The sequence below is a fragment of the Roseovarius sp. CH_XMU1461 genome (assembly GCF_037027165.1).
In the GTDB taxonomy this organism is placed as follows: Bacteria; Pseudomonadota; Alphaproteobacteria; order Rhodobacterales; family Rhodobacteraceae; genus Roseovarius; species Roseovarius nubinhibens.
Map to the genome: position 1 here is coordinate 55,382 of NZ_JAYMDV010000001.1, position 227,181 is coordinate 282,562.

The following is a 227,181-nucleotide window of genomic DNA, read 5'->3' on the forward strand; positions in this document are numbered from 1 at the left end:
GCGATGACCAGCGTCGCCGCCGAGGATGGCGTCGATCAGGTGCTGCTCTTTGTGGTGGACATCCTGCGCGAAGAGGCGACGCTCTTGGTGCCGAATGATCTGGTGAAGAGCGTGGCCGAGAAGTCCTTTTCGACGCTGGTGGATGGCGACACGGTGGTTCTGCCCGGCATCATGAGCCGCAAGAAACAGATCATCCCGAACCTCGCGGTCTAAACTCGCGACCTTCGGTGAAAACGCAGCGGGCGGCCCTTGGGCCGCCCGTGTTGCATTTGGTGTCAGCCCTTGACGCGTTGCCGCCAGAGCGTGAAGAGCCCCGCCGCCACGACGATACAGGCCCCCACCGCCACATTGGTGCGGATCGTCTCGGAAAAGACCGTGATGCCGATGATGCTCACGAAAACCAGTTGCAGATAGGCGAAGGGCTGGACGGCGCTGGCCTCGGCCACCTCATAGCATTTGATCAGCGTGTAATGGCCCAGCGCCCCGGTGATGCAAAGCGCCCCCATCCAGCCCCAGTCCGACCCGGTCATCGGCTCCCAGAACCAGATGCCGATGGCGGTCATCGCGACCGAACCGACGGTGCCGGTCCAGAAAAAGCTCGTCGCGGCGCTGTCGCGGCGGGCGGCATAGCGCGTCACCAGCGCGTAAAGCGCGAACATCAGCGCCGCGATGAGCGGCACGATGGCGGCGGGTTGAAAGACGCCGAGCCCCGGTTTCAGGATCACCAGCACGCCGATGAAGCCCACGCCAATCGCCGCCCAGCGCCGCCAGCCCACATGTTCGCCGAGCACCGGCCCCGACAGCGCCGCCACCAGCAGCGGATAGGCGGCAAAGACGGCATGGGCCTCGATCAGCCCGAGCAGGGTAAAGGCGTAGATCATCACGCAGATTTCGGTGACGAGCAGAAGCGCCCGGAAGGCCTGAAACACCGGCTGGGTGGTGGCCGCCGCCTGCAACACGCCGCCCGCCTTGCGCGCCGCCACCGCGATGACGAAGGCCGCGAAGAACCAGTAGCGGATCATCACCACCATATAGACGTTATATTCCCCCGCCAGATGGCGCGAAATACCGTCCTGCACGGCAAAGATGAAGGTTGTGACAACCATCAGGAGGATGCCAAGGCGGGTGTTCTGTTCGGTCATGTCTTTGGGTTCCGGGCCACGGTCATGTGACGTTTGCGGCCATAGCCGGAAACGCGGGCGACTTCAAACCCCGCCTCAGAGAGGCCACGGCGCACAAAGCCTGCGGCGGTATAGGTGGCGAGCGTGCCGCCGGGGGCGCTGTGATCATGCACCGCCTGCATCAGATCGGCGCCCCAGAGCTCGGGGTTCTTGGCGGGCGAAAACCCGTCGAGATACCAGGCGTCTGCGCGGCCCTGCCAATGGGGCAGCGCGCTGCGGGCGTCGGCCTCGATGACGTGGAGCTGCATGTTGCCCGGCAGGGTGATGTCGCACGCGCCGGCCTGCCAGCCCGCGATGAGCGGCGCGGCGAGCTCTGCCAGCTCGGGGAAATGCGCCAGCGCTCGCGCCATGTCCTCGGCCGCCATCGGGAAGGCCTCGAAGGAGGTGAAATGTAACGTGCCGGGGGCCCCCGCCGCACACCACGCCTGACAGGTGGTCAGCGCGTTGAGCCCGGTGCCAAAGCCCAGCTCGGCGATGGCAAACCCGTCGCGGAACCGGTCCGGCAAGTCATTGCCCGCGAGGAACACATGGCGCGTCTCGTCGAGACCGTTTTCGAGACTGTAATAGGGATCATCGAACTGCTGCGAGACCGGCACATCGCCCTCGCGCCATTCAAGAACCGCCCGCTGGCCCTGCATTCCCCGATCCTCTATGACATGACAAATCGGGGCGACCATGCAGGGATGGCGGAGCATTGGCAATGGCAGAGATCACCGTGATGGGGGCCGGCGTGTTCGGTCTCTCCGTGGCTTGGGCCTGTTTGCGCCGGGGTGCGAAGGTGCAAGTGATCGACCCTTTCGGGCCCGGTGCCGGGGCCTCGGGCGGCGTGGTCGGCGCGCTCGCCCCGCATGTGCCGGAAAACTGGAACGCCAAGAAAGCCTTTCAGCTCGAGAGCCTGCTTATGGCCGAGGCCTTCTGGGCCGGGGTCGAAGAAACCGGCGGCGTGAGCCCGGGCTATGCCCGCACCGGGCGCATTCAGCCCATTACGGATGACGCAGGCCTTGCGCTGGCCGAGGCACGGGCCGAGACGGCCAAGACGCTCTGGCAGGATCATGCCATCTGGCAGGTGATTGACGCGCAGGACGCGCCCTGGGCGCCTGTGTCGCCCAGCGGCAAGCTCATTCATGACACGCTCAGCGCGCGCATCCATCCGCGCCGCGCCTGTGCCGCACTGGCCGCCGCGATCACCACGGCGGGCGGCGAGATCCTGAGCGAGGGCACGCCGCGCGGGCCGGTGATCTGGGCCACCGGGGCGCAGGATCTGGCCGAGATGAGCGCCCAGCACAGCCGCATCGTGGGCCAAGGCATCAAGGGTCAGGCGGCGCTGTTGCATTTCGACGGGCCGACACTGCCACAGCTTTTTGCCGATACGCTCCACATCATCCCCCATGCCGATGGCACGGTCGCCATCGGATCGACCACCGAGCGCGAGTTCACCGACCCGACCGGCACCGACGCCCAGCTCGATGACATCATCGAGCGCGCCATGCGGGCGGTGCCGGTGCTGCATGGGGCGCGCATCGTCGAGCGCTGGGCCGGGCTGCGGCCGCGCAGCCGGTCACGGGCGCCGATGCTCGGCCTGCACCCGATGCGGCCTGGCGCCTATATCGCCAATGGCGGGTTCAAGATCGGCTTTGGCATGGCGCCCAAGGCGGCCGAGCTCATGGCCGATCTCGTGCTCGACGGGCGCGACAGCATTCCGCAGGATTTCAAACCGGAGGCCTCTTTGTGACCCGAAACGACGTGACCCGAAACGACGTGATCCCAGAAAATATGACCGATTATTCCGTGAGCCCCGACGATATGGTGCTCACCGCGCGCGGGCTGCGCTTTCAGGGGCGGCTCTACCCCTGCACCATCGGGCGTGGCGGGCTCAGCCGGACCAAGCGCGAGGGCGATGGCGCGACGCCGGTGGGCATTCATCATGTGGTGGGCATGTTCTACCGCGCCGACCGGATGCCGCGCCCGGCGCATTGGGCGGAGCCTACGGGGCTGCGCGATCTGTGGTCCGATGACAGCCGCACGCCCGAGTATAATCAGCTCGTCCGGGCGCCCTATGGGGCGAGCCATGAGACCATGCGCCGGGCCGATCCGCTCTATGATCTGGTGATGATCACCGACTGGAACTATCCCGAGGCCGAGCCAGAGCGCGGGTCGTGTATCTTCATCCACCGCTGGCGCAGGAAGGGCTATCCCACGGCGGGCTGCCTTGGGCTGCGGCCCGATCACCTGTTGCAGATTGCGGCGCGGATCGAGCCCGGCGCGCGCTTTGTCGTGCCGCCGATTGCACCGCTGCTGCGGGATTGAACCGCGCGGAGCGGCGGGTAGGTCTTAGTAGGCGCGGTCACCGAAAATGGCCGAGCCCACGCGCACATGGGTCGCGCCGAGCGCGATGGCGCGTTCGAAATCGCCGCTCATCCCCATCGACAGCCCGTCGAGCCCGTTGCGCGCCGCGATCTTGGCCAGAAGCGCGAAATGCAGACTCGGCTCTTCGTCGACCGGCGGGATGCACATGAGCCCACGAAGCGGCAGATCGAGGCCGCGACATTCGGTGATGAAGGCATCGGCGTCCTTGGGCAGGATGCCGGCCTTTTGCTCTTCCTCGCCGGTGTTCACCTGAATGAAGAGATCGGGGCAATGCCCCTCTTCCTGGGCGATGCGGGCGATGGTCTGGGCCAGTTTGGGCCGGTCGACCGAATGGATCGCCTGCGCCAGTTCCATCGCCTGCCGCACCTTGTTGCTCTGCAAGGGGCCGATGATATGCAGCTCGATCCCGTCATATTTCTCGCGAAAGCCGGGCCATTTGCCCGCCGCTTCCTGCACCCGGTTTTCGCCAAAGACCCGGTGCCCCTCGTCCAGAACCTCCTCTACCCGGGCGTCGGGCTGTTTTTTCGACACGGCAATGAGCGATACGCTGCCGGGCGCGCGCCCGGCGTCTTTTTCGGCCTTGGCAATGGCCTCTGTGATCTCGGACAGCGACATGTCATCCTCCGCAAATGGCATCGTGATCGGCAGGCCCCAGCGGACCGCATCCGGGGCCGCATCTAGGGTCGGGTCAATATGTGGCGCGACTGTCGCGCGGTTGCAAACACATTAACGCCTTGCCCCATGCCGCGCCGTTGGATAGTAGGGTAAGCAGGCTACAGCGGACGACCCAATGACATTTTCGACATTCAAAGCCGTCACGATTGCACTGACCTCGGCAGTGGTCCTTGTGGGCTGCGACCGGAGCAAGATCGGCCCGACCAATCCAGACGCATATACCGTTGAACAGGGACGCGAGGCGAAAACCGGCGTCACCAGCGGCACCTCTATTCTGGACGCGTTCAAGGGCGGCAAGTCGACGGTCAAGGTCAACCGCTTCCTGTGGACCGCGTCGCTTGACGTGCTCGACTTTCTGCCGGTGCAGACCGCCGACCCGTTCACCGGGGTGATTTCCACCGGCTATGGCATCCCGCCCGGCGGCGGTCAGGCCTATCGCGCCACCGTGCTGATCAGCGACCCGGCGCTCGATGCCCGCTCGCTCAACGTGGCGCTGCAGACCCGCAGCGGTCGTCCGGTCAGCGCCGCCACCCAGCGTGCCGTCGAAGATGCGATTCTGTCGCGGGCGCGGCAGCTGCGGATCAGCGCCGGACGCTACTGATCCGAGGGTGATCGGGCGCGTCACCGAGATGTGATCAAAGAGATATGAGGGCGGGGATTTCCCTGCCCTTTTCTTTTGGGCCGGTCAAAGCGGCAGGTCCATCACCTCGTCGACCCAAGCCAGTTGCGCCGGCAGGCAATGCGATCCGAGATCATATTGCCCGACCACCAGATCGCGCGCCGCCGCGCCGAGCCGGGCGCGCGCCTCGGCATCGTCGAGCAAGCCGCAGATCTCGGCGACCAGCGCCTCGCGGTCGAAGAAATTCACCAGATGCCCGGTCTCGCCATGCGTGATCACCTCGCGCACCGGGGCGGTGTCACTCGCCACCACCGCCGCGCCACAGCCCATCGCCTCGAGCAAGGACCAGCTCAGCACGAAGGGATAGGTGAGATAGACATGCAGCCGTGAGAGCTGCAGCAGATGGGTGAACTGATCATGCGGCACCCGGCCCACGAAATGCACCCGCGCCCAATCGGCATCAGGGATCTGCGGCCGGACCTCGTCGCGGAAATGCGCCTTCCAAGTGGTGCCCTTGGGCGGCTGCGCGCCATAGCTCACCTCGTCGCCGCCGACGATGATCACCCGCGCGCGCGGTCGGTTGCGCAGGATCTGCGGCAGCGCTCGCATGAAGACGTGATAGCCGCGATAGGGTTCGAGATTGCGATTGACGAAGGTGATCACCTCGTCGGCGCGGCTCAAGGGCGGGTGGCCCTTGAGGGTGAGCGTCACCTCCGGGTCGGGGCGGCTCTGACCGGTGTCGATGCCGTCATGGATGACCCGGATACGGTCGCGGAACTCGGGCGGGAAGGTGTCGGCCTGAAACCGTGTCGGGCTGATTCCGGCATGGGCCTGCGGGAAATGCAGATGGTTGTTGAGGTTCTTGAGCCGGATGCGCAGCGGATCGAGCTCGGGGTCGGGCGTCGAGAACTCAGGGTCGAAGTTGAGATGCGGATAGCCCGCCTCGTGATAGAGCTCGCAATAGAGCGCCAGCCGCGCCCCGGGCCACAGATCGCGCAGGAACATCGGCTCGCCCCAGCCGTGATGCGCGAGGATGAGATCGGGCGCATAGCCCGCGTCGCGCATCTGCCGCGCGGCGCGATAGCAGGCCTCGGCGCGGGTCACCTTGGTGTCGAGATCGACGAGCCAGGGATGCACCGCCTGCGCCTTGCGCGCCCGCAGCCGATAGGGCACCAGCTCGACCCCCTGCCAGACGCCCGGCTCCTTGGCGCGCAGGGTGAGCGCCCGGCACTCATGCCCGGCCGCCGCCAGCGCTGGCGCGAGATGCTTGTACTGACCGGGGAAATTCTGGTGAATGAAAAGGATTTTCAACTGACAAGCGCCTCACAAGGGGATTTCACCGACTATAGGGGCGAGAATTGGTGCTGAAAAGCGCCGCAACCCTGCCTTCGTGCTGGAAGTTTGCGCCCCCGCCCCCTATCACCCTTGCCAACACCAGAATCTGAGTAGAAGGGCAAACTCCATGCCGTATTCCGCAGCCGAGATCGAAGCGAAATGGCAATCCGCATGGGATGAGGCGGGGCTGTTCCGGGCCACCCGCTCGGAAGACCGTCCGAAATACTATGTGCTCGAGATGTTCCCCTACCCCTCGGGGCGCATCCATATGGGCCATGTGCGCAACTACACGATGGGCGATGTGATCGCGCGCTACAAGATCGCCACCGGCCATAACGTGCTGCATCCGATGGGCTGGGACGCCTTTGGCATGCCCGCCGAGAACGCCGCCATGGCGAGCGGCGGCCACCCCAAGGACTGGACCTACGGCAACATCGCCACGATGAAGAAGCAGATGAAGCCGCTCGGCCTGTCGATCGACTGGAGCCGCGAGTTTGCCACCTGTGACCCGGAATATTACGGCCAGCAGCAGGCGCTGTTTCTCGATTTCCTCGAAAAGGGCCTCGTCTATCGCAAGAACGCGGTGGTGAACTGGGACCCGGTCGACATGACCGTGCTCGCCAATGAGCAGGTCGAAGCGGGCCGCGGCTGGCGCTCGGGCGCCTTGGTCGAGCGGCGCGAGCTGACCCAGTGGTTCTTCAAGATTTCCGACTATTCGCAAGAGCTGCTCGAAGCGCTCGACACGCTCGAACATTGGCCCGCCAAGGTGCGGCTCATGCAGGAGAACTGGATCGGCCGGTCGCGCGGGTTGCAGTTTTCCTTCTCGCTCATCGACGGGCCGGATGGGATGGACCGGGTCGAGGTCTATACGACCCGTCCCGATACGCTCATGGGCGCGTCCTTTGTGGGCATCTCGCCGGATCATCCGCTGGCGCGGCGTCTGGAGGCCGACAACGGTGATCTCGCCGAGTTCAACGCCGAGTGCCGCCGCATGGGCACGTCGGAAGAAGAGCTTGAGAAGGCCGAAAAGCGTGGCTTTGACACCGGGCTGCGGGTGCGCCATCCGCTCGATCCGGCGTGGGAGCTGCCGGTCTATGTGGCGAATTTCATCCTGATGGATTACGGCACCGGCGCCATTTTCGGCTGCCCGGCCCATGATCAGCGCGACCTCGATTTCGCCCGCAAATACGCGCTGCCCGTGGTCTCGACCTATGCGCCTGTCGCCGCCGAAGACGGCTTTGCCCTGCCCGAAGAGGGCGGCGCGGCCTATGTGCCGCAAAAGACCGAAACGGTGAATTATATCAAGGGCTTTGCCGGCGACGCGCAGCAGACCGGGCTGGAAGGCATCGACGCCGCCATCGCCTTCTGCGAGGCCAATGGCATCGGTCAGGGCGTGACCAAGTTCCGCCTGCGCGATTGGGGCCTGTCGCGGCAGCGCTATTGGGGCTGCCCGATCCCGGTGGTTCATTGCGGCAGCTGCGGCGTGGTGCCGGAGAAGAAAGAAAACCTGCCCGTCCGCCTGCCCGATGATGTGAGCTTTGACCAGCCCGGCAACCCGCTCGACCGGCATCCGACATGGCGCGACTGCGCCTGCCCGAAATGCGGCGGCGCGGCCCGGCGCGAGACCGACACGATGGACACATTCGTCGACAGCTCGTGGTATTTCGCCCGCTTCACCGCGCCCCGTGCCGAGACGCCGACGGTGATGGAAGAGGCCGAATATTGGATGAATGTCGATCAATATATCGGCGGCATCGAACATGCGATCCTGCACCTGCTCTATTCGCGCTTCTTCGCGCGGGCGATGCAGATTTGTGGCCATCTGCCGGAGAAGAGCATCGAGCCCTTCAACGCGCTTTTCACCCAAGGCATGGTGACCCACGCCATCTATGAAAACGCCGAGCGCCGCGCCGACAATGGCCGCCCGCTCTATCACTATCCCGACGAGGTCGAGGAGCGTGACGGCGCGGTGGTGGTCAAGGAAACCGGCGAGGCGGTCACGGTGATCCCCTCGGCCAAGATGTCGAAATCGAAAAATAACGTGGTCGACCCGGTGAGCATCATCGACGCCTATGGCGCCGACACCGCGCGCTGGTTCGTGCTGTCCGACAGCCCGCCCGAGCGCGATGTCGAATGGACCGCCGCCGGGGCCGAGGCCGCGTTCAAACATCTGACGCGGGTCTGGAACCTGAGCGAGCGCATCGCCGAGATGGAGGACGCGCCCGAGAGCGACGCCGACAAGGAGCTCTTGCGCGAGATGCACAAGGCGATCCATGACGTGACCATGGGCGTCGAAAGCTTTGGCTTTAACGCGGCCATCGCCAAGCTCTATGCCTTCACCAACACCTTGTCGAAATCCAAGGCCGGGGCCGCCTCCCAGCGGCAGGCGATCCGCACCCTCGCCCAGCTCATGTCGCCGATGACGCCGCATCTCGCCGAAGATGTCTGGGCGCGCCAGGGCGGCGAAGGTCTCTGCGCGGCGGCGACCTGGCCGGTGGCGGATGAGGCGATGCTCGTCTCCGACACGGTCACCTTGCCGATCCAGATCAACGGCAAGCGCCGGGCCGAAATCACCGTGCCCGCCGATATGGACAAGTCCGAGGTTGAAAAAGCCGCGCTGGCGATGAATGCTGTGCAAAAGGCGCTCGATGGCGCCGCGCCGAAGAAAATCATCGTTGTGCCGGGACGGATCGTCAATGTCGTCATTTAACCGCCGTCAATTCTGCGCCCTTGGCCTCGGGTTTCTGGCCATGGGCTGTGGCTTTACCCCGGTCTATGGGCCGGGCGGCGGCGGCGCGGCGCTGATTGATGCGGTGGCGGTGGATGCGCCCAAGACGCGGCAGGATTACCTCTTTGTGCGCACCATGGAAGAACGGCTCGGCCGCGGCTCCAACCCGCGCTATGGGCTGTCCTACAAGATCGACTTTGGCGAAGAGGCGGTCGCCATCTCGTCGAGCAACGTGACCACCCGTTACAATGTGATCGGCCGCGTCACCTATGCGCTGCGCGATCTGCAGACCGGCGAGGTCGCGGCCTCGGGCAAGACCCAGAGCTTTACCAGCTATTCCGCCTCGGGCAGCACCGTCGCCACCCAGGCCGCACAGGATGACGCGGGTGAACGGCTGATGATCATCCTCGCCGATGATGTAACCACCCGCCTCGGCGCGGCGCTGACCGCGCCCGCCTCATGAAGCTCGCCCCGCGTGATGCCGCGGGCTATTTCGCGCGTCCCGATGCGGGCAAGACCGGCCTGCTGATCTATGGCGCCGATGCGATGCGGGTGGCGATGCGCCGGCAAGAGGTGATCAAGGCGCTGATCGGCCCGCAGGGCGAAGAGGAAATGCGCCTCACCCGGATGCCCGCCGCCGATCTGCGCAAGGATCCGGCGCTCTTGCTCGATGCGATCAAGGCGCAGGGGTTTTTCCCCGGCCCGCGCGTGGCCTTTGTCGAGGATGCGACCGAAACCGCCGCCCCGGCCATTCTGGCGGCGCTGGAGGATTGGGCCGAGGGCGATGCCCAGATCATCGTCACCGCCGGCACGCTCAAACCCACGTCAAAGATCCGCAAGGCCTTTGAGGGGCACAAAAACGCCTATGCCGCCGCGATCTATGACGACCCGCCATCGCGGGCCGAGATCGAGGCCGAGCTGGGCCGCGCCGGGCTTGGCAATGTGCCGGGCGAGGCGATGACCGATCTGGTGGCGCTCTCCAAGGCGCTCGACCCCGGTGATTTCCGCCAAACGCTTGAAAAGCTGTCGCTTTACAAGCTCGGCGATGACAGCCCGCTGTCAAGCGAAGACATCCAGAACTGCGCCCCCGGCTCGACCGAGGCCGAGACCGATGACGTGCTGCATATCGTCGCCGAAGGCCGCTCGCAGGAGATCGGCCCGGTGCTCAAACGGCTCAAGGCGCAAGGGGTGCAGCCCGTCGGGCTCTGCATCGCCGCGACCCGGCATTTCCGCACGCTCTATACCGCCGCCTCCGATCCCGGCGGCGCGGCGCAGGGCATTGCCCGGATGCGGCCGCCGGTCTTTGGCCCGCGCCGCGACCGGATGCTGCGGCAGGCGCAGGGCTGGGGCGCGGCCAAGCTCGAACAGGCGCTGTCGATCCTGCTCGAGACCGATCTGACGCTGCGCTCGGCGGGCCGGGTGGCCCCCGATATGGCCCTCGTCGAACGGGCGCTGATCCGGCTGGCGATGCTGGCGCGGCGCTAACGCAGCCGCCGCCGCCCCGGTGTCTTTGATCGAAACCCCGGCGGCCGTTTGGCCACCCAGCGGATGAATTTCGCCAGCCTCGGATGGGCGCGCAAGGCCTCGATCGTGTGATAGTCGCGGGCGAGCTCGGCCTCGGTCAGGCTCGCGTGGATTTCATTGTGGCAAATCTGATGCAGCCGCACCACCGACCCGCCCTTGCCGCCCTTGAGCCGCGGCACGAGGTGATGCAGGCTCTGGGGCACATCCCCGGGCAGGGCACGGCCACAGAGCGGACAGATCGGATCAGACGTATCACTCACTTGATCACCAGCGCAGTTCCGGGCAAGAGATTGTGCTAGGACAGCGTAACAAGGGCAAGAGGGTACGGGATGGACGGACAACCGGAAATCATTCAACAGCTTATGGACTATGCGCAGCAAGGCTGGGAGATCGCCGAAAGCTGGCTGCTGAGCCCCGCCGCATGGTCGCAATTCGCCCTGTTGATCGCGGCCTATCTGCTCTCGGTGATGATCAACCGCCGCCTGCGCCCGCTGCTCAAAAGGCTGCTCACACCGCAGGGCGATCAGACCAATATCATCGCCCGCGCGCGCCTTTTTGTGCTGGATTTCACGCCGCTTTTGCTGCCGCTTCTGGCCTATGTGTTCACCGGTCTCGGCGAGAGCGTGACCCGCTCGCTCTTTGACTCGGGCGCGGTCATCGCCTTTGGCAACCGGGTGTTCATCTTTCTCGGCGTGCGCATCCTCGTGCGCGATATCCTCAAGGATCCGTTCCTGCGCCTGCTGGGCAAATATGTGCTGCTGCCGATGGCCGCGCTCTATGCCGTGGGCCTGTTGGAGACGGCGACGGCCAAGCTCAAATCCACCATCGTGCCGCTCGGCAACATGTCTTTCGACCTGCTCTGGCTCTTGCAGGCGGTGGTTGCGGGCGGCGTGGTGTTCTGGCTCGGGCGTTGGTCGAACGATCAATCGACAAGCTATATCCACGCCCAGCAGGACATGCGCCCGGCGACCCGACAGCTTGCCGCCAAGGCCGCCGAGATCGCCATTTTCGGCGCGGCCTTCCTGCTCTTGATGAATATCTTGGGCATCTCGCTCACCTCGCTGGCGGTGCTCGGCGGTGCGATTGGCGTGGGGCTCGGCTTTGGCCTGCAGAAGATCGCCGCGAACTTCATTTCGGGGGTGATCCTTCTCGTCGAGGGGCAGGCCACGGTCGGCGATTATGTCGAGCTCGACGGCGGCGAGGCGGGCACCATCGTCAAGACCACCGCCCGCGCGATGATCCTCGAGACCTTCGATGGCCGCTGGATCGTGGTGCCGAACGAGGATTTCATCACCACCCGCGTCGTCAACTATTCCGATCAGGGCAGCGCCAACCGCTATGAGGCGGAATTCTCGGTCTCTTATGATGCTGACGTGAACCGCGTGCCCGAGATCATCGAAGAGGCCGTGTCCAAGCTCGATTTCATCCTGCAAGTGCCCGATGGCCCCGATTGCGAGCTGCGCGCCTTTGGTGACAGCGGCGTCGAGTTTGCGGTCGAGTTCTGGGTCAATGGCATCGACGATGGCAAGAACCGCTTTACCCCGGTGGTGATGATGACGATCTGGAACGCGCTCAAGGACAACAACATCGAGATCCCCTATCCGCAGCGTGTGGTCCATCACAAGGGACTGCCGCCCGAGGCATGAGCGAAGCGCTGATCATCGGGGCCGGCCCGGCGGGGCTGATGGCGGCAGAGCGGCTGGCGGCATCGGGCGTCGCCGTCACTCTGGCCGAGGCCAAGCCGAGCCCCGCGCGCAAATTCCTGATGGCCGGGAAATCCGGGCTCAACCTCACCAAGGACGAGCCTTTCGAGGCGTTTCTCGCACAGTTCGGCGCGGCGCAGGCGGACTTGGCCCCGATGCTGCGCGGCTTTGGGCCAGAGGCGGTGCAGGATTGGGCGCGTGGTCTCGGTCAGCCGCTCTTTACCGGCACGACGGGACGGGTCTTTCCCGAGGCGATGAAGGCCTCGCCGCTGTTGCGGGCCTGGCTGGCGCGGCTCGAGGGCGCGGGCGTGCGGCTCGAACGGCGCTGGCGCTGGACCGGCTGGGAGGGCGAGGCCTGCCGCTTTGAGACGCCCGAGGGGCCGCGTGTGCTCTGCCCCCGCGCCACGATCCTCGCCTGTGGCGGGGCGAGCTGGGCGCGGCTCGGCTCGGACGGGGCATGGGCGGGCTGGGTCGAGGGCACCGCGCCGTTCCGCCCCGCCAATATGGGCTTTGCGGTCTCTTGGTCCGACCATATGCGGCGCCATTTCGGCACGCCGGTCAAGGGCTGCGCCCTGCAGGCGGGCGATCAGCTCTCGCGCGGCGAGTTCGTCATCTCGGAACGCGGCATCGAGGGCGGCGGCATCTATGCGCTCTCGGCCGCGATGCGCGACGGCGCGCCGCTGACCATCGACCTCGCCCCGGATCTGAGCCTTGAGGATCTGCGCGCCCGGCTCGCCCGGCCGCGCGGCAAGCAGAGCCTTGCCAATCACCTGCGCCGCGCGCTGCGGCTCGACCCGGTGAAACAGGCGCTCTTGATGGAGTTTGCCCGCCCCCTGACCGAGGATCTCGCACCGATGATCAAGGCGCTGACCGTGTCGCATGACGGCCCGCGCCCGATGGATGAGGCGATCTCTACCGCAGGCGGGCTGCGCTTTGACGCGCTCGACGAGGGTCTCATGCTGCGCGACCGGCCCGGCACATTTGCCGCTGGCGAAATGCTCGACTGGGAGGCGCCCACGGGGGGCTATCTGCTCACCGCCTGTCTGGCGACCGGGCGCTGGGCCGGGGACGCCGCCGCGCGCTATCTGGCGGGCTGAGCGAGGCGCATCCACTGACAGAACCTGACAGGGGGTCTTGCTAGTCTGACCCCAGTCGCACTTGAAAGGATGTCCCATGACCAGTACCGGTTCCTGCCTTTGTGGCAGCGTCACCTACCGCATCGACCACGCCCCGGAAACCGCCCATGCCTGCCACTGTGGCCACTGTCAGAAATGGTCGGGCGGGGTCAATCTCTCGACCGAAGTGCCCGAGGCCGCCTTTCACATCACCGGCGGGGCAGAGCATCTCGGCACCTATAAGTCTTCGGACTGGGCCGAGCGCTGTTTTTGCAAGACCTGCGGCAGCTCGATCTATTCGCGGATGACCGCCGAAGGGCCGCATCAGGGGCTGCATTACATCTGTATCGGCACGCTCGACAGCACGGAGGGGCTCCGCCTTGGCGATGAAATCTTCATCGACCGCAAACCTGCCTGTTACGGGTTCGAGGGCACGCATAAGCGGCTGACCGAGGCGGAGTTCTTTGCCATGGTCGGCGGCTGAGCCAAAGGTTCCCGCCTCGGTTTCCTACCTCAATTTCCCTGACTTAGGCTGGGCGTCAGGCTGCGCCCGGCCAGCTCTTTGGAGAACGGCTGTGGCAGCGGATCACGGCCCAGGCGGGCGCGGTAAATCGGCAGGCTCTCGGCCACCCGCTGTACATAGTTGCGGGTCTCGCGAAACGGGATATGTTCCACCCAATCCACCACATCGACCTCTGGATCGCGGGGATCGCCAAGGGCCTCGATCCATTGATCGGCCCGATGCGGCCCCGCGTTGTAAGCCGCTGACACCAATAGGATATTTCCGTCGAACCGCTCGGCCATCTGGGCCAGATAGGACGCCCCGAGCTGCGCGTTATAGCGCCAGTCGTTGCGCACTTTTTCCGGGTCATAGGCGACGCCCGTGTCCCGCGCCACATCGCGCGCAGTGCCCGGCATCACCTGCATCAGCCCCTCGGCCCCGGCATGGCTGCGCACCGAGAAATCGAACTCGCTCTCGCGCCGCGCAATGGCCAGCGCCATTTCCATATCGATGGGCAGATCCATCTCTTGCATCGGGTGCAGCGGGTAGTAGATCCCATTGGCGACCCGCCCTTCCGACGCCGCCGCCTTGCCTGCCATCACCTGCAGATGCGCGTCGCCCATCTCGTCGAGCGCCTGACCCAGACGCGCCAGATCATCCCGGCTCAGCCGCTCGGCCAGATCGGTGAGGAACATCTCGGCATACCAATCCTGCCCGTTTTTGGCCAACAGGACCCCGGCCTGATACGGCAGGCTCTTGGCAAAATCCGCCGCCCGCCAATCGCCCAGATCCTCGCGCCCGTTGAGATCCTCGGGCAGCGCCACACCGGCCTTTTCCGCCGCCAGAAGCCCGTAGAAACTCGTCGGATGCTCGGCCCCCGCCTCATAGGACACCTGTGCCGCCTCCGGATCGCCCAGCGCCTCCTGCGCCCGGCCGAGCCAATAGCCCGCTCTCCCCCGCGAGATCGGCGAATTGACCGCCGCGCTCAGCCGCTGAAAATGGTCCCGCGCAAGCTCCGCATCATCGAGAAACCGCAGCGCCAAATAGCCCGAGAGAAATTCGAGATCGGCGTAATCGCCGCCCTCCTCCAGCCCATGCACCGAGGCCAGCGCATAGGCCGTGTCATATTTGCCCTCGCGCATCATCCGACGCGCCAGCGCCCGCCGCCAGCTCGCCCAGCGGTCAGGGATACCGAGCCCCTTGTCGCTGTGGCTCTGCGCCACGGTGAGCGCCATCGCCTCTTCCGTCTTGCCCATGTCGAGCAGCCGCTCGAACCGCCGGTAGGACAAGAGAGGATCGTCCTGCAACTCTTTGGGAAGGTCGGAAATTCCGGCCGACGGATCACCGCCGTTCTTGATCTTGTCGCGCAGCGCCGAGAGCTTTTGCCGCGCCTCCGACACCAGGGGCCGCATGAGCGCCACATCCTTGAGCCCGCGCCATTCCGCCATGTCGAGCCTTGCCGCGTGATGATCGGCCAGAAGCGGGCCGTGCTCGGCCAGGAAAAGATCATGCTCGGCCGTGCTCAGATCGAGCGTCCGCCACGCCAGCACGATCCCCGCCTCGGCATCGCCCTGCTTGCCCGCCGCCATCTGGGCCCGCGCGAGGCGCAGCACGCCGCCCCCGGTCTGTGGGCTGCGGCTCTCGAAAAGCGCCAGCACCTCGGCGTCGCTCGCCTCTTCAAACACCGGCTCGCTTTTCTCCACCAGCCGGTCGAGACCGGGGAAATCGCCATGAGCTTCCAGAAAGTCCAGCACCTCCTGCGGGCTGCCATGGCCTGCGCGCAGCCGCATCCAGTCGATGATCGCAGGCCCCGCCGGGCCGCTCCGCTCGGCCAACCCGCGCGCCCAGATCCAGCGCCCGTCCTGCGCCGCCAAGAGCGCCGATGTCAGCGGCCGCGGCGGCAGGTCGCGCAGACCCTCCGCCGCCCAGCCCGGCGTCGCCCACGGGCCAACCCCGGCCCCGAGCCCAACCCCGAACCCGGCCCCCAGAAGGAAAACAATGGCCATTCCGCGTTTCACAGCTTGCATTTCACCGTCCGTCACATAATAGACAGGCCCAGCCTATGTATGCGGCCAAACCCCGTCCAATGACATTCGGTCATGATGGGCATGATCCCGCTGAGGCCTTCATTTTACGGGCCATCCGCCCGCCATGACAAAAGAAAGGAGCGTGTCATGCTTAAAGGTTCACTACCTGCCCTGGTCACGCCGTTCAAGAACGGCGCGCTGGATGTTGACACGCTCAAACACCTTGTCGAGTGGCACATCAACCAAGGCAGCCACGGTCTTGTTCCCGTCGGCACCACCGGCGAGAGCCCGACGCTCAGCCATGAAGAGCATGAAGCCGTGGTCGAGATCGTGGTCAAGGCCGTCAATGGCCGCATTCCCGTGGTCGCCGGTGCCGGCAGCAACAACACCGCGGAATCGCTGCGCTTCATGGAACATGCCAAGAAGGTCGGCGCCGATGCCGCCCTCGTGGTCACGCCCTATTACAACAAGCCGACCCAGCGCGGCCTCATCGCGCATTTCAAGACGCTGCATGATGCCTGCGACCTGCCGATCGTGATCTACAACATCCCCGGCCGCTCGGTCGTGGACATGCTCCCCGCCACCATGGGCGAGCTGGCGAAACTGCCGCGCATCATCGGCGTCAAGGACGCGACCGGCGATCTCGCCCGCGTCTGCCAACAGCGCATCACCTGCGGCACCGACTTCCTGCAGATCTCGGGCGAAGACGCCACCGCGCATGGGTTCAACGCCCAGGGCGGCGTCGGCTGTATCTCGGTCACCGCCAATGTCGCGCCGAAGCTCTGCGCCGAGCTGCAAGAGGCGACGCTGCGCGGCGATTACGCCGAGGCGCTCAAGATCCAGGACCGTCTGATGCCGCTGCATCAGGCGATCTTTACCGAGCCGGGGCTTGTCGGTGTCAAATACGCCATGTCGCGGCTTGACCTGTGCAGCGCCGAGGTCCGCCCGCCGCTCACCCCGCTGCTGGACGAGACCAAAGCCCTCGTCGACGCGGGCCTGCGCCACGCCGGGCTGCTCAACTGAGCGCTGGGCTCTGAGTGAAGTCAGACCAATTAATTCAGAAAGCCCCGCCCCCGCGCGGGGCTTTCGCGTTGTTGGGAGCAAAGGAACCCTGATGAATTTGGGTGTAACCACTCGCGAGTGAGAAACTGAGGTGTCCCGAGATTCAATCCCGGAGCCAAGTCACACTGTCACGAGAGGGAGCCTTCGATGTTTACATACGATTTCGATCACCCAGAAGAATATGTGGGCCGTTTTCAGCCCATTTTGGAACCGGTGGCGCGAGAGATCCTCCGCGAAATGTATGAGCAGTCTTCTTGGGATAGCTCCGATTCAGACCATCGTTACTTAACCAATAGACCGCCCTCGCCAGTGACAGACCATGTCCTGCGTGAGATAGAGAGCGATTTCGCGAAATGTCACCTCAGGGCATTCCATGCGACCCGCCTGTTGGATCAAGATACGATATGGCGAGAGGGACTTCGTGCCCTCAATCCCAATGATCAAATCGAGCGCGTTCGAAAGGCTTTCAGTAGCCTGCCGAGCAACGAATATACTGAGCGACTTCTCACGAAGCTTGCGACATGGAATGAAGAAAACGACCGAACGGGAGTCACAACTCGAGAGAAACTTTGCTTTGTGTCACCCCATCGCGTGGGGCTTCATGACGGCGGATGCGACATCTTCTTCAAACTCTTCGGCGGCGAGTTCATTCAACGGGTGTTGGGTAGAACAGTTAAAGATACCGACATCCCAATCAATGAGCCAGGAAGCCCAGCTGTCGTGGTGGTGAAGATACCCGCCACATCGTGCCTACATGGTTCAAATAAGGTTTTGTGGGACACTATGAACAGCCTTGGCCATTCCCTCCCGGAAACGTCCGGATCGGTTGGGGATGTCTGTATCCCTTGGGGTATCCCTCCGGAATGTATCGAGAGAATTTGTGACCGACACGACCCCTACCTTGCCGCCGTTGAGCCCGTCAAAGCACCGTAACAGCCCCCTCAATCCATCCGCCGCACCATGAGCTGATTGCCCTCGCGCCGGGTCTCGAGCACCTTGATCGCCGCGATCAGGTCGCTGAGCTTCTTATGCCCATAGCTGCGCGTGTCGAAATCGGGATTGGCCGTGGTGATCTGTTGGCCCAGACGCCCCAGCGCGTACCAGTCGCCATCCTGATCGATGCTGTCCATCGCTTTGAACAACAGGTCGCGCGCCTCGGTGAGCTTGGTCGCCGGGGCGCGGCTCTCGGTCTCGGGCGCGCCGCCGAGGTTCTCGAGATAGATGAACCGTTTGCAGGCCTTGCGAAACGCCTCGGGCGTCTTGCGCGCGCCGATGCCGAACACCTCGAGCCCCTGTTCGCGCAACCGGCTGGCAAGCCGGGTGAAATCGCTGTCCGACGACACAAGGACGAACCCGTCGAACCGGCCCGTATGCATCAAATCCATCGCGTCGATCACCAGCGCGATGTCGCTGGCGTTCTTGCCCACGGTATTGGCCGGCGAATGATGCGGCACGAGGCCAAACTCGGCCTGCACCCGGTTCCAGCCATTCATCTGCTGGGACGAGAAATCCCCATAGCAGCGCCGCACCGACGCCTCGCCGATCGAGGCGATCTCGTCAAAGATGGCTTGCGTCCATTTCGGCGATGTATTGTCGGCATCGATCAGAACCGCCAAGAGCGGCGTTTGTTCGGGCATGTCTCTCTCCTGTGAGGCGCCCTCCTGTGAGGCGTCTGCCCCCACACATAGCACAAAGGCCGCCCCTTCCCAGAGGCGGCCTTGGCCAATCGCGCGAATTGCCGAAAAAGATCAGGCGTCTTCGCCGATCTTGTCCTGCGTCTGCGTCTCGAAATCCGAGGCCGCGTGCCGCTCCCAGAGCTGCTCTTCGGGCTCGCCCCAGAACCGGTTGACCTTGCGCCCGCGCTGCACGGCGGGACGGTTTTCGATCTCATTGGCCCAGCGCTGCACATGCTCATACTCATGCAGGCTGAGGAAGGTCGCCGCATCGCCATATTGACGGCCAAGCGCCAGATTGCCGTACCAGGGCCAGATCGCCATATCGGCAATCGTATACTCCTCGCCCGCGATGAACCGCCGCTCGGCGAGCTGCCGGTCGAGCACGTCGAGCTGGCGTTTGACCTCCATCGCGAACCGGTCGATCGGATATTGCCATTTCTCCGGCGCGTAATGATAGAAATGCCCGAACCCACCGCCGAGATAGGGCGCGCTGCCCATCTGCCACATGAGCCAGTTCATCACCTCGGTGCGCCCGGCCCCGGATCTGGGCAGGAAGGCGCCGAACTTCTCGGCCAGATGCAGCAGGATCGAGGCGCTTTCAAACACCCGCACAGGCTCTGCCCCGCTGCGGTCGATCAGCGCCGGGATCTTCGAGTTGGGATTGACCTCGACAAAGCCGCTGCCGAACTGATCGCCATCGCCGATGCGAATGGGCCAGGCGTCATATTCCGCGTCATGCCCCGCATCGAGAAGCTCTTCGAACATCGTGGTGACCTTGACCCCATTGGGCGTCGCCATGGAGTAGAGCTGAAACGGATGCTTGCCCTCGGGCAGCGCCTTGTCATGGGTCGGCCCGGCAATCGGCCGGTTGGTCGAGGCGAAGGTGCCGCCATTCTCACTCTCCCAGGTCCAGACCTTCGGCGGGGTATAGCTGTCGTCGCTCATCACAGATGTCCTCTTGTTGCGCAGGCCCCGGCAGCTTTGGCCGAGGCGTTGCTGTTAACCTAGCCGCTCTACGCGAGGCTGCAACAGCAAGGGCCGCACAATCGCTGTGCGGCCCCCCAAATTCTCGTGATCACGCCGATCAGGCGCGCGCATGATCGCGATCAGTAGATCACCACCGAGCGGATGCTCTCGCCCGAATGCATGAGCTCAAACCCCTTGTTGATGTCGTCGAGCGGCATCGTGTGGGTGATCATCGGATCGATCTCGATCTTGCCGTCCATATACCAATCGACGATCTTCGGCACATCGGTGCGCCCGCGCGCCCCGCCAAAGGCCGTGCCCTTCCAGACCCGCCCGGTGACGAGCTGGAACGGACGGGTCGAAATCTCGGCCCCCGCAGGTGCGACGCCGATGACGATGCTCTCGCCCCAGCCCTTATGCGCCGCCTCAAGCGCGGTGCGCATGACCTGCACATTGCCGGTCGCGTCAAAGGTGTAATCCGCGCCACCGCCGGTGAGCTCGACCAGATGGCCCACGAGATCGCCCTTGACCTTGGACGGGTTGACGAAATCGGTCATGCCGAATTTCTTGGCCATCACCGCCTTATCATCATTGAGATCGACACCGACGATCTGATCGGCCCCGGCCAGACGCAGGCCCTGGATCACGTTGAGACCGATACCGCCGAGACCAAAGACGATGGCGCGGCTGCCGATCTCGGCCTTGGCGGTGTTGATCACCGCACCGATGCCGGTGGTGACGCCGCAACCGATATAGCAGACCTTGTCAAACGGCGCGTCCTTGCGGATCTTGGCAAGCGCGATCTCGGGCAGGACCGTGTGGTTCGAAAAGGTCGAACAGCCCATGTAATGCAGGATCGGCGTGCCATCGAGCATCGAGAACCGGCTGGTGCCATCGGGCATGACGCCCTTGCCTTGGGTCTCGCGGATCGACTGGCAGAGGTTGGTCTTGGGGTTGAGGCAATATTCGCACTGGCGGCACTCGGGCGTATAGAGCGGGATCACGTGATCGCCGGGCTCAAGGCTCGTCACCCCCGGCCCCACTTCGAGAACCACGCCCGCGCCCTCATGGCCGAGGATCGCCGGGAACGCGCCTTCGGGGTCGGCCCCCGAGAGGGTGAAATCATCGGTGTGACACAGGCCCGTGGCCTTGATCTCCACCAGAACCTCACCCGCCTTCGGGCCTTCGAGGTTCACTTCCATGATCTCCATGGGCTTGCCGGCCTCGACGGCCACCGCGGCTCTGGTACGCATCCTCAATCCTCCTGAAATTCGATTTGGCCGGACATTGGGCGAAAGATCGCAGCTTTTCAACACGCGATACCCGCCCCGCTTGCAAATCGCCGCTTGCCGGTCGAAACCTGTCGCAAACAGGAGATTTTCATGCGCCCCTTTATCCTCGCCCTGCCCGCCGCCGCCCTGCTGGCCGCCTGCAACCCCGAATCTGAAAGCCCTGCCATGCCCTCCGAGGACTCCTGCGGCGCCGCCGCCCTGCAACATCTCGTCGGTCAGGATCACACATCCCATGATTTCGCCAAGGAGGCCAAAGCCCTGCGCATCATCCCGCCCAACAGCGCGGTGACGATGGATCACCGGCCCGACCGGCTCAATGTCGATATCGACGATCAGGGGACGGTGACACGGATCTGGTGCGGCTGAGCCGAGACAACACGCGCCCCGGAAACCTCACATAACCCGGGGCGATTTTGCTTGCCAACCCGGCATTTCACGGCAAACTTGTGCCATGAATGTCCAGAGCTCCTCTGCCTTCACCGGGTCTGGTGGCGACGCCCAGGTGGCTTTCCACCGCACCGAGCTGTCAGTCATCCTGTCGCTCTACGGGCGCATGGTCGCGGCGGGCGAATGGCGCGATTACGGCATCTCGAGCCTGCGCGACGTGGCCATTTTCTCGGTCTTTCGCCGCACCGCCGAAACCCCGCTCTACCAGATCGAAAAACGCCCCAAGCTGCGCGGCCGTCAGGGCCAATATGCGGTGATCGGCATGGATGGGCGCATCCTCAAACGCGGCGCCGATCTGCGCACCGTCTTGCGCGTGCTGGAACGCAAGCTTATCCGCGCGGTCGAGTGATCCAATGACAGACACCGGCCCAATTTCAGGCCCCGATTCAGGCCCCGACATTGGCCCCAACGCCGATCAGGCCGCCTATTGGCAGTCCCGCGCCGGCCAGAAATGGGTCACCCATCATGCAACGCTCGACCGGCTCTTTGAAAACGTGCTGGCCGAAACGCTGGCCCGCGCCGCGCCGCAACCGGGCGAACAGGTGCTCGACATCGGCTGCGGCACCGGGGCCAGCACCCGCGCCCTGGCCGAGGCGGTCGGGCCAGAGGGCCATGTCACCGGCATCGACATCTCCGCCCCGCTGATCGATCTGGCCCGTGCCCGCGTCACCGCGCCCCAGGCCAGTTTCCTGCGCGCCGATGCCCAGACCCATAGCTTCGCGCCCGAGCATGATCTTCTCTTCTCGCGTTTCGGGGTGATGTTTTTCGACGATCCCGCCGCCGCCTTCACCAATCTGCGCCGCGCCGCCAAACCCGGCGCGCGGCTCGCCATGATCTGCTGGGGTCCGATGCCCGACAACCCTTGGTTCCGCCTGCCCTTCAAAGCCGCGGTCGAAAGGCTCGGCCGCCCCTCACCGCTGCCCGAATTCGCCCCCGGCCCGACCGCCTTCAAGGACATCGACCGGGTGACCGGCATCCTGCGCGACGCGGGCTGGTCCGCCGCCGAAGGGGAAGCGGTCGAGATCCCGCTCCTGCCGCCACAGGCGCTGCAGGAGGCCGCCGAGTTTGCCTGCCTCATCGGCCCCGCCGCCCGCACGTTTCAGGAAAAAGACGGCACCGAGGAGGACAGATCGGCCATCATCGAGGCCACCGCCGCTTTGCTGTCGCAATACCGACGCGATACCGACCTGACGATTCCGGCCCGTCTCATCCTCTACAGCGCCCGCGCCTAAGCCCCTTCCCCCTCGCCCTTCAGGCGCTTCTTCTGGCCCGAAATATCCCGGGGGTCCGGGGGCTGGCCCCCGGCTCTTCCCCCGGTTCCAACCTTACTTCGACCGCGCCGCGACCTGCCCCGCCATGATGCACAGGATCTCATACATCACCGACATGCCGAGAAAGGCCGTGCCCCCCGACATGTCGAAAGGCGGCGACACTTCGACCATATCCGCGCCGACGATATTGACCCCTTCCAGCTCGCGGCAGACCTGCAGCGCCTGATAGGAATTGGGCCCGCCCACCTCCGGCGTCCCGGTGCCCGGCGCAAAGGTTGGGTCAACGAAATCAATGTCATAGCTTACATAGGTCGGGCCATCGCCCGCGATCTCCCGCGCCTCCGCCATGACATCCTCGACGCCGCGCGCATGGAACTCTTCGATGAGGATGAGGCGGATGCCCTCGGCCTTGGCAAAGTCGCGATCCTCCTCGTCATACATGGTGCCGCGAATGCCGATCTGCACCACGCGTTTCGGGTCGAGAAGCCCCTCCTCCACCGCCCGCCGGAAGGGCGTGCCATGGGTGTACATCATGCCGCCGAAATAGCTGTGAAAGAGATCCGTGTGGCTGTCGAAATGGATCATCCCCACCGGCGCCTTCTTGGCCACCGACCGCAGCACCGGCAGAGACGTCAGGTGATCCCCCCCCGCCGTCAGCGGCAAAATCCCCGCCTCGATCACCTTGTCATAAAACGCCGTGATCCGCGCCATACTGTCCTGAATATCCGCCGGATTCGGCCCGACATCGCCGAGATCGGCACAGCGCGCCGCCTCAAAGGGGCGCATCCCGCTCACCGCATGCTGGGCGCGCATCATGGTCGAGGCATCGCGCAGCTGGCGCGGCCCGTGCCGCGGCCCGGGCCGGTTGGTCGTGCCACTGTCCCAGGGCACCCCGATGAGCCCGATCTCCACCTCGTCGAACCGCGCGTGATCCGGCGCCACATGCGGCAACCGCATGAAGGTCGGCACGCCCGCAAAACGCGGCAGCTCGAACCCCGAAATCGGGTGAAAGAATGTATCGCTCATGAAAGTCCTCCCAGACGTTTGCGGGCCGTGACCGGCCCCTCTCCCTGCGCCGCGATCCGGGCGATGGCCGCGCGCAGCGGCTCATAGGCCACCGCCATGTGATGGGCGTTGGCATGCAACAGCGTCACGCTATCCGCCATCATCCCCACATGACCTTCCCAAAACACCAGATCGCCGCGCTGCAATTCTGCACCTTCGAACAGTTCCTGCCCAAGCTCGGCCGCCTGCATGTCGCTGTCGCCTGGACAGGCCAAGCCGCAGGCCGCGAGCCCCGCCTGCACCAGCCCCGAACAATCGATGCCAAAGCCCGAATTGCCGCCCCAGAGATAGGGCGTGCCCAAGAGCCGCTCGGCCACCGACACCGGATCGCTCTCCGGCTCCTCCACCGGGGCCAGATGCGCCGCGAGCGCATAGCGCCCGTCCAAGAGCCGCACGAACCGTCCGGCCTCCCCCACCACGCAGAGCAGACTGCCCAGCGACAGCGGCACCGGCCCCGCGCATTTGATGTCGGGCGCGGCAAAGACCAGCGTCCGCGCCATCTGCACTCGATGCGTCGGGCGCGCCCATCCGGCCAGCCCGTCTGCGCGCGCATAGCCCACATGCCCGTTGCCCTCATCGCGCAGAAAGGCCCAGCCTTCGCGCGTCTCGAGATGGCTCACCCGCTGCCCGAAAAGCACCTGCCGCTCGACCCGTGGCGCATGCGGATAGGCATAGAGCGACAGCACCGGCGCGACCACCCGCATCGCCGTGCCCTCCGCGAACCGCTCTGCCGCGACCTGGCCGCGCAGCGACGCATGTGCCACCCGGTCATTGGCGAAATGACGACGCCGGTCCATCACAGGCCCAGCATCTCGGGCAGCGCCCCAAGCAGCGCCCGCGCCCCCATGCCGACGCCGCCCTTGGGCCGCGCCGGGGCCGCGCTCGGGCTCCAGCCATAGATGTCGAAATGCATATAGCGCGTCTCGCCCGCGAACCGCCGCAGGAAGAGCGCCGCGGTGATCGACCCGGCAAAGCCTCCTTTGGGCGCATTGTCGAGATCGGCGATACCGGGCTCGATCATCGCCTCATAGGGCTGATGAAAGGGCAGCCGCCAGACCGGATCGGCCATCCGCCCAGCCGCCGCCATCAACGCCTGCGCATCGCCCTCGTCATCGGTGTAATAGGGCGCGAGATCCGGCCCCACAGCCACCCGCGCCGCGCCGGTCAGCGTCGCCATCGACACCATGAGATCGGGGGCCTCCTCCGCCCCATAGGCCAGCGCATCCGCCAGAACCAGCCGCCCTTCGGCATCGGTGTTGTTGATCTCGACCGTCAGCCCCTTGCGCGACCGATAGATATCGCCGGGACGAAAGGCATTGCCCGAAACCGCGTTCTCCACCGCCGGGATCAGCACCCGCAGCCGCAGCGGCAGGCCGAGCGCCATGATCATCTGCGCAAGGCCCAGAACCGTCGCCGCCCCGCCCATATCTTTCTTCATCAGCCCCATCGACGCCCCGGGCTTGAGGTTGAGCCCGCCGGTGTCGAAACAGACCCCCTTGCCCACTAGGCACAAAAGCGGCCCCTCGCTGCCCCAGCGCAAATCAATAAGCCGCGGCGCCGCCTCCGCCGCCCGCCCCACCGTGTGGATGAGCGGAAAGTTCTGCGCCAGCAGATCGTCACCCGCCGTCACCTCGACCGCCGCGCCATGGGCCGCCGCCAGATCGCGGCACGCCGCTTCGAGCTCTGCCGGCCCCATATCCTCGGCCGGCGTGTTGATCAGATCACGGGTGAGCGCCTCGCCCGCCGCCATCGCCTCGATCCGCGCCGCATCGACGCCCTCGGGCGCCACAAGCCGCGCCTGCCCGCGCTTTTGGCTGGCGTAACGGTCGAACGCATAGCCGGTCAGCAGCCAGCCCAGCGCCTCTTCGGCCCGCCGCTCTGCCGACAGCCCGTCAAGCCGGTAGATCCCTTCGGGAAGCCCCGCCGCCACCGTCGCCAGATGAAACCGCCCGCGCGCCCGCACCTTGGCCTCGCCATAGCCCGCCAGCACAAGGCCGAGCCCGCCTTCGGCATCGGGCACCAGGAGAACCTCGCCCAGCCGCGCGGAAAACCCCGCCGCCTTGGCCCATTGCGCCACGCGGCCCGGCTGCGCAGCCAGCCAATCGTCAAGTTCGCCCGCCTCGATCACCTGCACCGGAACGGCATTTTCCGCTGTGGCAAAGCCTGCGAGCGAGGGGGCGGGCGTCTCGGATGTCATACTGGGGGAACCTTCTGGCAAGGGCGCGATGGCCGAACTGATTTGCCCCAGCCTACTGCCCGCCCCGGCACGTGCAAGCCCTCAGATCGCCCGATCCGGCCCGCGCCCCTGTTCCCCCGATCCGCCGCCGGTCAGAGCGACAGATCCTGCAATTCCCACAGCTCGTTGAGCGAACAATCCCCGATCCGGAGCAGCCGCGTCATCACCGCCGCCAGCGCCACCGCATCGCCCGCGTCGATGGCCACGCCCACATCGCGTGCCACCCGCGCCAGGGTCGCCATGCCGATCTGTTCGGCAATCGCCGCCACGCTGCGCGCCCCGCGATAGCTTTCCTCGAAATCGCGCGCCTTCCACGACCGGTCCACATGCGCCAGCCGCGTCGCCAGATCCTCGAGCGCCCGGCACACCGCATTTTCGGCCCCCGCCTCGCCCAGCTCTTCATACAGAAGGCCAAGCCGGTCGGTATCGAGCCGCACGGTTTCCTCCCAGCGGAGCATGGTCACCCGGTCCACGTTCTCACCCATCCTGTTCACCCCAATGTCCTGTTGCCCCCATAGCCGGACCAGTATCGCGGACCCCGCTTGTCAAAAGGTTTCGCCAAACCCGGATTCTCTCTCGAATTCTCTGTTAATTCCCGCTATTGAGACCGACAGCCGAATTTCTTTGTGTCACCAATAGAGAGAGCCATGGAAAACGCCCGCCCCCTCCCCTCCTATCTCGTGCAACGCTATCGCGGTTGGAAAGCCACCAGCTATGCCAATAACGAATCGTGGTATCGCCGCCTGTCGGACGAGGGTCAGCACCCGCGCGCCATGATCATCTCCTGCTGTGACAGCCGGGTGCAGGTCACCTCGATTTTCGGCGCCGATCAGGGCGAATTTTTCATCCACCGCAACATCGCCAACCTCGTGCCCCCCTATCAGCCCGACGGCAATCAGCACGGCACCTCGGCGGCGGTCGAATATGCGGTGACCGCGCTCAAGGTGGCGCATGTGATCGTCATGGGCCATTCGAGCTGCGGCGGCGTCAAAGGTTGCCATGACATGTGCTCCGGCGCGGCCCCCGAGCTCGAGAAAAAGAGCAGCTTCGTCGGCCGCTGGATGGACATTCTCCGCCCCGGCTATGAACGGGTCAAGGACATCAAGGACCCCATCGAACGCACTGCCGCGCTTGAAAAAGAAGCGGTTGTCGTGTCGCTGGAGAACCTGATGAAATTCCCCTTCGTGGCCTCCGAGGTCAAGGCAGGCCGCCTGTCGCTGCACGGGCTCTGGCATGACATCGGCGAAGGCACGCTCGAACATTACCTGGCCGAGAAAGGCACGTTCGAAAAGGTCTGAGCCTGCTCAGACTGAAGAGCTTTCGACAACACAACAACAGCGCGGATCGCTCCGCGCTGTTTTGCGTTTTACAGGGGCCGCCCGAACAGACCGGGTTAGCGGAGAACCTTGTCCTCCGGCCATTTCAGCCATTGATCGAGCTTCACAACCTTGGTCTCGCCCGCCGCCAGATCGAAATGCCATTCCAGCACGCCGCGCTGCCCGTCGAGATCGCTCTCGCTCACCCGAGGCGCCGCTTCCCATGTGATCTCGAGCTGCTCCTGCTCGGAATAAGGCACCCGGTCGCGCAACCGCACTGGCCAGTCTTCGCCCGTCAGGTTCTCGACCTCGATGCGCACCGCCTCATTCATGTCGTTGGATTTGCGGATCACCCCCCGGTCGCCCTCTTGCCGGTCCTCGATCCGCCGGGTGAGCCGCAGCCCGTCAATCGGCCCAAAGGAAACATCCGCCTCGGCCCCGGCCGGGACCAGCTCGCTATAGCCGCGCCCGACGAATTTGCCGTCGAGATATTTCATCACCATGCCGGGCAGGATCATCTCGCCGGTGTCATTGGTCATATCCGCCATGAGAAAGGCCGAACTGTCCGCCAGAGGCACGGCGCGGGCATAGGTCTCGGCCGTGGTCTCGAGCGTGCCGAGATCGATCCGCACCCGGTCTGCGCCAGAGGCCAGCGACAGTGGCCGGTTGTAGCGATAGCTCACCGACAGCCCGTCAAACTCGGGCTCGGCGACAATCGCCGGGGCCGGCTCCGCCGCCATCTCGGCCCGGGCGAAATCATCCGCCGCCGCGCCGCGCATGGTCTTGAGCACCGGCTGCGGCGCGTCCTTGTCGGCGATCCAGCGCTGCCAGGGATGGACTTCGCTCGGCTCGGTCTGTTCCACTGGGCGCACCGTCGACAGGATGAGATCGACCGCTTGCCAGTTTTCGCCGCTGGACTGGCTCACATAGGCGCCGCGCGCAATCTCGAGCTGCCCGCTCTGCCTGTCGAGCCGCATGTCATAGACCGGCTGCCAGCCCGCCTGATGCACATTGTAGCTCAGCGTGATGCGCCCCTCGGTCGCCGCATCGGCCTCGATCGCCACCGCGAGCATCGCATGCGGCCCCTCCTGCGGCACCAGCGCCGCCAGCGCCTCGCGGGCCGCCTGCAATTCCTCCGTGAGGTCCTTGAGATCGCGCTCTGCCGCCTCGGCCCGGAGCCGCGCGGCCTGGGCCGCCTGTTTGGCGCTGAGCGTCTCGTCCCCCACCAGCCCGATCAGCTCGCGCAGCGCGGCAGGCTCCATCTGGGCCACCCCGTCGCCCTGCCCCAGCGCCGCCAGAAACGCCACCCGCGCCTCCGCCGCCTCCTGTTCGAGACGCACCCCCTCGATCTCGGCCCGCGCCCCGCGCAGCGCCTCTTCGAGACGTTCGACCTCGGCCTCGGCGGCCTCGATGGCCTCGCCCTTGGCCGGATCGCGCGGTGGCACGTAATCGCGCCGCGTGGTGAGCGTGCCCATCGCCGCCCCCTCGACCGCGACCCGCACCGAATCGAGATCGGTGTCGCGCGGCAGATCGAGCAGGATCAGCTCATGCTCGCCCTGTGGCGCGCTGAACGTGGCCTCGCGGGTGACGGTGCCGCCGCTCGGATAGAGCGTCACGGCCCGCACCTCGGCGCGCAGCGGAATATCCTCCGCAAAGAGCGCCGCAGGGGCCACATTGGCCACGGTGGCAGACAGGATCAGGGGCAACATACGCATCAGAATTCCTCCGGGAAAATACCTGGGTCTCATGTTTGCACCACGGCCCCCGAATGCAAGCGCGGGACGGCGCATACGCGGAATGACGCCTGTCGCGACAACGCAAAACGGGGCGGAGGACCCCCGCGCCGTTCACGTTTCAAAACTTTGAAAACTCAGGCTTTCTTAAGAACCCGGTTGCCCAGCGTCTCGGCGATCTGCACCGCGTTGAGCGCCGCGCCCTTACGCAAATTGTCCGACACGCACCACAGGTTCAGACCGTTCTCGATGGTGCCGTCCTGACGGATGCGGCTGATGAAGGTCGCATAATCGCCCACGCATTCCTTGGGCGTGACATAGCCACCGTCTTCACGCTTGTCGATCACCATGATGCCCGGCGCCTCGCGCAGGATATCGCGCGCCTCGTCCTCGTCGAGGAAATCCTCGAACTCGATGTTGATCGCCTCGGAATGGCCGACGAACACCGGCACCCGGACACAGGTCGCAGTGACCTTGATCGCCGGATCGACGATTTTCTTGGTCTCGGCCACCATCTTCCACTCTTCCTTGGTCGACCCGTCTTCCATGAAGACATCGATATGCGGAATGACGTTGAAGGCGATTTCCTTGGTGTATTTCTTCGGCGGCACCTCGGAGACCGGGTTATAGACCGCTTTGGTCTGCTCCCAGAGCTCATCCATACCTTCCTTGCCCGAGCCGCTCACCGACTGATAGGTCGAGACCACGACGCGCTTGATCCGGGCGCGGTCATGCAGCGGCTTGAGCGCCACGACCATCTGCGCGGTCGAACAGTTCGGGTTGGCGATGATGTTCTTCTTGGCATAGCCTTCGACCGCCTCGGGGTTCACCTCCGGCACGACCAGCGGCACATCCGGGTCATAGCGATAGAGCGAGCTGTTATCGATCACGACACAGCCAGCCGCGGCCGCCTTGGGCGCGTATTTCTTCGTCGCGTCCGACCCGATGGCAAAGAGCGCGATGTCCCAGCCGGTGAAATCGAACGTGTCCAGATCCTCGGTCTTCAAAGTTCGCTCGCCAAAGCTGACCTCGGTGCCGAGCGACCGGCGGCTGGCAAGCACCGCGATCTCATCGACCGGAAACTGGCGCTCGGCCAGGATGTTCAGCATTTCGCGGCCCACATTGCCCGTGGCGCCGGCGATGACGACTTTGTAACCCATGTTCTGATCTCCCGTAGGTTGGGGGGTTGACGGGCGGGTCATAACGCTTTCGGGTCCGAGGTTAAAGGGGCTTCACGCGTGGCTGTCCCGACTGCGCAAATAGACCAGCGATCCAAGGATCGCCGCGACCCCGAAAAACCCGAAAAGAACCGCATAGGCCTGCGGATCGCCCGCCCCGCCCGCCGCCGCATGCAAGGGCGCCGTGCCAAACTGCATGAGCCCGGTGCCGCCAATCCCGAAAAGGTTGAGCAAGGTCACCCCCCGCCCCGCCAGATGCGGCGGGATGAACCCGCGCGCATGGGCAATCACCACCGGGAATGTCGCCCCCGTCATCCCGATGAGCGCACAGAGCACCACCGAGAGCCAGACCGACGCGCCAACAAACAGCGCCAGCATCAGACAGAGCGTGCCACAGGCCATATTGCCCCAGAAGATCACCCATTTCTGCGTGCCAAGTAGCCGGTCGAGCGGCCCGTAAATGAAGGTGCCAAGGATCATCGCCACCCCCATCACCAGGCTCGCCTGCCCGATCTGCCCGGTGCCAAGCGTGAACACATCCGCCAGATAGGGCCCGATCCACAGGCCGCGAATGGCCGCCACCGGCGCATAGGCCACGAACATCATCGCAAAGATCGGCCAGAGCACCCGCATCCTCAGCAGATCAAAGATCGAGCCGCGGCTCTCATGCTGCACCGCCTCCGGGTCGCGCACCGTCACCGCAATCCCCGCCGCCACCGCCAGCGATATCGCCGCCAGGCCCCAGAGCGCCGCGCGCCAACCCACGGTCTCGGCCGCCAGCGCCATGGGATAGGACGCCACCAGATTGCCGACCGAGCCGACGCCAAGCATGACCGCCGCCAGCGTGGCGAATTGCGCCGGCGAAAACTGCCGCGCGAAAATGTAATAGGACGCCATCAGAACCGGCGAACAGCCGACCCCGATCAGCCCCATCGCGACATTGATATGCCAGGGCGCGCTGGCCAGCGCAAAGACCGCCGCGCCGCCCCCGCCGCCGAGCGCCAAGAGCACCGCCGCGCTGCGCCGTGGCCCAACCCGGTCGAGAAGCCAGCCCACCAGAGGCTGCATCAGCGCAAACACCGCGAACCAAAGCCCCGACGCGAGCGCCAGATCATCCGGCCCGGCCCCAAGGTCCGCCGCCAGCGGCGCCCCGAGCACCGCAAGGAAGGCGCGGAAAAACTGGCTCAGCACATAGGCGAGACAGAGAAGGACAAGACCGGCGCGCATCTTAGGCCCCAGCCAAGGCGCGTGGCGGGGACGCGGCCGCGATCAACGCATCCACATGCGCCGCCGCCGAACGCCCCAAGGCGTGCAAATCATAGCCCCCCTCAAGACAGGACACGAGCCGCCCATCGCAGAGCTCTTCCGCCAGCGTACAGAGCCGCTCGGTCACCCAGGCAAAATCCGCCTCGGTCAGGTCGAGATTGGCCAGCGGATCGTCGCGATGCGCGTCAAACCCGGCAGAGACAAGGATAAATTCGGGCCGATGCTCCCTAAGGCGCAGAAAGACCTCATCCTCCCACGCCTTGCGAAACGCCGCGCCACCGGTGCCCGGCGCCATCGGCAGGTTGAGCACATTGCCATGCCCGCCCGTCTCATGCGCCCCGCCACTGCCCGGCCAGAGCGGCGATTGATGCGACGAGGCAAAGAACACCCGCGCGTCCTCTTCGAGCAGATCCTGCGTGCCATTGCCGTGATGCACGTCGAAATCGACCACCGCCACCCGGCCGAGCCCGTGATGCTCCAGCGCATGCATCGCCGCCACGGCGACATTGCCAAAGAGGCAAAACCCCATCGGCGTCTCGCGCTCGGCATGGTGGCCCGGCGGGCGCATCGCCACAAAGCCGTTGCGCACTTCGCCCGCCATCACCAGATCGACCGCTCGCACCGCGCCCCCCGCCGCGCGCCACGCGGCCTCCAGCGTGCCGGGCGACAGGAACGTATCGCCGTCAATCTGCGCCCATCCCTCGCTCGGCGCGGCCTTGCGCAGCCGGTCGATATGGCTCTTGGGATGAACCCGCAAAATGTCATCCTCGGCGGCCATCGGTGCCACCACGCGGCGCAATTCCTTGCCCTCCAACGCCTCGAGAACATGCGCCAGCCGCGCCACCTGTTCGGGGTGCCCCGGCGGCATCAGATGGTCGAACCCGGCCTCATGGGTGATCAATGCGGTTGTCATGCGCCCCTCCCTCGCGTGGCATCTGCGTGACAACAGCCCATCGCGCCCGCGATGTCCAGCCTCGTCAGGCTTGCCGCGCCCCGGCCCCCGTGCCAAGGTTTTCCCATGGAAGAAGACGTTAAGGACATCGTCGAGGCAGTCACCCCCGAGGAGCTTGCCCAGGACGCCCAGGAAATCGCTCTCAGCCTCTGGCAAAAGGGCGAATTGCTGCTTCAGGACATGGCGCGAACCTGGAACCTCTATCAACTGCTGATCTTCGCGGTGATCCTGGTGACGGCGCATGTGCTGTCGCGCGTCCTCGGGCCGCGGCTGCATGACTGGATGCGCGCCCGCGAGGGCTGGCCGAAATGGCGGATGCGCTTTCTGGTGCTGCTGCACCGGCGCTTGCGGCTCTTGCTGGTGGTGCTGATCACCTGGCCGGTGATCTGGATCATGCGTGAAGTCACCTTCAGCCACCGCACCGCCATTCTCGAAGTGGCGGGCAAGCTGGCCCTGTCATGGCTCGTCATTGCCATTCTCACCCGGCTGATTTCAAACAGTTTTCTGCGGGGCACCGTGCGCTATGTCGGCTGGACATGGGCGACGCTGATGATCCTCGAGCTGACCGGTCAGGCGCGCCAGCTTCTCGACAGCGCGGCGCTCTCCTTTGGCGACACCCGCCTGTCGCTCTGGATGGTGTTCCAGGGGCTGATGATCATCGGCCTGTTGATCGTGGTGGCGCGGTTCATCTCGCGCACCACCTCGGAACGGATCCGCCAAAACGAAGACATCTCGCCCTCGATGCAGGTGCTCGCCCTCAAGGTGATGCAGATCACCCTCTATGGCGCGGCCTTCTTCATCGGGCTGAAGGCGGTGGGCGTCGATCTCACCGGGCTCGCGGTGCTGTCCGGTGCCATCGGTGTCGGCCTCGGTTTCGGTCTGCAAAAGGTGGTGTCGAACCTCGTCTCGGGCGTCATCATCCTGCTCGACAAATCGATCAAACCGGGCGACGTGATCAGCCTCGGCGAGACCTTCGGCTGGATCAACAGCCTCGGCGCGCGCTATGTCTCGGTGGTCACCCGCGACGGGCGCGAATACCTTATCCCGAACGAGGATCTGATCACCGGGCAGGTGGTGAACTGGTCGCATTCCAACGATTACGTGCGGCTCGACATCTATTTCGGCACCGCCTATCACGACGACCCCCACGCCGTCCGCCGCATCGCCATCGAGGCCGCCAAATCCGTCGACCGGGTGCTCGACTGGAAACCGGCGGTCTGTCACATCGTGGGCTTTGGCGACAGCTCGGTCGATTACATCCTGCGCTTCTGGATTTCCGACCCGACCGGCGGGCTCACCAATATTCGCGGCAATGTCTACCTGGCGCTCTGGGACGCGTTCCAGGAACACGGCATCTCGATCCCCTTCCCGCAGCGCGAGGTCAAGCTCCTCAATGAGCAGATCGCCGTCGCCCATGAGGCCCGCCACTCGGCCGACCCCGCCGATTAACCCGCGCCACGCCGCAATGAGCCCTTGCCACCCGGCGCGCGCCATGTCACAGACGCGCGCAAAATCGCACAGCTCTGCGCGGTTTCATTGAAAAGTCACACCTGAAAGACTATTCTTGGGTCATGCCCTGCACCGGGGCAATGATCGGTGTGCAACCAAGGAGGACAACGTCCTGTCCACGACGACACAGGCGGCTTCGGCCGCACATCCGGGCGCGTCATTGTCGCCCGACATAACCGCAGACAGCGATACACAGCTCGCGCGGGTTCTCTCCTCACTCTCCGATGACAAGGCCGAAGAGATCGTTCAGGTTGACCTGCGCGGCAAAACGGCCATCGGCGATCACATGGTTATCTGCTCCGGCCGCTCGTCGCGCCAGGTCACGGCAATTGCCGAGAAACTGGTCGAACGGCTGAAACAGGACCTGGGTGTCGCCTCGCGCATCGAGGGCAAGGAAACCGGCGATTGGGTGCTGATCGACACCGGCGATATCATCGTCCATGTCTTCCGCCCCGAAGTGCGCGAGTTCTACCAGCTGGAAAAGATGTGGCTCCCGGCGGACAAGCAACCGACCGCGAACTGATCTGAATGCGTGTTCATATCTGCGCGGTGGGCCGGCTGCGGTCAGGCCCCGAACGCGCATTGATCGACGATTATCTCACCCGGTTCGACCGAACGGGGCGCGCGCTGGGCCTCGGCCCCTGCACCCTCCACGAGGTCGAAGACAAGAAGGGCGGCGGCATGAAGGCCGAAGCCGCCCTGCTCGACCGTGCCCTGCCCGCAGGCGCGGTGATCGTGGCGCTGGACGAACGCGGCAAGCTGCTGAGCTCGCCCGAGTTCTCCGACAAGCTCGCCGGCTGGCGCGACATGGGGCGCGGCGATCTGGCCTTTGTCATCGGTGGCGCCGACGGGATTGATCCCGCCCTGCGCGCCCGCGCTGATTTCAAACTGTCCTTTGGCAAGATGGTCTGGCCGCATATGCTCGCCCGCGTGATGCTCGCCGAACAGCTCTACCGCGCCGCCTCGATCCTCGCCAACAGCCCCTACCACCGGGTCTGAGCCCGCCACGCGGCATCCCCAAGCGCGAGCGCCAGACCGCGGGATGGCGTCCAGCGCCGGTGCAGGGCAGTTTATCCCGGCCAAGCCCCGCTCGCAGGGAAAGGCATAGGGCCAATTGCCAATCGCCAGCCCGGGGGCGGTCTGGCGGTCGCGCGGCGGCGCTACGCGCCTTTGGCTCCGCGCGGGGGCACCGAGCCCCAGCCGGGACAGCTCCGGCCCGTGGGATGGCGCGCCACCACCTCCGGATCACGCATTATCCCGCCCAAACCCCTCTGCCCCCAAAACCCATCACGCCGTAACCAAAGCGCCAGCCCGCCGGAACGGGCCGGCGCTGGCCCGGCGGCCTTCGGCCTCGTCCCGGGCCATTCCCCTCAAGAATTCCAAGCAGGTTAACGCCCCGCGCGGCCTGTTAACGCTATCCCGGTTCACCCTGCCCGCCGGACGCGCTAGAACCCCCGCAACCAAGAGGCAGGAATCGACCCTTATGAGCATCCCCAAACCCGTTGTGCTGTGCATTCTCGATGGCTGGGGGCTGAGCGACAGCGACGTAGGCAACGCCCCCCGGCTGGCGCAGACCCCCAATATGGACCGGCTTCTCGCCGACTGCCCCAATGCCACGCTGCTCACCCATGGCCATGACGTGGGCCTGCCCGCAGGCCAGATGGGCAATTCCGAGGTGGGCCATATGAACATCGGCGCGGGCCGCGTCGTCGAAATGGACCTGCGCCGCATCGACCGCGCCATCGAAACCGGCGCCTTCGCCACCCTGCCCGGCATCCTGCGCTTTGCCGAGGCGCTCAAGGCCAGCGGCGGCACCGCGCATCTGCTAGGCGTGCTCTCCGATGGCGGCGTCCACAGCCATATCACCCATATGATTGCCGCCGCCGAAGCCCTCACCGCCCAGGGCCTGCGGGTGGCGATCCACGCCTTCACCGACGGGCGCGACGTGGCTCAGGTCTCGGCCAAGACCTATCTCGAAGAGCTCCGCGACGCCCTGCCCCAAGGCGCCTTTATCGCCACCGTCTCGGGCCGCTACTACGCCATGGACCGCGACAACCGCTGGGACCGGGTGAGCCTCGCCTTCGACGCCCTCGTCAACGCCCGCGGCTACACCGCCGACACCGCCTCTGACGCCATCGACAACGCCTATGACAAGGGCCGCACCGATGAATTCATCAAACCCCGCGTGCTCGGTGACTATGACGGCATGAAGGACGGCGACGGCATCCTGTGCCTCAATTTCCGCGCCGACCGCGCCCGCGAAATCCTCGCGAGCTTTGCCGACCCGGATTTTGCCGATTTCGACACCGGCCCCCGGCCCCAATTCGCCATCGTCTCGGGCTTTACCGAATATTCGCGCCGCCACACCGCCTATATGGATTGCATCTTCCCCGACGAGGCGCCGGAAAACACCCTGAGCCAATGGATCGCCGCCAATTCCCGCACCCAGTTCCACATCGCCGAGACCGAGAAATACCCCCATGTCACCTTCTTCCTCAACGGCGGGCGCGAACGGCCCGAACCGGGCGAAGAACGCTACATGGCCGCCTCGCCCAAGGTGGCGACCTATGACTTGGCCCCCGAAATGTCCTCGGGCGAGGTGACCGACCATCTGGTGCGCGCCATCGAACAGGGGTTCGATTTCATCGTGGTGAACTATGCCAACCCCGATATGGTCGGCCATTCCGGCGATCTCGACGCCGCCATCGCCGCCTGCGAAGCGGTAGACCGTGGCCTTGGCCGGGTCCGCGCCGCGATCGAGGCCAAGGGCGGTGCGCTGATCGTCACCGCCGACCACGGCAATTGCGAACAGATGATCGACCCGGTGACCGGCGAGCCGCACACCGCCCACACCACCAACCCTGTGCCGGTGCTGCTCTTGGGCGGCCCGGAAGGGGCTGTGCTGCGCCACGGGCGGCTCGCGGATCTGGCGCCCACGGTGCTCGCGCTGATGGGGCTCGACCAACCCGCCGAGATGACCGGGCAGAGCCTCCTCGCATGAGGCGCGCGGCGCTCATAGCGGCGCTCGCGCTGACGCTCGGCTCACTCGGGCCATTCGCCCCGCAGGCCCAGGCCGAGACCGATCCCGCCACCGCTGCTGAGGCCGCCGCCAAACAGCTCGCCGCCGCCTCCGAGGCGCTGACCGAGGCCGAAGGTGCGCGCAACCGCGTTAAGGCGCTGACCCAGACCATCAAGGCCTATGAACAGGGGCTTCAGGCAATGCGCGAAGGGCTGCGCCGGGTCTCGGTGCGCGAACAGACGCTGGCCCGTGACCTCGCCGCCTCCGAGGCCGAGATCGCCCAGTTGCTCGGCATCCTGCAATCCATGGGAAGCGCCCCCTCGCCGGTGCTGCTCTTGCACCCCTCGGGGCCGCTCGGCACCGCCCGGTCGGGCATGATCCTCGCCGATGTGACCCCGGCGCTCGACGCCGAGATCGCCGCCCTGCGCACCAAGCTCACCGATCTGACCCTGCTCCGCGCCCTGCAGGAAAGCGCTGCCGACACGCTGCGCCGTGGCCTCACCGAGGCCCAGCAGGCTCGCGTCGCGCTCAGCCAGGCCATCGGCGACCGCACCGACCTGCCGCGCCGCTTCACCGAGGACCCGGTCAAGACCGCCCTGCTCATCGCCGGCACCGAATCGCTCTCGGGCTTTGCCTCCGGGCTGAGCGAGATCGCCGTCGACGAGGTGCCCGGCTCGCTGCCCGGCATCGACGACCGCAAAGGCACGCTCGCCCTGCCGGTCCAGGGCCGCATCCTGCGCCGCGCGGGCGAGGCCGACGCCGCCGGCATCACCCGCCCCGGGCTCATCATGGCCACGCCGCCCCATGCGCTCGTCACCACCCCGGCGGCCGCCACCCTGCGCTACGCCGGGCCGCTCCTGAATTATGGCAATGTCGCCATTCTCGAGCCACAGGCCGGATTGCTTGTGGTGTTGGCCGGGCTGGATGTGGTCTATGGTCAGGCAGGACAGGTCTTGCCCGGCGGCAGCCCGGTGGGCATCATGGGCGGGGCCGAGGCCGATGCCGACGGCATATTGCCGCCCGGTGACGCCCAAAGCGCTAACGATTGGACGGAAACTCTCTATATTGAGATCCGAGAGAATAACGAGCCGGTGGACCCCGCGCTCTGGTTCAGAACAGACAAGGAAGATTGAGCATGAAGAAATTCCTGATGGCCGCAGCCGCTGGCACCCTGACCGGCGTGCTGGTGACGACACAGGTGGCGGCCCCTCTCCTTGCGCAGGAGGCCAAGAAAAACACCAATGTCTATGAACAACTCGATCTCTTCGGCGACATCTTCGAACGCATCCGCGTGCAATATGTCGAGGAAGTCGACGACGCCGACCTGATCGAGGCGGCCATCAACGGCATGCTGACCTCGCTCGACCCCCATTCCGGCTACCTCCCCCCCGCCGACGCCGAAGCCATGCAGGAACAGACCCGCGGCGAATTCGGCGGCCTCGGCATCGAGGTCACCCAGGAAGAAGGCTTCGTCAAGGTCGTCTCCCCCATCGACGGCACCCCCGCCGACAACGCCGGCATCGAGGCCGGCGATTTCGTCACCCATGTCGATGGCGAGAGCGTGCTCGGCCTGACCCTTGACGAGGCGGTCGACCTGATGCGCGGCCCCGTCGGCTCGGAAATCGTGATCACCGTGGTCCGCGAAGGCGAAGAACCCTTCGACGTCTCGATCATCCGCGACACGATCAAGCTCACCGCCGTCCGCGCCCGCACCGAACAAGACACCGTCGTGCTCCGCGTCACCACCTTCAACGACCAGACCTACAGCAACCTCGAAGAAGGCCTCAACGAACAGGTCGAGGCTGCCGGCGGCTGGGACAAGATCAACGGCGTCGTGGTCGACCTGCGCAACAACCCGGGCGGGCTGCTGACCCAGGCAATCAAGGTCTCCGACGCCTTCCTCGACAAGGGCGAGATCGTCTCGACCCGCGGCCGCAACCCCGAGGATGGCGAACGCTTCAACGCGACCGAAGGCGATCTCGCCTCGGGCAAACCGCTGGTGGTGCTGATCAACGGCGGCTCTGCCTCGGCCTCGGAAATCGTCGCCGGCGCCCTGCAGGATCACAACCGCGCCGTGGTCGTCGGCACCAAGAGCTTTGGCAAGGGCTCGGTCCAGACCGTCATGCCCCTGCGCGGCGATGGCGCCATGCGCCTGACCACGGCCCGCTACTACACGCCCTCGGGCCGCTCGATCCAGGCGCTCGGCGTCTCGCCCGACATCCTCGTCGAACAACCCCGCCGCAAGCGCGACGAGGACGAGGAAGAGACCAAGACCAACCGCCCCGGCCGCACCGAGGCCGACCTGCGCGGCAGCCTCGACAATGACAGCCTGACCGAGGACGAGATCCGCCAGATCGAAGAGGACCGCGCCCGCGCCGAAGAGGCCGCCAAACTGCGCGAAGAAGACTATCAGCTGGCCTACGCCATCGACGTCCTCCGCGGCCTCTCGGCCCTGAACGGCAAGAAATAAGCTGTCCACATAGGGCCTCACGGCCCCCCATCCCCCCGCGCGAGCCCCCGCCCGCGCGGGGGTTTTCGTTTGCGGGGGAGGGGGATACCGCCCGGAACAGCCGCGCCAGCGGCCCGGGCAGCGCCCGACCGCCCCACGGGCGGGCGCTTTGGCCAATGTCACGCCTTATCATGACCCCCACGCCGAGGCCGCACCATAAACCGTGACAAACCTCTCTACGGATGCCCCCCCTCGGTCGGGCGCTCCCCTCCGGTCAAGTGGTGCGGCCCCGGCGCGATAGCTGGGGCAAATGGTCGATCAATTTTGGCAACTTTGGAACCATCCCCGAACCCATTTTCCGGATCGCGGAATTTCTCCCGAAAACGATCTTCAAAGTCAGCCCCCAGAAGATCATAAACTTGCTCTAAACGCTTTCGAAGCTTGCGCATTGAAGCGTTGTGGTCACGTTGCAATTGGACCAACCCTTCCTTCATATATCGAGCCGAGCTGATCCGCCTTCCCAGGCTGTCTTTCCCAGTCAAATTTCTACCGGAGCGCTCAAATAGCTCAGCTATTCGGAAGGTTTGATCACAAGAACTGTGCGTGCGCTCCAATCCTTCGTGAACCCGTGCGTTGCGCTCAGCGCGCAGTGCTTCATGATCCTCTTGAAGTCCCTCCAAAGCCTCGACTAGCTTTATTGGAGCACCTCGCTTCTTTAAGTTTTTGATCCTACATTGAAGTGGCTCGAGTCCCGCTTCCAAGACGTCGTTGGCAAAGATTAAAACACAATCAAACACTGAAATAAGCCTAGTTAGAAAAACGTCGGTTGCGATATCCAACCACTCGTACCGATCAATCATTTGCTGGCCATTGTCCCAATTGGAGGGATCCACCCACATCAAATCACCAGCCTGGTTGAGCGAGTCTACTCGGCGAACGAGATTTCGCATACTCAGACCGCAATGAAAAACATACCGGCAATCAATGTACTGAGATAATTCTTCGTAAGTCTCAAAATTCAACTCAACAATGCCAAGGTCATATATGCGTCCGATCAATTGATGATCATCGGAAGGAATATTCATTCGCTTTAGGTATCGAGTCGGTGCCCCCATCTTTCTCGACAAGCTTTTCATCCTAAGATTTACTCCCCATTGCAACTTCGACCGGTCCCACACTAAAGCTAAGCTTTTTAATTGCTATTCGCCAGCCACGCGCCCCATCACCACCCCCACGCCGAGGCCCCACGATAAACCGTGACACACCCCTGTCCCGATGCCCTTCCGCGGTCGGGTGCTCCCCTCCTGTCGCCGCCAAAACGACTCACCCCAAATCCCCTTCATCGCGCGCCCCCGCACGGCCCCGACCCCGCCAAAACCCGCACTGTCGCTTTACCGTCGTAATACCGACGTATCTCCGACGCCGCGATTTTCGCCCCCTGACAGCCCCCCGCCAAACCGCCCCGATTCCGGCCATTTTGCCGCAGTCAAACCGCTGGACGCAGCCCCGATCTTGCGGCCATATCGCCCCATGATCCGCACCGTTCTGCGTCTTCTCATTCTGGTAACCCTGCTCACCGGGGTCACCCTGCCCAAGGCCACCGCGGCCTTGGCCTCCCTCGGCCTGTCCGGCTCGCAGACCATTGTGATCTGCACCGGCGAGGGGCTGCGCACCATTACCCTGTCTGCCGACGGCACCCCCGTCGAACAGCCCGAGACCCAGGATCATGACTGCCTCTTGGTGCAGGCCATTGCACCCTCCTCCACAGCCCTGCCCGAGCGCCCGCAACCTCTTGTCATCGCACGGCTTTCCGCCCCGACGACAGCCAGCACCCACACCCGCGCCCGGCCGCTCTTTGATGCCCCGGCCCGCGCCCCGCCGCTCCATTTCTGATGCCATTTCACCCCTGACATCACGACCGGCCGCCTAGAGCTACGGCTGCGGCCAATTGGAGCCTACACATGACACAGACCCCCGCACGCGCGGCGCTTTATCGCGCCGTTTGGCGCTGGCATTTCTATGCTGGCCTTTACGTTATCCCTTTCTTCATCCTTCTGGCCGCCACCGGCATGGCCATGCTCTGGATCGCCCATATCGACGGCCGCGATGGCGAGCGTCACACGGTCCTGCCGCAGGCCCAGACCCTCGCCCTCTCCGAACAAGCCGCCAGCGCGGAAAAAGCCTTTCCCGACGGCACCTTAGCGCAATATATCGCCCCCCGCTCCGCCGATCTCGCCGCGATTTTCCGCGTCAACACCGACGACGGCCCGATGATGGTGGTGGTCGATCCCTACACGGCTGAAATCCTTGAGAAATTCCCCCGCCGCAGCGGCTGGTACGATCTCATGGACAATCTTCACAGCTCCCTCCTCCTCGGCCCCCCCGGCGACCGCCTCCTCGAGATCGCCGCCTCCCTCGGCATCCTCCTCCTGATCACCGGTCTTTACCTCTGGTGGCCGCGCGACACCGGCCTCCGCCGCGTCCTTTTGCCCCGGCTGGGGCGCAATGGCCGAAGCTTTTGGAAGAGCCTCCACGCCGTCACCGGCCTCTACATCTCATTGTTCTTACTGTTCTTTCTGATCTCCGGCCTCTCCTGGGCCGGGATCTGGGGCGGCAAGATGGTGCAAGCCTGGTCGAGCTTCCCAGTGGGCAAATACTCCGGCATCCCGCTGAGCGATATCACCCATGCCGAGGCCCTCAACGGCGGCAAGAAAGAGGTGCCTTGGGCCCTCGAACAGACCCCAATGCCCGCCTCCGATGCCCATGCCCACCACAGCACAGGCACTGCTATCGCCCCCAACAACGCCACCCCCGGCGCAGGCCCCCTGCCCGATCTCGACCAGATCGACCGCTTCGCCCGCGACATCGGCTTCACCGGGCGCTATCAACTCAACCTGCCCCAAGGCGACACCGGCGTCTGGACGCTGAGCCGCGATTCCATGAGCACGGACAGCCTCAACCCGACCTCGGATCGGATCACCCATATTGACCGCTATTCCGGCACTATCCTCGCCGACATCCGCTATGCCGATTACTCCCTGATGGGCAAGGCGATGGCCGTGGGCATCGCGCTGCATATGGGCACGCTCGGACTGTGGAGCGTGCTCGCGAACACGCTCGTCTGCCTGTCGGTGATCTTCCTCTGCGTCTCCGGGGTGATCCTGTGGTGGAAACGCCGCCCTGCCGGCCGTTGGCCGCTCGCCGCCCCGCCCCAGCCAGAGCATATGCCGCATTGGCCCGCGGCCACGGCCATCGTGCTGGCCCTCGGCCTCGCCTTTCCCATGGCGGGCATCACCATCGCGGCGGTGCTTCTCTGGGATGCGCTGCTGCGGCCCCGCCTCTTGCGGCGCGCACGCGTCTGAGTGTGCGGATCACAGCCTAGCCGGGGGCAACACCCCCCGGCTACCCAACCTCTTGGACCGGGCGCTCGGACCGGCACGCGTTGAGCGTCGTGTAAAACATGTCGAAATCGGTCTTGCGCGCATAGGTATTGAACACGATCCCATCCGCCGCCGTCACCAATCGCAGCACCCGAAACCCGACCTCAGTCCCGGCCTCAACCGCGGCCAGCGCGGTGGGCTCCGCCTGCCAGAGCACATGCCCCACAAGCCGTTTGCGATAGAAACAGAGCCGCCGGTCGGTCAGCGCCAAAATGCCGTGAATATTGCCGTCCCGGGCGCCTGCTGCGGCCAAGGATTGCCAGCCCTCCAAATGACAAAAAATCCTTTCTCCCGGTTGCAGAACCCCTCGCCGAAAGCCGCGGATATGCCTGTTTTCATTGGCCATCACTCTAACCTTAATTCTCTTTTTGAAATATGCCTTACAATGTCGCCGAAGCGCCGCTCGATCAAGCCCCCAGTTGCGCGCAAACGGGGCGAGACCCCGCTCTCGCCGCATGGCGCCACGGCAGTGTCCACTGGATCATTGCCGCCAAACCTCCTATCCCTGTGCCAACAGCTCAGCACAGGACAGGTTCCCAGATGACACCCCAAGAGATCGCCGCCCTGCCGTACCGCCCCTGCGTCGGCGTCATGCTGATCAATCGCGACGGCCATGTCTTTGTCGGCCAGCGGATCGACAATCAGACCGACGCTTGGCAGATGCCCCAAGGCGGGATCGATCCGGGCGAGGCGCCGCGCGACGCCGCGCTGCGCGAGCTGTGCGAAGAAACCGGCGTCACCGCCGATCTCGTGCAGATCGAGGCCGAAAGCGACGGCTGGCTTCCCTATGATCTGCCGCATGATCTGGTGCCGAAACTCTGGAAAGGCCGCTTTCGCGGGCAGGAACAGAAATGGTTCCTGATGCGTTTCACCGGCACTGACGATCAGGTTCAGATCGCCACGGACACGCCCGAATTCTCGGCCTGGCGCTGGGTGCCGCCGTCCGAGCTGATCGACCGTATCGTACCCTTCAAACGCGAGGTCTACAGTGCTGTCCTCGCCCAGTTCGGAGACCGTTTATGAGTATGAAAACCGTTCTTGCCACGCTCGTCGCCAGTTGCCTCACCGGTCCCGCGCTGGCCCTGTCCTGCCTGCCCCATGGCGTCACCGACAGCTATACGCAGGCCGCCGAGGCCGAGGCCAGCTATGTGGTGGTGCACGGGCGGCTCGTCTTTGACGAATCGAGACTGCCCAAGGTCGACATGACCAATCAGGCGGCGACCCCGGCAAGCACCCGCATCCCGGCGCTCATCTCAGGAAAATCCCTGAGCAAACAAGGCTTTGAACGCCGTTTTGAAGCCCCGATCTCGCTCGACATCGAATGCGCCGGGCCGTGGTGCGCGGGCGCGAAATCCGGCATCGATTACCTCGCCTTCCTGCGGGTCGAACCGGATGGCAGCTATGCGCTTGCCCTCAACCCTTGTGGCGGCCAAGGCTTTGGCGAGCCGAGCCAAGAGCAGCTCGATCAGATCCTCGCCTGCCACAGCGGCGGCCCCTGCCAATCCGGCCAGTCGCAGCTCGAACAGATCGCCCCGCCGCCCTCAGCCGAATAGGAGGGTCGCGGGCCCGTCAACCGGCCCCGCATCTTCTTCTGGCCCGAAATATCCTGGGGTGAATTGACCGCAGGCCAAGAGGGGCAACGCCCCTCTCACCTCAGGCTCGGCCCAATCACCGCGTGGCCATCCCGTCAGTTGCGGCGCAGATCCTGCAACAGCTCCTTCGACGGCGCGCCATTGGCCGAAATCCCGCGCGCCCGCTGATAGGCGCGGATCGCGGCCGAGGTTTCCGGGCCAACATTGCCGTCCACCTTGGTGATCTTATAGCCCTTGCGCTGCAGCAACGCCTGAATTTCCTTCTTCTCGGCCTCCGATGTCGCCGAGTAACCGCGCGGCCAGCTCGCCTGGATCGGTGGCCCGCCCCGCAGCCGGTCCGATAGATGCCCGACCCCGATCACATAGGCATCGGCGCGGTTGTATTTCTCGATCACGCTGAAATTGTGGAAAATCATAAAGGCCGCGCCCTGTGTCCCCGCCGGCAGCAGGATCGAGGCGTTACCATAATTCGGCACCGCCCGCCCGTCGATGCCGACGACGCCCTCATTGGCCCAGGCCGCCGGGCTCTGGGTGAGCTTGCGGCTCGCCCGGCCCGCGTTGAACCCGCGCGGCAGCCGCACCTCGACGCCCCAGGGCTGGCCTTTTTTCCAGCCGAACCGCTTGAGATAGGCCGCGGTCGAGGCCAGCGCATCGGTCGGATCATCCGACCAGATGTCGCGCTTGCCATCGCCGGTGAAATCCACCGCATAGGCAAGATAGGAGGTCGGGATAAACTGTGTATGGCCCATCGCCCCGGCCCAAGACCCGGTCATCCGGTTCGGGGCCACATCGCCCGACTGGATGATCTTGAGCGCCGCGATCAGCTGTTGCTCAAAGAATTTTCCGCGCCGCCCGTCATAGGCCAGCGTCGCGATGGACTGGATCAGCGGCTCGCGCCCGCGCCTCTCGCCATAGGCGCTCTCCATCCCCCAGATCGCCGCGACCACCTCTTTCTCGACGCCGAAATGCGCCTCGATCCGGTCAAAGGTGTTGCGATACTGGCGCAGCACCTTGGTGCCATTTCGCACCCGGCTCGTGGAGACGGCGAAATCCAGATATTCCCAGATTTCCTTCTTAAATTCCGACTGGTTGCGGTCTTTCTTGACGACGCTCGGGTCATATTGCACGCCGCGAAACGCCGCATCGAACGTCCGGTTCGAAATTCCCTGCGCCCGCGCCCGCGACCGGAACCCGTTGATCCAATTGGCAAAGCCCTGATGGCTCACCCGGGTCTGCACGACGCTTTCCACGTCAAGGTCACTCGGCCGCAGCACCGGCCGCGTCCCGCTCAGCGATGCGAGCGTCACGGTGGCAACCGACGCCGAGGTCTGCCCAGTGCTCTGCACCGCTTGCACCGTCTGCGCGGCCACCGCCAACCCGCCGGGCCGCTGCTCGGGGCGCAGCGACGATTCGACCGCCCGCGCCTCGACCTGTCCTGCCAGTCCAAGGACTACGCCCACACCGGCACCGAAAAACTTTTGATAACGCATTGCTCTGGCCTCCCCAGTGGTCTCGGGCCCTTCCTCGTGGCCCTGCTCTCCCTGATCGTACCGCGTGTTGGTTAAAATCAAAAGAACGCAAGCACAGCCGCGCAAGGCTCCGCCTATGGGGTCGCGGCCTCGGCATGTGTGGCCTCCTCGGCCCGCATCGCCGCCATATACTGCCGCAGCAACGGCACCCGGTTCGGTCGGAACGACTGATCCAGCACCTCGAGATCGCGCATCCGGTCAAGGCGAAAGGCCCGGAAATCCGCCCGCAGATGGCAATAGGCCAAGAGGCAATGCGACGCCTGCATATAGGCAATGCTGAGCGGATCGACACTGCGCGCCGTCGCCCGCCCCTCGGCATCGGTATAGGCGAAGCGGATGCGCCGCTCGTCCCATGTCGCCTGCCGCAGAGCCACCACATCGACCCCCGGTTCGGGCAGCGGCGAAAACCGCGCCGCGCTGAGCACCGCATGACGCAGCCGATGCGCCTGGCTCTCGGGCAGCCGCGCCCGCAGCTTTGACAACGCCCGCCCCGCCGCGCCGCGCAAGGCCGGATCGCCAATCGCCTCAACCTCACGCAGCCCGAGCACCAGCGCCTCCAGCTCGTCACTGTCGAAGCTGAGCGGCGGCAGCGCCGCATCCTCGATGAGCGTATAGCCAAACCCCGCCGCCCCATCGATCACCGCGCCCAGCCCACGCAGCGCCTCGATGTCGCGATAGACCGTGCGCGGCGTCACGCCGAGATCCTGCGCCAGCGCGGCGGCGGTGGCGGGCGGGGTCGACAGGCGCAGCGCCTGCATCAGCTGAAAGAGACGATGGGTCCGGGTCATGATGCGCTTATTCTCGCACATGCTGACAGAACCTGTCACCTACCCAGCACGCGGTGGCCGAAATCCCGGCGTTACTTCTCGGTAAACTTGAGCTCGATCCGGCGGTTCTGCGCCCGCGCCTCGGCGCTGTCGCCCTGCGCCACCGGCTGATACTGGCCAAACCCATTGGCCGAGAGCCGATCCGGCGGAATGCCAAGGCTTTCAATCATATAGCGTACCACCGACAGCGCCCGCGCCTGGCTGAGCTCCCAATTGTCGGCAAATTCCGCCGAATTGACGATCGGCACGTCATCGGTATGGCCATCGACCCGGATCACCCAATCAAGCTCGGGCGGAATATCCCCCGCCACCTTGCGCAGGATCTCGGCCACCTTGGCCACCTCGCCGCGCCCCTCAGTCGACAGCGCCGCCCGTCCCGGCGCGAACAGCACCTCGGAGGAAAACACGAACCGGTCGCCCTCGATCCGCACCCCGTCCTGCGCCCCGAGCACATCGCGCAGCCTCCCGAAGAACTCTGACCGGTATTTCTCAAGATCCTGCTTCTGCGCCTCGAGAAGCTTGGCCTTCTCTTCTTGCAATTCGCGGCGGCGCTTTTCCTCGGCCGCGAGCCGCGCCAGCGCCACGTTGAGATCCTTGCCAAGCGTCTGCAACTGCACCGACGAGGAACTCTCGCGATCCACCGCATCATCGAGGAGCGTCTGCAACTCGCCCAATTGCGTGCGCAGCGCCTGAACCTGCTGGTTGAGCAAGGCCTGCTCGCGCCGCGCGGCTTCGGTCATCGCCTCCTGCTCCGACAGCGCCTCGCGCGCCTGCGTCAAGAGCAACGCCCGCGCCTCGGCCTCCGTCAGCTGCGTTTCGGCCTCCTGCTCGGCCGCGATCTTGGCCGCCAAGGCCGCCGCCAGCTTGTCGCGCAGCTCCTCCTCGGTGAGGCTCAGATCCTCGGCATCCGCCGTCACCGCCGCCAGCCGCTCGCGCAGCTGCGCCAACTCGGCCTCGCGCGCCGCCAATTGCTCTTGCAGGCTCTGCTGATCCGCCTGCGCCGATTTCATCGTCTCAAGCTCGGCTGCCCCCTCTTCCGCCGCCACCAGCGCCGCCGCCAGCCGCGCGTTGAGATCGTCGCGCACCGCCTCCGCCGCCGCCAACAAGGTCAGCGTCTCTTCCGCCCGTTTGCGTTCCGCTTCGAGCGCCAGCGTCATCGCGCTTAGCTCCGCATCCGCCCCCTTGAGCCGCTCGCGCAACGCCTCTGCCGCCGCCGCCTCGGCGAGCCGCGAGGCCTCTTCCTCGCTCAATTGCGCCTCGAGATCCTCGACCTTGGCGGCCAGCGCCCCTTGCGTCGCATCGGCCTGCGCGTTCTTCGCCTCGAGATCGGCAATAAGCGCCTCCAACGCCTCGCGCTTGGCCGCCGCAAGCCGCGCCGCCTCGCTCTGGGCGTCGACCTCCTCGCGCATCCCGGCCAGCGCCAATTGCAATTGTTCCTGACGGCTGAGCAATTCGTCACGCCGCTCTTCGAGATCGGCAATCGTGCCGAGATTGCCCTCGCGTTCGGCCAAAAGCCCCGCCACCTGCTCTTCAAAGCTCGCGATCCGTGTCGCCGCCGCGGCCAGATCATCGGCCTGCCCCGCCACCAGCCCTTCGAGCTCGGCAATCCGCGCCACCTGCGCCGCCGCGCGCTCGCGCGCCTCGCCCAGCGTCGTGGTCAGCGTGCCGACCCGTTCAGACAGCGTCGCATTGCGGTCCTGCTCCAGCCCCAGCGCCTCCGACAGGGCGACAATCTCGGCCGAGAGCTTGTCGAGCCGCGTTGCCTGCCCGGTGATCGTCTCGCGCAGGACGAATTGCACCACCATGAAAATGGTCAGTACGAACATCAGCACCAGCAAAAGCCCGGTCATCGCATCCACGAAACCCGGCCAGATCGAGGCCTGGAACCGTTGCCCGGTGCGCCGCGACAGGGCCATGGCCTAGCGCTCCGGTCGCCGCGGCGTGGCGGGGGGAAGCTGAAACTCCGGCACCATATCCTGCACCGCGCGTTTGAGCTCGGCCAGATCGGTGCGCAGCTCGGTGGTGCTCTCCTGCCGGCCGGCGCTGATCTCTTCGAGAATGCGCAGCATCTGCACGTCAATCGACCGCAGCCGCATCCGGCTCTCGGCATCGAGCCCGCCGGATGCGTTCGCATCGGCGCCGTTTTCATAGCGCTGCGTCAGGGTCGCGATCAGCGTTTCCTGCCCCTCGGCCAGCCGCATCAGCGCCTGCACCTGCGGCCCTTCCCCGCCGAGCCGGTCGCTCAGCCGGTCGAGCGCGGCCGACAGCGCGTCGAGCTTTTCATCGACCATGGCGCGGCTCATGTCCGACTGGCTCAGCATGAGGTTGAGCCCGTCCATCTGCGCGCTCATATGATCCAGCGCCCCGGCCAGCATCGCGCCTTCGGCGCTGCTCTCGCCCTCACCGCCCCCGGCAAAGCCCACGCGGGTGATGGTCGACATCCATTCCTCAAGCTCGCGGTAGAACCGGTTCTGTCCATGGCTCGCGAAAAGCTCCAAGAGCCCCACCACCAGCGATCCCGCCAGACCCAGCAGCGACGAGGCAAAGGCCACGCCCATCCCGCCAAGCTGCGCCTCAAGCCCGGTCATCAGCCGGTTGAACACCTCGACCCCGGCCTCGCCCTCCTGCGGGGCAAGGCTGCGGATCGTGTCCACCACCGCCGGGACAGTCGTCGCCAGCCCGTAGAACGTGCCAAGAAGACCGAGGAAAATCAGCATGTTGACGATATAGCGCGTGATCTCGCGCACCTCGTCGATCCGCTGCACCACCGAATCGAGGATCGACCGCCCGGCGCTTTGGGAAATCTGCATCCGCTTGCCCGCCCGCTGCCGCAGCAGCGCCGCCAGAGGCGCGAGAAGCTGCGGCGCGTTCGTGGCCTCATGCCCCGCCCGGTCTGCGGCAAAATCCTCGAGCCAGCGCACCGAGCCGATCAGCTGAAACACCTGCCAAAAGCAGGAAATGACGCCGATCAGAAAGACAAAGAGGATAAACCCGTTGAGATAGGGGTTCGCCTGAAACACCGGCAACACCCGCGGCAGCGCCACAAAGGCACCAAACCCGGTAAGCACCAGCACGATCAGCATCAGTATGATCTGCCGGATCGGCGTGGAAAAATGCGGCTCGACCTCGCGGTCCGGCTGGTCCATCTGGACACCCCCGACACGTTTCTTCATTGGCCGCAGCCTACGCGGATCGAACCGCTAAGCCAAGGTCTTATCCGGCGATCTCCCTGACCCGCCCGACAAGCCATTCGAGATCCTCGTCGCCGATGCCAAGCTCGACCAGATGTGCCACGGTATTATAGAGATATTCGGTGTTCGGCCCCCGCCCGCCCACGGCCCGTGCGATGATCTGCGCCTGCGTCTCGAGCGGCTCACCGCCGCAATATTGCACATGATCAGGATCGACCACATAGGTCACCGCCTCGACCCGCCGCCCATCCATCAACTCGAGCGGCAGCACCTCCTCGATATAGGCCGAAGAGATCAGTTCGCGCTCGCGCAGATAGTCGAGCACCGCCGCCTCCTGATCCTCGGCCACCCGCAGCGCCACCCCGGTACAGGCCGCGCCCTCATGGGCATCGAGCGCCAGCACCAGCCCCGGCACCTCTTCGGTGCCGCGATGATGGATCGACCGCATACAGAAACTGCGCGCATAGCCCGGCAAGGTGGCAATCACCTTTTCCACCGGTTCAAACCCCGGATTCCATACCAAAGAGCCGTAGCCGAAAACCCACATCGTCATTCGCTTGTCCCTCGCCGTTTCCCGCTTATAAACATCATCACGCCTCGCTGTGAAAGGGTAGCCGATGAGATTGATGTTTACTGCGCTTGTTGTGCTCGCCCTGGGATGGAGCATCTACTGGGCCATCGGCTCGGGCGCCGGGCAAAAGGGGCTCGAAACCTGGTTCGAGGCGCGCGAGGCCGAAGGCTGGGTCGCCGAATACAGCGATATGTCGGTCGAAGGCTTCCCCAACCGCTTTGACGCCAAGTTCGAGGATCTGGCGCTCGCCGATCCCGACACCGGCCTCGCCTGGGAGGCGCCGCATTTCGAAATTCTCGCGCTGAGCTATCAGCCCAATCACCTCATCGCCGTCTGGCCCGACAGCCAGCGCATCGCCACCCCGCTGGCCAAATATGACGTAACGAGCGACGACATGCGCGCCAGCCTCCGGGTCGCGCCGCAATCCGATCTGGCGCTCAACGAACTCACCCTGACCGCCAAGACCCTCACCGTGGCCGAGCTCGGACAGACCGAGACCGCCCGCCTCGACAGCCTCACCCTCGCCGCCGAAAAAGCCCCCTCCGGCGATCTGCCGCGCTACCGGCTCGGCGTGCAGGCCGATGGCTTCACCCCAAGCGACGCCTGGCAGAAACATCTCGACCCGAACGGCCGCCTGCCGGAAAAACTCGACCAGATGCGCATCGACATGACGGTCGAGTTCGACAAGCCCTGGAACATCAGCGCCATCGAAGAGGCCCGCCCCCAGCCCCGGATGATCGACCTCAAGAGCGCCGAGGCGCAATGGGGACAGCTTGCCCTCGCCATGGCGGGCAAGGTGACGGTCGACGCTCAGGGCCAGCCCGAGGGCGACATCACCATAAAGGCCCGCAACTGGCGCGACATCCTGCAGCTCGCGCGCGAGGCCGAAGCCCTGCCGCCAAGCCTCGCCGACACCGCCGAAAGCGCCCTGTCGCTGCTGGCCCAGATGTCGGGCAACCCCACCACGCTCGACATCCCGCTGACCCTGCGCGGCGGCCGCGTCTGGCTGGGCCCCGCGCCGCTCGGCCCCGCCCCGGTGCTGCGGCTGCGCTGATCCCGGCCGCCGGACAGGCGCCACACTCACATCGCAGGGCGGGGTGTCAAAAATGTCCCGCCTTGCGAAAAATGCACCCAAGCCCCGATTTTCCGCCCCGGCCTCTCTGGTCACGCACAGCGCTTGCTTGCTAAACAGGGGTCACGCTGGGGGGCGTCACGCACAGGGACTATCAGATACATGCACCGTCGCCTCACCGCCGCTCTTGGCGCCAGCCTGCTTTCGCTCTCCTTTCTCGCCCCCTTGATGACCGGCACCGCCCAGGCGGGCGAACGCCAGCATCTCGGCTATGGCCGTCTCGTCACCAATGACCTGATCGGCGACGGGCGCGACCGCTGGCGCACCGGCTCTGTCGCGTCGAGCCGCGTCTGGGGCCCGGAATGGACCGGCGAACTGCCCGAGGGCTTTGGCGATCTGCTCGAACTGCGCCTCAATTTCGAGGCCATCGCGCCGGAACAGCTCGCCGCCCCCGCCGCTGGTGACCGCCCCTATGCCGCGGCGATCTCGGTCGGGCTGCACAGCCATTTTCAGAGCGCCGGCACCGAATTCGCCCTCGGCGGCGATCTCGTCTTTACCGGGCCACAGACCGGCATCGACGATTTTCAGGACTTCATGCATGACTACCTGGGCGGCGATGACATCAATTCGACCACCCGCAACGGCCAGATCGGCGATGACATCAATCCGACGCTGGTGGCCGAGATCGGCCGCCCGCTCTCCCTCGGCCCCGCCCGCCTGCGCCCCTTCGTCGAAATGCGCGCCGGGGTCGAAACCCTCGCCCGCATCGGCGCAGATCTGAGCTTTGGCCGCATCGGTCAGGGCGAATTGCTCGTCCGCGATCCCGTCACCGGCCAGCGCTATCGCACGATCCGCACCCCGGAGGCGGGCATTGGCTTCGTCTTTGGCGGCGACATCGCCTATGTCGATCACAGCGAATACCTGCCCTCGAACCAGGGCTATCAGCTCACCGACAGCCGCACGCGCCTGCGCACCGGCCTGCATGTACAGACCGAGGCCGGGCATCGGTTTTTCTATGGGCTGACATGGCTCGGCAAGGAATTCGAGGGACAGCGCGACGAACAACTTGTGGGGTCTCTGCGCATCAATCTGGAATTTTGACGCAACGGCCTTGACCTCTTCTCTTGCGAAATGAAGAACCTTTGTTAACCTGTCAGTAATAAAAAGAATAAACGGCAGGAAATACGGGCAATGAGAACGGGCTTTCAAGGCACGTTTGTCATTTCCATGTCGCAAACAGAAGTGGACGATTTCCCGCCTAAGGGGATCGATGCGATTACGGTCGGTGCGACCTGGTCGTGGCATGGCGACATGGTATGTGTCGACGGCCCCTCATCGGTTTTGCGACTGGAGAAGGCAGACACGCGGGCAGGCACCCGCAAACGCGCGGCGCGACTGGTCCGCAAGATGGTCGGCGCCGCCATGACCGGCACCAATGATTTGACCAAGATCGAGATCGCAGATCCGCTTCTGGATCGCGGATTTGTCGTCACCAATGGCGTCAAGAGCTACACGATCACCGTGATCGAAACCGGCACGCCATCGCCCCCCCTCTTGATGTTCCATGACGACATCCCGCCCAAGAACACCGATATGTGGGTCGTCCATCACAGCTTTGAAGGGCTGAGCGCCCCGGTCGCCGACCAAGGCCCCGACGCGGGCGGCGTCATCTGTTTCACCCCCGGCACCCGTATCGCCACCCCCGACGGTCCACGCCTCATCGAAGAGCTGCGCGAAGGCGACCGGGTCTCGACCCGCGACAACGGCGCCCAGGAGATCCAGTGGATCGGCAGCCGCCGCATGTCCGGGGCCCGTCTCTTTGCCCTGCCGCGCCTGCGCCCGATCCGGTTTCGCGCCGGGGCGCTGGGCATCGACCGGCCAGACGAGGAACTTCTGGTCAGCCCCGAACACCGGATGCTGATCAAGGGTGACGAGGCCCGCGCGCTCTTCAACACCGACGAGGTGCTGGTCGCCGCCAAGGACCTGATCAACAAGGACACGATCCATGTCGATCTCGCGGTGCGCGAGGTGACCTATATCCACCTCCTCCTGCCCCGCCATCAGATCCTCTGGGCCAATGGCCTGGAAACCGAGAGCTTCCACCCCGCCTCGGCCTCGCTCGACGGGCTCGACGGCGACGACCGCGATCGGCTGCTGGCCCAGGTCCCCGCCCTGCGCCATGATCCGCAGAGCTATGGCATGTTTGCCCGCCGCTGCCTCTCGGGCTCCGAGGCCGCCATCTGGGCACATGAGGCGGCCTGACACGGCCGCCTTCCCGCCCCTCACTGCGATGCGGCCCCAAACCGCTGCGTTTCCCCCGTTGACTCCCCCCCGCGACCCTGTATAAGCGCGGCTTCATTGGTGTTGGTGGCCCCCGCAAGGGGATCCCTGTCGAAGCGCAAGCTTAGAGGACAACGCCCTTTGCAGATGGCACGAGGCCCATATCCGGGCCGGTCCACACTGCGGGTCCCGCGGCAACGCGATTTCGGCCCGAAAAGTGGGAACCGGTTTTCGGAAACAAGCCGAAATGCCAATATAAAGGAGATCAGCCGTGACCAAACGCACGTCTGCCAAGTACAAAATCGACCGCCGCATGGGCGAAAACATCTGGGGTCGCCCCAAGTCGCCCGTCAACCGTCGTGAAAACGCCCCCGGTCAGCACGGTGCCCGCCGCAAGGCGAAACTGTCGGACTTCGGTCTGCAGCTGCGCGCCAAGCAAAAGCTCAAAGGCTACTACGGCGACCTGACCGAGAAACAATTCCGTCGCATCTTCCGCGAAGCCGAGCGTGTCAAAGGCGACACCGGTGAGAACCTGATCGGCCTGCTCGAGCGCCGCCTCGACGCCGTGGTCTACCGCGCCAAATTCGTCGCCACCATGTTCGCCGCACGCCAGTTCGTGAACCACGGCCACGTGAAGGTGAACGGCCAGCGCGTCAACATCCCCTCCTACCGTGTGAAAGAGGGTGACGTGATCGAGGTCCGCGACCGCTCCAAGCAGATCGCCGTGCTTCTCGAAGCCACCCAACTGGCCGAGCGTGACGTGCCCGATTACATCGACGCGGACCATTCGAAAATGACGGCGACCTTCGTCCGCACCCCGGGTCTGAGCGACGTGCCCTACCCGGTGATGATGGAACCGAACCTCGTCATCGAATTCTACGCTCAGAACTAAGCTTCTGACGCTTTATTTCCGAAAGGCCGCGCCGCTAGGTGCGGCCTTTTTTCGTTTCAGGGCCGCGACCCGGCCATTTCTGCCTCGAGGAGACAATCATGGCGCAGAACTATCCCATCTACGGCCGCATCGACGGCCCCATCGTGATGATCGGTTTCGGCTCGATCGGCAAAGGCACCTGGCCGCTGATCGAACGCCATTTCGAATATGACGCGGATCAGTTCCTGGTGATCGAGCCGGACACGGCCCAGCACAATTTTCTGCGCCAGCACAAGCTCAACTTCATCGACACCGCCCTCACCCCGGAAAACTACCGCGAGGTGCTCAGCGGTCTCTTCCCCGAGGGCAAAGGCTTCTGCGTCAACCTGAGCGTCGACACCTCCTCGCTCGACCTGATGAAGCTCTGCCGCGAGATGGGCGTGCTCTATATCGACACCGTGGTCGAACCCTGGGCCGGCTTCTATTTCGACACAGAAGACAATGCCGCGCGCACCAACTACGCCCTGCGTCAGAAGGTCCGCGACGAAAAGGCGGCCAACCCCGGCGGCACCACCGCCGTCTCTTGCTGCGGGGCCAACCCCGGCATGGTGAGCTGGTTCGTCAAGGAAGCACTTCTGACACTCGCCCGCGACACTGGCCGCGACGCCACTGCCCCCGCCGACCGCGCAGGCTGGGCCAAGCTCATGCAATCGCTCGGCGTCAAGGGCGTCCACATCGCCGAACGCGACACCCAGGCCCGCCGCACCCCGCGCCCGCGCGGCACTTTCGTCAACACCTGGTCCGTCGAAGGCTTTATCTCCGAGGGCTTCCAACCGGCCGAACTGGGCTGGGGCACGCATGAGACATGGTTTCCCGAAAACGCCCACCGTCAGGACGAGGGCTGCAAATCCGCGATCTGGCTCGAACGCCCCGGCGCGATCACCCGCGTCCACAGCTGGTGCCCGACCCCCGGCCCGCAATTCGGCTTTCTGGTGACCCATAACGAGGCGGTCTCGATCTCGGATTACTACACCGTCGGCGAGGGCCACGATCCTGAATACCGCCCGACCTGCCACTATGCCTACCACCCGTCCGATGACGCGGTGCTGTCGTTGCATGAAATGTTCGGCTCGGGCAAGCAGCAGCAGAAACACCATATCCTCACCGAGGACGAAATCGTCGAAGGCATCGACGAGCTCGGCGTGCTGCTCTTCGGCCATGAGAAAAACGCGCTCTGGTTCGGCTCGCGCCTCTCGAACGAGGAAACCCGCGATCTCGCCCCCTATCAAAACGCCACCGGGCTGCAGGTCACCTCGGCCGTGCTCGCCGGCATGGTTTGGGCGCTGGAAAACCCGCAGGCCGGCATCGTCGAGACCGACGAGATGGATCACGCCCGCTGCCTCGAAGTGCAACGCCCCTACCTCGGCCCGGTCGAGGCCCATTACACCGACTGGACACCCCTGCAGGACCGCTGGGAACATTTCCCCGAGGACATCGACGAGAGCGACCCGTGGCTCTTCCGCAACGTGTTGGCGACCTGATTGCACCACCCGCCAAGGCTGTGCAGCAAGGGGGGCGTTGACGCTTCCCTTGCCCAGCGGCCCAAGCTAAGACAGCTCCAAAGGAGCCCCGAGATGACACAGATCACACCGCAACCCGGCATCATGGACATCGCCCTCTACGAGAGCGGCGCCGCGCATGTCGAAGGCATTTCCAACGTGGTCAAGCTGAGCTCGAACGAAAACCCGTTCGGCCCGAGCGACCAGGCCCGCGAGGCCTATGCCAAGGCGGGCTATGATCTGCACCGTTATCCCTCTTCCGACCATGGCGCGCTGCGCCGGGCGCTGGCGGCGCATCACGATCTCGACGCCGACCGCATCATCTGCGGCGCGGGAAGCGATGAAATCATTGCCTTTCTCTGTCAGGCCTATGCCGGGCCGGGCACCGAGGTGATCCACACCGAACATGGGTTTTCCATGTACAAGATTTCGGCGCTGGCCGCCGGGGCGACACCGGTGGAAGTGGCTGAGCGCGAACGCGTGACCGATGTCGATGCGATCCTCGCCGCCTGCACCGATGCCACCCGGCTGGTGTTTCTGGCCAACCCCAACAACCCCACCGGCACCATGATCGGCGACGGCGAAGTCGCCCGTCTCGCCGAGGCCCTGCCGCCGCATGTGCTCTTGGTGCTCGACGGGGCCTATGCCGAATATGTCGAAGGCTATGACGGCGGCGCAGGCCTCGTCGATGCCCGCGAGAACGTCGTGATGACCCGCACCTTCTCCAAGCTCTACGGGCTCGGCGGGCTGCGCGTCGGCTGGGGCTATGGCCCGAAACATGTGATCGACGTGCTCAACCGGGTGCGCGGGCCGTTCAACCTCGCAACCCCGGCCCTCGCCGCCGCCGAGGCCGCCCTGCGCGACACCGCCTGGACCGAGAAATGCCGCAATGAAAACAGCCGCTTGCGCGCATGGCTCGCCGAGGCGCTGGCCGAACATGGCGTGCCCTCCGACACCTCGACCGCGAACTTCATCCTCGCCCGCTTTGCCAGCCCCGATCAGGCCCGCGCCTGTGACGCGCATCTGCAATCGCAAGGGCTGATCGTGCGGCAGGTGGCGGGCTACAACCTGCCCCATTGCCTGCGCATCACCGTCGGCGACGAGCCGAGCTGCCGCCGCGTGGCCCATGCCATCGGCCAGTTCATGGGAGATGCGGAATGACCGAAACCCCTGCCCCGATGTACAACCGGGTGGCGCTGATCGGTCTCGGGCTCATCGCCTCGTCGATGTTCTGGGCGATGAAACGCGCCGGTGTGGCGGGCGAAGTGACGGGCTATGCCCGCTCTGCCGCCACCCGCCAGACCGCCCGCGACATCGGCCTTTGCGACCGCGTCTGCGACACCGCCGCCGAGGCCTGCGAAGGCGCCGATCTCGTCGTGCTCTGCGTGCCGGTGGGCGCCATGGGCGACGTCGCTGCCGAAATCCGCCCAATGCTCGCCCCCGGCACCACGGTGAGCGATGTGGGCTCGGTCAAACGCGCGGTGATCGAGGCGGTCGGCCCGCATATCCCGGAAGGCGTGCATTTCATCCCCGCCCACCCGCTCGCCGGGACCGAACAATCGGGACCGACCTCCGGCTTTGCCGAGCTCTTCGACAACCGCTGGAACCTGATCGTGCCGGTGCCCGGCTCGGACGAGGCGGCGATCGAACGGCTCGAACGCTTCTGGCAGGCGCTTGGTGCCAACACCGAGCGGATGGACGCCGATCACCATGACCTCGTGCTTGCGGTCACCTCCCATACGCCGCATCTTATCGCCTATACGATGGTGGGCGTGGCCGATGACCTGCGCCGGGTGACGGATAGTGAAGTGATCAAATATTCTGCTGCAGGGTTTCGGGATTTCACACGGATTGCCGCGAGCGATCCGACCATGTGGCGTGACGTCTTCCTGACCAACAAGGATGCGACGCTCGAAATCCTGGGCCGGTTCACCGAAGAACTCTTCGCGCTGCAACGGGCCATCCGCATGGGCGACGGCGACCATCTGCACGAGTATTTCACCCATACCCGCGCCATCCGCCGTGGCATCATCGAGGCAGGTCAGGACACCGACGCCCCCGATTTCGGCCGCAAACCCAAGCGGGACGCATGATCCGGGCGGCGCTGGCATCCCTGGCCATCCTGATGGCCGTGGGTCCAGCGCCCGCTCTGGCCGACGCCCCCAAGACCTCGCTGCGCCCCATCGCACGCATTGGCGATATCCCCGTGCCCCGCGCCGAGCCGACTCCGGCCCCAGCCCCTACCCCTGCCCCGGCTGCGACCGTTGTGGTAACCCCCGAGGCGCAACCCAATACCCAGCAACAGCCCGACGCGATCCGCCCCGGCGCGCGCAAGGTCGGTCAGGGCCTCTTCAAATCCCTGCGCCCCCAGCGCCGCACCGAGCGCAGCAAGAAACAGGCCCGCACCGTGATCCGCCAACGCCAAAAAGGCGCGGTCTGTGGCGATGTCGCCCTGCAGGGCGACGTGATCGGTCGCGTCCCCGGCCGCATCAAGGGCTGCGGCATCCAGAATGCCATCAAACTGCGCTCGGTCTCCGGCATCGCGCTGAGCCAACCGGCGCTGATGGATTGCACCACCGCCAAATCCTTCAAAACCTGGGTGGATCGCGGCCTTAAACCGGCCATCGGCTCGCGCGGCGGCGGCGTGGCGGGGCTCGGCATCGCCGCCCATTACGCCTGCCGCACCCGCAACAACAAGCCCGGCGCGAAACTCTCGGAACACAGCACCGGACGCGCCATCGACATCTCGTCGATCCTGCTGCGCGACGGCACCCAGATCACGCTCTTGAAGCACTGGAACAGCAAGACCTATGGCAAAGCCCTGCGGCAGATGCACGGCGCCGCCTGCGGCCCCTTCGGCACGGTGCTCGGCCCCAATGCCGACCGATACCATCTCGACCATTTCCACTTTGACACCGCCCGCTATCGCAGCGGCAGCTACTGCCGCTAAGCGCTAGAGCGCGCGCATCCAGAATTGCAGCGGATGATCGGTCTCGGCCTCCTGGTCGAGATCCTTCCAGCGAAACTGCGCCACGACCCCCGGCACCGGCGCATAGCCGCGCTTGCGCCAGAACCCATCAAGAGGCCGATAGCCCGCGTCGCGCAGCGGATGATCCTGCGGCCGCACCACCCCGCAAAAGGCGGCATGGCCCCGCCCCAAATCCCGCGCATGGGCCTCGCGCGCATCGAAAAACGCATGCCCCAGCCCCTGCCCGCGATACTCGGGCAACAGAACGCTCTCGGCACAGTAGAAAATATCATTGAGCGCCACCGCTTGCCCGGCAAAGGCCGCACCGAAATCCGCCGCGTGATCCTCCATCGGCGCACCGGTCGACGCCCCGACGAGCCGCGCCCCATCAAAGGCGCCTACAAGGATCGCATCGGCACTGTCGCGATAGGTCTGCAGATAATCCTGCTCATAGGCCAGATCCCCATCATAGAGATAGGGCCACGTCCGAAACACCGCGATCCGGAGCCGCGCCACATCCTCGAGCGCCGCACCAAGGCTCTCGCCTGTCAGCCGCCGCGTCTCGATCATCCGACCTGACGCATCCAGTCCGCGAGGTTGTAATAGGTGACGACCCGCGTGATCTTGTCCCCCTCGAGCGAGAAAAACGACCCCGCGGGCAGGCGATAGGTCTGCCCCCGCGCCTCCGGCAGGCCTTCGTCGGTCGCCAGATAGGTGCCATTGACGATGAATTCCGCCGCCGCGCGTGTCCCGCCCTCGGCCTCGAAAATCACCATATCGGTAAGCTCCTCGCGATAGCAGCGGCTCATATGGGCGCAAAACGCGCGGAACTTATCCTTCCCCACGCGCACCGCGCCCTCATTGACATGATGCGCCACATCCTCGGCAAGACAGCCGAGCATCCCCTCGGTATCGCCCGCGTTGAAGGCCTCGAAATAGCGGCGGATGGTGGGATGGCTCATGTCTCTTGCTCCTTCGGGTCGCCCCACCGGTCAATCAGGTGGTTGCGGATCTGATCACGGGTCTGCCGGTAGGCCGAGAGCTTGGCCTCGCGCCCTTCGCCAAGGCCGGTCGGGTCCATGATCGGCCAGTAAATCACATCGAGATGAAACCAGCGCGTCAGCTCGAGCGCCCGCCGCTGGCTCGCCGGGCTGAGCGCCACGACAATGTCAAAGGACGACAGATCGTCGCCCCATTCTTCCATCTCGTCAAAACTGCGCACCCGGTGCCGGGCCAGCTCGACACCGATCTCCTTGCAGACCGCGATGGAAAACCCGTCAATGTCGAGATCGCTCTTCACCCCTGCCGATTGCACATAGGTGTCCGTGCCATAGAGCTGCTTCATGATCCCTTCGGCCATGGGCGACCGCACGGCATTGTGGTCACAGCAAAACAGCACCGATTGCGGCAGCGGCTCCGGCATCGCTCAGCCCCCGAAATGCAAAACGCAGATCAGGGTAAACAGGCGCCGCGCGGTATCGTTGTCGATTTCCGCCTTGCCCTCGAGCCGCTCTTCGAGAACCCGCGCGCCCTCATTATGGATGCCGCGCCGGGCCATATCGATGGTCTCGATCTGCGCCGGGGCGAGGTTTTTCACCGCGTCGAAATAGCTCTCGCAAATGGCCCAGTAATCCTTGACCACCTGCCGAAACGGGCTCAGCGACAGGTGGAACTCTGCCGCCGGGTCCTTTGCCTCGGTCTTGATGTCAAAGACGAGCCGCTTGTCGCGGATCGACAGCGACAGATGATAGGGGCCCTCGGGCACCTCGCGGTCGTCGCGCGCGGGCAGCACAAAGGAGTTCTCCTCCATCAGGTCGTAGATCGCGACCTTGCGCTCCTGCTCGATCTCGGGCGTGGGTGGCGGCAGGCTGGAATCATCCAACTCGATATGACAGATTCGGCTCATCAGACGTCTTTCAATACTCGTTACCAAACTGCCTAGCGCAGCCGCGTCACTGGGGCAATGCCCCGGCCCTCATCCTTTGTTGAGTGTATCCAGACGCGCACGCACCGACAGACCATGTGCCTCAAGGCTCTCCGATTGCGCAAGAACCTCGGCCGCCGGCCCAATCGCGCGCAGCGCCTCCGGGCTCATCCGCGCCAGCGTCGTGCGCTTGAGGAAATCCATCACGCTGAGACCCGAGGAAAACCGTGCTGACCGCGCCGTGGGCAGCACGTGATTGGGCCCGCCGACATAATCGCCAATGGCCTCGGGCGTCCAGGAGCCGATGAAAATCGCCCCGGCATGAGTGATCTTCTCCGACAGCGCATCTGCCTCTGCGACACAGAGCTCGAGATGCTCGGGCGCCACCCGGTCCGACAGCGCCACCGCCCGGTCGAGATCGGGCACGGTGATCACCGCCCCGAAATCACGCCAGCTCGCCGCCGCGATTTTGCGCCGCTCCAGCGTCTCGAGATGCCGGTCGATGGCCGCGCAAACCTCGCGCGCCATGCCCGCATCATCGGTGATCAGGATGGATTGCGCGCTCTCGTCATGCTCGGCCTGGCTCAGCATATCGAGCGCCACCCAATCGGGATTGGCGCTCTTGTCGGCAATCACCAGAATCTCCGACGGGCCCGCGATCATGTCGATGCCGACCTTGCCAAAGACCTGCCGCTTGGCGGCGGCGACAAAGGCATTGCCCGGTCCGGTGATCTTGTCCACCGGCGCGATGCTCTCGGTGCCATAGGCCAGCGCCGCAATCGCCTGCGCGCCGCCAATACGATAGACCTCGTCAACGCCCGCGATCCGCGCCGCCAACAGCACCAGCGGATTGGCCACCCCATCGGGCGTCGGCACCGCAATGGCCAGCCGGTCAACCCCCGCCACCTTGGCCGGGATGGCGTTCATCAGAACCGACGACGGATAAGAGGCAAGCCCGCCGGGCACATAGAGCCCCGCCGCCGACACCGCACCCCAACGCCAGCCGAGCATCGCGCCCGCCGCATCGGTCCAGCTCTGATCCTCCGGCATCTGCCGCGCGTGATAGGCCCGGATGCGCTCGGCCGCCAATTCCAGCGCCGCGCGCTCGGCCTCCGGCACCTGCGCCACCGCCGCGTCAATCTCGGCCTCGGAAAACCGCAGCGTCTCGGGCGTCAGCGCCAGCCGGTCAAACCGCTCGGTCAGCTCGATCACCGCCGCATCGCCGCGCGCCCGCACATCCGCGATGATCGCCGCAACCGTGTCATTCACATCGACGGAATCCTCGCGTTTCGAGGCCAGGAGCGCCGTGAACTCGCGCTCGAACTCCGGCGCATCCGCATCAAGAAATACAGGCATGGTCTTCTTTCTTTTATAAGTTTTCAGCGCAGCCGCCAGTCACGCCCCGTGATCGGGCGCCTTGCCCGAGGGCGCGAGATAGGGCCGCGTCACATCGCGCAGCCGCAGCTCGAGCGCCTCGACCGCCAGCCGGATCGCGCCATCGCCCGCCAGGGTGAGCAGCACATGACCCGTGCCATCCTCGCCCGGCTCAAAGCTCACCGACAGAAGCGACAGCACCAGATCGGGATCGCCCCGCTCGACGCCCTGGCTCGCCACGCCGAGCACGTTTTCCACCGCCAGCACCGATTGCACCCGCTCCGGGCTGCGCCGCGTCCGCGCCGCATCTTCCCAGCGGAACCGGTTGATCAGCAGGGCAAACCGCCGCGCCTTGCGCTCCCAGCGCATTTCGCTCGCCGGAAACACCGCATCCTGCGCCAGCGCCGACAGCACCTTGAGATCGTCGAGATCCCAGGCCCCGAGGTTCAGCGGCTGCTCGCCACCATCTTCGAAACGGGCGTCTTCCACGCTCATGATCCTGCGGTCCTTTCGATCTTGGCCCCGACATTGCGCAGCTTCTCGACAAGCCGCTCATAGCCCCGGTCGAGATGATAGACCCGGTTGACCTGCGTGTCGCCCTCTGCCGCCAGCCCCGCAAGGATGAGAGACACCGAGGCCCGCAGATCGGTCGCCATCACCGGCGCGCCCTTCATCCGCTCGACACCCGACACTTTCGCCGTGCCGCCATGCACCTCGATCCGCGCGCCCATCCGCTGCAGTTCCGGCGCGTGCATGAAGCGGTTCTCGAAAATCTTCTCCTCGAGAACACTGTCGCCCTCGGCGGTGCACATCAGCGCCATGAACTGCGCCTGCAAATCGGTCGGAAAGCCCGGGAAGGGCTCGGTCGTCACATCCACCGCCTGCACCCGGCCGTTCTTGCGCGCCACCTTGAGCCCGCGCTCGGTCTCCGTCACCTCGACGCCCGCCGCTTCGAGCTTTTGACAAAACGCCTCGAGCAGATCGCGCCGCCCGCCAAGGCATTCGACCTCGCCGCCACAGATCGCCGGCGCCAGCATATAGGTGCCAAGCTCGATCCGGTCGGTGACCACCGGATGGGTCGCCCCATGCAGCCGGTCCACCCCCTGAATGACGATCTCGCTGGTGCCGTCGCCCTCGATCTGCGCGCCCATCTTGCGCAGGCAAGTCGCCAGATCGACAATCTCCGGCTCGCGCGCCGCATTGCGCAGCACGGTTGTCCCTTTGGCCAGTGTCGCCGCCATGAGCACATTCTCCGTCGCCCCCACCGAGGCAAAACCGAACTCGATCACCGCGCCCTTGAGCCCGCCGGGCACCTTGGCATGCAAATAGCCATCCTTGAGCTCGATCTCGGCCCCGAGTTTTTCCAGCCCGAAAATATGCAGATCCATCGGCCGCGACCCGATCGCACAGCCGCCGGGCAGCGACACCACCGCCTGCCCCAGCCGCGCCAGCATCGGCCCGAGCACCAGGTTCGACGCCCGCATCTTGCGCACGATGTCATACTCGGCCACGTGGTTGTTGATGTCATGGCTCGACATCGCCTGCACCTGCCCGTCCTGCATCGAGGTCACCTCGGCCCCGAGCGACTGCAACAGCTGCGTCATCGTCTTGATATCCGACAGGCGCGGCGCATTGGTCAGCGTCAGCGGCTCCTCGCTGAGCAGCGTGGCGGGCATCAGCGTCAAACAGGCGTTCTTCGCGCCAGCGATGGGAATCTCTCCCGAGAGGGGCCCGTTGCCCGTCACCACGATACTGTCCATTAACCTATTCCTTGTCCTGCTCGGGTTTCTTCTCCGACGTGTCTGCCGCGCCCTTGCGGGCCCGCGCCTGCGCCTTGCGCCGGGCCAGATTGGCCTTGAGCGCGGCTTTCAAACGATCCTCCCGGGACGAGGTGCCCCCCGCCGTGCCGCCGCCGGATGTGTCACTTTTTCGCTCTGTCATGGCCTCTCTCTACAGCAGGTGAGAAAAGGGGTCCAGAAGGGGGTTGCACAGGCTTTGGATTGAGTCTATCAGCCCCTCACGCTGCTGCTGTAGCTCAGTGGTAGAGCGCACCCTTGGTAAGGGTGAGGTCGGGAGTTCAATCCTCCCCAGCAGCACCAGCATCCCCCAAAGATCAGAAAATCAGGCCACATCCCGCCCGGACGCCCACTCTCGGCCCGGCCCTGATCCGTCCCCGCGCGCGTTCTCCCTGTCCCGAATCTCCCCCGCGCCCGCCCCTTGGGGGCGGCTCAAGCGCTGCCAAATCTCCAATTTGGCAAGGGGGACAAATCAAACCACAGAGCGTCAGGTAGATCATAGGTCTCTTGCGACCATCGCAGAGGCCAACGTCAGCCCCTGGTGTGGCGACCCACCCTCATTCCGAAGCGCTTTATGCCAGCCAAGCAAATCCAACAGATCTGGCCGCGCCTGCATCAGCCAAATCGCCAGCCCAAGGGAGGGGCTGACGATGGCCGGGCACCTGCGGTGCTGTTAACCGGCCCGGCGCCTGCCATGACGGGCAGACAAGGGTTTGGCCCGCCATCCGCTGCGTGTTTTCTGAACGGCAGTAATAACGCGATCCGACATGAACAATGGGCAGACAGAGACGCCCCAGAGCCACGCGCCGATAGCGCCGCCTTTCGGGTCCAATCCGCTCTTGGCCCACCCCACTCGCACCCGAATCCTGCTAGCGGTTCGGGCGCTGCCAAATCAGAGATTTGGCAAGGGGATCAATGGAGATCGTGCGTCAGAGGGTCAGGCAAGCACGGTCCGAGGCCCGACGAATTCCGGCACTTTAGGCGGAAAGCGGACATTCCCCGCGAGCCGCTCCAATGCCGCATGTGCGGACTTTCCTGCCGTTCGCTGCAATGGCACGATCCGTGTCGCGATTAGGAGAGTTTTTACCGGAAAGACAGATAGCCAACATTCGTTACGGGCCGGGAGCGTCATGAAAAGGCTATCATTTCTCGACAGCCAAGGTCTTCGGCAGACCCTCACTCCATTTGCGCAATTCATCCAGGAAACTTAGGGCTGTGCGCCCGAAATCGGTAATCTCGTAGACGACGGTAATCGGGGCGGTGTCGCATACTTCGCGCCTGACCAGCCCCTGGTCTTCGAGTTGCCTTAAGCGTTCCGTGATCATCTTCTTCGACGCGCCGCCGATCATCCGGGCGAGGTCGTTGAACCGTACCGGCCCATCCTTAACATGCCAGAGGATGGAGCCAGTCCATTTCCCTCCGATGATCCGCATGCCACGCTCGATAGCGCAGGGCTCGGTGCAGGCATTGGCCGCGCTCCGTCGTCCGGCACCGTCTATTTCGATCTTTGCATCCATCGTTTCACACTCCGCTGGTCCGCTTCGGACTAGGTTACAAAAAGTATACTGGTTGTTTTTTATCCCCACAACCTTCATCTCATCCCGGACCCCGCCGCAGTCAAGCGGGCGCAGCAACGGAAGAGACGACATGAGCAAGATCCACATCCTGAACGGCGCGCAACCGTACGAATTTGCCCCCGGCAAACTCAATGAAACACTGGCGGAGCGTGCGAAGGCAACATTCGAGGCGCAGGGGCACGAGGTCCGTTTGACCACCGTCGCGGCCGGTTACGATGTGCAGGCCGAGGTCGACAGCCACCTCTGGGCGGACGTGGTCGTCCTGCAGTTCCCGGTGAACTGGATGGGCGTGCCGTGGTCGTTCAAGAAATACATGGACGAGGTCTATACGGTCGGCATGGGCGGTCAGCTCAGCAATGGCGACGGCCGCAGCGCCGCTGCCCCGAAAGCGAATTACGGTATGGGCGGCATGCTGGCAGGCACACGTTACATGATCTCGGCCACGCTGAACGCCCCGTCTGAGGCCTTCGACGACCCGGCAGAGCCCTTCTTCGAGGGCATGTCGCTGGATGATCTCCTGCGCCCGGTCCACCTGAACGCCAAATTCTTCGGCATGACGCCGCTGCCGACCTTCGGAGCCTTTGACGTGATGAAGAACCCCGAGTTTGCCACCGACCTCGCCCGGTTCGACGCCCATCTTGCCACGACTTTCGGGGAGCTCACCAATGACGCGGCCTGATATCGTCCTCTACACCGCCAACACCATGAACGGCTGGAAGCCACTGATCTTCCTGCACGAAGCACAGATCGACTATGAACTGGTGCCGATCGATTTCGGCAAGAAGGAGCAGAAGGCGCCTGACTACATGCGCCTTAACCCGAACGGGCGCATTCCGACGATCGTTGATCGCGGCGCTGATGACTTCGCAGTGTTCGAGAGCGGCGCGATCCTGTGGTATCTTGCCGAGAAATACGACCGGTTCCTCAGCCACGACCCCAAGGAGCGCTCGGAGACGCTGCAATGGCTGATGTTTCAGATGGGCGGGATCGGCCCGATGATGGGCCAGGCGATGTTCTTCCAGCGGATCGCCAAGCCGAATGGCGACGAGGTGCCCTACGCCATCGACCGCTACGTGAACGAAAGCCGCCGCCTGCTCGAAGTGCTGGATACGCGGCTTGCTGGGCGCGAGTGGCTAGTCGGGGATGCGATGTCCATCGCGGATATCGCGACCTACCCATGGGCGCGCAGCTATTTCTGGGCCACGGTAAACGTCGACGGGCTGCCGCACCTGCAGGCGTGGTTCGACCGCATCGACGCCATGCCGCGGGTTCAGGAGGCTCTGCTACTGCCGGAGCCGCGACCGTCGGCTTTCGGTAAGGGCGACACAGACGCGGCGGCCTTGGAGAACGCCGCACGTTTCCGCTGAATATACGGCGCGCGAGTTCCAGCGTCCCGGAATCCCAAGTGAACCAAAGGCGGATGGTCTGATCTCACGCCGGACATGGGGTCTACCAATGGCCAATTCTTGGATCCGCTTCGCAATCTCCGGGACGCGGGACGCAAGCCATTGTCTGCTTTGGGCTGCGAGTATCGGAGCAACCTTTCTGCGCCTGCAAAAATGCTGCGCCGGCATCGTCAAGTATATTGAGCTCTTTGCGGCCTTTCTCCGCAAATTTCACGAAGGGCCGTTTCCTACCGAAACATCCCCAAATCCCCCACAGTCGCTTTACCGACGCAATACCGACGTGTCACCGACAGGCCATTCCCAGAGGTGGGGCATCGCATCTGGACCGAGGCCCACCCGAACACTGGCCCTAAAAAGTAAAGACCCGATCGGGGGTACCGACCGGGTCTCGACCTGTTGCTGTTAACTTGGACGTTAGGCCGGCAGGGCTGCCTTGGCCTGGTCCACAATCGCACCAAACGCATCGGGTTCATGCACGGCCAGGTCGGCCAGGACCTTACGGTCCACCTCGATACCGGCCAGGCTCAGCCCGTTGATGAAGCGCGAATAGGTCAGCGCTTCGTCATGGGCGCGCACGGCAGCGTTGATACGCTGGATCCACAGGGCGCGGAAGTTGCGCTTGCGGTTCTTACGGTCGCGGGTTGCATATTGGTTCGCTTTATCAACGGCTTGCGTTGCCACCCGGAAGGTGTTCTTGCGGCGGCCGTAATAGCCTTTCGCAGCCTTGATGACTTTCTTGTGACGGGCGTGGGTGACGGTACCACCTTTAACTCGGCTCATCTCACGTTCTCCTTAGCGTGCGTAGGGCATCATCGGCTTGATGATTTGCTCATCAGCCTTGGACAGCGTGGTCGTGCCGCGTGCGTCACGAATGAATTTGTTGGTGCGTTTGATCATGCCGTGGCGCTTGCCCGCCTGACCGGCCTTGATCCGGCCCGAGGCCGTCACCTTGAACCGCTTTTTGCAGCTCGATTTCGTCTTCATCTTGGGCATTTTCGGCTCCTTGTTCGTCCTTGGAGAAACGCGCGACTCGGCATGCCACCCAGCCGGCCCCGCGATTGAAATGGCCGTATAGGTCCTCCCGCCCGGATGCGCAAGAAAAAAGGGGCTAATAATTTACTGTCACGACGACATTGTCCGTATAGGTGCCCAGCACCGTCGCCTGGCCCGCGTGGATACGCCCATAGACGTTATAGCGCTGGTTGCTGCCCGACCCCACCCCTGTGGCGCGCGTGCCCGGCAGCGAACCCCAGACCTGCGTCCGCGACGGATCTCGGTAGACAGCGTCGATAGCCCGTCAAGCACGCTTGCGCTCACCCCGAGATCCGCCGTGGTCTCTGCGGCCGCAGCAGGCTGCGCGGCTCCAAGCAGGGCAACCATGGCGGCGACACTGAATTTCTTATCGATCAACATGATCTTCTCCTGTTCACTCGCACCTACGGGGAGACGCCCCTATAGACGTGCATTTTCGATACGATCAATGTCGCCCCCAAAATGGCCCGAAATTTGTTGGGATACAATTGATACCCGGACAAAATAGTGGCTAAAACTTGCTGCTGATTAACGATTGGATTTCGCAAAATCTGGGGATCCTGCCCGCAACTTGGCTAAAACAGTTAAGAATCCGTCAATGGGCACGATCCGTCCCGCCGCGAAACGCGTCGAAACTGTGGCAGTGACATAAATTAGACTGGTTTAGTTAAGGACCATTGCGACGACCCGCACCACTGCGGCGGGAATCTCTTCCAGACGGATTCCCCCCGGTTTGCCATGCATCGCCCAGACCACCATACCGCCCCCGACCACCAGCAAAACGGCCGCGACCCTTGGGGCGCGGCCTTCTGAAAACGCTGAAAAGATCGCTGGAATGGAGAGCACGACCATAACCAACCCCGTCACCAAGGCGATATCCGTGATCATGGGCTGCCCTCCTTCACGTTGGACCCGGTGATCAAGATTAACCCGGATCGGTCGAATAGATCAAACTTTCCTGACAAGGTGCCACGCGCAGGATATTCGTCGTCCCCGGCACGTTGAACGGCACCCCGGCGGTCACCACGATCTGATCGAGCGCCTCGGCATAGCCCTCGGCCCGCGCCGCCCGCGCCGCATTCACCACCGCCAGCTTGAACCGGGTGAGCTCTTCGGTCATCACGCAATTCACCCCCCAGCTCAGCGCCAGCCGCCGCGCCGTGCCGCGCAGCGAGGTGAGCGCCATGATCGGCACCCGCGGCCGTTCCCGCGCGGTCAAGAGCGCGGTCGTCCCCGATTGGGTGAAACAGCAGATGACCTTGATATCTGCCGTCTCGGCAATCTCACGCGCCGCCGCCACGATGCCATCGGCCACCGTGTTGCGCTGCGCCTTGCGCGACGCCTCGATGATCTGGGTATAGGTCGGGTCGCCCTCGACCTCGCGCGCCACATTGTCCATGGTGCGCACCGCCTCGACCGGATAGCTGCCCGCGGCACTTTCCGCCGAGAGCATGATCGCATCCGCCCCTTCATAGATCGCCGTAGCCACATCGCTGACCTCGGCGCGCGTCGGCATCGGGCTCTCGATCATCGACTCGAGCATCTGGGTCGCCACGATGACCGGCTTGGCCGCCGCCCGGCACGCCCGGACGAGCCGTTTCTGGATCGGCGGCACATTCTGCACCGGAAGCTCGACCCCGAGATCGCCGCGCGCCACCATGATCCCGTCCGATGCGGCGAGGATTCCGCTGAACCGCTCCACCGCCGAAGGCTTCTCGATTTTCGACAGGATCGCCGCCCGCCCATTGGCAAGCTCGCGCGCCTCGGTCACATCCTCGGGCCGCTGCACGAAGCTGAGCGCGAGCCAATCCACCCCGAGCTGACAGACAAACTCGAGATCCTTGCGGTCCTTCTCTGACAGCGCCGCAAGCGGCAGCTCGACATCGGGCACGTTGACGCCCTTGCGATCCGAAATCACGCCGCCGATGACCACCTCGCATTCGGCGAAATCCGCGCCGCACTCGCGCACCCGCAAACGGATCTTGCCGTCATTGACCAAAAGATGCGCCCCCGGCTGCAGCGCCGCGAAAATCTCGGGATGCGGCAGGCAGACCCGACTGCCATCGCCCTCTGCCTTATCGAGATCGAGCCGGAACGTCGCGCCTTGCGCCAACTCCTCCGGCCCGTTGCCAAAGGTCCCAACCCGGAGCTTTGGCCCCTGAAGATCGGCCAGAATGGCAATCGGGCTGTTGAGGTCGCGCTCAACCTCGCGGATAATGCGGTGTTTCTCGCGGATGCCAGCGTGGTCGCCATGGCTCATGTTGAGCCGGAACACATCTGCCCCCGCCTCATGCAGGGCGCGGATGGTTTCATAGGTCTCGGAGGCGGGGCCAAGCGTGGCCACGATCTTGACATTGCGGTGTCGTCTCATGCGCGGGTCCTCTGTTCTGGGTCCGTCTTCATCTCAGGGCGGTGATGCCGTTGATCCCGTCATACCGTTATCGCTAACATCATACCAGCCCTTTGTGACGGTGATTTGACCCCGGCCCGATGTTGCACTTGTGCCCGCCGCACCGTAAAGCAAGGGCAAGGAACCACATCACATGCGTTTTGAACCCTACCATATCGACGGGGCCGACCGCCCTTCGCGCTGGCTTGTGACCTGCGATCACGCGGCCAATACCGTGCCCGATTTCGTCAATGGCGGCGATCTCGGCCTGCCGCCCGAGGACATGGCCCGCCATATCGCCTATGATCCCGGCGCGCTTGGCGTGGCGCGGGCGCTGGCCGAGGCGCTGAACGGCCCGATGATCGGCTCCAATTTCTCGCGCCTGGTGATCGACCCGAACCGGGGCGAGGATGATCCGACCCTGCTGATGAAGCTCTACGATGGCTCGATCATCCCCGCCAACCGCCATGCTGGCCCGGCGGAACGCGAGACCCGGCTGACCCGGCTCTACCGCCCCTATCACGCGGCGCTGGCCGAACTTGCGGCGCGGCGCGACGACACGATCATCGTCTCGGTCCATAGCTTTACCCGGCAATTGCGCGGCCGCCTGCCCCGGCCGTGGCATGTCGGCATCCTCTATGCCGATGATACCCGGCTGACCGCGCCGCTGCTGGCCCGGCTTGGCAAAGAGGCGGACATCTGCACCGGCGATAACGAGCCTTACACAGGCCGCCTGCCCGGCGATGCCATCGACCGCCACGCGCTGCGCCATGGCCGCCCGAACGCGCTCATCGAGCTGCGCAACGACCTGATCGCCCATCACGAGGATCAGGTGCATTGGGCCAAGCGGCTCGCCCCGATGCTGCAAGAGGCGGCCGACATCGCCGGCGTCTGAACCGCGCCAGTCCAAAGGAGGAGACCACCGTGCCCCATATCGTCATCGAACATTCCAAGGGGCTGGATCAGTCCCACGACCTGCAGGCGCTCTGCGACACGCTCTGGCAGGCCTTTGCCGATCACCGCTCGGTGAGTGCCCCGGACACCGTCCGCGTGCGCACCATCGCCGCCACCGCCTCGCGCATTGGAGTCGAGCCGCAGACCTTCGCCGCCGCGACCCTGCTGCTCTTGCCCGGGCGCGACGAAGACACCCGTGCCGAGCTCGCTCAGATGACGCTCGACGCGTTGCAAACCGCGCTGCCCGATGTCGGAAGCCTGACGGTGCGGCTCGACGACTTGAACCCGCCCTATCTCAAACGCATGTTGTAAGGCAAAGGAGACCCAAAATGGATGATCAGACCCGGATCGAGCTTGAAGCCGCCGCCTTTCGCCGCCTGCAACAGCACCTGATGCAAGAGCGCACCGATGTGCAGAACATCGACATGATGAACCTCGCAGGCTTCTGCCGCAATTGCCTGAGCCGCTGGTACCAAGAGGCCGCCAATGAGCGCGGCATCGACATGGACAAGACCGAGGCGCGCGAGATTTTCTACGGGATGAGCATGGACGAGTGGAAGGCCAAGTACCAGACCGAGGCCAGCCCCGACCAACAGGCGGCGTTTGAGGTCAGCCACAAGACCGCCGGTTGAATATGGATGCGGCGGCCTGATCGGGCCGCCGCTCTGTTATTCGCGGTCAGGCCGCCGCCGGGCTGCGCTAGCGCCGCGAAAATCTTGGCCTGAAAAACGAAACCTGAAAAATTAGAAAAGGCCCGCAGCACGCCGCAGGCCTTTCCCCGATCTCGAGACCGCGCTTACTTCTTCAGCGAGTCACGGATTTCCATCAGGATATCAAGCTCGCTCGGGCCGGGATCTGCCTCGGGCTCGGGCGCGGCTTCTTCCTTGGCTTTGACGCGGTTCACGGCCTTGACCAGCATGAACACCACAAAGGCGATGATCAGGAAGTTGATGATCGCCATGATAAAGCGACCAATGGCGAAGACCGCGGCACCCGCTTCTTCTGCATCGGCGAGGGTGGCGTATTCGCCGCCATCGAGAACGATGAAGAGCTCTTTGAAATCGATCCCGCCGAGAAAGAGCCCGATGATCGGGTTGATGAGATCCGCCACAAGCGAGCTCACAATCGCGGTGAAGGCGGCGCCGATGATGATACCAACGGCCATGTCCATGACATTGCCCTTGGCAATGAAATCCTTGAATTCTTGAACCATGCTATTTCCCTTGTCCCTTGGCGTGTCCCGCCGTTGTTTAGATATTAATATCTATGCGTGAAACAATGACATCAATTCAGGGGAAAATAGGGCAGAAGCTCCCTATTCAGGGCCGAAACGCGCGTTTTTGCGCCTCGGGATGGCATTATTTCGACGTCTAGCGGTTTTTTATCAGTCAAAGCCTGCGATCTCGGTCATGATACTGACGGTGCTTGGCAGGGTATTGGTATCTCTTAGTAACATGAAACATGACACGTATTTCGCTGGCCTCCTCTTGATGCTGGGCTCTGCCCTGCTCTTTTCGACAGCCGGTATTTTCACCAAAGCAGTCGAGGCCTCGGGCTGGGAAGTGATCTTCTGGCGGGCGTTCTTCAGCGCGATTTTGACCGCAGCAATCATCCTCTGGCGGGGCCGCTGGCAGGCCGAGGTGACGCGCATGGGCCGGCGCGGCCTCTTGGCAGCGGTGATTGGCGCCTGTGGCACCGCGGCCTTTCTCAGCGCGTTCAAGCTGACCGGGGTGGCCAATGTGGCGCTGATCTATTCGGCGACGCCCCTCGTCGCGGCGCTGCTCGCCTGGGTTCTTCTGCGCGAAGCCCCGGGGATGACGATGCTGGCGGGGGCGGCGCTTGGCATTGTGGGCATCCTAGCCATCCTTGCCGGGTCGCTGGGCGAGCTTAGCCTGATCGGCGATCTTCTCGCGCTGGTCATGGCGCTGTCGCTCGCGCTGCTCTTTGTGCTCTACCGGGCCTGGCCCGCGACGCCCTCGATGGGGCCGATGGCGCTGTCTTGCGTGCTCTTGCTGCCGGTGGCGGCGTGGCTCTCTGAGCCGAGCCAGACGCCGCCCGGCGAGATTGCCCTGATGGCCTGTTTCGGGCTGGTCTTTGCGGCGGCCTCGGTGATGATGTTCGAAGCCGCCAAGCGCATGCCCTCGGGGCAGGCCGGGCTGATCAGCACCAGCGAGACGCCCTTTGCCATCCTGCTGGCCTGGCTCATTCTGAACGAAGTGCCGATGCTCGCCACCTTCATCGGGGGCGCGCTCGTGATGGCGGGGGTTCTGCTGGGAAGCCTGCCGGGCAAACGTGCTCAGCCGGGCAGCGAACCGTCCATCACATAGCGCAGGATTTGCACCACCTCTTCGGGGCTGCGCGCCACGGCGAGGGCGGCGGCATCCACCTCTTTGAGCGCGTGATCATGCTCGGGCGGCTGCAGGATGATGAGCGATTTGCCAAGCGCCGCGGCATAGCCCGCGTCAAAGGCCGCGTTCCACTGCTTGTACTTGTCGCCAAAGCGCACGACGACCACATCCGCGTCACCGATGCCCTTGCGGGTGCGGATCGCGTTGACCATCGCGCCCTTGTGGTCATGCCAGTATTTATTCTCCTCGGCCCCGAGGATCGCGACACCGCAATCGTCGCTGGCCGCGTGATCGGTGACCGGCGCGGAAAAGGCGATATCGAGCCCCGCCGCGCCATTGGTGATCTGATCGCGCCAATCGGTGTGGATTTCACCGGAGAGATAAACCTTGAGCATCTGAGCCTCCTCGTTGATCTGACTTAGCCGCGCAGGCTGCCGCCGGTGGCCTTGGTCACCTTTTCGACGATCTTCGCGCTCACCGCCTCGATATCCGCTTCCTTGAGCGTCGCATCGGTGGGTTGCAGGCGCACGGTGATCGCAAGGCTCTTCTTGCCCTCGCCGAGGCTGCCGCCGATGAATTCGTCAAAGACGCGCACATCTTCGATGAGCACCTTGTCCGCCCCGGCCGCCGCGTTGACCAGCGTCAGCGCCTCCACCTCGGCATCCACCACGAAGGCGAAATCGCGTTCCACCGCCTGCAGGTCGCTGACGGTGAGCGCCCCGCGCGTGGCCGAGGCGTTGCGCGGCAGCGGGATTTCCGCGGGCCAGAGGGTAAAGCCCACCACCGGGCCTTTGACGTCGAGCGCCTGAAGCACTTTGGGATGCAGCTCGCCAAAGACGCCAAGCGCCTTTTTCGGGCCGAGGCAGATCCGGCCATGACGGCCCGGGTGCCACCAGCTCTCGCCGCCGCGCAGGATCTGCACCTTGGCGGGCGCACCGATGGCCGAGAGCACCGCCTCGGCATCGGCCTTGGCGTCAAAGAGATCGACTGGCCGGCTCGCGCCATGCACATCCTTGGGACCAGTACGGCCGACGAGGATGCCCGAAACCATCAGATGCTGATCGCCGGGCTCGCCGCCGTGAAACGCATGACCCACCTCAAACAGCGCCATATCCATCTGACCGCGCGCCTGATTGCGTGCCGCCGCCTGCAACAGCCCGGGCAACAGCGCGGGGCGCAGATGGCTCATATCGGCGCTGATCGGGTTGGCGAGCATCGTGGCGTCGTCGCCGCCCCCGAAGAGCTCGGCACTGGCGCGGTCGATGAAACTATAGGTGACGCATTCATTATAGCCGAGCGCCGCCGCCGTGCGCCGCGCGATCTGCTCGCGCTTTTGCAGGGGCGACAGGATCTGTTTCGGCACGCCCGACTGGATGCGCGGCAGCGGAATGCCCTTGAGCTTGGTCAGCGAGGCAACACGCGCCACCTCTTCCACCAGATCGGCCTCGCCCTGCACATCGGGGCGCCAGCTCGGCACATGGGCCATGCTGCCTTCCATGCGGAAGCCGAGCGCCGTCAGGGTCTGGCGCTGTTCGCTCTCAGGAATGGCCATACCGACGAGCGATTGCACCCGCTCGGGGTCGAGCTTGTAGGCGCGGGCCACATCCGGCACCTCGCCCGCCACGACCAGATCGGACGGCTCGCCGCCACAGAGATCGAGGATCATCTGCGTCGCAAGCTCGATCGCCGGCATGTTGAAGGCAGGGTCGATGCCGCGCTCGTTGCGATAGCGCGCATCGGAATTGATCTTGAGCGCGCGGCCCGTCTCGGCGATCTGAACATGGTCCCAGACGGCGGCCTCGAGGAAGACATTGGTCGTCTCCTCGGTGCAGCCAGTGGCGAGCCCGCCCATGATACCGCCAATGCTCTCGATGCCCTTGTCGTCGGAGATGACCACCTGACCGGCGCTGAATGTGTATTCCTTCTCATCAAGACCGACGAGCGTTTCACCGCCCCGCGCACGATGCACGCGCAGATCGCCCGACACCTTGTCAGCGTCGAACACATGCAGCGGGCGGTTGCGGTCGAAGGTGAAGAAATTGGTAATGTCGACCAGCGCCGAAATCGGCCGCAGCCCGATGGCCTTGAGCCGCGATTGAAGCCACTCGGGGCTCGGCCCGTTCTTGACGCCGCGGATCAGCCGCCCGGCAAAGACTTCGCAGCCCTTGGTGCGCGCGTCCTCATCAATGGTGACCTTGATCGGGCTCTCGAATGCGCCCTCGATGCTGGCCTCCGGCGCGGGCTTCATCTTGCCCAGACCGCGTGCCGCCAGATCGAGCGCCACACCGCGCACACCGCAGGCATCGGGACGGTTGGGGGTGATGGCAATGTCGATCACCGGGTCGACCTTGGCCGGGTCATGCGCCGCAAGCCAGTCGATGAACCGCTCGCCCACCTCGCCCGAGGGCAGTTCGATAATCCCGTCATGCTCTTCCGAGAGCTCCATTTCGCGCTCGGAACACATCATGCCAAAGCTCTCGACGCCGCGGATCTTGCCGACGCCGATGGTGGTGTCGATGCCGGGAACATAGACGCCGGGTTTGGCCACCACCACGGTGATGCCCGCCCGCGCATTGGGCGCGCCACAGATGATCTGGGTCATGCCCTCGTCGGTCTCGACCTGACAGATGTTGAGCCGGTCCGCATCGGGATGCTTTTCCGCCTCTTTCACCTTGCCGATGGTAAACTCCGACAGCCGGTCCGCCGGGTTGACGATCTCTTCGACCTCGAGCCCCAGATCGGTGAGCGCCTCCGCGATCTCCTCGACCGAAGCGGTGGTTTCCAGATGTTCCTTGAGCCAGGACAGGGTGAATTTCATGTCGCGTCATCCACAGGTGAAATGCAGTCCCGCGCCATGTACCGGATAAGCGGGCCAAGCGAAAGGGCACTTTGCGCCGCGCCCTGCCCTCGCCCGCAACGAAAAACCCCCGCCGGATTGCTCGGGCGGGGGTTGGTCATTTGGCGAGGAACCGCGATCAGGCTTTGGACTTGCCTTTGATCGGGGCCCAGATCCGCTTGTTCGTGAGATAGAGCAGCGCCGACAGCAGAACCAGCAGGATAACCCCGGCCATGCCGGCCTGTTTGCGGGCCATCATCTTGGGCTCGGCGGTCCACATCAGGAAGGCCGCGGTATCTTCGGACATGTGATGCAGCGAGTTGTCATGCTCGTCGTCGAAATCCACCATCCCGTCTTCGAGCGGCGGCGCCATGGCGATCCAGCCCCCCGGGAAGGCGCTGTTTTCATAGAGCGTGACGCCCGCTTCTTCCTTGGTCTTGCCGGTATAGCCGGTCAGGATCGCGGTGATGTATTCCGGACCACCCATGCCCTTGAAGAGCTGGTTGATACCGGTGCCCGCGGGGCCGTGGAACCCGGCGCGTGCCTTGGCCATCAGGCTCAGGTCAGGCGCGTTGTCGAGGCTCGAACCCGGGAAGTGATCCGACGATTTGGCCGTGCGGAAATCATCCAGCTCGGGATCGAACACTTCAAAGTTCTGGGCGTAGGCGCGCACCTGATCTGCCGAGAAATGCGGACCGCCCTCGTCTGCCAGCGTGCGCAGCGGCACGTAGCGCAGACCGTGACAGGCCGAGCAAACCTCGGTGTAGACCTTGAGACCACGCTGAAGCTGGTTCTGGTCGAATTTGCCGAACGGCCCCTCGAAGGAGAAATCCACGTCGTGAATTTCGCCACCGGCGCCTGCGGCAGATGCCGCACCCGCCGAAAGGGTCAGGGCCGACAGGGCAGCAATGCAGAGAGTCTTGAACATTGTTCCTGATCCTTTCTTATTCTGCCGGGGTGTCGGCAGCTTTGGGGTAATGCGCATTGAAATCCGCCTCGATGGTTTCCGGCTGTGCCTTGGGCTTTTCAATCACCCCAAGCAGCGGCAGGATCACCAGGAAGTAAGCGAACCAATAGGTGGCCCCGATCAGCGAGATGGTCGAATAGGGCGGCTCGGCAGGCATGGCCCCGGCCCACATCAGCACCACAAAGTCGATCGCCAGCAGCGCAAACCACCATTTGAACATCGGACGGTACTTGCCCGACCGCACGCTCGACGTGTCGAGCCACGGGGCCAGCGCCATGACGGCAATCGCACCGAACATCGCGAGCACGCCAAAGAACTTGGCATCGATGATCCCGCCGGTGATCCAGCTTGCGAACATCACGACCCAGACATCGCCGGTGAAGGCACGCAGGATCGCGTAGAACGGCAGGAAGTACCATTCCGGAACGATATGCGCGGGCGTCACGAGAGCGTTCGCCTCGATATAGTTGTCCGGGTGGCCAAGGTAGTTCGGCATGAAGCCGACGATGGCAAAGAAGACAACCAGAATGACCGCCAGAGCAAAGAGGTCCTTGATCACGAAATAGGGCCAGAAGGGCACGGTGTCCTTCTCGGCCTCGGCTTTCGAGGCGCGGCGCACTTCGACCCCGGTGGGGTTGTTGTTGCCGGTGGTGTGGAAGGCCCAGATATGGACCGCCACCAGCGCGGCGATCACGAAGGGCAGCAGGTAATGCAGGCTGAAGAAACGGTTCAGCGTGGCATTGTCCACCGCGGGCCCACCGAGAAGCCAGGTCTGGATCGGCTCACCAATGAAGGGGATGGCGCCAAACAGGCCGGTGATCACGGTCGCGCCCCAGAAGGACATCTGACCCCAGGGAAGAACATAGCCCATAAAGGCCGTGCCCATCATCAGCAGGTAGATCAGCATGCCGACGATCCAGGTGATTTCACGCGGGGCCTTGTACGACCCGTAGTAAAGACCCCGGAAAATGTGGAGATAGACCGCAAAGAAGAACAGCGACGCGCCATTCATGTGCAGGTAGCGGATGAAGTGACCGCCGTTCACGTTGCGCATGATGTGCTCGATCGAGGCAAAGGCCAGATCGACATGCGGCGTGTAATGCATCACCAGCACGATGCCGGTGACGATTTGCAGCGCCAGACAGAACGTCAGGACGATGCCCCAGATCCACATCCAGTTGAGGTTCTTGGGCGTCGGGATCATCAGCGTGTCATAGAGAAGACCGACGATGGGAAGACGCGAATGCAGCCATTTCTCGCCGCGGGTCTTCGGTTCGTAGTGATCGTGTGGAATACCAGCCATTCTGCGCGTCCCTTATCCCAATTTGATCGTCGTTGCATCGACGAATTCAGCCGTCGGAACCGGCAGGTTCTCGGGCGCGGGTCCTTTGCGGATCCGGCCGGCCGTATCATAGTGCGAGCCGTGGCAAGGGCAGAACCAACCGCCAAAATCGCCAGCATCGCCCAGCGGAACGCAGCCCAGATGGGTACAAACGCCCATCATCACCAGCCACTCTTCGCTGCCTTCTTCGCCCGGAACGGCCAGCGCCCGGTTGTTGTCCGACGCGGGCGCGGGACCGATATTGGCGTTGCGAGCGTCCTGGTCGGGAAGCTGCGAAAGCTCGACCGCCTTGGCCTCTTCGATTTCTTCCGGGGTGCGGCGGCGAATGAACACCGGCTTGCCCAGCCATTTCACTGTCAGCTGCGTGCCCGGCTCGATGCCAGAGACGTCAACCCGGATCGAGCTGAGCGCCTGCACGTCGGCCGAGGGGTTCATCTGATTGACCAGCGGCCAGACAGCAGCCCCCGCGGCAACAGTGCCCGCGCCTGCGGTTGCGTAATAGAGGAAATCCCTCCGGGTTCCTTCGTGATCTTCTGCGTGGGACACGAGGTTTGCTCCATTCTTCCGACCCGCGCGGGCCTCATAGTTCGACGGGTCGCGGAATCCCGCAACCTTTCGGACCCGTGTTTAGCGACGCTTTCAAGGTCCGTCCAGTAGGCAATGCCGGGGAATTGAAGGGGGCGATCATCTGTCGCGCTTGTGAGCCAGCGCCGCTGCATGTAAGCAAGGGCCAAAGCCACGGACAACCGCAAGGGTATGTGCAGATGAAAACCTCCTTCAAAGCCGCCGGCGTCGCGCTCGTCGCGATGGCCACCCCCGCCGCCGCCGAGATCGAACTGAGCTTCTACCTCGGGGTTCAGAGCGTTCAGGAAAGCACGCTGTCGGGCACGCTCCCCGGCGGGGCCGCTGTTAGCCGCAAGGTCGATTGGGAAGGTAACCCCTTGGAAAACCCGTTTTATTACGGCGGGCGTCTGACCTGGTGGAACGCCAATAACCTTGGCTTCGGCATCGAGGGCACCCATGCCAAGGCCTATGCTTCGAGCGGCGATCTCGCCGCCCTCGGGCTGAGCCGGTTCGAGCTCTCGGATGGGCATAACATCATCACCCTCAACGTGATGAAACGCTTCCCCTCCAGCTTCACCAACGAGCGTTTCACCCCCTATGTGGGCGGTGGCGTGGGTGTGGCCATTCCGCATGTCGACGCCCAGGTGATCGGTGCGACGGGCCGGACCTATGATTATGAAACCACCGGCATCGCGCTGCGCGGCATCGCCGGGATGAAATATAGCCTCAACGACAAATGGGCCCTCTTTGGCGAGTATCAGGCGACCTGGTCGGACAATGACATCACCATCAAGGCAGACCCGGCCGTGGTCGGGCAGACCGATGGCAAGGTGGGCACCGAGCTGGTCACCCATGCGATCAATGTCGGCGTCAGCTACAGCTTCTGATCTCAGCCTGATGAAAACAGAAAAGCCCCGGAATTTCCGGGGCCTTTTCGTGTCTTAGGCCAAGTTTACTTGGGCGCGGTGGCGACCATGCTGTCACGTTCGCAGAATTTCGAATGCCAGGCCGCGAGGTCGGGGCGGGTGTCGCGCCAGCTGCGGTCGGCATGGCGGAAATCGAGATAGGTGAGCGCGGTGGCCACGGCGATCTGAGCCATGTCGAGCGGGCCGGAGAGATGGCTCATCCAGCGCGCGTCGAGCGCGTTGAGCGAGCGGGTGATCTTGGCCCATTGCGCCTCGATCCAGCCGTCATCGACCTTGTCGGCGGGACGAACGCGATGTTCGTAGACCATCAGCACGGCGGCATCCATCATCGCATCCGCCGTCGCTTCGAGCGTCAGAACCTCCCAGATCCGCGCCTGCGGATAGAGGCCTGCACCGGAAATTTCGTCGAGATATCGGGTGATTACGCGACTGTCATAAAGCGCCGGACCGCTGTCGCGCAAAAGCGCCGGGATCTTGCCCGCCGGATTGGCCGAGGCCACTTGCGGATCGGTGTTGATCGGGGTGGTGGTGAGTGAAACCACTTCGACCCGGTCACCCAGACCGGCCTCATGGATGAGAATCCGGCACTTGCGGGCAAAGGGCGAAGCATCGGCGGAAATGAGTTTCATGGCAGGTCTCCCGTAGCGTGTGGCGCAAACGCTAGGCCCCTGCCCCGACCTTGTCCATCGCTGAAATGGCGGGTCGGTGACACGTCGGTAAAGCGACGGTGGTGGATTTAGGGGGCGAGCGAGGGCCGCGCCCTGCCGAGGGGCCCGGCAAGTGCGGCCCTGGACGCCCGCCCTACCCTTCCCAGATCGGGCGGCGGGTCATGATACTGGCGAAGCGGTCGGAGGCTTTGAAGCGGGTGAGCCAGTCGGAGACCTCGGGCCAGGGCTGCGCGGCGAACCAGTCGGGGTCGACATGGGCGAATTGGCGGAGGAAGGGCAGGATCGCCATGTCGGCGAGGCTTGGGGTTGGGCCCATGAGCCAGCCGCGGCCGGTGAGCTGGTCTTCGAGCGAGAGCACGAAGCGGGCGGCGCTATCGCGGGCCGCCATCGGATCGCTGTCGGGAAAGCGGGTCTCGTATTTGTAGCGGTCGAGGGCCGGTTTGAACTCGCTCTCGCAGGTCGCGATGAGATCATGCCCCGCCGCGCCCATGTCGAGCCAGTGTTCGGGGTCCGACTGGCGCAGCGCCCAAAGCATGATGTCGAGGCTTTCGTCGATCACGCCCTCGGGCCCGAGATCGAGACAGGGCACCGTGGCCGAGGGCGAGGCTGCGAGAAAGGCGGCGGGCTTGTCGCGCAGAAGGATGTCGCGCGTCTCGACCGCGACGCCCGAGACCGCGATGGCGAGCCGCGCCCGCATCGCATAGGGGCAGCGGCGAAAGCTCCACAGGACCGGCAGGCGGTCAGGCGACAAGGCGCTGCCCGGTCTGGCCCGAGATGCGGACATCGACGATCTGGCCCTCGGGCTGATCCGTGGCGAACTCGACCTCGGTGAATTGCTCGGTCCGGCCCATGCGCGGGTTTTCCATCAGCACCCGATGCGCCCGCCCGACCTGTTCGGCCAGATGCGTGGCAACGCGCGCCTCGCCCGCCTGCCGCAACCGGGCGGCGCGGTCGCGGATCACCCGACCGTTGACCTGGTTGGGGATGCGCGCGGCGGGCGTGCCTTCGCGGCGCGAATAGGGAAAGACATGCAGCCAGGTGAGGCCGCACTCCTCGACCAGCCTTAGCGAGTTTTCGAAATGCGCCTCGGTCTCGGTCGGGAAGCCCGCGATGATATCGGCGCCAAAGGTCATTTCGGGGCGCAGGCGGCGGGCTTCTTCGGCGAAACGGATGGCATCGTCGCGCAGGTGGCGGCGCTTCATCCGCTTGAGAATCATGTCATCGCCATGCTGCAGCGACAGGTGCAGATGCGGCATCAAGCGGGGTTCGGTGGCGATGGCCTGCATCAGGTTCTCGTCCACCTCGATGGAATCGATCGACGAGATCCGCAGGCGCGGCAGGTCGGGGACGAGTTTCAGGATCCGCATCACCAGATCGCCGAGCCGCGGCGTGGCCGGAAGATCGGCGCCCCAGGAGGTCAGATCGACCCCGGTGAGCACCACCTCGTTATAGCCACGATCCACCAACCGCTTGATCTGATCGACCACCACCCCGGCGGGGACCGAGCGCGAATTGCCCCGGCCATAGGGGATGATGCAGAAGGTGCAGCGGTGATCACAGCCGTTTTGCACCTGCACATAGGCGCGGCTTCGGGTGCCGAACCCGTCGATGAGATGGCCGGCGGTTTCGGTCACCGACATGATGTCATCGACCTGCAGCATCTCCGTCTCGCCGATGAAATCGGCGGCGAGGCCTTTCCAGGTCTCGGGCTGCATCTTCTCGGTGTTGCCGATGACCGCGTCGACCTCTTCCATGGCGGTGAAGGTCTCGGGCTCGGTCTGGGCGGCGCAGCCGGTGACGATGAGCCGGGCGTCGGGGTGTTCGCGGCGCAACCGGCGGATTTCCTGCCGGGCCTTGCGCACCGCCTCTGCGGTCACGGCGCAGGTGTTGACCACCACCGCGCCCGAGAGCCCGGCCTCGGCCGAGAGCTCTTTCATCGCTTCGGTCTCATAGGCGTTGAGCCGACAGCCCAGCGTGGCAAAGATCGGCGCCTCTGCCATCAGATTGCGCCCAGAAAATCGGGCGTCAGCACCCCGTCGCAGACATGGGCGGTGCGCCCGGTCATCCAGACGCCATCCTCGCGCCAGTCGATCTCGAGCGTGCCGCCATCGAGGGTGATGGTCACGCGCCGCCCCGTGAGACCGCGCCGCGCGGCGGCGACGGCGGTGGCGCAGGAGGACGAGCCCGAGGCCAGCGTCGGCCCGACGCCGCGTTCCCAGACCCGCATCCGCAGATGATCGGGCCCGATGAGCGAGGCGACCTGCACATTGGTGCGTTCGGGGAAAAGCGGGTGATGTTCATAGCGCGGGCCAAATTCGGCGAGCGCCACCCGTTCGGCATCCTCGACGAAGAAGGTGCAATGCGGGTTGCCCATGCCGGTGGCGGTGGGGCCGCCTTCGATCGGCAGCTCGAGCGTGTCCATCGCCTCGGCGAGCGGGATCTCGGCCCAGTCGAGCTGTGGTGCGCCCATATTGACCGAGGTGACCCCCTGCCCCATGTCGCGCGCCGCCAGATCGCCGCGCGCCGTCGTCAGGTGCAGCGCGTCGCGGCCCAGATCATCCATCAGATGGCGCGCGATACAGCGCGTGGCATTGCCACAGGCCGCCGCCATCGAGCCATCGGCGTTCCAGAAGGTGAGATGCGCGTCGCCCGGCCCTTCGGCGGTGATGAGCGCGAGCTGATCGCAGCCGATGCCGCGATGCCGGTCGGCCACCAAACGCGCCAGCGCCGGGGTGATCGCGATATCGCGCGCACGGCCATCGAAAACGACGAAATCGTTTCCCAGCCCATGCATCTTCATAAAGGGCAAACCGGTGTCTGTGGCGTGGCTCATGGGCGGGCATATAAACCCGCCGGAAACATGAATCCAGCGCGGCACGAAAATAAGTTCATTTTTCGGGTTGACCCTACCGCCCGGTCTTTCTAGATACCGGCCCACAGTGGGCCGTTAGCTCAGTTGGTAGAGCAACTGACTTTTAATCAGTGGGTCGCAGGTTCGAATCCTGCACGGCTCACCACTATCTCCAAAAGGGGTCGGCGGATTTTCTGCCGGCCCCTTTGGTTTTTCAGGGATTTTATGGGGATTATTAAGGATTTTGCGGCGTTGGTGCGGTCCGGCGGGACCTATGCCGTAGCTTCGTGAATGAATGTCGCTATCCTGCCGTAGGTGTTGGACTTGGTCTCTCCGGGGAAAAGCTCACAATGACCGTGGATGTGGTCCTCCGATTCCAGAAGCTCCAGCCTGTCGCCCAGCTTGTGCTTGAGCATACGCACGCCGGCGATCGAGACGCGGCGGTCGTTCGGGTTGTGGAGCGCGAGGGATCGGAACCCGTCACGCGGCGTGACCAAATCGGGGTAATTGAACCCGCCTGAACAGGCAAAAACGCCCTGGATATCCGGCACGCCGAGGCCAAGCCTTTCGGCTCCGAAGGCGATGTTATAGGCGGTGAGCCCGCCCGCCGAGGAGCCCCCGAGCACTCGCTTCCCCGACCAGCCGAAGCGGTCTGCCGCCCCGGACGCCCAAGACAGAAAGCGCACCCCGTCTTCGAGCGCGACGAAAGACCGGTATTCGCAGAGCCCGGCGCGGATCAGTTTCTCACGGTGGCTCTGATATTCCTCGATCCGGCTGAGTACCGGTTCAGAAAGATCCTCGGCGGTGCCGCGCAGTCGGTATTGCACGGAGGCGACCGCGATGCCCATCCGGGTCAGCCTGCGCCCGAGACGCCGGGACATTTTGTGCCCGTGCTCGCCGAATTTGAACGCCCCGCCATGAAACCAGACAAAGAGAGGCGGCGGGATGTCGGCGTCTTTTGGCAGGTGGAGCGAGCAATAGAGCGTCATGTCCTGCCCGTTTTGACGGGCTACGCCATAGGGGACGGCCTCGAAATGGGTGAAATGCTCGTACTCAGAGGCGGGTGATGCGTCTTCCATACTTGTTACTCACTTTACTTAGAATCAAAGGGCAGCTGTATTTTCTCAAAGGGAAATATGTGGGGGCATGGCCCTCAGTCCAAGGGTCTGCGACATATATTTCGGCCACCTCGGGCGCCGCCCCCCTTGCCCCGGGCGTGATGCGGCAAGCAGCCAGGAAATGGGCCGTCTGAGACGCTAGGGTCCGGTCCGGGCCTAGATCAGCGAGCCGGGGAGCGTGTATTCGCGGCCGTCGATATGGATGGCGGCGGTGACGCGGTGATCGTTCATCGAAGAGCGCAGGCCGAAGGCATAGGCGAGAGCCGCGGTGAGGCTGTCGAATTGCTCGGTGTCATAGTCGTCAGAGGTCTGGACGCGCGCCGAGCCTTGCGGTGAGGTCGTGATTTCGATGATTTTCTTGATCGGTGCCATTGTTCTTGCCTGCGTGGGTGGAAGCCTCAACTGAACCTTACGGTTCATTTGTGGGCAAATCAATTCAACAGAACCAAAAAACATATATAGAAGTTAACAAATCTACCTTAGGTTGTCAAACAGCACCAACACCGTCAGGTCACTTTGCAACCAGTCACAGCGAATCCCAATAAAACAAGGGCGCAGAGGCTATCCCTCTGCGCCCTATCGATTTTATCGGGCCCTTGTGGCGAGTGTCTTAGCTGCGCAGGCGCGAGAAAGACGGGTCATAGGGCGACGGCGCGATGACCTCGGCGGACACCAGCGTGCCGCAGATGTCGATCTCGAGTGTGGTGCCCTCGGCGGCCAGATCGGGCTGCAGGAAGGCCATGGCGATGTTCATGCCGAGCCGATGCCCCCAGTCGCCCGAGCTTACCGTGCCGACCACCTTGCCCTCCCGCATGACGGAGGCGCCGCCATGGGCGGGCGCGCGGTCGTGATCGACCCGCAGGCTCGCCAGCTTGACCCTTGGGCCCTCGGCCACGCGTTTTTCGAGCGCTGCTTTGCCGATGAAATCGCCCTTCTCCATACGCACGAAGCGGTCGAGCCCGGTCTCGAACGGGTCGAATTCGGTCAGCAGATCGGCCTTCCAATGCAGGAAGCCCTTTTCCATCCGCATCGAATCGACCGCGCGCGCCCCGAAGAGCCGCAGACCATGGGCCTCGCCCGCCGCGCGCAGCGCCTGGTAGGCGGCATAGAGCGAGGCGTTGGGCACGTGGATTTCATAAGCGAGCTCGCCCGAAAAGCTCACATTCATCACCGTCACCGGGGCGATGCCGACGAAAGCCTCGCGCAGCGACAGCCAGCGGAAGGCCTCGGCCGACCAGTCGCCCCGGGCACAGGCCGAGAGCACATCGCGCGATTTCGGCCCGGCGAGCAGCAGGATCGTCTGATCATTGGTCAGGCTGCGCAGCTGCACATCCTCGTCGGGGCCAACATGGGCCGAGAGCCAATCCATGTCATGCAGCTCGCTCGCCGCCGCAGAGCCGTACCAGACCCGTTCGGGGCCGCGGTCAGAGGCGGGCAGATTGGCGAGCGTCGCCTCGGCCTTGATCATGCCGTGATGGTTGAGCAGATAGGCCAGCCCGAGCCGCCCGTCGCGTTTCGGCACCGCGCCACAGCACATCCGGTCGAGGAAGGCGTGACGGTCCGCGCCGGTGATCTCGATCCGGTTGAACCCGTTGACCTCGGCGAGGCCGACGCCGGTTTCCACCGTCTTGACCTCATCGCGGATGATGTCGAAGGCCTCGTCAAAGCCGAAACCCAGCGTCGGGTGGAACTCTGGCGAGGGCTTGATGTAATCGACCCGTTCCCAGCCGTTGACCACGGTGAACTCGGCGCCTTCGGCGGCGAGGATCGGGGTCAGCGGCGTGGTGCGGGCGTTGCGGCCTGCGGGGCGATGTTCGTGCGGGAAGTGGAAACGGAATTCGTTCTGATAGTCTTCGATCGCCTTGAGCGCGGTCAGTTCCACATTGGTGTGCGGACCAAAGCGGCGCGGGTCGATGACCCATGTGTCATATTGCGCCTCGCCATGGACGATCTGCTGCGCCAGAAGCCAGCCGTGACCGCCGCCTTCGCCAAGGCCCGCGCGCAGCCCGATGATGCAGAACGCGTTGCGCTTGCCGGGGATCGGGCCGACGAGCGGTGCGCCGTCGATCGTATAGGTGATCGGGCCGTTGACGATACTGCGAATGCCGGTCTCGGCCAGCGCGGGCATCCGTTCGAACGCCCCGCCGAGCACATCCATCACCCGGTCGAGATCATCCGGGCAGAGCGCGTTGACGAAATTCGGGTCGATCCCGTCCAGCCCCCAGGTCTTGCAGCCCTGCTCATAGAAGCCCACGAGTAGGCCGTTCTTTTCCTGACGGCTGTAGTAATCCGAGATCGGGCAGCGCAAGAGCGGCATGCGGCGGTCGGATTCGACGATGGCGGGGATGTCCTCGGTGAGGAAATACTGATGCTCCATCGAGCTCACCGGGTGGTGGACGCCCATCATCGCGCCGACCTCGTTGACCCGGTAGCCGCAGGCGTTGACCACGATATCGCAGTCGATATTGCCCTTGGTCGTCTCGACGGTCCAGGTGTCGTCCTTGTGCTGGGTGAGCGCGGTCACCGGCGTGTTGCGATAGACCTCGGCCCCGGCCTTGCGGGCGTGATAGGCCAGCGCCTGACAGAGCTGGGCCGGGTCGATGTCGCCATCGAGCGGGTCCCAGAGACCGCCGAGCAGGTTGTCGGTGGAGATCAGCGGGTGACGGCGGGCGCATTCCTCGGCGTCGATCACTTCGAAATGGACATCCATGCCGCGGGCCATGGAGGCGAAATGGCGATAGCCCTCCATCTGCGCCTCGGTATTGGCGAGACGGATACCGCCATCGGCGTGGTGATAGTTGATCGGGTATTCCGGATCTTCCGAGAGCCGCTTGTAGAGGTTGATCGAATGGGTTTTGAGCCCGACCATGGTCTGGGTCATGCCAAAGTTGGTCACCTGCGCGGCAGAGTGCCATGTGGTGCCGGAGGTGAGCTCGTCCCGCTCGACGAGGACCACATCGGTCCAGCCTTCCTGGGTGAGGTGATAGAGGGTGGAACACCCTGCGATGCCGCCGCCGATAACGACGACCTTGGTTCTGGTTTTCATGATTGCACCTGTCTTCGCGCTGGTCGGCCTCATAGGGGGGCAAAACCGGGCGACGGCATAGGGGTCATGTAGTGTTTCCGAACATTTGGGAATAAGTTATCGACAACGTGAGAGTTATCAAATCGCCGCGCCTCGGGAGAGGTGTGCCACGCTACGCTTTGCTGAGAGTTCAGCGGACCTGAGCGCCAAGACACGCGGGTCCTTTTGTCAGGAGCGGCGGCAGATGACGGATACGAGACCCAAACGCGGCGGGCGGGAAGAACGATTGGCGAAACGGGCGGCGAAGCCGGTGTTCGACCCCTGCCCGCCCGGCCAGCGCGGCGGCGCCTATCGGCCGCTGAGCGAGGCCGAGCTGGCCCGGATTTTCGACACGGCGCTCGATCTGCTGGCGCGGCTCGGCATGGGCGAAGTGCCCGAGAGGCTGAGCCGTGATCTGCTGGCGGCGGGGGCGACGCGTGGCGAGGGCGCGCGCATCTGCCTGCCCCGGACGCTGGTGCAGGAGGCCATCCAAGGGGCCGCCAAGCAATTCACCCTGCATGGCCGTGATCCGGCGCGCAGCATCACCGTGGGCGGCGACCGGGTCTTTTTCGGCACCGGCGGCGCGGCGGTGCAGACGCTCGATATGGACAGCGGGCGCTATCGGCCTTCGACCCTGGTCGATCTGCATGATTTCACCCGGTTGCAGGATGTTCTGGCCAATGTCGCCTGGTTCACCCGCTGCTGTGTGGCGACCGATGTGCCGGATAATTTCGATCTCGATGTGAACACGGTCCATGCGCTGATCAGCCATACGACCAAGCCGGTGGCCACGTCCTTTACCCTTGCCGAACATGTGGCGCCGATTGTCGATATGCTCGACATCGCGGCGGGCGGGCCGGGGCAGTTTTCCGAGCGCCCCTTTGTCAAGGCGCATATCAGCCCGGTGATCTCGCCCCTGCGCTTTGGCGAGGATGCGGTCGATGTGGTCTATGAATGCATTCGCCACAATATCCCGATGTCCTGCATCACCGCGGCGCAGGCGGGGGCGACCGCGCCTGCCACCATGGCCGGGTTTCTGGCGCAGTCGCTGGCCGAGACGCTGGCGAGCCTCGTCATGGTGCACGCGATCCAGCCGGGCTTTCCCATGGTGTTTTCCAACTGGCCTCTGGTCATCGACCTGCGCACCGGGGCGTTTTCGGGGGGCGGCGGTGAGACGACGCTGCTCAACGCGGCTTCGGCGCAGCTGTCGAACTGGCTCGGCCTGCCGTCGGGCGTGGCGGCCTCGATGACCGATGCCAAGGCGATCGACGCGCAATATGGTGTGGAAAAGGGCATGACGTCGCTGGCGGCGGCGCTGGCGGGGGGCAATCTCATCTATGAAAGCTCTGGCATGACGGCGGCGCTTTTGGGGGTGAGTTTCGAGGGGTTCGTGCTCGATGACGAAATGCATTCGATGAGCTATCGCACGCTGCGCGGCATCGAGGTGAGCGATGAGACGCTCGGCTTTGACGCGATCTGTGGCGCGGTGCTTGGCGAGGGGCATTTCCTTGGCGAGGCACAGACCCATGCGGCGATGGAGCGGGATTATTTCTATCCGCGTCTGGCCGACCGGGTCGAGCCGCGCAGCTGGGCCGAGGCCGGGGCGGCGGATGCCTGGACCCGCGCCAAGTCGCGGGCGCGAGAGATCCTCGACAGCCACCATCCCGAGTATCTCAGCGCCGAGCAGCAGGCGGCGATCCGCGCCCGGTTCAACATCCTGATGCCTTAGCTCTCGGTCTCTTCGGTCTCGTCGACCTCTGCCGGATCGGACATCCCGCCTAGGAGGCGGAAACTGTCGGCGAGCCACGGCGCCTTTTCCAGCACCGGCAGGATGGCGTGATCGGCGAGCATCTGACGCAGCTTGGCCTCGATGATGCCGCGCACCGAATTGGCGCAATCGGGCGTCGAGATCAGCGACAGTTCGCGGGCAAAGGCGCGGCCCGGGAAGGGCTGCATCTTGAGATGCGAGTGGAACTGACGGGCCCGTGCAAAGAGCAGCGGCGTGGTGATCGTCCAGCCCGCGCCGACCGAGACCATCGCCATAAGGGTTTGATTGTTCCCGCATTCAAAGCGGTTCGGCAGGGTGTATTTCATCCGCTTGAGCTGCGCCTCGATCTGCTGCGCGATGATCTGCCCGGTGGTGAAGCGCAAAAACGGAAGGTCGGTTTCGCCGCGCACCAGATCCTCGGGGGCGAGCGTGCTCTGCGCTGGCATGACCATCACGAACGGGTCGCGCAGCACCGGATGACAGCTCAGCCCTTCGGGGCGATCTTGGGGCGTGGCGACGAGGCCGATGTCGAGTTCTCGCTTGCGCAGCATCTCCACAATCGCGCGGCTAGCGTCGCTGTGATAGGTGAAATCGCATTGCGGCATCCGGCGCGACAGATGCACCGCCAGTCCGGGGATGATGTCGCTGTCGAAATCCTCGATACTGCCGAGCCGCAGATGCCGCGCGGTGGCCGGTTCGCCCGAGGCCGCCTCGGCGGTGGCGGCGCGCAGGGCGATGAGCGCGGGTTCGATATTTCGCAGAAAACTCTGGCCGGTGGCGGTGAGGACCATGGGGCGGCGGGAGTGGTCGAAGAGGGGCACGCCGAGATGGTTTTCGAGCACATGGAGATGGTGCGACATGGTGCTGACCGAGAGGCCTGCCGCGTCCGCCGCCGATTGCAGCGACGGGTGGCGCGCGGAAATCTCGAACATTTCCAGTGACTTGAGGCTCAGATCCTTGCGGGCGGGCATGATGCAATCCGGGTGATAGGGGCACTCCGGGCAGCATGGCACCTGAGGCCCACTGCCCGCAAGCCCCTGTCGCACCACGAAAAATCCCGTGTCGGCATCACGTCGGTATTGCTTCGGTAAAGCGACAGTGGCGAAACCGGGGCCTTAGCCCCAGTCCATCACCACCTTGCCCGCCTCGCCTGAGAGCATCGCGGCAAAGCCATCTTCAAAGGCGTCGATGCCGATGCGATGGGTGATCAGCGGGGTCAGGTCGAGGCCCGATTGCACCAGCGCGATCATCTTGTACCAGGTCTCGTACATCTCGCGGCCATAGATGCCTTTGACGTTGAGCATCTTGAAGATGATCTTGTTCCAGTCGACCGCGAACTCGGTCGGCGCGATGCCCAGCAGTGCGATCTTGCCGCCATTGTTCATCTTGTCGATCATGTCGCGCATGGCCGGCGCCGCGCCGGACATCTCGAGGCCCACGTCAAAGCCTTCGGTCATCCCGAGCCGCGCCATCACATCCTTGAGGTTTTCCTCAGAGGCGTTGACCACATGCTGCACCCCGAGCTTTTGCGCGAGCGCGATGCGATAGGGCGAGATGTCGGTGATCACCACTTTGCGCGCCCCGGCCTTTTGCGCGACGAGCGCCCCCATGATGCCGATCGGCCCAGCGCCGGTGACGAGCACATCCTCGCCCACCAGATCAAAGCTCAGCGCGGTGTGGACCGCATTGCCGAACGGATCGAAGATCGCCGCGATCTCGTCGGGGATGTCATCGGGGATCGGCACCACATTGCTTTCGGGGATGCAGAGATATTCCGCGAAAGAGCCGGGCCGGTTGACCCCCACGCCGAGCGTGTTGCGGCACAGATGCCCCCGCCCCGCGCGGCAGTTGCGACAGGTGCCACAGACCACATGGCCCTCGCCCGCGACGCGCTGGCCGATCTTGTATTTGATCGCGGCGCGGCCCGTGTCGACGATCTCGCCACAGAACTCATGGCCGACGACCATCGGCACCGGCACGGTCTTGGCCGACCATTCGTCCCATTTCCAGATATGCACATCGGTGCCGCAGATGGCGGATTTGCGCACCTTGATGAGCACTTCGTCATCGCCCGGTTCCGGCACCGGGACATGTTCCATCCAGAGGCCCGGCTCGGGGCGGGATTTTACGAGGGCCTTCATCTGATTCTGCATGGCGGTCTCCTTTTGACCCTGCATCTATACGCAGGCCTCCGGGTGCGTCCAATCAACTCGGAGGTGAGGGTGGCGGCAGGCCCCCGGTGAGGGCCTGCCCTAGAGGGAGGGGCGCGGGACTAGCCGCGCATCTTGGCCCCGTCGGGATCGTAGAGCGGCGCGCCCTGCACCTCGGCACGGCGCATCTCGCCGAGGATCTCGACCTCGAGCGTGGTGCCCGGCGCGGCATGTTCCGCCGCGACATAGGCCATCGCCATCGAGCGGCCGACGTGATGGGCATAGCCGCCGGAGGTGATATAGCCCACCGCCGCACCGTCCTTGAGCACCGCCTCGTCGAGCGTCACGTCGATCTCGGTGTCGATGGTCAGCGTCACCAGCTTGCGCGCAACGCCCGCCGCCTTGGCGGCTTCGGTCGCGGCCTTGCCGACAAACTCCTTCTTCCAGTTGATGAACACATCCATACCGCTTTCGACCGCGTTGAAATCGGGACGGAATTCGAGGCCCCAAGCCCCCCAGCCCTTTTCCAGCCGCATCGACATCAGCGCCCGGTTGCCATACCAGCGATAGCCGAGATCGGCGCCCGCCTCTTCGATCGCCTCGGAAAGGCGAATGAGATATTGCGGGCGGCAGTAGATTTCATAGCCCAACTCGCCCGAGAAGCTGATCCGATTGAGGATCACCGGCACGCCGCCAACATAGGTCTGACGGCAGTCGCGGAATTTGAACGCCTCGGCCGAGACATCGTCACGGGAGATCCGCGCCAGAAGTTCGCGGGCGTTGGGCCCGGCGATGCCGATCCCGTGCCAGTCGCCGGTCTGGTTTTCGTGGCGCACGCCTTCAGGCAGGGTGCGGGCGAAGAAGCGCGAATGCGCCTCTTGCATCGTGCCCGAGCCAAACAGCATGAAGTGATCCTCGGCGAGGCAAGCGACGGTGAGATCGCCATAGAGCCGCCCCTTGTCGGTGAGCATCGGGGTGAGCGTGATGCGGCCCGGCTTCGGGATATAGCCCGCCATGGTCCGATCAAGCCACGCGCGCGCGCCGGGGCCGCGGATCTCGTGCTTGGCAAAGTTGGCGAGCTCGATGCCGCCGACCGCGTGGCGCACCGCGCCCACCTCGCCCGCGACATAGTCGTGGCTGCGGTTGCGCTCGAACGTGGGGTCTTCCCAGGCGTCCTCGGGGCCGTCGGCGAACCACAGCACATGTTCGAGACCAAAGGCCTGCCCCATCCGCGCGCCTTTCGCGACGAGCCGGTCATAGAGCGCCGTGGTCTGTTGCTTGCGGCCCTTGGGCAGGGTCTCGTTCGGGAAGGTCATCACGAAGCGGCGTTCGTAGTTTTCGGTCGATTTGACCGTGCCCCAATCGGGGCTCGCCCAATTGCCAAAGCGCGCCACATCCATCGCCCAGACGTCGATGGAGGGTTCGCCATCCATCATCCATTCGGCCATGGTGAGGCCGACGCCGCCGCCCTGACAGAAGCCCGCCATGACGCCCACGGCGCACCAGTAGTTGGTCATCCCCGGCACCGGCCCGATCATCGGGTTGCCATCGGGACCAAAGGTGAAGGGGCCGTTGATCGCCTGCCGGATGCCAGTTTCCGCCAGCGCCGGGATACGCTCAAAGGCAAATTCGAGCCGGTCGGCGATCTGGTCGAGATTGGGCTGCAGCAGCTCATGGCCGAAGTCCCAGGGCGTGCCGCCCACTTTCCAAGGTGTGCCGCGCTGTTCATAGGTGCCGAGCAACAGCCCTTTGCGTTCCTGACGGAAATAGATGTTGGCCTCGTAGTCGATACCGCAGGGCAGACGGTCCTTGGCGGCGGCGATCTCGGGGATGTCCTCGGTCAGCAGGTAGTGATGTTCCATCGGCTGCACGGGGATGTTGATCCCCTGCATATGGCCCACTTCGCGCGCCCAGAGCCCGCCGCAGTTGACGATGATTTCGGCGTTGATATTGCCCTTGGGCGTGGTCACGTCCCAGGAGCCGTCGGATTTCTGGGTGGTGGCGGTCACCGGCGTATGGGTGAAATATTGCGCACCATGGACGCGGGCCGATTTGGCGAAGGCATAGGTCGCGCCCGAGGGGTCGAGATCGCCGTCCTGATCGTCCCAGAGCGCCGCGAGGTAATGTTTCGGGTCGATGAGCGGGTGCCGCTCGGCCACTTCCTTGGGCGAGATGAATTCCTGGTGCAGGCCCATGTAGCGCGCCTTGGAGCGTTCCCGCTTGAGGTAATCATACCAGGTCTTGTTGGAGGCGAGGTAAAAGCCGCCGGTCATGTGGAGGCCAACCGACTGACCGGAGGTTTCCTCGATCTCCTTGTAGAGATCGATCGTATAGCCCTGCAGGCGGCTGATATTGGGGTCGGAGCTGATGGTGTGGATCTGACCGGCGGCGTGCCAGCTCGACCCGCTGGTGAGCTCGTCCCGTTCCAAGAGCACCACGTCTTTCCAGCCAAACTTGGCGAGGTGAAAGAGGATCGAGCAGCCGACGACGCCGCCGCCGATGATGACGACCTTGGCGTGCGAGGGCAGTTGCTTGCCCGTCTGGGGCGTGTCTTCCTTGAGAATTTCGGGCATGTTTTATCCTTTCGAAAGGGTCCGGCCGGTCAATACCAGGCGTCGGGGAGGTCGGATTTGCGGCGGGCCACATGATCGGCCAGCGCGTCGCGCAGGGCCGGGTCGATGGGCGGGGCTTCATATTGGTTGAGCATCTCGGTCCAGCGGGCATGGGCGCGGGCCCGCATGTCGAGCGAGCCGCCCTCCTCCCAGCTCTCGACATTTTCGCTGTCGCTGAGGCGGGGCTCGTAGAAGGCGGTCTGATAGTTGCGCATCGTATGGGCCGAGCCGAGGAAATGGCCGCCCGGCGCGACCTCGGCATAGACATCACGGGCGAGCGCATCCTCGTCATCGACATGGCCGAGGCCCACGAGTTTCTGGTAGGCGCCGAGCCGGTCGGCATCCATCACCAGTTTTTCGAACCCGGTGGCGAGCCCGCCCTCGAGCCAGCCCGCGGCATGCAGCGTAAAGTTCGAGCCCGCGAGTACGGTGGAGTGCATGGAATCGGCGCTCTCATAGGCGGATTGCGCGTCTTCGATCTTAGACGCGGTGAGCGAGCCGCCACAGCGCAGGGGCAGACCGAGACGGCGGGCGAGCTGACCGATGATGTAGTTCGACAGCACCGGTTCCGGCATCCCGAAGGTGGGCGCGCCGGATTTGAGCGACATGGAGGACAGGAAATTGCCCATCACGAAAGGCGCGCCGGGGCGGACGAGCTGGGCGAAGGCGCAGCAGATCATCGCCTCGGCCACGGCTTGGGCGACGCTGGCGGTGGTGCTCACCGGGCCCATCGCGCCGGTGAGGATGAAGGGGGTGACGACAATGGCCTGACCGCGGCCGCAATAGACCTGGATCGCCTCGGTCACCACCTTGTCCACCAAGAGCGGCGAGTTGGTGTTCACATTGGCCATGATGCAGGTCTCGCGGTCGAGCCGCTCGGCGCCAAAGACGATCTCGGCCATGTCGACGCTGTCCTGCGCCCGGCTTTTCTCGGTGATCGCGCCGAGATGCGGTTTGTCCGAGAGGGTCATATGGGCAAAGAGCATGTCGAGATGGCGTTTCGACACCGGCACATCGGTGGGCTCGCAGATCACGAAAGAACCGTGATGCAGGTTCGGATGCATATAGGTGAGCTTCACCAGCTTTTCGAAATCCGGCATATTGCCATAGCGCCGGCCGCCTTCGAGATCGCGCACGAAAGGCGCGCCATAGATCGGCGCAAAGACCTGATTGTTGCCGCCGATGACGACCGAGCGTTCGGGGTTGCGGGCGTGCTGGGTAAATTCGCGCGGGGCCTTGGCACAAAGGCTGCGGACCCATTGCGCATCGGCCTTGATCAGATCGCCATGCTCGCCGCCCGGCACCACCCCGGCCCGGCGCCAGACATCGAGCGCGGCGGGATCGTCGCGAAAGGCGATGCCGACATTTTCCAAGAGCCAATCCACCTGCCCTTCGAGCCGGGTGAGCTGATCCTCGGAGAGCACGTCGAACACCGGCAGGCTGCGCCGGATATAGGGCGAAGCGGGGGCGACGGGGGCCGTCGTGTCGCTGCGGCGGGCGGTGCGGGCGCGTCTGGCCATGAGGGCCTCCTTTGTCAAAACCTGGCGGTGTCAGAACCTGGCCGCTTTCTAGCCGTCGCCCCCCCTGCTGTGATCCTTGAAAATCCATATGGTTTGGATAGACTGTAGCTATGGCAAGACTGTCTCATCTCCTGCAATCGCCGCGCGCCCTTATCATCTTTGAGGCGGCGGCGCGGCTGCGGTCCTTCACCCGGGCGGGGGAGGAATTGCACATGCAGCAACCCTCGGTCAGCGCCGCGATCAAGGGGCTTGAGGCCGGGCTCGGGGTGCAGCTCTTTTTGCGGGGACATCGTCAGGTTGATCTCACGGCGGCGGGGGCGCGGCTCTATTCCGATGTGACAAAGGCCCTGCATGACATGGAAAATTCCATCAGCGCGGTGCGCCAGATGGGGCAGCAGAGCCATGTCACGATCTCTACCTCCTCGGCGTTTTCCTATTACTGGATGATGCCGAGATTGCATCTTTTGCGCGCCCGCCACCCTGAGATCGACCTGCGGATGCAAAATAGCGACAGAGAGCCGGAACTGGCCTCGGAGAACCTCAGCCTTGGCATACGTCTGGGCGATGGCAACTACCCCGGCTACGAGACCGCCAAGATCGCCGATGAGATCATCTATCCGGTGGCGAGCCCGCGGGTCATGGCCGCCGCCAAGAACCTGCGCTCGATCCCCACCTTGATGAGCGAGCGGCTCATCCATCTCGAAGAGCCGATCCGCCAGCGGCCCAATTGGTCGGATTGGTTCGCCCATCATGGCATCCGCGACCGGGATGTGAGCGCGGGGCTGCGGCTCAATGATTATGCGCTGGTGCTACAGGCGGCGGTGTCGGGCGAAGGGTTTGCCTTTGGCTGGGAGCATATCGTGCGCAACCTGCTCGACCGGGGGATGCTGGCGGCGCGGCGCGAGTGGTCGTGGCGCACGGGACAGGGGATTTACCTGCTCTGGTCGTCGCATGCGCCGCTGTCGGATCATGCCATCGCGGTGCGCGACTGGATCATCGACGTGGCGCGGGAGGGTCCCGAGGCGGAGGCGGCGCGGGCATCTGCGCCGGACCTGACACGCTAGCGGATGTGCCGGGTCGGCAGGGTGTCGGTATCGCGGCGGTATAGCGACAGTGCGGGGGTGAGGGCGGCGCCCGGCCGCGGGTGGGCATCACTGCGGGTCGTGGGGCGCGGTTTATCGGTGGGCTTCGGCGTGGGGGCTGTGGAAAAGAGCAGCGTTGCTAAAGCGCCCGACAGGATGAGCCCTTGGGGGGCGGTCGGGCGCTGCCCGGCGCGGCAGAGCCGCGATTGCCCGGCGCGGCAGATCCGCGTAAGCCGGGCGGTTTACCCCCTGCCCCATCAACACCCTTGCCAAACCCGTTCGGATGGCATTATGTCCAGACATAACATTTCACACCGACGGAGGCCGGTATGTCCGTAATTTGGGCCGAACACGCGTTAACCCCTGAGGGCTGGGCACGGGATGTGCGGCTCGAGATTGACGCGGAGGGGCGCATTGCCACGCTCACCACAGGCGCGGCCCCCGAGGGCCAGCGCGTCGGCACCTTGCTGCCCGCGCCGGCCAACAGCCACAGCCACGCGTTTCAGCGCGCCATGGCCGGGCTCAGCGAGCGGCGCGGGCCCGATCCGCGCGACAGTTTCTGGACCTGGCGCAAGCTCATGTACAAATTCCTCGACCAGATCACCCCGGATCAGGTCGAAGCCATCGCGGCGCTGGTGCAGATGGAGATGCTCGAGGCGGGATTCGCTACCAATATCGAGTTCCATTACCTGCATCACCGGCCCGATGGGCAGCCCTATGACAAGCTGTCGGAAATGGCCGACCGGATCGCGGCGGCGCAGGGGCAGACGGGCATCGGCCTGACGCTGCTCCCCGTGCAATATCAGTTCGGCGGCTGTGATCAGCGGCCTCTGGGTGCGGGGCAATGCCGCTTTGGCAACACGCCGGACCAGTATCGCCGCCTGCTCGAAGAGGCGGGCAAGACCCTGGAATCACTTCCAAAAGACAGCTGCCTCGGGGTCGCGCCGCATTCGCTTCGGGCGGTGGCGCAGGAGGATTTGCGGGCAGCGGCGAGCCTTCTGCCCGGCGGGCCGGTGCATATGCATCTGGCCGAGCAGATCCCCGAGGTCGAAGAGGTCGAGGCCTCCTGGGGCGCGCGGCCGGTCAATTGGGCGCTCGACAATCTCGAAATGAGCGACCGCTGGTGCCTCATTCACCTGACGCAGATGACCCCGGAGGAGACCGCGCGGCTGGCCAAGACCGGCGCGGTGGCGGGGCTCTGCCCGATCACCGAGGCCTCGCTCGGGGATGGGATTTTCGACGGGGTGCGCTGGCTTGAAAATGGCGGCGCGATCTCGGTCGGATCGGACAGCAACATCTTGATTTCTCTTCATGAAGAGTTGCGCTCGCTCGACACGTCGCAGCGGCTGCGCGATCACAGCCGGGCGGCGCTGGCGACGGCGGAACTGTCCACCGGGCGGCGGCTCTTTGAAGGCGTGGCCAAGGGCGGGGCGCAGGCGGCGGGGCGCGATGCCGGGCGGCTTGAGGCCGGGGCCTGGGCTGACCTTCTGGCGCTCGACATGACCCATATCGACCTCGAAGGGATCGAGGGCGATCTGATCCTTGATACCTTCGCTTTTGCAGGCCGTGACAGCATGGTGTCGGACGTCTGGGCGGCGGGGCGACATATGGTGCGCGAGGGGCGGCATATCCACCGCGAGCGGATCATCGAGGGCTATCGCAAGGCGGTCAAAGGGCTGCGCGGCAACCTCTGACACACCCCAAAACGCCGGGTCGGTATTCTGTCGGTATCACGACGGTATCGCGACAGTGGCCGATCCGGCGGCTTTTTCGGCCAATTCAGTAGCGCGTGGTCATCCGGTGGCCGCGCTGATGGGCGAGGCGCACGAAGGTGATGGCGCGGCCTTCCCACCAGGTCGCGCGTTCCACCAGAAACAGCGCGTCGCCCGTCGCACAGCCCATGCGGCGGGCGAGCTGATCATCGGCGGCAATCGCCGAAAAGCTGATCTCGGCATCGGAGAAGGGCACTTCGCGGACCAGCCATTCATTGGGGCCGGTGGCGGTGAAATCGCCGTCGCGGGCCTGTGGCAGGGCGGCGAGGCTGATCCAGCGTTCTTCGTGCTGATAGGGCTGCCCGTCGGCATGGTGCAGACAGGTGAGATGCAGCACCAGATCGCCGGGGGCGAGCGCCATGCGCGCGGCGAGCCAATCGGGCGGCGCGATCTCGTCGCGGCTGATCAGCGCATAGCGGTAGGCGGCACCGCGCGCCTCGATCTCTTCGCGGACGATGGGAATGTCGAACCGGGCGGCGCGACGCGGCGAGAGCCGGACACGGGTGCCGGCCTTGCGCTTGCGCTCGATGAGCCCGGCCTCGGCCAGTTCGCGCATGGCGCGGTTGACGGTGGCGCGGGCACAGCCGAATTCGGCGGCGAGATCGACCTCATTGGGAACCAGATCGCCGGGCGCCCAGACCCCTTGCAGGATGCGCTGGCGCAACTCCTCCCGAACCTCGCGAAAATCGCTCTTCATCTACCTGCCCTGTCACGCTGCGCCGGGTCTTGCCCCGGCCTCTTGGGTCAATTTGTACGCACATAGGGCGATTAAATCAAACATGACGATCCGGGCGCGCGAGAGAGGGATTTTGCCGAGGCTTTGCCAAGACATTGCCCACCGGGAAAAAAACCGGCAGTTTGACGCCGAGTGCCACGAAACAGCCCCTTTCGCCGCCAGTGGCGCCGCTCTATAACACTCGCGGCCTTCGGCGACAGAGTCGCGGGCCTTTTTGATATTTTTTCGACAGGAAACCCCCGCCTCATGTCGCTATTGCACCGCATTCCCGGCCTCTTCACCTCGGATATGGCCATCGACCTTGGGACCGCCAATACATTGGTCTATGTCAAGGGGCGCGGCGTCATCCTGTCAGAGCCGTCGGTGGTGGCCTATCACGTCAAGGACGGCGTCAAGAAGGTGCTGGCCGTGGGCGAGGATGCCAAGCTCATGCTGGGCCGCACGCCCGGCTCGATCGAGGCGATCCGGCCGATGCGCGAAGGCGTCATCGCCGATTTCGACACCGCCGAGGCGATGATCAAGCATTTCATCCGCAAGGTGCACAAGCGCTCGACCTTCTCCAAGCCGAAGATCATCGTCTGTGTGCCGCATGGTGCGACGCCGGTGGAAAAACGCGCCATTCGCCAATCGGTTCTCTCGGCGGGCGCGCGGCGCGCCGGTCTGATTGCAGAGCCCATCGCGGCGGCCATCGGCGCCGGCATGCCGATCACCGATCCGACCGGCAACATGGTCGTCGACATCGGCGGCGGCACCACCGAGGTCGCGGTGCTGAGCCTTGGCGACATCGTCTATGCGCGTTCGGTCCGGGTGGGCGGCGACCGGATGGACGAGGCGATCATCAACTACCTGCGCCGTCAGCAGAACCTTCTGGTGGGCGACGCCACCGCCGAGCGTATCAAGACCTCGATCGGCACCGCCCGGATGCCCGATGACGGGCGCGGCGCGTCGATGCGGGTGCGCGGCCGGGACCTTCTCAACGGGGTGCCGAAGGAAACCGAAATCAGCCAGGCGCAGGTCGCCGAGGCGCTGGCCGAACCGGTGCAGCAAATCTGCGAGGCGGTGATGACCGCGCTGGAAGCCACGCCGCCCGATCTCGCCGCCGATATCGTCGACCGGGGCGTGATGCTCACCGGGGGTGGTGCGCTCTTGGGTGATCTCGATCTGGCGCTGCGCGAGCAGACCGGTCTCGCGGTGTCGATTGCCGACGAATCGCTCAACTGTGTGGCGCTGGGCACCGGCAAGGCGCTCGAGTTTGAAAAGCAACTGCGTCACGCCATCGATTACGACAGCTGATCCCCGCCGCCACCGCCCGGGGGCCGCATATCCTTCGGCTTTGCATGGCGCGGCAGGGATCGTCTATGGTTTTGGCATAGTCATGCAGATCAAGGGGGTATGGCTTGGCCCGCGACAAATCGCAAAGTGACGAATACCGGGGCCCGCTCCGGCGGCTCTTGATCGGTGTGCTGGTGGTGTGCCTGCTGGGTCTGTTCCTGCTGTGGCGCATCGACAGCCCGCGCGTCGAGCGATTCCGCGCCCGTGTCGTTGACCGGGTGGTGCCGAGCTTTGACTGGGCGATGGCGCCGGTGACCGGCGTGGTCAACATCGCCCGCGATTTCCAGAGCTATCAGCGGCTGCATCAGCAGAACCAGGAGCTGCGCCGCGAATTGCAGCAGATGAAGGCGTGGAAAGAGGCGGCGCTGCAGCTCGAACAGGAGAACGCGCGGCTTCTCGATCTCAACAATGTGCGGCTCGATCCGCGGCTCACCTATGTGACCGGCGTGGTGCTCGCCGACAGCGGCTCGCCCTTCCGGCAGTCGGTGATCCTCAACATCGGGGCGCGTGACGGCATCGTCGATGGCTGGGCCGCGATGGATGGGCTAGGCCTTGTCGGGCGGATTTCCGGGGTAGGCGAGAACACCAGTCGGGTGCTTCTGCTCACCGATACCTCGTCGCGCATTCCGGTGATCATTCAGCCCTCGGGGCAGCGGGCGCTGATCGTCGGCGACAACACCTCTGCCCCGCCCATCGATTTCCTTGAGGACAAGGCGCAGGTGCGCCCCGGTGATCGCATCGTGACCTCGGGCGATGGCGGGGTGTTTCCGCCGGGTCTCTTGGCGGGTCAGGTGGCGCTCGATCCCGGTGGGCGGCTGCGCATCAGGCTGGCGGCGGATTACGAGCGGCTCGAGTTCCTGCGGGTGCTGCGCGATTATGGCCGGGTCGGCATCGACACGCCCGGCCAGCTGATCGCGCCGCCGGGCAGCTATGGGCCGCAACTGCCGGAGGCGGGCGCGGAGACCGGCGCCGCCGCCCCAGCGACGGGGGGTGGCAATGGCTGAGCGCAACACGGTTCGGCTCTGGCTCATGAGGGGCATCTTTGCGGCGATCTGTGGCGCGCTCATCTTCTGGCGTCTGCTGCCGCTCGACATGTTGCCGGCGCGGATTGCCGGGCCGGATATCATCGTCGCGCTGAGCTTTGCCTGGGTGCTGCGGCGGCCGGAATATGCGCCGCCCCTGTTCATCGCGACGATATTGCTGATGTCGGACCTGCTGTTTCAGCGGCCTCCGGGTCTCTGGGCGGCGCTGGTGCTGATCGCCTGTGAGACGCTCAAGCAACGGGCGAGCGGGCTGCGCGATATGGGGTTTCTGCCCGAATGGCTTAGCGTGGCGGGGATGGCGCTGGCGCTCTGGCTCGCCTACCGCGTTGTTCTGGCGGTGTTTTTCGTGCCGCAAGCGCCGCTGAGCCTGACCTTGATGCAGCTTGTCGCGACCATCGCCGTCTATCCCATCGTGGTTTTTGTCAGCACCACGCTGCTCGGGGTGCGGCGGGTGCGGCCCGGCGATGCCGAAAGTCTGGGGATGCGCGCATGAAACGGGTGAGCCGCGACAATGCCGAAAGCAACCGGTTGCTCAACCGCCGGGCCTTGATCCTCGGGGCGGCGCAGGCCGGGATGCTCGGGGTGCTTGGGCTCCGGATGCGGTATTTGCAGGTCGATCAGGCGGATCAGTTCCGTCTTTTGGCCGATGAGAACCGGATCAAGATCCGGCTCATCCCGCCGGCGCGGGGACAGATCTATGACCGCAATGGCCGGGTGATCGCGGAGAATGTGCCCTCGTACCGGATCATGCTCGATGCCGAAGAGGCGGGCGATGTGGAGGATGTCATTGCGCGGCTTGGCCGTCTGGTGGCGCTCGATCCGGCGGAACTGGCCAAGGCGCGCGAGGAAATGCGCCGCTCGCGCATCCACCCGGTGACGATTGCCGACAGGGTGAGCTGGGACGAGCTGAGCCGGGTGGCGGTCAACGCCCCTGCCCTGCCCGGTGTGCGGCCCGAGGTCGGCCTGTCGCGGCGCTATCCGCAGGCCGAGGATTATTCGCATATGGTGGGCTATGTCGGCCCGGTGAGCGACCGCGATCTCGAACGGATCAAGGCGCCCGATCAGCTCTTGCGCATTCCGCGGTTCCAGATCGGCAAGGTGGGGCTTGAGGTGCGCCAGGAGGATCTTCTGCGCGGCAAGGCGGGCACCCGGCGCATCGAGCAGAACGCCTCGGGCCGGGTGATCCGCGAGTTGGACCGCCGTGAGGGCGAGCCGGGCAAGAACATCCAGCTCACCACCGACAGCAACCTGCAGGCCTATATCAAGGACCGGCTGCACAATGAGAGCGCCGCCGCCGTGGTGATCGACGTGCAAACGGGCGATATTCTCGCCTCCGGCTCGACCCCGGCCTTTGATCCCAACCTCTTTGTGCGCGGCATTTCGGTGGCCGATTACAAGGCCCTGTTGGAAAACAAATACCGGCCGCTGCCCAACAAGGCGGTGCAGGGTGTCTATCCGCCCGGTTCGACCTTCAAGATGGTGACGGCGCTGGCGGCGCTCGAGAGCGGGCAGATGACGCCCAATGACACGGTCTATTGCCCCGGGCACCTCGAGGTCAGTTCGCGCCGCTTCCACTGCTGGAAGCGGGTGGGCCATGGCAATGTCGATCTCAACCGGTCGCTGCGCGAGAGCTGTGACGTCTATTACTATGAGATGGCGCTGCGCACCGGGATCGAGAAAATCTCGGAAATGGCGCTGCGGCTCGGGCTCGGTCAGGATTACGATCTGCCGATGACCAGCGTGTCCGAGGGGCTCATCCCCACCAAGGAATGGAAGCGCAAGGCGCGCGGCGAGGACTGGGTGATCGGGGATTCGATCAACGCCTCGATCGGTCAGGGCTTTGTCCTCACCTCGCCGCTGCATCTGGCGGTGATGACCGCGCGCATCGCCACCGGGCGCAGCGTGATGCCACGGCTGATCAAATCCATCGACGGGGTCGAGACGCCCAGCGGCGCGGGCGAGGATCTCGGGCTCAACCCGAACCATCTGCGCGAAATCCGCCGCGCCATGTTCGCCGTGTCGAACAACAAACGCGGCACCGCCTATCGCAGCCGCATCGAGGAAGACGCCTATCGCATGGCCGGCAAGACCGGCACCAGCCAGGTCCGCAACATCACCGCCGCCGAACGCGCGCGGGGCGTGACCAGCAACAAGGACCTGCCCTGGGAGCGGCGCGACCACGCGCTGTTCGTCAACTATGCCCCGGCGGACAATCCGCGCATCGCGGTGGCGGTGGTGATCGAACATGGTGGCGGCGGCTCGACCGCGGCGGCGCCGGTGGCGCGCGACATCACCTTGCAGGCGCTCTATGGCGACACGCCGCCGCTCGCCGCCTATCCGCAATCCGACCGCAGCCGCATCAAGGCGCAGCAGGAACGGCTCCAACGCGAACGCGAGGCGCGCGACGCCAGCGTGAAAGACCGCGCATGAGGCCCGGACGATGAGCTATCTCGAATATACCGTCAAACATGTGCCCTCGGGGCTCAGCAAGCTGTTCTACCTAAACTGGGCGCTGATCCTGTTGGTGACGGCGGTGGCGAGCATCGGCTTCTTGATGCTCTATTCGGTGGCGGGCGGCTCGTTCGATCCGTGGTCGATGGCGCAGATCAAACGCTTTGCCCTCGGCTTCACCCTGATGATCTTTGTCGCCATGGTGCCGATCTGGTATTGGCGCTCGGTCTCGATCGCGGCCTATCTGCTGGGTCTCGCGCTGCTGATCGCGGTGGAATATGTAGGCTCCGTCGGCATGGGGGCGCAGCGCTGGATCGACCTTGGCTTCATGCGATTGCAGCCTTCGGAGCTGATGAAGATCGCGCTGGTGATGGCGCTGGCGGCCTATTACGACTGGCTTCCCGTCAAGCTCAAATCGCGGCCTCTTTGGGTGCTCTTGCCGGTGCTTCTGATCATGCTGCCGGTCTATCTCGTGCTGACCCAGCCCGATCTCGGCACCGCGATCCTTCTGGTGACGGTGGGCGGGCTCATCATGTTTCTGGCGGGGGTGCATTGGGCCTATTTCGCGGTGGTGGTTACCGCCGGGGTGGGGCTTGTCACCGCCGTGCTCAAATCGCGCGGCACGCCCTGGCAGCTCTTGGAAGATTACCAATATCGCCGCATCGACACGTTTATCGATCCGAGCAGCGACCCTCTGGGCGCGGGCTATCACATCACCCAATCCAAGATCGCGCTCGGCTCGGGCGGCTGGACCGGGCGGGGGTTCATGCAGGGCACGCAATCGCAGCTCAACTTCCTGCCGGAAAAGCACACCGACTTTATCTTTACCACGCTGGCCGAAGAGCTGGGCTTTCTCGGGGCGGCGTCGCTGCTGGCGCTCTATGCCTTGATAATACTCTTTTGCATCATTTCTGCGCTGCAACAGCGCGATCGCTTCTCTTCCTTGCTAACCCTCGGGTTGGCCAGCAATTTCTTCCTTTACTTCGCGGTCAACATGTCCATGGTCATGGGGCTTGCGCCGGTGGTCGGGGTGCCGCTGCCCTTGGTGAGCTATGGCGGCTCGGCCATGCTGGTGCTGATGATCGGCTTTGGCCTTGTCCAGAGCGCCCACGTCCACAGACCAAGGTAAATTCATGTCCGTCAATATTCTCTTCGCAGGCCATTCCGACCGGTGGCCCGAGTATCAGCCGCATTTGCAAGAGGCGCTTGACGCCGCCGGAATCGCGTCCAACCTCGCCTGCGATATCGCCTCTGACGAGGTCGATTACGTCATCTATGCGCCGAACGGCCCGATCGAGGATTTCAGCCCCTTCACCCGCGCCAAGGCGGTGCTCAACCTCTGGGCCGGGGTGGAACGGATCATCAGCAACGAGACGCTGACCCAGCCGCTCACACGGATGGTCGATGCCGGGCTGCGCGAGGGGATGCGCGAATGGGTGACCGGCCATGTGCTGCGCCATCATCTCGGCATGGATGCCCATATCGTGAACCCCGAGCGGGAGTGGCATCATGTGCCCGCGCCGCTGGCCCGCCGCCGTCCGGTGACCATCCTTGGTCTGGGCGAGCTGGGTCAGGCCTGTGCCGAGCCGCTGGTGAGCCTCGGCTTTCCGGTGACCGGCTGGAGCCGCAGCCAGAAGGAAGCGCCGGGCGTGCGCTGTCTGGCGGGCGACGCGGGGCTGAGTGAGGCGCTCACCGGGGCCGAGATCGTCGTGCTTTTGCTGCCGCAGACCCCGGCGACGGAGAATATCCTCGATGCCGAGCGGCTGGCGCTTTTGGCCCCCGGCGCGGTGGTGATCAACCCCGGCCGTGGCCCGCTCATCGATGATGAGGCGCTGTTGGCGGCGCTCGACAGCGGTCATCTGGGTCATGCCACGCTCGATGTGTTCCGGGTCGAGCCGCTGCCCGAGGATCACCCGTTCTGGTCGCACCCCAAGGTCACCGTGACGCCGCATATCGCGTCCGAGACCCGCGCCGATACCGCCGCCGAAGTCATCGTCGAGAACATCCGGCGCGGCGAGGCGGGCGAACCGTTCCTGCATCTGGTGGATCGCAAGACCGGCTACTGAGCCTAGCGCAGGCGCGGCGGGCGGTCGGGATCACGGCCCGGCGCCGGGCGGGCGGCAGGATCGCGCGCCGCGGGCGGCTCGGGCAGGTCGAACCGCAGCCCGTGCCGCGCCAGCGCCGCCGCCATCGCATCGGAGGCGCGAAAGAACCCGACCTCAAGCGCCGCCGCCTCGAGCCCGGAAAAGACCAGCGCCTCGCGCACCGCTTGGGCGAGCGCCTCTTCCGCCCCCGGCAGCGCATCGACAAAGCCCAGAAGATGCCCGCGCGCGCCGCCTTCAAAGGCCACGCCCACCAGATAGGCCGAGGGCGCGAGCCCCGCCGCCGAGGCCAGCCGCGCGTCGAGCGCCGGCAGCAGCGCCTCGGGCAATCCGGCGGGCGGCATGAGTTCCTCGATCCGCGCCTCATGGGCCTCGGGCCCGCCGGCGAGCATCTCGGCCAGCCAACCCATCGCCTGCGCATCGAGCAGCATGGCCGAGGGCGCCACATCGGGGTTGAGCGCGAGGCCAAGCCCCTGCCCCGCGAGCATCGCGGCCAGCGCCCGCCCGCTCAGCCCCACATAAGGCACCTCGCGCCCGGCAAATTCAGCGAGCCGCGCCTCGCGGTCAAAGCCCAGCACATAGGAATGGCCCTCGACCTCGAAGACCTCGGGCGTCACCGCATCGCCCGCCTCTGCCTCGGCCCCGAGCATGAGAAACAGCTCGGTCGCCGCCAGCACCCGGTAAAACGCCATGGCGGCGGTGTCGTCCTCGGGCGCGGCCTGCATCAGCCCATGGGCGCGGTCCAGTTCCGTCTCGCTCATTCCTGCTCTCCTTCGCGCGGGCCCAGCACCTGCGCCACCCGGTCCCGCAGCACCGGCAGCAGCTCGGTCTCGAACCACGGGTTCCGTTTGAGCCACGCGGTATTGCGCCAGCTCGGATGGGGCAAGGGAAAAACCTCTGGCGCATGGGCGCGCCAACCGGCCACGGTGTCGGTCACATTGCTCCGAACCCCCAGATGATGGCGCTGCGCATAGCCGCCGACCAGCACGGTCAGCGCCACATCGCCCAAATGCGCAAAGACCCGATCATGCCAAGTCGCGGCACAGATCGGCGGCGGCGGCAGGTCAGAGCCCTTGGCGTCATAGCCCGGAAAGCAGAACGCCATGGGGATGATGGCGATCCGGTCGCGGTCATAGAATGTCGCGCGGTCGAGCCCCAGCCAGTCGCGCAGCCGGTCGCCCGAGCGGTCGTCGAAGGGCAGCCCGCTGTCATGTACCCGGGCGCCCGGGGCCTGCCCGGCAATCACGATCCGGGCGCCGGGGCGAAACCACGCCACCGGGCGCGGGCGATGGCCGGTCGCCGTGGCGGCAAAGCGGTCGGCGCAGATCCGGCAGGCGCGGATGTCAGTCACAAGCGGGTCCATGGTCCCGGCATATAGCGCAGCTGGGCGGCATTCACAGCCCGGCGCGCTTCTTCTGGCCACAAATATCCTCGGCCGCAGGCCGAAATCATTTCAATATTTCAACAATTCTCGAAATAACGATTGCCCGACTCGCATCATTTCTATAATTCTAGAATCATGAAACAAACTGACCCCCTCTCCCCCGACCTTGCCCGCGCCGCATCGACCTTTGCCGCGCTGGGCAGCGAACAGCGACTGGCGGTGCTGGGCACGCTGGTGCGTGCCGGGCCCGACGGGCTCGCCATTGGCGAGCTTGGCGCGCGCAGCGGCATCACCGGCTCGACCCTCACCCATCATATGAAAATCCTGGCCCAAGCCGGGTTGGTGAGCCAGCAAAAGCAGGGCCGTTCGATCATCTGCGCCGCCGTCGCCTATGACGAGCTGCGCGAGTTGTCGCAGTTTCTGCTGCGCAATTGCTGCGCCGACCGCGAGAGCTGCGCCCATGCGGGCGCAGAGACTGACATTGACCCGTTTATTGACCCGCAAGGACATTCCCATGGCTGAGACCACCGCCTCCCCCGCCCCCGGCAGCTGGCTCAGACGCGTTGACCGCGTTTGGCTCGCCATTGCCGCGATCCTCGCGCTGGTTGCGCTGTTGGATCCGCCGCAGCTTGTCCCGACGGTCAGTTTCACCGCCAGCTCGCTCGCCCATACCGGGATCTTCATCACCTTCGCGGTGCTGGCCGTGGCCTGGCTCAAGGCGACCGGGGCCGAGAGCCTCATCGCCCGCGCCTTTGAAGGGCGGCAGGTGCGGATGATCTTTCTCGCCGCCGTGCTGGGCGGGCTCTCGCCCTTTTGTTCCTGCGAAGTGATCCCCTTCATTGCCGCGATGCTGGCGGTCGGTGCGCCTTTGGGGGCGGTCATGGCCTTCTGGCTCGCCTCGCCGCTGATGGATCCGGCGATGTTCCTGATCACCTCGGGCACGCTCGGCTTTGATTTCGCGCTGGCCAAGACGCTGGCGGCGGTCTCCATCGGTCTCATGGGCGGTTTTGCCACCATGCTCGCCACTCGCACCGCGCTTTTTGCCGATCCGCTGCGCAAAGCGCCGCAGACAGGCTGTGGCGGCTGTTGCTCGGGCAGTGCCAAACCGTTCCAGACCAAGCCCCAGTGGCGGTTCTGGCAGGAGGCCCCGCGCCGCGAGACCTTTCGCCAGACGGTGGTCGAGAATGCGCTTTTCTTGCTGAAATGGCTGGCGCTGGCCTATGTGCTGCAATCCCTGATGCTCGAATACCTGCCGGCGGAATGGATCGCCACGGCGCTCGGCGGCACGGGTCTTGGCCCGATCCTGATGGGCGCGCTGGTGGGCGCACCGGCCTATCTCAACGGTTATGCCGCGGTGCCTCTGGTCGATGCGCTCTTGTCGCAAGGCATGAGCAACGGCGCGGCCATGTCCTTTGTCATCGCCGGTGGCGTGAGCTGTATCCCCGCCGCCATCGCGGTCTGGGCGCTGGTCAAGCCGCGCGTTTTCGCAGCCTACCTCGGCTTTGCCCTCATCGGTGCAATTCTCGCGGGCATCGGCTGGCAGCTCGTCGCCTGATCCACGCGCAATTGCCGCAAATTTGCACAGCAGAATGGCCGCCATTGCGCGGCCATTCGGTTGCTCCCCGCCCGCAAATCGCATAATCCAGAGGGAACGCGAAATAAGGGACGAGAAGGGGAGCGCATGTATCGAGTTTGGAATTTCCTGGCCGATTATTCATTGCTGTTGATCTTTGGTGCGGTGACCGCGCTGATCTGGGCAAATGTCGATGGCCACAGTTACCACGCCTTTGTGGATTTTGTGATCTGGGACCATGCGCCGATCGGCCATCTTCATGATGGTCACCGCACGCTCACCCTGCATTATCTTGTCAATGATGTGCTGATGGCGCTGTTCTTTGCCATTGCCGCCAAAGAGGTCTGGGAGGCCGTGATCCTCGAGAACGGCAGCCTGCGCGGCAAGAAGGCGGCAACCCCGCTTTTCGCCACGGCGGGCGGCATGTTCGGCCCCATCGGCGTCTATCTCGGTCTGGCCATGATCATGGGTTCGGACACCTATAACGCAGTCGCCAACGGCTGGGCCATTCCCACCGCCACCGACATCGCCTTTAGCTATCTCGTGGGCCGGATCGTCTTTGGCGCGGGCCACCCTGCGGTGCGGTTCCTGCTGTTGCTGGCGATTGCCGATGACGCGGCGGGGCTGATCATTCTGGCGATCTTCTACCCGTCGGGTGATCTCGCGCCGGAATGGCTCTTGCTGTCCTTTGGCGCGGCGCTGGCGGTGTTCGTCCTGTTCAACTGGCTGCCGCGCCGGATGGACCGTGGCCGCCCCGAGCGGCCGCATTCGACCCGGGTGCGCAAGGCGCTTGGCGGTCTGCCCTATGTGATCGCGGGCTGCATCAGCTGGTACGGCTTCATGCAATCGGGTCTGCACCCGGCGCTCGGGCTGCTGCCGGTGGTGCCGGCCATTCCCCATGCCGACCGCGCCTTTGGCATCTTTGCCGAGGCCGAAGAGCATCTGCATGACCTGCTCAACGTGCTGGAACATGCGCTCAAACATCCGGTCGAGATCGTGCTGTTCTTCTTTGGCCTGCTCAACGCCGGGGTGGAATTCTCGTCGATGGGCGATGCCACATGGCTCGTTCTGGCCGGTCTCATCATCGGCAAGCCGGTGGGCATCCTGTTCTTTGGCTGGCTGGCGGCGAAACCGCTCAAGCTTGGCATACCGGAGGGCATGCGGATCATCGACCTCGTGGTGATCGGCTTTGTCGCGGCCATCGGCTTTACCGTGTCGCTCTTTGTGGCCTCGGTGGCCTTTGACGCGGGTCCGGTGCAGGATGCGGCGAAAATGGGGGCGCTGTTCAGCTTTGCAGCGGCGATCCTGTCCATCGTCGCGGGCAAAGTCTTGCGCGTTCAGAAGATGGACGGCTGAGACCGCAGCCCCACAGTGATCAAAAACCGGCGCTGCGGCGCCGGTTTTCCTTTGCGTTACGGCATAATTTCGCCTTGGTTCTTTGTATATGATAGGATCAGCCCAGCCGGGCCCTGCCTTGGCATGGCGACAGTTGGTTAATAAAACCCCGTTAAAGAGGGTGAGTAGAGCAGTTACCGGAGCCTCTGATGCTCGAGTTTGACAATGTGAGTAAATCCTTTTGGACAGGCACCCAGCGTAAGGTGATCCTGGAAAAGGTGTCGTTCCGTGTCGAGCTTGGCCGCTCGATCGGCATTCTCGCGCCCAATGGCACCGGCAAGACCACCCTGATCAACATGATGGCCGGGCTTGAAAAACCCGATGAGGGCGAAATTCGCCGCGGCTGCCGGGTGAGCTTTCCGCTGGGCTTCATGGGCGGGGTGGTGAACCGGATCTCGGCCATGGAAAACAGCCGCTATATCGCCCGGCTCTATGGGCTCGACCCCGATTATGTCGAGGCCTTCTGCCGCTGGATGTGCAATCTCGGTGAATATTTCGACCAGCCGCTCGGCACCTATTCCTCGGGGATGCGGGCGCGCTTCACCTTTTCCTTGCTGCTGGCGCTCGATTTCGACATCTACCTGATTGACGAAGGCATGCCCAACTCGACCGATGTCGAGTTCAACCAGAAGGCCGGCGAAATTCTCAAGGAACGGCTGCGCACGACGACGGTGATCATCGTCTCGCACCAGCCCGCGACGCTCGAGAAATTCGCCACCACCGCGGCCGTCCTGATGGATGGCCAGCTTCATATGTTCGACACCTTGGAAGAGGCAAAGCAGCTCTATGACTACGAAACCCAAGGCTAGAAAATTCCGCATCCGCCGCACCGCCCAAGGCGCCCCCAGCCTGCGCGACCCGGCGGGGCAAAGCGATGCGCCCGAGGCCGGGACCGTGCCGCCGCGCGCCGAGGCCAGCGCCCGCAGCGGCGGGCTCGGCCAGGCGGCGAGCGCGCCGGGGGCCGGGGCCAGTGCGGCCGCCGATCCGGCCGCCGGGGCGGAGCCGGGCGCGGCCCGCGCCGGAGAGGTAAATTCCGCGCAGGAGATGCGCGCCGCCACCACCATCGACGAGATCCGCCAAGAGGGGCTGACGGGGCGGCAATTGCGCATGGCGCGGCGGCTGGCGCAGAAACACGGGCTTGCGCCGACATCCGATTTCGACGCCGTGCGCCTCTTGCGTCAGCGCGGCATCGATCCGTTTTCGCGTGGCACCATTCTCGAACTGGTGAGCAATGACGAGGGCAAGGTCGAGAATGCCGGGCATGGCACCGCCTCGGACGAGGCCAAGGTGCAGCTGCCGCAGACCATGCCGATGAGCAAGCCGAACCTGCCCTCCACCGATCTCAGCCCGGCCGAGCGCCGCGCCGAGGAGATCGGCCGCATTCAAAAGGACATCGCCCGCCGCCGCCGCCGCAAGCTGGCGCTGCTCTTCTCGCGGCTCGCGGCCTTCGTGTTCTTGCCGACCCTGCTGGCGGGCTATTACTATTATGCGGTCGCCACGCCGATGTATACGACCAAGTCGGCCTTCCTCATCCTCTCCGCCGATGGCGGCAGCGGCGGTGGCGGGCTCGGCGGTCTGCTGCCAAGCCAGTTTGCCACCTCGCAGGATGCCATCGCGACGCAGGATTACCTGCAATCCAAGGATGCGATGCTGCGCCTCGATGAGGATGCCGGGTTCCGCGATGTGTTCTCGGCCGAGTATATCGACCCCATTCAGCGGCTCGACCCCGAGGCCACGACCGAGAGCGCCTATTCGATCTACAAGAAATACGTCAAGCTCGGCTATGACCCGACCGAGGGCGTGATGCGGATGGAAGTGTCGGCCCCCGATCCCAATATCGCCGCGCAGTTTTCCCGCCGCCTCATCGATTATGCCGAGGAACGGGTCGATCATCTCAGCGCCGAAAAGCGTCAGGATGCGCTCAAGACCGCCAAGCAGAGCCTTGCCGACGCCAAGGAAGAACGCCGCGAGGCGCAGCGCCGTCTGGTGGCATTGCAAGAGGGCACGCTGCTCGACCCGACGGGGCAGATTGCGGCGATCCGCAACCTGATCGCCAATGTCGAATTGCAATTGCAGGACAAGCAGCTCGCGCTCAACACGATGCTCGCCAACACAAGGCCCAACGCGGCCCGGCTGGCGGCGCTGCGCAGCGAGATCACCGTGCTCGAGGCCGAGCTTGCCAAGCAGAACGCCCGGCTCAACGACGCCACCGATGGCGGCGACTCGCTCGCCTCGCAGACCGCCGAGATCAAGATGGCCGAGGCCGATCTTCTGACCACCGACATGGTGCTGCAGGCGGCGCTCGAAACCATGCGGCAGAGCGATATCGAGGCCAACAAACAGGTGCGCTACCTCACCGTGTCGGTCAATCCCGTGCCCTCGCAAGAGGCGTCCTATCCGCGCTCTTTCGAGAACACGATCCTCGCATTCCTGGTGTTCTCAGGGATCTATCTTCTGATCTCGCTCACCGCTTCCGTCCTCAGAGAACAGGTATCCGCCTAATATGAAAACCATCTCCTTCGCCGGGCTCGACATCGGCAATGACCGGCCGCTCACCGTGATTGCCGGCCCTTGCCAGCTTGAAAGCGCCGACCATGCCCAGATGATCGCCGGTCGTATGAAAGAGGCCTGCGCCGCGGCGGGCGCGCAATATGTCTTTAAGGCGAGCTTTGACAAGGCGAACCGCACCTCGGTCAGCGGCAAGCGCGGGCTTGGCATCGACGCCGGTCTCAAGGTGCTGAGCGATCTGCGCCGGGCGCTCGATGTGCCGGTGCTCACCGATGTCCATACCGAGGCGCAATGCGCCCCTGCCGCCGAGGCGGTGGATATCCTGCAAATCCCGGCTTTCCTCTGCCGTCAGACCGATCTTCTTTTGGCGGCGGGCAACACCGGCGCGGTGGTCAATGTCAAAAAGGGGCAGTTTCTCGCGCCCTGGGACATGGAGAATGTGATCACCAAGATCGAAAGCACCGGCAACAAAAAGATCCTGCTCACCGAGCGCGGCACCTCCTTTGGCTATAACACGCTGGTGGCCGATATGCGCGCCCTGCCCCAGATGGCGCGCTCGGGCTATCCGGTGGTGATGGATGCGACCCATTCCGTGCAACAGCCCGGCGGTCAAGGCGGCAGCAGCGGCGGCCAGCGCGAATTTGCGCCGGTCATGGCCCGCGCCGCCGTGAGCCTTGGCGTGGCGGCGGTGTTCATCGAGACCCATGAAGACCCCGATCGCGCGCCCTCGGACGGGCCGAACATGATCCCGCTCGACCAGATGCCCGCGCTAGTCGCCTCGCTCATGCGGTTTGACGCGCTGGCGAAATCCGATCCGATCCACCTTTGAAAACGAGCATATTACAGTGACCAAACCCCTTGCCGAAGTCACCCCGAACAGCTGGTCCTTTCTGCGCGACGCGATGATCGCGCCGACGGGGTTCCGTGAATATGACGCGCGCTGGAAATATCCAGAGGCGATCAATCTGCCGGGGGTGACGGCGCTCGGCCTCGGGCTTGGCACCCAGATGCGTCAGCGCGGCATCGACCCGGTGATCGCGGTGGGCAATGACTATCGCGACTATTCCCTGTCGATCAAGAACGCGCTCATTCTCGGGCTGATGCAGGCCGGGATCACCGTCAAGGACATCGGCCCGGCGCTGTCGCCGATGGCCTATTTCTCGCAGTTTCACCTCGATGTGCCGGCGGTGGCGATGGTCACCGCTTCGCATAATCCGAACGGCTGGACCGGGGTCAAGATGGGCTTTGACCGGCCCCTGACCCATGGCCCGGACGAGATGGCCGAGCTGCGCGACATCGTGCTCGAAGGGCGCGGTCAGCCGCATCCCGGCGGCGCCTATGAATTCGTCGATGGGGTGTTTGATGCCTATCTCGACGATCTGGTCGGCGATTTCCGCCTGACCCGGCCGCTCAAGGTGGTCTGCGCCACCGGCAATGGCACGGCTTCGGCCTTTGCGCCCAAGCTCTTTGAGCGGATCGGGGCCGAGGTGGTGCCGCTGCATTGCGCGCTCGACTACACCTTCCCGAATTACAATCCGAACCCCGAAGCCATGGAAATGCTGCATGACATGTCGGCGGCGGTCAAAGCCTCGGGCGCCGATCTGGCGCTTGGCTTTGACGGCGATGGCGACCGCTGTGGCGTGGTGGATGACGAGGGCGAAGAGATCTTTGCCGACAAGGTCGGCGTCATCATGGCCCGCGACCTGAGCAAGCTCTATCCCAACGCCACCTTTGTGGCGGATGTGAAATCCACCGGGCTTTTTGCCAGCGATCCCGAGCTGCAGAAAAACGGCGCCAAGGCCGATTACTGGAAGACCGGGCACAGCCATATGAAGCGGCGTGTCAAAGAGCTCGGCGCGCTGGCGGGGTTCGAGAAATCAGGTCACTATTTCCTCGCCGAGCCGGTGGGCCGGGGCTATGACTGCGGGCTGCGGGTGGCGGTGGAAATCTGCAAGCTGATGGACCGCAACCCCGACAAATCCATGTCGGATCTGCGCCGCGCCCTGCCCCGCACCTGGGCCACGCCGACCATGTCGCCCTATGCCGCCGACACCGAGAAGTACGACATTCTCGACCGGCTGGTGGCCAAGCTGGTGGCCAAGCATGAGGCGGGCGAGAGCCTCGCCGGGCGGCCGATCAAAGAGGTCGTCACCGTCAATGGCGCGCGGGTCATTCTCGACAATGGCAGCTGGGGTCTGGTGCGGGCGAGCTCGAACACGCCGAACCTCGTGGTGGTCTGCGAAAGCAGCGAGAGCGAGGCCGAGATGCGCGCCATCTTTGCCGATATCGATGCGGTCATCCGCACCGAGCCGGGCGTTGGCGAGTACGATCAGACGATCTGAGTGAGATTTGGGCGGCGGCGCGGTCGCGCCGCGCCACTGCCCTTGGCTTAGCGCCGTTGCAGCACTTGGAAGGCGGCCGAGGCGGCCCAACCGGCAAAGATTGCGATGGCCAGCGACATCAGCCCGTACCACAGCGGGTTTTCCCGCGACAGCGTATAGAGCCAGCGTTCCATCCCGACCTTGCGCACCGCGATTTCCGTCTCATAGCGCGACACGACCTTGCCGCCCCGGGTGAGGAAGATGCGCGTCTTGTATTCGCCCTCGGTGAGGTTCGACGGCAGGCGCACCGAGGTCCGGAACAGCGTCTGCTCATCCACCGCCACCCGGCCTTCGCGGAGCTGATAGGCGTTGTTGTTGCTGCGAATGCGGATCAGCGCATCGGCGAATGTCGCCGTGTCCTTGAGCCCATGCAGCGCCCCCGCAGAGCGGATGACGCGCGGGATCGAGATCTGATAGCGCAGGTCTTCGCCGGGGCTCAGCACCTCTTCCAGCGGGCCGGAGGTGGCCACCGCGTAAAAGCTCGGCGCGCCGTCAATCTCGAGACTGTCGGTGTTGACCCAGATGCCCGCCACCCGGTCCTTGCGGCGGATGGTCACCGGCACGTTCGGTCCCGAGACCGTCACCAGCACTTCGAGAGGATCGCCCGAGGGGATCGGCACTTCGCGTTTGACCGCGCCAAAGACGAGGATGTCCGAGCCCTCGAATGTGGCGGTGATCGCCACCTTGTCCTTGCTCAGGCCGAGCACCACCTCTTCGGCGGCGGCAGGGCCCGACAGGGGACCGGCGACCAGCAGGAGGAGAGAGAACAGCAAAGACCGCATCAGTGCCCCCCGCCTGTGCCAATGGAATAGAGCTCGGACGGTTCAATCAGCAGATCGAGCGCCAGTTTGAAACAGACCGCCAGCACCATCATCGCCAGCAGGATGCGAAGCTGTTCGGCCTTGAGCTTGGTGCCGATGCGGGTGCCGATCTGGGCGCCGATGACGCCGCCCACCAGCAACAGAACCGCCAGCGCGATATCGACCGTATAGTTGGTCGTCGCGTGCAAGAGCGTGGTGAAGGCGGTGACGAAAATGATCTGAAAGAGCGAGGTGCCCACAACCACCTTGGTCGGCATGCCGAGCAGGTAGATCATCGCCGGTACCATGATGAAACCGCCGCCAACGCCCATGATCGCCGCGAGGATACCGACGCAGACGCCCACGATCAGCGGTGGGATCACGCTGATATAAAGGCCCGAGGTGCGGAACCGCATCTTGAACGGCATCTTGTGGATGAACGTGTGTTTCTTGCGCTTGGGCGGCGGCCCGCCCGCCCGCGATTTGCGGATGGCGCGCAGGCTCTCAAAGAACATCATCCCGCCGATGATGCCGAGGAAAACCACATAGCACAGCTTGACCAGAAGATCGACCTGACCCATGGATTTCAAGTAGTTAAAGAGCACCACGCCGACCGCCGCGCCGCAGAGGCCGCCGACGAGAAGGACGGTGCCCATCCTGAGATCGACGGTCTTTCGCCTGAAATGCGCCAAGACGCCGGAAAAGGACGAGGCCACGATCTGGTTGGCTTCGGTCGCCACCGCCACCGCTGGCGGAATGCCGATGAAAAACAGCAGGGGTGTCATCAGGAACCCGCCGCCGACACCGAACATGCCCGACAGGATCCCCACGATCCCTCCCAGCCCCAAAAGCAGGAAGGCATTGACCGAAACTTCGGCTATGGGAAGGTAGATCTGCATGGGTTCTCGTAGCGCCCTGCCGGATTTCTTGCAAGGGAAGAGGCCCGCCCAAATCATTCAGGCCTCATCATTTTCCGGCAACTGGACTTAAACGGGCCGAGGGTTGGCCCTATGACGTCTCATTAATTTCAGAGGTGGCCAGCCGATAGGCCGCAAACAAGAAAAATGTGCCGAGCCCCGCCTCGATCCAGCCCCGCGCCCGGCCATAGGCGCGCCGAATCGGACCGGCCGAGAGCAACAGCGCCCAGGCCCCGTGACAAGCAAAGCTGATGGCAAAGGCACCGAGGACGAACAGCGCCACGATCCCCCCGCCGCCGCCCGCCGTGGCCCCCACCGAGGCGATGGCGAGCCAGAACACCACCGCCTTGGGATTGGTGACCTGCAACAGGAATCCGGCGAGGAAATGCCGCCCCAGACTGCGCGGCGCGACCTCGGCCGCGTTGATCCGCGGCGGGCTGAGCGCCTTGCGCCACGCGCCCCAGGCCAGATAGGCGAGATAACCCGCCCCGAGCCAGCGCAGAAGCGTCATCGCCCAGGCCGCCTCGGCCAAGAGCAGCCCGACGCCGATCAGCGTGCCGAGATTGAGCATCACGCTGCCGCAGGCGATGCCGGTGGCCGCCACCAGGGCGGGCGCGCGGCCCTGCCCCGTGGCAATGCCCAAGAGCATCGCCACCGCAGGCCCGGGCGACGAGGCCGCGACCAAAAGGATCGCATAGGCCGCGGCAAAGCCCGGCAAAAAGCTTGGTAAATCGCTCAAATCTCGAGATCCAGCGCCAGTACCAGCGCATCCACCGCGCCGCCCGCGCGCGGGTAATAGCCCTTGCGGCGGCCACAATCTGCGAACCCCGCCGCACGGTAGAGCGCAAGGGCCGCGTCATTGTCCTCGGCCACCTCGAGAAACACCCGCCCGATCCCGGTCTCGCGCAGCCGCGCCAGACCCTCGGCCAGCGCCCGCGCCGCCAACCCCTGCCGCCGTGCCGCCGGATCGGTGGCCAGCGTCAAAAGCTCGGCCTCGCCCGCCGCCTCGCGAAAGAGCGCAAAGCCCCGCTCCTCGCCCGCGAGGATGATCCCCGGCTCGGCCAGAAGCGCCGTGAACTCGGCCTCGGACCAGCCCCGGCCGCTGCCCTCAAAGGCGCGCGCGTGACAGGCGGCCAGCGCCTCAGCCGAGATCATCGACGATCTCGGGCGGCGCATCCCGTGGCGGGGCCGCATCGGCGGGTTTGACATAAAGCGGCACGGGCGCGGGCGCGGCCTCGGCCCGGGTGGCGATGCGGGCGATATGGCTTGCCATCTCTTGCGGCTCGGGCAGGCCGCTGGACCCCGGCAGATCCTCTGCGGCGCAAAAGACCGGCGCGCCGTCGCGCCATGTATAGGCCTGCCCTTGCGGCGCAGGAATGGCGGGGATGGCGTCTGACCCCTCGGCCTCGGCGATGATCTCGAACCCGCTGACCCCGATGGCCGGAATGTCGAGCGCCAGCGCCAGACCGCGCGCCGCCGAGACGCCAATGCGGATGCCGGTGAAATTGCCGGGCCCGACGCCGACGCCGATCCGCGCCAGGTCGCCCCAGACATGACCGGCCTCGGCCAGCACCTCTTCGAGCAGCGGCATCAGCCGTTCCGCCTGCCCCCGCGCCATCGGCTCGGCCCGCATGGCCAGAACCCGGTCGCCCAGCAGCAAAGCGGCCGCGCAATGCGCGGCCGATGTATCAAATCCCAGAACCAGAGGCTCAGACGGCAACGGGGCGCACCTCGGTCACTTCGGGGATGTAATGGCGCAGCAGGTTCTCGATGCCCATCTTGAGCGTGATCGTCGAGGACGGGCAGCCCGCGCAGGCGCCCTGCATATGCAGATAGACGACGCCGCGATCAAAGCCGTGGAAGGTGATGTCACCGCCATCCTGCGCCACGGCAGGCCGCACGCGGGTGTCGAGCAGTTCCTTGATCTGGTTGACGATATCGCCATCCTCGCCGGTATGTTCGGCATGGCCCGACTGGGGATCGCCCGCCGCGTCGAGCATCACCGGCTTGCCGGATTGGAAATGCTCCATGATCGCGCCGAGAATGGCGGGTTTGACATGGTCCCACTCGGTGCCCTCATCCTTGGTCACGGTCACGAAATCGTGGCCAAAGAAAACGCCGGTCACGCCCGCGATCTTAAAGATGCGTTCGGCCAGCGGCGACTTGCCCGCGGCCTCGGCGCTCGGGAAATCCGCGGTGCCCGCGTCGAGCACGGTCTGCCCCGGCAGGAATTTGAGCGTGGCGGGGTTCGGTGTGGATTCGGTCTGAATGAACATGGGCGCGGTCCTCTGGTGGCTGATCCAGATATGCGCCCGGACCCGGCCAGTGTCAAGATTTGGAACGATTCTAAAAACCCTGCGCGTGCGGGACGGCTGCTGGATCAGGTGATCGCCTCGAGCCGCTCCTTGCTCAGATCACCCGGCACGATGGTGATCGGGATGGGCAGCGAGCCCGAGCTGCGCGACAGCTGTGTCACCAGAGGCCCCGGCCCCTTGCGATCCGTGCCCGCGCCCAGCACCAGCACGCCCACTTCGGGGTCGTCCTGCACCTGTTGGATGATCTCGGTCACCGGCTCGCCCTCGCGGATCACCAGCTCGGGGTCGATGCCCTGCTTGTCGCGCATCCATTTGGCATAGACCTCGAAATGCGCCTCGATCCGCTCGCGCGCCTCCTGACGCATGATGTCGCCAACGCCGATCCAGTGATTGAACTCTTCGGGCGGGATCACCGCCAGAATTTCCACCCCGGCCTGCGTATGGGCCGCGCGCATCGCGGCGAACCGCATGGCGTTCAGGCATTCGCGGCTGTCATCCAGCACCACCAGAAATTTACGCATATATCCTCATCCCCTTAGACCGGCCAATCATGGCGCATGGGCCGGGGCGGCGCAACTGAAACGATCAGGTCGCGCGCCCGGGCCCGCCCGATCAGGCCGCCAGCCCGCGCCCCTTGAGCAGCGCCTCAACCCCCGGCAGCCGCCCCCGGAACGCGGTATAGAGCGTTTCGGCCTCTTCCGAGCCGCCGCGCGACAGGATGTTCTCTTCGAGCGCGCGGGCGGTGGCGGGATCAAAGGCGCTGCCGGCCTCTTCAAAGGCGGCAAAGGCATCGGCATCCATCACCTCCGACCACATGTAGCTATAGTACCCGCTGGAATAGCCGTCGCCGGCAAAGACATGGGCGAATTGCGGCGTGGCGTGGCGCATGGTGATCGCCTGCGGCATGCCAAGCTCGGCCAGAACCTCGGCCTGTTTCGCCATCGGATCGGCGGGCGGCGCGCCTTCGTGAAAGGCGAGATCGACCAGCGCCGAGGCGACATACTCGACCGTTTGGAACCCCATGTCGAAATTCGCGGCCTTGAGCACCTTGTCGAGCATCTCTTTCGGCATCGGCGCGCCGGTCTCGACATGGGTCGCAAATTCGCCGAGCACCTCCGGCACTTCGAGCCAATGCTCATAGAGCTGGCTCGGCAATTCGACGAAATCGCGTGCCACATTGGTGCCTGACAGCCGCTCATAGCGCACATCCGACAGCATCTGATGCAGCGCATGGCCGAATTCATGGAAGAGCGTGCGCGCGTCATCATAGCTGAGCAGCGCCGGGTCCGATTTGGCGAAGTTGCAGACATTGATCACCACCGGACCCTGCACCTGCGGCACCTTGGCCTGACCGCGCATCGCGCTGCACCACGCGCCCGACCGTTTCGAGCCACGGGCAAAGTAATCGCCGATGAAGACCGCCACATGCTGCCCCCCGCGCTTCACCTCCCAGGCCCGGCAATCGGCATGGTAGAGCGGCACGTCGAGAGGCGAAAATTCGAGCCCGAACAAGCGGTTGGCACAGGCAAAGGCCGCCTCGATCATCCGGTCGAGCTGCAGATACGGCTTGAGCGCCGCATCGTCGAGATCTTGCTCGGCGCGGCGGCGTTTCTCGGCATAGTAGCGCCAGTCCCAGGGCGCCAACGCCCCGTTGATCCCGTCCTCTTGCATCATCGCGGTGAGACGCGCGGCATCCGCCTCGGCCTGCGCCTTGGCGGGCTCCCAGACCTGCATCAGGAGATCGCGCACCGCCGCCGGTTCCCCGGCCATCTCGGTTTCGAGCTTGAAGGCGGCAAAGCTTTCATAGCCCAGCAGCTTCGCCCGTTCTTCGCGCAGCGCCAGCGTCTCGGCGGCAATCGCGCGGTTGTCGGTCTCGCCGCCATTGGCGCCGCGTGCCTCCCAGGCGCGAAGCGCCTTTTCGCGCAGATCGCGGCGCGGGCTATATTGCAGAAACGGCACGATGAGCGACCGCGACAGGGTGATCACCGGGCCATCCGCGCCCTTTTCCGCGCCGGCCGCCCGCGCCGCCTTGACGACGAAATCGGGCAGCCCGTCGAGATCCTCTTCGCCGAGCTCCATATGCCAGCCCGCCTCATCGGCGAGCAGGTTCTGGGTAAAGCTGGTGCCCAGCTCGGCCAGCCGCTGCATGATCTCCTTCATGCGCTGCGCCTCGGCCCCGGTGAGCGCCGCGCCCGCCCGGATGAACCCGCGCCGGGTGAGATACAACAGCCGCGCCTGCTGCGGATCGAGGCCGAGCGCCTCGCGCCCCTGCCAGAGCGTCTCGACCCGGCCAAACAGCGCCGCGTTGGAATAGATCTCGCTCGAATAGGCGGCGAGCTTGGGGCTGAACTCGCGTTGCAGCGCCTGCCGTGTCGCGTTGCTATCGGCCCCGGCCACGGTGAAAAACACCGACAACACCTTGTCGAGCGCCCCGCCCGCCTGTTCCAGCGCCTCAATCGTGTTGGCGAATGTCGCGGGCTCCGGATTGTCGGCGATGGCCGCGATCTCGGCCCGGGCCTCGGCCAGCGCGGTCTCGAACCCGGGGGCGAAATGCGCGTCCTCGATCCGGTCGAACGGCGCGATCTCATGGGCTGTGTCCCAGCTCTCAAGCAGCGGATTGGTCATCTTTGTCTCCTGTTGTGCCGCCGCAGACCGGGCAATCATCCCGGCGCGACAGGCTGAATTTCCGGCTCTCGCCATAGAGCGCGTCATAGATCAGCATCTCGCCGCGCAGGGGCGTCCCCGCCCCGGTGATATGTTTCACCGCCTCGCCCGCCATCATCGCGCCGATCACCCCCGGCAGCGGCCCGATCACCCCGGCCTCGGCACAGGAGGGCGCAAGCCCCTCGGCCGGGGCCTCCGGAAAGATGCATTCGTAGCAGGGCCCGCCGGCGCCGGGATCAAACAGGCTGAGCTGCCCTTCCCATTGCGCAATCGCGCCTGAAATCAACGGCTTGCCTGCCGCCACAGCGGCCCGGTTGACCATATAGCGGGTGGCGAAATTGTCGGTCCCGTCAAGGATCAGATCATATTCGGCAAAGAGATCGGCGGCGAAATCCTCTTCGAGCCGCCGCTGATAGGGCCGGACCTCGACATAGGGGTTGAGCGCGCGCATCGCCTCGGCGGCGGCCTCGACCTTGGGTCGGCCAATATCCTCGTCGCGAAAGATCACCTGCCGCTGCAGGTTGGAATTCGACACCTCGTCATGGTCGATGACGCCGATCCGCCCGACCCCCGCCGCCGCCAGATAGGTCAGCACCGGCGCGCCGAGCCCGCCCGCGCCGACCACCAGCACCCGCGCCGATTTGAGCCGCTTCTGCCCCGGCCCGCCCAGCTCGCGCAGCACGATATGGCGCGCGTAGCGGTCAAGCTCCGCCTCGCTGAACGTGGGTTTTGCGGCCTGGTCCTCCGGCCCCTGCGCCGTGCGCCGCTTGAGCGCGCGCAGGATCGCGGCATAGCCCGCCACCAAGAGCGCCAGCCCCGCCAGAATGATCCAAGGTGCCGCCGTCTCGCCGGTGGCCTGCCGCAGCCCGCTCGTCACAGGCAAGGTCAGGTGCAGCAGCACCACCACCGCCCAGATCAGCGCCACCAGACCCCAGCGCAAGCCCGCAGGCCAGCCGAGCCAACGCCCCGCGCCCCAGACAATCCCCATCAGGATCAGAACCGACAGCATCAGCCGACCCCGGTCGAGCCAAAGCCGCCCGCGCCGCGCGCCGTCTCGTCGAGACGCTCGACAAGGGTCAGCCGCGCCTGCACCACCGGGGCCAGGATCATCTGCGCGATCCGGTCGCCATGGCCCACATGAAACGGCGCGTCGCCCGCATTCATCACGATGACGCCGAGCGGCCCGCGATAATCGCTGTCGATCGTGCCGGGGCTGTTGGGCAGGGTGATCCCATGTTTGAGCGCCAGCCCCGAGCGCGGCCGAAGCTGCACTTCATAGCCCACAGGCACCGCCAGCCGCAGCCCCGTCGGGATGAGCGCCCGCGCCCCCGGCGCGATCTCGACCCCGTCGCGCGCATCGGGGGCAAAATTGGCCCGCAGATCCGCCCCCGCCGCGCCCGGCGTTTCATAGCCCGGCAGGCCAAGCGCCCGATCCGCGCCCTCGTCCCACATCACCTCAAGTGCCACGGCCTCGCTCACGCGCCTCTCCTCACCGGGTGAGATTTAACCTCTACCCTTTTGAATTTCATGTCTTATCCGCGCCAATCGCCTCGGCAATCCGGTCTGCCAGACGCGCCGCGACCTGGGCCTTACCCATGCGCGGCCAGTTTTCGGACCCCTCGGCATGGATGAGCGTCACGGCATTCTCGGACCCGCCCATGATGCCGGTCGCATGGCTCACATCATTGGCCACGATCCAGTCACAGCCCTTGCGCGCCCGTTTGGCGGTGGCATTGGCGATCACGTCATCGGTCTCGGCGGCAAAGCCCACCACCAGCCCGGGCCGCCCCTCGCGAAGCGCGCTCACCTCGGCGAGAATATCGGGGTTTTCGGCAAATTCGAGCTGCGGCAAACCGGTCTTGGTCTTCTTCATCTTGCTGTCGCTGGCGCTGGTCACACGCCAATCGGCCACGGCGGCGGCAAAGACCGCGGCCTCAACCGGCAGCGCCGCCAGGGCCGCGTCGCGCATCTCGCGGGCGGTCTCGACCCGCTGGACCGTGACCCCCGGCGGCGGCGGCACGCTGGCCGGGCCGGTGACAAACACCACCTCGGCCCCGAGATCGCGCAAGGCGGCGGCAATCACCGTGCCCTGCGCCCCGGAGGACCGGTTGGCGATATAGCGCACGGGATCAATCGGCTCATGGGTCGGGCCAGAGGTGACCAGCACCCGCCGCCCCGCCAGAGGCCCGCCCGCCAGCGCCGCTTCGACGGCGGCCGCAATCTCGAGCGGCTCGGACATCCGGCCCGGGCCATATTCGCCACAGGCCATGTCGCCCGCATTCGGCCCCACGACCCGCACCCCATCGCCTTGCAATATGGCAAGGTTGCGCTGGGTCGCCGGATGCTCCCACATCCGCACATTCATCGCCGGCGCCACCAAGACCGGTGTGTCGGTGGCCAAGAGCAGCGTCGAGGCCAGATCATCGGCATGGCCCTGCGCCATCTTCGCCATGAGATCCGCCGTCGCCGGGGCCACCACGATGAGATCGGCCGAGCGCGACAGCTCGATATGGCCCATCTCGGCCTCGTCGGTCAGGTCAAAGAGATCGGTGAACACCTTCTCGCCCGCCAGCGCCGAGACCGACAGCGGCGTGACAAATTCCTGCGCCGCACGGGTCAGCACCGGCGTGACCGAGGCCCCCCGCTCGCGCAGCCGCCGGATCAGGTCGAGCGATTTGAACGCAGCGATACCGCCGCCCAAGATCAACAGGATACGCTTTTGCGAAAGCATCAAAGGCTCCTCATGGCAATTGCCCTGAACCTATGGCGCGCCCCGTCTGGACACAAGAGCCAGAGCGCCCGGCCCCGCCTAGCGAAACGCGGCGCAGGGATCGTCGCGCTCCGCCGCCGGGCTCAGCCGCAGCGCATCGAACACCCCTTCGGGCGGCGCGGGTTGCCCCTCTTCGGGCTGCCCCAGCGCAAAGAGCGTGACCTCCGGCATCCGCGCCCGCAGATAGGGCCAGAGCCCCCAGTCGCGCCGCGCATGGCCATTGCCGGTGATCACAGCCACCGGTGCGCCCTGCTCGGCGAGCGCCTCTGCCGTGGCCCGCGCCAGCGCCGCATCGCGCAGCCGCTGCATCTCGACCATCGCAGGCAGCATCTCGGGCGGCAGCGCGTTGCAATGGGCCTCTTGCTGCATCGCCTCGCGGGCCTGCTGCTCTGCCGCGTCCAAAGGCTGATCCAGCCCATAGCGCGCGGCCTCGGCGCCAAACACCGCCGCCGCGCCCTCTGTCATCGCCGCCCGCGCCGCGTCACGCGGCACATGGGCGCCATAGATCGCTGCCTCGGGGGCGGCGGCAATGATCGGATAATACATGGAAAAATCGGGCCAGCCGCTCGCGTCCCAATCAAGCACCTCGCGCAGACGCGCCTCATCGCCGCGCAGCTCGGGTGTGATCCGCGCCGCCTGCTCGGCGCTCAGCATCTCAAAAACGATCGCGCGCGGCGCCAGTTCGGCCACCCGCCGCGCCTGTTCCGCGTGGTGATGGGGATTGTCATGCAGCTCGCCCAAAACGACCACATCCTGCGCCCGCAACGCAGGCGCAGTCAGGGTCAGGACAAGGCTGGAAAGGGCAAGCGCCCGGGCGGCAAATGTGAGAACCTTCATGCGAGAAGGTTCTGCACCTCCGCGCCTTCGCGTTCAAGCCGTTTGCGCATTTTCACCAGCGCCGCCGCCTCGAGCTGACGCACGCGTTCCTTGCTGAGGCCAAGCTCTTCGCCAAGGCTCTCCAGCGTCCGCACCTCTTCGCTGAGCTTGCGATGCCGCAGGATGAACCGCTCGCGGTCATTGAGCGCCGCCAGCGCGTCGCGCAGCCAGAGCCGCAGCACCCGCTGATCATGATCCTCTTCGACCATCTCTTCGGCGCGCGGCCCGTCATCCTCGAGCGCATCAATCCATTCGCGCCCCTCATCCTCGGTGGATTGCGTGGCGTTGAGCGACAGATCGCTGCCCGAAAGCCGCCCCTCCATCATCTCGACATCGCGCAGCGGCACGCCGACTTCAGTGGCGATCATCTCGCGCAGCTGATGCCCGTCGAGCCGCGTCCCCGACGCCTCGGCCTCGCGTTCGATCTGGGCGCGCACCCGGCGCATGTTGAAGAAAAGCGCTTTCTGGCTGCTGGTCGATCCGGTGCGCACCATGGACCAGTTGCGCATCACGTAATCCTGAATGCCCGCCTTGATCCACCACACCGCATAGGTCGAAAACCGCACGCCGCGATCCGGGTCGAACTTGTCGGCGGCTTTCATCAGGCCAAGCCCCGCCTCCTGGATAAGATCGTTGAGCGGCGCGCCATAGCGGCGATATTTACTGGCCATCGAGATCGCGAGCCGCATATAGGCATTGATAAGACGGTGCAGCGCCTCTTCATCGCGCTGGTCGCGCCACGCATAGGCCAGCGCCAGCTCGGTCTCTGCGTCGAGCAACTCGGCGCGCATTGCCCGGCGTGACATCGAGGCGGTTTCCGAAATATCCAAAGCCATGACTTTCCCTCTCTGCGGCGGGTGCTTGATCGACACCCTTTTTCAGGTAATGCAGTCAGAACGCATTCGGTTCCCGCCCGAGGAGGAGAAATATCATGTCAGCACAGCTTCCCGGCGTCTCGCTGGTCCTTGGCGGCGCCGCCTCGGGCAAGACCGCCTTCGCCGAAACCCTGGTCACCGGCACCGGGCGCGAACGTGTCTATATCGCCAGCGCCGAGGCCCATGATGACGAGATGCGCGCCAAGATCGACGCCCATCGCGAGGCGCGCGGTCCGGGCTGGCACACGGTCGAGGCGCCGCTTGACGCGGGCCGCACCTTGGCGGCCATCGCGGGCGACCGGGCGGTGCTCTTCGATTGCGCCACCATGTGGCTCAGCAATCATATGATGGCGGGCACCCCGCTCGACGAGGCCGAGGCCGAATTGATGGCCGGTCTCGCGCTCTGCGCCGCGCCGGTGGTGATCGTCTCCAACGAACTGGGCCATTCCGTCGTGCCCGAGAACCCGCTCGCCCGCCGGTTTCAGATCGCCCAGGGCAAGCTCAATCAGCGCCTCGCCGCCCGCGCCGATCTGGTGGTCCATGTGGTCGCGGGCCTGCCGCAGCTGCTCAAGGGCCAATTGCCGTGAGCCGGCTCTTTCTCGTGCGCCATGGCCCGACCCATGCGCGCGGCTTTGTCGGCTGGTCCGACCTGCCCGCCGATCTGAGCGACCACGCCGCCCTCACCCGGCTCGCCGATCACCTGCCCCGCGAGGCGCTCATCATCTCCTCCGATCTGGGCCGGGCCAGCGCCACCGCCGACGCCATCGCCCGCGACCGTCAGCGCCTGCCCCATGACCCTGCCCTGCGCGAGATCAATTTCGGCGCATGGGAGCTTCGCGCCCATGACGAGATCGAGGACCAGGACGCGCTCCGCGCCTATTGGGACCAGCCCGGCGACACCGCCCCCCCCGGCGGCGAGAGCTGGAACGCCGTCTCGACCCGGGTGAGCGGCGCGGTCGATGCGCTGATTGCGGCCCACCCCGGGCGCGACATCGTGGCAGTGGCCCATTTCGGCGTCATCCTGACCCAGCTGCAACGCGCCCTGCGAATCAGCGCCTATGACACATTCGCCCATCGCATCGACAATCTCTCGGTCACCGAGCTGCATGTCGCCACGCCGCACTGGCAGGCGGCGGCGATCAATCACCTGCCGTGATCATCGCCCGCACAAACCTTCGCTATGCGCCGCGCAAAACCGGCGCTAAGCTCCTGACATGACATATGATCTCTTCATCGGGGACCGCAGCTTTAGCAGCTGGTCCCTGCGCGGGTGGCTCATGCTCGAGAAATTCGGCCTCCCCCATCGCATTCACATGGTCGGGCTCTATTCGGGCACCATGGCCGAGGACCTCAGCGATCTCGCGCCGGCGCGTTTCGTGCCGGTGCTGCGCGACGAGGCGGGCATCGTCATCGGCGACAGCCTCGCCATGGCCGAAACCCTCGCCGAGCGCCACCCCGAGGCCGGTCTCTGGCCCAAAGACCCCGCCGCCCGCGCCCTCGCCCGCTGGCTGGTGGCCGAGATGCATTCCGGCTTTACCGCGCTGCGCGGCGATTGCCCGATGCAGCTCTTGCATCAATGGCAGGGGTTCGAGCCGAGCGAGCTGGTGCGCGCCGATCTCGACCGGATCGACAGGCTCTGGTCGCTCGCCCGGGCGCGCCATGGCGCCGGCGGCCCGTGGCTCTTTGGCGACTATTCTCTGGCCGATGTCTTCTACGCGCCGGTCGCCGCCCGTATCGCCGGCTATGACCTGCCGGTGAGCGATCTCGCCCGCGACTATGTCAAAACCGCGCTGGCCGATGCGGCCTTCCGCCACTGGCGCGCCGAGGGGCTCAAGGTCCGCTATGACCCGATGCCCTACGCCCGCGACCTGCCCTTCACCGACTGGCCGCAGGCCGCATAACCGCCCAGAGTACTGCCTAACGCGACGCCCGGCCTAGCCCGCCGGGCGCACCGCCACCAGCGTGGTATGGGCGCTGCTCCCCTGACCGAGCCGCGAGGTGCCGATATCGCGGGTGAGCACATTGGGATTGCCAGTGCGGCTCACCGCCCCTGGCGCCCCGTCGAGCCACGCCCCGGTGGGCAGCGACACCACCCCGGGGCGGATATCCTCGCTCACCTCGGCCCGCGCAAGGCAGGCCCCACGCGCATTCACCATCTCGACGATCTGGCCCTCGGCAATGCCCCGCGCCGCCGCGTCCCGAGGATGGATGAGCACCCTCTCGGGCCGTGCGCCCTCGACATCCTGCAATGCGGCTTCCAACTGGCTGTGCAGCTTGTCACCCGGCTGCGGCGACACCAGATGCAGCATCTCGCCCCGCGTCTCGGAGCCGAGCCATTCCTCCGGCGGCATCCAGGTCGGATGGCCCGGGCAATCCTCATAGCCAAACCCGGCAATCCTCTCGGAAAAAATCTCGACCTTGCCCGACGGCGTCTTGAGCGGCGCGGCGGCGGGATCGGCCCGGAACGCCTCGAAGGGCGAAATCGCATGTTCGTCCCCGGCGATCGGCAGCTTGACCCAGTTCTCTTCGCGCAGCCGGTCATAGTCGGGCATCTCGATCCCGTCCTCGCGCGACATCTCGACGAACTCGGCATAGAGATGACGCAGCCAGCCCTCGACATCGCGCCCCTCGGTAAAGGCCTCGCCCTGCCCCAGCCGCGCGGCGAGACCTGCGAAAATATCGTAATCATTGCGCGCCTCGCCCAGCGGCGGGATGAGCTGCGGCATCGCAAAGAGATACTCATCCATATTGGCCCGCGCGATATCCTCGCGCTCATAGGGCGTGGTCGAGGGGAACACGATATCGGCCCGTTTCGCGGTGGGCGTCCACCACGGCTCATGCACGATGATCGTCTCCGGCGCGGCCCAGGCCCGGTCGAGCCGGTTGAGATCCTGATGATGGTGGAACGGGTTGCCGCCACACCAATAGACGAGCTTGATGTCGGGATAGGTCCGATCCTCGCCATTGAACTGATAAGGCGCGCCGGGGTTGAGCAGCATATCGGCAATCCGCGCCACCGGGATCACATCCGCCACCGGGTTCTCGCCCTGCGGCAACGCCAGACCGCGGAGCCGCTTGGCCGCCACGCCGACCCCGCCAATCGCGCCATAGCCATACCCGACGCCGCCCCCCGGCAGACCGATCTGCCCGAGCATCGCCGCCAGCACCGCCGCCATCCAATAGGGCTGTTCGCCGAACTGCTGCCGCTGCAAGGACCACGACACGGTGATGAGCGTCCGCGTCCCCGCCATCCGCCGGGCCAGCGCCCGGATCTCGTCCGCCGCGATGCCACAGATCGGCGCCGCCCAATCCGGCGTCTTGGCGACCCCGTCGCTCTCGCCCAGAAGATAGGGTTTGAACCGCTCATAGCCGCTGGCACAGCGCGCGAGGAAATCGTGATCCGCCAGCCCCTCGGTCTCGAGCACATAGGCCAGCGCCAGCATGAGCGCGGTATCCGTCCCCGGCACCACCGGCATCCAGTCGCTGCCCTCGGGCCCATCGCCCCGCTGCGGCGCCACCAGCACGAGCTTCATCCCCTGCGCGATGAACCCTTCGCACCAGCCCCGCGTCTGATGCCGCGTCACCCCGCCCATATTGACCTGAGAATTCTTCGGATTGATGCCGCCGAACATCACCAGCGTTTCGGTATGATCGCGGATCGTGGGCCAGCTGTTTTGATAGCCATAGGTGAGCTTGAGGAAATTCTCGCCGAGAACATGCGGCATGATCGCCTGCGCCGCCCCGGTCGAATAGCTGCCAAAGGATTTCACATAGCCGCCGATGCAGTTGAGAAACCGGTGCACCTGGCTCAGCGCATGGTGAAACCGCCCCGCCGAGGCCCAGCCATAGGAGCCGCCGAAAATCGCCTCATTGCCATGGGCATCGATCACCCGGCGCAGCTCTTCTGCCGCCAGATCGAGCGCCTCATCCCAGGGCAGTTCGACATAGTCATCGGTGCCGCGCCCGTCGCGCCGCCGCCCCTCGAGCCAGCCACGCCGCACCGAGGGCCGCAGCACCCGGTTCGCGTGATGCACCGCCTGCGGCAGGATGTTCGGAATCGGCGACGGATCGGGATCGGCGGCAAAGGGGGCCACATCGACGATACGGCCGCCTTCGGTGGTTACGTCAAAGGCGCCCCAATGGCTGGTGGTGGTGCGGGTCTGTCTGTCGCTCATGGCGTCCTGTCCTCTGTGCCGCCCGCCACCGCTTGCACGCAGCGGGCCGCCCAGAACTGGCACCGGTTTCATGCTATCTCAAGCCCTAAAATGTACCCCACACATGGGCACGCCTACCTCTTCACACAGAGGCAAGCACCCGGTCCACCGCCCGCCCCAGCGCGTCGAGCGCACCGTCAAGCTCGGCCTCGCTGGCAATGAACGGCGGCGCGAGCAGCACATGATCACCCTGCCGCCCATCCCGCGTCCCCGCCATCGGGTAACAGACAAGCCCCTCGTCAAACGCCGCTTTCTTGAGCTTGCCCGCCACGCCCAGCGCCGGATCAAAGGGCGTCTTGCCGTCGCGCTCGGCCACGAACTCGATCCCCCAGAAAAGACCCCGCCCGCGAATATCGCCGACATGGGGATGCTGGGCAAACCGCGCCCGCAGCGCCGTCTCGAAATACGCGCCCCGCGCCTGCACCTGTGCCACCAGATCCCGGTCGAGCAATTCCTGCAGCACCGCAAGCCCCGCCGCCGCCGCCACCGGATGCCCCAAATAGGTATGCCCATGCTGGAAAAACCCGCTGCCCCCGGCAATCGCGTCATAGATCGCCTTGCTGCAGAGCATCGCGCCAATCGGCTGATAGCCCGCGCCAAGCCCCTTGGCGATGCAGAGAATATCGGGCGCGATCCCCTCCGCCTCACAGGCAAAGAGATGCCCGGTCCGCCCCATGCCGCACATCACCTCGTCGAGGATCAAGAGCACGCCATACTTATCGCAAATCTCCCGGATGCGGGCGAAATACCCCGGCACCGCCAGCACTGCTCCAAGCGTTGCGCCCACCACCGGCTCGGCGATAAAGCCCATGACCGTCTCCGGCCCGAGCCGCAGGATCTCCGCTTCAAGCGCATCGGCCGTGCGTTGCCCATAGGCCTCAAGGCTCTCGCCCTCGCGCCGCTCGGCATACTCATAACAGGCGTCGATATGGCTCATCTCGGTCAAAAGCGGCGCGAACTGCGCCCGCCGCCAAGCGTTGCCGCCCGCCGACAGCGCGCCGAGCGTGTTGCCATGATAGCTCTGCTTGCGCGCGATGAGATGCCGCCGCTCCCCCTCGCCCCGCTCGAGGTGGTACTGCCGCGCCAGCTTGATCGCGCTTTCCACCGCCTCCGACCCGCCCGAGACGAAAAACACCCGGTCGAGATCACCGGGCGCGTGGGCGATGAGCAGATCGGCCAGCGCCTCGGCCGGCTCGGAGGTGAAAAAACCGGTATGGGCAAAGGCCAGCCGCTCCACCTGCGCCTTGATCGCCGCCACAACCCGTTCGTTGGAATGCCCCAGACAGGACACCGCCGCCCCGCCCGAGCCGTCGAAATAGCGCTTGCCGCTGGCATCGATGAGGAAACAGCCGTCGCCGCCCACCGCCACCGGGTTGTCGCTCTTGCAATGCCGGGGAAATACATGGCTCATGATTTGTCTCCTTCGATCGTTTGCAGCAACCGGCGCACCGAGGCCGCGTTATCCGCATGGGGCACGCCCTCGGCATCCACCAACGCGTTTTCAAACCCCACCCGCAGCGCGCCGCCCAGCCGGGCCGCCTCTGCCAGACAGGCATGTTCCGCCGCGCCAAAGGCGCAGATCATCCAGTCGCCCACCCCCGGCAGCGCCTCCAGAAACGGCGCAATCCCCTGCGGTGTCGGGGCCGGGCCATCCTCATAGCGGCCAAGGACAAAGATCACGCTCTCCTGCCCCGGCCGCACGGTGCCCCGCGCCTGCCAGTCGCGCAACAAAGCGGCATCCGCCGTGTCATAGAGGATATGCTGTATCTCGATCCCTTCCGCCGCACAGAGCCCATAGAGCCGCTCGGCAAGCTCCGGCGCCCGCGCCATCTCGCGCACCGAGACCGAGGCCCAGCCTGGCCGCAGCGCCTCGAGACAGGCGAGCTGATCCGCCACCTCGAAAACCCCGGCCGATTCCGTGGTGATCTGCACCCGCATCTCCGGCAGCACCCGCGCCATCTCGGCCAGCGCCTCGGCATAGAGCCCGGGATCGAGCGCATGCCGCCCCGCCGCATCGCGCACATGCAGATGCAACGCCGCCGCGCCCTCGGCATGACAGGCCGCCGCCGCGGCCACCGTCTCTTCGATGCTCACCGGCAGGGCGGGATGATCCGCCTTGCCGCGCCGCGCCCCGTTCGGGGCCACCATGATATATGGTTGCTTCATGGCTCAGCCTTTCATCCATTGTCCTTCGGGATCGACCAGCGGCCCCCGCGTCACTGTCGCATCAAAAAGCTTGCGCGCAATATCCACTTGCACCCGCGCCCCAGAGGCGAGCGCCCGCCACACATGCGCCAGCGCCACGGGCCGGCCCACCCGGTGACCAAAGGCACAGGTGGTGGTCTGGCCGATGAGCGCGCCGTCGAGATAGATCGGCTCATGGCCCAGCGGATGCGCCTCCACATCGTCGAGCGTCAGCGAGATCACCCCGTTGACCGCCCCCTTGGCGCGGCGCGCCTCCAGCGCCTCGAACCCGGTGAACCCGCCCGCTTTACGGCAGGCAAATTCGAGCCCCGCCTCGATTGGCGACACATCACTGTCGAGCTCATGCCCCATGGCGCAAAAGCCTTTTTCCACCCGCATCGCCGTCTGCGCATAGAGCCCGGCAGGCACCGCCCCCGCCGCGGTCAGCGCGGCATAGAGGGCCGGCGCGTCCGCCGCCGCCACGGTCAACTCCCAGCCCGCCTCGCCGACATAGGACAGCCGCGCCCCGCGCAGCGCGATGCCCGCCAGCGTCGCCATCCCATGTTTGAAATAGCCAAGCTCGCACAGCGCCTCGCCACCAAGGGCACGGGCAATCTCCTCCGCTTTCGGCCCCATCAGCCCGAGCACCGCCCAGTCTTCGGTCACATCGCTGACCGAAACATCGAACCCCTCGCTGGCACGGCTGAACCAGGCCAGGTCCCGTTTGATCGCATTGGTGCCGGTGAACAGGCGATAATGATCCTCCGCCAGCCGCTGCGCGGTGATGTCGCTCTCGAAGGTGCCCCGCGCGTTGAGCACGGCACTATAGATCACCGACCCCGGCTTGCGCCCCATATAGCCCGCACAGGCTTGCAGCAGGAAGGCCTCGGCCTCCGGGCCGCGCACATCGATCTTGCCAAAGGGCGAGGCGTCGAAAATCGCGGCCACCTCATGGGCGGCGCGCACTTCGGCGGCGACATTGCCGAACCAGTCGGGCCGGTCAAAACTCATCCGCGGCTCGGCGGTCTTGTTGAAATAGAGCGGCCGCTCCCAGCCATAGACCTGCCCGAAATGCGCCCCCGCCGCCCGGTATTCGGCGTCGAGCGGCAGCGCCCGCAGATTGCGCGCGGTGGCGAGCTGACGCCCGGGATAGGCGATCTCGTAATGGGTGCCGAGGATTTCGGGCGCCCGCGCCATCAGATGGTCGAGCGAATTGAACACCGGGGCAAAACGCTTGGCATCCGCCTCGCCAAGATCATAGGCGGTGTGGCCATGCACGATGCAATGCGCCAGGTTCATCCCGGCGCCGCCGCCCGAGGCCATGCCGACCGAATTGAGCCCACAGCCGAGAAACAGCCCCCGCGTCTCCGCCGTCTCACCGAGCATGAACATGCCATCGGGGGTAAAGCTCTCGGGCCCGTTGAGCAGCATCTTGACCTCGGCCGTCTCCAGCGCCGGCAGCCGGTGCAGCGCATTCATCATCATCGGCTCGAAATGGTCCCAATCCTCGGCCAGAAGACCGAATTCGAAACTCTCGTCGAGAATGCCGGGCGCGATCGGCTTGCCCATCGGCTCGAAACAGCCCACCAGCAGACCGCCGCTGTCGTCCCGGATATAGAGATGGTTGTCATGATCGCTGAGCGTCGGCGTGTTGCCGACAATGCCGTCGATGGGCTTGGTCAGCAGGTAGAAATGTTCGCAGGCCAGCGCCGGAACCTCGGCCCCCGCCATCGCCCCCGCCTCGCGCGACCAGAGCCCGGTGCAGAGCGCAATCGCATCGCACATGATCGTGCCTTGGCTGGTCTCGACCCCGACGACCCGGCCGTTCTCGGTCAGGATGCCGGTGACGCCCGTATCCTCGAAAATCTTCGCGCCAAGCCCCTTGGCCGATTTGACCAGCGCCGCGCAGACATCCGAGGGCGACACCCGCCCGTCATCGGGCGACCAGACCGCGCCGATCACATCCTCGGCATTCATCAGGGGCCAGCGTTCCTTGGCCTCGCCCGGGCTGATCGAGCGTGCATCGATCCCATAGGCATGGGCCAGCGCCTCTTGCCGCAGGATATGGGTGAGCCGCCCCTCGCTGGTGGCAATCGACAGGCTGCCCTTCTGAATCCAGCCGACATTCTGCCCGGTTTCCTGTTCGAGCTGCGCATAGAGATCGACGGAATACTGGATCATCCGGGTCAGGTTGCGCGAATGGCGCAGCGCCCGCACCTGCGCCGCCGAATGCCATGTGGTGCCGCTGGTGAGCTTGTTGCGCTCGACGAGCACCGCATCGGTGACCCCCATCTTGGCAAGGTGGTAGAGCGTCGAACACCCCATGATGCCGCCGCCGATGACGACGACCGAAGCGTGCGAAGGTAATGCGGCCATGTCGGATAATCCCATTGAATTCATGTGTGCGGGCCACCGCCTATCGACCGACCCGGATTGCGTGTATTTACCCTTGATCGGATTACAAATCCGGTCAACTCTCACATAAAATAACAGATGTTATGAATACTCGAGACCGCGAAAGGCGACGATTCCCATGGACCCGGCCCAGAAAACCCGAACGATTTCAGCCCTCAAGGAGGCGCTCCCCGACCTCTCGCCACGGCTGCGCATCGTCGCCAAATACATCGTCGACCATCCCTCGGACTTCGGGCTCGACCCGATCCGCGAGACCGCGCGCAAATGCGGGGTGAGCACCTATACCCTCGTGCGCATGGCGCGACGCATGGGGTTTGGCGGCTATGAGGAGCTGCGCGAACCCTTCCGTCAGTCGCTGGTGCTGTCCAATGTTCTGGTCGAACGGCCCGGCTGGCTGGAAGAGCTGCGCGAACGCGGCACGCTCGGCCGGGTTCAGGCCGATGCCGCGCTCAATTCCATGGCCATCGTCCAGCGCTCGCTGCATCAGCAATCGCCGGCCCAGATGGAACGGGTCGCCGCCATGCTGCTCGAGGCGCGCCATGTCTATCTCACCGCCGTGCGCGCCAGCTATGCGCTCGCCTATTACTTCCATTATGTCGGGCGTATGGCCCTGCCATCATTGCAATTAATTCCGCGTCACATGAACAGCGCCATCGACGAGCTCAACTACGCCAGCGACCAGGACGTGATGATCGCCATCACCTTCACCCCCTATTCGCGCGAGACCATCGAGGCCTGCAAATTCGCCCGCGCCAAGGGGGTCAAGCTCATCATGCTCTCCGACAGCGATGTGATCTCGCCCGAATTCAGCGCCGATGAAACGCTCATCGCCTCGGTGCTCTCGACCCATCATTTCGGCTGTTACTCCGGCGCCTCGGCGATTATTGAGACCCTTCTCGCGCTGCTCGTCGAACAGGGCGGGAGCGACGCGGTGCGTCGAATCAAATCGTATGAGGACTTACGGATCAACAACAACGCCTACTGGATCGCGCAAAAAAAACATTAGTTTTCAGGTGACAATGAAAATAACTTCATCGACCCTCGCAAGACGCAATCCAGTCGTGGATTCGAGTGACGACTTCAGGGAGTAACCAAACAATGCACATCAAACACACTGTCTTTGGCGCGCTGACCGCCGCGGCCCTCGGCCTCGTCGGCACGGTAGCCGCTGCCGAACAGCGCTTCATCACCATTGGCACCGGCGGTGTCACCGGCGTCTATTACCCCACCGGCGGCGCGATCTGCCGTCTGGTGAACAAGGGCCGCAAGGAACACAACATCCGCTGCTCGGTCGAATCGACCGGCGGCTCGGTCTACAACGCCCGCACCATCCGCCAGGGCGAACTCGATTTCGGCGTGGTTCAGTCGGACGTGCAATTCGCCGCGCTGCAAGGCACCGGTGCCTTTGCCGAGGACGGCGCCTTCGACGGGCTGCGCGCCCTCTTCTCGGTCCACCCCGAGCCGATGCATGTGATGGCCCGCGCCGACAGCGGCATCACCGACACCGCCAGCATGAAGGGCAAGAAGGTCAACATCGCCAACCCCGGATCGGGCACCCGCGTTCTGGCCGAAACCCTGCTGAAATACGAAGGCATCTCGCCCGATGATTTCGCCCTCGCCGCCGAGCTGAAATCCTCCGAGCAATCGGCGGCGCTCTGCGATGGCAAGATCGACGCCACGATCTGGGCCGCCGGCCTGCCCAACGGCTCGAGCCAAGAGGCCACCTCCTCCTGCGAGGTCACGATCATCCCGCTGCAAGGCGAAGGCATCGACAAGCTGCTCGCGGAAAACCCGGCCTATGCCAAGGCGACCATCCCCGGCGGCATGTATCCCGGCAACCCCGACGACATCCCGTCCTGGGGCCCCAAGGCGACCTTCGTGACCTCCGCCGACACGCCCGATGACGTGGTCTATGCGCTGGTCTCGGCGATCTTCGAAAACTTCGAGGATTTCAAACGCCTGCACCCCGCCTTCTCCAATCTCGTCGAAGCCGAGATGATCAAGGACGGTCTCACCGCGCCTCTGCACCCCGGTGCCGAGAAATACTATCAGGAACGCGGCTGGAAGTGAGCCGTGCCTGCTAGGCAATGATCTGGCCTTGGGCGCCCTCGCCGGTGCCCGGGGCCTTTGCGTTTCAGATAACAAGTAAAAAAATGGGAGAGGGACATGGGGAAACCGCTAGATAACGGCACCGGGGATACCGGGCCGGACGACACCAACCTCGAAGATTTCGTCGCCGACAGCGACACCGGCGGACGCCAGCCACAGGACGCATTCGGCCGTGCCGCGCTCTGGTATATCCCGCTGGTCTGGTCGCTCTATCAGCTCTGGATTGCCTCGCCGCTGCCCTTCATCCTCGGCGTTGGCGTGTGGAACGACACCCAGACCCGCGCCATTCACCTCGGCTTTGCCGTGCTCTTGGCCTTCCTCGCCTTTCCCGGCCTGAAATCGAGCCCGCGCCACCATATCCCCGCCGTGACCTGGGTCGTGGCGATCATCGGTGCGCTGGCCGCCTCCTATCTCTTCTACGCCTATAGCGGCGTCGCCGCGCGTTCCGGCGCGCCCAACACCACCGACATCATCGTCGCCGTGATCGGCATCGTGCTGCTGCTCGAAGCGGCCCGGCGCTCGCTCGGCTTCCCGCTGATGGGGGTGGCGCTCTTCTTCCTCGCCTATGTCTTCTTCGGCTCCTGGTCGGGCCTGCCCGAAGTGGTGCAGTGGAAGGGCGCCTCGCTCGAAAAGGCGATGTCGCATATGTGGCTCACCACCGAAGGCGTCTTCGGCGTGGCGCTCGGCGTCTCCTCGGGCTTTGTCTTTCTCTTCGTGCTCTTCGGCGCGCTGCTCAATCAGGCAGGGGCCGGCAATTACTTCCTGAAACTCGCCTTCGCGGCATTGGGCCACCTGCGCGGCGGCCCGGCCAAGGCGGCCGTCATCGCCTCGGCGGCGACCGGGCTGATCTCCGGCTCGTCCATCGCCAATGTGGTGACCACCGGCACCTTTACCATCCCGCTGATGAAAAAGGTGGGCTTTCCCGCGACCAAGGCGGGCGCGGTCGAGGTCTCGAGCTCGATCAACGGCGTGCTGACCCCGCCGGTGATGGGGGCCGTGGCCTTCCTGATGACCGAATATGTCGGCATCTCCTATGTCGAGGTGGTCAAGACCGCCATCGTCCCGGCGGCGATCTCCTATATCGCGCTGGTCTATATCGTCCATCTCGAAGCCCTCAAGATGGGCATGACCGGCACCAGCCGGATGCACCCGCTCAAATTCATGCTCGGGGCGATCTTCATCATCGCCATCTCGATCGTCATCGCCGGCGGCACGCTCTTTCTCTGCGGCGTGATCGTCGATGTGATGCAATCCCTGCTGGGCGAGGCCTCGACCTGGGTGATCGTGGTGCTCATGGCGGTGGCCTATCTCGCCGCCGTGCGCTTTGCCGCCAAGGGGCCCGATCTCGACGCCAGCGCCGAGAGCATGGAATCGCTGCCCCCCACCGGCGAGATCTTCAAGACCGGCATCCATTACATCATGCCGATCCTGCTGCTCATGTACCTGCTGATGATCGAGCGCAAATCGCCCGGCCTCTCGGCCTTCTGGTCCTCCATCGCGATGCTGGTAATCCTCGCCACGCAAAAACCGCTCAAGGCCTTCTTCCGCGGCCAGACCGACGTCATGGCGCGGCTCCGCGAAGGCTATGACGACATCACCGAAGGCCTGATCATCGGCGCCCGCAACATGATCGGCCTCGCCGCCGCCATGGGCGTCGCGGGCATTATCGTCGGCGCCGTCACCCTCACCGGCATCGGTCAGGTCATGGCGGAATTCGTCGAATTCCTCTCGGGCGGCAATCTGCTCGCGATGCTGTTCTTCGTGGCGCTGATCTCCATCGTCCTCGGCATGGGCCTGCCGACCACCGCGAACTATATCGTGGTCAGCTCGCTGATGGCCGGGGTGGTGGTAGAACTCGGCGCGCAGAACGGGCTCATCGTGCCGCTGGTGGCGGTGCATATGTTCGTCTTCTACTTCGGGATCATGGCGGATGTGACGCCGCCAGTGGGGCTGGCAAGCTTTGCCGCCGCCGCGATCTCCAAGGGCGATCCGCTGCGCACCGGCTTTCAGGCCTTCTTCTACTCGATCCGCACCGCGCTGCTGCCCTTCCTGTTCATCTTCAACACGGATCTGTTGCTGATCGACGTCGGCCCCTACAAGGCGGTGTTCATCTTCGTGGTGGCCACCATCGCCATGCTGCTCTTCGCGGCGGGGACGATGAACTATTTCCTGGTGCGCTCGCGCCTCTGGGAAAGCGCGGCGCTGCTCCTGGTGGCCTTCACCCTGTTTCAGCCGGGCTTCTTCCTCGACCGGCTGCAGCCTGAATTCGCCACCCGCGCCCCGGGCGAGATCTTCACCCTGGCCGAACAGGCCCCCGATGGCGCCTCGGTGCGGGTGCGCCTGATGGGCGAGGACCTCAACGGCGACCCCGTGGATGCGCGCTACCTGCTGCCGCTGGGCGAGGCCGGCGGCGATGGCGCGACCCGCCTCTTCGACGGGGCCGGGATCGAATTCCGCGAGGAAAACGGCGATCTCTTCGTCGACAACCTCAACTTCGGCGGCCCCTCGGAACAGCTCGGCATCGACTTCGACTGGCAATTGGCCGAACTCGAAGTCCCCGCCGACCGGGTCTACAAGGAGGTCTTCTACCTCCCGGCCCTGCTGCTTCTGGGCCTCATCGTCCTGCTGCAGCTGCGCCGCAAACGCCACGCGCCGGAAGGAGTTCCCGCATGACCAAACACATCCTCTGCGCCGTCGATCTGTCGCATATCGACACCGAAGACAAACTGCTGCGCGCCGCCGCCGATCTGGCCAAATTCTACGGCGCCTCGCTGAGCGTGGTGAGCGTGGTGCCCGATTACGGCATGTCCATCGTCGGATCCTATTTCCGCGATGGCACGATGAAAGAGGCGGTCGCCGCCGCCGACCAGCAGCTGCATGACTTCGTCCGCGACACCCTGCCCGATTTCGGCCGGGTGCAACATATCATCGAGGTCGGCACGATCTATGAAATGATCCTCGGCGCGATCAAGAAGTCCAAGGCCGATCTCGTGGTGGTGGGGGCGCATAAACCCGACCTCATCGACCGGCTGCAAGGCCCGAACTCGGCCCGCGTCGCGCGCTACGCGCCGTGCTCGGTGCTGGTCTACCGCGGCTGATCCACCGCCCCACAACCGCAAAACGCCCGGCGCCTCTCAGGCTTCCGGGCGTTTTCTTTTGCCGCGCCTTCTTCTGGCCAGATACATGCCGGGGGAGGCCGCAAGGCCGGGGGCAGCGCCCCCAGACCCTCAGCTCCGGATGCGATAGCCGGTGCGGAAAATCGCATAGACCGCCAAGAGGCACAGCCCGGTGAAGATCGCGATCGCCGCAAGGCTCGCCGCCACCGGCACATCCGCCATGCCAAAGAACGCCCAGCGGAACCCCGAGACGAGATAGACCACCGGGTTGAAGAGCGTCACGGTCTGCCACGCCGGCGGCAGCATCGAGATCGAATAGAACGCGCCGCCAAGAAACACCAAAGGCGTGATCACCAACAGCGGGATGAGCTGCAATTGCTGGAAATTCTCCGCCCAGATCCCGATGATGAAGCCAAAGAGCGAAAACGACACGCAGGTCAGGATCAGGAAAGCCAGCATCGCGCCCGGATGCGCGATCCGCAGATCGACAAAGAACCACGCGGTCAGCAGGATCACCACCCCGATCATCAACGCCTTGGTCGCCGCCGCCCCGACATAGCCGATCACCACTTCGAGGAAATTCACCGGCGCCGACAAGAGCTCAAAGATCGTGCCGATGAATTTCGGGAAATAGATGCCGAAACTGGCGTTGCTGATGCCTTGGGTCATCACGCTGAGCATGATCAGCCCCGGCACGATGAACGCGCCATAGCTCACCCCCTCCACCTCGGAAATCCGGCTGCCGATGGCCGCGCCGAACACCACGAAATAGAGCGTGGTGGAAATCACCGGCGACAGCAGGCTCTCCATCAACGTGCGAAAGAACCGCTTCATTTCATAGACATAGATCGCCCAGATCGCGTGCCAGTTCATGCCCCGCCCTCCTTGATGAGCCCCACGAAAATATCCTCAAGACTGCTCTGCGTCGTCGCCAGATCGCGCAGCCCGAGCCCCGCGGCGCTCAGATCCTGCAAGAGCCGGGTGATCCCGGTCCCCTCGCCTTGCGTGCTATAGGCATAGATCAACGTCTCGCCCCCCGCCCCAAGCCGCAGATCCCACCGCGCCAGCGCCTCGGGCAGCGCCGCCACCGGCTCGGTCAGCTCGATGGTCAGCTCCTTGCAGCCCATCCGCCGCATCAGCGCCGCCTTCTCCTCGACGAGCAGGATCTGCCCGCCATTGATCACCGCCACCCGGTCGGCAATCGCCTCGGCCTCTTCGATGTAATGGGTGGTCAGGATGATCGTGACGCCCTGCGCCTTGAGCTCCGCCACCACGTCCCACATGTCGCGGCGCAGCTCGACATCGACCCCCGCCGTCGGCTCGTCGAGAAACAGCACCCGCGGCTCATGGCAGAGCGCCTTGGCAATGAGCACCCGCCGCTTCATCCCGCCCGATAGCTCGCGAATCCGGGCATGGCGCTTGTCCCAAAGGCTGAGCTGACGCAGGATCCGCTCGATGAGCGCCTCATCCTTGCCGTAGCCGAAAAGACCGCGCGAAAACCGTACCGTGTTGATCACCTTCTCGAACGGCTCGAGCGCCACCTCCTGCGGCACCAGCCCGATCATCGCCCGCGCGCCGCGATAGTCCTCGACCACGTCAAACCCGCCGACCCGCGCCGTGCCGCCCGTGGGCTGCACGATGCCACAGAGCGCCGAGATCAGCGTCGTCTTGCCCGCCCCGTTGGGACCGAGCAACGCCAGTATCTCGCCCTCTTCAATGGCGAGATCGACACCCTTGAGCGCCTGAAACCCGCCCTTATAGGTCTTGGTCAGACCCGAAACCTCTACGATCGCCGTCATGGCCCTGCTCCTGCTGTGTTGCCAAAGGCCTAAGCCATCCGGTCGATGCGCGAAAGAGAGGATGTCGCAGGGATCACCGTGCAGCCCTGCACAGATCCCCCCTGCTGATCCCACCTGTCAGCAGCCTCCCTTAGGCCCGCTCAGACCCGGGCCGCCAGACCCCGCCCACTTGCCGCGTGACAGCCCCGCCACCCCCGCCTAGTGTGACCGCGAAAGGAGCCCCCATGCACAGCGACGCGCCCAACCCCGCCATCGGCATCGCCTTCATGCTGGTCGGCATCACCGCGATCTCGGTCAATGACATGCTGATCAAGTTCCTCTCGGGCGGCTACCCGCTGCATCAGATGGTCTTCACCCGCTCCGCCATCGGCATCCTCTTCAGCCTCGCGCTGGTCCGCTACGAAGGCGGCTGGCACATCCTGCGCACCAAACGCCCCGGTCTGCATATCCTGCGCGGGCTGATGATCGTGACGGCCAACATGTCCTTCTTCACCGCGCTGGCGGTGCTTGATCTGGCGGAAACCACGGCGATCTTCTTTATCTCGCCTTTGCTGATCACGCTCTTGAGCATCCCCTTCTTGGGCGAAAAGGTCGGCCCCTACCGGATCGGTGCGGTGGTCGTGGGCCTCATCGGCGTGATCATCGTGACCCGGCCCTGGGCGGGCGGCGCGGAACGCGATGCGCCCTTCTTCGTCTATCTCTTGCCGGTGATTGGCGCGCTCGCCTATGCCATCACCCAGCTCCTGACCCGCAAGCTTGGCGTCACCACCCGAGGCTCGGCCCTCGCGGTCTATCTGCAAGGCATGTTCCTGATCGTCGGCGCGCTCTTCTGGCTCGTCGCGGGCGATGGCCGCTATCACGACATGGTCGAGGCCGAGAGCCTGCGCTTTCTCCTGCGCCCGTGGATCTGGCCCGAGGGCAATGACCGCTGGCTCTTCCTGACGCTGGGGCTTGTGGCGGGGGTGGTGGGCTATTCCATGTCGCAGGCCTATCGCCTCTCGAACGCCGCCACCGTCGCGCCCTTTGAATACACCGGCCTGCCGCTGGCGATCTTCTGGGGCTTCATGATCTTCGGCAATCTGCCGGGGCTGAGCACCAGCCTCGGCATCGCGCTGATCCTTGGCGCGGGGCTCTTCGTCTTCCTGCGCGAACGCCGTCTTGGCCGCCCCATCGCCGCCGCGCGCCGCACGCAAAAACGGCTCTGAGAGGTCTCACAGGGGCACCGACGCGATACCGACGTGTTACCGCCGCGCTGCCGATGCCCCGTTTTTCACAGGATACCGCCGCCTCAGACGAGGCTGCTCACCACGAAAGATTTGCGGATATAGCGCGGCACATGCCACTCCATCTCGAGCCCCGCCTGCATCACGAAACTGTCGCCCGCCTTGACGGTCCGGGTCTCGCCACTGGCCAAAACGGTGATCTCCGCCTCGCCCTCGAGGATGTGACAGAACTCGGTATAGCCCTCCATGGTGATCCGAAACCGCCCTTCGGTACAGTCCCACTGACCGAATTTCGACCCGGTCTGCGCATCGTCACAATAGAGCCAAACGCCCTCTTTCGCCTCGCCAGACACGAGCCGCTCGGTCGTCGGTTTCGTCACCTTTTCCACCTCGGGCTGCCCGAAAAGGACAAAGGCAGGTGCTGTCGCTTGATCTTTCATCTCACTGGTTTCCTTATGTAAATTGCGGGCCTACCGCGTTTCCAGATAATCCATCATCTTCATCGTCCAGATCGCCGGCCCCATGCCGAGCCGCTTGATCCCGCGCCAGGGCACAGGCCGGATCGGCGTCACCGGAAAGGCCAGGCTCTCCGCCGGCGCGCCAAGCGCCCGCTGCGCCAGAACCCGTCCCATGACCGACGACAGCGCCACGCCGCGCCCGTTATAGCCAAACCCCGCCAAGAGCCCCGGCTGCGGCTCATGCAGATGCGGCAGGTGATCATCGGTGAGCGCGATATGCCCGCCCCAGCGATACTCCCAGCGCACGCCCTTGAGCATCGGATAGACCCGCTCGGCATCGCGCCGGAGCCAGTCGAACCCGGCAAAGACATCCGGCTTCACCAGCCGCCCCATGCTGCCATAGATCATCCGGTTGTCCGGCTCTCTGCGGCCAAACATGATGACCCTGCGACTGTCGGAAATCGTGTGGCCTTGCGGTAGTATCTCATTGATAACACTGTCTTCCAGCGGTTCACTGGCGATCTGCACCGGCGTCGCGGGCAAAAGCGAGCGGCGCAACCCCGGCACCAGATTGCTGCTATAGGCATTGGTCGCCACGATCACCATCGGCGCCCGCACCACCCCCTCTTTGCTCCGCAGCTCCCAGACACCGCCAGAGGCCCGGCTGAGATCCGTCACCGGGCTCTGGCCAAAGATCCGCGCCCCATGCCGCCGCGCCGCCTCGGCAAAGCCCTGCGCCAGCATCAAAGGCTGCACCGCGCCGCCGCGCGGGCTCACCACCCCCGACCGATAGGCCCGCGTGCCCGCCATCGCCCACAGCGCCTCGCCCTCGACCAGCTCGAACTCCGCGCCCATCGCCCGCCATTCCGCCACATCGCGCAGCGCCGCCTGATGCGCCTTGGCCGAATGGATCACCCGGAGCCAGCCGTTTTGCCGCGCCTGACAGTCGATGCCATGCCGCGCGATCGTGTCAAAGAGATCATCCGCCGACGCCAGTGACGCCTCCGCCAGCCGTTCGAAATGCTGCGGCCCGAGCAGCTTGCGCAGCTGTTCCGGCCCGTTGAACGGCATCATCGGGTTGACCTGCCCGCCATTGCGTCCAGACGCGCCCCAGCCGACATCGCCCGCATCCACCACCACCACGTCGCTGCCCACCTGCGCCAACTCCAGCGCTGCGCGCAATCCGGTGAACCCGGCCCCGATGATGGCCACATCGGCCCGTTGCTCTCCCTCGAGCCGGGGACTCGGGGCGACAATGGGCGCGGTGGCCCGCCAAAGCGACTCTGGCCAGGGGCCTGCGATCCGGGGCGCTGTCATGATGGCCTCTCACATTACGGAACTCCCCTATCATTATGTGAGAGCTACCGGCTTTGCGTCAAGCCTCTTCCTCTTCCGGTGCCCAGCCGATCTGCTGCGAGATCCGCTTGACCCCGTCGAGCAGATCCCCCGCCCGCGCGATCACCGCCTCGGGGCTCGCATCCCGGTCTAGAGACCACAGCGACACGGCCGCGATCACATCGCCTTTTTCGTCCCGAACCGGGGCCGCCATGCCGGTGATCTGCAGGAACTCTTCGCGCAGCGCCGTGCCATAGCCCCGCGCCTGCGTCAGCAGCAGATCGCGCTCCACCTGCTGCCGCGAGGTGAGCGTATATTCGGTATATTTATCATAGGTGATCTGCCCCAGAAGCTCGTCCCGCCGGGCCGGGGGCGCGAAGGCCAGAAACACCTTGCCCGCCGCCGTACAATGCAATGGCGCATGGTCTCCCGCCCGCGCCGCGAGCCGGATCGGCACATGGTCTTCGGTGCGCAGATAGAGGATCGAATTGCCGTCCAGAATGGACAGCGCCGCATTGAGCCCGGTCACGTCATTGAGCCGCAGCATCTCGTCGCCCGCGAGCTTCTGCAGATCGATTCGCCGCCAGGCCGAACGCGCCCATTGATGCAGCCGCGTCCCCGTCCGATAGGTGCGATTCGCCGTGTCATATTCCGCCAGCCCCTCGCTGATCAGCACCGCAAGGATGCGGTGACAGGAGGATTTCACGAAGCCCGTAGCTTCGACGACTTCGGAAAATTGCATCGGCGTTTTTGCGACGGACAAAACATCCATCACCTTGGCGCATTTGCTGACGATTGAACTGCTTGGTGCTTTTGCCATGACATCGACCTCCCGTAATACGGAACTACTGGACATATGATTTCCTGACAAGTGGGTATTTAATGATGCCAGTTTTACGATTTCACTGCTCAAGTCGCCCGGCGTCTGCCCCAACGGCATTGACGGCGCTAACAGCGACAAACTAATCTCGCCCATCGGAATAGCATTCCGCAATGCGAAATAACAGATCGGGTCCTCCGGTGCGTGCCATGCGGCACAATCATCGGGCAAGCCCAACAGGAGAGAGAGAATTAACATGAAAAAATTGATGTCCGCCCTCGTGGCCGGCACGGCGCTGACCCTGTCGATGCAGGCCACCACCGCCCAAGCCATGGAAGAACTCACCGTCGGCTACTTCCTCGAATGGCCGATGCCCTTCCTCGCCGCCAAGGCCGATGGCTCCTATGACGAAGCCCTCGGCATGAAGGTCAACTGGGTGAGCTTCGAGACCGGCACCGCGATGAGCGCCGCCATGGCCTCGGGCGATGTCCAGATCTCGGTGAGCCAAGGCCTGCCGCCCTTCGTCGTCGCCACCTCCGGCGGCCAGGACCTGCAGCTGGTCGACGTCGCGGTGAGCTATGCCGAAAACCAAGGCTGCGCCGTGCGCAAAGACCTCGAAATCACCAAGGATTCCGCCGGCGAACTGGCGGGCAAGAAAGTGGCCGTGCCGCTCGGCACCGCCGCGCATTACAGCTTCATCCGTCAGATGGACCATTTTGGCGTGCCGCTCGACAGCCTGCAGATCGTCGACATGCCGCCGCCCGAAGGTGGCAACGCGCTCGCCCAGGGCGCCGTTGACTTTGCCTGCGGCTATGGCGGCGGCTGGGCCACCATGCGCGAACATGGCGACGTGCTCCTCACCGGCGCTGAAAAGCAGGAAATCGGCATTCTCGTCTTTGACGTGACCTCGGTTCCCGCCGCCTTTGCCGCCGAAAACGGGGACACTCTGGCCAAATTCCTCAAAGTGACCGCCGACGCGAACAGCGCTTGGAACGACGGCAAGAGCGACGAGATGCTGGCCGTCATCGCCGAGCAATCGGGTATGGATCTCGAAGCCGCGCGCAGCGCGATCGGCACCATGTCCTTCCCGACCATCGAAGAGCAGCTCTCCGAAGCCTGGCTCGGTGGCACCGCTGCGGGCTTCATGAAAGGCGTCGCCGATGTCTTCGTCGAAGCCGGCTCGATCGACTCGGCTCTGGACAGCTATGAAGGCGCGCTCAACATCGAGCCCCTGAAAGCCGCCCAAGGCATGTAAGGCCAAACCCACCGGCACCGGGTCTCCCGGTGTCGGTGACACCCCAACATACGGATGCGGGGGCCGCCTCGCCCGGGACGACTATAAAACGGAAACAGGTGGGGCCTTTATGACCGGACTTTCCATAGAAAACCTTTCCATGCGCTTCGAGCTGCCCGACGGCAGCGCGGTCCAGGCGCTCAAGAATGTATCGCTGCACCTCAAAGAAGGTGAGTTAATGAGTGTGCTCGGCCCCTCGGGCTGCGGCAAGACCACGTTGTTGAATATCGTGGCTGGGTTCCTTGCGCCCACCGAAGGCAAGCTGGTGATGAACGGCCACACGATCTCTGGCCCCGATGCCGAACGCGGCATGGTGTTCCAGAAGGGCGCGCTCTTCGAATGGATGTCGGTGCGCGAAAACGTGGGCTTTGGCCCCTCGATGAAGGGCATGCCCAAATCCGAGAAAGACGAGATCGTCAATCATCTGCTCGATGTCGTGGGCCTTCAGGACTTCAAGGAAAAGGCCGTCTACGAGCTGTCGGGCGGGATGCAGCAGCGCGTGGCGCTGGCCCGCTGCCTCGCCAATGACCCGGACGTGATCTTGATGGACGAACCGCTCGGCGCGCTCGACGCGCTGACCCGCGAAAAGATGCAAAGCCTCGTGCTCAAGCTCTGGAAAGAGACCGGCAAGACGATCATCCTCATCACCCACTCGGTGGAAGAGGCGCTGCTCTTGGGCGAACGGCTGGTCGTGATGGCCCCGCGCCCCGGCCGCATCCACAAGGAATACCGCCTGCCCTTCGCAGAGCTCGGCGTCGGCGCCGATCTGCGCGAGGTCAAGAAACATCCCGATTTCGGCCCCAAACGTGAGGAAATCCTCTCGATGATCTGGGACATGGAAGAGGAAATCATGGGCCGCACGGAGAATGCAGCATGACCGGGTTTTTCGTTCTCGCCATTTATGTGGGCATTTTCGTCGGCGCCTATCTGATCGTCACCAAGGTGATCCAGCGCGCCACCCTGCGCGACTACACCTCGCTCAAGACCGTGACCTTCGGCGATGAAAGCGCCGTGCGTCCGAACCGGGCGGCCGGGATCATCTCGATCTTCACCATCTTCTTCATCTGGGGCATGTTCACCGGCTCGAGCCTGCTGCCCCGCTTCCTGCACGCGCCCGCGCCTTTCGTCGGCACGGCCGAGTTCACCTACACCGCCGAGGCCAATGGCCAGCGCGATGACGCCACCGTCACCGTGGTGGTCTATCCGCGCGACGAAAAGGTCGACGCCCCCGAGGTCGATCCCGGCGACGGCTTTGCCAAGAACGATTCCGAGGCCATGGCGCAATGGCGTTCCGGCCTGATCCGCGTCGATGCCAATGACGAGATCAGCAAGAGCGACGGCGCCGAAGTGGTGGCCATCAACGGCCAGCCCATCACCCGTGGTGGCACCGTCAAGATCGACAGCGGCACGGTCACCCTCTCGGACAAGGGCACGCCCAACTACGCGCCGAGCCGGGGCTGGCAGATGGAGCCGCTCTACCTGCCGCCGCCCGAAGAGGTCTGGACACGCACCATCCGCGTGCTCGACGAAGGCTTCCGCAACTTCACCCTCTGGGAACATCTCGGCTATTCGCTCTTCCGCGTGGTCGTGGGCTTCTTGATCGGGGCGCTGGTCGGCATCCCGCTGGGCTATGCCATGGGGCTGAGCAACTGGTTCCGCGGCTGGTTTGACCCGATCGTGGAATTCATGCGCCCGGTGCCGCCGCTCGCGCTGATCCCGCTGGTGATCATCTGGTTCGGCATCGGCGAGGCGGGCAAGATCATCCTGCTCTTCCTCGCGGCGCTCTGGATCATGGCCATTGCCGCCCGCTCCGGCGTGTCCGGCGTGGCGATCTCCAAGGTGCATGCCGCCTATTCGCTCGGTGCGAGCAAATGGCAGATCATGCGCTATGTCATCATCCCCAACTCGCTGCCCGAGATCTTTACTGGGGCGCGGGTGGCGATGGGGGTCTGCTGGGGCACCGTCGTGGCCGCCGAACTGGTCGCCGCCGAACAGGGCGCCGGCATGATGATCATGGTCGCCTCGCGCTTCCAGAACACCGATATCGTGATCCTCGGGATCATCCTCATCGGGGTCATCGGCTTTGGCATCGACATGCTGATGCGCTGGGCCGAACGGGTGCTCGTCCCCTGGAAGGGCCGCAGCTGATCCGCTCGGTATCACGAGACAGCAAAGGCGGCCCCCGGGCCGCCTTTATTATGGGCCCGTCCCCCCGATTTTGGGCACAGTCGCAATACCGACGTGTTACCGACGCGCTGCCGACAGGCCATTTTCGCGGATTTGCCCCTCAGGCCGGTGCCCCGTCCCAATCCCTGAGCAACGCCCGCAAATGCCCGACAAAGCTCTCCGCGGCGATCGACCGCTCGGATTGCGCATGGAAGATCGCGGAAATATCGAAGGTCAGCTCATGGCTGAGCGGCCTGAGCCGCAGGCTCGGCACCGGGTGGTTAAAGGCCGTGTATTCATCCACCACCACCGCCCGCCCCAAGGACGCCGCCAGATAGGGCGCCGTGAACAGCGAATGCCCCATGATCTGCCGATCAAACGACAACCCCCGCTCCGCCAGCGCATCTGACAGGACCCGCCCGATCGGCCCCCGCGCGGTGAGATTGACCGTCGGCCGGTCGCAGAGATCCGCCAGATCAATCTCGGCCTTCTCCGCCAGATCCCAGCTCTCGGGGATCAGCGCCATGAGCCGCCCCTCCCCCAGCTTTTCCGACTGAATATCCGAGGTGAACACACCACCCGCCGCCAGCCCGATATCCACCTGACCATTGCGCAAGACCGAAAGCTGTTGCGACAGAATGCCGGTGTTGACCGAGAAATCCAGCGCCGGCATGTCCCGCAAAAGCCGCAAAATGGCCTGCGGGATGAAATAGGGCATCATCAGCGTCACCCCCATCACCGCAAGCCGCATCCCCGAGCCCTGCCGGATCGACGCCACCCGGCTTTCCAGCCGCGAAATCCCCTCGTCGAGAAACCGGCTGCTGTCATAGAGCGCATCCGCCGCCTCGGTCGGGACAAGCCTGCCCTTGTCCCGCAGAAACAGCGTGAGATTCATCACTGCCTCAAAATCGTGCAAATGCCTGCTGACCGTAGGCTGAGACAAAAACATGTCCCGCGCCGCCTGCGAGATCGAGCCCGCTTTGTACACCGCGCAAAACACCTGCAAACGTTGAAGAGTCACGCCTTTCATAGGCCGATTTCCCTATGCATCCATAGTAATATGCTATGGGACTACCAAAAGTTTTCTATTTTGTCATGCGCCACTTCCTCGCAGGCTCAAGCAACACTTTCCCAGGTCTGGATCCCACCTTGCCCGTCTCCTTCATTCTCTTCGGCACCGCCGTCGCCCTCTTCGCCGGAACGGCCATCGCCTATCTGATCGGCGCCTCGGCGATCCTGACCTTCGTCGCCGTCGACAAGGCCCAGTTCATCGCCGTGCTGCCCCAGCGGCTCTTTAGCCAGCTCGACAGTTTCGCCTTCCTCGCCATGCCGCTCTTTATCTTTGCGGGCGATTTGATGAACCGGGGCGGTGTCGCCGCCGCGCTGATCGATTTCTGCATGTCGCTCTTCGGGCGGCTCAAAGGCGGGCTCGGCCATGTGAACATCGCCACCTCGGTGTTTTTCGCAGGCGTCTCCGGCTCGGCCACGGCGGACGCCGCCGCGCTTGGCAATTCCCTCGTCCCCGAGATGGAGCGCCGCGGCTACACCCGCGAATATGCCGCCGCCATCACCGGCGCCTCCTCGATCATCGGGCCGATCATTCCGCCCTCGTCGATCATGATCTTTTACGGCGCGCTGATGGGCACCAATGTCACCGCGCTCTTTGCCGCGGGCATCCTGCCGGGCCTCCTGCTGGCCGCGGTGCTGATGGCGATGAACGCCTATTTCGCCCATCGCGACGACCATCCCGGCGGCAAGGGCATGGACCTGCCAGCGCTCTGGCCGTCCTTCCGCCGCGCCGTCCCGGCGATGCTGCTGCCGGTGATCATCCTCGGCGGCACGCTCTTTGGCATCATGACCCCGGCCGAGGCCGCCGCCGTTGCGGTGCTGGCGGCGCTGCTGATCGGCATCGGCTATGGTCAGCTCAAATGGGCCGACATCCGCGAGAGCCTGGTGCGCACCGGCGTGATGCTCGGCGGCGTGTTCATCCTGCTCTGCGCGATCTCGACCTTTTCCTATATCGCCGCACTCCTGCAATGGCCGCAGGCCATTCAGGCCGTGGTCGAACGCTGGGGCCTTGGCCCGCTCGGCTATCTGATGCTGATCAACGTGATCTTTCTCGGCGCTGGCATGGCGATGGACGTCAAGGCCGCCGTCGCGCTCTTTGCGCCGATCTTCGTGCCCGCCGCGCTGCTCATGGGGATCGACCCGGTGCATCTCGGCATCGTGATCTGTTTCAACATCACCGCCGGGCTGCTGTCGCCTCCCTTGGGCGCGGTGCTGCTGATCCTGTCGACGGTGGTCAACATGGATTACTGGCGGCTGATCCGCGCCACTTTGCCGTTCTTCTTCGTCGAAGTCCTGATCCTCATCGTTCTGACTTTCGTCCCCGAAATATCCCTCGCACTGCCACGCGCGCTGGGATTGCGCTGACCCCGAACCAACAGAGAGAGAAAGAGAAAAAATGAAACTGCTCAACACTTTGACCGCCATCGGGCTGACCATGATGACCGTCGCCCCGCTGCAGGCCGCAGAGATCAAGATCGCGATGAACTCCGTTGACGATCCCACGGTGAGCGGCGAGGCCGCCTTTGCCCAAGGCTTTGCCGCCGCTCTTGAAGGCACCGATTTCACCGTTGAGATGTACCCGTCCAACACGCTGGGCAAGGAAAAAGAACGGCTCGACCAAGTCGCCCAAGGCCTGCTCGAGGTCAATCTCGCGGCGGCGTCGACCGTCTATTCCATGTCGCCGCTGCTCAAGGGCGTGATCCTGCCCTTCTATTTCGCCTCGGATGCCGAAATGGATGCGACCATCGAGGCCGGCAAGCTGATGGATGAGTTCAACAAACCGCTGGTGGAAAGTGGCATCCGCCTCGTCGGGCTGAACTACATCGGCACGGCCATGGGCATCCACAATTCCAAAATGCCGATCAGCACGATGGACCAGATGGCAGAGCTGCGGTTTCGCGCACTGAACCCCGAACAGATCAAGCTGCAAGAGGCCATCGGCAGCAGCGGCACCGTCATCGCCTGGGCCGAGGTCGCCAACGCGATCCAGACCGGCGTCGCCGACGGCTATTTCAACCCGCCCAGCTCGGCCATCCGCAATGGTCACACCTCCTTCCTGAAATACTACACCCCCGCAGATCTCTGGCCCTCGTCGCGCGCCATCGTGATCTCCGAGGATTGGTATCAGACCCTCTCGGACGAAGAAAAAACCCAGATCGACGCCGCCGTTGACGCGGGCCTCGCCGCCAACCGCGACTGGGTGGCCGAATGGTCGACCTCGGTCACCGAGAAACAGGTCGAGCTGGGCGTGACCATCACCCCGCTGGCCGAAGGCGAACGCGACAAGATCATCGCCGTCGCGAAACCGCTCTGGTCCGAGACCCTGACCGCCGAACAGCTTGCCCTCTGGGATCAGGCCAAAGCCGCGGCCCAGTAAGCCGCTCACGAAAAGGACGCGCGCCATGACAGGCAAGATACAAACCACAGTTCTGCGCATCAGCGGGGCGATCGACGTGGTGGCCAGCATCATCACCTCCTTCGCGATCATCGTCTTGGTCGCTGCGGTGCTGTTGCAGGTCGTGGCGCGCTATATCTTCCAACAGCCCCCGCCCTATACCGAAGAGCTCGCACGCTATGCGATGATCTGGGCGGGGCTGATCGGCGCCAGCATGGCGTTCAAACGCCGCTTTGACCCGGCCTTGATGAACGGCGTGAAAAACGGCCCGCCCTGGATGCAGGTCGCGGCCGAGATCATCCGCTCGGCGGTGGTCCTGACCTATCTCGTGCCGATCCTGATCTATTGCTTCTACGGCCCCGGCCTCAACCCGGCGCGCAGCTTTCTGCTCCGCCACAGCAAGACCATGGCCGAGGCGCTGCCCATCACAACCGTCTGGGTCGCCATCGCCGTGCCGCTGATGATCCTGATCATCCTCGTGCATCTTCTGGCCCGCTGGTGCGGCGACGGCTGGGACACGCGCCGCGCCGCACCCGACTGACCTGCCCAGACTGACCGGCCCAGACTGACCCGGCTGACCCGACCACCATCACGTGACCCAAAGGACCTGTCCCATGCAGGCTGATCTGATCCTCCACGGCGCCGAGATCATCGACGGCACCGGCGCCCCGCGCTACGCCGCCGATCTCGCCGTGCGCGATGACCGCATCACCGCCATCGGCGATCTCTCGCGCTGGCAGGCCGGGCGGCGGATCGACGGCACCGAGCTCATCCTCGCGCCGGGGTTTATCGACCCGCATGTGCATCACGACGCCGCCGTCCTGACCGATCCCGACATGCCCTTCATGGTCAGCCAAGGGGTCACCACGATCATCAACGGCAATTGCGGCTTTTCCATCGCGCCGATCACCACCGAGACCGCCCTGCCGGTGCAGCTTCGGATGATCATCGGCGACGCCCTGCCGCGTTTTGCCCGCTATCGCGACTATCACGACCGGCTGGTGCAGGACCCTCCGGCGGTCAACACGGCCTGCCTCATCGGCCATTCCACGCTCCGCGCCAACGCCATGGCCGATCTCGATCAGCCCGCCTCGCCCAGCCAACTCTCCGCCATGTCGCAGCAACTCGAATGCGCACTGGCCGAGGGCGCCATCGGCCTCTCCACCGGCACCTTCTACGCCCCCTCCCGCGCCGCGCCTCTGGCCGAGCTGACCGCGCTCGCCCGCGTTGCCGCCGCCGAGGGCAAGCTCTACGTCACCCATATGCGCGACGAAGGCGACCGCGTCATCGAGGCGCTGGAAGAGACCTTTGCCGTCGGCCGCGACGCCTGCTGCGACGTGCATGTCTCGCATCACAAATGCGCAGGCCTGGCCAATCACGGGCTCTCGACCCGCACCCTGCAGATGATCGAAGACTACGCCGCCGCGCATCGCGTCGGGCTCGACACCACGCCCTGGATCGCCTCTTCCACCGTCCTCAACTCGGGCCGCCACCGGCAGGCCACCCGCGTCATCGTGGCCGAGAGCGAGACCTACCCCGACATGGCCGGGCGCGACCTCGCCGACATCGCCGAGGGTTGGGGCTGCGATCTCGACGCGGCGGTCGACCGGCTGATGCCCGCCACGGCGATCTTCTTCATCATGGATGAGGCCGACGTCCAACGCATCCTGAGCTATCGCCAGACGATGATCTGCTCCGACGGCATCTCCGGCGGCAGCCACCCCCACCCACGGGTCTGGGGCACCTTTCCGCGCGTCTTGGGCCATTATGCCCGCGACCTCGGGCTCTTCTCTCTCGAAGAGGCGGTGCAACGCATGACCTCCCTGCCCGCCGATCGCTTTGGCCTCGGCGGACGCGGACGCATCAGCATCGGCGGCTTTGCCGATCTGGTGCTGTTCGACGCGGCCACGATCCGCGAAGGCGCAACATTTGAAACCCCCATTCGACCCGCCGAAGGCATCAGACATGTCTTCGTCAATGGCCGCGAGGTTTGGGCCGAGGGCCGTTCCACGGGCCAACGCCCCGGCACGGCGCTGGTCAAGACCGCCCCCGGCCGGGTCGTCTCAATATCGGACAGAAGGAAAGACCAATGAGCTACGATGTGATCCTCAGAGGCGGCCATGTGGTCGACCCCGTCAACGGGCTGGATGAAATCACCGATATCGCCTTCAAGGACGGCAAGATCGCGGCCCTCGGCGCTGACATCACCGGCCCCGCCAGCCGCGAAGAGGACGCAACCGGCCTGCATGTGCTGCCCGGGCTGATCGACTCCCATGTCCATGTCTCGGGCTGGATGGGCGGCGCGGCGGGGCACAACATGCTGGCGCTGGCAGGCGTGACCACCGCGCTCGACATGGCCGGGCCGATCGAGAGCGTGATGGACATCGCCGCCGCGACCGGCACCGGGCTGACGCTGGCCTGCGTTGACTATGTGCGCCCCGGCCACACGGTGAGCACCACCAATCCCCAGATGGACGAGCTGACCGAGGCGCTGGCCAAGGCCCGCCGCGCCGGTGCCGTCGGCCTCAAGGTTCTGGGCGGTCATTTCCCGCTCACCGCCGAGGCCTCGGCCCGGGTGATCGAGCTCTGCGGCCGCGAAGGCGCCCATGTCGCCTTTCACGCCGGCACGCTCGACACACCGCAGAACCTGCGCGGCCTGGCCGAGGCTTGCGAGCTCGCCGCCGGCAACCCGCTCCACATGCCGCATGTCAATTCCTACGCCCGCGGCTTTGAAGGCCCGCCGCTTCTCGAGGCGCAACAGGCGGCCGACATGCTGCTCGACTATCCCAACATCTGGTCCGAGAGCTATCTCGCCCCGATCAACGGCAATTCCGCCAAATGTTCCAACGGCATTCCCGAAAGCGTCGCGACCCAGCGCAACCTCAAGGCCGGTGGCTTTGCCGCCAACCGTGACGGCCTCGCCGAGGCGATCCTCGCCGGCTGGGCGCATATCCACGTCTCCCGCGATGGGCTGACCCGCCTTGAAACCGGGCCCGAGGCCCTCGCCGCATGGCAAGAGGCCGAGACCAACATCGGCATGAGCTTCTACGTCAACCCGTCCGAGACCACGATCCCGCTCGCCATGCTGAAACGCCCCGACGGCAGCTTTGCCATCGACGCGCTCGCCACCGATGGCGGCGGCTTGCCCCGCAACGACCTCTGCGAACGCGGGCTGGCGCTGGTCCATCTGAACGCGCTGACCCTCGCGCAATTCGTGCAGAAAACCTCCATCGCCCCGGCCCGGATAATGGGGCTCGGCACCCGCAAAGGCCATCTCGCCCCCGGCGCCGATGCCGATGTCACCGTGATCGATCTCGACGCCCGCCGCCCGGTGATGAGCTTTGGCTCCGGCAAGCCCATCCTCATCCGCGGCGAGGTCGTGGGCTCGGGCACCACGATGATCGTCCCGCCCGAAGGGCTCGACGCCGCCACCTCCCGTGGCCTCACCCCCCTCATCGCCGCCCCCGGCAGCTTCCACCCCACCCGCCATCCCGCCCCCAACGCGGGTTAAGCGACGCGCGACACGCCCAGCCGGGACCGGCTGGGCATGTCCGCCATCTGACATTTTCCAAAAAACTCAAAGCCTTCAAAACCGCTCCGCAGGCAAAGCCTCCGGCAAAACCTCTGCCACTCACGAGCCCAAGAATTGCAAGAGCTTTGCCCGATCGACTTTCGACCTGTGGCGCTTGTCCATCGGAATTTTCTTCAGATGGAGCACGTCTGACACGCCAAAACCCTGCGCCAAGTGACGCCACTCTGTCAGTTGGCCCTCGTCACCTTCAATGCACAAGACAGGATCTCCATCGAGGCAGATGAGTGCGCTCTGCTGGACCCCTGACCACTGCCGTGCGGCGACTTCGACCGCGAAGGGAAACATGCGCCCCCCCGGTGTTTTCACATCGCTCCCCAACCGACCCCAGAGCCACAACCGCCCCTGCGCGTCCAGCCGCCCCGCGTCGCCCGTGCGATGCCAGATCGTGCCGCCGTCCCTGATCTTGTTCTCCTCGGAATGCGCCGGATCGAGATAGCAATCATTGACATGATCCCCCGCCACCTGAACTTCATCGTCCCGAATGCGGAGTTTGATCTGCGAAACCGGCCGCCCGACAAGAAGCCCCATCCCCGCAGCCATATCCCGCAGGTCACGATCCGTGATGTCGCGCGCCTCTAGATGGGCAATCGGTTCGGCTTCGGTCGAGCCATAGACACAGACCACCTCCAGACCCGGCTTGCCGAGAAGCCTCTCAATGAGATCCGGAAAGACCGGCCCGCCGCCGGTGAAAACCCTGTGCACCGACCCAATACCCTCGCAACGCGCCAGCGTCTCGCACAAGGACGGCGGGATCAAAAGCCGCGTCACCTGCTGCTGCGCTATCCAGCCCGAGAATTGCTCGGGCGAGAGCCGATCCAGCTTGTTCATCTTCCAATTGGGCAAAACAGTCGTGCGTCCCGCCGCCAGATTAATCAGGGTAAACACCGGAAACGCGACCAGATCCCGCTCGGCCTGATCGCTCTCCAGAACCGGCGCGATGGCGTCATGCTGCGCCATGAGAAATGCGTGACTGCGCGGTATGGCCTTGGCCTGCCCTGTGGTGCCCGACGTAAAGGAAATGAGCGCCGTATCCGCGTCCTGCACCATGGCGACCGGCTGATCGCCCGGGGCGCCGCCGGGAAGCAAGAGCCGCAGCCGCATGAGCTCTGGCACCACGAACCCCAGAAGCGCGAACAATCCCGCCGCGCAAAAGGCCTTGGGCCGGGTCGTTCTCGCAGCATGACGCAACCCTGCGAGACCCATCGCGGGTTCTGGCAAAACCACCGTCGCCCCCAGAGACCACAAACCCGCCAGACTTGCGTAGAGATCAGCGTTGACCGGCATCGCCAGCAAGACGCGATCGCCATGGGCAATCCCTTTGCGCCGCCATTTTCTGGCAAACTGCTGCGCCCGTATCTGCAACTCACGATAGGTAACCTCGCGGCCGTCGCCGCCAATGATCGCTGTCCGATGCGGGTGCCGTTCAACCGCCGCTGCAAACTGGTCCAGAAGATTAGCCATCCAGACGCAGCCCCAACAATTCATACCGCCGAAACACCGTGGCCCCTTCGGCAACGCTGCGCTCGGCGGATTGGTTGTCATCATGGATCAGCGCGTGAATGGCCGTGTCAAACCCAAGCTGCAGCGCGGATTTGTGAAAATGACTGGCCAAATGGCGCCCCGCGCCTCGCTCTAGACTGGCATAGGTCTTCAGGATGGCGGCAGAGGGGTTCGGCCCTTCCGCATAATTGGGAATGCCAAACAGAAACCCCGCCAGGGATCCATCCGGGCGACGGGCAAAAAAGATAAGCTCGCGCTTCAGCATCGGCACCACAGGCATATACATCGCCAGAAAATCGCTCTCGGAAATCGGCTTGTAAAAGGCATTTCCGGAAAAGGCTTCGACCGAAAGCGCATAAACCTGCCGGAACAGCGCTTCGGGGTTGCGCCCGTCCCAGGCCTCGACTTCAAACGCCTCACGTGCGGCCGGGGGCGCCTGCGCCGTTTGCGCCAGGGCGACCCGCGCCGAGAAATACTTGCTGATGACCGAAAACCCTGCCGCGCGAAACAGCTCGGCCTCATGCGGCTTGTGCGTCGGCTCCATCAGAAAGGCGGCAGACCCGTCGCTCTCGGACACGACCCGATAGCTGTGCCAAGTATCCCCGGACATCGGACCGATGACCCGATCCCCCCCAGCATCCCGGATGTGCTCAATCGCCCTTCGCAGAACCTCTCGCCCCGCCTCCGGCGTCTCGCAGGAGAAATCGCCAAGCGTCGCGCTCGGCGCGCCCTCCCACTCGGGCCCCTCCAGATACACAGTCAGCTTGGCCCCCTCGGTCCGAATGATATGCGTCGTCATGAGATACCTCCACCGACAATCCCGACGCCGGCCTCCCCCAGAAAGGACCAGACGTAAAAGCCCAGCGGCGGCAACAGCGCCAATAGCCCGAGCTTCGCCACACGATTGGTTCGAAACATCTGCGAAAACACCGACGGCACAACAGCCATGATCGCGAGCGAGACAAGCGACAGCGCGGTCAAAGGCTCGGCCCAGTTGGAAAAGTCAGAGTTCTGCGACACCGCCCAGCTCCGGATCAGGAACAAAAGAGTGGCGGCCAGAGGAATCGCGACCGTCAAGGCGCGCCGCGCCACCGCGATGAACCCCATGGCCAACCCCATCGCGCTGAGCCCGAAAAAGCCGACCCCATCGAGCCCCGTCGCATGCCCCGCCGCAAGCCAACCAAACCCCAAGAGCCCCAAGGCCGCAACGACATCCAGCTCGGGGAATTTGCTGTCACACGGCGACGCAGTCCGCGCCCAACCATGCGCCGCAAGCACCATGATCGGCAGAAGAGTGTTCTGAAACTTTGCCGCCGCCAATAGCAAGAACACCGCCACGACATAGACCCGCGTCGTGTGTTTGCTCAGGTTGACCAGGCTCCCCACCACGCCGAAACTGGCCAGCGAGACCAGGAACAAAAGAGTCAATATCGCCAGCTCCGCCACGGAGCTGTCATAATGCACCCTCAGAAAAATCAGCAGGCCAAGCGGCAGGAACAGGTTGTCAAACCCGCGCCAGCTTTGCGCTTCGACCAATGTGCCGAACGCCGCAACCATCAGGCACAACATCAAGATGTTGAGCGGCGGCAAGCTCGACAAGAACAAGAAGCAGATGATCGCAACCAGCAGTGTGATGACGAAAAACACCACCGACCCCTCGAGGCTCTTTTCGCCATCCTCCACCACATAGCGCTTGGTGCCATAGGCTGTCCCGGCCAGCGCGGCGGCGGCATCGGCCAATGTCAAAACGGCGATCGGAAGCACGTAGAACAGGGTGTTTTCACCGGCCACGAGAAAGCAGATCCCGACGGACAACGCCAATAGGAAATCCCCGTAGGACCTGCGCTCCACACTGTGAAGCGTGGCCCCCAGTCCCTGCGAAAACCGGGGCAGACGTAGGATCAGCATCACGACCATCGTCACCCCGATCAGCATGTAAACCGGCCAGCCCTGCGGAAAAATCCACGGCAGAGCCAGCGTAAAAAGCCCGGTCCCCACATGCATCAGCTTGCGCTGCACCTCTGCGTTCAGGCCGACCTGTCGTGCCACCCGCCGGACCACGGCCATCAATCCCAACAATGCCGCAACACAGGCCAAGGCCAGCAGGATCGGGGGCGCTACGCTCACGCACGCACCTCTTCGACGACAAAATCTGAATAGAAAAATGCCATATCGCGCGCCTTCAGCTGATCCTCGATTCTATCAAGCGTTTCAACCGCACCGCTATAGGCTTTGGGCACCCGGCGCGGCGCCATCATGTTCCAATAGACCAGACGGGCCTTGGGCGCGGCCGCCGACAGAACCGATCCATAGACCGCTTCAAACGTCTCGGGCGACATATATTCAAAGATATCAGACAGGTTGAACCCGTTGGCTTTTTCGCCGGTCGAGACAAAAGCCTCCAACGATCCCGGCCGGATATCGAGACGATCGAGCCGGGCGCGGATCGTGTCAAAATGCTCGGCCCGCCACGCCATCGGCAAGGCCGCGCCATGGGTGCCCTTCAAAATCCAGTGCAGATAGGGGTTTTGCGACGGATCGGTCGCAACCCCTGCATGGCGAATGCGTCGCGCCACATGCTGGGCGGGGCTGCCCTCGACATGATCGAAAAACGCCTTGTCGCGCCCCATGCGTCCCATCACGAACCGCGAAAAGAACATATTGAGCAAGAGCCGCCATCGGAACGTGTTGAACCGCGTCTCAAAGAAGGCTTCGCGCGCCTCTGGTGTGCGCGGGGTAAAGACCTCATCAATCCTGCGCCGGGAATGCACCAAGGGCAAAAGCCACGTGCGAAAGATGCGAAAATACCGCTCGAACTTGCCGATGCCACCGATCCCATGACGGCTCACCTCGGGAATAAGCCCGGTCCAAAAGGCATGCGTCTCTGCGTCAGCGCCTTGCAACGCCCGCGCCAGCAATACCGCGCGCCGCCTGCTCGGCCGCGATCCGGTCAGCTCCAGAAACTCGGGATGTGTCAGGGCCCGGTAGGCCCCGATCCTGAGCCTCAAACAGGCGATCTGCGCCGGCGACAGATCAACCACCACCACTTTCGCCGGATCAAGCGTCAGCATGGCGAGCGCATTATCCCCCGCCGAACAGATCGACACCAGCGTGCCCCCGGCGCAATCGCCCAACGCCTCGGTCAGAACATCCGCATCTTCCCACAGCTGGGCATAGCGGATGTGATCGAAATCTGCCTTGCCTTCGATTTCACTCCGCCCCATCGCACCGCTCCACCTTGCCGCTTGCCCCGTCCACCGACAGGTTCTCGCCATCCTTGATCCACTGGGTCGCCCCTTTAAGGCCCACGACACAAGGAATACCCAACTCGCGCGCCACAATCGCCGAATGCGACAAAAGCGATCCCCGCTCCACGACAATGGCCGACGCGTTCGAAAACACCGCGATCCAGCCCGGATCGGTGTGACGCGCCACGAGGATATCCCCCGGCTGCAGCGCCTCTGTCCGCGGATCACGGATCACCCGCGCCTTGGCGGTCACCTGACCCGCCGAACAGCCGGTGCCGGTTTTCACCCGCTCCGGATCCTCCTCGCCCCCCTCGGCCTCGGCCCAGATCGGCGCAATGGCGGGGCCGCGGATCTCTATCCGCTCTGGCGGGTCCGGACGTCGGGCGGCAGCCGCATCTTCGCCCTGACGCTGTGCGACGATAGCCCTGAGATCGGGCGACAGGCTGAATCCTTCGACCGCCCCCAAGACTTCGGAGGTCGTCAGGTGGAACACGTCACGCGGTTTGGCCAGCAACCCCCGCGCGGCAAATTCGCGGCCGATGCCTAGAAACACACGTCTGGCATGGCCAAAGATACGGGTGCGTTCAAAGCGCAGGTTCTCGCGGTCCCGCACCCGCGCCTTGGCCCATCCAACGATCCATTTGGCAAGCTGCCGTTTCAACGGATTGCCGGGGAAGAGCGCCCTCCAGTCCGGGTCGCTCCCCGCATGCCGCGGGCCTTCGGGACGGGCGGCGCTGGCCGCCACAGCCATCAGCAGGCTGCTGGGGTCATCGCGCAACGGGATGCTTTCGAGCTTGAGCTCCTCGGTGCACCGATCCCCGAACTTCTCCAGATAGGACCGGATTTCCGCCGCGATCTCAGGATAGGGCGCAAGGGTCTCCACCCTGCACTCCGCGCCAAGCTGATCCGCGACCCCGGCCTCGCGCACCATACGTGCCATATGGGCAATCCGCTGCGCCGGCTCGGCCGAGACGATATCCCCCTGGCCGATCATGACATCATTATGCAGCAGCGGCCCCCTCTCGCCCAACCACCTCTGCAGCAGGTTGCGCGAGGCCCCAAACGCGATCATGCACAGGAAATCATTGACCAATGGCGCGTCCCAGCGATCCAAGAGCGTGCTTTCGATATGGCGATACTCGGCCGCGAGCTCGGTCGCATTCGCCGCCTCGATGTCGAAATCGCGCTCCAGAACCCTGTTCAACCGCGCATAGAAATTGCGCCGGGTCCGCGGCAACCGCACCGCCTGCCAGATCAGGCCGCCCGCCACCGCAACCAGCTTGCCATATTCCAAAACCTTGCGCGCGCCTGTGACCGGAGCCGGCCCAATTGCCTCGGTGATCTCGCGCGGCATGGGCTCGGACACGCCCATCATCGTTTCCATATAATCGCGGTTGAGCGAAAACCCCGGCAAGAGCGCCAGCGCCCGATACCAATTGACCAGATTGTAATAGACGCGCCCATCCACGCGTCCGAGAAGATTGTCAAAGATCGCCGCGTTCTCCGCGACCGTTTTCTCTGACACACCCAGAAGCCGCACAAAGGCGCGATAGACCCGCGCATAGACATGCAGGGCAAAGGAATAGGTCAGCGGGCTGACCATGCCCGGATAGCTTTCGACGATGTTGGAATTGTCAAAAATGGTGAGCGCCTGATCCGGCAGCGGCTCCGGCCGCAGCTCGGTGGTGATGGGCCGTGCCTGCAGGATGTGCAGCCCCTCCGCATCGAAGGCCCATTCGATGTCTTGCGGCGCGCCAAACGCCTCTTCCGCCCGCCGCGCCAGCACGGCGATCTGTTGCGCCTGATCTGCCGTCAAAACCCGTGGCGCGGCGTGCCCAGATTTGGCCGCGCCAGAGGGATCGATGGTCCAATCCTCGCCGTCCACCTCTCCCGCCACCAAGGCATCCCCCAAACCTTCGACCGCAGACACAACAACCCGGTTGCGCTGTCCCGACACCGGATCCGCCGAAAAGGCCACACCGGCGGCCGTTGCCGCGATCATCCGCTGCACGATGATCGCCGGGGCTTCGGCCTCGCCCCCGGATTTGACCGCACGATAGGTGGCGACTGTGTCCGCAAACCCCGATTGCCAGACCTGTTTCGCCGCCTGCAACACCTTGCCGCCCGCAACATTCAGCACCGTATCGAACTGCCCCGCATGGCTGTGCTCGGCACCATCCTCGGCCCGGCCGGAACTGCGCACCGCATAAGGGCCCGGTCCCAGCACATCGAGCGCCGCAGCAAGCGCCTCGCGCAACCCCGAGACCGCGATCGGCCCCGCCTTGCCCGCCCGAAACGCGGCATCGCTGATGACAAAAAACGCCGGCGGATTGAACCCGTGACGCGCCAACTGTGCCAGCGCCGCGGCTTTGCCGCCCACCACGCTGGGATCAACCGCCTCGGATTGTGGAACGATCACTCTCATCAGAAACCTCCGACCAAAAAGGGGAGAAACCCCGCGGTGGCATAGCAAAAGAACACCCAAAGCCCCGCGACGGTATCCATCCTCTCCTGGGCCTTGGGGCTCGGCGCCCGCATATAGCTGCGCGCCGCAAGACCACAGGGCAGGACCGCCGCGACCCCGACCCCAAGGGTCAGCCAGCCCACGCCCGTCGCAAATCCCGTGGCCACCAAAAACACCAAAGACAGCGCCACACAGCCGAGCCAGAGCGTCGCGGCGCGGCGATACCCCCAGAGGCCTGAATAGCTGTCGACCCCGTCGATCTCATTGTCAGGCGACCAAAGCTTGCGCCCGATCTCAAGCACACAGCCATTCACGAAGGACAGCGTCAGAAACAGCCACAGCTCTGCGGCGGCCCCTCCGGCGGGTCGCCACTCGATGCTGGTCAGCAGCAGATCGATTAGCGGCATGATCGCCATATGGCTGACGAGATAGAGAACCGGCCGCGCCTTGAGCCACGCCGGCACCCCGAACTCCGCCGTCATCGCCGCGAGCCAGACCCACACCAGCAAAAGACACCACAGAACCGGGGGCGACCACGCCCAAACAGCGGCAACAGCCAACGGCAGGGTCAGCAGCCCAAGCCCCAGCACCTCCGCCGGGGACACCAGCCCCCGCGGAATTGGTCGCTCGGGGCGATAGCGCCGGTCGTCCTCGGCATCCTTGAACTCGTCGCACACGCGCATCTGGAAAAACAGCGCCATCGCCAGCACGAAGCCCACCACAAAGGCGGGCCACTCGGGCAATGGCCGATCGGCAAGCCGGGCCGAGACACAGATACTCGCCGCAGAGAACACCAGCAAAAGCGGCACGGTCTTCTTCAGCGGAAAGCGTTCGGATTGATAGATCCACAGGCGCGCCAGCAAAGTCATCTGTGGCGGGCCAAGCTCTCATGGGCCCGGGTGAAATGCCCCGCAGCGATGGCCGCAACAATCGAAATCTCGCCGCAAAGACACAGCGCGGCGGCCACCTCGGCGAGGGCCGTCCCATGACCCGCGCCCTTCAGCCCGAGAATGTTCAACGCCGCGCTCTGGCTGGGCAGGCCGGTGCCGCCGCCCACCGATCCCACAAGGATATTCGGCAGCGTCACCGAGCAGAAAAGATCCTCGCCCCGGGGCTCCATCCGCGTCACCCCCACCGCGCTTTCGGCGACGCAGGCCGCGTCCTGCCCGGTCGCGATGTAAAACGCGGCCAACCCGTTGGCATAATGCGCCTGCGCCCCCAACTGACCCGAGAGATGCGCCCCGAGATTGGCCACCCGCCCATAGGCGAGCATGGCCTCCACGCTGGTGCCAAGCGTCTTTTCCACGACGCCCGCGGGCAGGGTGACCGAGGCGCTGACCTTGCGGCCCCGCCCCGTCACCATGGCCAGCGCCGAGGCCTTCTTGTCGCCCGAGAAATTCCCCTCGATATACCAGCTCTCAATGGGCACGGGGCAGTCCTTGGCAATCGCCCGGCACAACGCATCGGTCGCGATGGTCACCATGTTCTGCCCCGCCGCGTCGCCGGTGGTGTAACGGCAGATCAGAAAGACGATATTCGTGTCGATGAACGGCTCGAGCGACACCAGCTTGCCATGCCGCGTCGTGGCCTCCGCCACCGCCTGCAGGGCCTCGACATTGCCGACCACCCAATCCACGAACTGACCCGCCTGCAGCAGGCTTTCAAACACAAAGGCCGGCGTCCGCAACACCCCTTCATATAGCACGGCCGTGCTGACCCCGCCTGCCCGCCCCGCGGCAAAGGCCCCGCGCGCATACGAGGCCACAAGCGCGGCCTCGGTCGTCGCCAACGGCACATAGAAATCGCCATTGGCGTTCATCCCGTTCAGGCGCAACGGCCCGACAAGGCCAACCGGCACTTTCACCGTTCCTATGAAATTCTCGATATTGGCGCTGTAGGTCTCAGACGCCGCAACCGTCGCCGGATCTGCGATCTCCGCTTGATCCGCCTCGCTCGCCTTGGGCTTCAGATGCTCCCAAAACCGCGCAACCGTCTTGCTGTCAGCCGTTCGAGACGGGCGCAAGGGCAAGAGCCCCTCGCCCTTCGGGGACATTTGCTGAGGTGTGCGGTCAACATCATAGCGCGCTTTGATACGCCGCAACATCTCCCGCACATGAAAGGGAATAATCAAGACGCAACTCCGCAAAACCACGATACACACCAACCGCAGATGAACGCCTGCGCTGGCTCCACTCTACCAAGTCGACCTGCAATATCCAGCGAATACATCCGGTTGGCACCTGCCCCCGATCCGCCCCTTGCACTGGCCCGCCCTTCTGACGGTCCCTCCGCGGACCACGCCGGACACGCAAAGTCGCGGGAATTATCCTTATATTTCAATAATTTGAAACTTACTCAAGAACGCGCCTGTCCTTGGCGCGTTGATCGACCTGCCGGTAGGTTACTCCGGCTCCCGTCAGCCCCGTGTCTTTGTCAGGCCAAGAGGCGCGCAAACCCCGCAAGCGACCCCATCAAAGCCCACACATTGCATGCATAGGTCATGACACAGGAGCGTCGCGAAATGACAACTCGGGCCTGAGCTAAGAGGCTAATTGTGCAATCTGTGAGATATCGCCCGGACAGCGCCGCCACCTAAACTTCCAGAGTGCGGAAGGTTTATAGTGGCGGACCGAGGAGGATTCGAACCCCCGACCCCTTGATTCGTAGTCAAGTACTCTATCCAGCTGAGCTATCGGTCCGTAGGGCAGGCATCTACCGATAGTGGCCGGGCATTGCAAGGGGCGGCGGGCGAGAAATTTGGATTTTTTCTCAGACCGGCGCCAGCGCGCCTTTCGGCAAGGTGATGAGGAAAATCGTGCCCTCCGCATCGCTGCGTTCGAGCTCGAGCGTGCCGCCATGACCACGGATCAGCTCGGACGAGATCGACAGGCCAAGCCCGGTGCCGCCCTTGCGCGTGCCGCCCTGGAACGGCGTGAAGAGATGCGTGCGCGCCTTCTCCGGCAGGCCCGGCCCGGTGTCGCAGACCCGCAGGAACCACGCATGATCATCCTCCTGCGCCTCGATGCGCACCTCGCCCGCGATGCCCTCGGCACCCATCGCCTGCCGCGCGTTGCGCACGAGGTTCGACAGCACCCGGTGCAGCTGTTCCGCATCCGCCCGCAGCTCGAGCGTCGGCGGCACGATCTCGCGCAGCTCGATCGGCTCATCCGCGCCAAGCGCCAGCCGCTCGCCGAGCATCACATCCTCCACCAGATCCGCCAGCCGCAACATGGTGAGCCGTGGCGCGGGCTCCTCCGCCTTGCCAAAGGCCAGAGTCGATTCACACAGATGCACCGCCCGCGTGATCGAATTCACCAGCTTCGGCGCAAGCCGCCGCACGGTCGGGTCCTCGCTCATCTCGATCCGGTCGGTAAAGAGCTGCGCCGAGGTCAGGATATTGCGCAGATCATGGCTCACCTTGGCCACCGCCCCGCCGAGCTGGGCCAGCCGCTCTTTCTGGCGCAGCGACTGGGTGAGCTGCACCTGCATCACCTGCAGCGTCTCTTCCGCCTCGCGCAGCTCGATCACCCCGGCCGAGGGCGTGATCACTCCGCGCACATCCTCGGGCGCCTGCGAATAGGTCTTCATACTGCTGACCACCCGCTTGATCGGCTTCACGATGAACCGCCGCACCGCAAAGAAGAGCATCATCGCCGTGATCACCGAGATCACCGCCGACAGGATCAGGATGCGCAGCCCGTAATCGATCATCGCCATCCGCAGCTCGCCGGTGTCCATCGCCACCTCAATGAGCAGCCCCGCCATATGCAGAGGCTCGCCGATGACCCGGATCACCTCCGGCTCGGGCTTGGCCAGCCGCATGAGCGCGTCGCGGATCAGAACCATCGCCGACGGGTCGCGCATGTCGAAAGTCTTGGAAATCGGCGCCGGCACCGGCGCGTCGAGGATCAGCTGCCGCGCCTCATTGCGGCGCAGCACGATGTTATAGACGCCCGCGTTCTGCAACAGCTCTTCCTGCAGATCCTCGTCAATCGCGTCATTGGCCAGTAGCGCCAGCGAGGCGATCTGCGACCGTTCCAGCCGCGACAGCAGGTAATCCTCGCGGAACCGCGCCACCGAGGGCACGAAGATCAGGATCTCGGCCAGCATCACAAAGATGGTGGTCAGGATCAAAAAGCGGCCAGACAAAGAGTTCAGCATGGGCATTCCGGGTGCGGGTCTCGGCCGCTCTTATACGCGCGCCCCCTCACGGCAGCCAGCGTTGAACCGCGCCAACCACCCGTTTGACCATCGCATTTTCGAACAGGCGGGGCGAGAAATACGCACCGGCCGCCCGCTTGTTGATCTCGCCAATCGTCGGATAGGGCGCGACCATATTGGCCACATGTTTCATCTTGAGCCCATTGGCGATGACCAGTGACCAGAGGCTGATCAGCTCGCCCGCCTGATGGCCCACGATGGAGGCACCCACCGGCCGCCCCTTGACCACCATCACCTTGATGAGCCCCGTCGTCTTGCGCTCGGCAATGGCGCGGTCATTGTGATGATACTCGAACCGCGCCACCTCGAGCGCCGCGCCATGCGCCTCGCGCGCCGCCGCCTCGGTCAGGCCGACCTGCGCAATCTCGGGGTCGGTATAGGTCGCATAGGGGATGTGATCCGTCCGCGTCTTGGCCGGCAGACCAAAGAGCGCCGAGCGAATGACGATCCCCGCGTGATAGCCCGCCACATGGGTGAATTGCAGCCCCCCCGCCACATCGCCAATGGCATAGACCCGGCGATTGCTGGTCTTGAGGCTGGCATCAACCTTGATCCCCGCCTTACTGGTCTCGATCCCGGCCTTGTCGAGGTCGAGCCGCTCGATATTCGCCTTGCGCCCCACCGCCATGAGCAGATGCGAGCCCTTGAACACCCTTCCATCCTTGGCCTCGATCTCGATCGCGCCGGCCTGCCCTCGCACCTCCTGGGCGAGCGCCTCTTCGGCAATCTCGATCCCCTCGGCCCGCAGCCGGTCGAGGGCAATCGCCGCCAGCTCCGGGTCATCCTTGCCGAGCGCGCGCGCCCCTTCGATCACCGTCACCCGCGAGCCGAGCCGCCGATGCGCCTGCGCCATCTCCATGCCAATCGGCCCGCCGCCCACGATCAGCAGATGCTCGGGCTTCTCGCGCATCTCAAAGAGCGTCTCATTGGTCACATAAGGCACGCTCTCAAGCCCCGGAATCGGCGGCACCAAAGGCGATGATCCGGTGGCAATGACGATGCGCCGGGCACGGATCACATGTTCGCCCGCCTGCACTTCATCGGCCGAGAGAAACCGGCCATACTCGCGGATCACCTTGACGCCGAGGCCCTCGAACCGCTCCTGACTGTCGACCGGCTCGATCTGGGCGATCACGTCGCTCACATGGCCCATCGCAGCACCATAATCGACCTGCGGCGTCACATCCGCCACGCCATAGCGCGCTGCGTGGGCCTGGGCCTGGGCCGCCTTGCCGCTGGCAATGAGCGCCTTTGACGGCACACAGCCATAGTTGAGGCAATCGCCCCCCATCTTATGCCCTTCGAGCAGGATCACATCGGCGCCCATCTGCACCGCCCCCGCCGCCACCGACAGCCCGCCAGAGCCCGCGCCAATGACCAGAATATCCGTTTTCAAACGTGCCATGTCACTCACCTGCCTTGCGGCCGCGCAGGGCCTTGATCACGATGGGCAGCGCCGCCAGCGCGCTCAGCCCCAGAAGCGGCGCAAGGATCTGCGGCTCCCACAAGAGGCTCAGATCCGGGCTCTCGCCGCGGTCAAACACCTCACCCAGCCCGACCCCGATCCAGGTAAAGACCAGCGCCCCGGGAATGATCCCAAGCACCGTCGTCAGGGCGAAATTGCGAAACTTCACGCCGACCAGCGCGGGCAGCAGATTGGCCACAAAAAACGGCACCGCCGGCACCAGCCGCAACAGGAACAGCACGCTGATCTCGTTTTCCTCGAGCCCCTTGCGGAGCTTGGCCACCGTGCCCTCGCTCGCCGCCATCTTGGCGGTCAGCGCCTGACCGAGGCCAAGCCGCGCCGCCCAGAAGATCGCACAGGCCCCGATCGAGGCCGCGACCACATTGAACAGCGTCCCGAGCACCAGCCCAAAGAGAAACCCGCCAGTGACCGAGGCCACCGCCGCACCGGGCAGCGAAAACGCCACGATCACGATATAGAGCGCCACGAACCCGCCCGCGAGCAGCAGGAAATGATCATCGCGAAACGCCAAGAGCGCCTCGCGGTTGTCGCGCAGCGTGTCAAAGCTGAGATAATCGCGCAGGGTAAACGCGCCGAGCACCGCCACCCCAAGGATGAGCGCCAGAGGAATATGCCGGGTCCAGCCCCGCTTTTCCGCCGCTGCATCGGCTTTCGTTGTCACCTTGTCCATGTCCCGTCTACCGCCTTTCAATGGCTTTGCCTCGTGCAGTTACTACATGCGTGGAACCGGCCGCCGATGATAGGTGCCTCACGCGGGGTTGAACCGGGGTGATCCCCGGAGCGAGACGAAAGGCGAAAACAGGGGCAAAACACTGGTTTAATCACGCCCCTCTTAAAAATTTGTAACATCTCCCGGTCAAACTGCCATATTTTTGTTGCGAGCGCCCTGTCGGGGGTTTGACTTGCCGCAAGACCCCCTCTATAGACCGGGCTTCGAGTTACATGAGAGCGATCCGCGATTCCCGCGTGGTCCGCCACGATTATCGGAGACGGAGCGATGAAACGCACCTATCAACCCTCGAACCTGGTTCGCAAACGCCGCCACGGGTTCCGCGCACGCATGGCCACCAAAGCTGGCCGCAAGATCCTGAACGCACGTCGCGCCCGCGGCCGCAAGTCGCTCAGCGCATAATCTGACGCGACCGACAGGTTCTGACGACATGACACCGCCGGAGGCCCCCGACTGTAATGCGGGGAACACGCCCCCGGCGGTTTCGTCATGTCTGCGTGTCCTCCAGACCCGCAGCCAATTCCTCGCCGCCGCCCGCGCCACCCGTCAGGGCACCCGCTCGATGCTGGTGCAGGCGCGCAACCGCCGCGACGACGACCCCGCCATCGGCGTGGGCTTCACCTGCTCCAAAAAGGTCGGCAATGCCGTGGCCCGCAACCGCGCCAAACGTCGTCTGCGCGAAGCCGCCCGCGCCGTGCTGCCCGATCTGGGCCGGCCGGGCTGGGATTACGTGCTCATCGGCAAGGCCGAGGACACCGCCGCCCGCCCCTTCGAGGCGCTCAAGGGCGATCTCGCCTTCGCGCTGTCGAAACTGCACCGGTCCTGATCCGATGAGCCCGCTCGCGCGTCTCGTCGCCCTGCCCGTCCGCGCCTATCGTCTGCTGTTTTCACCCTGGGTCGGCCATGGCTGCCGCTACCACCCGACCTGCAGCGCCTATGCGCTCGAGGCTCTGGAAAAACATGGCGGTCTCAAAGGCGGCTGGCTCATGCTGCGGCGCATCGCGCGCTGTCACCCCTGGGGCGGCTCGGGCGTCGACAACGTGCCCTGAAGGGCCGTCACGACCCCCCAAATTCCGCACTGTCGCTTTACCGACGCAAGACCGACGTTTGACCGACCCGCCAATTCAGGCCTCAGCCGACGTCCGTCCGGCCCCGCCGATCCATCCGCAGCGCGGCATAGAGAACATGGTTGCGCCAGCGCCCATCGATCTGCAGATAGCTCTGCGCCACGCCCTCATATTTGAACCCGCATTTCTCCAAGAGCCTGCGCGACGCGGTGTTTTCCGGCAGGCAGGCCGCCTCGATCCGGCTCAGGTCGAGCCGGTCAAACGCGTAATGCACCACCGCCTCGATCGCCTCGCGCATATAGCCCTGACGGGCATGGCTCTGCCCCACCCAATAGCCCAGCGTCCCGGCCTGCGCCGGACCCCGCCGGATATTGTCGAGCGTGATCGCCCCAAGCAAAACCTGATCCTCGCGCCGCACCAAGAAAAGCGGCATGGCCGAGCCATTGTTGACCGACCGCTGCGCCCAATAGACCCGGCTGTGAAACGCCTTGCGCGTCAGGTGATCGCGCGCCCAGGCGGGCTCCCACTGGGTGAGAAACTCGGCGCTTTCCCGGCGCAGCGCGGCCCAGGGCAGATGATCGGCCATGACAGGCTGGCGCAAGGTCAGACGCTCGGTCTCGATCTTTATCTTGCGCCGCGCCATGAACATCAGGCCGCACGCCTTTGCTGCAGAGCCTCCAGGCTCGGGGCTTCCGCCACCGGCCCATAAAGCGCCAGCGCCGCCGGCGCCTCGGCCGCCGTCTCTTCGGCAAGCCGTCGCACATCGTCGAGCGTCACCGCGTCAATCCGCGTGATCACCTCGTCGAGCGGCGGCACCCGGCCCCAGATCTGCACCATCCGCGCCAGCCGTTCGGCGCGGTTCGACGGGCTCTCGAGCCCCATCAACAGCCCCGCTTTCATCTGCGCCCGCGCCCGTTCGATCTCGTCGGGACGCATGTCCTCTGCGGCACGTTTGAGCTCGTCAATCGTGATCTCCGCCAGCCCCGCCAATTGCTCGGCCGAGGTGCCCGCATAGATCGTCATCATGCCGGTATCGGCATAGGCCCCCGCTGAGGCATAGATCGAATAGCAAAGCCCGCGCTTTTCGCGGACCTCCTGAAAGAGCCGCGACGACATGCTGCCGCCCAAGGCGGTGGCATAGATCTGCGACGCATGGATGCGGCTATCGCAATAGTTCGGGCTCTCAAAGGCCAGCGCGAAATGCGCCTGTTCGAGCTGCTTTTCATGGCGGCTCTCACCGCCTGCGAACTTGGCCGGGCTGATCGCCTCGGCCTCGCCACGGGTCATATCGGCAAAGAGCGCCTCGGCCTGTTTCACCAGCGCGTCGTGATCGACCGCACCCGCCGCCGACAGGATCATCTGCTGCGGCTGATACTGCTCGGCCACGAACCGTTCGAGATCGGCCCGGTTGAAACTGCGCACCCGCTCTTCGGGGCCAAGGATCGTCCGACCCAGCGGATGATCCGGATAGGCCTGTTCCTGCAACCAGTCAAAGATCACATCATCAGGCGTGTCGAGCGCCTGACCGATCTCCTGCAAGATCACCCCGCGCTCGATCTCGATCTCTTTCGGATCGAACACCGGGTTGCGCAGAATATCCGCCACCACATCAAGAGCCAGCGGCACATCCTGCTTGAGCACCCGCGCGTAATAGGCCGTGACCTCGCGGCTGGTGTAGGCGTTGATATAGCCGCCGACATTCTCGATGGCCTCGGCAATGTCGAGCGCACTGCGCGTCGCCGTGCCCTTGAACGCCATATGCTCAAGGAAATGCGCGATGCCGTTCTGCTCGCGATGCTCGTTGCGTGCCCCCGCCAGAACCCATATGCCGATGGCCGCGGATTGCAGCCCCGGCATATGTTCTGTGACGATGCGAAACCCGTTGGAGAGTTCGGTCAGTCTGACGTTCAATTCCCGGTCCGTTCCCTGATCAGTGCCTCGATCGCGCCAAGGTCGTTGCCGACCCGCGTGATCCGTTCCGGCCGCTCATACAGGTCCGACATATGCGGAGGCAAGGGGGGCCGGACACCGCTGGCCGCTTCCACTGCGTCAGGGAACTTGGCCGGATGCGCCGTCGCCAGCGTGATCATCGGCGTGCCCGCCTGCCGCTGCCGATCCGCCACCGCCGTGCCAATGGCACTATGCGGACACAGAAGCTCGGCGCTCTCGGCCTGCTGACGGGCGATCTCAGCGCGGGTCTCGTCCTCGCTCACCCGGTCGCTGTCATAGCTCTCGCGCAGCGCCTCGCGGGCGCCCTGGCTCACGCTGAACCCGCCGGATTTGAGCTCGTCCATGAGCTGTGCCACCGCCGCCCCGTCGCGGCCATAGGCCTCGAACAGCGCCCGCTCAAAGTTGGAGCTGACCTGAATATCCATCGACGGGCTGATCGACGGGATCACCCCATCGGGCTTGTACTCGCCGCTCTCGAGACAGCGGTGCAGAATGTCGTTCTGGTTCGTCGCCACCACCAGCCGCTCGATGGGAAGCCCCATGCGCTTGGCGATGTAGCCTGCGAAAATATCGCCGAAATTGCCGGTGGGCACAGTAAAGCTCACCTTGCGATGCGGCGCGCCGAGGCTCACGGCGGAGGTGAAGTAATAGACCACCTGCGCCAGAACCCGCGCCCAGTTGATCGAGTTCACACCGGCAAGCCCCACCGCGTCGCGGAACTCGAAATCGTTGAACATATCCTTCACACGCGCCTGGCAATCGTCGAAATGCCCATCCACCGCCAGCGCATGGACATTGTCCTCCGACGGCGTCGACATCTGGCGGCGCTGCACCTCAGACACCCGGCCATGCGGATAGAGGATGAACACATCCACCGCCTCAAGCCCGCGAAACGCCTCGATCGCCGCGCTGCCGGTGTCGCCGCTCGTCGCGCCCACGATACAGACCCGCTTGCCAGACCGTTTGAGCGAAAACTCGAACAGCTGCCCGATGAGCTGCATGGCGAAATCCTTGAAGGCCAGCGTCGGCCCGTGGAACAGCTCCAGCAGGAAATGCCCCGGCGCGAGCTGCTTGAGCGGCGCGCGCGACGCCACGGCAAACCCGTCATAGGCCCGCGCGATGATGCCGCGAAACTCCTCGTCGGTGAAAGCGTCGCCCACATAGGGCCGCATCACCCGAAACGCCACCTCCTCATAGGGCAGCCCCTCGAATGCCGCGATCTCGTCCGGGCTGAGCGTCGGGATCGTCTCGGGCAGATAGAGCCCCCCGTCCCGCGCCAACCCGGTTAGCATGGCCTCTTCGAAACTCAGCGTCGGGGCCGTGCCCCTGGTCGAGATATATTTCACCGTATCGTGCCCTTGTCTGGACGCCTCTGGCGCCACAGGAAGTAAACGGTCATCGCGGCCCAGATCACGGCCAGCGAAAACCAAGTGATTGCATATTCCAAGTGATCGTTCGGGATGCCCGAACTGTCCAGCCCCAGCGGCGTCGCCAGCGGTTCTGATTGCGACACGGCGCGCGCCACGACCAGAATCGGCCGGGTGTCGAGATGCGCCGCCATCGCCTCGACATCGCGGGCAAACCAGATCCCCGCCCCGAGATCCGGCTCGGGCGTATAGCCATCGACCTCGTCAGGCCAATGCAGATTGCCCTGCACCGTGACGCCCTGGGCCGCCACCGGCGCGGCCGTCTCGCGCACCGGGACAAAGCCGCGATCGACCATGATCCGCCCCGCCTCGGTCTCCATCGCGGTGATATAGCGATAGCCCGCGCCAATCTGCTTCTGGCTCACCAGCACGCGAATGCTGTCGCCGGTGAGATCGCCGGTCACCGCCACCGGCAGGTATTTGTCGCGCGCCGGATCCGGCACCTCGGGCAACGCCCCGGGCTCGGCCCCGATCCGCGCGTCGATCTCGGCCAGCACCGCCTCTTTCTCGGCCAGCCGCCGCACCTGCCAAGTCCCCAGCGACAACAGAATCGCCACCCCGACGATCCCGAACAACAGCGGTATGATCTGCTTGGCTCGCATGGCACCCCCCGGTGCATTTCATCCCTTGAAATGGAAAGTGCGGAGGCTTCCCCCCGCACGTCCCGATATCTTGCGTCAGCTCATGCGCCCGCAGGCGCGCCGCCTCAGCCGCCCCAGATGTAGACAGCCAGGAACAGGAAGAGCCAGACCACATCGACGAAGTGCCAGTACCAGGCCGCCGCTTCGAACCCGATATGTTTCTCGGGGGTGAAATGGCCGCGCGTCAGACGGATCAGGCAGACAAAGAGAAAGATCGTGCCGATGACCACATGCGCGCCGTGGAAGCCGGTCGCCATGAAGAAGTTCGCGCCATAGATATTGCCCGAGAAGCCAAAGGCCGCGTGGCTGTATTCATAGGCTTGGAACGCGGTAAAGATCACGCCGAGACCGATCGCGATGATCAGGCCCCATTTCATGTCCTTACGGTTGTTCTCATGGACCAGCGCATGGTGCGCCCAGGTCGCCGCCGCACCCGAGCAGAGCAGGATCAGCGTGTTGATCAGCGGCAGGTGCCACGGATCAAAGGTCTCGATCCCTGCGGGCGGCCAGACGGCATCCTTGAGCGGGCTGTCGGGACCCATCGGATAGATGGCATGCTTGAAAAAGCTCCAGAACCAGGCCGCAAAGAACATCACTTCGGACATGATGAACATGATGAACCCGTAGCGCAGACCGATCCGCACCACCGGGGTGTGATCCCCGGCGCGGCTTTCCTTCACCACATCGGCCCACCAGCCGAACATGACGTAGAGAACGCCGACGAGACCGATCAACAGCATCCAGGGGCCGTGATCGTGGAAGAAGAGAACTGCCCCGAAGAGCATGACAAAGCCAGCGACCGCGCCGAGGAACGGCCAGATCGAGGGGCTCAGAATGTGATAGTCGTGATTTTTTGCATGTGCCATTTAGGTATCCCTCGCATGAAGGCTCAGTTCACGTTTTTATATTTTTCGCCGTCCTGCACAAGGGCTGCTTGCGCCTCGGGCAGGTCGATTTCGTAGAAAGTATAAGAGAGCGTGATCGTATGCGTGTATTTCGCATCGCGGTCGGTCACGATCTCCGGGTCCACGAAGAAGCTTACCGGCATCTGCACCCGTTCGCCGGGTTGCAGAACCTGCTCCTCGAAGCAAAAGCAATCCACCTTCACGAAGAAATTGCCTGCTTCATAGGGCGTGACGTTATAGCTCGCCTGCCCTGCCACCGGACGGTCGGTGGGATTATACGCCTCGTAAAAGGCCAGCCCGTCTTCGCCGATGCGCAGCTCCATCTCGCGCGCCATGGGTTTGAACTCCCACGGCATGCCGCGCTCTTTGCTGGCGTCAAAGCGGATCTTGATCGTCTGGTCGAGCATCTCGGTCGACCCGGCATCGGCGACATTGGTCACCCCGCCAAAACCGGTGACCCGGCAGAACCAGTCATAGAAGGGCACCGAGGCCCAGGCGAGACCGCCCATCATGATGACCACGCCGACCAATTGGGCCACTGTCTTTGTCTTCGGATCCATCGCCATCACTCGGTCCTTTCGATCTTTTCGGAATTTGGCACGCTGAAGTCTTCGTTGGTGACCTTGGCGATGGTCAGCCCGAAAATCAGCGCGACAAAACCGCCCAGAACCAGCCCAAGGCCAAGGTTCCGGCTGAACCGGCGTTTGTGCATTTCATGGTCGCGGCCAAGCCCCATCTCACCAGCCCCCAAGGCCGAACCGGCCAAGCATCGCCTCGGCGAGGATCGCCAGGAAATGACCAAAGAGATAAAGGAGCGAGAGGGCGAAAACCCGTTTTTCCGTGCGATATTGATCGGCCTGCGCGGCCTCTTCGTCGCGCCGCCAGATGTCCCACGCGCCCTTCAGGAACGCGAGGTTGAGCAGTACCGCCACCGCCATATAGATCGGCCCACCAATCGAGGTGACGCCCACCGCGAGGGCCACGGGCACCAGCAACAGCGTATAGACGAGGATATGTTTGCGGGTCGACTTGCGACCATGGGTCACGGTCAGCATCGGCACGCCCGCATTCTCGTAATCCGACTTCATGAACAGCGCCAGCGCCCAGAAATGCGGCGGCGTCCACATGAAGATGAGCGCGAACATCAGCACCGATTCGACGCTGATCCCGCCGGTGGCCACGGCCCAGCCGATCATCGGCGGGAAGGCCCCCGCCGCGCCACCGATCACGATGTTCTGCGGCGTCCAGCGTTTGAGCCACATGGAATAGATGACGACATAGAAGAAGATGGTGAAGGCAAGGATCGCCGCCGCCATCAGATTGGCCGCCAGCGCCAGCATGATCACCGACATCACCGCCAGCGTGATGCCAAAGCCAAAGGCCTCGCCTTCGCTGACCTTGCCCGCCGGGATGGGGCGCGACTGGGTGCGTTTCATCACCCGGTCAATATCGGCATCCCACCACATGTTGAGAGCGCCCGACGCGCCGCCGCCCACGGCGATAAAGAGGATCGCGGCAAAGCCCACCACCGGATGCACCGGCACCGGCGCGGCCAGCAGCCCGACAAAGGCCGTGAACACCACCAGCGACATGACCCGCGGCTTCAGCAGCGCAAAGTAATCGCCAAAACCGGCCTCGCCGGTCCCGCTCTCGCTGGCATGTAGGCTTGCGTCGCTCATTCAGCTCTCCGTCGTGACGGCGGCGCGCCCCATCCGGGCCGAGGCCTCGGGGCGCGCTTGCCTGCCGTATCTCGTCTGGCCGCCGCGCATCCGGGTCGCGGCCACCCCTCGCTTGGGATGGCCCCCGCTCCGATGCGCCCGCGGCGCGTGCTTACTGGGCCGAAGCCACGTCATAGCCCGCGGGCGTGCCGGCATATTCCTCGATCGCGCCCTGCAGCCACTCTTCATAGGCCTCTTCGCTGACCACTTTGACGGTGATCGGCATATAGGCGTGGTCCTTGCCGCAAAGCTCGGAACACTGACCGAAATAGACGCCTTCCTTCTCGGCCTTGAACCAGAGCTGGGCCAGACGGCCCGGCACCGCATCCTGTTTCACGCCAAAGGCGGGGATGGTCCAGCTGTGGATCACGTCGGCCCCGGTCACGGTCATCACCACGGTCTTGTTGACCGGCACGACAACGGCAGTGTCGGTGGCCAGCAGGAATTCATTGCGGCTATAGCCCGCCTCTTCCAGCGCCGCCTCGACCTCATCGGTCAGAACATAATTGCCCACGGTGGCCGGCTGACCAATCATGTAGCTGTCAAAGCCGAACTCGTGGTCGGTGTATTCATAGCCCCAGTACCACTGATAGCCGGTGACCTTGATGTTGATCTCGCCCTCGGGGATCTCCTGCTGCTTGAACAGCACCGGCAGCGAGTACGCCCCGATGAAGACCAGCACGATGATCGGGATGATCGTCCACGCCACTTCGACCGGCGAGTTATGGGTAAAGGTCGCGGGATTCGGGTTGCGGCGGCGGTTGTAGATGAAAATACACACCCCCATCAGCGCCACCACGAACAGAACGATGGCGGTGATGATCACCAGAAGCATACTGTCGAGGTCGTGAATATCGGTTGCCAGCTCGGTGGCGGCTTCCTGAAACCCGATTGCGCCCGGCGTCGGTGCACCAATGATTTCAAGCCCATCCTGGGCCACGGCGGGAAGAGCGGTCACAGCGGCCAGCCCGGCCAGCATCTTGGAGAAAAGTCGCATTCATGCACCCTGATCGGTTGTCTCGTATGTCATCTCAACGGGGCTTTTCGACGCGCCGCGCCGGAATCCCATTGTTTCAATGCCGGTTAAAACCATATTCTGCCCCCACAGACAAGAAAGACCATTGCGGCAAAGAGACGCTTTTTCGCTCCGCCCCGTAAAACTTGGGCTTTTTCGCCCGCGCCATGCCGCGCCGGATGGCCCCGACACAGGAAATACCCATGACCGACACGCCCTTCCGCCCCTTCGAGACGCAGATCGACCGCGAAACTGCCCTGCAATCGCTGCGCCGCGCGACCGAGGGCGCCGACGATGGCGAATTGTTCCTCGAACGCCGCCGCTCCGAGGCGCTGGTCTTTGATGATGGCCGGGTGAAAAACGCCAGCTACGACGCCTCCGAGGGTTTCGGCCTGCGCGCGGTGCGCGGCGAAGTGACCGGCTATGCCCATGCCACCGAGCTCAGCGAAGCCGCCATCGCCCGCGCCGAAGCCACCGCCCGCCTCGCCGTGGGCGACGGTGGCGGCACCCTGGCTGACGCGCCGCGCGCCACCAACACACATCTTTATACGGACGCCGATCCCATCGGCGGCACCAGCTTCCCGGTCAAGCTCGACACGCTGCGCGAGATCGACGCCTTCGCCCGCGATCTCGATCCCCGCGTGGTGCAGGTCTCGGCCTCCATCGCCGCCAGCCTGCAAGAGGTGGTGATTCTGCGCCCCGACGGCCATGAGGTGAGCGACACCCGCCCGATGACCCGGGTCCAGGTCTCTGTGATCGTCGAAGAAAACGGCCGCCGCGAAAGCGGCTCGGCGGGCGGCGGCGGGCGCATCGGGCTCGACGGGCTCATCGCGCCCGAGAACTGGCAGGCCAAGGCCCGCGAGGCGCTGCGCATCGCGCTCGTCAACCTGCGCGCCGAACCGGCCCCGGCGGGGGTGATGGATGTGGTGCTCGGCCCCGGCTGGCCCGGCATCTTGCTGCACGAGGCCATCGGCCACGGGCTCGAAGGTGATTTCAACCGCAAGCAAAGCTCGGCCTTCGCCGGTCTCATGGGCCAGCGCATCGCCGCGCCCGGGGTCACCGTGCTCGATGATGGCACCATCCCCGAGCGGCGCGGCTCGATCACCATCGACGACGAAGGCACCCCCTCGGCCAAGAACGTGCTGATCGAGGACGGCATTCTCGTGGGCTATATGCAGGACCGCCAGAACGCCCGGCTGATGGGCGTCGCCCCCACCGGCAATGGCCGCCGCGAGAGCTATGCCCACGCCCCGATGCCCCGGATGACCAACACCTATATGCTCGGCGGCGACAGCGACCCCGCCGACATCCTGGCCGATCTCAAGGACGGCATCTATGCGGTGGGGTTCGGCGGCGGTCAGGTCGACATCACCAATGGCAAGTTCGTCTTTTCCTGCACCGAGGCTTACCGCGTCAAGGATGGCAAGGTCGGCGCCCCGGTCAAAGGTGCCACGCTTATCGGCGACGGCGCCACCGCGCTGCAGCAGATCCGCGCGCTGGGCAATGACATGGCACTCGATCCCGGCATGGGCAATTGCGGCAAACAGGGCCAATGGGTCCCCGTCGGCGTCGGCCAGCCCACCGTGATGATCGGCGGGCTCACCGTCGGCGGCTCGGCCACCTGAGACAAGCCCGGACCAGCCGCGCAAGTGGCCCGGGCAGCACCCGTCCGCCCCCCCCCCCAAAGCCCGGAACAAGGTGCGCAGCACCGCCGGGCAGCGCCCGACCGCCCCCCGGGCGGGCGCTTCTGCACCCTCCTTCTCCCAATCACACCTCAGATGACCCGGCACGATAAACTGCCCAGCACACCCGATGCCGATGCCCCCCCGCGGTCGGGCCCCGCCCTCCGCTCGCCCCCCATCGCAGGGCCATCCCCAAACTTTCCCCAATCCATCGCGAAATTTCTTGGAACGCTTTACCGGGCATTAACCAACCGTGCGCTACACCTGTCCTTGCAACTAGGCGGAGGCACGATGGCCGTGGACATACATCCTTCCACTCACCCCCCTCTCCCACCCACCACGGAAGATGCGCGGTTGTCGTGGCTTCGCCTGTTGCGCTCTCGCAGGGTCGGTATCACCACATTCTACCGGCTCCTGGCGAAATTCGGCACCGCCGAGAACGCGCTCGCGGCGCTGCCTGACATTGCCCGCGCCGCCGGTGTCACCGATTACATCCCCTGCCCCGAAGGCGTCGCCCATATAGAAATGCGCAATGCCGCCCGCCACAAGGCGCGGTTTCTCGCCATCACCGATGCCGACTACCCCGCCGCGCTGCGCGACATTCCCGATCCGCCGCCCTTTCTCTGGGTCACCGGCGACATCTCCGTGCTCTCTCGCCCGATGATCGCACTGGTCGGCGCGCGCAACGCCTCCTCGCTCGGCATGCGCATGTCGCGGGCATTAGCCTCTGATCTGGGTCGTGCCGGCTATGTCGTGGTCTCCGGCCTCGCCCGTGGTATCGACACCGCCGCCCATCGCGCCGCGCTCGACAGTGGCACCATCGCCGTCATGGCGGGCGGCGTCGATGTCATCTACCCGGTGGAAAACGACCGGCTCGCCGTCGATCTTCTGGCCCATGGGCTGCGCCTGTCGGAAAATGCCATGGGGCTCGCCCCGCAGGCCCGCCATTTCCCCCAGCGCAACCGCTTGATCAGCGGGCTGGCCCGCGCCGTCGTGGTGGTCGATGCCGCCGCCAAATCCGGCTCTCTCTTGACCGCCCGCAATGCGCTCGATCAGGGGCGCGAGGTGCTGGCGGTGCCGGGCCATCCCTTCGACGCCCGCGCCGCGGGCTGCAACATGCTCATCCGCGATGGCGCCCGACTGGTGCGCGATGCCCGCGACGTGCTCGAACTTCTGACCGAGGAGGCCCCAGCCCGCGCCGCCACGCCCGAGCCCCCCACACCTGATCCCACTATGGCCCCCGACATCCCCGCGGCGCCGCCCGAAAAGCGCGGCCTGCGCGACACCGCGCAGCTCCACAGCCAGATCCTCAACCGGCTCGGCCCCTCGCCGCTGCCCGAGGATCAGCTCATCCGCGACATGGGTCTCGGCGCCAATGCGGTGGCCCCCGCGCTCGTCGATCTCGAGCTTGCGGGCCGCATTCAGCGGCAGGCTGGCGGGCTTTTGTCGCGCAATTCCTGAGCCGCCTGAGGGGCGAAAATCCCCACAGTCGCTTTACCGACGCGATACCGACGTCCTGCCGACCCGCCATTTGGCGGGTCGAAAACCGTCAAAAACACCCGCATTGACAAAGCCCCCCCTCGCGACACATGTTCCGCCGCCACAGCCCATTCCATGAGTCGAAAGGTTAATTCATGCCCGTTGTTGTCGTCGAATCTCCGGCCAAGGCCAAGACAATCAACAAATATCTGGGCTCGGATTACACCGTTCTGGCCTCTTACGGACACGTCCGCGACCTGCCGCCCAAGGACGGCTCGGTCGACCCCGAGGCCGATTTCGACATGAAATGGGAGGTCGGCAACGACAGCAAGAAACATATCAAGGCCATCGCCGACGCCCTCAAGGACGACAACGCCCTGATCCTCGCCACCGACCCCGACCGCGAAGGCGAAGCCATCTCCTGGCATCTCGAAGAAGCGCTGCGAAAACGCAAGGTTATCAAGAAAGACACCCCCGTAAGCCGGGTCGTCTTCAACGCGATCACCAAAGCCGCCGTGACCGAGGCCATGCAAAACCCGCGCGAAATCGACACCGCGCTGGTCGACGCCTATCTCGCCCGCCGCGCGCTCGATTACCTCGTGGGCTTCAACCTCTCGCCGGTGCTTTGGCGCAAGCTCCCGGGCGCCCGCTCGGCCGGGCGTGTGCAATCGGTCTGCCTGCGTCTCATCGTTGAACGCGAGATGGAGATCGAGGCCTTCAACGCCCGCGAATACTGGTCCGTCAAGGCGCTGCTCGGCACCCCGCGCGGTCAGGAATTCGAGGCTCGCCTCGTCACCCTCGCCGGCAAGAAGCTCGACAAATACGACATCGAGAACGCCACCCAGGCCGAGCTCGCCGTCCAGGCCGTCTCCTCCCGCGATCTCTCGGTTCAGTCGGTCGAGGCCAAGCCCGCCTCGCGCAACCCGTCCGCCCCTTTCATGACCTCGACCCTGCAGCAAGAGGCCAGCCGCAAATTCGGCATGGGCGCGCGCCAGACCATGAGCGCCGCCCAGCGTCTCTACGAGGCCGGCCACATCACCTATATGCGGACCGACGGCATCGACATGGCCCCCGAGGCGGTCACCGCCGCCCGCGACGCGATCAAGGACCGCTATGGCGCCGAATATGTCCCCGGCAGCCCGCGCATCTACAAGAACAAGGCCAAGAACGCGCAAGAGGCCCACGAATGTATCCGCCCGACGGATATGACCCGCGACGCCGCCGCGCTCAAACTCACCGATGCCGATCAGCGCAAACTCTATGATCTGATCTGGAAACGCACCCTCGCCTGCCAGATGGAGAGCGCCCGCCTCGAACGCACCACCGTCGAAATCGGCAGCCAGGACGGCCAGGTCGGCCTGCGCGCCACCGGTCAGGTCGTGCTCTTTGACGGCTTCCTGCGCGTCTATGAAGAGGGCCGCGACGATGATGTGACCGAGGATGACGACAAGCGCCTGCCGCAGATCGCCCAGGGCGATGCCATGGCCAAACGCGACGTCACCCCGGAACAGCATTTCACCCAGCCGCCGCCGCGCTACACCGAGGCGACGCTGGTCAAACGCATGGAAGAGCTCGGCATCGGCCGCCCCTCGACCTATGCCTCGATCGTCACCACGATTCAGGAACGCGAATATGTCACCAAGGACAAAAACCGCCTGATCCCCGAGGACAAGGGCCGTATCGTCACGATCTTCTTGCTGAATTTCTTCCGCAAATACGTGGGCTATGAATTCACCGCCGATCTCGAAGAAGAGCTCGACGTCGTCAGCGCCGGCAATGCCGATTACAAACAGGTGCTCGCCCGCTTCTGGCGCGACTTCTCCGTCGCCATCGCCGAAACCTCGGAACTGCGCATCACCGAAGTGCTCGACGTGCTCGACGCCGCGCTCGCCCCGACGCTCTACCCGCCGCGCGAAGACGGCTCCGATCCGCGCATCTGCCCGCTCTGCGGCGAGGGCAAGCTGCACCTGAAAACCTCGCGCTCCGGCGGTTTTGTCGGCTGTGGCAACTACCCCGAATGCCGCTACACCCGCCCCATTGGCGGCGAGGCGGGCGACAATGGCGACCGGGTCCTGGGCGAGGACAATGGCGACGAGATCAGCCTGCGCTCGGGCCGGTTCGGCCCCTATGTGCAACGCGGCGAGGCCACCGAGGAAAACAACAAGAAACCGCCCCGCGCCTCGCTCCCCAAGGGCTGGCAACCCGCCGAGATGGATCTCGACAAGGCGCTGCTGCTGCTGAGCCTGCCGCGCGAAGTCGGCCCCCACCCCGAAGATGGCGAGCTGATCGAGGCCGGCATCGGGCGCTATGGCCCCTTCGTCAAACATGGCCGCACCTATGCCAATCTCGAATCCGTCGATGAGGTCTTCACTGTCGGCATGAACCGCGCCGTTGAAGTGCTGGCGCAAAAGGCCGCGCGCGGCGCCGGGCGCGGGGCCGCCGCGAAACCGCTCAAGGAACTGGGCGAGCATCCAGAAAACGGCGGGCCGGTGAATGTGATGCCGGGCCGCTACGGGCCCTATGTCAAATGGGAAAAGGTCAACGCCACCATCCCCAAAGAGATCGAGCCGGAACAGGTGACCATGGAGCAGGCGGTGGCGCTCCTCGCCGAAAAAGCCGCCAAGAAGGGCACCCGCAAAAAGGCAGCCCCCAAGAAGGCAGCCGCGAAAAAGCCCGCCGCCAAGAAAACCGCGGCCAAAAAACCGGCCGCCAAGAAACCTGCCTCCAAAAAGGCCGAGGCCGACTAACCGGCCCAGACCGGCCCAATCGAGGCCCATCACAGCCGCCAAAATATCACGCGCCCGGCCCCTAAGCGGTCGGGCGCCGTCATATTCAAGATCGCGCATTTGTGATCGCCCCTGACCTAGCTTCTGCCGCCCATCCCGTCCAGACAGGGCAAAAAACCAGAGCAGAAGGAAAGATCATGACCAGAAAACACCTGACTCGCCGCCTGGTTCTGGGCGGCCTCGCCAGCGGCTTGACCGGCGTCCTCGCGGCCCCGGCCCTGCACGCCGCCCCCGCGCCCACCGTGCTGGCCCCCACCGGCACGCGCCGCAACGCGTCGAGCTTTACCATGCAGGACTGGCGCGACCATTTCGACACGCTCGACCAGGGCGCCATCGTCGCCGACACCGGCAGCCGCGCGCTCCATTACTGGAATGCCGATGGCTCGGATTACCGGATCTACCCGACCTCGGTGCCGATGACCGAAGAGCTGACCAAGCGCGGCTATACCAAGGTCGTGCGCAAACGCGTCGGCCCCGACTGGACGCCCACGCCGAGCATGGTCGAACGCAACCCCGAGCTCAAATACATGCCCCCCGGCCCCGACAACCCGCTGGGCACCCATGCCATGTATCTGAGCTGGCCCGCCTATCTCATCCACGGCACCCATGACACGCGCAAGATCGGCCGCCGCTCCTCGGATGGCTGTATCGGGCTCTATAATGAAAAGATCGAAGAGCTCTATGCGCTGGTGCCCATCGGCACCCAGGTCCGCATCATCTAAGCGAGATTATCCCGGCTTTGGCCCCGGCGGCACCCCGCCGCCGGTCGCCCCATCCGGGATGGTGGCCGCCCGCGCGCCCGCCCGGCGCTCGCGCAGCATGAGATACACGCCCGAGGCGATGATCACCACGGCCCCCATGAGCGACCAGCCATCCGGCGCCTCGCCAAACACCGCCCAGGCCAGCACCATCCCCCAGACCAGCGCCGCATAGCGAAACGGCGCGACAAAGCTCACTTCGCCCATCTGCGCCCCCCGGATCACCAGCACGAAGGCAAGGCAGAGCGCCGCGCCCGATCCCGCCGCCGCCCCGAGCGCCCGCAGGCCCAGAGGCCGCCACTCCCCGCTGAGCCAGACCAAGGCGCTGGCGATCCCGATGATGGCCAGCGTCGACAAGAGCGCCACATGCACCGGGCTCACCTCGCGCGCGATGCCGCGCGTCACCACATCGCGCCCCGCCATACAGGCCGTGGCCAGCATCGCCAGCAGCGCATGGATCTGCAACGTCTCCGCCCCCGGCCGCACCACCATCGCCACGCCGATCACACTCACCAGCGCCGCCGCGCTACGATGCGGACCGGGCCGCTCGCCATAGGCCAGCATGCCGCCCAGCATGAGGAAGACCGGCAACAGCTGATTGACCGCGATCGCCCCCGACAAGGGCATATTGACCAGCGCCAGCACCCAAAGGCTCAGCCCGCAAGCCTCGAACGCCACCCGAAGCCGCACCCGCCCCCGCCGCGCCAACGCCCAGAGCCGCGCCGGCGTCGCCACGCCCCCCAGAAAGGGCGAGAGCAGCGTCAGGAACACCAGCGCCGCGAGGCTCCGCAACAGCAGCGCCTGCTGCCAAGTCACATATTGACCGAGCAGTTTGACAAAGGCGTCATTGCTGGTGAAGCAAACCATCGCCAAGGTGATGAGCAGCGCGGCGCGCAGATTGTCGGTGTGCATTCTTGTCCCTCCGGCGGGCGAGTGTGGCCAGCCTCACCGCAACTGTCCAGCCACCATCGCCCCGTGCGAGGGCGCAGAGCCCGTGGCGTAGAAATACCTAGCCACCGCGCGCCCCGTTGACAGGCTGGCCACCGCTCGTCACAACCCCTCCATCTTACATGAGAGAGGAGAGTTTCGTGGGCAAGATCTATGGCTCTGCCGCCGAGGCGCTGGATGGGCTGCTCTTTGACGGCATGACGATTGCCGCGGGTGGCTTTGGGCTTTGCGGCATTCCCGAACTTCTGCTGAGCGCCATTCGCGACGCCGGCACCAAGGATTTGACATTCGCCTCCAACAACGCGGGCGTGGATGATTTCGGCATCGGCATCCTGCTGCAGACGCGGCAGGTAAAGAAGATGATGTCCTCCTATGTCGGCGAGAACGCCGAATTCATGCGTCAGTATCTTGCAGGCGAGCTCGAGATCGAGTTCAACCCCCAAGGCACCCTGGCCGAGCGCATGCGCGCCGGCGGCGCGGGCATCCCGGGCTTCTACACCAAGACCGGCGTCGGCACCGAAGTAGCCGAAGGCAAGGAACACAAAGAGTTCGACGGCGAGACCTATATTCTCGAACGCGGCATCTTTGCGGATCTGAGCATCGTCAAGGCCTGGAAGGCCGACGAGACCGGCAACGCCATCTTCCGCAAGACCGCGCGCAATTTTAACCCGCCCGCGGCCATGTGCGGCAAGACCTGCATCATGGAGGTCGAGGAAATCGTCCCCGTCGGCAGCCTTGACCCCGATGCCATCCACCTGCCCGGCGTCTATGTGCACCGCCTTGTCCAAGGCACGCATGAAAAGCGCATCGAGCAACGCACAGTACGGGAGGCCTGATCATGCCCTGGGACCGCAATCAAATGGCCGCTCGCGCCGCACGCGAGCTCGAAGACGGCACTTATGTCAATCTCGGCATCGGCATCCCGACCCTCGTGCCGAACTTCATCCCCGACGGTGTCAGCGTCACGCTGCAATCGGAAAACGGCATGCTCGGCATGGGCCCCTTCCCGGTGGCGGGCAGCGAGGATGCTGACCTGATCAACGCCGGCAAGCAGACCATCACCGAACTGCCCGAAACCGCCTATTTCGACAGCGCCACCAGCTTTGGCATGATCCGTGGCGGCAAGATCGCCATGGCGATCCTCGGCGCGATGGAAGTGGCCGAAAACGGCGATCTCGCCAACTGGATGATCCCCGGCAAGCTGGTCAAAGGCATGGGCGGCGCGATGGATCTCGTCGCCGGTGTCGGCCGCGTGGTGGTGGTCATGGACCACACCAACAAACATGGCGACAGCAAGCTGCTCAAATCCTGCACCCTGCCGCTCACCGGCGCGGGCGTGGTCAACCGCATCATCACCAACCTCGGTGTGCTCGATGTGGTCGAGGACGGTCTCAAGCTCGTCGAGCTCGCAGATGGCGTCTCTGAGGACGAGTTGCGCGCCGCGACCGAGGCCACGATCCTCTGAGCCGATATAGAGAGAATGACAAAACGGCCCTCCGCGCGGGGGCCGTTTTCATTTGGGCACTTATGGTGGACGCCTGGATTTACTGCGCCGAGGCCAGCGTCAGCGCACAGCCATCGGTGACGAATTGCGGCCGCGTCTTGCACAGCCCCCGCGCCACCTCGAACGCCGCCAGAACCTTGGGCACATAATCGAGCGTCTCGGCATAGGGCGGCACGCCCTTGTGGCTCTTCACCGCGTTCTCGCCCGCATTATACCCCGCCAGCGCGAGGATCGGATCGCCCTTGAACTCGGTCAAAAGCCAGTCGAGATAGGCCACCCCGCCGCGAATATTCTCGCCCGCGTCGAGACTGTCCTTGACCCCGAACCGCGCCGCCGTGTCGGGGATGAGCTGCATCACCCCCTGCGCGCCCGCGCTGCTCACCGCATCGGCCCGGCCACCGGATTCCACCGCGATCACCGCCAGGACCAGCGCCGGCGACACCTCCTTGCCAAGCGTCGACATCAGGATCTGCGGCCCATAGGCGGCGGCGAGCTTTTGCAGATGCTGCAGCCGGAACTGCGGCGCGACCTCGCCCGCCGGCGGCTTGCTCAGCCGCAAGAGCGCCGTCTCGAACCGCAGAAGCGTCTCTTCGCTCACCCCCGTGGGGACACCATCCCAGAACCATCCGTATTTGCCCCGCGCCGTCGCCACATCCGGCACGGCGGCCTGCGCGGTCCCGCCATCGGCCCCGGCCTCGCCTGTGCTTTGCGCGGGTCGGGGCGACGGGGTTTGCGCCGCAAACTCTTCGGGCGTGATCCGCACGTCGATCCGCTTGCGCGTGCCGGGTTTGGGCGGCTTGCCCATCTTAAAGGTGAATTCTGGAAACGGCGGGGGATCCTTGGCCCAGACAGGGGCGCTGTGCAGAAAGAGACCTGCTGCCACCATCAAAACCGCCCGGCCTGCCATCCGAGAGAGATACTGCATGTTCACTGCCCATCTTTATTTTTGGCCAAAGTATCACAGAATCCCGTCAATTGCGCCAGCTTCGGCGACAATTGCACCGATTGATTCTGCTGCTTCACCATGTTTTCCGGGTGTTACACCGCGAAGCGCAAAAAAGTTTATAAAAAATTTCCGTTATACTTCAAATAATTAACCCCTTTACCCGCAATTAATTCTGGCTGCGCGAAAATTGCACGAATCGCGCCCAATTCCCGCCCGATTTCGCTGGCTATATCTCCCCATACCGCAGCCAAGGTCGTTTAGAGAGAGGCGGCCAAGACGGTGGAGCGGTTGTTAACTTGAGATTACATGATCCTTTGGAGGGACGACTAATGACCAAATTCATCAATGCTTTCGTGAAAGACGAAGACGGTGCCGTGACTGTTGACTGGGTCGTGCTGACCGCAGCCATCGTGGGCCTTGGTATTGCAGGCGTTGCCGCTGTCAGCGACGGCGTGGACGAGCTGGCCGGCCGTATCAGCGACGGTGTCCAAGCCGTTGACGTTGAAGGCGCACCGGCAGCCGGCGGCGAAGCTGAATAATCGCTCGCCGATACGACTTGAGAAAGCCGCGAACATCCTGTTTGCGGCTTTGCTCGCCCCCAGACTTCCAAGTTGCAGCGTCGCCTGACGTCGTGTCACAACGAGGCCCGCAAGGAACAGTTCATCATTTGCTTCGCCGTTGCACATCGTAATGCTGCCGAACAAAGGATGAGTGCCATGAAAACGCTCCTTAGAAATTTCCTAAAATCTGAATCGGGTGCGATCACCGTCGATTGGGTTGTTCTGACAGCCGCAATTGTCGGGCTTGGGCTGGCCGCCGTGGCCAGCGTCCACAACAGCACCAACGGCCTGTCCGAGAGGGTGGGCAACGCCGTGGCGATCAGCACGCTCGGCACCGAGGGCGAATAACGCCGCCAGAACTTCACGATCCGAGCGTGGTTTCGCCACGAACGGCTTCTAAACTGAACGCAACCCCGGCCATCAATCGTGCAGTAATGTGTGCGCCGGGAGAAAACGGGAAAGGAACGCCCAATGCGATTGGTATTTGGATTGGTTTTGATCGTCGGCATCGGCCTGGCGGGATTTGCCGTTTACATGGCCAAAGCCGTGATTCAGGGATATCGGACAGAACTCAACAGCGCGCGCGCGGCCAATCAACCGGCGATCAAGACCGTTGACGTCTATGTCGCGAAACGCGCCCTCGCCTATGGCGACCGGCTCACCAAGAACGACGTCGTTCAGGTGAAATACCCGGCCCGCGCCCTTCCCGAAGGCATCTTCCAAACCGCCGAGGATCTTTTCCCCGAGGGTGAAAAGGAATTCCGCACCGTTCTGCGGGCGATGGAGAAATACGAGGCGCTGCTCGGCGTCAAGGTCACGGCCCCCGGCGAAGATGCCGGCATCCTGACCAAGCTTGAGCGCGGCAAACGGGCCTTTGCCATCAAGGTCGACACCACCTCTGGCGTCGCGGGTTTCCTGCGTCCCGGCGACCGGGTCGATGTCTATTGGACCGGCAACACCGGCCGCGGCGGGCTGCGCACCGAAGGCGACAGCACCGGCGACGTGACCAAGCTCATCCTCACCGGTGTCGATCTGATCGCCGTGGATCAGTCGTCCAACGACGAAACCACCGGCGCCATTCTCGCCCGGACCGTGACCGTGGCCGTCTCGCCGCAAGAGGTCGCGGCACTCGCCCAGGCTCAGGCCACCGGCAAGCTCACGCTCTCCCTTCTCGGCACCAAGGAAGACACCGTCGCCGAGGTGATCGAGGTCGACCAATCCTCCCTGCTCGGCCTGCAACAGGTGCAAAAGCAGGTGCAGGCCCCCGTCGAACAGGTCTGCACGATCAAGTCGCGCCGCGGTGGCGAAGTGGTGGTCACAGAGATCCCCTGCACCAACTGATCGGCTCACAGAGCCACAAGAATTCAGGGCGTTCCTCACGGGACGCCCTGTTGGTTTCACGTAGCATTCCTGCAACGATTGCCCGTACAAAGCGGGAAACATGCAGCATTTTCCTTTGTTCCTTGATAAAAAATGCGAATTAGCGCAGTCTGAGCGCAATACTGGGCAAGAAGACCCACATAACTGAGGCGTGATCGGAAGGCAGGTCACAATGAAAATTAAGAGTATTTGCATCGCGGCCCTATTGGGGGTCGCCATCTTTGCAGGGCAAGCACCCTCGCCGGTGTCCGCAGAAAATCTTCACGTGGTGCGCAAGGGCGCATCGCGCGACATCAGCGTTTCCATGAACCGCGCGATCGTGGTCGAGAGCGATGTTCCCTTCGCGGAACTGAGCGTCGCCAACGCCTCCATCGCGGATTTCTCCACATTGTCGGATCGCACGATCTACCTCCTCGGCAAGGCCCCCGGCCGCACGACGCTGACCCTTCTCGACGAGGCCGGTCGGCTGATCACCAATGTCGAAGTCCATGTCAGCGCCGATATTTCCGAATTCAAGGAACGGCTCCGGCAAATCCTGCCCAATGAGAAAATCGAAGTGCGCACCGCCAATGACGGGATCGTGCTCTCCGGCGTGGTCTCCTCGACCCCACGGATGCAGCGCGCCCTCGACCTGGCCCAGCGCTACGCCCCGGAACGGGTCTCGAACCTGATGTCGGTCTCCGGCAAACAGCAGGTCATGCTCAAGGTCCGCTTCGCCGAGATGCAGCGCAGCGTCTCCAAGAGCCTCGGCACTTCGCTCTTCATCGACGGGCTGAACGGCAGCGGCATCGGCGGCGCGGTCTCCACCAATGGCATCGGCAGCTCGGCTCAGACCCCCATCGGCGTTCAGCCTGGCACCGGCACCGCTGGCACCAACAACGGCGCCGCCTTCATCGGTCTTAACGCCGGGTCCGCCCAAGTGGGCATCCTGATCCAAGCTCTTGAAAGTAAAGGGCTTGTTCGCACCCTCGCCGAACCGAACCTCACCGCCCTTTCGGGCCAAGAGGCCAATTTCCTCGCCGGTGGCGAATACCCGGTCCCGGTGGCCCAGGAAGAAGGCGCCATCGCCGTCGAATTCAAACCTTTCGGCGTGCAGCTTAACTTCGTGCCCTATGTGCTCGACGACGAGGTGATCAACCTCGAGATTGCCGCTGCCGTCTCCTCCATTGACCCGAGCAACGGCTATAGCGACGGCACGATCACCATCGCCGGTTTCCGCACCCGCTCGACCTCGACCACCGTATCCTTGCGCGACGGCGACAGCTTTGCCATCGCCGGGCTCCTGCAGGATGATTTCGAGGACACCAACGGTCAGGTGCCATGGCTCGGCGATCTGCCGGTGCTTGGCGCCCTCTTCCGCAGCGCCAACTATCAGCGCTCGCAGACCGAGCTGGTGATCATCGTCACCGCCCATCTGGTCACGCCGACCCGGGGCGAGGCGCTTGCCCTGCCCACCGATCGGGTGTTGCCCCCCTCCGAGGCGGATCTCTTCCTCAATGGCCGGGTCGCCCGTCAGGTGCGTAACTCCAAAGGCAGCGTCGGTGAAGTGGCTAAGCAGGACTTCAACGGCTCCTATGGCTATGTGATGGATTGATGAGGGGAGAGGGACAATGAAACACACCACAACTTTCCTCGCGCTACTGGCATTGGCTGGCTGTGCGGCACCGGGCAGCGACGTCTACCGCTCCTATCACAGCGAGGCGGGCGCCCTCGTCGACACCGGCAGCTTCGGCAACGCCACCATGCAAAACCAGCATGCGATGACCAACGAGGGGGCCTATGTCTACAACCTCTCGCATCGCTTCGCGAACGAGGTCGCCACGACCGTCAACTTCGCCTTCAACTCGGCCCAGCTCGACGCCGGCGCCCGCGACACGCTGCGCGAACAGGCGCATTGGATCCGCCAATTCCCCGAGGTCCGCTTCCGCGTCTATGGCCACACCGACAAGGTCGGCTCGCATGGCTATAACAAGGCCCTCGGCATGGCCCGCGCCCGCGCCGTGGTCGCCTATCTCGCCAGCCAAGGCATCAGCACCTCGCGGCTCGAGGCAGTCGCCTCCTTCGGCGAAACCCAACCGCTGATCGTCACCGAAGGCCGCGAACGCCGCAACCGCCGCACCGTGACCGAGGTCAGCGGCTTTGTGAGGTCGAACCCGATCATCATGGACGGCAAATATGCCGAGGTGGTCTATCGCGAATATATCAAGAGCGCGGTCTCCGACGCGAGATGGACCGTCGTTGGCGACGCCGCCTCCTCTGGCAGTTCAGAGTAACACAAACAAGTTTCTCCCTGCCCGGCTTGTCCGGGACACCTAAAAGCCCGCCGCGCCTAGGCGGGTTTTTCTTTGTCTCTAATGACCGCACAATTACGGTTTTTTAGCCCTAATGTTGCCCAGATTTTCACCGACATTCCCCTAAGCCAAAGATGCGCCCGCCCCTTAATTCGTGGGCGTATCGGGTCAGGAGAATCGCCGAACATAACGGCGGCCTGATCACCACGTCGCCAGGCGCGGCACTGAATAGGACGAATACGGCATGACGAGTAGTGCGATGCAACAACCAGAACCGAGCCCAATCGTCGCCTGCACGATTAGCAGGGACGTGCGCAACTTTGATCTGCTGATCGAGGACATGGAAACCGTCATGGGCGAAGCCTGGGGCGATCTTGGCTTTCACGAAGCCTTGGCCTTTCTCAATCAACCGGATGCCAAGGCACTTGAATTCGTGGCCATCGCCATTGACGAGACGGACGAGAGCAATCTCGAAATGATCTCCGACATCATCCGTCAGGCCCGCGGCCGCAACATTCAGGTGATCCTCATCGCCGATGATGTGAGCCCGATTGCCCTGCACTCCCTGCTGCGTCAGGGGGCCGATGAATTCGTCCCCTACCCGCTTCCCGAGAACGAATTGCAGGCCGCCATCGAACGGCTGCGCAAACCGGCCGAACCCGCCCTCAATACGACGAACAACGCGCCCACCGCTTCCGGGCGCGATGGCGTGGTTATCGGGGTGCAGGGCATCGCCGGCGGCACCGGGGCCACCACGCTCGCGGTCAACCTCGCCTGGGAGCTGACGCTCACCGACAAGAAAAACCCGCCCAAGGTCTGCATCCTCGATTTCAGCCTGCAACAAGGCAGCGTGTCGACCTTCCTCGACCTGCCGCGCCGCGAGGCCGTCTATGAAATGTGGTCCGACACCGAGACCATGGACGAGGATATCTTCCGCTCGGCCCTGCAATCGCATGAGGACAGCCTCTGGGTGCTTACCGCGCCGCCCGACATCCTGCCGCTCGACCTGATCAGCCCCGAGGATGTGAGCCGGGTGCTCGAGCTGGCCCAAAGCCTCTTTGACTATGTCGTCATCGACATGCCGACGGCGCTGGTGCAATGGACCGAAACCGTGCTCACGGCATCGCAGATCTATTTCGTCACCATTGAAATGGACATGCGCTCGGCCCAGAACACGATCCGGCTCAAACGCGCCCTGCAGGCCGAAGAGCTGCCGATGGAACGACTGCGCTACTGCCTTAACCGGGCGCCGAAATTCACCGACCTCAACGGCAAGTCGCGGATCAAGCGCCTGTCGGAAAGCCTCGAGATTGGCATCGAACTGCAATTGCCCGATGGCGGCAAGCCGGTGACCCAGGGCGCCGACCACGGCCTGCCGCTGGCGGCCTCCGCCCCCAAGAACCCGCTGCGCAAGGAAATCGCAAAACTGGCCACCTCGCTCCACGAGCTTGGCAAAGCCGAAGCCGAGGCCGCCTAAGCCGCGGTCCTGTCCGAAGGATTGAACGATGTTTTCGAGATATAAAAAGAACGGGGCCGAGCCCGCAAAACCCGTGATCCCCGCGGTCAAAGCCGAACCGCAGAGCGCCGCCGCCGCGCCCGCCCCCGAGGTCAAACCCTCGCTGCGCAAACCCCTGCCCGCGAGCTCGGCCCAGGCCGCGCCGCAGGACAAGGAGCGCAAGCGCAAGGAACGTCTCGGCGAGATCAAACTCGAAATGCACCGTTCGTTGCTCGACAACCTCAACCTGAGCGCGCTGGAAACCGCCTCCGAGGCCGAGCTGCGCGCCGAAATCGGCGCCATCACCGGCGAGGTTCTCGAAGAGCGTTCGATCATCCTCAACCGCGAGGATCGCACCACGCTGGTGCAAGAACTCTATGACGAGGTGCGCGGCCTTGGCCCGCTTGAAACCCTGCTCAAGGACGACACGGTCAACGATATTCTGGTGAACGGCCCGCATCAGATCTTCGTCGAACGCGAAGGCAAGCTCCAGCTGAGCGACGTCACCTTCAAGGACGAACGCCACCTGCTTCGGATCATCGACAAGATCGTCTCGGCCGTGGGCCGCCGCGTCGACGAATCCAACCCCTATGTCGACGCCCGTCTGGCCGATGGCTCGCGGTTCAACGCCATGGTGCCGCCGGTCGCGGTGGACGGCTCGCTCGTCTCGATCCGGAAATTCAAGAAAGACAAGCTCGGCATCGACGATCTGGTGAAATTCGGCGCCTTTTCCGAGGAAATGGCCGCCTATCTGCAGGCCGCCGTGGCGACCCGGCTCAACGTGATCGTGTCGGGCGGGACCGGCTCTGGTAAGACGACGACGCTCAACGCGCTGTCCTCCTTCATCGACAATTCCGAACGGATCCTGACCATCGAGGACACCGCCGAACTTCAGCTCCAGCAGACCCATGTCGGCCGGATGGAAAGCCGCCCGCCCAACGTCGAGGGCAAGGGCGAAGTGTCGCCGCGCGACTGCCTCAAGAACGCCCTGCGGATGCGTCCTGACCGGATCATCGTCGGCGAGACCCGCGGCGAGGAAGTGATCGACATGCTGCAGGCCATGAACACCGGCCACGACGGCTCGATGACCACGATCCACGCCAACAACCCGCGCGACGGCATCAGCCGTCTGGAAAACATGGTTGCCATGGCCGGTATGGAAATGCCGCTCAAGGCCGTCCGCTCGCAGATTTCCTCGGCGGTCAACCTGCTGGTGCAGGCCTCGCGTCTCCAGGACGGCTCGCGCCGCATGACCTCGATCACCGAGATCACCGGCATGGAAGGCGACGTCATCTCGATGCAGGAGGTCTTCCGCTTTCAGCGCGTCGGCCTCACCCCAGACAACAAGATCATCGGCCATTTCACCGCCACCGGCGTCCGCTCGGCCTATTCCGAACGGTTCCGTCTCTGGGGCTATGACCTGCCGCCGTCCATCTACGAACCCACAAAGGCGGGATAACCCCCATGACCCTCAGCATCGAACCCATCATCTACGGCCTGATCTTCGTCGGCGTGCTTGTGCTGGTCGAAGGAATCTATCTCACGGTCTTCGGCAAATCCATCTCACTCAACAGCCGCGTCAACCGCCGGCTCGAGATGCTGGACAAAAACGCCAACCGCGAAGAGGTCATGGAAAAGCTGCGCAAGGAAATGCAGCTCCACCTGCGCTCGCGCCGCATCCCGCTCTATGCGATCCTCGCCACCAAGGCCCAGAAGGCCGCCATCGCCTTCTCGCCGAAACAGCTCATCATGCTGATGGTGCTGCTGAGCATGGTGGCCTTCGTCGGCCTGACCTTCGGCACCGCCACCTCGCTGCCCGTCCGCATCCTCGCCTCCATCGGCATCGGCGTCAGCGCGATCTTCATGTGGATCTCCTCCAAGGCCAAGAAACGCACCGCCCGGCTCGAGGAACAGCTCCCCGACGCGATCGAGCTCATGGTCCGCTCGCTGCGCGTGGGTCACCCCTTCTCGGCCGCGATCTCCATCGTGGCCAATGAGGTCTCCGACCCGCTCGCCACGGAGTTTGGCATCATCGCCGACGAGGCCGCCTATGGCCGCGAACTGGGCGAGGCGCTCAAGGACATGGCCGAGCGGCTCGACATGCAGGATCTGCGCTTCCTCGCCGTGGCCGTCACCATCCAGCAGCAATCGGGCGGCAACCTCGCCGAAATCCTCGACGGCCTGTCCAAGGTGATCCGCTCGCGGTTCAAGCTCTTCCGCCGCGTCAAGGCCATTACCGCCGAGGCCAAATGGTCCGGCAATTTCCTCTCCGGCTTCCCGCTGATGGCCCTCATCGGCATTCAGCTCATCGACCCCAATTACTATGACGAAGCCATGGAACACGCGTTTTTCATCCCCGCGGCCATCACCGTCGGCGTCTTTCTTGTCCTGAACCTGATCGTCATGCGCGGTCTGGTGAACATCAAGGTTTGAGGAAACTTACCCCATGTCACAACTGAACGATTTCCTCACGGCAAACCTGGGCGAATTTGGCCCGCTGATCGCCGTCGGCACGCTCGGCCTGCTCTTGATCATGATCACCCTGGTGCTCATGATCAATCAGCCCGAAGACCCGCTCGACAAGCTCAAGAAATCGCAAAAACAGCAGGGCCTGGAAACCAAGGCCAAGCTGCGCTCTGGCTCGCGCAACGAAAAGCTCGACAAATATGCGAACTTTCTCGAACCCCAGGACGAGAAGCAGATGTCGGAGATGCGCAAGAAGCTCCTGCAAGCGGGCTATCGCAATCGCGACGCCGTGCGCTACTACCATTTCGCCCAATTCGCCCTCGGCCTCGGGCTTCTGGTGGTGGGCGTGATCTACTTCCTGCTCTTCGTGCAGGGCCCGGACACCACCACCACCCAGACCATCCTCTATATCCTCGTGCCCGGCGCCATCGGCTATCTCGCGCCGAAATACTGGGTCACCAAGCGCCAGCAACAGCGCCAGGAGGAAATTCAGGACGGCTTCCCCGACAGTCTCGACATGATGCTCGTCTGCGTCGAGGCCGGGCAATCCATGGACCAATCCATCGTCCGCGTCTCCGAGGAAATCCGCGCCTCCTACCCGGCGCTGGCCGATGAATATCAACTCGTCGCGCAACAGATTAAAGCCGGCCGCGACAAGGCCTCGGTGCTCAATGAAATGGGCGACCGCTGCGGCGTGCAGGACATCTCGTCCTTCGTGACCGTGCTGGTGCAATCGCAAACCTTCGGCACCTCGGTGGGCGACGCGCTGCGCGTCTACGCCGCCGAGATGCGTGACAAAAGGGTCATGCGCGCCGAGGAAAAAGCCAACAAAATCCCGACCAAGATGACTTTGTGCACGATGGGGCTTACCGTGCCCCCATTGCTGATCATCCTTGTCGGCCCCTCCGTTCTCGGCATCATGGATCTGATGACCATGGGCACGGGTCTCTGACCCCCGCCCCGGGCGGACCGATAGGCTAGACTGGCACAGGCTGGACCGGTAGACGGTGGGAATGACAAAGACGGCTCTTGCTCTGGCACTGCTCATCGCCCTGGCCGGGTGCTCCGACAGCACCCTGCCGGAGGACCCCTTTGCACCCGGCGTCGCCGACAGCGGCCATTCCACCGACCCGCTCACCGTGGCCCATCGCCTCGTGCGCGCCCAGGAATACGAGCTGGCGCTGCAGGCCTTCTCCCGCGCCGCGCTCAAGGACGGGATGACCCCGGAAATCATGGCCGGCATGGGCACCGTCAATCTCGGGCTGCGCCGCCTCGGCCAGGCCGAAACCCTGCTGCGCGACGCGATCAAGGCCGAGGACGCGGTGCCGGAAACCTGGAACAACCTCGGCGTCGTGCTGATGGAGCGCGGCGAAACCGCCGAAGCCTCGCAAATCTTCCGCCACGCCTATGCGCTCGACAATGGCGAAAGTGACGCAATCCGCGATAATTTACGCTTGGCCCTCGCCAAGCTTGACGAGGCGGTTTATGATCCTGACACAGAGCAAGAATATAAAATCGTGCGACGCGGCAGCGGGGATTTCCTGATCCGCAAGATACGATAACGAGGCAGTAGCAGTAAGAGGACGCAGAAAAATGCGCCACCCTATCCTTGTTTCGCTGTGCATCCCGGCACTGGTGGCTATGGCTGCCTGTGAAAATACCGGTGAGGATGCGACCCGGTCCTTCAATGGCGTGAACGTCATTGACGAAAGCAATCTCAACGATGTCATGCTGACCGTCGGCGACCCGAACGAGGCGGTCACCTATTTTCAGCGTGCCACCGGCGAACAGCCCGACCGCATCGACCTGCAACGCGGGCTGGCCATATCGCTGATCCGCGCCGGCCGCCACACCGAGGCCGTCTCCGCCTGGCAAAAGGTCGTGGCCCATAAGGACGTCACCGATGACGACCGGGTGGAACTGGCCGATGCGCTGATCCGCAACGGCGACTGGAAAGCCGCGGAAAAGACCCTCAACACCGTGCCGCCGACCTTCGAGACCTTCAAACGCTACCGGCTCGAGGCGATGGTCGCCGACAGCAACAAGGACTGGAAAAAAGCCGACAGCTTCTATGACACCGCCGTCGGTCTCACCACCACCCCGGCGGGCGTCATGAACAACTGGGGCTATTCCAAGCTCACCCGCGGCGATTACGCCGATGCCGAACGGCTCTTTGCCGATGCGATCCGGCTCGATGGCAAGCTCTTCACCGCCAAGAACAACCTGATCCTCGCCCGTGGTGCGCAAAAGAAATACACCATGCCGGTGATGCCCATGTCGCAAGCCGAGCGCGCCGAGCTGCTCTATTCCCTAGGGCTCACGGCCGTGAAACAGGGCGATGTCACCATCGGCAAGGGGCTCTTGCGCGATGCGGTCGACACCCATCCCCAGCATTTCGACGCCGCCGCCCGCAGCCTGACCGCGCTGGAAAACTCCTAAACCCTGTCGCGCGGGGACACCCTCCCCCTCCTCCGCGCGCCCCACCCCGTCACTATCTGGCACCCACCACGATCTGAGCTGAGCCACCGCAACACCGGCTTTCCCGGATCACAGGACATCGCCATCGCGCCAGGAGCCGAGCCATGGAGATCACTCAAACAGCCGCGACGTGGTTTTTCCCCTTCGCCCTGCCCATCTGCCTCTGGGTCGCCTATACCGACCTCAAGCTGATGAAGATCCTCAACCTCGCCGTTCTGGCGCTGATTGCGGTTTTTGTTATCATCGGCCCCCTCGCCCTGCCCTTCGACGCCTATCTCTGGCGCTATGCGCATTTCCTGGTGATCCTAGCCCTTGGCGTCGGGCTCAACGCCGCCGGTCTCGTCGGCGCGGGCGACGCCAAATTCGCCGCCGCCGCCGCGCCTTTCGTGGCGCTGGGCGACATCCGGCTCCTCCTCGTCATCCTCGCCTTCACCCTCGTCGCGGGCCTTGCGGCGCATCGGCTCGGCAAACATACCCGCCTGCGCAACCTCGCCCCGCATTGGGAGAGCTGGCACCGCGAAGGCAAATACCCGATGGGGCTGAGCCTCGGCGGCGCGCTGGCGATCTACCTCGGCCTCGGCTTCTGCTACGGCGCGTGAGGCCCGCGCTCAGGGCGAATTTCACCACAGTCGCTTTACCGCCGTCATACCGACAGGATACCGACCCGCCATTTTGGCGGGTTTTTCCTGTGCCGTGCGCGTCCCTTTGGCGGATTTGGCCACTGTCGCTTTACCGTCGTTATACCGACAGGATACCGACCCGCCATTTTACCCCGCTCCGCCCCTCCCCGGCCCAACGGCTTCCTTAATATGTCCTCATTTTGCAGGCATACCGGACCCAAGTTCGGACAGGTCATGGAACCCCAATCATGAATATGGAAGTCACCCAGCAAGGCGTGCAGCCCCCCCCGCCGCCCAACCGTATCGAAGAGATGCGTATCCCCGTCGTCATGATGCGGGACATCTTGCTAAAAACCATGTTTCGCAAGAACTTAGACCTCGTAACCGACATCTCCGAGGCGATCTGCCTGCCCCGCGCCGTGACCCAGGAACTGGTCGATATGGCCCGCAGCCAGCTGCTTCTCGAGGCCACCGGCACGCTCAATGCCAACTCGGGCAACGAGATGGGCTATCAGCTCACCGACGCCGGCAAGCAACGCGCCCTCGACGCCCTCGCCCAGTCCGAATATTTCGGCGCCATGCCCGTCCCCCTCTCGGTCTATTCCGAGCAGATCAAACGCCAATCCATCCGCAGCATTCAGATCACCCGGCAGGAACTGACCTCGGCGATGGGCCATCTCGTGCTGCCCAACAACCTGCTCGATCAGCTCGGCCCAGCGGTCTCCGCCGGTCGCTCGATCCTGATGTACGGCCCGCCGGGAAACGGTAAATCGAGTATTTCCAACGGCATACGTGACGCGATGGACGACAAGATCTATGTCCCCCGCGCCATCGAATATTCCGGTCAGGTGATCACCGTCTATGACCCGATTGTGCATTCCAAGGCCGAGGTCGAGACCGACGACCCGAACTCGCTCCGCCGCCGCCGCACCTTCGACACGCGCTATGTGCGCTGCGAACGGCCCACCGTGATCACCGGCGGGGAACTGACGCTCGACATGCTCGACCTCGTCTACAACCCCACCGCCCGCACCTATCAGGCCCCGCTTCAGCTCAAGGCCACCGGCGGCATCTTCATCGTCGACGATCTTGGCCGTCAGGCCGAACCGCCGCAGAACCTCGTCAACCGCTGGATCGTCCCGCTCGAAGAGAGCAAGGACATCCTCGCCCTGCAATCGGGCGAGAAATTCGAAGTGCCCTTCGACACGCTGGCGATCTTCTCGACCAACTTCCATCCCAATGAAATCTTTGATCAGGCCGCGCTCCGCCGGATCTTCTACAAGATCAAGATCGACGGGCCTAACCAGGCAGATTTCCTCAAGATTTTCGCCATGGTCGCCAAGAAAAAGAAGATGCCGCTGAGCGAGCCTGCCCTCGTGCATCTGCTGAAAAAGAAGTACCCGACGATCAACAATGTCTATGCCAACTATCAGCCGGTCTTCCTCATCGACCAGATGATTTCGATCTGCGAGTTCGAGGGTATCCCCAATCAGATGTCGCCGGAACTGATCGACCGGGCCTGGGCAAACATGTTTGTCAAGGACGAGGCCATCGTGCGCTGATCGCGCGGCATTTTTTGCAAGAAAATCACCGGGCGGCGCATTACATATCTCGGCATGACCGAGCTCGCGCCGCCCTTTTCCACCTTCTTCACCGCCCGCGGCTGGACCCTCCACCCGCATCAGCGCGACATGCTCGCCCGCGCCGACGCCGCCGCGCTGCTGCTTGTCGCGCCCACCGGCGGCGGCAAGACGCTGGCCGGATTTTTGCCGACGCTGGTTGAACTTGGCCCGGATCCCGCCGCCGGGTTGCACACGCTCTATATCTCGCCGCTCAAGGCGCTCGCCGCCGATATCCGCCGCAACCTGCGCCGCCCGGCCGAAGAGATGGGGCTCAACATCCGGATCGAGGACCGCACCGGCGACACCTCCTACACCCAGAAACGCCGCCAGCGCGCCGACCCACCTCATATCCTGCTGACCACGCCCGAAAGCCTCGCGCTCTTGACCTCCTACGAGGACGCGCCGCGCATCTTTGCCGGGCTTCAGCGGGTGGTCATCGACGAGGCCCATGCGCTGGCCGAGTCCAAGCGCGGCGATCAGCTCATGCTAGCCCTGTCGCGGCTCGAGGCGCTCTGCCCCGGTCTGCGCCGCGTCGGTCTTTCTGCCACGGTCGAGGACCCGCCCGCGCTCGCTCGCTTCCTCGCGCCGCATCCCGCGCCTTGCGAGATCCTTCTCGCCGATCCCGGCCCCGACCCCGATATCGCCATGCTCGACGTCGACGCCGCCCCGCCCTGGGCTGGCGGCGGCGCCGCTCATGCCATCCCCGCCGTGCTCGACGCCGTGCGCGCCCACAAGACCACGCTGATCTTTCACAACACCCGCGCGCAGGCGGAAATTTTCTTTCATAATCTGTGGCTTGCCAATGACGATGCGCTGCCAATCGGCATCCATCATGGCAGTCTCGACCGCACTCAGCGCGAGCGGGTCGAAGCCGCCATGCAAGAGGGCACGCTGCGCGCCGTCGTCTGCACCGGCAGTCTCGATCTCGGGCTCGATTGGGGCAATGTCGATCTGGTGATCCAGATCGGTGCCCCCAAGAACGTCAAACGGCTGGTGCAGCGGATCGGGCGCGCCAATCACCGCTATAACGCGCCTTCCAAGGCCCGGCTGGTCCCTGCCAACCGCTTTGAGGTGATCGAATGCCGCGCCGCGCTCGAGGCGGTGCGTGCCCACGATCTCGATGGCGCGCCGCGTGGTCCCGGCCCGCTCGACGTGCTGTGTCAGCATATCCTGATCAGAGCCTGCTCCGGCCCGTTTGACGCCGACGCGCTCTTTGCCGAAGTGACCCGCGCCGGTCCCTATGCCGATCTCATCCGCGCCACGTTTGACGACTGTCTCGAGTTCTGCGCCACCGGCGGCTATGCCCTGCGCGCCTATGACAAATGGCGCCGATTGATGCAGCGGCCCGACGGGCTGTGGCAGCTGCGCGACCCGCGCAGCGCCGCGCTCATCCGGATGAATATCGGCACCATTCAGGATGCCGATCTGGTCAAGGTTCGACTCAAACGCAACCGGGGCGGCAAGCCGCTGGGCGAGGTCGAAGAGGCCTTTGCCGCCTCGCTGTCGCCCGGGGATACCTTTCTCATCGGCGGTCAGATCGTGCGCTATGAGGGGCTTCGCGAGATGGTGGTCGAGGTCTCGCCCGATGCCGCGCGCAAACCCCGGCTGGCGGTGTTTGGCGGCACGAAATTCGCCACCTCGTCACAGCTCAGCCAGCGGATCCTGACCATGCTGCAGCAAGACAGCTGGCCCGATCTGCCGGAATACAGCCAAGACTGGCTCCGGCTGCAGCGCGAGATGTCCCGCCTGCCCGAGCCCGGTCGATTGCTGATCGAGAGCTTTCCCCATGACGGGCGCGAACATGCCTGTGTCTACGGATTTGCCGGGCGCAATGCGCAGCAGACGCTGGGGCTTTTGCTGACCAAACGGATGGAGGATCTGGGCCTCGATCCACTGGGATTTGTGGCCACCGATTACGCGACGCTGATCTGGGGGCTTGAGCCGCTGACCGATGCCGCGCCGCTGCTCGACATCGCGTCTCTGCGCGACGGTCTCGACCATTGGCTGATGGGCAATGCGGTGATGAAGCGCAGCTTTCGCGGGGCGGCCACCATTGCCGGGCTCATCACCCGCAACATGCCCGGCAATCGCAAGAACGGGCGGCAGGCCACCATGTCGTCGGATATTCTCTATGATACCTTGGTGAAATACGACCCCGACCATTTGCTGTTGCGGATCACGAGGGACGAGGCGATGCGCGGCCTTGTCGATTTTGCCCGGATCGAAGAGATGGCCGAGCGGGTCGCAGGGCGGATCGATCTGCTGCGCCTCGACCGGATCTCGCCCTTTGCCGCGCCCTTGCTTCTCGAAGTGGGCAAGGTGCCGATCAAAGGCGCCGCCGAAGAGCGTCTGCTCGGCGAAGAGACCCATCGGCTTTTGGTCGAGGCTGGTCTGGATGCGCTCTGATTCCTGCCTGCTGGATTGCGCATCCGCTCTCTTGCAATTTCCGCGCAGGCCCGCCAAAGAACATTGCATGAACGGGCATGCATTCACCTTGGCGGGAACCGATCTCATCGCGCTGGCCAGTGGCGCGCTCTATTGGCCTGCGCAGGACATGCTCTGCATCTCGGACCTGCATCTCGGCAAGGCGGCGCGGCGCGGGCGGCTCGGTCAGGCGACGCTGCCGCCCTATGAGACGCGCGACACGCTGGCGCGGTTGGGGGCGGTGCTCGGCCATATCGCGCCCCGCACGGTCATCTGCCTCGGCGACAGTTTCGACGATCCCGAGGCGGCGCGAGAGCTGAGCGATGCCGATGCTGAGACGCTCAGAGCCCTGCAAAACGGACGGCGCTGGATTTGGGTCGAGGGCAATCACGATCCCGGGCCGCTCGGTCCCGCGGGAGAGCATATGCCGGATCTGGAGATGGGTGCGCTGCGGTTTACCCATATCGCCACCCCGCAGGGTTCGGGCGAGATATCGGGCCATTATCACCCAAAGGCCACGGTACGGAGCAAGGGGCGGGCTATGTCGCGCCCGGCCTTTCTGATTGATGCGACGCGGGTGATCCTGCCCGCCTTTGGCACCTATACCGGGGGCCTGCGCTGTTCCGATCCTGTCCTCGCCCGCCTCATGTCACCCGATGCCATCGCGGTGCTCACCGGGGCGCGGGCGCTCTGCCTGCCCATGGGCCGCGCCTAGCGGCTAGAGGATACCCGCCGCTTCAAGATCGGGTTTGTATTTGCGTCCAACCGGGATTTCATCGCCATTGGTGAGGCGGATCACAATTTTGTGAGGTGTGAGTTTCAACACCTCTTGAATGGCTACAAGGGTCACCCAATGCGACCTATGTGCGCAATAGCCCTTTTGCGGATCGGTTTCCCCAATCGCGTCGATGAATCGCATCCGCAAGCGGTGGCTGTCATGTTCGGTCACCACCTCGACGAAATGCCCATCGGCAGACAGGCGTAGAATTTGGCCATGCAACTCTTCGGGGAGCCGCTGCATGAGCCGCGGTTGCGGCGTTTCAATCTCCTCAGCACTGCGATCCTTGAGCTGCGACTGACGACGAAACTCAGGCGTGAGGCGGCGCATGATGACGAGCACCGTAGTGACCAGTAGCACATACCAGACCGCCACAAGAAAGGCCGGCTCAGGATTGCCGTTCAGCTCGGCCACAAAACCCCCGACCCACCACACAAAAGGCCCAAACAACGCAACCGCTAGCCCAACAGCGACCAGTTCGAACCGCGTCTTGTCCTGCGGGCGAATGAACATCATCGTGACCACCCGAATGAGATGGTCGCCCAGGATCGCGACAGTGACCACCGCGGTCCAAAATTCCAGCCGCATCAGCGACGCCATGGCGATATAGGTGCCAAAGGGACCAGCGGCCCAAGTCACCAGGATCAGACTGGCCCATGGGCTCACCGTTAACGGCGACGACAAACTGCCGAAGATCTGTGCGAAGACGTTTCTGACATGATCTCGGGTTGGTAAACTCAAAGCGAACCTCTTTCTCGGACATTACAACCCTGACAGGCAATTGTATATTTTTCGTAGACACGACAAGGACTTCTGTCAGTTTGGACGGTAAAAGAGCTTATCAATCGATTGGCGGGAAAACAAAAATGGGAAATTCAGAAGGCTGGTCCCCATCGCAGATCAGCAAGATCCAACGCAGCTTTGCGTCGCAATCCCTCATGGCGACATTGGGCGCACAGCTGAGCCGGGTTTCCAAGGGGGAAATCGAAATCACCTGCCCGATCCTTGAAGGCAGCCAGCAGCAGCACGGCTTTGCCCATGCCGGGCTCACTTTTTCGATAGGTGACAGCGCGGCGGGCTATGCCGCGCTCAGCATCATGCCCGAAGAGGCCGAGGTGCTCACCTCCGAGATGAAGATCCACCTGCTCGCCCCGGGGCGTGGCGATGTTTTGGTGGCGCGTGGCAAGGTCATCAAACCGGGCCGCCGGCTGGTCATCGCGCAGGCCGATATCTTTGGCGTGACCGAGGGTCAGGAAACCCATGTGGCCACCATGCTCGGCACGCTGGTTCCGATCCTGCCAAAGTAAAACCCCGATGCGTGCACCGGGGTTCTAAGACGTCTCAATTCAGGTCGGGATTGTTCAAGCGGTGAGCCCTTCGGGCTCGGACAGCTCATTCGACCGGCAGCACGCGGTGACCGTATTGGCCAGCAGGCAGGCGATGGTCATCGGCCCGACACCACCCGGCACCGGCGTGATCGCCCCGGCCACCTCTTTGGCGCTTGCGAAATCGACATCGCCCACGAGAACATTCTTGCCGTCGCGCTCGATCCGGTTGATGCCTACGTCGATCACGGTGGCGCCTTCCTTGATCCAGTCGCCCGGCACCATTTCAGGGCGGCCCACGGCGGCCACGACGATATCGGCGCGGCGCACCACCTCTGCCAGATCCTTGGTCCGGCTATGGGCGATGGTCACGGTGCAGCTGTCGCCCAGCAGAAGCTGTGCCATCGGTTTGCCCACGATGTTCGAGCGGCCAATCACCACCGCATTCATCCCCGAGAGCGACCCATGGTGATCGCGCAGCATCATCAGGCTGCCCAGCGGCGTGCAGGGGACCATGCTCTTTTGCCCGGTGCCGAGTAGGCCGACGTTCGAGATGTGAAAGCCGTCCACATCCTTTTCCGGGCTGATCGAGTTGATCACCAGATCTTCGTCCAGATGCTTGGGCAGCGGCAGTTGCACAAGGATGCCATGCACGCTGTCATCATTGTTGAGCTTGTCGATCAGGGCCAGCAGATCGGCCTCGGACGTGTCGGCGTCGAGCTTGTGCTCGAAAGAGTTCATGCCCACTTCGACGGTCTGTTTGCCCTTCGAGCGGACATAGACCTGGCTGGCCGGATCTTCGCCCACCAGAACCACCGCCAGACCGGGGGTGATGCCATGCTCTTCCTTGAGCCGCGCCACATGGCCCGCGACCTTTTCGCGAATGGTGGCGGCGAAGGCTTTGCCGTCGATGATCTTGGCTGTCATTTCAAACTCTCCTTGCGGCGCGTGACCGCCGTGTACTCTGTTCGCTGTGTGACCTCAGGCGCGACCCGCCTGAGGTGAAGTTCCAAAAATCCGGCGTCGCAATGACAATCTCCCTGCCGCCACGAGGGCGACAGGGAGGTCGGTATGTCAGCCGAAGGATCGCGGCATCAGAAGAGGCCTTCGATCTGCCCCGCATCGTTGAGGCGGATCGCCTCGGCAGAGGGCACGCGCGGCAGGCCGGGCATGGTCATGATCTCACCGCAGACAACCACGACGAAACCGGCACCCGCCGAGAGGCGCACTTCGCGCACCGGGACCGAATGGCCGGTGGGCGCGCCACGCAGGTTCGGATCGGTCGAGAAGCTGTACTGCGTCTTGGCCATGCAGATCGGCAGCTTGCCATAGCCCTGCTCTTCCCAGAGCTTGAGCTGATCGCGGATCTTCTTGTCGGCGAGAACCTCGTCGGCGCGATAGATGCGCTTGGCGATGGTTTCGATCTTCTCGAAGAGCGGCATGTCGTCGTCATAGATCGGCGAGAAGTTGGCATTGCCCGCATCCGCGACTTCGACAACCTTGCGTGCCAGATCGGCAGAGCCTTCCGAGCCCAGTTCCCAGTGACGCGACAGGACGGCCTCGGCGCCATGCGCCTTGACGAAATCCTTGACGGCCTGGATCTCGGCGTCGGTGTCGGTGACGAAATGGTTGATCGCCACGACCACCGGCACGCCGAAGGATTTGACGTTCTCGATGTGACGCCCGAGGTTCGGACAGCCCTTCTTGACCGCTTCGACATTCTCAGCGCCAAGATCGGCCTTGGCCACCCCGCCGTTCATCTTCATCGCGCGGACAGTGGCCACGAGAACCACGGCAGACGGTGCGATACCGGCCTTGCGGCACTTGATGTTCATGAACTTTTCAGCACCGAGGTCGGCGCCAAAGCCTGCCTCTGTCACAACGTAATCGGCCAGTTTCAGCGCCGTGGTGGTGGCGATGACCGAGTTACAGCCATGCGCGATGTTGGCGAAGGGGCCACCATGCACGAAGGCCGGGTTGTTTTCGAGCGTCTGCACGAGGTTGGGCTGCATCGCGTCCTTGAGCAGGACGGTCATTGCGCCTTCGGCCTTGATATCACGGGCGAACACGGGGGTACGGTCACGACGGTAGGCCACGATCATATCACCGAGACGACGCTCGAGATCCTTGAGGTCGTTGGCGAGGCAGAGGATCGCCATGACTTCGGAAGCCACGGTGATGTCAAAGCCGCCTTCGCGCGGGAAGCCGTTGGCCACGCCGCCGAGCGACACGTTGATCTGACGCAGGGCGCGGTCGTTCATGTCGACAACGCGACGCCATTGCACCCGACGCACGTCGATCTCAAGCTCGTTGCCCCAGTAGATGTGGTTGTCGATCATCGCCGACAGCAGCGAATGCGCGCTGGTGATGGCGTGGAAGTCACCCGTGAAATGCAGGTTCATCTCTTCCATCGGAACGACCTGCGCATAGCCGCCACCGGCCGCGCCACCCTTCATACCAAAGTTCGGCCCGAGCGACGCTTCGCGGATGCAGATCATCGCTTTCTTGCCGATGTGGTTCAGGCCATCGCCCAGACCCACGGTGGTAGTCGTCTTACCTTCGCCCGCCGGGGTCGGGTTGATCGCGGTCACGAGGATCAGCTTGCCGTTCTTGCGGTCCTGAACGGAGTTGATGAAATCCTGGCTGACCTTGGCCTTGTCATGGCCATAGGGCAGCAGATGCTCGGACGGAATGCCAAGCTTGTCGCCGATCTCTTGGATCGGTTTTTTAGTCGCCTCGCGTGCGATTTCGATGTCGGTTTTGTAACCCATGCTGGTCCCCTTCTTTGGCCAAGGCCGATGTCTCTCTGGCGTCTGATAGCGACTCTGCCTTGGGTTCCAGCACGGTTTTCCGACATATATCACCTTGGTTGCGGCGATAGCGGCTGAAATCGTTTCCCTTCGGAAACAATTTGATCGCTTACCAGCGCTTCGCCTCGGCGCTGAGCACCCCGTCGAGCGGCGCCCAGACTCGCTGATCGGGGATGAAAAGCCGCAGCGCATCACCGACCCGAAGCCGCCCCTCGCGCTCGACCCAGGCCGTCACCCCGCGCCGACCGCGGGCAGCTGGCAGGAAGGTCTTGCCCTCACCGGGACGCGCCGCTTCGATCTCGCGCGCAGGGAGCTGACAGGGGCGGTTCTCCATATCGATCACCAAGGTGACCCCATCCTCACCCTGCAGCCGCGACGACGGCGGCACATGGGTGAAATCAGGGATACCTTCGATCAGGATCGACACGCCGAGCCATTGCGGGTCGAGCTCCTGGCCGCCCATCGTCTCGCTGATCGCGGCGACCTCTTCGGCAGACAGGATCGAGAACTGGCGCACATTGCGAATGTCCGTGCCGCGCGGATGCATATCCTTGACCCGCACACAGGAGGGCCGGGTTTCGCCCCAGTGACGGCCTCGGGTGTCGCCGCCATAGTGCGCCTCGATCTCTTGAACCGGGCTGGCGCGCACGCCGTCGCTCTCGGGGCGGTCGACACAGCCGAGCCAAGTGATACGGGCGATAAAGTCAGTGGCGGCAAGGGCGGGCATAGGCGTCTCCGGTGACAAGGGAACTGCCGCCAACCTTCCCGCCCGATGTGATCAGGTCAACGCAAAAGCGGCGCATAACTGCACCGCTTTCATCAGAAATATACTTACCTCAGACCGTGAGCGTGAAGAACAGCCGCCGGAAGGGAAAGAGCACCGACCCATCGGCGCGCACCGGATAGGCCACTTGCATCGCCTCTTCATAGCGGCGGATCAATTCGGCCTTTTCGTCGGCCTCCAGCGCGTTGAGCACGGGGCGCGCATAGGTGCTCTCGGTATAGCGGCGCACGGGATGGCTGCCTTTTTCGGCCACGAGGCGTTGATAATACTCGGTTTCCCAAAGGCGGAACCGGCCCATTGGCGCCAGCAGCTCGTCATATTTCTGCGGTGCCATGACCCCCGGCGTGCCCATCTTCTCGATCCGGTTGGGGAACATCTCTTCGCTCAGCGACAGCCACACGCGATGGGAGGGCGCCTTGTTCTGATGCGGCATCTGCACCGCCAGCGTGCCGCCCTTCGCCAGCATCTGCGCCAGACGCGGCAAGAGCTTTTCATGCTCGCCCACCCAATGCAGTGCCGCATTGGAGAAGATCAACCCCGGCGCGCGGCGCGGATGCCAATCCCGGATATCGGCCTGCTGCAGGCTGGCATAACAGCTCGCGGTGCGGGCTTTTTCGAGCATCGCGGGCGAGGCATCGACCCCGACGATCGACCGGCCCTCAGCCCGCGCCTTGAGAGCGGGGCCGAGCTGACCATTGCCACAGCCCAGATCGATGACATCCCCGGCGGCCATCTGGCCCACCGCGTTCAGCAAATCGAGACCCGGGCGCAAGCGGAGATCCCGGAACCGTTCATAGGCACCGGGATTCCAGTCAGGGCTATTGGCCATACCGCTCACGCAGAGGGCTCGGGCTCGAGCCCGCCGTCACCGCCACGCGGGGTCTTCGGCTTGGTTTTCGGGATCGCGGTGACCGAAGGCGCATTGCCTTCGTCCGATCCGTCATCCTCGTCATCGCTGAGATGCGGCGGCTCGCCGCGCATCACGCGCTTGATCTCTTCGCCGGTCAGCGTCTCGTATTCAAGAAGGCCCTGCGCCAGACGTTCGAACTCTTCCTCGTTTTCCGAGATGATCTTGAACGCAATGTCATAGCCGTCATCGATGAATTTCTTCACCTCCTGCTCGATCAGCTCCTTGGTATGGGCCGAGACCGAGAGACCGGCAGTGTTGCCGCTATAGCCTTCATGGGCTTCGGCATAATCGACGTTACCGACCTTGTCCGACATGCCATAGCGCAGCACCATGGCCCGGGCGAGCTGGCTCGCCTGTTGAATGTCGCCCACCGGGCCCGACGACACGCTGTCGGCACCGTACTTGAAAATCTCGGCCGCCTTGCCCGCCATGGTCATGGCGATGCGCTGATGCAGCTCGTCCTTGAACATCTGCAGCTTGTCGATCTCCGGCAGGCTCATCACCATACCCAGAGCGCCACCGCGCGGGATGATCGTCGCCTTATAGACCGGATCGCATTTCGGCAGTTTCAGACCGACGATGGCATGACCGGCCTCGTGATAGGCGGTCTTTTCCTTCTGGTCCTGCGTGAGAACCATCGACCGTCGTTCGGCCCCCATCATGACCTTGTCCTTGGCCATCTCGAAATCGTCCATGGTGACGAACCGCCGTCCGATCCGCGCCGCCATGAGCGCCGCCTCGTTCACGAGGTTGGCCAGATCCGCGCCCGAGAAGCCGGGCGTGCCGCGCGCGATGATGCGCAGATCGACATCGGGGCCGAGCGGCGTCTTGCGGGCATGCACGCCGAGGATCTTCTCGCGGCCCTTGATGTCGGGATTGGGCACGGTGACCTGACGGTCAAACCGGCCGGGACGCAGCAGCGCCGGGTCCAGCACATCCTTACGGTTGGTGGCCGCGATGATGATCACGCCTTCATTGGCCTCGAACCCGTCCATTTCGACCAGCAGCTGGTTGAGCGTCTGTTCACGTTCGTCATTGCCGCCGCCATAGCCCGCGCCACGATGGCGACCCACGGCGTCGATCTCGTCGATAAAGACGATGCAAGGCGCGTTCTTCTTGGCCTGTTCGAACATGTCGCGGACACGGCTCGCACCGACACCGACGAACATTTCGACAAAGTCAGAGCCCGAGATGGTGAAAAAGGGCACGCCCGCCTCGCCCGCAATCGCCCGCGCCAGAAGCGTCTTACCGGTGCCCGGAGGGCCCACCAGCAGCGCGCCTTTGGGGATTTGCCCGCCAAGACGGCTGAATTTCTGCGGGTTGCGGAGAAACTCTACGATCTCTTCGAGCTCTTCCTTGGCCTCGTCGATCCCGGCCACATCGTCAAAGGTCACGCGGCCATGTTTCTCGGTGAGCATCTTGGCCTTGGATTTGCCAAATCCCATCGCGCCGCCTTTGCCGCCGCCCTGCATCCGGTTCATGAAATAGACCCAGACCGCGATCAACAGAAGGAAGGGGGCAAGCGTCAGAAGGAAGGCTTGGAACCCGGATTGTTCCTGGCTTTCGGCCTGAACGGGGATGCCCTTTTCGATGAGAAGCTTGGTCACTTCGGCATCTTCCGGCTTAATCGTCATGTAGTTGACGCCAGCATTATCCTGAAAGCGCACGGTCTCACCATCGAGCGTGACTTCGCTAACGGTGCCTTCATTGACCGCCGAGACGAACTCGGAATAGGCCAGAGGCTTGCTCTGAAGTGTACTTCCGGTACCGCTGAACAGGTTGAACAGCGCCACTACCAGCAGGAACAGAACCAGCCAGAAGGCGATCGTGCGTGCATTGCCCAAGGCAAATCTCCCCAAAACATATGTCGGCCCCGCATCTAGCACAGGGGGCATAGGTCTTAAATAGCAATCCTGCCGGGTTGTTCAATGCGACAGAAGCGTGTCATTCAAATCCCGCCGCGACCGGAGGCATTCCGCCGACCATCCCTCGGATTGCCCCAGCCCGGCCAAGGGCGCCGCGATGAGCTGTCCGTTGCGCCAGACGGCGGGCGATGCGATCAGGCTCGCCGCGGGATAGCCTGCCTGCCGCCGATCCGGACAGAGCGCCAGCGACGCCTCTCCGAGCGCGCGGATGCGATCCTCTGGCTCAAACGGGCCGGAGACCTGCCAACGACCATCCCAGAGCGTGCCGGCACTGGCCTCGAGATCGGCCACGGCAGCCCATTCCCGGGTGATCCGAATGTAATCGCGACGCGGGATGATGCGGCAGCCATGCAATGTCGTCGCCTCGTCGCGCTGCAGCGCCTCAAGCAGTGCCTCGACCGCCGCGCCGCGCGCTGGATAGCCATGGCCGGAGACCCAACGCAGCGCCGCTTGCAAGATGCGCCTTTGGATGTCCTTGCGTTCCTCACCCCATGCCTGCGCATCAATGACCAGATCGCCCGCATCGAATTGGACCAATCGCTCTGCGGCCTCTTGCGCCACATGGCCGATGGTCTCGCGCGCCTCCCGCAGATAGCCCGCCACTTTGGCCAAGGCTTCGACCTCGACGCCTGCGCTCTCCAGCGCGGACAATGCCGCACGTGTCCGCACCCGGGCGTATTGAGGATCATCATTGCTCGGGTCATCGGCCCAACCGATCTCTCGCTGCCGCAGATAGGCCCGAAGGCTTTCGCGCGAAACGTCCAAGAGAGGCCGGTGCAGGGTCATCGCACCACGTGTGGTCCGCGCGCCCATGCCGGCCAGCCCGTCGAGCCCCGCCCCGCGCGCCAAACGCATGACAAGGGTTTCCGCCTGATCATTCTGGGTGTGCCCCAGGATGAGATCGTGAATTTCGTGGCCCAGCGCCCAGTCGGCCATCAGATCATATCGGGCGCGGCGGGCCGCGTCAGACAGGTTGCCCTGCCCGTCCCAGCCCTGCCAAACGAGACAGTGATGCGGCAGAGCGAACTCGGCACAAAGCCGCGCCACTGCTTCCGCTTCTTGGGCCGATGCCGAACGCAACCCATGGTCCACGGTGACGGCATGTAGGGAGATCTTGCGCCCTTTGGCCCAGTCCTTCAGCCCAAGTAGTAGCGCGGTGGAATCGCTTCCGCCCGAAACGGCGACAGCCATCCGGGCGGGAGAACTCTTAGAAAAATGGGCCTCTAACGCGTCGCAAAGCAACGCCTGAGGTTGGCTCATGAACAGCCCAGTTCGGCCATTGTCCCCTGCGCCTCGGCCACGGCGGGCGACCCGGGGTAGCGTTCGCCCACTTCGGTCAGCGTGACACAGGCCTCATTGGTCTGGCCAATCCGTCCCAATGTGCGCCCGAGACGGTAGAGCGCTGTCGAGGCGGCCGGGCCCTCTCGATCCGCCGAGAACGTGTCGAGATAGGCCCGCGCGGCTCCCGTCAGATCGCCTTCGGCCTCAAGTGCCTGCCCACGCAAGACCCCCGCCTGCCCGCTCAGCGGACCGCCGGGATAGGCCGTCTGAAAGGCCGAAAACAGCTCGGCCGCCTTGGCCGTGTTGCCCGCGTCCAGCTCGGCCTTGGCCCGATCGAAATCGGATTGTTCGCCAATGGCGAGCTCGGTCTGAGCTTCGCCGGTGGCAGCCGTGCCGCCACCAAGTGCCACAGCGCCGCCGGTGCTGCCTTGGATGGCCTCACCGCCCAAGGTCGAGGTTTCGCCGAGCTTGCTCACGTCGCCGCCCTCAAGTTCGACCAAACGAAACTCGAGATCGCCGATCCGGTTGGTGCCGTCGCTGACCACACGGTTGATGCGCAGCTCGAGCTCTTCGGTGTTGGCCGTGAGCCGCTGCAGCTCGCTCTCGATGGCGTTGACGCGCGCGATGACCGAGCCGCCGCCGGTGGCGGTGGCCGCCCCGCCGGTCGTGCTCAGCTCGCGCTTCAGCTTCTGGATTTCGACATGCAGCACGGTAAGCTCTTGCCGAATATCGGCCAGCGTTTCAGTCCGGGACTGCGCCCCGACCGCCACAGGCATCGCTATCAGGACGACACATGACAGGATAGTCCAATACCGCATTTCTCAATCTCCCGTTCGGCTTAGACGCCCGCGCCGGCCGAAATCACCGTGACCGACCGCCGGTTTTGCGCATAGCAGCTTTCTTCGCTGCAGATCTCGATCGGGCGTTCCTTGCCATAGCTGATCACCTTGAGACGGGTCGACGGCACGCCTTGGCTGATCAGGTATTCCTGCACCGAATTGGCCCGCCGCGCACCGAGCGCGAGGTTGTATTCGCGCGTGCCCTGCTCATCCGCGTGACCTTCGATCAACGCGTCATAATCGGTGTTGCGCAGCAGCCATTGCGCCTGACCGTTGAGCGTCTGCTGCGCGGTCGCGGTCAGCGTGTGCTGATCAACCGGGAAGAGGACGCGGTCCCCGACTGTCTGGCTGAAATAGGCGGGCGAGCTTGGGTCCGATGCCGAGCCCGCAATCACGCCCGAATTGGCCCCTGTGCCGTTGAGATCGACAGTGCTGTCCCCGAACCGGTCCGGGCTGGAACAAGCTGCCAGAAGCAGACCTGTCCCGAGGATCATCGCCTTTTGAAACGTCTTCATTTTAGTGCCCCGCTCGCGTTTGTTGGTCGTCGGTGTGGTTTTCATCTTGCCTAAGCCCTTATCTATCACAGCCCAAGCTTTATGGGAATCGTCATGCAGGTCCCGGCGAATTATTGCAAAGGCGACCAGCTCGGGTCGCTCGCGCCGCCCGGTGTCTGGACCTGCCGCAGGTTGCGCCCGGTGATATCAACGGACCACAGCCGCGACTGCCCCTGCGCCCCTTGGGTTTCACGGGTGAACATGATCACCCGGCCATTCGGCGACCAGGTCGGCCCCTCGTCGAGGAAGGACGCGGTCAAGAGACGCTCTTCTTCGCCATTCACCCGCATGACACCGATATGGAACCGGCCCTTGGATTGCTTGGTAAAGGCGATGTAATCACCACGCGGCGACCAGACCGGCGTGCCATATTGGCCGGTGCCACCGCTGATCCGCCGGGCTTCGCCACCCTGAGCGTTCATCACATAGATCTGGTTCGTCCCGCTGCGATCGCTTTCAAAGACGATCTGGCGGCCATCGGGGCTAAAGCTCGGGGCCGTCTCGATCGACGGCGCATTGGTCAGGCGCTGGCTCGCCCCCGTCGCAATGTCCATCGTATAGATGTCGGTGTTGCCGCCCTGGATCAGCGAATAGACCACCGTGCGACCATCCGGGCTGAACCGCGGCGCAAAGCTCATCGTGCCATCTTGGCTCTCCAAGAGGCGGCGGCTCACGCTTGCCACGTCGAGAACATAGACCCGGGGAAAGCCGCTCTCATAGCTTGTATAGAGCACCCGGTCGCCCGTGGGCGAGAACCGCGGGGCAAGCACGATGGACGAGCTATCGGTCAGGTATTTCAGGTTCGCACCGTCGTAATCCATGATCGAGAGACGCTTGGCGCGGTTGTCCTTGGGCCCGGTCTCGGACACGAAAACGACGCGGCTGTCGAAATAGCCGCCCTCGCCGGTGATCCGGCTATAGACCTGATCCGCCACCTTATGCGCGATCCGCCGCCAGCCATCGACCGTGCCGACAAATTGCAACCCGCTGCCGAGCTCTTGGCCCGCGAACACATCCCAGACGCGGAACTTGGCCGTCACCCGGCCCGTTCCGTCGACCGCCACGGCACCGGTCACAAGCGCCTGAGCGTTGATGGCCTTCCAATCGGCAAATTGCACCGGGCTCGAAAAGCTGGTGACACGGCTGATGAACGCGTCTTGGGAAATCTCGCGAAAGAGCCCGGTGCCCGAAAGATCGGCCGCCACGACCCGCGCGATATTGCGCGACAGTTCCTCGGCAGCGCCGCTTTCGGGGACGAAATCCGGCACGGCAAAGGGCATCGGTTCGATCACCCCTTCCTTGATTTCGAGCCGCAGGGGACCGTCCTGGGCCTGCAGAGCCGGAGCCTGAAACGCCACCAGACAGGCCAGCGCGAGTGTCATCATGCGATACATCATTTGATCCTCATATTCTCCGGGTTGAAGGTCATCTCGATGGTTTTCCACTGACCGTATTTCTCAATCGGCAAGTTGAACCCACGGCTGCCACAGCGAATGATCGCCCGGCGCGCCGCCTCAAAGGCCTGCCCCGCCGCAGCAGCGCTGCCGCCGCTTGATCCGATCATCTTGATTGACCCGTTTATCGGTTTGCTGTCTTCGCCCATATCGACCGTCACCACCACCGTGGTGCCGAGCGCCTCGGTGCTGAGCGAGCCCACGTTCCAGCACGACTGCACCGCCACGCGCAGCGCGTCCTTTTCGCCACCCGTCAGGGGCGGCCCGCTTGGCGCGGTGTCGGGCGCAGGCTCACTTGCCTGCCCCAAAGCCGCAGCCAGCGCGTCCTGCACCGCGGAATTATCCGTCTCTGCGGGCTTCGGCGTCGCCGGTTTCGGCGTTTCGGGCTGGGTTTCCGGTTTGGCCTCAGCGGTTTGCGTGGGCCGCTCGGGGCGCGTCTTGGGCCGCATCGACGCGGTGGGGGCGATGGGCCCACCACCCTCTTCGGCCTCGGTCACAATCTCGGTCGCGGCCTCTTCGGGCGCGGTCGCCTCGGCTTCCTCGCGCTGCGTCGTGGCTGTGTCATCTGCCACAACCTCTTCGCGCACGACATCGTCGACGGCCGTTTCCGGCTCAGGCGGGGCGACCTGTTCCGGGGCCACACGGGGGGCCGGGCGCGGCTTGGGGCGCAAGGATTTCTCGGGCAGCAGAACAGCCGTGTCCTGCGGCGGGGTCGGCAGGACGGGGGCCGTATCCTCGACCTGCGCCTCAGGGCGCGGCGTCGGGGCGGGCGGCTCCGGCGTCGGGTCCGGGGTGATCGGTTCAGCCGGTGTCGGCGGGGTCTGTGCCGTCTCCGCATCCGTCTGTGACGAGAGCGCCGGTGTCGGCGACTCGACCGTCTCGGGCGGGGTCGGCTCGGTCACGGAAGACGCTGCATTGGGCGCGCGTTCCGCCGCCATCAACGCCTCGAACTCCTCTGTCGAAATAGCCGTCACCTGGGTCACCTCAAACGGGATCGGATCGGTGTTGAACGCACCGCCAAAGAGCAGCCAACCGATCAACACGGTATGCCCTGCCCCTGATATAATCTGACCCGTGTTCATGGCGGTGGCCATCAGTTGCTCGCATTATCCAGCGTCGGACCACCAGCATCCGTCACGAGCCCGATATCGTCGAACCCACCCCGGTTGAGCGCACCCATGACCTGCACGACATCCGCATAGGGCACAGCTCCATCGGCGCGCAGGAAGACCTTGCTGCCGTCACGCTCTGCCGCGATGGCGCGCAGTTTGCTCACCAGCTCGTCACGGGCCACTTCGGTCGTCTGGATCATCACGACGCCCTCGGCCGTGATGGTAATCGCCAGCGGCTCTTCCTGTTCCCCGGCAAGGGCATTGGCGGCGGTTTTCGGCAACTCGACCGGCACGCCTACCGTCATCAACGGGGCGGCCACCATGAAGATGATCAAGAGCACCAGCATGACGTCGACAAAGGGCGTCACGTTGATCTCGGCCATCGGGCGTGACCGGCCGCGCCCACGGCGTCGGCGGCCACCACCTCCGGTTTTTTGAACCACACCCGCGCCCATGGCTCAGCTATCCAACTGACGGCTGAGAATGGTCGCGAACTCGTCGGCGAAGGCCTCGTAGCCTGCGACGATCCGGTCCACATCCGCGCTGAGCTTGTTGTAGAAAATCACCGCTGGGATCGCGGCGAGAAGGCCGAGCCCGGTCGCAAGAAGCGCTTCGGCGATACCCGGTGCCACGACGGCGAGGTTGGTGTTCTGTTCCTCGGCGATGCCGATAAAGGCGTGCATGATCCCCCAGACGGTGCCGAAGAGCCCGACGAAGGGCGCGGTCGAGCCGACCGTGGCGAGCACCGACAGCCCGCTCTGCAAATCTTCGCTTTCCTTGACGATGGCCACATCCATCGACCGGTCGATCCGGGCGGTGGCATTGGCGATCATCCCGCCATCATTGCGGTGGCTGCGGCGCCATTCGGTCATGCCGGCGGCGAACACCCTCTCGGATTGTCCACTGGCCTCGGTGCCGATCTCGTCAAAGAGCTCATCCAGAGGCTCGCCAGACCAGAATCGCTGATCGAAACGTTCGGCCTCGGCCCGGGCCTTGCGATACATGATGAGTTTTTGAATGATGATCGACCACGCCCAAAAGGATGCGATGATCAACATCAGCATGACCAATTTAACAACAATCGTTGCTCGCGCGAAAAGCGCCCACATGGAGAAGTCCATCTCCTGTGCCAACGCCAGAGTTTCTGCTTCCATCTGCCTGCTCTTTTTGTGGTGGCCGTTTTTTATTTGGCCTTGTTTTGCAGGAAATCTAGCGCAGTTTCACGGGGAAAGCCAATAACAAGCGCATCATGCGCGGCAAAATACCGTTCTTAGTGCAGCAGCAGGCGGATATTCGCCGGGAGACGCACGGGCTGGCCGGCGTCACTGATGCAGACGATCGTCACCACGGCCGAGAAGATCAGGTCTTCGCCGCGCATGACTTGTTGCTCCATCATCAGCCGCGCGCCGGAGACGGAGAGGCAGCGGGTGAGGACCTCGAGCTGGTCGTCGAATTTCGCGGCCATGAGGTAATCGGCCTCGACGCGGCGGACGGCGAAGGCGATGCCGTCTTCCTTCATTGCGACCTGATCGACGCCGAGACCCCGGACCCAGTCGCTGCGGGCGCGTTCGATGAATTTGAGGTAATTGGCGTGGTAAACGATGCCGCCCATGTCGGTGTCTTCATAGTAGACACGGACGGAAAAGCGGTGTTCGTCGCCGGGGCGAGAAAGGGTAACAGATTGTAATTGCTTGGTCATTTACGTGCGCTGCCTCCGGATTCTGCCGCGTCATTCGTCTCGGCGCTCAGCTCATAGCCGCTGATCAGGTTCTCGCGCATGAGGCGCTGGGCCAGGGTGCCTTTGGGCTCGCCGATCTCGGCCAGATAGGCGTCGAGCGCGGCGGCGTAGGACCGGCTGATCGCCACGGCCTCCTCGGCGCTAACCGGTTGAAAACGCAAGGCATCCCCGGCGCGAAGCTGGGTCAGACGGTCGGTGTCGCATCCCAGAATCGTAGCGATCTTGGGATAGCCGCCGGTGGTCTGGTGATCGGCCAGAAGCACCGTCGCCACCCCGTCGCCCGAGACCTGAACAGAGCCGCGGGTGATCGGCTCGGACGGGATTGAGAGCGCCTCGGAGAGGGTCAATTCCGGCCCCGAAAGCCGCACACCCATCCGGTCATAGGCGTCGGTGAGGCGAAATTCCTCCTGTCGGTAAGACGACAGTATTGCGTCGGTAAAGCAACGGTCCTGCGGACCCATCACAACGCGCATCGGATCGGCCATGTTTCGCAGCTCTGGCAGGACGATCTGACCATGCCGATCCTCGCGCAGCTGGGCGTTTTCCACCCGCAGCCGCTGTCCGGTCTGCAGCTGCCCGCCGCCGAAGCCAGAGGTCGAGTGAGTCGCCGCATGACCGAGCCAGCGCTCGGCCTGCAGATCGCCCGCAAAGGCGAGATAGGCCCAGCTGCCCTGCTTGCCGGGGCGGATGCTGAGCCTTTGCCCGGCCTCGATCTCGAACACGGTCCAGCCGCTGAGCTTGGTGCCGCCGATCTCGATCTGAAAATCGCCGCCCGCGAGCGCGAGCGAGAGCCGGCCCGACACGCATTCGAGCTGTAGCCCGCCCATCGAGACCTCGATCACCGTGGCGTCCGCCGCCGCCCCCAGCGCGGCGAGCGCGGCGCGGTAGGCGAGCCGATCCATCGGGCCGGAGGCCGGAACGCCAAAGCGCATGTGACCGCGCCGCCCGGCGTCCTGAAAGCTCACCAGCGGACCTGCGAATTGCACCCGGAACTCTGCGTCGCTCATGTCGCATCCTCCCGATAGCTCGCATCGAATTCAGCGCGGTCGATGCGGCGGAACTTGATCCGGTCGCCCACGTCGAAAAGAAAGGGCCGCGCCGGGTCGTTGCAGAGCACCTCGGTCGGCGAACGGCCGATGATCGACCAGCCGGTCGGCATCTTGAGCGTGGTGACGAGACATTGCGGCCCGGCGATCAGCACCGCGCCACGCGGGATGCCGCGCACCGGGGCCGGTTTGCGCGGGACGCGCAGCGCCTCGGGCACGCCGGAGAGATAGGCATAGCCCGGCGCGAAACCATACATGCCGACGCGGTAATCGCCGGACAGGTGTAGCGCGATGGCCTCTTCCTCGCTGATGCCCCGGGCCTCGGCGACCGCCGCGAGATCGGGGGCGAGATCGGCGTCGTAGCAGACCGGCACCTCATGCAGCGTGCCGGCGTTGTCACGCACCTCAGCGCGTTCGGCACAGCCTGTGATCTGCGCCTGCAATGTCGCGTGATCCGTCACCAGCGGGTCAAACTCGACCAGCAGGTTGACGAAGGCGGGCACGGTTTCCTGCACGCCTTCGATCCCGGCCGCCGCAATCGCCTTGTCCAGCGCGACCACCTGCGCGCTCAGCGCTTCGCTCACCTCGGTGCCGAGCTGCACCATGAGCGCGTGATCGGCCACGGGAAGGAATGTCAGCTCTTGCATGGTCAGCCCGCCGTGAAGGGGGCAAAGGCCACGCCTTCGGCCTCGAGCCGGGCGCGGATCTGCTGGGCCATGGCGACCGCGCTAGGCCCGTCGCCATGCACGCAGATCGATTGCGCCTTGAGCGGGATCGGATCGCCATCGACCACCGGCATCAGCCCGGTCTTGAGAAAATCGAGCAGCCGCTCTGCCGCCGCGTCCGCGTCATGGATCATCGCCCCGTCAGAGCCGCGCGGCACCAGCTGACCGTTGCTCTGATAGCCCCGGTCGGCGAAAATCTCGGAATAGGTGGCGAGCCCCAGCTCGCGCCCCGCCTCTTCGAGACAGGTGCCCGAGATGGCCAGCAAGGCGAGATCGGGATCAATGGCGTGGACCGTGCGGGCGATGGCCAGCGCCACCTCCTTGTTGCCCGCCGCGAGATTGGCCAGCGCGCCATGCGCCTTGACGTAATGCACCTTGACCGGGACGAGCCGCGCCATCGCTTGCAGCGCGCCGATCTGGGCCGCGACCATGCGGCCGATTTCGGCGGGCTGCATCGGGATCACCCGGCGGCCAAAGCCCTCGCGGTCGTTATAGCCGGGGTGCGCGCCGACATGAACGCCACGGTCGGCGGCGGTCTTGAGGGTTTGAAACATCGTTTCCGGGTCGCTGGCATGGCCGCCACAGGCGATATTGGCGCTGTTCACCAGCTGCAGCATCGCCGCGTCATTGCCCATCTGCCAGGGGCCGAAACTTTCGCCCAGATCCGAGTTGAGATCGATCTTCATTCTGTCATCCACCATCCGTCACGCGAGCGCGCCGCGCCGCCGGTCGCGAGCACGCGTCTCTCATGCGCCCAGAGTACGGGCGGGCCACGGTGAAGGCAACGGGGGGCGGGGCTTGGTTTCGCGCTGGGCGCGGTCAGTCGCGGATGTCGTCGATCTTGATCCCGCTGGCCACGATGTCATCGGCAATGGCCTGTCGCGCCGCCGGGCCGTCGCCGCGTTTGAGCGCGTCGATCACGGGGTAATGGTGGCGGACGAAATCATCGGCCTCGGCATAGCTCGCCCAGCTGGCGATCAGCGGCGCCATGCGCAGCCAGAGCCGATCGAGGATTTCGGCGGCGACCTCCATCCCCGACAGCCGGTAGAGATGGCTGTGGAAGGCGCGGTTATGCGACAGGGCGAGATGGGCGTCGCCCTCGGCAAAGGCGGTGAGGATCGTGTCGTTCAGCTCTTCGAGACGGGCGATGTCCTGTGCGGTGGCGCGGGCGGCGGCGGCCTCGGCGGCCATGCCTTCGAGCGTCACCCGCAAGAGCCGGATTTCGGCCAGTTCCGCGCCGCTCAGATGCGGCACGCGGATTTCGCGCGGGCTTGGCATTTCGAGGGCGCGTTCCATCACGAGTTGCAGCAGCGCATCGCGCACCGGCGTGCCGCTCACCGCCATCTGACCGGCGATCTCGCGGATCTTGACCTTGTCCCCGGGGCGGAAATCGCCGTTGAGAATAGCCTGCCGGATCCGGTTATAGACCGTTGTGCCAAGGGTTTCCTTGCTGACCGCCTCGAACTCAGGCATGTCGCTGCCCCTCTGGGTCCGGCTGTGCTCTCATATCGGAATTTCCTATCTAACCCTATAAGCCGTGCGAATATATCCAAGACTTCCCGCGCAGGGAACCGTCAAACGCCCTCACCCGATCCGCGCCTCGATGAGGAAGGGGCCGGGGGTGGCATAGCTCTGCTCGAGGAGCTGCATCAGCGTCTCGGCATCCTCGGCGCGGGCGGCGGGCACGCCAAAGCCCCTGGAGAGCGCCAGCCAGTCGATGGCGGGGTTTTGCAGGCTCATCATGTCCTGGGCCAGCGGTCCGGGGGTCGGCACGCCGATATTGGCCATTTCGCCCTTGAGGATCTCATAGCTCTGATTGGCGAGGATCACCGTGGTCACGTCGAGCCCTTCGCGGGCCTGGCTCCAGAGCGCCTGCAAGGTGAAGAGCCCGCTGCCGTCGGCCTGGACCGAGACGACGCGCCGGTCGCGGGCGCCCATCGCCGCCCCGAGCGCCAGCGGCAGCCCGTTGCCAATCGCGCCGCCGGTGATCTGTACCCAGCTGTGCGGCGGGCCATGGGTCGTGGCGGGCATGACTTCGCGGCCCTGGGTCAGCCCCTCGTCGCAGATGATGGCGTGCTCTGGCAGGGTCCCGGCGATGGCGGCGGCGACGCTGGTGGGGGTGATCGCGCCGCTGGGGCGGGCGGTTTCGATGCGTTCGGTCACGCGGTAGGCCGTGGCCCCGGTGCCGAGCCGGTCGGCCAGCGCCTCGAGCCCGGCGACGGCATCCATGCCGGCCTCGCTGAAGCGGTGGAGGGTGCAGCCTTCGGGGACGACGCTGCCGGGCGTGTCGGGATATGCAAAGAACGAGGCGGGCTCGTCCGTGCCGACCAGCAGGATATGTTTGATATGGCCGATGCGGGCGCGGGCGAGGCCGGGATCATAGGGGATGCGGGCGATGTCGACGCGGCCTGCGCCTCGGTCGTAACGGGGGCCGTTCACCGGCGCGAGATATTCGACATGGGCGAGGCTTGCGAGGCGGCCCAGCGCGCGGGTGCCGGCCTCGCTCAGCGCCGGGCCGGTGGCGAAGATCAGCACCGGCTCGCCACGCTCGATGATAGTGGCGGCCTCGGCGATGACCTCGTCGGCCACGGGGTCGAGACCGGGGACCTGCGGCGCGGAATTGAGCGGTGCGGGACCGGGGCCCCAAGCGAGATCGGTGGGCAGGACCAGTGTGGCGATGCCGCCCTTGGGGCCGGAGGACGCCGCGATGGCCTCGGACACGTCGCGGGCGATGTCCTCGGGGCGGTCGATCTTGCGCACCCAATCCGAGAAGGGCCGCGCAATGTCGACCACATCGGAGGTCAGCGGCGTGTTGAAGCGCACATGGTCGCGCGCGTGATCGCCCACAATATTGAGCATCGGCGTGCGCGCCCGTTTGGCATTGTGGAGATTGGCCAGACCATTGGCGAGCCCCGGCCCGCAATGCAGAAGCGTCAGCGCCGGTTTGCCCGCCATCCGGGCATAGCCATCGGCGGCGCCAGTCACCACGCCTTCGAACAGGCAGAGCGAACAGTCGATGCCGCCGACCCGGTCGAGGGCTGCGAGAAAATGCATCTCGGAAGTGCCGGGATTGGCGAAACAGCGGTCGATCCCCGCCGCCGTCAAAGATTTCACAATGGATTCAGCGCCGTTCATCGCAATCGCCTTTTCAAATCAAATATCATGAGACCCGGCGGGGCGGCCCGCCGGGCAATCCTGTGGCGCTCAGCCGGTGGCGCGGGTGCGGCGCAGCGGGCTGTCGTCCTTCCAGCCGGGCACCGCCGCCAGAAGCGAGCGAGTATAGTCATGGCGCGGCGCGGCAAAGACTTCGGCGGTGCTGCCCGCCTCGACCACGCCGCCCTGATGCATGACGAGGATACGGTCGCAGACCTGCGCCGCGACGCAGAGGTCATGGGTGATGAAGATGATCGACAGGTTGAACATCTCGCGCAGCTTCTGAAAGAGGTCGAGCACCTGCGCCTGAACCGACACGTCGAGCGCCGAGACAGCCTCATCCGCGATGAGGATTTCCGGGCGCATCATCAGGGCGCGGGCGATGCCGATCCGCTGCCGCTGGCCGCCGGAAAACTCATGCGGGTAGCGGTCGAGGCTCGAGGCATCGAGCCCCACGGTTTCGAGCAATTCGCGCGCATAGGCGAGCGCCTCTTGCTTGTCCTGACCCTGTGCCACCGCGCCTTCGGTGAGGATCGTGGCGATCTTGCTGCGCGGGTTGAGCGAGGCGTAAGGGTCCTGAAACACCATCTGGACGCGGTTGCGCTGCGCCCGCAGCTCGCGCGAGGCGAGCGCGCCCCAGTCGAGATCGCCAAGGCGGATCTCGCCTGCGTTAGGCTCCATCAGCCGGGCGATGCAGCGGCCGGTGGTCGATTTGCCCGAGCCGCTTTCACCAACGATGCCAAGGGTTTCGCCCCGTTTGAGATCAAAGCTCACCTTGTCGATGGCGCGGACCTCGCGTTTCGGGGTGAAGAAGCCGCCGCTGGTGACAAAGGTTTTCTCCAGCCCGGTGACCGAGACCGTCACCTTGTCGGCGCTCAGGTCGCGGGGCGCGGGCGGGATGAGCGAGGGCACGGCGTTGATCAGGCGGCGGGTGTAATCGGTCTGCGGCGCGCCGATGACATCGGCGGTGGCCCCCTGTTCGACGATCTCGCCCTGCCGCATGACGATCACCCGGTCGGCAATCTCGGCCACGACGCCGATGTCATGGGTGATGAAGAGCACCGCCATTCCGTGTCTGTCCTGCAGGTTGCGCACCAGTTTGAGGATCTGCGCCTGGGTCGTGACATCGAGCGCGGTGGTCGGTTCATCGGCGATCAACAGCTTGGGCTCGAGCGCCAACGCCATGGCGATCATCACCCGCTGCCGCTGGCCGCCAGAGAGCTGAAACGGATAGGCGCGCAGGATCTTGGGCGGGTCGGGAAGACCCACCTCTTCGACGAGCTTGAGCGCCTTGGCCTCACGCTCTTCCTTGCTGAAGGCGCCATGGGCCTCGAAGACCTCGGCGATCTGATCCTTGATCCGCATCAAGGGGTTGAGCGCGGTCATCGGTTCCTGAAAGATCATCGCGACCTCGGAGCCGCGCATCTGGCGCTTTTCCGCATCCGAGAGCTTGAGCAGGTCGCGCCCGCCCAT

221 protein-coding genes and 3 tRNA genes (2 of these 224 only partly in view) are annotated in these 227,181 nt (G+C 64.5%); 101 read left to right on the forward strand and 123 right to left on the reverse strand.

Annotated features, from left to right (window positions below; all coding sequences use genetic code 11):
* On the forward strand, positions 1-213 hold the end of the coding sequence (locus WA237_RS00290; RefSeq protein WP_336096243.1) for a manganese-dependent inorganic pyrophosphatase. Its footprint begins 708 nt before the window's first position; 213 of the gene's 921 nt are visible here — the last part of the coding sequence; the start codon falls outside the window, past its left edge; the stop codon is at positions 211-213.
* A gap of 62 nt (positions 214-275) precedes the next feature.
* Here the strand turns inward: WA237_RS00290 and WA237_RS00295 are convergent, their stop codons facing one another.
* Both WA237_RS00295 and mnmD read right to left on the reverse strand, forming a co-directional pair.
* Positions 276-1,142 (reverse strand): DMT family transporter, encoded by an 867-nt coding sequence (locus WA237_RS00295; RefSeq protein WP_336096244.1) that lies wholly within the window; start codon positions 1,140-1,142, stop codon positions 276-278.
* Entirely contained in the window at positions 1,139-1,819 is a 681-nt protein-coding gene (gene mnmD / locus WA237_RS00300) for a tRNA (5-methylaminomethyl-2-thiouridine)(34)-methyltransferase MnmD (RefSeq protein WP_336096245.1), read from the reverse strand. The genes WA237_RS00295 and mnmD overlap by 4 nt, the downstream gene beginning before the upstream one ends.
* Before the next feature lie 62 nt (positions 1,820-1,881).
* Between mnmD and WA237_RS00305 the strand changes: the two genes are divergently transcribed.
* Both WA237_RS00305 and WA237_RS00310 read left to right on the forward strand, forming a co-directional pair.
* On the forward strand, positions 1,882-2,913 hold the full coding sequence (locus WA237_RS00305) for an NAD(P)/FAD-dependent oxidoreductase (protein ID WP_336096246.1): 1,032 nt from the start codon (positions 1,882-1,884) through the stop codon (positions 2,911-2,913).
* A 41-nt stretch (positions 2,914-2,954) separates the two neighbouring features.
* A complete protein-coding gene (locus WA237_RS00310; RefSeq protein WP_336096247.1) occupies positions 2,955-3,488 on the forward strand; it encodes a L,D-transpeptidase family protein in 534 nt (177 codons plus the stop codon).
* Positions 3,489-3,512: 24 nt separating this feature from the next.
* On the opposite strand, the gene WA237_RS00315 is transcribed toward WA237_RS00310, so the two are convergent.
* The gene (locus tag WA237_RS00315; protein WP_336096248.1) at positions 3,513-4,163 is read right to left on the reverse strand and encodes a YggS family pyridoxal phosphate-dependent enzyme; all 651 of its coding nucleotides are present in this window, start codon (positions 4,161-4,163) and stop codon (positions 3,513-3,515) included.
* A 175-nt stretch (positions 4,164-4,338) separates the two neighbouring features.
* On the opposite strand from WA237_RS00315, the gene WA237_RS00320 reads away from it, so the two are divergent.
* Positions 4,339-4,824, forward strand: coding sequence for a DUF3576 domain-containing protein (locus WA237_RS00320; RefSeq protein WP_216015575.1), 486 nt, complete (start codon positions 4,339-4,341; stop codon positions 4,822-4,824).
* An 84-nt stretch (positions 4,825-4,908) separates the two neighbouring features.
* On the opposite strand, the gene WA237_RS00325 is transcribed toward WA237_RS00320, so the two are convergent.
* A complete protein-coding gene (locus tag WA237_RS00325; protein ID WP_336096249.1) occupies positions 4,909-6,153 on the reverse strand; it encodes a glycosyltransferase in 1,245 nt (414 codons plus the stop codon).
* 151 nt (positions 6,154-6,304) lie between these two features.
* Here WA237_RS00325 and leuS point away from each other — a divergent pair, with 151 nt between their 5' ends.
* Genes leuS through holA form a run of 3 tightly spaced genes read left to right on the forward strand, consistent with a single transcriptional unit; the run spans position 6,305 to position 10,390 of the window.
* On the forward strand, positions 6,305-8,887 hold the full coding sequence (gene leuS / locus WA237_RS00330; protein ID WP_336096250.1) for a leucine--tRNA ligase: 2,583 nt from the start codon (positions 6,305-6,307) through the stop codon (positions 8,885-8,887).
* Positions 8,874-9,368 carry an LPS assembly lipoprotein LptE gene (gene lptE / locus WA237_RS00335; protein WP_336096251.1) on the forward strand — a complete coding sequence of 165 codons (495 nt, stop codon included), beginning with the start codon at positions 8,874-8,876 and terminating at the stop codon, positions 9,366-9,368. Before leuS ends, lptE begins: the two co-directional genes overlap by 14 nt.
* The gene (holA, locus tag WA237_RS00340; RefSeq protein ID WP_336096252.1) at positions 9,365-10,390 is read left to right on the forward strand and encodes a DNA polymerase III subunit delta; all 1,026 of its coding nucleotides are present in this window, start codon (positions 9,365-9,367) and stop codon (positions 10,388-10,390) included. Before lptE ends, holA begins: the two co-directional genes overlap by 4 nt.
* Here holA and WA237_RS00345 read toward each other — a convergent pair.
* Positions 10,387-10,689 (reverse strand): HNH endonuclease, encoded by a 303-nt coding sequence (locus WA237_RS00345; RefSeq protein WP_336096253.1) that lies wholly within the window; start codon positions 10,687-10,689, stop codon positions 10,387-10,389. The genes holA and WA237_RS00345 overlap by 4 nt on opposite strands.
* A 69-nt stretch (positions 10,690-10,758) precedes the next feature.
* Between WA237_RS00345 and WA237_RS00350 the strand changes: the two genes are divergently transcribed.
* The 3 genes from WA237_RS00350 (at position 10,759) to WA237_RS00360 (ending at position 13,731) form a co-directional block, all read left to right on the forward strand.
* Positions 10,759-12,075, forward strand: a complete 1,317-nt coding sequence (locus tag WA237_RS00350; RefSeq protein WP_336096254.1) for a mechanosensitive ion channel family protein — start codon at positions 10,759-10,761, stop codon at positions 12,073-12,075.
* A complete protein-coding gene (locus WA237_RS00355) occupies positions 12,072-13,229 on the forward strand; it encodes a TIGR03862 family flavoprotein (RefSeq protein WP_336096255.1) in 1,158 nt (385 codons plus the stop codon). The genes WA237_RS00350 and WA237_RS00355 overlap by 4 nt, the downstream gene beginning before the upstream one ends.
* A 76-nt stretch (positions 13,230-13,305) precedes the next feature.
* On the forward strand, positions 13,306-13,731 hold the full coding sequence (locus WA237_RS00360) for a GFA family protein (RefSeq protein ID WP_336096256.1): 426 nt from the start codon (positions 13,306-13,308) through the stop codon (positions 13,729-13,731).
* Between the two features lie 29 nt (positions 13,732-13,760).
* On the opposite strand, the gene WA237_RS00365 is transcribed toward WA237_RS00360, so the two are convergent.
* Entirely contained in the window at positions 13,761-15,755 is a 1,995-nt protein-coding gene (locus WA237_RS00365) for a lytic transglycosylase domain-containing protein (RefSeq protein ID WP_336096257.1), read from the reverse strand.
* 168 nt (positions 15,756-15,923) lie between these two features.
* Here WA237_RS00365 and dapA point away from each other — a divergent pair, with 168 nt between their 5' ends.
* On the forward strand, positions 15,924-16,799 hold the full coding sequence (gene dapA, locus WA237_RS00370) for a 4-hydroxy-tetrahydrodipicolinate synthase (protein WP_009812486.1): 876 nt from the start codon (positions 15,924-15,926) through the stop codon (positions 16,797-16,799).
* Between the two features lie 186 nt (positions 16,800-16,985).
* Positions 16,986-17,771, forward strand: a complete 786-nt coding sequence (locus WA237_RS00375) for a hypothetical protein (RefSeq protein WP_336096258.1) — start codon at positions 16,986-16,988, stop codon at positions 17,769-17,771.
* A gap of 8 nt (positions 17,772-17,779) precedes the next feature.
* Here the strand turns inward: WA237_RS00375 and WA237_RS00380 are convergent, their stop codons facing one another.
* The 3 genes from WA237_RS00380 to WA237_RS00390 form a co-directional block, all read right to left on the reverse strand.
* Positions 17,780-18,475: an NYN domain-containing protein gene (locus WA237_RS00380; RefSeq protein ID WP_009812487.1), complete on the reverse strand. Its 696-nt coding sequence runs from the start codon at positions 18,473-18,475 to the stop codon at positions 17,780-17,782.
* 111 nt (positions 18,476-18,586) lie between these two features.
* Complete coding sequence (yghU, locus tag WA237_RS00385; RefSeq protein WP_216015585.1) at positions 18,587-19,459, reverse strand: glutathione-dependent disulfide-bond oxidoreductase; 873 nt, start codon at positions 19,457-19,459, stop codon at positions 18,587-18,589.
* A 161-nt stretch (positions 19,460-19,620) separates the two neighbouring features.
* Positions 19,621-20,733, reverse strand: coding sequence for an S-(hydroxymethyl)glutathione dehydrogenase/class III alcohol dehydrogenase (locus tag WA237_RS00390; protein ID WP_009812489.1), 1,113 nt, complete (start codon positions 20,731-20,733; stop codon positions 19,621-19,623).
* A 129-nt stretch (positions 20,734-20,862) separates the two neighbouring features.
* Here WA237_RS00390 and WA237_RS00395 point away from each other — a divergent pair, with 129 nt between their 5' ends.
* The 3 genes from WA237_RS00395 to WA237_RS00405 all read left to right on the forward strand — a co-directional run bounded on the left by WA237_RS00395 (position 20,863) and on the right by WA237_RS00405 (position 22,451).
* Positions 20,863-21,138, forward strand: a complete 276-nt coding sequence (locus WA237_RS00395; RefSeq protein WP_336096259.1) for an I78 family peptidase inhibitor — start codon at positions 20,863-20,865, stop codon at positions 21,136-21,138.
* 85 nt (positions 21,139-21,223) lie between these two features.
* Positions 21,224-21,568 (forward strand): DUF2794 domain-containing protein, encoded by a 345-nt coding sequence (locus WA237_RS00400; protein ID WP_009812491.1) that lies wholly within the window; start codon positions 21,224-21,226, stop codon positions 21,566-21,568.
* Positions 21,569-21,572: 4 nt separating this feature from the next.
* Positions 21,573-22,451, forward strand: a complete 879-nt coding sequence (locus WA237_RS00405; protein WP_336096260.1) for a class I SAM-dependent methyltransferase — start codon at positions 21,573-21,575, stop codon at positions 22,449-22,451.
* Positions 22,452-22,544: 93 nt separating this feature from the next.
* Here the strand turns inward: WA237_RS00405 and speB are convergent, their stop codons facing one another.
* The 4 genes from speB to WA237_RS00425 form a co-directional block, all read right to left on the reverse strand.
* A complete protein-coding gene (gene speB / locus WA237_RS00410) occupies positions 22,545-23,516 on the reverse strand; it encodes an agmatinase (protein WP_336096261.1) in 972 nt (323 codons plus the stop codon).
* Positions 23,513-24,352 (reverse strand): C40 family peptidase, encoded by an 840-nt coding sequence (locus WA237_RS00415; protein ID WP_336096262.1) that lies wholly within the window; start codon positions 24,350-24,352, stop codon positions 23,513-23,515. Before WA237_RS00415 ends, speB begins: the two co-directional genes overlap by 4 nt.
* Positions 24,352-25,752, reverse strand: coding sequence for a leucyl aminopeptidase family protein (locus WA237_RS00420; RefSeq protein ID WP_336096263.1), 1,401 nt, complete (start codon positions 25,750-25,752; stop codon positions 24,352-24,354). The genes WA237_RS00415 and WA237_RS00420 overlap by 1 nt, the downstream gene beginning before the upstream one ends.
* Before the next feature lie 131 nt (positions 25,753-25,883).
* The gene (locus WA237_RS00425; RefSeq protein WP_336096264.1) at positions 25,884-26,276 is read right to left on the reverse strand and encodes a hypothetical protein; all 393 of its coding nucleotides are present in this window, start codon (positions 26,274-26,276) and stop codon (positions 25,884-25,886) included.
* A gap of 162 nt (positions 26,277-26,438) precedes the next feature.
* Between WA237_RS00425 and WA237_RS00430 the strand changes: the two genes are divergently transcribed.
* Positions 26,439-27,089 (forward strand): carbonic anhydrase, encoded by a 651-nt coding sequence (locus WA237_RS00430; protein WP_336096265.1) that lies wholly within the window; start codon positions 26,439-26,441, stop codon positions 27,087-27,089.
* A 95-nt stretch (positions 27,090-27,184) separates the two neighbouring features.
* On the opposite strand, the gene WA237_RS00435 is transcribed toward WA237_RS00430, so the two are convergent.
* From WA237_RS00435 to WA237_RS00450, 4 genes are all read right to left on the reverse strand, one after another.
* On the reverse strand, positions 27,185-28,822 hold the full coding sequence (locus tag WA237_RS00435; RefSeq protein ID WP_336096266.1) for a DUF4139 domain-containing protein: 1,638 nt from the start codon (positions 28,820-28,822) through the stop codon (positions 27,185-27,187).
* A gap of 155 nt (positions 28,823-28,977) precedes the next feature.
* A complete protein-coding gene (locus WA237_RS00440) occupies positions 28,978-30,000 on the reverse strand; it encodes an aspartate-semialdehyde dehydrogenase (RefSeq protein WP_336096267.1) in 1,023 nt (340 codons plus the stop codon).
* A 72-nt stretch (positions 30,001-30,072) separates the two neighbouring features.
* Entirely contained in the window at positions 30,073-31,245 is a 1,173-nt protein-coding gene (locus WA237_RS00445; protein ID WP_336096268.1) for an MFS transporter, read from the reverse strand.
* Position 31,246: 1 nt separating this feature from the next.
* On the reverse strand, positions 31,247-32,197 hold the full coding sequence (locus WA237_RS00450; RefSeq protein ID WP_336096269.1) for a histone deacetylase family protein: 951 nt from the start codon (positions 32,195-32,197) through the stop codon (positions 31,247-31,249).
* A gap of 105 nt (positions 32,198-32,302) precedes the next feature.
* On the opposite strand from WA237_RS00450, the gene WA237_RS00455 reads away from it, so the two are divergent.
* The 6 genes from WA237_RS00455 (at position 32,303) to WA237_RS00480 (ending at position 39,234) form a co-directional block, all read left to right on the forward strand.
* Complete coding sequence (locus tag WA237_RS00455) at positions 32,303-33,685, forward strand: mechanosensitive ion channel family protein (protein WP_336096270.1); 1,383 nt, start codon at positions 32,303-32,305, stop codon at positions 33,683-33,685.
* Positions 33,686-33,905: 220 nt separating this feature from the next.
* Positions 33,906-34,268: a ribosome silencing factor gene (rsfS, locus tag WA237_RS00460; protein ID WP_336096927.1), complete on the forward strand. Its 363-nt coding sequence runs from the start codon at positions 33,906-33,908 to the stop codon at positions 34,266-34,268.
* A gap of 5 nt (positions 34,269-34,273) precedes the next feature.
* Positions 34,274-34,744, forward strand: coding sequence for a 23S rRNA (pseudouridine(1915)-N(3))-methyltransferase RlmH (rlmH, locus tag WA237_RS00465; protein WP_009812504.1), 471 nt, complete (start codon positions 34,274-34,276; stop codon positions 34,742-34,744).
* A 484-nt stretch (positions 34,745-35,228) separates the two neighbouring features.
* A complete protein-coding gene (gpmI, locus tag WA237_RS00470; RefSeq protein ID WP_336096271.1) occupies positions 35,229-36,746 on the forward strand; it encodes a 2,3-bisphosphoglycerate-independent phosphoglycerate mutase in 1,518 nt (505 codons plus the stop codon).
* Positions 36,743-37,897: a murein hydrolase activator EnvC family protein gene (locus tag WA237_RS00475; protein ID WP_216015600.1), complete on the forward strand. Its 1,155-nt coding sequence runs from the start codon at positions 36,743-36,745 to the stop codon at positions 37,895-37,897. Before gpmI ends, WA237_RS00475 begins: the two co-directional genes overlap by 4 nt.
* A 2-nt stretch (positions 37,898-37,899) precedes the next feature.
* Positions 37,900-39,234: a S41 family peptidase gene (locus tag WA237_RS00480; protein ID WP_336096272.1), complete on the forward strand. Its 1,335-nt coding sequence runs from the start codon at positions 37,900-37,902 to the stop codon at positions 39,232-39,234.
* Between the two features lie 215 nt (positions 39,235-39,449).
* Here WA237_RS00480 and WA237_RS00485 read toward each other — a convergent pair whose 3' ends face one another.
* Complete coding sequence (locus tag WA237_RS00485) at positions 39,450-40,298, reverse strand: hypothetical protein (protein WP_336096273.1); 849 nt, start codon at positions 40,296-40,298, stop codon at positions 39,450-39,452.
* A 445-nt stretch (positions 40,299-40,743) separates the two neighbouring features.
* Between WA237_RS00485 and WA237_RS00490 the strand changes: the two genes are divergently transcribed.
* Both WA237_RS00490 and WA237_RS00495 read left to right on the forward strand, forming a co-directional pair.
* On the forward strand, positions 40,744-41,106 hold the full coding sequence (locus tag WA237_RS00490) for a DUF2946 family protein (RefSeq protein ID WP_336096274.1): 363 nt from the start codon (positions 40,744-40,746) through the stop codon (positions 41,104-41,106).
* Positions 41,107-41,174: 68 nt separating this feature from the next.
* Positions 41,175-42,575: a PepSY-associated TM helix domain-containing protein gene (locus WA237_RS00495; RefSeq protein WP_336096275.1), complete on the forward strand. Its 1,401-nt coding sequence runs from the start codon at positions 41,175-41,177 to the stop codon at positions 42,573-42,575.
* 40 nt (positions 42,576-42,615) lie between these two features.
* Here the strand turns inward: WA237_RS00495 and WA237_RS00500 are convergent, their stop codons facing one another.
* Positions 42,616-42,906 carry a hypothetical protein gene (locus tag WA237_RS00500; protein WP_336096276.1) on the reverse strand — a complete coding sequence of 97 codons (291 nt, stop codon included), beginning with the start codon at positions 42,904-42,906 and terminating at the stop codon, positions 42,616-42,618.
* 287 nt (positions 42,907-43,193) lie between these two features.
* On the opposite strand from WA237_RS00500, the gene WA237_RS00505 reads away from it, so the two are divergent.
* On the forward strand, positions 43,194-43,676 hold the full coding sequence (locus WA237_RS00505) for an RNA pyrophosphohydrolase (protein ID WP_216015607.1): 483 nt from the start codon (positions 43,194-43,196) through the stop codon (positions 43,674-43,676).
* Positions 43,673-44,206 carry a hypothetical protein gene (locus tag WA237_RS00510; RefSeq protein WP_336096277.1) on the forward strand — a complete coding sequence of 178 codons (534 nt, stop codon included), beginning with the start codon at positions 43,673-43,675 and terminating at the stop codon, positions 44,204-44,206. Before WA237_RS00505 ends, WA237_RS00510 begins: the two co-directional genes overlap by 4 nt.
* A gap of 134 nt (positions 44,207-44,340) precedes the next feature.
* Here WA237_RS00510 and WA237_RS00515 read toward each other — a convergent pair whose 3' ends face one another.
* The 5 genes from WA237_RS00515 to WA237_RS00535 all read right to left on the reverse strand — a co-directional run bounded on the left by WA237_RS00515 (position 44,341) and on the right by WA237_RS00535 (position 50,345).
* Complete coding sequence (locus WA237_RS00515) at positions 44,341-45,735, reverse strand: lytic murein transglycosylase (RefSeq protein WP_336096278.1); 1,395 nt, start codon at positions 45,733-45,735, stop codon at positions 44,341-44,343.
* 113 nt (positions 45,736-45,848) lie between these two features.
* A complete protein-coding gene (locus WA237_RS00520; RefSeq protein WP_336096279.1) occupies positions 45,849-46,562 on the reverse strand; it encodes a helix-turn-helix transcriptional regulator in 714 nt (237 codons plus the stop codon).
* Positions 46,563-46,633: 71 nt separating this feature from the next.
* Entirely contained in the window at positions 46,634-48,517 is a 1,884-nt protein-coding gene (locus WA237_RS00525; RefSeq protein WP_336096280.1) for a peptidoglycan -binding protein, read from the reverse strand.
* Positions 48,518-48,520: 3 nt separating this feature from the next.
* Positions 48,521-49,747, reverse strand: a complete 1,227-nt coding sequence (locus WA237_RS00530; RefSeq protein WP_336096928.1) for a biopolymer transporter ExbB — start codon at positions 49,745-49,747, stop codon at positions 48,521-48,523.
* A 67-nt stretch (positions 49,748-49,814) separates the two neighbouring features.
* Positions 49,815-50,345, reverse strand: a complete 531-nt coding sequence (locus WA237_RS00535; protein WP_336096281.1) for a gamma-glutamylcyclotransferase — start codon at positions 50,343-50,345, stop codon at positions 49,815-49,817.
* Positions 50,346-50,409: 64 nt separating this feature from the next.
* On the opposite strand from WA237_RS00535, the gene WA237_RS00540 reads away from it, so the two are divergent.
* The 8 genes from WA237_RS00540 (at position 50,410) to WA237_RS00575 (ending at position 59,095) form a co-directional block, all read left to right on the forward strand.
* Positions 50,410-51,417: a DUF2125 domain-containing protein gene (locus WA237_RS00540; protein ID WP_336096282.1), complete on the forward strand. Its 1,008-nt coding sequence runs from the start codon at positions 50,410-50,412 to the stop codon at positions 51,415-51,417.
* A gap of 180 nt (positions 51,418-51,597) precedes the next feature.
* The gene (locus WA237_RS00545; RefSeq protein WP_336096283.1) at positions 51,598-52,536 is read left to right on the forward strand and encodes a lipid A-modifier LpxR family protein; all 939 of its coding nucleotides are present in this window, start codon (positions 51,598-51,600) and stop codon (positions 52,534-52,536) included.
* 90 nt (positions 52,537-52,626) lie between these two features.
* A complete protein-coding gene (locus WA237_RS00550; protein ID WP_336096284.1) occupies positions 52,627-53,697 on the forward strand; it encodes a Hint domain-containing protein in 1,071 nt (356 codons plus the stop codon).
* 289 nt (positions 53,698-53,986) lie between these two features.
* The gene (rpsD, locus tag WA237_RS00555) at positions 53,987-54,607 is read left to right on the forward strand and encodes a 30S ribosomal protein S4 (protein WP_009812523.1); all 621 of its coding nucleotides are present in this window, start codon (positions 53,987-53,989) and stop codon (positions 54,605-54,607) included.
* 98 nt (positions 54,608-54,705) lie between these two features.
* Entirely contained in the window at positions 54,706-56,127 is a 1,422-nt protein-coding gene (locus WA237_RS00560) for a homospermidine synthase (protein ID WP_009812524.1), read from the forward strand.
* A gap of 93 nt (positions 56,128-56,220) precedes the next feature.
* Positions 56,221-57,306 (forward strand): histidinol-phosphate transaminase, encoded by a 1,086-nt coding sequence (gene hisC / locus WA237_RS00565; protein WP_336096285.1) that lies wholly within the window; start codon positions 56,221-56,223, stop codon positions 57,304-57,306.
* Positions 57,303-58,238, forward strand: a complete 936-nt coding sequence (locus WA237_RS00570; protein WP_336096286.1) for a prephenate/arogenate dehydrogenase family protein — start codon at positions 57,303-57,305, stop codon at positions 58,236-58,238. Before hisC ends, WA237_RS00570 begins: the two co-directional genes overlap by 4 nt.
* The gene (locus tag WA237_RS00575; RefSeq protein WP_336096287.1) at positions 58,235-59,095 is read left to right on the forward strand and encodes an extensin-like domain-containing protein; all 861 of its coding nucleotides are present in this window, start codon (positions 58,235-58,237) and stop codon (positions 59,093-59,095) included. Before WA237_RS00570 ends, WA237_RS00575 begins: the two co-directional genes overlap by 4 nt.
* 3 nt (positions 59,096-59,098) lie before the next feature.
* Here the strand turns inward: WA237_RS00575 and WA237_RS00580 are convergent, their stop codons facing one another.
* The 8 genes from WA237_RS00580 to WA237_RS00615 all read right to left on the reverse strand — a co-directional run bounded on the left by WA237_RS00580 (position 59,099) and on the right by WA237_RS00615 (position 64,352).
* Positions 59,099-59,683, reverse strand: coding sequence for a GNAT family N-acetyltransferase (locus tag WA237_RS00580; RefSeq protein WP_336096288.1), 585 nt, complete (start codon positions 59,681-59,683; stop codon positions 59,099-59,101).
* Entirely contained in the window at positions 59,680-60,075 is a 396-nt protein-coding gene (locus tag WA237_RS00585; protein WP_336096289.1) for a ketosteroid isomerase-related protein, read from the reverse strand. Before WA237_RS00585 ends, WA237_RS00580 begins: the two co-directional genes overlap by 4 nt.
* Positions 60,072-60,536 carry an arsenate-mycothiol transferase ArsC gene (locus WA237_RS00590; protein ID WP_336096290.1) on the reverse strand — a complete coding sequence of 155 codons (465 nt, stop codon included), beginning with the start codon at positions 60,534-60,536 and terminating at the stop codon, positions 60,072-60,074. Before WA237_RS00590 ends, WA237_RS00585 begins: the two co-directional genes overlap by 4 nt.
* A 3-nt stretch (positions 60,537-60,539) precedes the next feature.
* A complete protein-coding gene (locus WA237_RS00595) occupies positions 60,540-61,019 on the reverse strand; it encodes a UPF0262 family protein (protein ID WP_009812531.1) in 480 nt (159 codons plus the stop codon).
* A gap of 69 nt (positions 61,020-61,088) precedes the next feature.
* Positions 61,089-62,393 carry a histidinol dehydrogenase gene (hisD, locus tag WA237_RS00600; RefSeq protein WP_336096291.1) on the reverse strand — a complete coding sequence of 435 codons (1,305 nt, stop codon included), beginning with the start codon at positions 62,391-62,393 and terminating at the stop codon, positions 61,089-61,091.
* Positions 62,394-62,432: 39 nt separating this feature from the next.
* On the reverse strand, positions 62,433-62,906 hold the full coding sequence (locus tag WA237_RS00605) for a DUF2948 family protein (protein WP_009812533.1): 474 nt from the start codon (positions 62,904-62,906) through the stop codon (positions 62,433-62,435).
* Positions 62,903-64,171, reverse strand: a complete 1,269-nt coding sequence (gene murA, locus WA237_RS00610) for a UDP-N-acetylglucosamine 1-carboxyvinyltransferase (RefSeq protein WP_336096292.1) — start codon at positions 64,169-64,171, stop codon at positions 62,903-62,905. The genes WA237_RS00605 and murA overlap by 4 nt, the downstream gene beginning before the upstream one ends.
* A gap of 4 nt (positions 64,172-64,175) precedes the next feature.
* Positions 64,176-64,352, reverse strand: coding sequence for a hypothetical protein (locus WA237_RS00615; RefSeq protein ID WP_336096293.1), 177 nt, complete (start codon positions 64,350-64,352; stop codon positions 64,176-64,178).
* Positions 64,353-64,435: 83 nt separating this feature from the next.
* Here WA237_RS00615 and WA237_RS00620 point away from each other — a divergent pair.
* A tRNA-Thr gene (locus WA237_RS00620) sits at positions 64,436-64,510 on the forward strand.
* Positions 64,511-65,349: 839 nt separating this feature from the next.
* Here the strand turns inward: WA237_RS00620 and WA237_RS00625 are convergent.
* Complete coding sequence (locus WA237_RS00625; RefSeq protein WP_336096294.1) at positions 65,350-65,724, reverse strand: winged helix-turn-helix transcriptional regulator; 375 nt, start codon at positions 65,722-65,724, stop codon at positions 65,350-65,352.
* Between the two features lie 130 nt (positions 65,725-65,854).
* On the opposite strand from WA237_RS00625, the gene WA237_RS00630 reads away from it, so the two are divergent.
* Complete coding sequence (locus WA237_RS00630; RefSeq protein ID WP_336096295.1) at positions 65,855-66,463, forward strand: NAD(P)H-dependent oxidoreductase; 609 nt, start codon at positions 65,855-65,857, stop codon at positions 66,461-66,463.
* Complete coding sequence (locus WA237_RS00635; protein WP_336096296.1) at positions 66,450-67,151, forward strand: glutathione S-transferase family protein; 702 nt, start codon at positions 66,450-66,452, stop codon at positions 67,149-67,151. The genes WA237_RS00630 and WA237_RS00635 overlap by 14 nt, the downstream gene beginning before the upstream one ends.
* Positions 67,152-67,604: 453 nt before the next feature.
* Here WA237_RS00635 and rplT read toward each other — a convergent pair whose 3' ends face one another.
* The 5 genes from rplT to pyk form a co-directional block, all read right to left on the reverse strand.
* Positions 67,605-67,970 (reverse strand): 50S ribosomal protein L20, encoded by a 366-nt coding sequence (rplT, locus tag WA237_RS00640; protein ID WP_009812541.1) that lies wholly within the window; start codon positions 67,968-67,970, stop codon positions 67,605-67,607.
* Positions 67,971-67,982: 12 nt separating this feature from the next.
* Positions 67,983-68,183, reverse strand: a complete 201-nt coding sequence (gene rpmI / locus WA237_RS00645) for a 50S ribosomal protein L35 (RefSeq protein ID WP_163848568.1) — start codon at positions 68,181-68,183, stop codon at positions 67,983-67,985.
* A 115-nt stretch (positions 68,184-68,298) separates the two neighbouring features.
* Positions 68,299-68,481: a spore coat protein U domain-containing protein gene (locus WA237_RS18660; RefSeq protein ID WP_442970243.1), complete on the reverse strand. Its 183-nt coding sequence runs from the start codon at positions 68,479-68,481 to the stop codon at positions 68,299-68,301.
* A gap of 404 nt (positions 68,482-68,885) precedes the next feature.
* A complete protein-coding gene (locus WA237_RS00650; RefSeq protein ID WP_336096297.1) occupies positions 68,886-69,110 on the reverse strand; it encodes a hypothetical protein in 225 nt (74 codons plus the stop codon).
* Positions 69,111-69,147: 37 nt separating this feature from the next.
* Positions 69,148-70,593, reverse strand: a complete 1,446-nt coding sequence (gene pyk, locus WA237_RS00655) for a pyruvate kinase (RefSeq protein ID WP_009812548.1) — start codon at positions 70,591-70,593, stop codon at positions 69,148-69,150.
* Between the two features lie 172 nt (positions 70,594-70,765).
* Between pyk and WA237_RS00660 the strand changes: the two genes are divergently transcribed.
* Genes WA237_RS00660 through WA237_RS00670 form a run of 3 tightly spaced genes read left to right on the forward strand, consistent with a single transcriptional unit; the run spans position 70,766 to position 72,197 of the window.
* Positions 70,766-71,506, forward strand: coding sequence for an N-formylglutamate amidohydrolase (locus WA237_RS00660; RefSeq protein WP_336096298.1), 741 nt, complete (start codon positions 70,766-70,768; stop codon positions 71,504-71,506).
* 29 nt (positions 71,507-71,535) lie between these two features.
* Positions 71,536-71,877, forward strand: coding sequence for a 5-carboxymethyl-2-hydroxymuconate Delta-isomerase (locus WA237_RS00665; protein WP_336096299.1), 342 nt, complete (start codon positions 71,536-71,538; stop codon positions 71,875-71,877).
* Positions 71,878-71,894: 17 nt separating this feature from the next.
* Positions 71,895-72,197 carry a DUF1244 domain-containing protein gene (locus tag WA237_RS00670; protein ID WP_009812551.1) on the forward strand — a complete coding sequence of 101 codons (303 nt, stop codon included), beginning with the start codon at positions 71,895-71,897 and terminating at the stop codon, positions 72,195-72,197.
* A gap of 164 nt (positions 72,198-72,361) precedes the next feature.
* Here WA237_RS00670 and mscL read toward each other — a convergent pair whose 3' ends face one another.
* Positions 72,362-72,778: a large conductance mechanosensitive channel protein MscL gene (mscL, locus tag WA237_RS00675; protein WP_009812552.1), complete on the reverse strand. Its 417-nt coding sequence runs from the start codon at positions 72,776-72,778 to the stop codon at positions 72,362-72,364.
* 241 nt (positions 72,779-73,019) lie between these two features.
* Between mscL and WA237_RS00680 the strand changes: the two genes are divergently transcribed.
* A complete protein-coding gene (locus WA237_RS00680; RefSeq protein ID WP_336096300.1) occupies positions 73,020-73,892 on the forward strand; it encodes a DMT family transporter in 873 nt (290 codons plus the stop codon).
* On the opposite strand, the gene WA237_RS00685 is transcribed toward WA237_RS00680, so the two are convergent.
* The 5 genes from WA237_RS00685 to petA all read right to left on the reverse strand — a co-directional run bounded on the left by WA237_RS00685 (position 73,862) and on the right by petA (position 79,604).
* Positions 73,862-74,308: a YtoQ family protein gene (locus WA237_RS00685; RefSeq protein ID WP_336096301.1), complete on the reverse strand. Its 447-nt coding sequence runs from the start codon at positions 74,306-74,308 to the stop codon at positions 73,862-73,864. The two genes, WA237_RS00680 and WA237_RS00685, sit on opposite strands and share 31 nt — an antisense overlap.
* Before the next feature lie 23 nt (positions 74,309-74,331).
* Positions 74,332-76,731, reverse strand: a complete 2,400-nt coding sequence (pheT, locus tag WA237_RS00690; RefSeq protein ID WP_336096302.1) for a phenylalanine--tRNA ligase subunit beta — start codon at positions 76,729-76,731, stop codon at positions 74,332-74,334.
* A gap of 157 nt (positions 76,732-76,888) precedes the next feature.
* A complete protein-coding gene (locus WA237_RS00695) occupies positions 76,889-77,677 on the reverse strand; it encodes a cytochrome c1 (RefSeq protein WP_009812556.1) in 789 nt (262 codons plus the stop codon).
* Between the two features lie 16 nt (positions 77,678-77,693).
* The gene (gene petB, locus WA237_RS00700; RefSeq protein ID WP_009812557.1) at positions 77,694-79,019 is read right to left on the reverse strand and encodes a cytochrome b; all 1,326 of its coding nucleotides are present in this window, start codon (positions 79,017-79,019) and stop codon (positions 77,694-77,696) included.
* Positions 79,020-79,031: 12 nt separating this feature from the next.
* Entirely contained in the window at positions 79,032-79,604 is a 573-nt protein-coding gene (gene petA, locus WA237_RS00705) for a ubiquinol-cytochrome c reductase iron-sulfur subunit (protein ID WP_040617788.1), read from the reverse strand.
* 218 nt (positions 79,605-79,822) lie between these two features.
* On the opposite strand from petA, the gene WA237_RS00710 reads away from it, so the two are divergent.
* Positions 79,823-80,509 carry an outer membrane protein gene (locus WA237_RS00710; protein ID WP_216015632.1) on the forward strand — a complete coding sequence of 229 codons (687 nt, stop codon included), beginning with the start codon at positions 79,823-79,825 and terminating at the stop codon, positions 80,507-80,509.
* 65 nt (positions 80,510-80,574) lie between these two features.
* On the opposite strand, the gene WA237_RS00715 is transcribed toward WA237_RS00710, so the two are convergent.
* The 4 genes from WA237_RS00715 to dapF form a co-directional block, all read right to left on the reverse strand.
* On the reverse strand, positions 80,575-81,177 hold the full coding sequence (locus WA237_RS00715) for a glutathione S-transferase (protein ID WP_336096303.1): 603 nt from the start codon (positions 81,175-81,177) through the stop codon (positions 80,575-80,577).
* 172 nt (positions 81,178-81,349) lie between these two features.
* Positions 81,350-81,967: a glutathione S-transferase gene (locus WA237_RS00720; protein ID WP_336096304.1), complete on the reverse strand. Its 618-nt coding sequence runs from the start codon at positions 81,965-81,967 to the stop codon at positions 81,350-81,352.
* Positions 81,957-83,216 carry a tRNA (N(6)-L-threonylcarbamoyladenosine(37)-C(2))-methylthiotransferase MtaB gene (mtaB, locus tag WA237_RS00725; protein ID WP_336096305.1) on the reverse strand — a complete coding sequence of 420 codons (1,260 nt, stop codon included), beginning with the start codon at positions 83,214-83,216 and terminating at the stop codon, positions 81,957-81,959. Before mtaB ends, WA237_RS00720 begins: the two co-directional genes overlap by 11 nt.
* Positions 83,216-84,049, reverse strand: a complete 834-nt coding sequence (dapF, locus tag WA237_RS00730) for a diaminopimelate epimerase (protein WP_216015637.1) — start codon at positions 84,047-84,049, stop codon at positions 83,216-83,218. Before dapF ends, mtaB begins: the two co-directional genes overlap by 1 nt.
* A 108-nt stretch (positions 84,050-84,157) precedes the next feature.
* On the opposite strand from dapF, the gene WA237_RS00735 reads away from it, so the two are divergent.
* Positions 84,158-84,233, forward strand: a tRNA-Lys gene (locus WA237_RS00735).
* Positions 84,234-84,339: 106 nt separating this feature from the next.
* On the opposite strand, the gene WA237_RS00740 is transcribed toward WA237_RS00735, so the two are convergent.
* The 3 genes from WA237_RS00740 to WA237_RS00750 form a co-directional block, all read right to left on the reverse strand.
* A complete protein-coding gene (locus WA237_RS00740) occupies positions 84,340-85,146 on the reverse strand; it encodes an alpha/beta hydrolase (RefSeq protein WP_336096306.1) in 807 nt (268 codons plus the stop codon).
* Between the two features lie 195 nt (positions 85,147-85,341).
* Positions 85,342-85,557 carry a hypothetical protein gene (locus tag WA237_RS00745; RefSeq protein ID WP_009812565.1) on the reverse strand — a complete coding sequence of 72 codons (216 nt, stop codon included), beginning with the start codon at positions 85,555-85,557 and terminating at the stop codon, positions 85,342-85,344.
* Between the two features lie 238 nt (positions 85,558-85,795).
* Complete coding sequence (locus WA237_RS00750; protein ID WP_336096307.1) at positions 85,796-88,231, reverse strand: GcvT family protein; 2,436 nt, start codon at positions 88,229-88,231, stop codon at positions 85,796-85,798.
* A gap of 223 nt (positions 88,232-88,454) precedes the next feature.
* Here WA237_RS00750 and WA237_RS00755 point away from each other — a divergent pair, with 223 nt between their 5' ends.
* Positions 88,455-89,978 carry a trimethylamine methyltransferase family protein gene (locus WA237_RS00755; protein WP_336096308.1) on the forward strand — a complete coding sequence of 508 codons (1,524 nt, stop codon included), beginning with the start codon at positions 88,455-88,457 and terminating at the stop codon, positions 89,976-89,978.
* Here WA237_RS00755 and WA237_RS00760 read toward each other — a convergent pair.
* The 4 genes from WA237_RS00760 to WA237_RS00775 form a co-directional block, all read right to left on the reverse strand.
* Positions 89,975-90,988, reverse strand: coding sequence for a LysR family transcriptional regulator (locus tag WA237_RS00760; protein WP_336096309.1), 1,014 nt, complete (start codon positions 90,986-90,988; stop codon positions 89,975-89,977). The two genes, WA237_RS00755 and WA237_RS00760, sit on opposite strands and share 4 nt — an antisense overlap.
* Positions 90,989-91,132: 144 nt before the next feature.
* Positions 91,133-92,158 (reverse strand): L-threonine 3-dehydrogenase, encoded by a 1,026-nt coding sequence (tdh, locus tag WA237_RS00765; RefSeq protein WP_216015983.1) that lies wholly within the window; start codon positions 92,156-92,158, stop codon positions 91,133-91,135.
* Between the two features lie 131 nt (positions 92,159-92,289).
* Positions 92,290-94,740: a GcvT family protein gene (locus WA237_RS00770; protein WP_336096310.1), complete on the reverse strand. Its 2,451-nt coding sequence runs from the start codon at positions 94,738-94,740 to the stop codon at positions 92,290-92,292.
* 29 nt (positions 94,741-94,769) lie between these two features.
* Positions 94,770-96,299 (reverse strand): trimethylamine methyltransferase family protein, encoded by a 1,530-nt coding sequence (locus WA237_RS00775; RefSeq protein WP_336096311.1) that lies wholly within the window; start codon positions 96,297-96,299, stop codon positions 94,770-94,772.
* A 110-nt stretch (positions 96,300-96,409) separates the two neighbouring features.
* Between WA237_RS00775 and WA237_RS00780 the strand changes: the two genes are divergently transcribed.
* On the forward strand, positions 96,410-97,363 hold the full coding sequence (locus WA237_RS00780; protein WP_336096312.1) for a LysR substrate-binding domain-containing protein: 954 nt from the start codon (positions 96,410-96,412) through the stop codon (positions 97,361-97,363).
* 347 nt (positions 97,364-97,710) lie between these two features.
* Complete coding sequence (locus WA237_RS00785; protein WP_336096313.1) at positions 97,711-99,075, forward strand: formimidoylglutamate deiminase; 1,365 nt, start codon at positions 97,711-97,713, stop codon at positions 99,073-99,075.
* 85 nt (positions 99,076-99,160) lie between these two features.
* Here WA237_RS00785 and WA237_RS00790 read toward each other — a convergent pair whose 3' ends face one another.
* Complete coding sequence (locus WA237_RS00790; protein WP_009812574.1) at positions 99,161-99,850, reverse strand: GntR family transcriptional regulator; 690 nt, start codon at positions 99,848-99,850, stop codon at positions 99,161-99,163.
* A 285-nt stretch (positions 99,851-100,135) separates the two neighbouring features.
* Here WA237_RS00790 and WA237_RS00795 point away from each other — a divergent pair, with 285 nt between their 5' ends.
* The 6 genes from WA237_RS00795 (at position 100,136) to WA237_RS00820 (ending at position 106,781) form a co-directional block, all read left to right on the forward strand.
* Positions 100,136-101,182 carry a rod shape-determining protein gene (locus WA237_RS00795; protein ID WP_009812575.1) on the forward strand — a complete coding sequence of 349 codons (1,047 nt, stop codon included), beginning with the start codon at positions 100,136-100,138 and terminating at the stop codon, positions 101,180-101,182.
* A gap of 104 nt (positions 101,183-101,286) precedes the next feature.
* Positions 101,287-102,225 (forward strand): rod shape-determining protein MreC, encoded by a 939-nt coding sequence (gene mreC / locus WA237_RS00800; RefSeq protein ID WP_336096314.1) that lies wholly within the window; start codon positions 101,287-101,289, stop codon positions 102,223-102,225.
* Positions 102,218-102,757, forward strand: a complete 540-nt coding sequence (locus WA237_RS00805; RefSeq protein WP_009812577.1) for a hypothetical protein — start codon at positions 102,218-102,220, stop codon at positions 102,755-102,757. The genes mreC and WA237_RS00805 overlap by 8 nt, the downstream gene beginning before the upstream one ends.
* Positions 102,754-104,694, forward strand: coding sequence for a penicillin-binding protein 2 (gene mrdA / locus WA237_RS00810; protein WP_009812578.1), 1,941 nt, complete (start codon positions 102,754-102,756; stop codon positions 104,692-104,694). Before WA237_RS00805 ends, mrdA begins: the two co-directional genes overlap by 4 nt.
* Before the next feature lie 10 nt (positions 104,695-104,704).
* Positions 104,705-105,844 (forward strand): rod shape-determining protein RodA, encoded by a 1,140-nt coding sequence (gene rodA, locus WA237_RS00815; RefSeq protein ID WP_009812579.1) that lies wholly within the window; start codon positions 104,705-104,707, stop codon positions 105,842-105,844.
* A 4-nt stretch (positions 105,845-105,848) separates the two neighbouring features.
* A complete protein-coding gene (locus tag WA237_RS00820) occupies positions 105,849-106,781 on the forward strand; it encodes a 2-hydroxyacid dehydrogenase (protein WP_336096315.1) in 933 nt (310 codons plus the stop codon).
* Positions 106,782-106,783: 2 nt separating this feature from the next.
* Here the strand turns inward: WA237_RS00820 and WA237_RS00825 are convergent, their stop codons facing one another.
* On the reverse strand, positions 106,784-107,578 hold the full coding sequence (locus tag WA237_RS00825) for an SseB family protein (RefSeq protein WP_336096316.1): 795 nt from the start codon (positions 107,576-107,578) through the stop codon (positions 106,784-106,786).
* A complete protein-coding gene (locus WA237_RS00830) occupies positions 107,575-108,180 on the reverse strand; it encodes a uracil-DNA glycosylase family protein (protein WP_009812582.1) in 606 nt (201 codons plus the stop codon). Before WA237_RS00830 ends, WA237_RS00825 begins: the two co-directional genes overlap by 4 nt.
* Before the next feature lie 156 nt (positions 108,181-108,336).
* Between WA237_RS00830 and WA237_RS00835 the strand changes: the two genes are divergently transcribed.
* The 7 genes from WA237_RS00835 (at position 108,337) to WA237_RS00865 (ending at position 116,019) form a co-directional block, all read left to right on the forward strand.
* On the forward strand, positions 108,337-108,723 hold the full coding sequence (locus tag WA237_RS00835) for an ArsR/SmtB family transcription factor (protein ID WP_216015654.1): 387 nt from the start codon (positions 108,337-108,339) through the stop codon (positions 108,721-108,723).
* Positions 108,716-109,756: a permease gene (locus WA237_RS00840; RefSeq protein WP_336096317.1), complete on the forward strand. Its 1,041-nt coding sequence runs from the start codon at positions 108,716-108,718 to the stop codon at positions 109,754-109,756. Before WA237_RS00835 ends, WA237_RS00840 begins: the two co-directional genes overlap by 8 nt.
* Positions 109,757-109,882: 126 nt before the next feature.
* Positions 109,883-111,130: a Na+/H+ antiporter NhaA gene (locus WA237_RS00845; protein ID WP_336096318.1), complete on the forward strand. Its 1,248-nt coding sequence runs from the start codon at positions 109,883-109,885 to the stop codon at positions 111,128-111,130.
* A gap of 188 nt (positions 111,131-111,318) precedes the next feature.
* Positions 111,319-111,978: an ABC transporter ATP-binding protein gene (locus WA237_RS00850; RefSeq protein WP_216015657.1), complete on the forward strand. Its 660-nt coding sequence runs from the start codon at positions 111,319-111,321 to the stop codon at positions 111,976-111,978.
* Positions 111,956-113,671: a capsule biosynthesis protein gene (locus WA237_RS00855; protein WP_336096319.1), complete on the forward strand. Its 1,716-nt coding sequence runs from the start codon at positions 111,956-111,958 to the stop codon at positions 113,669-113,671. Before WA237_RS00850 ends, WA237_RS00855 begins: the two co-directional genes overlap by 23 nt.
* Before the next feature lies 1 nt (position 113,672).
* Positions 113,673-114,506, forward strand: a complete 834-nt coding sequence (gene kdsA, locus WA237_RS00860) for a 3-deoxy-8-phosphooctulonate synthase (RefSeq protein ID WP_216015659.1) — start codon at positions 113,673-113,675, stop codon at positions 114,504-114,506.
* A gap of 16 nt (positions 114,507-114,522) precedes the next feature.
* Positions 114,523-116,019 carry a phosphomannomutase/phosphoglucomutase gene (locus WA237_RS00865; protein WP_009812589.1) on the forward strand — a complete coding sequence of 499 codons (1,497 nt, stop codon included), beginning with the start codon at positions 114,523-114,525 and terminating at the stop codon, positions 116,017-116,019.
* A 47-nt stretch (positions 116,020-116,066) separates the two neighbouring features.
* Here the strand turns inward: WA237_RS00865 and WA237_RS00870 are convergent, their stop codons facing one another.
* The 13 genes from WA237_RS00870 to WA237_RS00930 all read right to left on the reverse strand — a co-directional run bounded on the left by WA237_RS00870 (position 116,067) and on the right by WA237_RS00930 (position 127,236).
* Entirely contained in the window at positions 116,067-116,840 is a 774-nt protein-coding gene (locus tag WA237_RS00870; protein WP_216015661.1) for a TIGR02186 family protein, read from the reverse strand.
* Positions 116,840-117,757, reverse strand: coding sequence for a sulfite exporter TauE/SafE family protein (locus tag WA237_RS00875; RefSeq protein ID WP_009812591.1), 918 nt, complete (start codon positions 117,755-117,757; stop codon positions 116,840-116,842). Before WA237_RS00875 ends, WA237_RS00870 begins: the two co-directional genes overlap by 1 nt.
* A gap of 109 nt (positions 117,758-117,866) precedes the next feature.
* The gene (locus tag WA237_RS00880) at positions 117,867-118,514 is read right to left on the reverse strand and encodes a LysE family translocator (RefSeq protein WP_336096320.1); all 648 of its coding nucleotides are present in this window, start codon (positions 118,512-118,514) and stop codon (positions 117,867-117,869) included.
* Entirely contained in the window at positions 118,511-118,930 is a 420-nt protein-coding gene (locus WA237_RS00885; protein WP_216015663.1) for a GNAT family N-acetyltransferase, read from the reverse strand. Before WA237_RS00885 ends, WA237_RS00880 begins: the two co-directional genes overlap by 4 nt.
* Positions 118,917-119,495, reverse strand: a complete 579-nt coding sequence (tsaB, locus tag WA237_RS00890; RefSeq protein ID WP_336096321.1) for a tRNA (adenosine(37)-N6)-threonylcarbamoyltransferase complex dimerization subunit type 1 TsaB — start codon at positions 119,493-119,495, stop codon at positions 118,917-118,919. Before tsaB ends, WA237_RS00885 begins: the two co-directional genes overlap by 14 nt.
* Complete coding sequence (locus tag WA237_RS00895) at positions 119,485-120,051, reverse strand: NifU family protein (RefSeq protein ID WP_336096322.1); 567 nt, start codon at positions 120,049-120,051, stop codon at positions 119,485-119,487. The genes tsaB and WA237_RS00895 overlap by 11 nt, the downstream gene beginning before the upstream one ends.
* Before the next feature lie 104 nt (positions 120,052-120,155).
* Positions 120,156-120,611: a universal stress protein gene (locus WA237_RS00900; RefSeq protein ID WP_009812596.1), complete on the reverse strand. Its 456-nt coding sequence runs from the start codon at positions 120,609-120,611 to the stop codon at positions 120,156-120,158.
* A 91-nt stretch (positions 120,612-120,702) separates the two neighbouring features.
* On the reverse strand, positions 120,703-122,715 hold the full coding sequence (locus WA237_RS00905) for a M3 family metallopeptidase (protein WP_336096323.1): 2,013 nt from the start codon (positions 122,713-122,715) through the stop codon (positions 120,703-120,705).
* Positions 122,696-123,763 (reverse strand): HesA/MoeB/ThiF family protein, encoded by a 1,068-nt coding sequence (locus tag WA237_RS00910; RefSeq protein WP_336096324.1) that lies wholly within the window; start codon positions 123,761-123,763, stop codon positions 122,696-122,698. Before WA237_RS00910 ends, WA237_RS00905 begins: the two co-directional genes overlap by 20 nt.
* The gene (dut, locus tag WA237_RS00915; protein WP_336096929.1) at positions 123,763-124,206 is read right to left on the reverse strand and encodes a dUTP diphosphatase; all 444 of its coding nucleotides are present in this window, start codon (positions 124,204-124,206) and stop codon (positions 123,763-123,765) included. The genes WA237_RS00910 and dut overlap by 1 nt, the downstream gene beginning before the upstream one ends.
* A gap of 73 nt (positions 124,207-124,279) precedes the next feature.
* Positions 124,280-125,485: a bifunctional phosphopantothenoylcysteine decarboxylase/phosphopantothenate--cysteine ligase CoaBC gene (gene coaBC, locus WA237_RS00920; RefSeq protein WP_336096325.1), complete on the reverse strand. Its 1,206-nt coding sequence runs from the start codon at positions 125,483-125,485 to the stop codon at positions 124,280-124,282.
* Positions 125,486-125,563: 78 nt separating this feature from the next.
* Positions 125,564-126,361, reverse strand: a complete 798-nt coding sequence (locus WA237_RS00925; protein ID WP_336096326.1) for a ChaN family lipoprotein — start codon at positions 126,359-126,361, stop codon at positions 125,564-125,566.
* A complete protein-coding gene (locus tag WA237_RS00930) occupies positions 126,358-127,236 on the reverse strand; it encodes an RNA polymerase factor sigma-32 (RefSeq protein ID WP_083780884.1) in 879 nt (292 codons plus the stop codon). Before WA237_RS00930 ends, WA237_RS00925 begins: the two co-directional genes overlap by 4 nt.
* Before the next feature lie 95 nt (positions 127,237-127,331).
* Between WA237_RS00930 and cobU the strand changes: the two genes are divergently transcribed.
* From cobU to WA237_RS00945, 3 genes are read left to right on the forward strand one after another with little or no spacing between them, the layout of a single operon-like run.
* Entirely contained in the window at positions 127,332-127,862 is a 531-nt protein-coding gene (cobU, locus tag WA237_RS00935) for a bifunctional adenosylcobinamide kinase/adenosylcobinamide-phosphate guanylyltransferase (RefSeq protein WP_336096327.1), read from the forward strand.
* Complete coding sequence (locus tag WA237_RS00940; protein ID WP_336096328.1) at positions 127,859-128,431, forward strand: histidine phosphatase family protein; 573 nt, start codon at positions 127,859-127,861, stop codon at positions 128,429-128,431. The genes cobU and WA237_RS00940 overlap by 4 nt, the downstream gene beginning before the upstream one ends.
* 58 nt (positions 128,432-128,489) lie before the next feature.
* Complete coding sequence (locus WA237_RS00945; protein ID WP_336096329.1) at positions 128,490-129,176, forward strand: glutathione S-transferase; 687 nt, start codon at positions 128,490-128,492, stop codon at positions 129,174-129,176.
* A gap of 33 nt (positions 129,177-129,209) precedes the next feature.
* On the opposite strand, the gene WA237_RS00950 is transcribed toward WA237_RS00945, so the two are convergent.
* The 4 genes from WA237_RS00950 to WA237_RS00965 form a co-directional block, all read right to left on the reverse strand.
* Entirely contained in the window at positions 129,210-131,450 is a 2,241-nt protein-coding gene (locus WA237_RS00950) for a molybdopterin-dependent oxidoreductase (RefSeq protein ID WP_336096330.1), read from the reverse strand.
* A gap of 121 nt (positions 131,451-131,571) precedes the next feature.
* Entirely contained in the window at positions 131,572-132,900 is a 1,329-nt protein-coding gene (locus WA237_RS00955) for an aspartate aminotransferase family protein (RefSeq protein WP_336096331.1), read from the reverse strand.
* Positions 132,897-133,655: a 3-keto-5-aminohexanoate cleavage protein gene (locus WA237_RS00960; RefSeq protein WP_336096332.1), complete on the reverse strand. Its 759-nt coding sequence runs from the start codon at positions 133,653-133,655 to the stop codon at positions 132,897-132,899. The genes WA237_RS00955 and WA237_RS00960 overlap by 4 nt, the downstream gene beginning before the upstream one ends.
* A gap of 3 nt (positions 133,656-133,658) precedes the next feature.
* Entirely contained in the window at positions 133,659-136,049 is a 2,391-nt protein-coding gene (locus WA237_RS00965; protein ID WP_336096333.1) for a GcvT family protein, read from the reverse strand.
* 157 nt (positions 136,050-136,206) lie between these two features.
* Between WA237_RS00965 and WA237_RS00970 the strand changes: the two genes are divergently transcribed.
* The 4 genes from WA237_RS00970 to WA237_RS00985 all read left to right on the forward strand — a co-directional run bounded on the left by WA237_RS00970 (position 136,207) and on the right by WA237_RS00985 (position 141,295).
* Entirely contained in the window at positions 136,207-137,094 is an 888-nt protein-coding gene (locus WA237_RS00970; RefSeq protein ID WP_009812610.1) for a MurR/RpiR family transcriptional regulator, read from the forward strand.
* Positions 137,095-137,186: 92 nt separating this feature from the next.
* A complete protein-coding gene (locus WA237_RS00975) occupies positions 137,187-138,158 on the forward strand; it encodes a TAXI family TRAP transporter solute-binding subunit (protein WP_009812611.1) in 972 nt (323 codons plus the stop codon).
* Between the two features lie 96 nt (positions 138,159-138,254).
* Entirely contained in the window at positions 138,255-140,870 is a 2,616-nt protein-coding gene (locus WA237_RS00980; RefSeq protein WP_336096334.1) for a TRAP transporter permease, read from the forward strand.
* Positions 140,867-141,295 (forward strand): universal stress protein, encoded by a 429-nt coding sequence (locus tag WA237_RS00985; protein ID WP_009812613.1) that lies wholly within the window; start codon positions 140,867-140,869, stop codon positions 141,293-141,295. Before WA237_RS00980 ends, WA237_RS00985 begins: the two co-directional genes overlap by 4 nt.
* A 129-nt stretch (positions 141,296-141,424) precedes the next feature.
* Here WA237_RS00985 and WA237_RS00990 read toward each other — a convergent pair whose 3' ends face one another.
* Together WA237_RS00990 and WA237_RS00995 are read right to left on the reverse strand one after the other, a co-directional pair.
* Positions 141,425-142,186, reverse strand: a complete 762-nt coding sequence (locus WA237_RS00990) for an ABC transporter permease (RefSeq protein ID WP_009812614.1) — start codon at positions 142,184-142,186, stop codon at positions 141,425-141,427.
* Complete coding sequence (locus tag WA237_RS00995) at positions 142,183-143,112, reverse strand: ABC transporter ATP-binding protein (protein ID WP_009812615.1); 930 nt, start codon at positions 143,110-143,112, stop codon at positions 142,183-142,185. Before WA237_RS00995 ends, WA237_RS00990 begins: the two co-directional genes overlap by 4 nt.
* A gap of 224 nt (positions 143,113-143,336) precedes the next feature.
* Between WA237_RS00995 and WA237_RS01000 the strand changes: the two genes are divergently transcribed.
* Complete coding sequence (locus tag WA237_RS01000; protein ID WP_336096335.1) at positions 143,337-144,317, forward strand: DMT family transporter; 981 nt, start codon at positions 143,337-143,339, stop codon at positions 144,315-144,317.
* 83 nt (positions 144,318-144,400) lie between these two features.
* On the opposite strand, the gene WA237_RS01005 is transcribed toward WA237_RS01000, so the two are convergent.
* The 3 genes from WA237_RS01005 to WA237_RS01015 are packed head-to-tail and all read right to left on the reverse strand — an operon-like array spanning position 144,401 to position 146,948.
* On the reverse strand, positions 144,401-144,775 hold the full coding sequence (locus tag WA237_RS01005; protein ID WP_286910439.1) for a cupin domain-containing protein: 375 nt from the start codon (positions 144,773-144,775) through the stop codon (positions 144,401-144,403).
* A 30-nt stretch (positions 144,776-144,805) separates the two neighbouring features.
* A complete protein-coding gene (locus tag WA237_RS01010; protein WP_336096336.1) occupies positions 144,806-146,110 on the reverse strand; it encodes an NAD(P)/FAD-dependent oxidoreductase in 1,305 nt (434 codons plus the stop codon).
* A gap of 58 nt (positions 146,111-146,168) precedes the next feature.
* The gene (locus WA237_RS01015) at positions 146,169-146,948 is read right to left on the reverse strand and encodes an IclR family transcriptional regulator (RefSeq protein ID WP_083780885.1); all 780 of its coding nucleotides are present in this window, start codon (positions 146,946-146,948) and stop codon (positions 146,169-146,171) included.
* A 256-nt stretch (positions 146,949-147,204) separates the two neighbouring features.
* On the opposite strand from WA237_RS01015, the gene WA237_RS01020 reads away from it, so the two are divergent.
* The 3 genes from WA237_RS01020 (at position 147,205) to WA237_RS01030 (ending at position 150,390) form a co-directional block, all read left to right on the forward strand.
* Positions 147,205-148,203, forward strand: coding sequence for a taurine ABC transporter substrate-binding protein (locus WA237_RS01020; protein ID WP_336096337.1), 999 nt, complete (start codon positions 147,205-147,207; stop codon positions 148,201-148,203).
* Between the two features lie 109 nt (positions 148,204-148,312).
* A complete protein-coding gene (locus WA237_RS01025) occupies positions 148,313-149,119 on the forward strand; it encodes a taurine ABC transporter ATP-binding protein (protein ID WP_040617797.1) in 807 nt (268 codons plus the stop codon).
* Positions 149,116-150,390, forward strand: coding sequence for an ABC transporter permease (locus WA237_RS01030; protein WP_009812622.1), 1,275 nt, complete (start codon positions 149,116-149,118; stop codon positions 150,388-150,390). Before WA237_RS01025 ends, WA237_RS01030 begins: the two co-directional genes overlap by 4 nt.
* 139 nt (positions 150,391-150,529) lie before the next feature.
* On the opposite strand, the gene WA237_RS01035 is transcribed toward WA237_RS01030, so the two are convergent.
* Complete coding sequence (locus WA237_RS01035; protein ID WP_336096338.1) at positions 150,530-151,438, reverse strand: LysR family transcriptional regulator; 909 nt, start codon at positions 151,436-151,438, stop codon at positions 150,530-150,532.
* Positions 151,439-151,557: 119 nt separating this feature from the next.
* Here WA237_RS01035 and WA237_RS01040 point away from each other — a divergent pair, with 119 nt between their 5' ends.
* The 5 genes from WA237_RS01040 to WA237_RS01060 all read left to right on the forward strand — a co-directional run bounded on the left by WA237_RS01040 (position 151,558) and on the right by WA237_RS01060 (position 157,382).
* Positions 151,558-152,841: a TRAP transporter large permease gene (locus WA237_RS01040; protein WP_009812624.1), complete on the forward strand. Its 1,284-nt coding sequence runs from the start codon at positions 151,558-151,560 to the stop codon at positions 152,839-152,841.
* Positions 152,842-152,872: 31 nt separating this feature from the next.
* A complete protein-coding gene (locus tag WA237_RS01045) occupies positions 152,873-153,853 on the forward strand; it encodes a TRAP transporter substrate-binding protein (protein WP_009812625.1) in 981 nt (326 codons plus the stop codon).
* A gap of 25 nt (positions 153,854-153,878) precedes the next feature.
* The gene (locus tag WA237_RS01050) at positions 153,879-154,412 is read left to right on the forward strand and encodes a TRAP transporter small permease (protein ID WP_009812626.1); all 534 of its coding nucleotides are present in this window, start codon (positions 153,879-153,881) and stop codon (positions 154,410-154,412) included.
* Positions 154,413-154,485: 73 nt separating this feature from the next.
* Positions 154,486-155,964 (forward strand): N-acyl-D-amino-acid deacylase family protein, encoded by a 1,479-nt coding sequence (locus tag WA237_RS01055; RefSeq protein WP_336096339.1) that lies wholly within the window; start codon positions 154,486-154,488, stop codon positions 155,962-155,964.
* On the forward strand, positions 155,961-157,382 hold the full coding sequence (locus tag WA237_RS01060; protein WP_336096340.1) for a dihydroorotase family protein: 1,422 nt from the start codon (positions 155,961-155,963) through the stop codon (positions 157,380-157,382). Before WA237_RS01055 ends, WA237_RS01060 begins: the two co-directional genes overlap by 4 nt.
* A 120-nt stretch (positions 157,383-157,502) precedes the next feature.
* Here the strand turns inward: WA237_RS01060 and WA237_RS01065 are convergent, their stop codons facing one another.
* The 11 genes from WA237_RS01065 to WA237_RS01115 all read right to left on the reverse strand — a co-directional run bounded on the left by WA237_RS01065 (position 157,503) and on the right by WA237_RS01115 (position 171,052).
* Positions 157,503-158,924, reverse strand: a complete 1,422-nt coding sequence (locus WA237_RS01065; protein ID WP_336096341.1) for an AMP-binding protein — start codon at positions 158,922-158,924, stop codon at positions 157,503-157,505.
* Positions 158,917-159,762 carry a hypothetical protein gene (locus WA237_RS01070; protein WP_336096342.1) on the reverse strand — a complete coding sequence of 282 codons (846 nt, stop codon included), beginning with the start codon at positions 159,760-159,762 and terminating at the stop codon, positions 158,917-158,919. Before WA237_RS01070 ends, WA237_RS01065 begins: the two co-directional genes overlap by 8 nt.
* Complete coding sequence (locus WA237_RS01075; RefSeq protein WP_336096343.1) at positions 159,759-161,060, reverse strand: hypothetical protein; 1,302 nt, start codon at positions 161,058-161,060, stop codon at positions 159,759-159,761. The genes WA237_RS01070 and WA237_RS01075 overlap by 4 nt, the downstream gene beginning before the upstream one ends.
* A 26-nt stretch (positions 161,061-161,086) precedes the next feature.
* Positions 161,087-162,187, reverse strand: coding sequence for a DUF3419 family protein (locus WA237_RS01080; RefSeq protein ID WP_336096344.1), 1,101 nt, complete (start codon positions 162,185-162,187; stop codon positions 161,087-161,089).
* Entirely contained in the window at positions 162,174-164,636 is a 2,463-nt protein-coding gene (locus WA237_RS01085) for a PEP/pyruvate-binding domain-containing protein (protein WP_336096345.1), read from the reverse strand. The genes WA237_RS01080 and WA237_RS01085 overlap by 14 nt, the downstream gene beginning before the upstream one ends.
* Positions 164,636-165,544: a UbiA family prenyltransferase gene (locus WA237_RS01090; RefSeq protein WP_336096346.1), complete on the reverse strand. Its 909-nt coding sequence runs from the start codon at positions 165,542-165,544 to the stop codon at positions 164,636-164,638. Before WA237_RS01090 ends, WA237_RS01085 begins: the two co-directional genes overlap by 1 nt.
* Positions 165,541-166,728 carry a hydroxymethylglutaryl-CoA reductase gene (locus WA237_RS01095; RefSeq protein ID WP_336096347.1) on the reverse strand — a complete coding sequence of 396 codons (1,188 nt, stop codon included), beginning with the start codon at positions 166,726-166,728 and terminating at the stop codon, positions 165,541-165,543. Before WA237_RS01095 ends, WA237_RS01090 begins: the two co-directional genes overlap by 4 nt.
* Before the next feature lie 569 nt (positions 166,729-167,297).
* Positions 167,298-167,374, reverse strand: a tRNA-Arg gene (locus WA237_RS01100).
* Positions 167,375-167,444: 70 nt separating this feature from the next.
* Entirely contained in the window at positions 167,445-168,836 is a 1,392-nt protein-coding gene (locus WA237_RS01105) for a HAMP domain-containing sensor histidine kinase (protein WP_336096348.1), read from the reverse strand.
* 46 nt (positions 168,837-168,882) lie between these two features.
* Complete coding sequence (locus WA237_RS01110) at positions 168,883-170,301, reverse strand: dihydrolipoyl dehydrogenase family protein (protein ID WP_336096349.1); 1,419 nt, start codon at positions 170,299-170,301, stop codon at positions 168,883-168,885.
* A gap of 1 nt (position 170,302) precedes the next feature.
* The gene (locus WA237_RS01115; protein ID WP_216015696.1) at positions 170,303-171,052 is read right to left on the reverse strand and encodes a TVP38/TMEM64 family protein; all 750 of its coding nucleotides are present in this window, start codon (positions 171,050-171,052) and stop codon (positions 170,303-170,305) included.
* A gap of 327 nt (positions 171,053-171,379) precedes the next feature.
* On the opposite strand from WA237_RS01115, the gene rpmH reads away from it, so the two are divergent.
* From rpmH to yidD, 3 genes are read left to right on the forward strand one after another with little or no spacing between them, the layout of a single operon-like run.
* Positions 171,380-171,514 carry a 50S ribosomal protein L34 gene (gene rpmH, locus WA237_RS01120; RefSeq protein ID WP_005980833.1) on the forward strand — a complete coding sequence of 45 codons (135 nt, stop codon included), beginning with the start codon at positions 171,380-171,382 and terminating at the stop codon, positions 171,512-171,514.
* A gap of 28 nt (positions 171,515-171,542) precedes the next feature.
* Positions 171,543-171,938 carry a ribonuclease P protein component gene (rnpA, locus tag WA237_RS01125; protein ID WP_040617799.1) on the forward strand — a complete coding sequence of 132 codons (396 nt, stop codon included), beginning with the start codon at positions 171,543-171,545 and terminating at the stop codon, positions 171,936-171,938.
* A gap of 4 nt (positions 171,939-171,942) precedes the next feature.
* The gene (gene yidD, locus WA237_RS01130) at positions 171,943-172,161 is read left to right on the forward strand and encodes a membrane protein insertion efficiency factor YidD (RefSeq protein ID WP_336096350.1); all 219 of its coding nucleotides are present in this window, start codon (positions 171,943-171,945) and stop codon (positions 172,159-172,161) included.
* A gap of 82 nt (positions 172,162-172,243) precedes the next feature.
* On the opposite strand, the gene WA237_RS01135 is transcribed toward yidD, so the two are convergent.
* From WA237_RS01135 to coxB, 9 genes are all read right to left on the reverse strand, one after another.
* Positions 172,244-172,828 (reverse strand): GNAT family N-acetyltransferase, encoded by a 585-nt coding sequence (locus WA237_RS01135; protein ID WP_216015698.1) that lies wholly within the window; start codon positions 172,826-172,828, stop codon positions 172,244-172,246.
* A complete protein-coding gene (locus WA237_RS01140) occupies positions 172,828-174,090 on the reverse strand; it encodes a M16 family metallopeptidase (RefSeq protein ID WP_336096351.1) in 1,263 nt (420 codons plus the stop codon). Before WA237_RS01140 ends, WA237_RS01135 begins: the two co-directional genes overlap by 1 nt.
* The gene (gene thrC, locus WA237_RS01145) at positions 174,087-175,475 is read right to left on the reverse strand and encodes a threonine synthase (RefSeq protein WP_336096352.1); all 1,389 of its coding nucleotides are present in this window, start codon (positions 175,473-175,475) and stop codon (positions 174,087-174,089) included. The genes WA237_RS01140 and thrC overlap by 4 nt, the downstream gene beginning before the upstream one ends.
* Entirely contained in the window at positions 175,472-176,158 is a 687-nt protein-coding gene (locus tag WA237_RS01150) for an SURF1 family protein (protein WP_336096353.1), read from the reverse strand. The genes thrC and WA237_RS01150 overlap by 4 nt, the downstream gene beginning before the upstream one ends.
* Positions 176,159-176,262: 104 nt before the next feature.
* On the reverse strand, positions 176,263-177,063 hold the full coding sequence (locus WA237_RS01155) for a cytochrome c oxidase subunit 3 (protein WP_009812645.1): 801 nt from the start codon (positions 177,061-177,063) through the stop codon (positions 176,263-176,265).
* A 23-nt stretch (positions 177,064-177,086) separates the two neighbouring features.
* Positions 177,087-177,668: a cytochrome c oxidase assembly protein gene (locus WA237_RS01160; protein WP_286910382.1), complete on the reverse strand. Its 582-nt coding sequence runs from the start codon at positions 177,666-177,668 to the stop codon at positions 177,087-177,089.
* On the reverse strand, positions 177,668-177,853 hold the full coding sequence (locus WA237_RS01165; protein WP_336096354.1) for a hypothetical protein: 186 nt from the start codon (positions 177,851-177,853) through the stop codon (positions 177,668-177,670). The genes WA237_RS01160 and WA237_RS01165 overlap by 1 nt, the downstream gene beginning before the upstream one ends.
* Positions 177,840-178,781 (reverse strand): heme o synthase, encoded by a 942-nt coding sequence (cyoE, locus tag WA237_RS01170; RefSeq protein WP_216015704.1) that lies wholly within the window; start codon positions 178,779-178,781, stop codon positions 177,840-177,842. Before cyoE ends, WA237_RS01165 begins: the two co-directional genes overlap by 14 nt.
* A 151-nt stretch (positions 178,782-178,932) precedes the next feature.
* Positions 178,933-179,817: a cytochrome c oxidase subunit II gene (gene coxB / locus WA237_RS01175; RefSeq protein WP_336096355.1), complete on the reverse strand. Its 885-nt coding sequence runs from the start codon at positions 179,815-179,817 to the stop codon at positions 178,933-178,935.
* Between the two features lie 221 nt (positions 179,818-180,038).
* On the opposite strand from coxB, the gene tldD reads away from it, so the two are divergent.
* The 4 genes from tldD to WA237_RS01195 all read left to right on the forward strand — a co-directional run bounded on the left by tldD (position 180,039) and on the right by WA237_RS01195 (position 186,504).
* The gene (tldD, locus tag WA237_RS01180; RefSeq protein ID WP_336096356.1) at positions 180,039-181,460 is read left to right on the forward strand and encodes a metalloprotease TldD; all 1,422 of its coding nucleotides are present in this window, start codon (positions 180,039-180,041) and stop codon (positions 181,458-181,460) included.
* Between the two features lie 348 nt (positions 181,461-181,808).
* A complete protein-coding gene (gene dprA / locus WA237_RS01185) occupies positions 181,809-182,978 on the forward strand; it encodes a DNA-processing protein DprA (RefSeq protein ID WP_442970229.1) in 1,170 nt (389 codons plus the stop codon).
* 173 nt (positions 182,979-183,151) lie between these two features.
* Positions 183,152-185,743 carry a type I DNA topoisomerase gene (topA, locus tag WA237_RS01190; protein WP_336096358.1) on the forward strand — a complete coding sequence of 864 codons (2,592 nt, stop codon included), beginning with the start codon at positions 183,152-183,154 and terminating at the stop codon, positions 185,741-185,743.
* Positions 185,744-185,919: 176 nt separating this feature from the next.
* Positions 185,920-186,504, forward strand: a complete 585-nt coding sequence (locus WA237_RS01195; protein WP_336096359.1) for a L,D-transpeptidase — start codon at positions 185,920-185,922, stop codon at positions 186,502-186,504.
* Positions 186,505-186,510: 6 nt separating this feature from the next.
* On the opposite strand, the gene WA237_RS01200 is transcribed toward WA237_RS01195, so the two are convergent.
* On the reverse strand, positions 186,511-187,452 hold the full coding sequence (locus WA237_RS01200) for a DMT family transporter (protein WP_336096360.1): 942 nt from the start codon (positions 187,450-187,452) through the stop codon (positions 186,511-186,513).
* 176 nt (positions 187,453-187,628) lie between these two features.
* On the opposite strand from WA237_RS01200, the gene WA237_RS01205 reads away from it, so the two are divergent.
* Both WA237_RS01205 and WA237_RS01210 read left to right on the forward strand, forming a co-directional pair.
* Positions 187,629-188,324, forward strand: a complete 696-nt coding sequence (locus WA237_RS01205) for a CoA transferase subunit A (protein WP_009812656.1) — start codon at positions 187,629-187,631, stop codon at positions 188,322-188,324.
* 2 nt (positions 188,325-188,326) lie between these two features.
* Complete coding sequence (locus WA237_RS01210; protein WP_336096361.1) at positions 188,327-188,953, forward strand: 3-oxoacid CoA-transferase subunit B; 627 nt, start codon at positions 188,327-188,329, stop codon at positions 188,951-188,953.
* Positions 188,954-189,032: 79 nt separating this feature from the next.
* Here WA237_RS01210 and WA237_RS01215 read toward each other — a convergent pair whose 3' ends face one another.
* Entirely contained in the window at positions 189,033-189,917 is an 885-nt protein-coding gene (locus WA237_RS01215) for a lytic transglycosylase domain-containing protein (protein WP_336096362.1), read from the reverse strand.
* A 350-nt stretch (positions 189,918-190,267) separates the two neighbouring features.
* On the opposite strand from WA237_RS01215, the gene WA237_RS01220 reads away from it, so the two are divergent.
* The 15 genes from WA237_RS01220 to pdeM all read left to right on the forward strand — a co-directional run bounded on the left by WA237_RS01220 (position 190,268) and on the right by pdeM (position 205,989).
* Entirely contained in the window at positions 190,268-190,477 is a 210-nt protein-coding gene (locus tag WA237_RS01220; protein ID WP_040617804.1) for a Flp family type IVb pilin, read from the forward strand.
* 177 nt (positions 190,478-190,654) lie between these two features.
* Positions 190,655-190,846 (forward strand): Flp family type IVb pilin, encoded by a 192-nt coding sequence (locus tag WA237_RS01225; RefSeq protein WP_216015711.1) that lies wholly within the window; start codon positions 190,655-190,657, stop codon positions 190,844-190,846.
* A gap of 123 nt (positions 190,847-190,969) precedes the next feature.
* Complete coding sequence (gene cpaB, locus WA237_RS01230; protein WP_336096363.1) at positions 190,970-191,839, forward strand: Flp pilus assembly protein CpaB; 870 nt, start codon at positions 190,970-190,972, stop codon at positions 191,837-191,839.
* A 211-nt stretch (positions 191,840-192,050) separates the two neighbouring features.
* Positions 192,051-193,472 carry a type II and III secretion system protein family protein gene (locus WA237_RS01235; protein WP_336096364.1) on the forward strand — a complete coding sequence of 474 codons (1,422 nt, stop codon included), beginning with the start codon at positions 192,051-192,053 and terminating at the stop codon, positions 193,470-193,472.
* Between the two features lie 16 nt (positions 193,473-193,488).
* Positions 193,489-194,151, forward strand: a complete 663-nt coding sequence (locus WA237_RS01240; RefSeq protein WP_336096365.1) for an OmpA family protein — start codon at positions 193,489-193,491, stop codon at positions 194,149-194,151.
* A gap of 262 nt (positions 194,152-194,413) precedes the next feature.
* Complete coding sequence (locus WA237_RS01245) at positions 194,414-195,646, forward strand: AAA family ATPase (protein ID WP_442970231.1); 1,233 nt, start codon at positions 194,414-194,416, stop codon at positions 195,644-195,646.
* Positions 195,647-195,674: 28 nt separating this feature from the next.
* Positions 195,675-197,123, forward strand: coding sequence for a CpaF family protein (locus WA237_RS01250; RefSeq protein ID WP_009812665.1), 1,449 nt, complete (start codon positions 195,675-195,677; stop codon positions 197,121-197,123).
* 5 nt (positions 197,124-197,128) lie between these two features.
* Positions 197,129-198,097 carry a type II secretion system F family protein gene (locus WA237_RS01255; protein ID WP_216015715.1) on the forward strand — a complete coding sequence of 323 codons (969 nt, stop codon included), beginning with the start codon at positions 197,129-197,131 and terminating at the stop codon, positions 198,095-198,097.
* Positions 198,098-198,110: 13 nt separating this feature from the next.
* Entirely contained in the window at positions 198,111-199,082 is a 972-nt protein-coding gene (locus WA237_RS01260) for a type II secretion system F family protein (RefSeq protein WP_336096367.1), read from the forward strand.
* 61 nt (positions 199,083-199,143) lie between these two features.
* The gene (locus tag WA237_RS01265; protein ID WP_336096368.1) at positions 199,144-199,692 is read left to right on the forward strand and encodes a tetratricopeptide repeat protein; all 549 of its coding nucleotides are present in this window, start codon (positions 199,144-199,146) and stop codon (positions 199,690-199,692) included.
* A 31-nt stretch (positions 199,693-199,723) separates the two neighbouring features.
* Positions 199,724-200,569, forward strand: coding sequence for a tetratricopeptide repeat protein (locus tag WA237_RS01270; protein ID WP_336096369.1), 846 nt, complete (start codon positions 199,724-199,726; stop codon positions 200,567-200,569).
* Between the two features lie 143 nt (positions 200,570-200,712).
* On the forward strand, positions 200,713-201,207 hold the full coding sequence (locus WA237_RS01275) for a hypothetical protein (RefSeq protein ID WP_336096370.1): 495 nt from the start codon (positions 200,713-200,715) through the stop codon (positions 201,205-201,207).
* A 269-nt stretch (positions 201,208-201,476) separates the two neighbouring features.
* Positions 201,477-202,790 (forward strand): ATPase, encoded by a 1,314-nt coding sequence (locus WA237_RS01280; protein WP_336096371.1) that lies wholly within the window; start codon positions 201,477-201,479, stop codon positions 202,788-202,790.
* A 54-nt stretch (positions 202,791-202,844) separates the two neighbouring features.
* The gene (locus WA237_RS01285) at positions 202,845-205,256 is read left to right on the forward strand and encodes a ligase-associated DNA damage response DEXH box helicase (protein WP_336096372.1); all 2,412 of its coding nucleotides are present in this window, start codon (positions 202,845-202,847) and stop codon (positions 205,254-205,256) included.
* A 67-nt stretch (positions 205,257-205,323) separates the two neighbouring features.
* The gene (pdeM, locus tag WA237_RS01290; RefSeq protein WP_336096373.1) at positions 205,324-205,989 is read left to right on the forward strand and encodes a ligase-associated DNA damage response endonuclease PdeM; all 666 of its coding nucleotides are present in this window, start codon (positions 205,324-205,326) and stop codon (positions 205,987-205,989) included.
* A 3-nt stretch (positions 205,990-205,992) separates the two neighbouring features.
* Here the strand turns inward: pdeM and WA237_RS01295 are convergent, their stop codons facing one another.
* The gene (locus tag WA237_RS01295) at positions 205,993-206,793 is read right to left on the reverse strand and encodes a LytTR family DNA-binding domain-containing protein (RefSeq protein WP_336096374.1); all 801 of its coding nucleotides are present in this window, start codon (positions 206,791-206,793) and stop codon (positions 205,993-205,995) included.
* Positions 206,794-206,918: 125 nt separating this feature from the next.
* Here WA237_RS01295 and WA237_RS01300 point away from each other — a divergent pair, with 125 nt between their 5' ends.
* Complete coding sequence (locus WA237_RS01300; protein WP_009812675.1) at positions 206,919-207,359, forward strand: PaaI family thioesterase; 441 nt, start codon at positions 206,919-206,921, stop codon at positions 207,357-207,359.
* A gap of 54 nt (positions 207,360-207,413) precedes the next feature.
* Here the strand turns inward: WA237_RS01300 and folD are convergent, their stop codons facing one another.
* The 12 genes from folD to tolQ all read right to left on the reverse strand — a co-directional run bounded on the left by folD (position 207,414) and on the right by tolQ (position 220,167).
* The gene (folD, locus tag WA237_RS01305) at positions 207,414-208,304 is read right to left on the reverse strand and encodes a bifunctional methylenetetrahydrofolate dehydrogenase/methenyltetrahydrofolate cyclohydrolase FolD (protein ID WP_336096375.1); all 891 of its coding nucleotides are present in this window, start codon (positions 208,302-208,304) and stop codon (positions 207,414-207,416) included.
* A 167-nt stretch (positions 208,305-208,471) separates the two neighbouring features.
* A complete protein-coding gene (locus tag WA237_RS01310; RefSeq protein WP_336096376.1) occupies positions 208,472-210,148 on the reverse strand; it encodes a formate--tetrahydrofolate ligase in 1,677 nt (558 codons plus the stop codon).
* Positions 210,149-210,296: 148 nt separating this feature from the next.
* Positions 210,297-210,914 (reverse strand): MOSC domain-containing protein, encoded by a 618-nt coding sequence (locus tag WA237_RS01315; protein ID WP_336096377.1) that lies wholly within the window; start codon positions 210,912-210,914, stop codon positions 210,297-210,299.
* 109 nt (positions 210,915-211,023) lie between these two features.
* A complete protein-coding gene (locus tag WA237_RS01320) occupies positions 211,024-211,800 on the reverse strand; it encodes a methyltransferase domain-containing protein (protein WP_009812679.1) in 777 nt (258 codons plus the stop codon).
* A gap of 5 nt (positions 211,801-211,805) precedes the next feature.
* A complete protein-coding gene (ftsH, locus tag WA237_RS01325; RefSeq protein WP_009812680.1) occupies positions 211,806-213,725 on the reverse strand; it encodes an ATP-dependent zinc metalloprotease FtsH in 1,920 nt (639 codons plus the stop codon).
* A gap of 81 nt (positions 213,726-213,806) precedes the next feature.
* The gene (gene tilS, locus WA237_RS01330; RefSeq protein WP_336096378.1) at positions 213,807-214,997 is read right to left on the reverse strand and encodes a tRNA lysidine(34) synthetase TilS; all 1,191 of its coding nucleotides are present in this window, start codon (positions 214,995-214,997) and stop codon (positions 213,807-213,809) included.
* 65 nt (positions 214,998-215,062) lie between these two features.
* Positions 215,063-215,905, reverse strand: a complete 843-nt coding sequence (locus WA237_RS01335; protein ID WP_336096379.1) for a tetratricopeptide repeat protein — start codon at positions 215,903-215,905, stop codon at positions 215,063-215,065.
* A gap of 20 nt (positions 215,906-215,925) precedes the next feature.
* Entirely contained in the window at positions 215,926-216,441 is a 516-nt protein-coding gene (gene pal, locus WA237_RS01340; RefSeq protein ID WP_336096930.1) for a peptidoglycan-associated lipoprotein Pal, read from the reverse strand.
* A 110-nt stretch (positions 216,442-216,551) separates the two neighbouring features.
* Positions 216,552-217,874: a Tol-Pal system beta propeller repeat protein TolB gene (gene tolB, locus WA237_RS01345; protein ID WP_009812684.1), complete on the reverse strand. Its 1,323-nt coding sequence runs from the start codon at positions 217,872-217,874 to the stop codon at positions 216,552-216,554.
* Complete coding sequence (locus WA237_RS01350) at positions 217,874-219,016, reverse strand: energy transducer TonB (RefSeq protein ID WP_336096931.1); 1,143 nt, start codon at positions 219,014-219,016, stop codon at positions 217,874-217,876. Before WA237_RS01350 ends, tolB begins: the two co-directional genes overlap by 1 nt.
* 11 nt (positions 219,017-219,027) lie before the next feature.
* Positions 219,028-219,501 carry a protein TolR gene (tolR, locus tag WA237_RS01355; protein WP_040617812.1) on the reverse strand — a complete coding sequence of 158 codons (474 nt, stop codon included), beginning with the start codon at positions 219,499-219,501 and terminating at the stop codon, positions 219,028-219,030.
* Positions 219,502-219,504: 3 nt separating this feature from the next.
* A complete protein-coding gene (gene tolQ / locus WA237_RS01360; protein ID WP_246557592.1) occupies positions 219,505-220,167 on the reverse strand; it encodes a protein TolQ in 663 nt (220 codons plus the stop codon).
* On the opposite strand from tolQ, the gene WA237_RS01365 reads away from it, so the two are divergent.
* On the forward strand, positions 220,064-220,285 hold the full coding sequence (locus tag WA237_RS01365; protein WP_254655712.1) for a hypothetical protein: 222 nt from the start codon (positions 220,064-220,066) through the stop codon (positions 220,283-220,285). The two genes, tolQ and WA237_RS01365, sit on opposite strands and share 104 nt — an antisense overlap.
* Before the next feature lie 31 nt (positions 220,286-220,316).
* Here the strand turns inward: WA237_RS01365 and ybgC are convergent, their stop codons facing one another.
* The 7 genes from ybgC to WA237_RS01400 form a co-directional block, all read right to left on the reverse strand.
* Entirely contained in the window at positions 220,317-220,745 is a 429-nt protein-coding gene (gene ybgC, locus WA237_RS01370; protein WP_050754100.1) for a tol-pal system-associated acyl-CoA thioesterase, read from the reverse strand.
* Entirely contained in the window at positions 220,742-221,791 is a 1,050-nt protein-coding gene (locus tag WA237_RS01375) for a biotin-dependent carboxyltransferase family protein (protein ID WP_336096380.1), read from the reverse strand. Before WA237_RS01375 ends, ybgC begins: the two co-directional genes overlap by 4 nt.
* Complete coding sequence (locus tag WA237_RS01380) at positions 221,788-222,477, reverse strand: 5-oxoprolinase subunit B family protein (protein ID WP_336096381.1); 690 nt, start codon at positions 222,475-222,477, stop codon at positions 221,788-221,790. The genes WA237_RS01375 and WA237_RS01380 overlap by 4 nt, the downstream gene beginning before the upstream one ends.
* Before the next feature lie 2 nt (positions 222,478-222,479).
* Positions 222,480-223,241, reverse strand: coding sequence for a LamB/YcsF family protein (locus WA237_RS01385; RefSeq protein WP_009812691.1), 762 nt, complete (start codon positions 223,239-223,241; stop codon positions 222,480-222,482).
* A 133-nt stretch (positions 223,242-223,374) separates the two neighbouring features.
* Entirely contained in the window at positions 223,375-224,028 is a 654-nt protein-coding gene (locus WA237_RS01390; protein WP_336096382.1) for a GntR family transcriptional regulator, read from the reverse strand.
* Between the two features lie 111 nt (positions 224,029-224,139).
* Positions 224,140-225,690, reverse strand: coding sequence for an acetolactate synthase large subunit (locus WA237_RS01395; protein ID WP_336096383.1), 1,551 nt, complete (start codon positions 225,688-225,690; stop codon positions 224,140-224,142).
* Between the two features lie 69 nt (positions 225,691-225,759).
* Positions 225,760-227,181, reverse strand: the 3' portion of a protein-coding gene (locus tag WA237_RS01400) for an ABC transporter ATP-binding protein (RefSeq protein WP_336096384.1). The gene runs 204 nt beyond the window's last position; the window shows 1,422 of its 1,626 coding nt (coding positions 205-1,626); its start codon lies off the right edge, out of view — the gene reads right to left on this strand; its stop codon occupies positions 225,760-225,762.

Coding starts and splice junctions, on each gene's coding strand:
- WA237_RS00295 (WP_336096244.1), bottom strand. CDS start 1,142: ATGACCGAACAGAACACCCGCCTTGGCATCCTCCTGATGGTTGTCACA.
- mnmD (WP_336096245.1), bottom strand. CDS start 1,819: ATGCAGGGCCAGCGGGCGGTTCTTGAATGGCGCGAGGGCGATGTGCCG.
- WA237_RS00305 (WP_336096246.1), top strand. CDS start 1,882: ATGGCAGAGATCACCGTGATGGGGGCCGGCGTGTTCGGTCTCTCCGTG.
- WA237_RS00310 (WP_336096247.1), top strand. CDS start 2,955: ATGACCGATTATTCCGTGAGCCCCGACGATATGGTGCTCACCGCGCGC.
- WA237_RS00315 (WP_336096248.1), bottom strand. CDS start 4,163: ATGTCGCTGTCCGAGATCACAGAGGCCATTGCCAAGGCCGAAAAAGAC.
- WA237_RS00320 (WP_216015575.1), top strand. CDS start 4,339: ATGACATTTTCGACATTCAAAGCCGTCACGATTGCACTGACCTCGGCA.
- leuS (WP_336096250.1), top strand. CDS start 6,305: ATGCCGTATTCCGCAGCCGAGATCGAAGCGAAATGGCAATCCGCATGG.
- lptE (WP_336096251.1), top strand. CDS start 8,874: ATGTCGTCATTTAACCGCCGTCAATTCTGCGCCCTTGGCCTCGGGTTT.
- holA (WP_336096252.1), top strand. CDS start 9,365: ATGAAGCTCGCCCCGCGTGATGCCGCGGGCTATTTCGCGCGTCCCGAT.
- WA237_RS00350 (WP_336096254.1), top strand. CDS start 10,759: ATGGACGGACAACCGGAAATCATTCAACAGCTTATGGACTATGCGCAG.
- WA237_RS00355 (WP_336096255.1), top strand. CDS start 12,072: ATGAGCGAAGCGCTGATCATCGGGGCCGGCCCGGCGGGGCTGATGGCG.
- WA237_RS00360 (WP_336096256.1), top strand. CDS start 13,306: ATGACCAGTACCGGTTCCTGCCTTTGTGGCAGCGTCACCTACCGCATC.
- WA237_RS00365 (WP_336096257.1), bottom strand. CDS start 15,755: ATGGCCATTGTTTTCCTTCTGGGGGCCGGGTTCGGGGTTGGGCTCGGG.
- dapA (WP_009812486.1), top strand. CDS start 15,924: ATGCTTAAAGGTTCACTACCTGCCCTGGTCACGCCGTTCAAGAACGGC.
- WA237_RS00375 (WP_336096258.1), top strand. CDS start 16,986: ATGTTTACATACGATTTCGATCACCCAGAAGAATATGTGGGCCGTTTT.
- WA237_RS00380 (WP_009812487.1), bottom strand. CDS start 18,475: ATGCCCGAACAAACGCCGCTCTTGGCGGTTCTGATCGATGCCGACAAT.
- yghU (WP_216015585.1), bottom strand. CDS start 19,459: ATGAGCGACGACAGCTATACCCCGCCGAAGGTCTGGACCTGGGAGAGT.
- WA237_RS00390 (WP_009812489.1), bottom strand. CDS start 20,733: ATGCGTACCAGAGCCGCGGTGGCCGTCGAGGCCGGCAAGCCCATGGAG.
- WA237_RS00395 (WP_336096259.1), top strand. CDS start 20,863: ATGCGCCCCTTTATCCTCGCCCTGCCCGCCGCCGCCCTGCTGGCCGCC.
- WA237_RS00400 (WP_009812491.1), top strand. CDS start 21,224: ATGAATGTCCAGAGCTCCTCTGCCTTCACCGGGTCTGGTGGCGACGCC.
- WA237_RS00405 (WP_336096260.1), top strand. CDS start 21,573: ATGACAGACACCGGCCCAATTTCAGGCCCCGATTCAGGCCCCGACATT.
- speB (WP_336096261.1), bottom strand. CDS start 23,516: ATGAGCGATACATTCTTTCACCCGATTTCGGGGTTCGAGCTGCCGCGT.
- WA237_RS00415 (WP_336096262.1), bottom strand. CDS start 24,352: ATGGACCGGCGTCGTCATTTCGCCAATGACCGGGTGGCACATGCGTCG.
- WA237_RS00420 (WP_336096263.1), bottom strand. CDS start 25,752: ATGACATCCGAGACGCCCGCCCCCTCGCTCGCAGGCTTTGCCACAGCG.
- WA237_RS00425 (WP_336096264.1), bottom strand. CDS start 26,276: ATGGGTGAGAACGTGGACCGGGTGACCATGCTCCGCTGGGAGGAAACC.
- WA237_RS00430 (WP_336096265.1), top strand. CDS start 26,439: ATGGAAAACGCCCGCCCCCTCCCCTCCTATCTCGTGCAACGCTATCGC.
- WA237_RS00435 (WP_336096266.1), bottom strand. CDS start 28,822: ATGCGTATGTTGCCCCTGATCCTGTCTGCCACCGTGGCCAATGTGGCC.
- WA237_RS00440 (WP_336096267.1), bottom strand. CDS start 30,000: ATGGGTTACAAAGTCGTCATCGCCGGCGCCACGGGCAATGTGGGCCGC.
- WA237_RS00445 (WP_336096268.1), bottom strand. CDS start 31,245: ATGCGCGCCGGTCTTGTCCTTCTCTGTCTCGCCTATGTGCTGAGCCAG.
- WA237_RS00450 (WP_336096269.1), bottom strand. CDS start 32,197: ATGACAACCGCATTGATCACCCATGAGGCCGGGTTCGACCATCTGATG.
- WA237_RS00455 (WP_336096270.1), top strand. CDS start 32,303: ATGGAAGAAGACGTTAAGGACATCGTCGAGGCAGTCACCCCCGAGGAG.
- rlmH (WP_009812504.1), top strand. CDS start 34,274: ATGCGTGTTCATATCTGCGCGGTGGGCCGGCTGCGGTCAGGCCCCGAA.
- gpmI (WP_336096271.1), top strand. CDS start 35,229: ATGAGCATCCCCAAACCCGTTGTGCTGTGCATTCTCGATGGCTGGGGG.
- WA237_RS00475 (WP_216015600.1), top strand. CDS start 36,743: ATGAGGCGCGCGGCGCTCATAGCGGCGCTCGCGCTGACGCTCGGCTCA.
- WA237_RS00480 (WP_336096272.1), top strand. CDS start 37,900: ATGAAGAAATTCCTGATGGCCGCAGCCGCTGGCACCCTGACCGGCGTG.
- WA237_RS00485 (WP_336096273.1), bottom strand. CDS start 40,298: ATGAATATTCCTTCCGATGATCATCAATTGATCGGACGCATATATGAC.
- WA237_RS00490 (WP_336096274.1), top strand. CDS start 40,744: ATGATCCGCACCGTTCTGCGTCTTCTCATTCTGGTAACCCTGCTCACC.
- WA237_RS00495 (WP_336096275.1), top strand. CDS start 41,175: ATGACACAGACCCCCGCACGCGCGGCGCTTTATCGCGCCGTTTGGCGC.
- WA237_RS00505 (WP_216015607.1), top strand. CDS start 43,194: ATGACACCCCAAGAGATCGCCGCCCTGCCGTACCGCCCCTGCGTCGGC.
- WA237_RS00510 (WP_336096277.1), top strand. CDS start 43,673: ATGAGTATGAAAACCGTTCTTGCCACGCTCGTCGCCAGTTGCCTCACC.
- WA237_RS00515 (WP_336096278.1), bottom strand. CDS start 45,735: ATGCGTTATCAAAAGTTTTTCGGTGCCGGTGTGGGCGTAGTCCTTGGA.
- WA237_RS00520 (WP_336096279.1), bottom strand. CDS start 46,562: ATGACCCGGACCCATCGTCTCTTTCAGCTGATGCAGGCGCTGCGCCTG.
- WA237_RS00525 (WP_336096280.1), bottom strand. CDS start 48,517: ATGGCCCTGTCGCGGCGCACCGGGCAACGGTTCCAGGCCTCGATCTGG.
- WA237_RS00530 (WP_336096928.1), bottom strand. CDS start 49,747: ATGGACCAGCCGGACCGCGAGGTCGAGCCGCATTTTTCCACGCCGATC.
- WA237_RS00535 (WP_336096281.1), bottom strand. CDS start 50,345: ATGACGATGTGGGTTTTCGGCTACGGCTCTTTGGTATGGAATCCGGGG.
- WA237_RS00540 (WP_336096282.1), top strand. CDS start 50,410: ATGAGATTGATGTTTACTGCGCTTGTTGTGCTCGCCCTGGGATGGAGC.
- WA237_RS00545 (WP_336096283.1), top strand. CDS start 51,598: ATGCACCGTCGCCTCACCGCCGCTCTTGGCGCCAGCCTGCTTTCGCTC.
- WA237_RS00550 (WP_336096284.1), top strand. CDS start 52,627: ATGAGAACGGGCTTTCAAGGCACGTTTGTCATTTCCATGTCGCAAACA.
- WA237_RS00560 (WP_009812524.1), top strand. CDS start 54,706: ATGGCGCAGAACTATCCCATCTACGGCCGCATCGACGGCCCCATCGTG.
- hisC (WP_336096285.1), top strand. CDS start 56,221: ATGACACAGATCACACCGCAACCCGGCATCATGGACATCGCCCTCTAC.
- WA237_RS00570 (WP_336096286.1), top strand. CDS start 57,303: ATGACCGAAACCCCTGCCCCGATGTACAACCGGGTGGCGCTGATCGGT.
- WA237_RS00575 (WP_336096287.1), top strand. CDS start 58,235: ATGATCCGGGCGGCGCTGGCATCCCTGGCCATCCTGATGGCCGTGGGT.
- WA237_RS00580 (WP_336096288.1), bottom strand. CDS start 59,683: ATGATCGAGACGCGGCGGCTGACAGGCGAGAGCCTTGGTGCGGCGCTC.
- WA237_RS00585 (WP_336096289.1), bottom strand. CDS start 60,075: ATGAGCCATCCCACCATCCGCCGCTATTTCGAGGCCTTCAACGCGGGC.
- WA237_RS00590 (WP_336096290.1), bottom strand. CDS start 60,536: ATGCCGGAGCCGCTGCCGCAATCGGTGCTGTTTTGCTGTGACCACAAT.
- WA237_RS00595 (WP_009812531.1), bottom strand. CDS start 61,019: ATGAGCCGAATCTGTCATATCGAGTTGGATGATTCCAGCCTGCCGCCA.
- hisD (WP_336096291.1), bottom strand. CDS start 62,393: ATGCCTGTATTTCTTGATGCGGATGCGCCGGAGTTCGAGCGCGAGTTC.
- WA237_RS00605 (WP_009812533.1), bottom strand. CDS start 62,906: ATGAGCGTGGAAGACGCCCGTTTCGAAGATGGTGGCGAGCAGCCGCTG.
- murA (WP_336096292.1), bottom strand. CDS start 64,171: ATGGACAGTATCGTGGTGACGGGCAACGGGCCCCTCTCGGGAGAGATT.
- WA237_RS00615 (WP_336096293.1), bottom strand. CDS start 64,352: ATGACAGAGCGAAAAAGTGACACATCCGGCGGCGGCACGGCGGGGGGC.
- WA237_RS00625 (WP_336096294.1), bottom strand. CDS start 65,724: ATGGATGCAAAGATCGAAATAGACGGTGCCGGACGACGGAGCGCGGCC.
- WA237_RS00630 (WP_336096295.1), top strand. CDS start 65,855: ATGAGCAAGATCCACATCCTGAACGGCGCGCAACCGTACGAATTTGCC.
- WA237_RS00635 (WP_336096296.1), top strand. CDS start 66,450: ATGACGCGGCCTGATATCGTCCTCTACACCGCCAACACCATGAACGGC.
- rplT (WP_009812541.1), bottom strand. CDS start 67,970: ATGAGCCGAGTTAAAGGTGGTACCGTCACCCACGCCCGTCACAAGAAA.
- rpmI (WP_163848568.1), bottom strand. CDS start 68,183: ATGCCCAAGATGAAGACGAAATCGAGCTGCAAAAAGCGGTTCAAGGTG.
- WA237_RS00650 (WP_336096297.1), bottom strand. CDS start 69,110: ATGATCACGGATATCGCCTTGGTGACGGGGTTGGTTATGGTCGTGCTC.
- pyk (WP_009812548.1), bottom strand. CDS start 70,593: ATGAGACGACACCGCAATGTCAAGATCGTGGCCACGCTTGGCCCCGCC.
- WA237_RS00660 (WP_336096298.1), top strand. CDS start 70,766: ATGCGTTTTGAACCCTACCATATCGACGGGGCCGACCGCCCTTCGCGC.
- WA237_RS00670 (WP_009812551.1), top strand. CDS start 71,895: ATGGATGATCAGACCCGGATCGAGCTTGAAGCCGCCGCCTTTCGCCGC.
- mscL (WP_009812552.1), bottom strand. CDS start 72,778: ATGGTTCAAGAATTCAAGGATTTCATTGCCAAGGGCAATGTCATGGAC.
- WA237_RS00680 (WP_336096300.1), top strand. CDS start 73,020: ATGAAACATGACACGTATTTCGCTGGCCTCCTCTTGATGCTGGGCTCT.
- WA237_RS00685 (WP_336096301.1), bottom strand. CDS start 74,308: ATGCTCAAGGTTTATCTCTCCGGTGAAATCCACACCGATTGGCGCGAT.
- pheT (WP_336096302.1), bottom strand. CDS start 76,731: ATGAAATTCACCCTGTCCTGGCTCAAGGAACATCTGGAAACCACCGCT.
- WA237_RS00695 (WP_009812556.1), bottom strand. CDS start 77,677: ATGTTCAAGACTCTCTGCATTGCTGCCCTGTCGGCCCTGACCCTTTCG.
- petB (WP_009812557.1), bottom strand. CDS start 79,019: ATGGCTGGTATTCCACACGATCACTACGAACCGAAGACCCGCGGCGAG.
- WA237_RS00710 (WP_216015632.1), top strand. CDS start 79,823: ATGAAAACCTCCTTCAAAGCCGCCGGCGTCGCGCTCGTCGCGATGGCC.
- WA237_RS00715 (WP_336096303.1), bottom strand. CDS start 81,177: ATGAAACTCATTTCCGCCGATGCTTCGCCCTTTGCCCGCAAGTGCCGG.
- mtaB (WP_336096305.1), bottom strand. CDS start 83,216: ATGGCAGAGGCGCCGATCTTTGCCACGCTGGGCTGTCGGCTCAACGCC.
- dapF (WP_216015637.1), bottom strand. CDS start 84,049: ATGAGCCACGCCACAGACACCGGTTTGCCCTTTATGAAGATGCATGGG.
- WA237_RS00740 (WP_336096306.1), bottom strand. CDS start 85,146: ATGGAAGACGCATCACCCGCCTCTGAGTACGAGCATTTCACCCATTTC.
- WA237_RS00745 (WP_009812565.1), bottom strand. CDS start 85,557: ATGGCACCGATCAAGAAAATCATCGAAATCACGACCTCACCGCAAGGC.
- WA237_RS00750 (WP_336096307.1), bottom strand. CDS start 88,231: ATGAAAACCAGAACCAAGGTCGTCGTTATCGGCGGCGGCATCGCAGGG.
- WA237_RS00755 (WP_336096308.1), top strand. CDS start 88,455: ATGACGGATACGAGACCCAAACGCGGCGGGCGGGAAGAACGATTGGCG.
- WA237_RS00760 (WP_336096309.1), bottom strand. CDS start 90,988: ATGCCCGCCCGCAAGGATCTGAGCCTCAAGTCACTGGAAATGTTCGAG.
- tdh (WP_216015983.1), bottom strand. CDS start 92,158: ATGAAGGCCCTCGTAAAATCCCGCCCCGAGCCGGGCCTCTGGATGGAA.
- WA237_RS00770 (WP_336096310.1), bottom strand. CDS start 94,740: ATGCCCGAAATTCTCAAGGAAGACACGCCCCAGACGGGCAAGCAACTG.
- WA237_RS00775 (WP_336096311.1), bottom strand. CDS start 96,299: ATGGCCAGACGCGCCCGCACCGCCCGCCGCAGCGACACGACGGCCCCC.
- WA237_RS00780 (WP_336096312.1), top strand. CDS start 96,410: ATGGCAAGACTGTCTCATCTCCTGCAATCGCCGCGCGCCCTTATCATC.
- WA237_RS00785 (WP_336096313.1), top strand. CDS start 97,711: ATGTCCGTAATTTGGGCCGAACACGCGTTAACCCCTGAGGGCTGGGCA.
- WA237_RS00790 (WP_009812574.1), bottom strand. CDS start 99,850: ATGAAGAGCGATTTTCGCGAGGTTCGGGAGGAGTTGCGCCAGCGCATC.
- WA237_RS00795 (WP_009812575.1), top strand. CDS start 100,136: ATGTCGCTATTGCACCGCATTCCCGGCCTCTTCACCTCGGATATGGCC.
- WA237_RS00805 (WP_009812577.1), top strand. CDS start 102,218: ATGGCTGAGCGCAACACGGTTCGGCTCTGGCTCATGAGGGGCATCTTT.
- mrdA (WP_009812578.1), top strand. CDS start 102,754: ATGAAACGGGTGAGCCGCGACAATGCCGAAAGCAACCGGTTGCTCAAC.
- rodA (WP_009812579.1), top strand. CDS start 104,705: ATGAGCTATCTCGAATATACCGTCAAACATGTGCCCTCGGGGCTCAGC.
- WA237_RS00820 (WP_336096315.1), top strand. CDS start 105,849: ATGTCCGTCAATATTCTCTTCGCAGGCCATTCCGACCGGTGGCCCGAG.
- WA237_RS00825 (WP_336096316.1), bottom strand. CDS start 107,578: ATGAGCGAGACGGAACTGGACCGCGCCCATGGGCTGATGCAGGCCGCG.
- WA237_RS00830 (WP_009812582.1), bottom strand. CDS start 108,180: ATGGACCCGCTTGTGACTGACATCCGCGCCTGCCGGATCTGCGCCGAC.
- WA237_RS00835 (WP_216015654.1), top strand. CDS start 108,337: ATGAAACAAACTGACCCCCTCTCCCCCGACCTTGCCCGCGCCGCATCG.
- WA237_RS00840 (WP_336096317.1), top strand. CDS start 108,716: ATGGCTGAGACCACCGCCTCCCCCGCCCCCGGCAGCTGGCTCAGACGC.
- WA237_RS00845 (WP_336096318.1), top strand. CDS start 109,883: ATGTATCGAGTTTGGAATTTCCTGGCCGATTATTCATTGCTGTTGATC.
- WA237_RS00850 (WP_216015657.1), top strand. CDS start 111,319: ATGCTCGAGTTTGACAATGTGAGTAAATCCTTTTGGACAGGCACCCAG.
- WA237_RS00855 (WP_336096319.1), top strand. CDS start 111,956: ATGACTACGAAACCCAAGGCTAGAAAATTCCGCATCCGCCGCACCGCC.
- kdsA (WP_216015659.1), top strand. CDS start 113,673: ATGAAAACCATCTCCTTCGCCGGGCTCGACATCGGCAATGACCGGCCG.
- WA237_RS00870 (WP_216015661.1), bottom strand. CDS start 116,840: ATGCGGTCTTTGCTGTTCTCTCTCCTCCTGCTGGTCGCCGGTCCCCTG.
- WA237_RS00875 (WP_009812591.1), bottom strand. CDS start 117,757: ATGCAGATCTACCTTCCCATAGCCGAAGTTTCGGTCAATGCCTTCCTG.
- WA237_RS00885 (WP_216015663.1), bottom strand. CDS start 118,930: ATGATCTCGGCTGAGGCGCTGGCCGCCTGTCACGCGCGCGCCTTTGAG.
- WA237_RS00895 (WP_336096322.1), bottom strand. CDS start 120,051: ATGTTCATTCAGACCGAATCCACACCGAACCCCGCCACGCTCAAATTC.
- WA237_RS00900 (WP_009812596.1), bottom strand. CDS start 120,611: ATGCGTAAATTTCTGGTGGTGCTGGATGACAGCCGCGAATGCCTGAAC.
- WA237_RS00905 (WP_336096323.1), bottom strand. CDS start 122,715: ATGACCAATCCGCTGCTTGAGAGCTGGGACACAGCCCATGAGATCGCG.
- WA237_RS00910 (WP_336096324.1), bottom strand. CDS start 123,763: ATGCTGTCGGTTCTGATCCTGATGGGGATTGTCTGGGGCGCGGGGCGT.
- dut (WP_336096929.1), bottom strand. CDS start 124,206: ATGTGGGACGAGGGCGCGGATCGGGCGCTTGGCCTGCCGGGCTATGAA.
- coaBC (WP_336096325.1), bottom strand. CDS start 125,485: ATGCTTTCGCAAAAGCGTATCCTGTTGATCTTGGGCGGCGGTATCGCT.
- WA237_RS00925 (WP_336096326.1), bottom strand. CDS start 126,361: ATGAAGGTTCTCACATTTGCCGCCCGGGCGCTTGCCCTTTCCAGCCTT.
- WA237_RS00930 (WP_083780884.1), bottom strand. CDS start 127,236: ATGGCTTTGGATATTTCGGAAACCGCCTCGATGTCACGCCGGGCAATG.
- cobU (WP_336096327.1), top strand. CDS start 127,332: ATGTCAGCACAGCTTCCCGGCGTCTCGCTGGTCCTTGGCGGCGCCGCC.
- WA237_RS00945 (WP_336096329.1), top strand. CDS start 128,490: ATGACATATGATCTCTTCATCGGGGACCGCAGCTTTAGCAGCTGGTCC.
- WA237_RS00950 (WP_336096330.1), bottom strand. CDS start 131,450: ATGAGCGACAGACAGACCCGCACCACCACCAGCCATTGGGGCGCCTTT.
- WA237_RS00955 (WP_336096331.1), bottom strand. CDS start 132,900: ATGAGCCATGTATTTCCCCGGCATTGCAAGAGCGACAACCCGGTGGCG.
- WA237_RS00960 (WP_336096332.1), bottom strand. CDS start 133,655: ATGAAGCAACCATATATCATGGTGGCCCCGAACGGGGCGCGGCGCGGC.
- WA237_RS00965 (WP_336096333.1), bottom strand. CDS start 136,049: ATGGCCGCATTACCTTCGCACGCTTCGGTCGTCGTCATCGGCGGCGGC.
- WA237_RS00970 (WP_009812610.1), top strand. CDS start 136,207: ATGGACCCGGCCCAGAAAACCCGAACGATTTCAGCCCTCAAGGAGGCG.
- WA237_RS00975 (WP_009812611.1), top strand. CDS start 137,187: ATGCACATCAAACACACTGTCTTTGGCGCGCTGACCGCCGCGGCCCTC.
- WA237_RS00980 (WP_336096334.1), top strand. CDS start 138,255: ATGGGGAAACCGCTAGATAACGGCACCGGGGATACCGGGCCGGACGAC.
- WA237_RS00985 (WP_009812613.1), top strand. CDS start 140,867: ATGACCAAACACATCCTCTGCGCCGTCGATCTGTCGCATATCGACACC.
- WA237_RS00990 (WP_009812614.1), bottom strand. CDS start 142,186: ATGAACTGGCACGCGATCTGGGCGATCTATGTCTATGAAATGAAGCGG.
- WA237_RS00995 (WP_009812615.1), bottom strand. CDS start 143,112: ATGACGGCGATCGTAGAGGTTTCGGGTCTGACCAAGACCTATAAGGGC.
- WA237_RS01000 (WP_336096335.1), top strand. CDS start 143,337: ATGCACAGCGACGCGCCCAACCCCGCCATCGGCATCGCCTTCATGCTG.
- WA237_RS01005 (WP_286910439.1), bottom strand. CDS start 144,775: ATGAAAGATCAAGCGACAGCACCTGCCTTTGTCCTTTTCGGGCAGCCC.
- WA237_RS01010 (WP_336096336.1), bottom strand. CDS start 146,110: ATGACAGCGCCCCGGATCGCAGGCCCCTGGCCAGAGTCGCTTTGGCGG.
- WA237_RS01015 (WP_083780885.1), bottom strand. CDS start 146,948: ATGGCAAAAGCACCAAGCAGTTCAATCGTCAGCAAATGCGCCAAGGTG.
- WA237_RS01020 (WP_336096337.1), top strand. CDS start 147,205: ATGAAAAAATTGATGTCCGCCCTCGTGGCCGGCACGGCGCTGACCCTG.
- WA237_RS01025 (WP_040617797.1), top strand. CDS start 148,313: ATGACCGGACTTTCCATAGAAAACCTTTCCATGCGCTTCGAGCTGCCC.
- WA237_RS01030 (WP_009812622.1), top strand. CDS start 149,116: ATGACCGGGTTTTTCGTTCTCGCCATTTATGTGGGCATTTTCGTCGGC.
- WA237_RS01035 (WP_336096338.1), bottom strand. CDS start 151,438: ATGAAAGGCGTGACTCTTCAACGTTTGCAGGTGTTTTGCGCGGTGTAC.
- WA237_RS01045 (WP_009812625.1), top strand. CDS start 152,873: ATGAAACTGCTCAACACTTTGACCGCCATCGGGCTGACCATGATGACC.
- WA237_RS01050 (WP_009812626.1), top strand. CDS start 153,879: ATGACAGGCAAGATACAAACCACAGTTCTGCGCATCAGCGGGGCGATC.
- WA237_RS01055 (WP_336096339.1), top strand. CDS start 154,486: ATGCAGGCTGATCTGATCCTCCACGGCGCCGAGATCATCGACGGCACC.
- WA237_RS01060 (WP_336096340.1), top strand. CDS start 155,961: ATGAGCTACGATGTGATCCTCAGAGGCGGCCATGTGGTCGACCCCGTC.
- WA237_RS01065 (WP_336096341.1), bottom strand. CDS start 158,924: ATGGCTAATCTTCTGGACCAGTTTGCAGCGGCGGTTGAACGGCACCCG.
- WA237_RS01070 (WP_336096342.1), bottom strand. CDS start 159,762: ATGACGACGCATATCATTCGGACCGAGGGGGCCAAGCTGACTGTGTAT.
- WA237_RS01080 (WP_336096344.1), bottom strand. CDS start 162,187: ATGGGGCGGAGTGAAATCGAAGGCAAGGCAGATTTCGATCACATCCGC.
- WA237_RS01085 (WP_336096345.1), bottom strand. CDS start 164,636: ATGAGAGTGATCGTTCCACAATCCGAGGCGGTTGATCCCAGCGTGGTG.
- WA237_RS01090 (WP_336096346.1), bottom strand. CDS start 165,544: ATGACTTTGCTGGCGCGCCTGTGGATCTATCAATCCGAACGCTTTCCG.
- WA237_RS01095 (WP_336096347.1), bottom strand. CDS start 166,728: ATGTCCCCGAAGGGCGAGGGGCTCTTGCCCTTGCGCCCGTCTCGAACG.
- WA237_RS01105 (WP_336096348.1), bottom strand. CDS start 168,836: ATGCTGAACTCTTTGTCTGGCCGCTTTTTGATCCTGACCACCATCTTT.
- WA237_RS01110 (WP_336096349.1), bottom strand. CDS start 170,301: ATGGCACGTTTGAAAACGGATATTCTGGTCATTGGCGCGGGCTCTGGC.
- WA237_RS01115 (WP_216015696.1), bottom strand. CDS start 171,052: ATGGACAAGGTGACAACGAAAGCCGATGCAGCGGCGGAAAAGCGGGGC.
- rpmH (WP_005980833.1), top strand. CDS start 171,380: ATGAAACGCACCTATCAACCCTCGAACCTGGTTCGCAAACGCCGCCAC.
- rnpA (WP_040617799.1), top strand. CDS start 171,543: ATGACACCGCCGGAGGCCCCCGACTGTAATGCGGGGAACACGCCCCCG.
- yidD (WP_336096350.1), top strand. CDS start 171,943: ATGAGCCCGCTCGCGCGTCTCGTCGCCCTGCCCGTCCGCGCCTATCGT.
- WA237_RS01135 (WP_216015698.1), bottom strand. CDS start 172,828: ATGTTCATGGCGCGGCGCAAGATAAAGATCGAGACCGAGCGTCTGACC.
- WA237_RS01150 (WP_336096353.1), bottom strand. CDS start 176,158: ATGCGAGCCAAGCAGATCATACCGCTGTTGTTCGGGATCGTCGGGGTG.
- WA237_RS01155 (WP_009812645.1), bottom strand. CDS start 177,063: ATGGCACATGCAAAAAATCACGACTATCACATTCTGAGCCCCTCGATC.
- WA237_RS01160 (WP_286910382.1), bottom strand. CDS start 177,668: ATGGCGATGGATCCGAAGACAAAGACAGTGGCCCAATTGGTCGGCGTG.
- cyoE (WP_216015704.1), bottom strand. CDS start 178,781: ATGAGCGACGCAAGCCTACATGCCAGCGAGAGCGGGACCGGCGAGGCC.
- coxB (WP_336096355.1), bottom strand. CDS start 179,817: ATGCGACTTTTCTCCAAGATGCTGGCCGGGCTGGCCGCTGTGACCGCT.
- tldD (WP_336096356.1), top strand. CDS start 180,039: ATGACCGACACGCCCTTCCGCCCCTTCGAGACGCAGATCGACCGCGAA.
- dprA (WP_442970229.1), top strand. CDS start 181,809: ATGGCCGTGGACATACATCCTTCCACTCACCCCCCTCTCCCACCCACC.
- topA (WP_336096358.1), top strand. CDS start 183,152: ATGCCCGTTGTTGTCGTCGAATCTCCGGCCAAGGCCAAGACAATCAAC.
- WA237_RS01195 (WP_336096359.1), top strand. CDS start 185,920: ATGACCAGAAAACACCTGACTCGCCGCCTGGTTCTGGGCGGCCTCGCC.
- WA237_RS01200 (WP_336096360.1), bottom strand. CDS start 187,452: ATGCACACCGACAATCTGCGCGCCGCGCTGCTCATCACCTTGGCGATG.
- WA237_RS01210 (WP_336096361.1), top strand. CDS start 188,327: ATGCCCTGGGACCGCAATCAAATGGCCGCTCGCGCCGCACGCGAGCTC.
- WA237_RS01215 (WP_336096362.1), bottom strand. CDS start 189,917: ATGCAGTATCTCTCTCGGATGGCAGGCCGGGCGGTTTTGATGGTGGCA.
- WA237_RS01220 (WP_040617804.1), top strand. CDS start 190,268: ATGACCAAATTCATCAATGCTTTCGTGAAAGACGAAGACGGTGCCGTG.
- WA237_RS01225 (WP_216015711.1), top strand. CDS start 190,655: ATGAAAACGCTCCTTAGAAATTTCCTAAAATCTGAATCGGGTGCGATC.
- cpaB (WP_336096363.1), top strand. CDS start 190,970: ATGCGATTGGTATTTGGATTGGTTTTGATCGTCGGCATCGGCCTGGCG.
- WA237_RS01235 (WP_336096364.1), top strand. CDS start 192,051: ATGAAAATTAAGAGTATTTGCATCGCGGCCCTATTGGGGGTCGCCATC.
- WA237_RS01240 (WP_336096365.1), top strand. CDS start 193,489: ATGAAACACACCACAACTTTCCTCGCGCTACTGGCATTGGCTGGCTGT.
- WA237_RS01245 (WP_442970231.1), top strand. CDS start 194,414: ATGACGAGTAGTGCGATGCAACAACCAGAACCGAGCCCAATCGTCGCC.
- WA237_RS01250 (WP_009812665.1), top strand. CDS start 195,675: ATGTTTTCGAGATATAAAAAGAACGGGGCCGAGCCCGCAAAACCCGTG.
- WA237_RS01255 (WP_216015715.1), top strand. CDS start 197,129: ATGACCCTCAGCATCGAACCCATCATCTACGGCCTGATCTTCGTCGGC.
- WA237_RS01260 (WP_336096367.1), top strand. CDS start 198,111: ATGTCACAACTGAACGATTTCCTCACGGCAAACCTGGGCGAATTTGGC.
- WA237_RS01265 (WP_336096368.1), top strand. CDS start 199,144: ATGACAAAGACGGCTCTTGCTCTGGCACTGCTCATCGCCCTGGCCGGG.
- WA237_RS01270 (WP_336096369.1), top strand. CDS start 199,724: ATGCGCCACCCTATCCTTGTTTCGCTGTGCATCCCGGCACTGGTGGCT.
- WA237_RS01275 (WP_336096370.1), top strand. CDS start 200,713: ATGGAGATCACTCAAACAGCCGCGACGTGGTTTTTCCCCTTCGCCCTG.
- WA237_RS01280 (WP_336096371.1), top strand. CDS start 201,477: ATGAATATGGAAGTCACCCAGCAAGGCGTGCAGCCCCCCCCGCCGCCC.
- WA237_RS01285 (WP_336096372.1), top strand. CDS start 202,845: ATGACCGAGCTCGCGCCGCCCTTTTCCACCTTCTTCACCGCCCGCGGC.
- pdeM (WP_336096373.1), top strand. CDS start 205,324: ATGAACGGGCATGCATTCACCTTGGCGGGAACCGATCTCATCGCGCTG.
- WA237_RS01300 (WP_009812675.1), top strand. CDS start 206,919: ATGGGAAATTCAGAAGGCTGGTCCCCATCGCAGATCAGCAAGATCCAA.
- folD (WP_336096375.1), bottom strand. CDS start 208,304: ATGACAGCCAAGATCATCGACGGCAAAGCCTTCGCCGCCACCATTCGC.
- WA237_RS01310 (WP_336096376.1), bottom strand. CDS start 210,148: ATGGGTTACAAAACCGACATCGAAATCGCACGCGAGGCGACTAAAAAA.
- WA237_RS01315 (WP_336096377.1), bottom strand. CDS start 210,914: ATGCCCGCCCTTGCCGCCACTGACTTTATCGCCCGTATCACTTGGCTC.
- WA237_RS01320 (WP_009812679.1), bottom strand. CDS start 211,800: ATGGCCAATAGCCCTGACTGGAATCCCGGTGCCTATGAACGGTTCCGG.
- tilS (WP_336096378.1), bottom strand. CDS start 214,997: ATGGCTGTCGCCGTTTCGGGCGGAAGCGATTCCACCGCGCTACTACTT.
- WA237_RS01335 (WP_336096379.1), bottom strand. CDS start 215,905: ATGCGGTATTGGACTATCCTGTCATGTGTCGTCCTGATAGCGATGCCT.
- pal (WP_336096930.1), bottom strand. CDS start 216,441: ATGAAGACGTTTCAAAAGGCGATGATCCTCGGGACAGGTCTGCTTCTG.
- tolB (WP_009812684.1), bottom strand. CDS start 217,874: ATGTATCGCATGATGACACTCGCGCTGGCCTGTCTGGTGGCGTTTCAG.
- WA237_RS01350 (WP_336096931.1), bottom strand. CDS start 219,016: ATGAACACGGGTCAGATTATATCAGGGGCAGGGCATACCGTGTTGATC.
- tolR (WP_040617812.1), bottom strand. CDS start 219,501: ATGGGCGCGGGTGTGGTTCAAAAAACCGGAGGTGGTGGCCGCCGACGC.
- WA237_RS01365 (WP_254655712.1), top strand. CDS start 220,064: ATGATGATCGACCACGCCCAAAAGGATGCGATGATCAACATCAGCATG.
- tolQ (WP_246557592.1), bottom strand. CDS start 220,167: ATGGACTTCTCCATGTGGGCGCTTTTCGCGCGAGCAACGATTGTTGTT.
- ybgC (WP_050754100.1), bottom strand. CDS start 220,745: ATGACCAAGCAATTACAATCTGTTACCCTTTCTCGCCCCGGCGACGAA.
- WA237_RS01375 (WP_336096380.1), bottom strand. CDS start 221,791: ATGAGCGACGCAGAGTTCCGGGTGCAATTCGCAGGTCCGCTGGTGAGC.
- WA237_RS01380 (WP_336096381.1), bottom strand. CDS start 222,477: ATGCAAGAGCTGACATTCCTTCCCGTGGCCGATCACGCGCTCATGGTG.
- WA237_RS01385 (WP_009812691.1), bottom strand. CDS start 223,241: ATGAAGATCGATCTCAACTCGGATCTGGGCGAAAGTTTCGGCCCCTGG.
- WA237_RS01390 (WP_336096382.1), bottom strand. CDS start 224,028: ATGCCTGAGTTCGAGGCGGTCAGCAAGGAAACCCTTGGCACAACGGTC.
- WA237_RS01395 (WP_336096383.1), bottom strand. CDS start 225,690: ATGAACGGCGCTGAATCCATTGTGAAATCTTTGACGGCGGCGGGGATC.